Raw genomic sequence first — 230686 nt, forward strand, 5'->3', positions numbered from 1 at the left:
TGTATTCAATGAACCCTTCAGCAACTCAACAAAAGAATCCTTGGCCGGAAATTTCTTGGACCCACAGAGCACGGAGTGTTCGAGGATATGGGCTACCCCTGTATTGTCTTCCGGAGGTGTGCGGAAACCGATACTGAATACTTTGTTGTCATCCTGATTGGACAAAAGTACAATTTTGGCCCCGGATTTCTGATGTTCCAACAGATACGCATCCGATTTCAGTTCTTCAATTCTGCGCTCCTGTAACACCTTGTATGGCTTAAGCTGTTTCAACATAAACTTGAGTCCTCCGTCCATAAGATTGTTTTATTGGTTTTGTGACTCTATACAAGTTCAAATATGGTTATTTACACGGGCACTCCGATGACAGAACAACCTTCCGATCGCTGTTATCCCCAGATTTTTTGATTCCCTTTTGAAAGGGAAAATCCGGTGATAAACGCGAACGCTTCGCTTCTTCAGGTTATATCTGTCCTCTCCGTTATCGTGTAAATGTGTAGTTGAACCTATATCGTTCAGCAAGGTAAAGGTAATATATGCCTACAGATAGTATACACCATTGTTCCGTCTCTTCATAAAAGTCAGGTAAATGTACCTTCTGATATGTATTATGCAGGGTTTATGTTTATGAACTGCATGGTGAAGTGATCAGCTACAAGATGTTATTCATAGTAAAGAACATAAAAAAAGATCGCATGCAGCTTGGTTAACAAGCGTCATGCGATCTTTCTTTTTAAGATGCCGAGGACCGGGATCGAACCGGTACGGTAGTCACCTACCGCAGGATTTTAAGTCCTGTGCGTCTGCCAATTCCGCCACCCCGGCATGGATATTATTTCTTGGCGACAAGAAATATCTTACCATGAACTAATTAACTTTGCAACACTTTTTATTAAAAATAATAAAAAAATGAAACAGGCACTGCAAGCGTCAGCTCACAGTGCCTAGAAAGTCCGAGTTGCGGTCCCGGACTTCCGGTAAACCAATCTATATTAAGGGAGGTGTAAGATAAGAATACCTCCCCAACATTAAAGAAACCTAAAATCAGCCTTAAATTAAACTAAAAAAGTAGAATGGGTCGAACACGAGCGGCTTCTTCCTCACTGCATTCCACGATAACCAGAATATGGTCCTTTAACAGCCAATCTTCATAGTACCGTGCATCCTCTTCCGAGATCCCTGCTTCCGTCAGTGTAAGCACCAAATCATCGGTCTCACTCCCCATCTCATTACCAGCGAGCCTGCGTACTGCATTTCCGATCGACATCGTCTGATCCATTCGCTTCCCCAGACCAGCCAGTATGCCTCTCAAAGCGCCAAAGGCACCATCCGTTCCAGTACCCTTCAAAGCCTTGGGCAACCCCGTCTTCTCACTCACCAGCTCAAGATTAAGCTGTTCCTTCGCAACCGCTCCCACATATTTATCCTTGATGCCTTCCTCTTTCACCTGATTCAGCATCAATATCGCCTCGTTCTCGGTACGGGCCAGCCCAATAATCAATTGTGTCATTCCGTTCCCCTCCTTTACCCTAATATAACCCCGTAACCCCCATTCAAAAACGGCTAAACCACAGCTAAGACAAATCACCTATAGAATTGTTGATTTCTCTTCTGGAAATCTATACCTAGTTCTGATAGACTAGATAAAGAAGTCAAATTAACCATTGAAAACATTGACATATGGATTTAACATCTCATAATCAGGAGCAATGACTTATGAAAAAAGAGGTAGAAATTGCCATCCGGCGCAAACAACAGATCATGGTTCGTAATACAAGCGGTCAGACGGTAACCGGGTTTCCCGAGCGTACCGCCGATACATCCATTCTCTCCTTACGTACCGTTCACGGCAGTCTGTGGATACCGTTTGATGAGGTTGAACACGTTACTCGTCTGTTAAGCATCCGGTCTCACCATTTAAGTGGAATGCAACTCGTATAGTCGGATCTGTAATTATAGAAAATCAGTTCTCGTATAGATACGTCAACAAGATCCATTTATTCCAATCCTTCATACCAGAAAAACCAGACGACTGAACGTCTGGTTTTTCTCTTCACCTTTTCCTGTACCATGCTGCCACTGCCACGCAACGAAGGAATTACTATCCTTTTTCTGCTCACCCATTTCCTGTCGTTACTTCACTACAAACTTCACTCGTGTTCCATCTGGATATGTACTTAACTGATTCCCTACCCAAGAACCTGCACCGCGATTATCCTTCGGGGTAATGTACTGGATATCTGCACCTGTGCCTCCCTCAGCGCACATCGCCATAGGCCACTCATCCCGATCCTTACCCTTTTTGACCGGAACACCCTTGAGTGACAAATCCCGATTGCCTTCGGCTCCACTACGATCAATGGTGCATACATCCGAATGCCCTGCCTTGATAGCAGCTTTAATATGGTTGGCCGTTTCGGGATAACGCTCTGAAGGGAACGTAATGGTATGGTCTACACTCTTGTTAGTCCCCCCGAATGGAGAAGGTATCTCCTCCGGCCATTCTCCTCCAGCCCAGGCATAAAGGGCTACCAGCAGCATCGCTACCAACGTCAGTACCTGCTTTTTGAAGCCTTGCTTACCTTTGCGTTTTCGTCTTGTGCGTCTCTTACTCATGCTGTGTCTCCCCCATTCACCACTTGCATTATATCAGAACGCCCGTTCGTAAAACAATACAATACATTAAAAAAACAGCCGAGGCTGCTCAGCTGTTCTAAATTGATTATTATCCTACATTGGGAATGGCCTGTTGGCGCAGCAAGGGCATTGTCACCTCAAACTGTGTACCTTTCCCCTCGGTACTCTCCACAGAAATCTGACCATTCATCAGTTCCAGCAGTTCTTTGCAGATGGTCAGACCAAGACCGCTTCCGCCAAATCGGCGCGCATGGGAGATGTCGGTCTGGGTAAAGGCATCAAACAATTGTTCGATCTGATGCCGAGGAATGCCAATTCCCGTATCACGCACAGAGAATACCAATACAACGGTATCCATCAGTTGTTGCCTCACATCCACCTGCAACTGCACTTCACCTTGTTCTGTGAACTTGATCGCATTACTCAGCAAATTATCCAGTACCTGTCGAAGTCTTAATGGATCACCCATAAGCACATCAGGAACATTCAGATCAGCGTGACAGAATAAACGTATTTGTTTATTCTGCGCCGCAGGCTCATGTATCTTCATAATCTGTTGAATCAGCTTCAGAGGTTGAAATTCAATATTCTCCACATCCATTTTCCCTCTGCCCAGTTTCGCCATATCCAGACTATTGTTAATGATGTTCAGCAGCACCTCACCCGATTGACCTGCAAGCTCCAGATATTCTTTCTGCTCATCCGTGGTTTCACCCATACTGGCAAGTTCAATCATGCCCATAATGCCATTAAGCGGGGTACGAAGCTCGTGATTCAGCTTGCCGATGAACTCCAACTGTCCTCTGCTGTTCATCTCAGCCATGGAAGTCGCGAATTTCAACTGCTGCTCGGCATACTTCCGTTCTGAAATATCGTATTGAATACCTACAAAATACAAACACTCTCCGGATTCATTAAAGATCGGATCAATATTCAGTTCGTTCCAGAACTTCTGGCCACTTTTTGTATAATTTAAGATATCAATCTTAATGGACTGTTGTTTCTTTAATGCATCACGAATCTGCATTACCGTTTCGGGGTCAGTGTCCTGTCCTTGCAAAAATCGGCAATTCTGTCCGACAGACTCTTCATAGGTGTACCCTGTCAGCCGGGTAAAATGTTCGTTTACATACAAGAGCGGAAGCTCAGGCAGGGTAGCATCGACTACCGTCACGGAGGATTTCACTTTCGAGATGATAAATTCCCATTGTAATGAGAGTTGATTATTTGGGCTCATGCCTTCCTCCTTCATCTCATACACGTTACTGTTTGTATATTCTGTTTTCGTACTTTATATGAAGATACAACTAACCGAATGGTATGTGTTGATATAAAACCAATATATTTTAATTGTAACACAGTTATTCAAATGATGTGATTCATGGGTAATAGTTGATAACTAATATTCGACTTAATTTAACTTGTCATCAGGAGGAACACAAATGAAATTTCTGTTAATTATTATCATTATTATTCTGATTGTGGTCATCTTTACCAGACGCAAACGTTAAGATGAGATCTGTTATGTACGTTAAGAAAGGAAGATGGGTATGAGAACCCTCTTTTTTATATTCATGGTACTCTGTATCATCAATTTCTGTTTCCCAAAATTCGGCTGGTATCTACGGTATGGCTGGATTTCCCGGGGTGAAACGGAGCCCAGCAGGCCCTATATGACTATGGTCAGAATGACCAGCTTGTTGATGTTGCTTATCGCTTTCACTCTAACTATGGCATGATCTATAGAAATCCGAAAACAACTGTCCTATTGGGCAGTTTCTTTTTTTGTGCTGAAATGACGGGAAAATGATAACTTTGTTTGTGGTGCGAAGATGACAATGCCCGTAATATAGACATATCGTTTCGGAAAGGACATCTTGGCATGAACATCGCATTTTATCCGTATTGGGCTGCCAAAACGCTGCTCTCGCTTATTAATATCATATATATCATGGTCATCACTACGTATATTTACGGTCTGACTGGATCGGTACTCTATGCTGCGATGTTTCCATTCATTCGGATCATCGCACACATAACAGCAGGATTTACTTTGCCATTACTTGTGAAGCGTTTCCCATTCTCCAGACTGTTGATCGGCATTCCCGTAGCCAAAGCATTCATCATGACTGGGATAGCCCTTTCGTTGAATCACTTGACCTCACAACTGCCAGTTCTGTTGATCGGGGTTGTCATTCTATCCTTTTTGGAGGGATGGGAATCTCCGTTACTGGATGCTTTAGCGCCACGATTGGTTCAGGGAGAAGACCTGGTGAAGGCCAACAGCCTTCTCTCATTCTCCAATCAGACTGTCACCATTGTCGGATACGCCATCACAGGATTCGCAGTGATGAACTGGGGTGCGTCACAGATATTCTGGGCAGCTACAAGCCTGTCCTGGGCCGTTCTGATCTTCCTGATTACCCTTGGCTCCCTCACACGGGATATTGTAGAACAACCCGAGAAATCTACCGTCAAGCTAGATGTCATTAGAGAAGGCTGGAATATGCTTTGGAAGAATCCATCCTTACGATTGATTACGCTTATGGACATTGCTCAGGGTCTGGCCAGTTCCATCTGGATTGGTGTTATTACACTGGCCTTTGTGAAAGAAGCACTGGGACGAGGAGAAGGTTGGTGGGGACTCATGAACTCCAGTTACGCTGTTGGAACCCTGCTTGGTGGCTTTCTGGCTCTTGCTCTGGCCAAATGGATTCAGAAGCATCTGATCGCTAGCATGACCATGGGGTCGCTTCTCTTCGGCCTGATGACCATCGCTTATGGTTTAAACAATCTTCCTTGGCTTGCTCTGCTATTATGTATACTCATGGGTCTGGCTTACCAGATACGTGATGCGGTTCAACACACAGCGCTTCAGAACAGTGTACCTGTCGAATCTCTGTCCAAGGTATACGCCGCACACGGCGTCCTGATCTCCATGGTCATGAGTATCTCCATCGTCATCTTCGGTCTGGTCGCCGATCAACTCGATATTCAATGGGTATACCTCATTGGTGGAGCCTTGTTTATCGGGTCTGCACTATGCTCTATATCGTTGAGCCGGGTATACAGGAGCCACCGCGTTGCTAAGCAATCGATGAAGATCTAAAGCAAAAAGACGAGCAACAATCTGCTCGTCCGAGCTGTTTCCGAGAAGGATCGGAAGCGGCTCTTTTTTATAACAAAAACATCTGTTAAGCACCCAGATCCCCGGGCAGTCTCAATCCAATCGATAATCTGTCAGCGGCTTGCCTTGTTTATAATACAAAGCGGGTGACAATATATTGAAGAAAATATGCACATCCGGCATGTATGCTTCTTCCAGAATAGCCTGCAACGACGATGCAATCCGGTTATGAATCTCCTGGTCACGTTGAAACATCAGAATCTCTATTGAAGCTGGAGAAGGTGTTAGCGCTTGTACATCATGACGCTCTGCCTTCATTCTCTCCCGTGGAATATGAGTAATAAGGGCCATCTGCTCTGTAATTTGGGGTACAACTTCCTCTAGCTGAGGACCTGTGAATCCTTTAAAGCGAATAAACGGCATTGCTATCCCTTCAATCTCTGTTAATAGTCTCTTATGTGATTTTAAGCACATTGTTTTCAGTTGTCAAATGTCATGGATGGCATATATTGCTTCTTAATTAATAGGAAAAGCCCCGCCGAAGTCTCAGCGGAGCCACTGTTTGCACGATTCTATACGTGACTTACAGCCAGAAAGATTTTGTGATGATCACGAGCAGGATGAAAAGCACGAGAATTGCACTTGTGGAAGTCCATCCGCCGCCGAATCCACCAACATTACCACAACCGTATCCAACTTGACTCATTTGATTGGCCTCCTTTGAATTTCAAGGTATGCCATAACATATGCATATTCCGTGCAAGTGACCGGGCGAATCGGCAAGTTCATCAGCCCATTCATCTGGGATTTATGCCGATGCTTTAAAAGGATGGACTAACAGTAATATTCATTCGGTTTTCTTGCGTCGTGTGACTTGAAGGAGCTATATCTCCTCTATTCAGAAGAATCGTACGAGTACGTGTATCACTATGAGATGCCAGAATAACCTCTCCGCCCGGCGCTATACAATAGGCGATGGAAATGGAGATCTCGCTATCGCGGTAGGAACCATCCGCATGGCTTGTCCCCATAACGACGCATTGATGCTGCAAGGCAATCTGCCGAGCGGCTTCGACCCATTCGCTATACTGTTCTTCACTGAACATGCCCACACCAATCGAATGCATAATGATGTCCACGTGTTCTATATTTTCGTTGCGAAATCCTTGCAGGACCAGTTCATCACACAATAAAGTGCTTATCACCCACCCTTTCTCCTCAACCACTTCAGCAGATGTATATTTAGCTTTCTCCAAGACAACCTCTCCAGCCTTACTGATGATAATCGACCGGTCTTTCGGACGTTCGTCTAACCTGCGATGACCTGATACAATCATAGTTCCATATTCAGCCGCCAGACGACAAGCTTCCTCGACATTCTGGTTCAGATAACCTTCAGGAAAAAACAATACATCTGCATCAGGGTGTTGCTTGAGTTCGGCTTCGAGCTGCAGTAAATGCTCTTCCAGCCTCGGTTGTCCAATGATAATCTTCATCTGGCATCCCCCATTCAATAATAAAAGCCGGTTCATACCTGACTAAGGTACGAGACCGGCTTAAAGGTTGTACGGACAGAACTTCTGCTCATCGTACTTCGCTTCAAGAGTAAGTGGTTCTAATGCTACTACAATTATTTTGTTCAGATCAACTCAAAACTCTGCAGTAACGCTGTCGCCTCTTCATGATCAGGTTCCAGAGCCAGTACTTTATGGGTATATGCCAGGGTCTCTTCTTCCAGTTCAAGTTCATAACAGCACACAGCCAAATCGTACAAGACGGCTGGATTGTGGTTACTCGGATCTGCAACCAAAGATATCTCCAGAAACCGTTTCGCATCCTCATACATATACATCTCATATAATAGCTGCCCTGCCAGAAATGCCAGCCCCCCTTGCTGCTCCATCACATAGTAGGAGGACCACATCGTATGAATGCCGGACTGAATATCGAGCATTTCCTCATCACTTGCATCAGGAAGAAGACTGGAAATGTGCGTAGCACTGTGAATCAAGAACTCCGCATCATATCCGCCCAGGCGCCAAAACGGTAAAATATGCTTCAACTCCATACTCTCTATTCGAGAGTCTACCCATTGTTTCATGCTGAAAAAGTCATCCGGTCCAAAACGTTCGACAAATCGATGGTAGGCCAGCCGCGTGTTCACATAATCCATCGGTTCTTCCAACATCAACATGCACCCAACATTCAGATCTTTATAATGATGTGTCGTGAATCGAGTATGGGCGCCCTTTTGGTCCAGGACATATTGAATCGCATGGTAGTTGGCTGTTAGAGAAAAACTCCCGTGAAGAACGAATTCGGGTGGCTCTGCGAACTTCCAGTTATCCAGACGATGATCCCCTTTATCAGCGGTAATCAACACATAACCTGACTGTGACAATTTGTTCAAGCGTTCAAGACAGGACAAGCCAATGGCAGGAAAAAGAATATGTGAATCCTCCAACTCCGCCTTGTACAATGTGATCAGCTCCGAATACGGATAGTTATCTGCACTGTATTCGGGCGCCCGGCGATACTCATAACTCAGCGTCATGTTCTTCAGCATCTCAGCGGGATCAAGTTCACGATGATCCGGAGACTGAACAAGCAGATCACACTCATATATCTCTCCATCCCCAATGTAGATTAGTTCCTGCGGGATGCTGTCAAAAAAGTAATTGGCAATCAACAACAACGGTTGTTTCAGATCACCGGGCTGAATAACCGTGCCTGCGACGACCAGATTCAATTCCATATCTTCTACAGCGTCAAAACGTGCAAAATCCAGTATGCCTTGTTGAATAAAGGATTGCATCGAGGGATGCTCTTTCCAGCCCAGCACATTCTCTGCTACAAGATCAGTCATCACATATCTGAATGGAGGTAACTCTATTCCGGCAAAATCCTTTAACTCGATCAGTTTAACGAGGATTTGATGTGCCAAACGCCCAACCCCCGCCCCAAGTTCCAGAATGGTCACGGTCTCAGTGATCTGTCCCTTGTTCGCGAGGTCCTGGAGAAAACCAAAAATCATCTCTGCATACGCCGTTGCAATCATTGGATTACTGGTGATATATTGAGGCACCTGATTCTCAGTCCATGCCTCCAGCCCTTTCTGTTCATAATAAGCTCGTTGCCAATCCCAGACCGGAGCTTCACTGTAACGAAAACGTTGACTTTCATTTGACGTCATTAAACGTTAAACCTGCTTTCTATCTAGAATTTCATAAGATTCTTAGATGTTCACGTATTACTTTATTTTCGAATACCATTCCAATCTCTGTAATGTATTATATCATAGAACCTTATCTACTCGATGGAGTTCAATGTTCCCCTTCAACAAGAATAAAACCTACTTTTGAGGGCAGGCCTATGATATGTTTCATTTAAGAAAGATATTGATCTAGTTTACTTACTTGAGTCTTGTAAAAAACGTGCTGTCGGACAAATGGAATTAAAGTCAAATCGTTAGAACTTTTATCGAATAGGCAGACAGAAGAAGGACATCCAGCCTTGTTGGAGAAATTGTCGTTTACCAAGACCACAATTTCCAGATAAAGGAGATGTCCCACTCTTATGGTATCCCTCTACCTGCCCATCGTCAAGTTTATTTTGTCTCTCCACTTGCACATGTCGAAGCCGCAGCTCAGCCATCTGTTTACGCTTGTTCAAGGCATCATTCTCTGTGCCGGAAGGAAGAATATCACTCAAATTCAGCATGCGGCCAAGGGGAATCGTCATTTAAGCAGTACGACGAATTTTCTGAATCATTCACCTTGGTGTGTAAATCGGATGCAACGACGGCGTATGGAGAGGATCATGAAGCAGATTTCTGCTAAATCGGGTGATACACGAACTCCTGTATTCCTCATCGTGGACGACACGTGTTGCAAGAAAGACAAATCGACCAAGAAAATGGAGGCACTCAGCTTTCAATATGCTCATGAAGCCGGGAAATCGGTGTGGTGCCATTGCCTGGTCACTACACATGTGGTTGCTGCAGAGGGCTCGTATGCTTGGGATTTTCGGCCGTACTATCCCGAGAAGTACTGCCAATCTCAGCGTCTGCCTTTCCAGAGCAAAAATGATTTGGCGCTAGAGATGGTCGAGGCGTTTCCCATTTCAAAGGATGAACGGGTCTACGTCCTCATGGATAGCTGGTACACCAGCGAAAAGGTGATTAACGCGTGTAACCGTAAAGGATTTCATGTCATTGCCGCCGTCAAAACCAATCGCCGGATTCGCCCGGCAGGAATTAACATGCCTTTAGATGATTTCGCTCAGCAGTACATTCGCAAGTCTGACCTCCACTCCGTTACGGTAGAGGATCAGGGAAGGTACTGGGTCTACCCTTACGAGGGTCCGGTGAGCAGCATCGAAAACGTCAAACTGTTGCTGTCCTGGAAGGACGAATACACCGTTTCGAGCAAGCCGCAGGTTTGTCTCCTGTGTACGGATCTGTCTTTGGATCTCGTTACGATTCAAAGGTATTATCACGTGCGCTGGAATATCGAGACGGGATATCGATACTTTAAGGAACTGCTCGGCTTTGACCAGTACCAATTGCTTTCGTTTCGCGGTATTGAACGCTTTTGGGCGATCCAGTTCTTGACGCAGAATTTCTTGGAGTATCAGCGGCAAGAGTGGATGAAGCATGCGTCGAATCTCACCCTAGGTGATGTGGTACGTCGCATTCGAGAAGAGCATTTCGGGCAAATGATTGTCTTCGTGTATCAACAAGCATTAGAAAAGAAGCCTCTTTTCGACATTCTGAAATTGCTTCGGTTGTCTGCCTAAATCGCTCGATCCCCCAACACACGACAGGTCTGCCTTTTTCAAGACATTCAGGTCAATTTTGCAAGACTCAAGTTACTTAGTCAAGGAGGCTCAACGTTAGTCGGAATACACGGCTCCGTCAAAATTGATGATAATAAGTTACCTTTTGGTCCAGCACCTAAATGAAGACAGAAAAAAACCCTTGCTCAGCAAGGGTTTCAAGAGTATGGGCCCTACAGGACTCGAACCTGTGACCAATCGGTTATGAGCCGACCGCTCTAACCAACTGAGCTAAGGGCCCTAGACATAATGTATAACGTGCAGATGATGGCTGTGAATCATCCAAGTGAAACTAAATTGCGGGGGCAGGATTTGAACCTGCGGCCTTCGGGTTATGAGCCCGACGAGCTACCGGGCTGCTCCACCCCGCGTCAGTAATAAATATTAAAACAGCGACTTAATTAATATACACCATACTACCCTAATAAGTCAAGGGGTAATGTCAGGGAATAAATCGTACACCATAACGACCTTTGCGTGAACGATAAACTTCAACTTCTGCCGGTTCATTGTGGCCATAGATCCATCCGTCCTGCTCCATTCGTTTTGCCAAGCATCCTGCCTGAAATTTGGTTGCATACAACTTGCTGAAATATACCCAGTGCATACCGCTCGTCCTTTCCGGAGTCGTCATTTATTCCTGCTTTTTGTAGAATACCCCATTTTCATAAAAATAGCCGCCAAAGATTAAAATCTTCAGCGGCTATATCCTTATCATGATATGACTACTTCATCAACTCTCATTGAAACGTAGCTTTAGGATCCTTTTTCAATTTCTCCAGCATCTCGTTTCCTTTAGCTGCCCACTCACCAAGCGCTTCTTTTGGCGTCTTTTTGTTCTCTAGTACTTGGTTGAAATATTCCATCCCTTTTTCATTTACTTGCCACAAGCCTGGGGATTTTTGATACATTTTATCCAGATTCGTATTTGTTGGTGGAATTGGCTTCAGCGCATAGAATGCTTGAATGTTATAATCCAGGCCGTCTTTGGGCTTAATGAAGCTCTTCCGTGATACCATCTCATAGCTGCTACGTGCTTTGATCTTGGCCCAGTCCTCACTGTTCATGTACTTGATCAGTTCCCACGCATCATCCGGGTTCTGAGCCGCACTATTAATCGCCATAAGGTTGCTCAGGTAGATGCTACCTCCAATTTCAGGAGCTTCCGGGTGAACGGGAGGTGTTACCACATCCCAATCCACTTTCGTAAAGTCTTTCATTTTATCCGCATTTTTGTTGGCATCAATTAATTGATTAATATAGCTGTAATCACCAATAACCATGGCCGACTTGCCACTCAGGAATAGGTCACCCTGTACTGGATCATAACGCCCACTCGGATTCTGATCCTGTGGTTCGTCGCCTTTAGGAATAACTTTGTCAATCGCAAGTTTGCTGATGGTGCTCCACACTTTCTCCCATTGAGGAGAATCTACGGTCATCTTCTCTGCTTTGTCATCAAACGTCTTCAGCTGCAACGAACTGTAGTACTGCTGCATGGAGTAGTATGGCGAACCACCCTGATATGTCGTGAAGGAGAAACCAAATACATGATCTTTACCTTCACCTTTCGTTAGACGGGTACCCAGATTGAAAATATCGTCCCATGTCATGTTGTCTGTTGGCGGTTCCACGCCTGCTTTTTCAAACATACCCTTGTTATAGAACAAAGCCGATGAGGAGAACGTTGGTGTCAATGCATAAATGCTCTGATCCCCAAGGTCCTTAATTCCCTCCAGTACACTAGGCACGATATCACTGGTGTCAAACTTGTCTTCCTGCATCAACGGGTCCAGCTGTTTTACCAGATTTTCCTGAATTAATGATTTCACTGTAGAAGTATCGGCAACGATGACATCAACCGGGTTATCGCCAGTCATAATCTTCTTCAGACTTTCCATCGTATCCGGGACTTCCGGCTGTTCTTCCGTGTTGCCATACCCATACATGCTGCTCTGATCAACAGCAGCTACAATTTCGATGGTTACATTGGGATGTGTCAATTCAAAAGCATCGGTAAATTGCTGACGGAAGTAACTGTCATCCTGTCCTCCCCACAACGTAGCCACACGTAGTACACGCTGCTCCGTATCCTTGGCCTCACTTGCCGTACAGCCGGCAATCAGCGGCAGTGCTAGCGTCGCAGTAGCGATGACAGCCAGCACACGTTTTCCCCACATACTATTCTTCATTTCCCAGTTCCCCCTCTTAATTATCTTGGCGGTGTAATGACAATACGTTCACCGTCAAATTCCAATGTCGCCCGGTTATCAATGGATAAGGCCTCCAGATACTCTTTTGGCACCTGAAGTCGTCCTGCACGGTCTATAATGACAAATGCTTCATGGATGTCTGGCATACCCGCCTCGGACAAGTTATGCTCATCATCCAGATTCGGGTTGCGCTTCACAAACTCGGTACTGGTCAAGCCGTCCCGAATCGCAACGATCCGGTCTACCTTGCCAGCAAGCGTCAAGTCATGGGTAACGATGACAATCGTAACGCCGAGTTCCTTGTTCATTCTTCGGAAAATGCCCATGATTGTATCACATGTCTCGGAATCGACCGAACCGGTAGGTTCATCTGCAAGCAGAATTTTGGGACGATTGGATAATGAGATCGCAATCGCTACCCGTTGTTGCTCTCCTCCTGACAATTGATGCAATTTGTTATGCATCCGATCCTTAAGGCCTACCCATTCGAGCAACTGTTTTGCATAAGCACGATCACGCTTGCCTCCCAGAATCATGGGTGTTTCCACATTTTCCAGTGCCGTGAGATAAGGCAGCAGGTTACGACCGTTATTTTGCCAGATAAACCCTACGGTATGACGTTTGTATTCGACCAGTTGGGCATCTGTCATCTTCAGCAAATCCCAGTCTCCCACAACAGCCGTACCAGCTGTAGGACGATCAAGTCCGCCCAAAATATTCAGCAGCGTGGATTTACCGCTACCGCTGTTACCGATGATCGCCATCATTTCACCTTGATTGACAGTCAGGTTGAGACCCTGAAGGGCAACGACTTCCACATCGCTGGATTTAAAAATTTTGACAAGTCCTTCGCATTGGATCACGTTTACCTCTCCTCTCCCATTTTGACTGCCTGATGAACCCGCAATCTGCGAATCTGCCAGAGCAACATCGTTGCACCAATGACCAGCATCACTACGGTGACCCCATACAGTTGCAACATATCCTGCTGTTCAAACACAATCCGGAACGGAGGTACCTGAGCAGATACATTATCCGTCGTTTGCAGGAATGGCAGGAATAAACGACTGGATACCTGACCAATCCCAATACCTAGCAGGATCGATAGACCTGCTGTGAACACCTGCTCCAGGAGCAGCATACCGCTCAGTTGTGCCCGGGATAAACCCATGGCCCGTAATACACCAAACTGCACAACACGGCCGGACAGGTTGAAGAACCAGTACAGCACGTACCCGATCAACGAGATGATAACCGATACCAGGAATCCAAGGCTCAGTATCCCGAATACGCCACCTCTTGACGGATGTTTACCCTGAGATACCAATTCGGTGCGGACGTCACGCACAGAAGATAACTCGATACCTTCTGCTGCAAGTTTCTCCATTAATGGAGCCACTTTGGCATCCGGTTCCATTTTCAGCCACACCTCATAAGGAATCAAAGGCACCTGATCATAGATATAATCCAGATTCGCCACGAAGAATGGCATCTGATCCGGATACTGGGCTGGCCAGTAAGGAATGATCCCAAAGACTACGAATTCAATCGCCTGTCCCTGTACACCCATGGAGACGAGGTCTCCAGTTTTCAACTTAAATTTGTCAGCAAATTTGGAAGAGATCAATACAGCCCCTTCATATTTACCAAGCAAGTCAAGGTACTTGTAGGGATGTGCCGGGAACAGATCGTTGCGGAACCATGCCACTTGAGCAAAGTCTACATTATCAATTCCGACAAGCATCCCCTGTCCGCCCGATTTACCAGAGACGATAATATTGCCTTTGGTCTGCAGCACTCGTGCTGCATGTTCAACCCCGTCTAATCTGCGGAACACTTCGAATGGAGGTTCGGAGTAGATGACTTTCGATGGCTGCGAAGAACCGCCACCACCACCTGGAGCACCTCCACCGCCATTGCCTCCGCCGGAACCACCACCAGCAGAACCTCCTCCTCCATTGCCACCACCACCTTGTTGACCTCCACCCGTACCGCCATTCTGTCCGGAACCACCGGGTTTAACCTCAGGTGTTCCTTCCCATACAGTCTGCATAATCACATCAGAACCATAACGGTACAAGGTACGCTCAGTGGAATTCAGATCAATCGTCCGAGCCGCAGCCGAATTGTACACCCCAAGTCCCAGTGTCAGTACAAGGAGGATCATCAGCGGATAATATGAAGAAGATGAACGCGATAGCTGTGTTAATGTCAGATACAACGGGACCGGGAGAAATTTGCGACCGATCAGCTGAATGAGCTTTAAAATCCACGGGAACAAGCGCAGGAAGAATAGTCCAAGCGCAAAGATCGCGAGTGCGGGTACAAAGAACAGAAACGGCTGTACCTGCAGCTGATCGGTTGTCATTCCGGTCTGGAAGGTCAACATCTGACGTTCATAGAACAGGTAGTATCCATATCCAGCCAGACCCAGCAACACAACGTCCAGGAACCAGCGTTGCCATACTGGAGCACGATCTGTTCGTGCTTGCCGCCGTTTGGCAGATACAATGGTTGCCCGTGCATAGGTTATCGCAGGGATAAGTGATGCGATGATCGCAACAAGGACCGCTGCTACGCCCAAGAGAATAGCTTCTTTTGATACACCGATCGGAATAGACTTCCGATCTACGAACGAGAGAAAGCCACTTGCTGAACCGATACTCTTGGCCATAAACCAACCAAGCAACGGCCCAATAACCAGCGCAATAGCGCCCAGAAATATGCCTTCAAGCAGGTAAAGAGAGAAGATCTGCCGAGCTGAAGCTCCGCGGCTGCGCAATACCGCAATATCACTCTCTTGTTTCTGTAATGACTGTCTGGCGTTCATCGCAATAAAATAAAAGACCATCGCAATCATCGGTGCTGCCAAGGTAAACAGCATGGTCTGCAATTGCAGACTCTGACTGCGGAACTGCTTGAGCAAATCACCAAAGGTGATGTCCACTTTTGTATCTTTCAGCCGCTGGTACAGATCGATATCCAGCCTTTCCAGCATGGAAGTCAGACCTGATAACTGGCTGGTTTGAATTTCTTTCAGATCAAAGGCATAATACCAACGTGAATTTTGAAGTGGAATCCCTTTTTCCTTCAGTAAAACATCATTAAAAACCGATTCATCCACATAAAGTCCATTCATCATGCCGTCAAATCCCTGTACCCAGTAAGGGCTGTTTGGATTATCTGCCTTGAAGGACCCCGTAATCTTCACACGTAACGTGATATCAAGACCGCTATACACCGGATATTCCAGAATGTCACCGATATGCAGGTCGTTACGGTACATGCCCTCTTCCAACATGACTGCCTCGATCGTGTCATCTTTGACCTGGTTTCCAGGTTTCACCCCGGCAGAGTAATTCACCTGTGCATCCAGCCCACTCATCGTACCCAGACTCATACTGCGCGCCCTGCTGGCATCCACTTTGGTTGGATCTTCCGGGCTCACCTCTGTGCTGCGAATGGATCTCGAATTCACATACGTATGAAAAGGAAAACCAATATCGCGAGGAACATCCTCACGAATATAACGATCTACTTCGTCCAGACCCCGAGTGTCTGTCTTCACGCCACCAGGTGCCTGATAACTCATAAGCAACGAACCGGCTGGCAACCCTTCACTGTTATCCTGCAGCGTTTGCGCGACGACCCGTTTCAACGCACCATCGGCATACATTGGAATACTGACGGTGAACGCTACCGCCACAATCAATCCGATCAGTGTGCTGAAGGTCATCCAGCGCGTGTTCCACATTTTGCGGAACAGCAGCCGAAGCAATGGCAGCCCCATTAGCGTCCCACTACTTTCTGACCTACGGTCAGACCTTTCAGAATCTCGACATCTGTCGATGTCTGCTGTCCAACTTCAACGTCCACTTCACGCTTGCTGCCATCAGTCTCCACGACTTGTACATACGTTCTTGAACCGATGGAGCGTAAAGCGGATACAGGAATCACAATTGCGTTCTCGGTACGCTGCGTTACAATCGAGACCGATAGTGGTGTGCCACGTTCGACTCCTTTTGGCATTTTTGCAAGTGTAACGATAACATACTTATCCAGCGTTTCCTTGGTTGGAGGCGTACCGCCTTCACCAGTCCCTTCGCCACTGCCGCTTCCCGATGCTTCCGCGATAGGCATAACTTTAATTTTGCCAGCGACTTTACCAGCTCCATTAATATCTACTTCTGCCTTCATACCCGCGGAGAACTTCTCCAGATCTTCCTTGGCAAAGGTAGCTGCCACAACCAGATTCGATGTATCCGCAATCGTAGCAATCGGATCATACGCTTTCACAGCTGCACCCTTCTCTACCTGCACAGCAATAACGGTGCCGCCAAACGGAGCTGTCAACGCGGCTTTACCCAGTTGTTCCTCCAGATCAGCGAGTTCCTGGCGCAGTTCTTCAAACGCAATCGTTGCTTCTTCGAACTCCACCGGGTCCATCTCATCCTTCTTGCGGAGTGTTTCCTTCATTTGAACTTCGGATTTGCGAATAGCCAGTTTCTTGCCACGGATCTCTTTCTCTACACTTTCCACATCGAGCACGGCCAGAAGTTGGCCCTTTTTCACTTTATCCCCTGGTTTAACATTTAACTCTTTGACATGCATGCCATCAAGCGTGAAGTACACCTTCTCTTCCCGCTGACTCATCATCTTGCCACTACCACTTACTTTTTTCTCCAACGTTTCCGTCCGGACTTCATATTCCGGTTTCTTGGAGATCGTTGGTGGTGTAATAGGCGGAAGCACTTCTTCCTCTGTTTCTGACGGCAGCAATGAGCAGCCGGACATCGTTGCAACCATTATCGCACCAAGTACAATAAGTGCAGCGCGTTTCCCCCTCTTCGGAGCGGCCCCTTTACTTGATAAATCTGCCGTCCGCCATTTCATAAACATGGTCCGCAACCTCCAAAATTGTAGGATCGTGTGTAGTCATACATATCGTTACTTGTTCTACTTCAATAATATTGCGGAATACGGCCATGACCTGAGCGCCCATCTTGGAATCCAGTTCCGCTGTAGGTTCATCCGCAAGCAACAATCTGGGTCTATGGGCAATCGCCTTGGCTATAGCCACCCGCTGTTGCTCTCCCCCGGACATCTCGAAAGGTCGGTGTTTCACCCGTTTGGATAGTCCAACCAGGTCCAGACAGTGACCAACCCTGTCCTTCCACTCCGCTCGCGGAACGTCTGCCATTCGCAGCGACAGTTCTACATTTTCCCAAGCAGACAATAAGGGCATGAGTGCATATGCCTGAAAAATAAAACCGATCTCTTTGCGCCGCAAAGCGGTCCGCCGCCGGTCTCCCCAATCCTGAAGAGGCTGGCCGGAGAACAGAATGTCTCCACTTGAAGGCTGATCCAATCCACCGAGCATATTCAGCAGCGTTGTTTTGCCTGAGCCTGATCGCCCCTTCAGCATGACCAGTTGTTGCGGATTCACTTCCATATCAATGCCTTTGAGCACATGGATGATACGACTGCCTGTCTGGAAACTGCGATGCACGTTACGCACCTCCAGTACAGGTCCATCATATGGGGGCAATATGTCCTTCTTTGGTTTGATCTTCTTCTGGGGTTCATCAACGGTAATGACAGCAGCTGCAGCCACTTCATCTGAAGTGATTTCACTTTCAGGTAACGGAGGTTCACTCGTCTGGTGATCGTGTTCATTGTTGTATGTATTTTCCCCCGACTCCGTCGATGCCTCCAACGGTGCTTCCCCTTGTTGATGTTCATCGCCTGACTGGCTCTTGGCAGATCTCTTTCTGGAAAATAAATTCTTCATGCCAGCAATCACGCTCATCCTTTCTTGAAATCCCGTTCATTTCTTCAAAAAACCTAAAATTAGAAATCTGTTCCATCCTACACTGAATTATAAACGACCGATCCCAACTAAAAGTTACAAGCTTTTTACAACGGTAGAGGGAAAAAGTTAATATTTTGATGAACAAACGAAAAAAGCATCCCAAAGTGCGGGATGCCTCTTGCATATTCGATGGTTTTGCCGCTATGACGGCAATCATTACAATTTTGATACCGTTCAGTCATGAACATTTTTTTGAGCTATCAATGATATTATTTACCAAATGAAGAAGGATCTTCACGCCAGGATTTGAGCAATTCAAAATCACTCTCCTGAATCGTTCCCTGAGCCAAAGCCACATCCATCAGAGCCGTGTAATTGGACAACGTCTGAAGTGGAATTCCTGCGTCTTCGAATGCTTTAACACCCTTATCTAGCTGGTAGCTGAAGATCGCAAGCACGGCGAGAGGAGTTGCACCTGCTACACGTACGGCTTCTGCTGCTTTGATCGAACTGCCACCCGTGGAGATCAGGTCTTCGATGACAACCACTTTTTGTCCTTCATTAATCAAACCTTCGATCAAGTTCTCCTTGCCGTGTCCTTTGGCTTTATCACGAATGTAGGCCATCGGCAGATTCAACTTTTGAGCCACCCAGGCAGCATGCGGGATACCTGCGGTTGCCGTACCTGCAATGACTTCTGCATCCGGGTATTGGTTACGAATAATCGTTGCAAAGGCTTCAGCAATATCGTTACGAATCTCGGGATAGGACATCGTTAACCGGTTATCGCAGTATATCGGTGATTTGATGCCGGATGTCCATGTAAATGGCTGCTGCGGACGCAGAGCCACGGCTTTGATTTTCAATAGTTGGGAAGCAATATGATTTGGAATCTCATTTAGTTCGATCATGCGTTTAACATCTCCTTCAAAATGGTTTCTGCCGCTTCTCGCGGATTGGGAGCGCCTGTAATCGGTCTGCCTACAACAATGTAATGGCTGCCTCTGGCAATGGCTTCACCCGGCGTCAAGACACGTGTCTGATCTCCCAGACCACTACCCGCTGGACGAATTCCTGGTGTAACGGTGTGAAAAGCACTGCCAAACGCTGCCCGAATTGCGGGCACTTCCAGCGGAGAAGCAACAACCCCATCCAGTCCGGCCTCTTGGGCCAGTCCAGCATAACGGACCACAGCAGCTTCCACGTTGCCCGGGATACCAATCTCGTTATTCATCGTTTCCAGGCTCGTACTGGTCAGTTGGGTGACTGCAATGATCTCGGGCTTGCTAAGAGAAGGATCAGCAGCGATTGCTGCCTCAGCGCCTTCACGTGCAGCACGCATCATGAGGGTTCCGCCCGCTGCATGCACATTGAACATGTCTACACCCAGACGCGTGATACTTTCAGCACCACCCCGAACCGTGTTGGGAATGTCATGCATTTTCACATCCAAAAAAACGGAGTACCCTTTGGATTTCAGCTCCCGAATAAAGTCCGGTCCTGCTGCGTAGAACAGCTGCATGCCCACCTTGAGATAACAGGGAATACCTTCAAGAGCTTGTACCAATGCTTTCGCTTCTTCCGCTCCCGGGTAATCCAGTGCCACCATCAGACGGCCAGCCATTTCATTGAAATTTGTGTGATTCATCACCAGCGCTCCCCTCCACCTGCTCATTTTTTCCATTTTTGCCCGATATAAAGGACATCCCGCCAGCCCGCAGGCTAACTGATGTCCTTCATCATCAATACATATTTATTTTACAAAGACAGGCATTGCTTCCGAAGAGAAATTGATCGTTTGCAGCATGATCAGCAGCGCACGAATCGTATCCAATGAAGTCATACATACAATGCCGTTCTCTACCGCTTCACGACGGATACGGAATCCATCACGCTGCGGTGTTTTGCCTTTGGTCAGTGTGTTGAAGACAAAGTTTGCTTCGCCGCTACGAATCATATCCAGAATGTTCGGCGAACCTTCGCTCAATTTGTTCACCGTCGTTACCGGAATGTTCGCTGCTTCAAGCGCAGCTGCTGTTCCGCCGGTTGCCATGATTTTGTACCCCAGTCTGTAGAAACCTTCGAGCAAAGGAACAGCTTCGTCCTTGTCTTTGTCTGCCACAGTCACGACAATCGCTCCGGTTGCCGGAATTTTCATTCCTGCTCCGATGAGACCTTTGAACAACGCTTTGGCGTAATTCGGGTCACGACCCATAACCTCACCTGTGGATTTCATCTCAGGTCCAAGGGTTGGTTCAACACGACGCAGCTTCGCGAAGGAGAAGACTGGAACTTTGACAGATACATGGTCCGACTCAGGCCACAGCCCGTCAACATAACCAAGATCTTTCAGTTTCACACCCAGAATGGCTTGTGTTGCCAGGTTCGCCATCGGAATGTTGGTTACTTTGCTCAGGAATGGCACAGTACGGGATGAACGCGGGTTCACTTCGATAATGTACACTTGGCCATCATGGATAACAAACTGAATGTTAACCAGCCCGACCGTTTTCAGTTCTTTCGCAATCTTGATTGTAATCTCTACAATTTTCTCTTTCAGATCCTGAGACAGATGTTGTGGAGGATATACCGCGATAGAGTCACCAGAGTGAACCCCTGCGCGCTCGATATGCTCCATGATGCCCGGAATCAATACCGTTTCACCATCACAGATTGCGTCAACCTCAACTTCTTTACCCATCATGTAACGGTCAATCAGAACCGGATGTTCCGGATTGATTTTAACCGCCTGCTCCATATACGTAAGCAATTCTACATCCGAGTATACGATCTCCATGGCACGACCACCAAGTACATAGGAAGGACGGACCAAAACAGGGTAACCCAGACTTTGAGCTGTTTCTACCGCATCATCGATGGAAATGACCGTTTTCCCTTTCGGCTGTGCAATCTCCAGACGGGAGAGCAGACGCTCGAACTTCTTGCGGTCCTCCGCCTCATCAATGCTTTCCAAGTCCGTTCCGAGAATCGTTACACCTGCTGCACGGAGTGGTGCTGCCAGGTTGATGGCTGTTTGACCACCGAACTGTACGATAACGCCTACTGGTTTCTCCTGTTCAATCACGTTCATGACATCTTCGAAGAAGAGCGGTTCAAAGTACAGGCGATCTGATGTATTAAAGTCCGTAGACACGGTCTCCGGGTTATTATTGATAATGACTGCTTCATAGCCTGCTTTTTGCAACGCCCATACCGCATGTACTGTGGAATAGTCGAATTCAATCCCTTGACCGATCCGGATTGGGCCTGAACCCAGCACCACAACTTTTTTCTTGTCTGAAGGGATAACCTCATTCTCTGTCTCGTAAGTGGAGTAGTAATATGGCGTTGTGGCTTCGAACTCGGCTGCACACGTATCTACCATTTTGTACACTGGGCGCAGGTTCTCTGCTTCCCGACGAGTTCTAACTTCCGCTTCAGTTGTCAATGTGCCTCCTGGTTGACCTTGCGCACGCAGTTCGGCAATGGCACGGTCTGTGAATCCAAGGCGTTTCGCTTGATACAGGATGTCGGAAGATAGTTCGGATTCCTCGCGAATGCGGTCTTCGAATGCGATCAGACCTTCGATTTTATCCAGGAACCACCAGTCGATCTTGGTCAGATCCTGGAGTTGCTGCAACGTATATCCTCTGCGGAATGCTTCGGCAATCAGGAAGATACGCTCGTCGTCCGCTTTCACCAGACGCTCGTTCAGCGTTGCTTCATCCAGTGTTTCAGCATCTTTGAGATAGAGGCGGTGTACGCCGATTTCCAGGGAGCGAACGGCTTTGTGAATGGACTCTTCGAATGTCCGGCCAATGGCCATCACTTCACCTGTTGCTTTCATCTGTGTGCCGAGCTTGCGGTTCGCCGAGATGAACTTGTCGAAAGGCCAACGAGGAATTTTGCTCACGATGTAATCCAGTGTAGGCTCGAAGCAAGCATACGTTTGGCCTGTTACCGGGTTGACGATTTCATCCAACGTGTAACCCATGGCAATTTTGGCAGCCATTTTCGCAATCGGATACCCCGTTGCTTTGGAAGCGAGGGCCGATGAACGGCTTACCCGTGGATTTACTTCGATAACATAGTATTGGAAGCTGTGTGGGTCCAGTGCAAATTGTACGTTACATCCACCCTCAATGTTCAGGGCACGGATGATTTTCAGGGAAGCCGAACGCAGCATTTGATATTCACGGTCCGACAGTGTTTGGCTTGGTGCCACGACGATACTGTCGCCTGTATGAACACCTACCGGGTCAAAGTTTTCCATGTTGCAGACAACGATACAGTTATCGTTTTTGTCCCGCATAACCTCATACTCGACTTCTTTCATGCCTGCAATGCTCTTCTCGACCAGACATTGCCCAATCGGGCTGTAACGAATTCCCGCTACCACAGTCTCGCGCAGCTCTTCTTCGTTTGCACAGATTCCTCCACCTGTTCCGCCAAGTGTGTAGGCTGGACGAACGATGATTGGATAGCCGATTTCATTTGCAAAATCAAGGGATTCTTCAAGTGTTGTTACGATTACACTCTCCGGTACAGGTTGCTCCAGTTCACGCATCAGATCACGGAACAGATCACGGTCTTCTGCTTTCTCGATGGAGGTCAACTGTGTGCCGAGCAATTTTACATTTTCACGTTCCAGAACTCCCGCACGCGCCAGTTCCACAGCCATGTTCAGACCTGTCTGACCACCCAGTGTTGGCAGCAAGCCGTCTGGACGCTCCTGACGAATGATTTGCGTCACAAAATCCAGTGTAATGGGCTCGATGTATACTTTGTCAGCCATGTTCGTATCTGTCATGATGGTTGCCGGGTTGCTGTTGATAAGTACAACTTCCACGCCTTCTTCTTTCAGTGCCTGGCAAGCTTGTGTACCGGCATAGTCGAACTCGGCCGCTTGACCGATGACGATTGGACCGGAACCAATCACCAGGATTTTTTTGAGATCTTTGTTAATCGGCATGTTATTGTGCTCCTTTCACTGCGGCTGCCAATACGGCTTGACGCGGCTTTTGCGGGTTAGTGATCTTGTGCTCGCGAATCATCTCGATGAAGCGGTCGAACAGATAGCTGTTGTCGTAAGGACCCGGGGCTGCTTCAGGGTGATATTGAACCGAAAATGCCGGGAATGATTTATGTTTCAGACCTTCGATGGTCTTATCGTTATTGTTGATATGTGTAACTTCCAGGTCTGTACTCTTCACAGACTCTTCGTTTACGGTAAATCCATGGTTCTGGGATGTGATGAAGCAACGTCCGCTCTCCAGTTCTTTCACCGGGTGGTTTCCTCCGCGATGTCCAAACTTGAGTTTTTCGGTGTCTGCTCCTGCCGCAAGTGCGAACAACTGGTGACCCAGGCAGATCCCGAAGATCGGGTATTCGCCAAGCAGTTCACTGATCATGTTTACTGCGTGAGGTACGTCTTTCGGGTCCCCAGGGCCGTTGGACAGTTGAATGCCGTCCGGGTTCAAGCGACGAATCTCGTCTGCTGTTACATCGTGTGGAACAACGACAACGTCACAGTTACGTTTGCTGAGTTCGCGCAAGATACCTGTTTTGGCACCATAATCCACGAGCACAATACGTTCAGCCGTTCCCGGGCTGTTGTAGACATGCTCTGTAGAAGTCATTGGCACCTGGTTACGCAGCTCGGCGATGGTTGTGTCACCCATCATCTCCAGCAGTTCTTCCACAGGCTTCGATCCTGTTGTGAGAATTCCCTTCATTGTGCCGTGGTGACGAATCCGGCGAGTCAACATGCGTGTATCAATTTCGCTGATTCCTACGATACCGTATTCCTTGAGCAGATTGTCTACGCTATATTCCGCACGCCAGTTGCTTGGCGTTGGCTCATGACGACGCACCACGAAACCGTGTACGTATGGACGAATCGACTCAAAGTCATCACGCGTAATGCCGTAGTTTCCGATCAGCGGATACGTCATGGTTACGATTTGACCGCAATAGGAAGGATCCGAAAGCACCTCTTGATAGCCTGTAATTCCCGTATTAAAAACGACCTCACCTGTAGTTTCACCTTCAGCACCAAATGCTTTCCCGGTGAACAGTGTGCCGTCTTCCAACAATAATCTTGCCTGTGCCTGCATCCCATTTCACTCCTCTGTGTTTATCAACGTTGAATACTTTGAGTTGAACATGTGGGCGTTACGTTTGGTGCGGCTCCGTGGGCAGAAAACCCTTTGATCGCTGTTATCCCCGGATTACTTTGATCCCATTCTTCAAATGGAGTAATCCGGTGATAAAGGCGAACGCTTTGCTTCTTCGGGTTCTTTCTGCCCACTCCGCAGTTACGTTGGCGTCCATGTTCAAAAGCATTATTCAACTGTGTTTTGTTTCGTATGTTAGACTCTCGGCATGATTTGCCTCGAGTTAGTTGAAAAGATGTTACTGGTGTAAAAGTTGTAGATTAAGTTTTAGAGTTAGATTTAAAAAGATTTATTGTTTTAAAAAAGTTAAGAGTTACTGATTTAAAGAGTTAAAGATATAGAGTTACTAATTTATTAATTTACTAAATTACCGTTTTACTGTTGTACCGTGTTATGCCACACGCTTTTGCCATCCACCCATGTTTGTACGGCCCAGCCTTTCAGCTTCCAGCCTGTGAATGGGGTGTTTCTTCCTTTGGTTGCAAACGTTGCAGGATCAACCGCTTTTTCCTCGTTCAGGTCAATCATCGTGATATCCGCAGGTGCTCCTTCTTCCAGTTTGCCTGTATCCAGTCGGAATACACGTGCCGGATCAGCAGTCATGCGTTTAACCAGGAAATCCAAGCTCCACAATCCTGTTTCCACAAACTTCGTGTACAGCAATGGGAAGGCTGTTTCGAATCCAACGATTCCGAAAGGTGCCAGCTCCATGCCTTTGGCTTTCTCTTCTTCACTGTGTGGCGCGTGATCAGTTACGATCATGTCCAGCGTGCCATCCAGCAAACCTTCGATACAAGCCTGCACATCGCGTGGTGAACGCAGCGGGGGGTTCATTTTCCAGTTAGCGTCCATGCCCGGGATATCTTCATCCGACAACACCAGATGGTGTGGACACACCTCAGCAGTTACTTTAATGCCGATGGACTTCGCCAGACGAATCAGACGAACCGATTGCTCTGTACTTACGTGGCAGACGTGGTAATGGACTCCCGTTGCTTCTGCGAGCAGAATATCACGGCCTACGTGGATAGCCTCGGATTCATTTGGAATGCCTTTGATGCCGTGGCGCTTCGAAAACTCACCTTCCGTCACATATCCACCAACAACCAGTGAGTCATCTTCACAGTGAGCGATCACTGGCATATCCATGCTTGCTGCGAGGCTCATGGCATCCTTCATCATTTGAGCGTTTTGTACGCCTACACCGTCATCTGTGAATCCAATAGCGCCTGCTTCTTTTAATGCGGCAAAATCGGTAAGTTCACGACCCAGTTCGTTCTTCGTAATGGCTGCATAAGGCAACACTTTAACCAGATCTGCTTCTTTGGCTTTATCCAATACCAGTTTCACAACTTCTGGAGTGTCTGTTACCGGTCTTGTGTTCGGCATGCAGGCGATCGTTGTAAAACCGCCTTGTGCTGCTGAACGGGCACCTGTCTCGATTGTCTCTTTGTGTTCGAATCCAGGTTCACGCAGATGCACGTGCATATCAATCAATCCCGGAATGACCAGTTTGCCTGATGCGTCTGTCACACGATGCGCTGACTTTTCGGCATCCAATACGGCTTGGTCTTCCAGGCCAGCGATCTTTTTAATTTTACCTTCATCTATAATGATGGTTTTCCGTTCAAGTTCCCCTTGTTGGTTCAAGATGTTCGCATTCTTTATAATCTGTAGCATAATTGCCCTCCGCTTCGGTTCTGTCCAGCTTGCCAGGCAAGCCGGATGATTTTCTTTATCGTGTACTCTCTTATTGCTCTATTAAGAACTGCCATCCTCGTCAGCCTATGACCCACAGCCAGACCCTGTTACAGTTTCATCGCACGTTCCATAACCGCCATGCGGATTGGAACGCCGTTTGCCATCTGCGGGAAGATCCGCGATGCTTCACTCTCCACAACCGCGTCATCTACCTCGACGTTGCGATTTACAGGAGCAGGGTGCATGATAATGGTGCTTGGCTTTAGGCGTGACGCCCGTTCTTCCGTCAATCCGTAGTGTTCGCGATAATCCTCTGCTGAAGTAATTAAGCCATGTTGATGACGTTCCAGTTGAACTCGGAGCATCATGACTACATCTGCATCCAGCGCTTCTTCAAGACCGACATAAGGAGCATGCTCTGCGAGTTCCGGTGCCTGCATCGTTGGTGGTGCACAGAATCGTACGTCTGCACCAAACTTTTGCAGTGCCCAGAGGTTGGAGCGCGCTACGCGGCTATGCAGAATGTCACCAATGATGGAGACACGCAAGCCTTTCAGTTCGCCAAATGCTTTCCGCATCGTGTAGAGATCCAGCAGTGCCTGCGTGGGATGCTCATTGTTGCCGTCTCCGGCGTTCACGAGCGGGACATTCACTTTTCGAGCCAGTTGTTGCAGAACGCCTGCCGGTTTCAACCGGATCACCCCTGCATCAATGCCCATCGACTCAAGTGTGCGTACCGTATCGTAGATGGACTCTCCCTTTTCCACACTGGATGCCGCTGCCGTGAAGTTCAGCACTTGTGCGCCCAAGCGTTTCTCTGCCATTTCGAACGAGAAGCGGGTACGTGTGCTGTTTTCGAAGAACATGTTGGCAACGAAGCGTGATTCCAGTACTGGAACCAGTTTCTCTTTCTGCGCTTCCCAGTGAGCCGCTCTGTTCAGAATCGACTCGATCTCTCCTCGGCTAAGTTCCTTCAGTCCAAGCAAGCTCCGGTCTCTCAATGCTGGTTGTGCAATCATCATGCTTGTTCCCCCCGGTTCTGAGTGATTTTGACTTCATCCTGTCCGTCCGTTTCCATGAGTGCAACCTCGATCTCCTCTGATTTGGAAGTCGGCACATTCTTGCCGATAAAATCAGGTCGGATCGGAAGTTCCCGGTGTCCGCGGTCTGCGAGTACAGCCAGCTGAATGTTCTGCGGTCTTCCACAGTCCATCAGGGCATCCATCGCTGCGCGAATCGTCCGTCCGGTATAGAGCACATCATCGAACAAAATCACTTTTTTGTTGTGGATCGAAAGTGATTCAGGTGTCATAATCAACATTTCCTTGCGATTCGCTTTATTCTCGTCCAAGCGGTCATCGCGGTAAGGAGTCACATCCAGTTCTCCCCAGGGGACTTTGGCGCCTTCGATTTCTTCAATCTTGGCGGCAATCCGTTCTGCCAGGTAAACCCCGCGTGTACGGATACCGACCAGCACACAATCGTCGATTCCTTTGTTTTTCTCCAATATCTCATGGGCAATCCGTGTTAATGCGCGGCGGATCGCCGTCTCATCCATAATGACATGTGTCTCTGTGCTCATGCGTTCAGCCTCCTCAGGATTTCCCTTCAGCATCATGGCCCCGTGACGAGGAGAACAAAAAAGACTCCTTGCCGTGTTTATTGGCAAGGAGTCTCCGAACTTCAGACCGCTCTGAAGAAAGTTTACTCTCGGGGATGCATCGCTTCATTTGCCGCAGCAAAAAACGATGTATCGTTCACGTTACCTTGCCAGTCTCACGGGACTGATTTAAAGGTGCTATTCATGTCGTTCATATTGCAGGACCTCACAGGGTTCTGTACTCAATATGTCCGTTTGTCTTCATGAATTATGACAGAAAGACAACCCTCTGTCAACACCTCACCATCGCAGGTGAAAATCCTCTGCTACGTTCTTCTTAGAATCAGCAGTTAGGCCGAAAAACATCCATGCACATTACATCTCATTGGTTATTCATAATTATACAACAATTCTGCATATTTATCCATAGGCAAATGAGAAATTCGATATAGCCAAAATAACCCTTTACCCGCATCCACAGATGCGGTAAAGGGTTAAGAATACTTTTAATGGACGGAGTCTGAATCTTGAAGGAGCATACGATCCTGCTCCAGCTGTTCATAGGACTGCTTAATCGTAGATAAGGTCTCGATATGACGATATATATTATTACCAGCCGTAAGAAGCACCGATAACATAAGCAGAACGAATAGCGCATTTTTGCCCAAGCCCGGACGAATACGGATGACGAAACCTCCACCCAACAGGAAGAACGCAAACAGATAATGTCCTGCATACAGGTACATATCGTATTGAAACACAGCCAGACCGAAGCCCACAACAACATGAAGCAAAAAGGCAAACAGAATATATGGCACAAGGGTCCACACTTCACGTTCACGAATGCCCTTAATGAAGCCCATGAGTGCCAGCAGTAAAATAAAGATACCTGTAATCTGCACATAGATTGGATTGGAACGGGATAGATCCGTAACAAAGGCTGCCATGCCCGGGTCCAGTAAATGCATCTTCGGTGTCAGCATTGGATTGATGGTTAACATGTTCATTGCTTTCCAGTGAACCGCAAACTGGAATGGCGTTGCATAGCTGGTCCCGCCATTTTGAATGCCCAACAGCCAGTTACTAACCCAGCTGCGACCTCCAAATGCAACATATTGAACACCTGTTAATACGGCAATGATCAGAACTGCTAGCGCCATGATACCAATATACTTCTTCCAACTCGCCTTATTCCGCCATGCATTCATATTGAAGAATGTGGCAGCAGCAAACGGTACGATATTGGTCGAGGTTAGTCCGAAGTTAATCGATGCAAGCAATGCATTGGGTACATAACGTACATCCTGACGCTCACGAGTATACTGCATGTAAACCACAGAGAGCAGGATAACGAACTGCACATACGGATACGAGTCCGGAATCAATGCGGTATACATCAAGTAGGAACTGAACCCAAACAACAAGGCGAACAGCAGCGGTGTGATCGTCGGTTTGTTTTCTTTTTGACTCAGGAACAGATACGCCAGCACCACCGAACCCGCATTGATCAACGATTGCAAAATTAGAAAGAACCAGTTGCCTCCCAGCAGCTTCGCTATAGCCGCAAGTGCGACTGCGAGAAAGGAAATGAGCGGATGAATAACGGAAGAACTGTTGTCGCCATAATACATTGAGGGATCAAAGTTGAATAAATTGATCGGAAACAGCGCCGTATTAAACGGAGTATACGCCCCAAGCATCTCTGCATTATTTTCAATGTACAGAACATACGAGCCGTTCATTAAACCATAGAACAGAGCAAATCCCGCAAACAGGAAAAAGGCTGTCCAGTTGATTCTGCGATTGTAGAATATGTAATCTAAAAAGTTCATGCTTTCATTTCACATCCAATAAATTTTATAAAAAACTATCATAATTTGAACTAATCATTTATACAAAAACGGAGAGGACAGAAAAAACCTGAAAAAGCGGAGCGTTCGCCTAAAAGCTTTCTGAAAGAAAGCTACATCGGAAGCATACGCTATCACCGGATTTCCCCTTGAAAAAAGGAATCAAAAAATCTGGGGATGTTCAACTTATAACACCAATAAACATAGCCCGCCCATAATACACGCCACACCGATCCAGCGTAAAGGGCCCACCATCTCCTTAAATACCAGCCGCGCTATGATAAGAGTCCAGACATACGTTAATGCGTTGGCAGGCAGTACGACGGTTAGTGGCAGAAACTTCAACAACACAATGTTCAGCAACGCACCCGTTCCGTAGAATCCGAGTCCCATGAGCACATGCAGACGATTGCGACTGGTCGCATAAGCTTTCAATCCGGCCCCGCCCAATGCACCGCACAACGTCATGACAATTAATACGGCAACCATCCAGCTATCGATCAACACTGGTTAATGTCACCCCGATTCCAAGCAGTACGACTGCTGCCAGCTTCTGCACCGTAATTTCTTCCCCAAGCAAGAAATATCCATAGATTAAGGCAAATACGTAGCTGGCACACATCAGAGGATAAGCAACAGAGAGTTTTTCCAAAGCAAAAGCTTTAATCATCAAAATTGCTCCTAGTCCATAACACAGAAAACCAACACCCAGGTAGATCCACTCGGTTACTCCCCATTTCCAGAACAATTGACCCGTTGCTGTCAGAAAAGCGGAGACGAGCATCAACCATTTACCGGTATGACGAGATTTTATTTCCCCCACGTTAATGCCTCCATGTCTGGAACACGCTTGTTAATAAAGTAGCGTTGACTTACTAGCTGCATGACTGGAAGGTCGGATAAGGAATCCGAGTAGGAACATGACTGGTCATAGTCAATTATCATGTTCTTCTCCCTCAGATAAGCCTGAATTCGGCGTACCTTCTCTTCCCCTTTGCAATTACTGCCTTCAATTCTGCACGTGTAACCATTTGCATGACGGACCAGTTCAGTCCCAATTACATGATCCACCCAGGGAAAGTTTTTAAAGTATTTCATATAGGCATGCGGAGACGCCGTGACCAGCAAGACATGGTAGCCTGCTTCCTTGCGATGTTGCATCTCTACACTGGCCTCAGCAAAAATGGACGTACGCAAACGAGTGTCAAAGAAATGTTCCAGATCTTTCTCAGACATGCGCTCAATTTCTTGAAAGTAGGAACGCTTGACTCGTTCAACCGTCATGAATCCCGCTTTGAATAAAACCGTATGTAATGCAATAACGGGCAATCTCCATACCTGCCACGGGTAACGACGAACACCATAATGTACAAATTGAAACATGGAATCACTGCGTATAATCGTTTTATCAATATCAAAGATCGCGACTTTCGTGCTTTTCACCCTGATCCCCCTCAGCTTTTATTCAAAGATTGCAAATATTGTAACAACACTTATCACATACAAAATAACCGTAATTAATATGGGCTTGTCCTCAAACAGCACACGATCAGGCGAACCTCCCTGGTTCTTCATATGGATCAGATACAGGTAACGGAACATACCGTAAATGACCAGTGGAATTGTCCACATCAGGTGAATGGTTCGATCTGAAGTGAATGTGAACAGGGAGTAGCTGATAATCGTAGCTGTCGTCACAATCGTATTGAATTGGTCCAACAAGGTAATCGAATAGTTATCCAAAACTTTACGATGTGATCCTGTGTTCCCTTCAAGCAAGGTAAGTTCATTTCTCCGTTTGCCAATGGCCAGAAATAACGACAACAGCATTGTACAGATCAAAAACCACGGTGTGAAAGGTACACGAATCAGCACACCACCCGCAATAGCACGAAGTACGAAACCGGCTGCAATAGTCATCATATCCAAGATAACGAGATGCTTCAGAACAAATGAGTACGACACATTCAACAGGAAATAGACGATACACAACACGCCGAATAGCGGGTTCACCACAAAAGCTGTTCCTACGGAAAGGATCAACAATATGATTCCAAACAACAAACCATGAGTCGGATTCACCTGCCCAGAAGCCATAGGACGATACTTTTTAACCGGATGCTGCTGATCTCTGTCCCGGTCTACAAAGTCATTCAAAATATAAACACAGCCTGCAACGAGGCTAAATAGAATAAAACCAAGCAACGTCGCAAGAATGGTTTCAGTCCGAATCTCTTCAAAAGAGAAAAGTAACGCAGCAAATAACAGCAGATTTTTAGTCCACTGTTTGGGTCTTAACAATCTGATTAATCCTGAAACTGTACTGCCTGTTCCTGTAGCCGGTGAGGACACCGTACTGGTTCGTGATGATAACAATTGTAATAACTCCCTTCAACAACAACTACTGTATATAACAAATAACGTAAAGATCTAATCATATGTTGCTTGTATAATTTTGTAAAGGGAGTAAATGAAAAAAATCTAATATGGGCATAAAAAAAGAGACCGTTTCCGGTCTCTTCTTCGATTTCACATGATTAATCTATAGGATACTACAATTAAAATTCAAATTGCACGTCGCTCAGACGACGTTTGATCTCAGTAATAACGCGTTTCTCTTCCTCTTCACCTTTAGCTTCAAAGGTAACGGAGAAACGAACAAAGTTACCCGCATCATCCCAAGGTACGGACGAGATAAGTTTCTCACGAATCAGGAATTGGGAGAAATCTTCGCCGGACTCGAAGCGACGTCCGCCAACCACACCTTTTGGTGCTTCAACATACAGGAAGAATGAACCTTTAGGTTTTTCAGCCTGGAAGCCCAGCTCATTCAGTGCGGCAACGAGCATGTCGTGACGACGGGAATATTTCTCTGCAATTTTTTCCGTGATCTCAGGGTGATTCAAACCATATGCAGCCGCTTTCTGAATCGCGATGAACTGACCGGAATCATTGTTATCCTTCACGTCGCTGAATGCTTTGACTACAAGCGGGTTACCCGCTACGAATCCGATTCTCCAACCCGTCATGTTGTAGGACTTGGATAGAGAGTGCAGCTCTACGCCGACATCCTTCGCTCCAGGTACTGACAGGAAGCTGAACGGTTTTTTGCCATCATACGTCAATGCTGCGTATGGAGCATCATGTACAACGACTACGTTGTATTTCTTCGCCCACTCCACGACTTCAGTGAAGAACTCCACCGTCGCGCTTGCACCTGTTGGGTTGTTCGGGTAGTTCAGGTAGAGCAGCTTCGCACGTTTTGCGATGTCTTCCGGAATAGCCGTCAGATCAGGCAGGAAGTTGTTCTCTTTTGTCAATTGAATGTTGAACACTTCTCCACCCAGATACTTCGTATGTGTACCCATAACCGGGTAACCTGGAACGGTCATGATCGTCACATCACCCGGATTGATGAAGCATGAAGGCATCATCGCCAAAGCCGGTTTGGAACCAATGGAGTGCACGATTTCGGTATCTGCATCGATACCTTCTACGTTGAATACGTTTTTCAGGTAAGAAGCAGCAGCAGCTTTGAATTCAGGAATACCATTATCCGCATAACCACGGTTCTCAGGTCTGGAAGCTTCTTCTGCAAGTGCAGCGACAATGCCTGCATCAGCCATCTCGTCTGGTTCACCTACACCAAGGTCAATCAGTTCCACATCAGGAAAATCTTTTTTGGCCGAAGCTTTGGCGCGTTTGATCTTCTCGAATTTATAAATGTTCGTGTCTTTACCATAGTTGGAGCCACCGATACGGTCGGCAAAATTAGTCTGAATGTAAGTTTCTTGATATTTATCGATACTCATAACGTTGTTCATCTCCTCATTTGACGCAAATTTCTACACTTTAATATGAAGCATTTGCGTATTCAAAGCCATGGACAAAGTATCCGAACATTTGTACTTTCTTGGAGCTGTTAACGACTGCGCAGTGAAGCAAGCACGTCTTCCATATCCTGCGGAAGCGGAGCTGTAAATTCAAGGTATTCTCCCGTAGTCGGATGCACGAATCCAAGAATGGCAGCATGAAGAGCCTGTCCTTGCATTTTAATCCCTTTATTCCGTCCATACGTGGGATCTCCGACAAGCGGATGACCAATAAATTTCATGTGAACCCGAATCTGGTGGGTACGTCCTGTCTCCAGTTTCAATTCCAGCAAGGTGTAGTCATTGATACGCTCCGTAACGGTAAAATGCGTAACAGCATGTTTACTGTTGCGTTCCGTGACCGTATACATTTTGCGGTCATTGGTATCTCGTCCAATCGGTGCATCAATGGTCCCTTGATCATGATTAAGATGACCATGAACGAGCGCGATATAACGTCTGTTCACCGTATGGTCCTTCAACTGAGCAGCCAGCGAGGCATGCGCACGGTCGTTCTTGGCAGCCATAATCAGGCCAGACGTATCCTTATCAATGCGATGCACAATACCCGGGCGCAATTCCCCATTGATACCCGAAAGGTCTTTGCAGTGGTACATGAGCGCATTGACGAGCGTGCCAGACGTATGTCCTGGTGCTGGATGAACCACAAGACCACGCTGCTTATTAATCACAATCAAGTCACTGTCTTCATATACCACTTCCAGCGGAATATCTTCGGCAATGATCTCCACAGAAGTTGGTTCAGGAATCTGTAGTTCAATCAGATCACCTTCGGATAACTTGGCATTGGCTTTGACTACAGCACCATTTACCGTAACTAACCCGTCTCCAATCCACAATTGAACTTGGGAGCGAGATACGTTGTCCACAGCTTCCGTAATATATTTATCAATTCGTTCTTTCTTATGTTCAGCGGCAACGGTCCATTCCATACGCTCATTGCCATTCATTAGTTCTTCGTCGTTGATCTGTTCCTCATTCGGATTACTCATGATGTTCATTCCCCTCAATCTTAGCGGCTGCTTTTTCGCGCCGTCCTTCAAGCAACGTCTCCACAATGATCAACGCTACACCGATACAGATTGCCGAGTCGGCGATGTTAAAAATGGGAAACGTGTAACTTCCAAAGTTAAGCTGTACAAAATCCACAACTTCTCCGGTCAAGGCCCGGTCAAGGAAGTTGCCAATCGCTCCCCCCAGCACTAAACTAAGCGCCACAGGCAGCAATTTGTGCGGGGTATCTTTTACCTTTTGCAAATACCAAATCAAGGCAACGACTACAATCACCGTAACCACAATAAAGAACCAACGCTGGTCTTGCAGAATGCCAAAAGCTGCACCTGAATTACGATGTGATGTGATGACAAAGAAATTGCCGATGACCGGAATTTCTTCTCTGAGTTCCATCCGGGTTGCAATCAGGAACTTGGTTCCCTGATCCAATAAAAATACGATAAAAGCGAGGATATAATACACCACGTTTGTTTGTCACTCCGTTCTTGTCTTTTCCAAACGATACCAGGCTTACGCCAGACTTGTTTATTGTAGCACAGCTGTTTGGAAATCGTCCACGGCGCGCTGTGTTGCTACGCTTATGGCAAAAACGATAACATTTCCCTTCTGTAATCCTGTCCTTAATGGTACATCCTACAATAGAGTCAAAATCCGGATTCCATACGGAATAGAAAGGGGAAAACCATGTCGCATTTTACTGCCGAACAGCTGCAATTTTTACGTTCCCAATTGATGACCGATAAGCGCGATATTGAACATAGACTGTCGGAAAACGAACATTATGGCCTTGGAGACTCCCTTAAGCTCCAGACAGGTGAACTATCACCGATTGATAATCATCCTGGTGACATCGCCACAGAGGTGTATGAACGCGAGAAAGATATTTCCCTGCTGGAACATGATGAATTCCAATTGGAGAGAATCGATTCTGCCCTGCACTCCATTGAAGAAGGACATTATGGTATATGTGCGGTCTGCCAGCAGCCCATTCCGTATGAACGCATGGAAGCTGTGCCCTACACTAAATATTGCAAACAACATCAACCGGAAACGGTTGTCTCCGAAAACCGCCCTGTAGAAGAAGAGTTCCTCGCCCCGGCATTTGGTCGAACAAGTCTGGACGAACGTGATGACCAAAATGGCTTCGATGGCGAGGACGCCTGGCAGATCGTTGAGAGCTGGGGCACATCAAATTCACCAGCCATGGCTGAAGGACGTGATATTGACAGCTACGACGTTATGGCTATTGAAGCCACAGATGAAGTGGAAGGTTGTGTTGAAGCATACGAAAGCTTTGTTGCAACAGATATCTACGGTCATGATGTATCCATCGTGCGCAATCGTCAATATCGGCAGTATTTGAAGAATCGCGAAGGTGACGGCCTGCTGGAACCGGATAACGAGCCGGATGAGACGTATTAAGTTTCCATTGCACATGTTCCTCAGTAGGTGGTCAGTTCCAGCTGCCGTTGTACAATTCGAACAATATCAGCGATGTAATCCCCAACAATAGGAAGATTAAGCGCCCCAAGTAGCTGTAAAACGTAGATGATCGTTGCTGCGAAAAAGGTAAACCCAATTGCGATCCCCACACCTCGTGCGGCTCCGGATAACAGGTTAAGTCCAACCAGTTTCCAGGGCCTGTTCAAAAGTTCCGTGTATTGCGCAATCCGTGAACGTTCCAGTTCATTAGCCAGTCGGTTGGTCAGGGTATGCAACTCTTCAATTTTGTCATGCGAATTCAGATTATCTGATGTTGATTGTGAAGTGGATGCGGTTTGCTTGTCATGTTCGCTCATATTTTGGTCAGTTCCTTTGATAAATATAGATTGACTGCACTATAGAATCATTGCCTTTTTGCTTAAAAAACAAACGAGCCCAGATACAGGGAATATGTCCCTGCCTCTGCGGCTCGTTTGTTTATACTCTATATTCTGTCCTAATTGGATGGGACATGCTCCGAATTACGCTTCGATGTAAATACCGATCGATTTGCCTCCGGCTTCAACGCGTTCCATGGACTCATTCGAGCCAAATGTCACTTCGGTTACGAGAACATTTTCACGCAACACATCATCAAACGCCTGAATAGCTTCCTGAAGGGATGCATCCACATCCAGTGTCAAACGTACTCTTTTCTCAATCGGCAAGTCCAGTCGTTTCCGGGTATCCTGCACAGCACGAACCACTTCACGGACCCAGCCTTCCTGTTCCAATGCTGTCGTGATTTCGGTATTGAGCGCAACCGTCAGACCGTAGCCTGATGCTGAAGCAAAACCTGATTTGGCCTGTTTATCGACCAATAATTCTTCGTTCGTCACTTGCAGCTCTTCACCTTCCGGAGAAACGATGTTCAGCACACCTTCCGAAACCACTTTACGTGTCTCATCTGCGGACATTCCCTTGAAGAAGTTTTGCAGGAAACCTACGTTTTTGCCGTATTTTTTACCTGCGACCTTCAGGTTCAGCTTCAATGTAAAGTCAACGAATTCCGCATCATTATGCTCCGTACGGATTCCCTTCACATTGATCTCTTCCTTGATGATCTCTTCATAACTTGCGAGGTCAAAGCCTTTATCCAGGGATACAATCAATTCGGACAGCGGCTGACGTGTCTTGATACCTGTTTCGTTACGTACGTTACGGGCAAGTTCAACCACACGGCGAGCCGTCTCCATATCCTGTTCCAGTCCTGCATCAATCAGCGCTTCATTGGCTACCGGATAGTCTTCCATGTGCACACTCTCGCCTGTAGCAAGGTTCAGATAGATATCCTCTGCGAGCATCGGAGTAAATGGAGCAACCAGCTTCGCAGTAGTCACCAGTACCTCAGTCAATGTACGGTAAGCGTCCAATTTATCCTCTGTCAGGCCACTTCCCCAGAACCGGTCACGGGAACGACGGATGTACCAGTTACTCAACTCATCAACAAACGCTTCAATCGCTTTGGAAGAGTTCAGATAGTCGTTAACCAACAGCGCTTTTTCTACAACTAGAATCAGGCTGTTCAGTCTCGACAGAATCCAGCGATCCAGCTTGTGAGCGGACAGTTGGAACGGATGCTCCTGTGGATCAAATCCATCAATGGTCGCGTAAAGCGTCAGGAATGCATGGGTGTTGACCAGTGTATCCACCATTTTGGATTTCGCTTCGCCTACGATGCCTTTGGAGAAACGTTTGCTGTTCCACGGTGCGCTGTCAGACAGCAATGCCCAGCGGAATGCATCTGTACCGTATTCTTCAATCACTTCCCAAGGATCGATAACGTTACCTTTGGATTTGGACATCTTCTGTCCGTTCTCGTCGAGAACGTGACCTGTAGCCATAACCGCTTTATAAGGCGCTTTGCCTGTCAAAAGGGTAGAAACTGCCAGCAAGCTGTAGAACCAGCCGCGTGTCTGGTCAATTCCCTCACAGATCATATCTGCAGGATACTGCTGTTCGAACACTTCTTTATTTTCAAATGGATAGTGCTGCTGGGCAAACGGCATCGAACCGCTGTCGAACCAGACATCAATCACTTCCGGTGTACGTTTCATTTCATATTTGCCACAAGAGCTCATGACTTTAACGTCATCCACGTATGGTTTGTGCAATTCAAGATTCTCAGGCACGTCTCCTACCGCACGAGCACGCAATTCAGCAATGCTGTGTGGAGCAAATTGTTCGCCAGTCTCCTCACATACCCAGATGTTCAGTGGAGTTCCCCAATAACGGTCACGGCTGATGTTCCAATCCACCAGATCTTCAAGGAACTTCCCGAAACGACCTTCACGAACATGACCCGGGTACCAGTCCACTTCACTGTTGTTGGCAATCAGTTGGTCCTTGATGGCTGTTGTTTGGATAAACCAGCTGTCCATCGCATAATACAGAAGCGGTGTATCACAACGCCAGCAGAATGGATAGCTGTGCTCATATTTTTCTTTGCTGAACAAACGTCCCTTCTCGGACAGATATCTCACGATATCAATATCACAATCCTTCACGAAACGTCCGGCAAAATCAGTAACCTCAGCGACAAATTTGCCTTCCAGGTCCACCATGTTCACAAAGCTGATCCCATTCTCACGGCATACACGGTAGTCATCTTCACCATGGGCAGGAGCCATGTGTACGATACCCGTACCACTTGCATCCGTTACAAAACCTGCACCCAAAATGATGTTAGCTTTCTCAGCCTGTACGTAGTTGAACGGAGGATCATACGTTTTGCCAACCAGATCGGCACCTTTCAATGCACCAATGATTTCATACTCACCTTTGGTATCTTTCATCACTTTCTCAACCAGATTGGTAGCCATGATGTACACTTCATCCTCTTGACGTACACGGGAGTAGTCCATATCCGGATTCACGGCAAGTGCTACGTGTGAAGGCAGTGTCCAAGGCGTCGTCGTCCAGGCGAGTACGAATTCTCCGCTGTCATTCAATTTGAATTTCGCTGTAGCGCTCAGGTCTTTGACGTCTTTGTACCCTTGTGCAACTTCATGGGAACTCAGTGTCGTCTGACAAGATGGACAATACGGGCTCACACGGTGACCACGATACAGCAGTCCTTTCTCGTGGATCGTCGCCAGGATGTTCCATACACTCTCGATGTAGTTGTTATCCAGAGTGATATACGGGTTATCCATATCCGTCCAATAACCGATACCTTCCGTCAGATCACGCCATTGTTGCTCGTACTCGAATACGCTCGCTTTACATTCGTTAATGAATTTCTCCACGCCGTAATCTTCGATTTCCCACTTATGGGAGATGCCGAGCTTCTTCTGTACACCCAGTTCTACCGGCAGACCATGTGTATCCCAGCCCGCTTTACGAACGACACGGTAACCCTTCATCGTGTTATACCGTCCAACGAAATCCTTGATTACGCGTCCCAGTACGTGACCGATATGCGGTTTTCCGTTTGCTGTAGGCGGCCCTTCATAAAATACGAAGTTTGGCTTGCCCTCCCGGTTTTCGATGGATCTTTTGAATGTGTTCTCCGTTTTCCATTTATCTAACACGCGTAATTCTCTGGCACGTGCCTTCTCTTTGACGTCAACTCGTTGCATGATGATCAACTTCCCTTTCTTTGGTTGGATTGTGGACCGTCCACAAAAAGCGTTTCAATCCCCCTAAATCCCCCTTGCCAAGGGGGACCCCATAGGCGCTCCGCCCTCTGGACACCCAGGATGGGTTGTCGGTGACGGATTGGTGGCGCGTATGGGCGAGGGGGGATGTGCGAAGTGCAGCCATTCTGCGGCTGTTCACTGCGTGAACGCCGCATGGCCTTACTGCGAAACCCGTGTGCCGGGTGCTTCGCTCTCCCGGCGGGCAGTTCTCTCCTTGAGGTCCCTTCGGGCCTCATGTACGTTCGCCTTGGCGAAACCCGTTTGCCGGGCGCTTCGCTCTCCCGGCGTGGGCTCTCTCCTTGAGGTCCCTTCGGGCCTCATGCACGTTCGCCTTTTTTGGACACAAAAAAGCCCCGTCCCTGGAAAGGGACGAGGCTATACTCGCGTTACCACCCTAATTCTGTTCATCACAAACCACATCCAGACAAGCTGGGTATGCTCTGTCATCAACAGCGCTTATGCCCCGCTATACTACCGCAGGGTGCCGTTATAACGTACGGCTTACGGTTCGGCTTACACACGGCACTCAAGTACACCGCTTCAGCGTCACTTCTCCGGGGAGATATTCGGCTATAACTCATCCATTGGTTTGCACCAACCACCAACTCTCTGAGGGATGAGATCATAACGTACTGAACCCGTCATGGAATCACTATTCATTATGAATATAGTTATAGCCTCTTTGCAGACAAAAGTCAACCAGGCGACAGACTAATAAATTTCTTTCATCTCCCGCTCACGGTCACGCACTTCCTGCTCCCGGCTCTCCAGCACTTCCCAACCATCCTGAGTCAACAGTTCAAGCTGCGCTTCAACAAGCGTGCGGAAACGTGCACGGTAAATCGATGCCTGCTTTTTCAGTTCTTCCACTTCCAAAGCAATTTTACGCGATTTACCCAGCGATTCGTTCACGATTCGGTCTGCATTCTTCTCTGCTTCCTTCACGATCAACTGTGCTTCTTTCTTGGCATTACCCTTCACATCATCAGCGGCTTCCTGCGCAATGATGATCGTTTTGCTAAGTGTCTCTTCAATCGTGGCAAAATGATCCAGTTTTTCCTGAACGGACAGCAACTGATTGCTCAGCTCTTTGTTCTCGCGAATGACGCCTTCGTAATCTTTGATGACTTGATCCAGGAATTCATTGACTTCATCCTCGTCATACCCGCGCAAACGTCGGGAAAATTCCTTGTTGTGTATGTCCAGCGGCGTTAATGGCATGCTGTCCACCTCCTGTAAAAGTTCCTTCCCGTCCAGAGAAGGTTTGCAGCATAAATCTTTGACTTAATGTATATCGGATACACCGCGTATTTTCTACACCTTTATGATAAACATTTCGACAAGAAAGCGGATTTTCCTGCAACAGACTCAGGCAAATTTGCCGATTTTCACTCGGCAGCGCCCTTTTTTAGTCATCCCATCCTGTTCCATAACCTTGAAACGGCCAAATCCCTGAATGGATACGACATCACCCGCTTTTAGCGATTTGGAGGGATCTTCCTCAACCTTCCAGTTCACTCGGCAGCGACCGGCTTTGATCGGCACCAGCACTTTACTGCGACTAAGCCGATACACATCTGCACAGATTCCATCCAAACGAAGAGAAGCGACCGTAATGTCCATCGTCTCCAGTTTGTTCTCCGACCATCGCATTTGATCCAAAGGAAGTAACTCTGTGAACACATGTAACCGATGCACCTGATTCAGTTGAAGCGATAAAAAAGCGCCGGTTTCCGCCGCCACCACTGTATGGCAACCGTCCTCCAGCACTTGGATATCTCCGATCTTTCCACGTTTCATCCCAAGCCCGAGCAGGGAACCCATATAGTCCCCATGCTCCAGCTCCGAGATTTTCTGATCATCAGACGTGATACTGAGCACCTGCATACCCATATCCTCATCATCCAGATACATGTAATCCGGTGCTACCAGCGCACGTTTCCGCTCAGCAGCCTCGTAACCACCATCCAGACGAATCTGAACGTCATTTCGACGATTGGCAAGAGTTTGTAAAATAAAAACCTGTCTTGGGTCAAGAAAGTCAGTTAGCTTCATGTCATGATACTTGCCTGCCCGCTCAACCCAGTCCGAAGCTTTATCTACGAAATCCCGCTCATCATGGCTAAAATGTTCGTAAATTTCACCGCTCATCTATGTCACCCTACCCTAATATGCAAAATACCGAAGTATGGAGATCAGCCCATTAAGCGCCAGTTGAAGAACGATCAGCGCCACAATCGGGGAAATATCCAGCACCCCGAACAAAGGTGGTATAAATCGACGGAATGGACTTAGATATGGTTCCACTAATTTACCCAGCCATTCACCGATAAAGCTCTCCCGTGCGTTGGGAAGCCATGACATCAATATGTAGACGATGACCATGTAGAAGTAAATTTGATATAGCGCAGATAACACAACCTCGATCTGATACAAAAACGGCTCACCTCATTCTGTTATAATCTTGCTCGCTGTCAGCCAGTATTTCCGTAATTGAGCCCTGAATTTCAACCGTATCTGGCGTACAGAGAAAAATGTTTCCGCCGATTTTGGAAATACCGCCACCCAATGCATATACCGTGCCACTCAAAAAATCAATAACGCGCAGCGCTTGGTCCTGGCGAATACGTTGCAAGTTCACCACAACGGTACGATGCGAACGCAGATGGTCGGCAATTTCCTGAGCCTCGTCATAAGAACGCGGTTCATACAGGACAACTTTAACATTTTTCTGGGAATGAATGCTCACCACATTATTCCCCCTTTGGTTTCTACGTTTATCGAGACTGGAGGTTTCAGCTTCCTGATGTTCAGCCTCATTTTCCTCCTGCGCAGCCATTCGTTCACGTTCCACAATCTCTTCCTCTTCCTGAAGTCCGAGGAAATTCATAAATTTATTCATTACGCCCATCGTGAACCCTCCTCTTTTCCTACAAGAATCGATCCTAGCCGTACCCAGGTTGCACCTTCTTCAATGGCCACTTCAAAATCATTGGACATCCCCATCGACAGCTCAGTTAATGGTTCTGCTGTAAGGGCTTGTCCATTCAATTGATCTCTCAGCTCACGCAATCCACGAAATACGGGACGCGTCAGCTCCGGATCTTCCTCATGAGGTGCCATGGTCATCAGGCCGACGACCTTGAGATTGTTGAACGAACGAATATCACGCAAAAAAGAACTTGCCTGTTCAGGCTGTAAACCATACTTGCTCTCTTCACCCGAAATATTCACCTGCAAAAACGTTTCCACTTGTATGCCAAGTGAAGCTGCTTTCTTATCCAACTCCTTCGCCAATGACAAACGATCCAGTGAATGTATGTAACGAAACTTGCCAATCACGTCTTTCACCTTGTTCGTCTGCAAATGACCGATAAAATGCCAGGTACCCTGTTGACCAAAAGCTTCCCATTTGGCCTGTGCATCCTGCCACCGGTTTTCTCCAATATGCTCAAGACCATGATCCAGCACCGATCCCGTTGTTTCCAGTGAGACGTACTTCGTGACTGCAATCACATTCACATCATCACGATGACGGTTACTGCGCCGACATGCATCCTCAATCTTCTGATTTACCTGTTGTATACGCTCCTCCAATGACACAGAGGGTCACCTCTCTTCCAGCCCAATCCAGCTCGCCATCCGCCCTGTAACCCCATTTTCCTTCCGGTAGGAGAAAAATAGTTCGGGATGACAACTTGTACACCATGTTGTACATTCGATATGATCCGGCATTATTCCTGCTTTCATCATAATGTGTCGATTACATTCTTTCAAGTTTAACATCGTTTTACCGTTATTCACAGGTCGATATGCTTGTTTAGAAGCAGAATCCTCGTATTTATCATTAACCGGAGAATCCTCAAACCAAACCCGTACATGCTGCATGACCGCCTCATCCACTTCATAACAGCAATCCCCAATGGACGGACCGATGGCAGCCCGAATATCCTGTCTGCAGCTTCCATACTCCCGCTCCATCGTCTCCACCATGGATATAGCGATACCCGCAACGGTACCTTTCCAGCCGGCATGAGCAAGGCCTACAGCCTGCTGAACCGGGTCATAGAAATAAAGCGGAACACAATCAGCGTAGAAAGAAGTCAGCAGCACACCCGGCACATTTGTGACCAATCCATCCGTATCCTGTAACGCCGACTGACGATCAAGTAATCCCCTGCTCCGATCTTCAGCGGTAATTACAGCTACATGTTTGCCATGTACCTGCTCTCCACAGGTCCATGCTTCTGCTGCAAAGCCAAGCTTCTCGGTTACAAGCCTGCGGTTGTTAAGTACAACTTCAGGATCATCCCCCACATGATAAGCACAATTGAGCGTGCCATAGGGAACATTTCCGACTCCACCATGTCTTGTCGTAAACCCAACCGTTAACTTTTCAAACTGCTGTCTCCAAGGCTCCACATATAATAATAACGGGTCAGAACCAAAATCTGAATTTGGGCTCTCTGTCCGTTTAAGTAATTCCTTATCCAATACAAAGGGTTCCATTCTCTCACCTCACCACTTCCAGTGTACCAAATGAGCCACATTCTGTCTCATTTATATCGTTCGACGCTGATTACGTTCCGATCGTTCAATACGTTCCACACGTTCTGTGCGGTTATGCTGCTGTTCATCATACAGGCGCGCTTCACGATCACGCTCGTCATACGTCGTTTCCTTTACCTCATCCATCTTCACCAGAATCACATCTGAACCAATCTTCACAATATTTCTCCAGGGAATCACCAGATCCGTCCCCCCGCCAAAAAGACCCATAAAACGGCTGTACCCTGGCACTACAATCGCTTCAATTCGTCCCTGCTTCAGATCCAGCTCCAAATCACTGATCTGACCCAGACGTTTACCATCCGTAATGTTAATGACATCCTTTGTCTGAAAGTCCGAGATTTTCATGCCTCGTGCCGCTACTTCGCTCGTATTCACTTTCATTCATTTCCGCCCCCTGTTATTCCTCTTCTGCCCGTTCTTCACGCTTCTATACAATATATGTTTCAGGGGCGAAAAATGTCCTGTTTTTCATCAAATGTGGAAAGGGCCAAAACAAAAAGACGACCAACGGTATACACTGCTCCGATTGATCGTCCTTCTGCCCATCGTGTTACGACTTTACATGTTTTTGCATCTGCTGTATCGCTGATTTCTCCAGACGTGATACCTGAGCCTGGGAAATGCCAATTTCATCAGCCACTTCCATCTGGGTTTTTCCTTCGAAAAACCGCATTGACAGAATCATTTTTTCCCGCTGACCAAGACGATGCATCGCTTCACGGAGTGCAATTTCCTCAATCCACGACACATCCTTGTTTCTGTCATCACTGATCTGATCCATAACATAGATCGGATCTCCACCATCATGATAGATCGGTTCGAAGAGCGAGACCGGGTCCTGAATGGCGTCTAGTGCAAAAACAACATCTTCCTTCGGCACATTCAGTACTTCCGCAATTTCGAATATCGTCGGTTCCCGAGAGTTTTTGTTCGTCAGGCTGTCACGGACCTGAAGTGCTTTGTAAGCAATGTCCCTCAAGGAGCGAGATACCCGGATCGGGTTATTATCACGCAGGTATCGACGGATTTCACCGATAATCATCGGCACCGCGTAGGTTGAAAATTTGACATTCTGGGATAAATCAAAATTATCAATGGCTTTCATCAGGCCGATGCAACCAACCTGGAACAGATCATCGACAAACTCCCCCCGATTGTTAAAACGCTGAATGACACTGAGTACCAGACGCAGGTTGCCATTCACTAATTTCTCTCTTGCTGAGCGATCATGGTGTTGCTGTAGGGAATGAAACAATTCCCGCATTTCAGTGTTGGTGAGGACAGGCAATTTTGCGGTGTCCACGCCACAAATCTCGACTTTGTTTCGGGTCATCGTGATTTACCTCCCAAGGAGAAACATTAATGTACATTATCTCCGGGGCAGGCTTTTTTATTCGTACTTGGCACCCTTGCCAGTAATACCCATTCTGACCAATGTTGTATTTCAGACCATTTTATTGAACTCCTTGCGGAGTCTTTTAATGATTCTTTTTTCGAGACGAGAGATGTAGGATTGGGAGATTCCAAGTAGGTCCGCTACATCTTTTTGGGTCTTTTCTTCTCCATCCGTCAAGCCAAAACGAAGCTCCATAATCATTCGCTCGCGCTCCGTTAATTTTTCCAGTGCCTTGTGCAACAGTTTTCGGTCTACCTGCTCTTCAATATTCCGATAGATTGTATCGTTTTCTGTACCCAATACATCGGATAATAATAGTTCATTTCCATCCCAATCAATGTTGAGCGGTTCATCAAAAGAAACTTCAGTTCGGATCTTGCTATTGCGTCGCAGGTACATCAAAATTTCATTTTCGATACAACGTGAAGCATAGGTTGCCAGTTTGATTTTCTTTTCCGGGTCGAATGTATTAACTGCCTTAATCAGTCCGATGGCTCCTATGGAGACCAGATCCTCAATATTGATTCCTGTATTCTCAAATTTTCGTGCGATGTATACCACCAGACGCAGATTGCGCTCAATGAGCATCGCGCGAATGGCCGAGTCTCCCGAGGATAATTTTTGCAGTAAAAATTCTTCCTCTTCCCTTGTCAAAGGCGGCGGAAGTGCCTCACTTCCCCCAATATAATAGATCTCTTCGCTTTTGAGTCCCAACAAAAATAACAGACGGTAATATTGCAGCTGCGCCACCAGTTTCCATTTCACAAGCATGTACGTTCCTCCTATACCACATTCAGCGGCTTTTCTGTTGCTCCCGCAGAGAGAGCCGTAGACTGCGCAGAAGCAGCGTCTTGCACAAGTTCAGGATGAATCACGGCCTGGTATTTCCCATCCGACGACAACACACCTCCATCCAGTCCAATTAATACCCTTGTCGTCTCATAACATGTTTCCTCCATCGTTACCTTCACCCGGTCCGGCTTCAACGCCAGCATAAATGCAGTCCCTTTGTTAATGCCCCGATAGGGCACAAGCCGCAGTCGATCCTGCCACTGAAAACTTTCCTGATCAAGCTCCATAATAAGGTTGTCCGGCGCCTCGTCCTTGAGTCTGCCCTTCCATGAAGCCGGCAGCATGTCTTGCCATAACGAAACCTCCATCACCATGACCGGCATGCGCGATAAGGGATCTGTGAGTTGATTGCCCGTATCCAGAAGGCCTGTACAAGAAATGACTACCTCATCGATGCAGACCTCAACTTTGCCCAAATAGGTCGTCATGCGATCCGTTTTCCGTTTCGAGCTCTGCACAGCTTTGAACAAAAACAGGACAGCAAAAAATACAATAAACGTGAACCAGAAGGCAATTTTCAGATCAAATGACATTCCACCAGAAGCAGTAAACCAGATGCCGTTAAACAGCTCTCCAGAGCTCTGAAGCATGTAATGCACACCCAGAATACCTCCGGCAGCGACAAAATTAATCACATAGAAGGTACCGAGCGTCCTCGCAAAAGCCTGCAGACCTTTAAAACCAAAAGCAATCGTAAGCATAACCAGCGAAAACCCGAACTTGATCAAAAAAGTGAACATAAAATCAAACTCCGGTACAAACATCATGACCACGTATAATGCGCCCACAATGGCTGACAGCAACCATCTCCACCAAACCAGCTTTGTTTTGCGCATCCAGGCGGTCATTCCGATGAGTGCACCGTCAATACACAGGTTTGTCAAAAAAATAAGATCCACATAAACTACCACACTCATTCACCTGCCTGCGCGCAACATATCGAAATAACGGTATCCCGGTATCCTGATATTCATGAGCATATTCACAAGTATACGGAGCCCCCTGTTCAAAGTCTGTCTAATCATGGGGGTGTGTTCTCAACTTTTTTTGTCGGAATTGCTCAGGCCCGTTGTTCAGAATTTGTTCAATGCTGTATGCTATGATATCTAAAAAAACAGAAAAAACCCGGTCGCTCCACAAGGAGTACCGGGTTTTCAATAAATTGATTTGGATATTAATCGTTGTTGTTATTACGTGAACGATTGCGTAAAAATGTCGGAATGTCCAGCTGATCATTACTCGGCTGATTACCAAACGGACGCAGGTTCGGCGAACGTGTATCCGTCGTCTCCGTTGTTGCCGGTGCTGGCTTACGTCCTTGTGGAGGTGGAGCAGGTTTGTCTTCGAAACCAGTTGCGATAACTGTAACCTTGATCTCCTCTTTCAGGTCTTCGTCAATGATGGCACCAAAAATCATGTTCACTTCCGGGTCGGAAGCAGACGTTACGATCTCTGCCGCTTCGTTCACTTCATACAGGGACAGATTAACGCCACCCGTAATGTTCATGATTACGCCGCGAGCACCTTCAATGGAAGTTTCAAGCAAGGGACTCATGATGGCTTTCCGTGCTGCTTCTGCGGCACGATTCTCACCTGTTGATTCACCAATCCCCATAAGGGCAGAACCACGTTCATGCATAATCGTTTTGACGTCAGCAAAGTCAAGGTTGATCAGACCCGGTACAGCGATCAAATCAGAGATACCTTGTACTGCTTGACGCAGTACGTTATCCGCTTGACGGAATGCTTCAAGCATCGGCGTCTTTTTGTCTACGATTTCGAGCAACCGATCATTAGGAATAACGATCAGCGTGTCCACTTTTTCCTTAAGAGCTTCAATCCCTTGCTCTGCATGGCTGGAACGCTTGCGCCCTTCAAATGTAAATGGTCGAGTCACGACACCCACTGTAAGTGCACCACACTCTTTTGCGATTTCGGCAATAACCGGAGCCGCACCTGTACCTGTACCACCGCCCATACCGGCTGTAACAAATACCATGTCTGCACCTTTCAACGTGTTCATGATCAGATCGCGGGACTCTTCCGCTGCTTTTTTACCTACATCCGGGTTGGCGCCAGCACCAAGACCACGAGTCAATTTATCACCGATTTGCAATTTATGCTCGGATTTCGCCAGGTGTAACGCCTGAGCATCCGTATTCACCGTAATAAATTCAACACCTTGTACACCATTTTCAATCATACGGTTGACTGCATTGCTTCCGCCGCCGCCTACACCGATGACTTTAATTTGAGCCAAGCTCTCCATCTCGAAATCAAATTCCAACATATTATTCCATCTCCCCCTCAATGTGCATGGATGGCCCGTCCAATTTTTGATTTGAACCGAATCAATTTCATATATCGACGAACGAAAGCGTTTATTTTAGTACCAGCGCATTCAGACGGCTTCAAGAATGTATGAAATGGATCCAACCTGTTATATAAATTCACTGAACATATTCTTCAGCCGTTCGAACAGACCGGGTTTTTGCTCCGATTCCTGTGCCGTATTTGGCTTCGGACGGTTGGTCGGTTTCTTGTTATTATTATTATTGTTGTTATTTCCACCGCCGTTATTGATCGAGGGACGAATGCGCAAACTGCGAATTACACTGTGCAATATGCCGACTCCGCTTGTAAAACCAGGGTCACGCACACCAATATAATCCGGAACTGCAACTCGTACCGAAGCAGCAAGCTCATGCTGAGCAACCTGCAGAACCCCCGGCATAGAGACCGTACCTCCCGTTAGTATATAACCTCCAGGAAGCTCGTTGTAACCAAGACGCTTCACTTCTTGGGATATCATCTGGAATATTTCCTGAACCCTAGGTTCAATAATTGCTGCCAGATCCTCCTGTGAAAACTCCTTGTCTACATTACTGCCAATTCGAGTGACTTTGAACATCACATCCGCAGCAGCATCATCCAACCAGGCGCAGCCATATTTCAGTTTCACCTTCTCCGCCTGATCCGTTAACGTGCGTAAGCCATAGGCGATATCATTTGTTACGAATTCCCCACCTATAGGCAACGTTGATGTTGCAACAAGACTGTCTTCTTCAAAAATGGCGATGGTTGTTGCACCTGCTCCAATATCAACAAGTACGGAACCCATCGTTTTTTCATCTTTGGACAGAGCCAGTTGACCCGCTCCAAGCGACATGAGAACCAGATCGCTTACTTTCAGACCCGCTTTTTCCACGCAGCGCAAAAGATTATGTATCGCGGTTTTTGCACCCGTAATGATCGTCGCTTCAACTTCCAGTCGAACACCAATCATGCCACGGGGGTCCTGTATGCCCTCCAAGCCATCTACAACATATTGCTTGGCGACAACATCAATAATTTCCCGTTCCGGCGGAACTGCAATGACTTCGGCTGCTTTCAACACCCGTTCCATGTCTTCTTCTCCGATTTCACGATCCTCGTTAGACACAGCCACGACGCCGTGACTGCTCATCAGTCCGATATGATTTCCCGAGATTCCAACATACACTTCGGATATTTGAATACCTACCATACGTTCTGCATGATCCACTGCGTTGCGAATCGACTGCACCGTCTGATCGATATCTACGATTACACCTTTGCGAATTCCCTCCGAGTCGGCAGATCCAACTCCTATAATATTAAAGGTTCCATTATTCATTTCCCCAATAATAGCGCGAATTTTGGATGTACCGATGTCCAAACTAACAATGATGTCATTGTTGCTCAAGTCTGTGGCACCTCCTGACTCCAATAGTAAATTACGTTCGAATTTAAACACTCTTAAAACATATTCAACACACTTCAGGCTTTCCCTCTTTTTTCTACAATGTTTTTGGGTGTCAAAATCTGGTTGCCAGACATAAAACATTGAAGAAAAAAGAAGGAGGCAACTCATGTGCCATAAGTTCAAGTGTATCATTTTTTCTTCATCTCAGAAAGAACAAGTTTCATTGCTCTGACGGGGCCAAACCCCGACCTGCCTAGGCTTTCATATTCAGTCCAGCCTCATAATGGCAAAGATCAGGGGCTTGCTCCTGGTTCAGCATCATCTTCCGGGTCATCCGGGATGAAAGGGACATAGGTATCTGCCTCAAGCATGGTAATTTTCCCAGGCCGTTCGGTCTCAATCACCTGATTCAGATACTCCACTTTATCCGATAAAAGAGAGACGGTTGTTATCACTTCAAACTGCGATTTGGTATACATCCGGATCTGGTCCGGAAATGAAGGCGTAGGATTCGGGATAATCTCCGAAATATCCGTCGTCAATTCATTCGGAATTTTAGCCAGCGTCTCACTCAGTTTGGCTTTGAGCGGATCATCAGCCTTCCATTGGGTCAATATCGGCTTCTCTACCGCAACACCGATCGTTGCCGGGACCGTCAAGCTTGTCCCACTGGCCAATATCGCTTTTAACGTACCGTCAGAACCAAGCTCATACGCAACCGTGGCATATTCCTGAACCTTGATATGGATAATGCCCGGAAATTGCTTGTCCACGGTAACGGTCGAAATTGCCTTGATAGTCTTGAGACGCTCAATAACCTCGGAAGTAGTTGTCCCAAAAAATTGATCGCCTTCTCTCAGACCGCTTTTCTCCAGCAGTTCTGGAGTCGCTGTGTATACATTACCCGTGATTTCAATTGCCGAAATCCGACTCATGGAAGAACGAAAGAATAATACAGCGAGCAATACAATAAAAAGTAATAACAGAATAATTACAATTTTGCGGCTTGTGTTTCCTTTTGGCCGGTTCTTCTTCAGAACCGGAATTTGACTTTTAGGCATAAGTAGCGCTCCACAAAGCCTCAGGTCCCCTCCCTTCAAGAAGGGGACGCCAAGGACGTTAATTGGCAAAATCCAACTGTTTCGAAACGGGCGACTGTCGCTCAACCGATGCTCCAAGACTCTGGAATAATTTCTCGATCTGATCGTACCCCCGGTCAATATGATGCACTTGCTCCACAACCGTTTTGCCTTGAGCTGCCAGGCCTGCAATAACGAGAGCTGCACCTGCGCGAAGGTCGGTTGCTTCTACTGTAGCCCCGTAGAGACGGGGAACACCACGGATAAATGCTGCGTTCAGATCGACTGAAATATCAGCCCCCATTACATTCAGCTCATTTACATGTTTGAACCGGCCCTCGAATACCGTTTCCTTCATCACACTGAATCCGTCTGCCAGACTAAGCAGCACCATGATTTGCGATTGCAGATCTGTCGGAAACGAAGGATACGGAGAAGTCACAATACGGTCCACTGATTTTGGACGGCTCATACAGCTCACCGTCATTATATCATTGCAGACTGTGATTTGAACACCAGTGCGCTTCAACACATGTATAAGTGAAGTAAGATGAGCAGGATTGCAGTGTGTAAGCGTAACATTGCCTCGCGTTGCCGCGGCTGCAATCATCACGGTTCCAGCAACGATTCGATCCGGTATAATCTCATACGAACAAGGCTTCAGTTTCTCAACGCCATTAATCGTGATCGTATCCGTTCCCGCACCAATGATGCTTGCACCCATAGCATTAAGGAAATGCTGCAGATCCTGTATTTCAGGTTCTCTTGCCGCGTTGCAAATGGTTGTCGTTCCTTTAGCCATAACGGCTGCCATCATGATATTCTCGGTCGCTCCCACACTCGGGAAATCCAAATGAATATCTGTACCCACCAGATTCTTCCCATGACAGATAATCTGTTGGTCCTGCTCTTCAATCAAAGCTCCGAGCGCTTCCAGGCCCCGGAGGTGAAGATCAATTTTGCGTTCTCCAATGGCACAGCCCCCTGGCTGGTACACTGACACTTGCCCAAACTTAGACAGCAATGGTCCCATCAAAAAAATGGAAGAGCGCATCTGCTTCATTAGATCTTCTGGCACATCATATGACCGGATAGACGAGGTATTAATCGTCACTGTTCCCTGTTCATGCCGACACGTGCATCCAAGCCGTTCCAGGATATACAGCATCACTTCAATGTCCAGCAAGTGTGGAACGTTATGCAGTGTAACTTCTCCATCTGCCAACAAACTTGCGGCCATAATCGGTAAAGCGGCATTTTTTGCTCCATGGATGCGTATGGATCCTGAGAGGGGTTTCCCGCCTTCAATCACCAATTTGTCCAATGTATCACCTCCGGGGTTTACCGCTCACCCACTACGAAGACTTCCGGTACCAGGTTAATACCGTTTTGAGATGATATAGTGCTCTGAATCTGCTGCATTAGGGTGATAACGTCCTCTGCTGTTGCTTGGCCTGTATTGACAATGAAATTGGCATGCATGGTGGATACCTGTGCGCCTCCCTGAGTCATTCCTTTCAGCCCTGCTGCTTCAATCAGGCGGGCTGCATGATCACCCGGTGGATTTCGGAATACACTACCTGCACATGCCATCTGCAGTGGCTGTGTGCGGCGCCGGCGATCTTTGTAAGCCGCCATGGTTTCCGAAATGACGTTGCGCTCCCCATGCTGGAGTTCAAATGTAGCTTCCAGCACGATACCTCTCCGATCATGCAGAACAGAGTGGCGGTAGGCAAAACCCATGTCCTCCTTGCTGTAACGTACCAATTCCCCTGTCTCCAGTACAATCTCAGCGAATTTGAATATCCGTGACACATCCGATCCATGAGCACCTGCATTCATGTATACGGCTCCACCGACAGTGCCGGGGATACCGCTGCCGAATTCCAGACCGGTCCATTCCTTTTTGGCAGCAACCACACTGAGTTTAACAAAAGAATACGCCGCTCCGGCGGTTACACCACCTTCGTGAAATTCGGCATAATCAAAGCCCTCGCCTGGTTTCACAACAACACCACGTATTCCTTTGTCTGACACCAGCATGTTTGAGCCCCGTCCCAATTGCATCCACGGAATCTGATACGTGTGAAGCCATTGAACGAGATTCATCATCTGCTCTTTATTCTCGGGAATGACCAGTGCATCCGCAGGACCGCCGATCTTCCATGTGGTGTATTTGGCTAGCGATTCGTTTGCAAGAACTCTGCCAACATTATTCTGGGATAATAACGATATCCACTGGTGCATGTTTGCTTCCTCCTTTGCTTCAAAACCGATGATCACGGTATGTTATGTTGCTACAGACAGTGATCTGGCGTCATGGAACGATGGTCACGATTTATACGGTATCTTATGTCAGCCCCGTCTTGTGTGTGACAATCGCCCACAAACGCACTTTATCGGCGTGCAGCAAGACGATGAATTTCATCAACAAGCACTTCAGCTGCATCGGGTTTCCCCAGTTTCCGGGAGGATTCAGCCATTCGTTTGCGTCCCAATTCATCATTCATTATCTTGGCGATGGCTTCGTACAGGACCTTGCCTGTAAGATCCTTCTCCAGCATCGTGAGTGACGCGCCTCCACCTTCAAGCGTGCGTGCATTGGCTTCCTGATGATTGTTAGTCACGTTAGGTGACGGAATCAGGATCGAAGGAATACCCAATGATGTAATCTCCGCAAGGAATGATGCACCTGCGCGGTTTACAATCAAGGATGTGCAGGCAAGCACCTCAGGCATATTATGCACGTAAGGCAGGACATGCAGGTAGTTTGGCATCGTACCCAATGAGCTGCGAATAGCTTCACGCGTTTCATCAAAATAGGTATCCCCTGTCACGTAAACCACATGTACATCATCCAGTTGTTCCAGCATTGGAGCCATGTCCACCATGGCCTGATTGATTGCTTTTGCTCCGCGACTGCCACCAACCACAAGAACAACACGACTGTTCATCGGTACACCTATCGTGGCAAAACCACGATCACGGCTAGCCTGAGCTACCGTAGTGGCTCGTGGATTACCGGTGTAGATCACCTTTTTTGCGCCGGAAAACGATTTTTCAGAACCTTCAAAGCTAACTGCAACCGTGTCCACATAACGCATCAAAAATTTGTTCGTCAGACCAGGAATAGCGTTCTGTTCATGAATTATACTCGGAATCCCCAGTTTTGTTGCTGCATACACCACAGGCCCGCACACATATCCACCCGTACCAATCACAACATCCGGTTTAAATTCCTTCAGCATTTTTTTAGATTTGCGTACACCCTGTATGAAGCGCATGACCGTTTTCAGGTTGTCGATAGACAATTTACGCCGAAAACCAGTAATATCTATGGATTTAAAAGGAATATTTTCCTGGGGAACCAGCTTGCTTTCCAGCCCTCTGGTTCCTCCAATGTATAGAAATGTCGAGTCCGGGTTCTCCGCCTCGCATTGTCTTGCTATGGCAACGGCCGGATAGATATGTCCACCCGTACCGCCACCGCTTAGAACGACTCGCATCGCATAGTCACCTCGCATAACGGGATAAGTTCACTAAAATGCCCAGTGCTGTGAGCATGAGGGTTAATGATGATCCGCCGTAGCTGATCAGAGGTAAGGTAATGCCCGTCACAGGCATCATTCCAATAACAACGCCAATGTTAATGATGACCTGTACGGCGACCATACCTACGATTCCAACACCAAGCAGACTGCCAAAGGCATCCGGGACGGTCATGGCTACACGCATTCCTCTCCACACGAGCACCAGAAACAACAATAATACAATCATTCCACCTATAAAGCCGAGTTCTTCGGCCAAGATACTAAAAATAAAGTCCGTCTGCGGTTCGGGTACATAACTGTATTTCTGTCGGCTCATACCCAGTCCCAATCCCGCCAGCCCACCCGGACCAATCGCGTATAACGATTGAATGATCTGATAACCGGCACCCAGCGGATCGGACCATGGGTCCAAAAACGCTGTGATACGCTGCAATCGATAGGGAGCTGCCGCGATTAACGCTGCAAACCCGGCTACGCCACCGAGAGCAAGTAAGGATAGATGCTTCATTCGTGCTCCGGCTGTGAAAATAATAAGCATTGATGCACCCATCATCACGGTGCCTGTCCCCAAATCAGGCTGTAGCATAATAATACCAAAAGCCAACCCGATCAATCCAAGCGGTGGCAGAAGCCCCGTTGTGAAGGTCTTGATTTTGCCCGGTTCCTTGCTCAGCCAATGAGCGAGAAACAGAATCATTCCCAGCTTCATGAATTCTGAGGGCTGGATACCGAACGAACCTATGCCCAACCAACTTCGTGCGCCGCCGCGAACCACACCGATTCCAGGAATTAGCACCGCAATGAGCATAATAAAACAGGCAATCAATATTGGCTTCGCATACTTCCTCCAGACCCGGTAATCTACATTAGCGGTTACGAACATGGCTACAAGCCCAAGTACTGCAAACAAAGCCTGTCTTTTTACAAAATAAAATGAATCGCCATAGTCATGAAAGGCAAGCACCGAGCCCGCACTATATACCATAATAATGCCGATGGCAAGCAATGCCAAAATACAAATCAGCAACCAAATATCTGGTGCCGGTCGCGTCTGTTTCATCAGGAGGCCACCCCTTGCATGGAAGTAGGGGCTTTTCCACCCCCCTACTTACAAGTTATGCGCCGCCTCTTTAAAAATGCGTCCCCGCTCCTCATAGGAAGCAAACATGTCCCAACTTGCACATGCCGGGGATAACAAAACGACATCACCGGCAGTGGCAAGCTTCGATGCTTCCTGCACAGCAACGGTTAACGTCCGGGCAGCGTCCTCCTCATTATCGACGACCTTAATTTGCTTTAATCCGGCAAGTTCCGCGACTTTGGCAATTTTTGTCCGTGTCTCTCCAAGGGCAACGACAGCTTTTACCCGTTCCTGGAACAAGGGTAATAACTCCATCATGTCTGACCCGCGATCCAACCCTCCAGCAATCAATACGACCGGTTCCTTGAACGAATTCAGGGCCATGACCGTAGCCTTCGAATTGGTCGCTTTGGAGTTGTTGTAGTACGCAGAGCCATTATGCTCCAGAACATATTCAAGTCGGTGTTCAACCGCCTTGAAATCTGCAAGCGGAGCAGCCAGCACTGCTGGATCAGCTCCTGCCGCTACGGCGATGGCTACAGCAGCCATTGCATTCTCCACATTGAATCGTCCAGCGATGCCAATGTTCTCGATGTCAATAATGGTGTGGTGATTTCCCTTTTCATCCGCGTAGATCATCTGGCGTTTCACATCATCCTCTTCTCCATCTACATAAGGAGGATCTGCATACACACCTACATCCAACTTCTCAATCATTGAGAAGGGAAGCAATCTGCCTTTGATGTAAGGAACCAGACCACGACATACCGCATCATCCCAATTCAGAATGGCTACGTCGTCAGGCTGCTGATTGGCGAACAGTTTGGCTTTGGAAGCCACATAATCATCCATGCCCCCGTGATAGTCGAGATGTGTCTCTGCAACGTTTAGCAAGCTTGCAATACGCGGACGGAAATCAACCGTTCCTTTGAGTTGGAAACTGCTAAGCTCAACAACCATCCAGTTATCCGGAGCAGATTGCTCTGCCGCTTCAGAGAGAGGTATTCCAATATTACCGGCGACAATGGGCTGGAGGCCGGCATGTTCCAACATTTTTCCCACCCAAGTGGTTGTTGTTGTTTTGCCATTGGAGCCCGTAATCCCGATCATGGGTGCAGCACATAGATGATACGCAACCTCTACCTCTGTCACCACTTCAATACCTAATGCCAGAGCTTGCTGTACAGGAGCAGCATGGTATGGGATACCCGGGTTTTTAACGACCAGCTTCACATCACTGTGAATCAGATCATCCGGATGTCCTCCACATACAACAGAAATTCCCAAAGCCTCCAATTCGGAAGCTTCGGGACATTGATCTCTCTCTTTTTTATCATTTACTGTAACCTTCGCTCCGGCGCGATCCAGCACTTTGGCGACCTGTACGCCGCTTTTGGCCAATCCGAGCACGACTACTTGTTGTCCGCGATATGATTCAGGATGGTTCATGATCTACAACCCCTTGTTGAGATAAAGTCCAAGAGCGGCCAAAATTGCGCCTACCGCCCAAAAGGTAATAACAACCCGCCATTCTGACCAGCCACTTAATTCAAAGTGATGGTGAATGGGGCTCATTTTGAATACACGCTTGCCACGAGTCTTGAATGATACCACTTGAATGATGACAGACAGGATCTCGATGACAAAAATACCGCCAATGATGACAAATAGAAGCTCTGTTTTGGTTACAATCGCTACCGCACCAATCGCACCGCCAATACCCAGAGAACCAGTGTCTCCCATAAACACTTTGGCCGGATGTGCGTTATATACCAGAAAACCAAGCACGGCTCCGATCATCGCTGCTGCACACACTGCTGCCGGCATCGACGTGGCTTGCATCGCCACAATGGCAAACGCCCCAAAGGCAATCGCACTTACCCCGGACAGCAAACCATCCAGACCATCGGTAAAGTTAACCGCATTGGTAATGGCAAGCATCATGAATACAACAAACGGATAATAGAACCATCCGGTCCAGTCAAACGAGAATGACGTACCCGGAATAGAGATGGCTGTGCTGTGTCCATTCTGGATCAGCAAGAAACACATCACTGCACTGAAGAACAACTGCCCCAGCATTTTTTGTCTGGCCGTCAGTCCAAGCGAACGTTTGAACACAATTTTGATGTAATCATCAAGGAAGCCTATAAGCCCGAATCCCAGCGTAGCCACAAGCAAGACATAAAAGTCTGTATTCTTGACTGCCGAAAATTTCAAAAAGGCCAATGTGAACGCAACTAAAATGACGACGCCACCCATTGTAGGTGTTCCGCTTTTTTTCAAATGGCTCTGAGGCCCATCTTCCCTAACCTGCTGTCCGAATTTCATTCGTCGTAACAGCGGAATCAGGAGCGGTGCGGCAATCACCGCCAGAATAAATGAAACGCCGATTGTTAACAGTAATACCTGAAAATCCATGGGTTCACCCCTCTAGTCTACTCGATTCTGTAATGGTGCTATTTGTAGTGCTTCGACCACGTCCTCCAGCTTCATGCCTCTTGAAGCTTTGAACAAGACAACGTCTCTGGGATGTAGTTTCTCCAGTAGATAACGGGTCATTTCTTCTTTATCTATAAAAGCATGCACAGCCTCTGCCGGCATATGCTTTCTTGCTCCTTCAGCAATATGTGCTGATAGCGTGCCATATACGAGCACCATGTCCATTTTGGCAGATGTAATATACTCACCAATTCCAAGATGCAGATTCTGCTCCTGAGGACCAAGTTCAAGCATATCACCAAGCACAGCCACTTTCATGCGGTATCCTTTCAGACCTTCTAGTACATCGATTGCGGCCTTCATGGAGGTTGGACTTGCATTGTATGCATCATTCAGCAAGGTTAGACCACTAACGCCTTGAGTAACCTCTATACGCATGCCTGTCAGTTTCAAGCGAGACAATCCCGCGGCAATCTGCTCCGTTGTCACTTTGAAATGACGGGCTACAGCCAAAGCAGCCAGACAGTTAACGACATTATGCGTTCCTAGTAGAGGTAGCGTAAATGCATGTTCTCCAGACTGTTTGGTGGTGAAAACTACGCCGTTCTGTGCATTCATAAGTCCGGTAGGATAGTCATCATTATCGGTTTGCAGACCAAATGTAAACCGCTGCAATCCATCAGGTTGTTTCGTTGCGGGTTCTTCAAGAACTTGTGCAATTAAAGGCTCGTCTCCGTTGTAGATCAGTAACCCGCCAGGCTTCAATCCCGCGGCAATCTCGGCTTTGGCTCTGGCAATCTCCAATCTGGACCCCAGCTGAAGCAGATGAGATTCACCAATATTGGTAATGATCGCTACATCTGGCTGAGCAATAACCGACAAATCGTTAATTTCCCCGCGACCACTCATACCCATCTCCAAAATGATAATCTCGGTATCCGGGTCCATGCTTAGTACAGTCAGTGGTAAACCAATGTGATTATTGAAGTTGCCTTGCGTCTTATGCACTTTGAACGTCGTTGAGAGAATGGCATCAACGATGTCCTTTGTTGTTGTCTTGCCGTTGCTGCCTGTAATGCCGACTACAGCCGCTTTATTCTCCGTTAGATAAGCAGATGCGAGTGCTTGCAGTGCGACAAGTGTGTCGTCAACAACAATGACAGCTCCTTGTGGCGGAATACCATGATCCTTTTGCCAGATCGCGCCTGCAGCCCCCTTCTCCAGACAGGCTTGCACAAATTCGTGTCCGTCAAACCTTTCACCCACTAGCGGGATAAACAAACTGCCTTCCAAAGGTTTACGTGAATCGGTAAACACTCCTTCGACCATTACATTGCCATGAGCAGCAACGTCACTTAATATTCCTCCACACATCTCGGCCAATTGTGCCAATGTTCTTTTTATCAATTGGATTTGCCCCTTATCGCTTCTTTGGCTATGATTCGGTCATCAAAATCGGTTTTGGTTGTGCCGATAATCTGATAGGTCTCGTGACCCTTGCCCGCAATCAATACTACATCGGCTGGGCTTGCCATTTCAATAGCTTCATGAATCGCCTGGCGCCGATCCACAATCATCGTATAACGTTCAGCAGGAACGGATTCTTCAATCAGGCCCTGTTCAATGTCTTTGAGAATCAGATCCGGATCTTCTGTCCGTGGATTATCGGAAGTAACCAGTACAAAATCACTATAATTCGCAGCAATTTTCCCCATGAGAGGGCGTTTCGTACGGTCCCTGTCACCACCACAGCCAAACACGCAGATTACACGTCCTTCGGCAAATTCCTTCACCGTCCGCAGCACATTCTCCAGTCCATCCGGTGTATGGGCATAATCGACAATCACAGCAAATGGCTGCCCTTCGTCCACTCCTTCCACACGTCCATCCACGCCCGGAACCGTCTCCAGACTGCGCTTGATCTCTTCCAGCGGGATGCCTTCAACCAGCGCTGCAGAAATTGCTGCCATTGCATTGTACACATTGAATTTGCCTACCATGCGCAAGCGAATATCCGTGCTGCCTGCAAATGTATCCACGTGGAAAGAAGTTCCCTGAGAAGTGATTGAGATTTGGGATGCGCGTACATCCGCCTCATCATCCATTCCATATGTAACCACTTCAGCCGCAGTCACAGAGATGAAATATGCCGCTGCCGGATCATCAGCATTGATGACAGCGAATTTACGCTGTGAAGCGTCTTCCGTATATCCGTTACCCAATCGTGCAAAGAACAATCCTTTGGCTCCGCGATATTCCTCCATGGAATGGTGATAGTCCAGATGATCCTGTGTCAGGTTAGTGAATACCGCAGTACGGAAATTCGTTCCCTTCACACGGCCTTGTTCCAGTGCGTGAGAAGAAACCTCCATAACACAGCAGTCAGTCCCCTTCTGAACCATATCATGCAGACTGCGCTGCAGATCAAGCGCCTCTGGTGTCGTTCCTGACATCGGGTAGGTGCGACCGTCATACCGCATTTGAATGGTACCGATCAATCCCGTCTTGCGTCCGTAATCGCTCATGATTTTTTCAATCAGATACGTGGTCGTCGTTTTTCCGTTCGTTCCCGTTACACCAATCATATTCATCTTGTGGCTTGGCGAGTCAAAAAAGAAATCTGCCAGAACAGCCATCGCAAACCGGCTGTCCTTCACCAGCAATTGTGGTACAGGCAGATCCAGCTGCCGTTCAACAACCAATGCAACTGCACCGGCATTTACGGCTTTTTCTGCATAATCATGACCATCTACCGTATGTCCCGGAAGACAGATAAACAGATCCCCCGGTTTTACCTGCCGGGAATCTGTCTGAAGGTTTTGGCATTCTGTATTCGATTCGCCCACAATACGGGCGGTGGTCAGCATCGATGCAAATTGTTTTAAAAGCACATGAATAACCTCACTTTTCCAATTATACTTCTGTTTTAACATATGTCTGTATTTATTACTATCGTCAATACAACCAAATAATGAAACGCACTTGGATGAGTTTTGTTGCGCTAGCAGCCGAAACTGCCCCAGTGCTCCAGTTATTCATCCTTCGTGTGATCATGTGCATCGTTCAGTACATCCCCCATGTAAATGCGGATGGTTGAACCCTGATCTACCCTTGCCCCAGGCTTAGGCGCCTGGTTAATCACATATTTACCACTGCCGGACTTCGCCAACATAAAATTCATGTTCAGGTCTTCGTATAGATCTTCAACAGTAGCACCTGTCAGATCTGGAACCGTTACGATTTTGGTCTCGCCGTACTTGTATTCTTTGGCGACCTGATCCTTCCGGACAGGGACGTTCATGTAATGCAGGGCATCCTCAAGGATGTTCTGTACAATCGGGGCGGCAACCACACCTCCGAATTGAATTCCTTTGGGATTATCCACTGCGGTATAAACCACAATCTGTGGGTCATCTGCTGGAGCAAAACCGATAAAGGATACAATATGCTCTGTTGAGGAATAACGTCCGTTGATAACCTTCTGGGCTGTACCTGTTTTACCACCGACCCGGTATCCATCAATAAACGCCGGACGCCCGGTACCTTTGGCGACAACACTCTCGAGTGCTTCACGTACTTGCTTGGACGTATTCTCCGAGATCACCTGACGAACCAGCTCCGGCTTGGTTTCTTCCATGACTTCTCCCGTGACCGGATGGACCCACGCTTTCGTAACATAAGGCTTGTAAAGTTTACCCCCATTAATGGCCGCTGACACAGCCGCTACTTGTTGAATGGGCGTTACCGATACACCTTGACCAAAAGCGGTCGTTGCAAGCTCGACAGGTCCTACTCTGGACAGTTTAAACAGAATTCCACTGGCTTCTCCGCTAAGGTCGATCCCTGTTTTGGTGCCGAATCCAAAGTCTTTAATATAGGAGAACAGCGATTCTTTTCCCAGCCTCTGCCCCAGAGCCACAAATCCCGGGTTGCATGAGTTCTCCACCACCTGCAGGAAGGTCTGACTTCCGTGGCCGCCCTTTTTCCAGCAACGCAGACGAGCTCCACCCACCTCAACATATCCGGGATCAAAGAATTGATCCTGCTGCAGATTGACCTTTTTCTCTTCAAGCGCTGCTGCCAAGGTAATGATCTTAAATGTGGAGCCCGGTTCGTAGGTCATCCAGATCGGTAGATTCCGGTTGTATATCTCTGCGGGATATTGTTGATAATCGGCAGGTTCGTATCCCGGCCTGCTGGACATCCCCAAAATTTCACCTGTTTTGGGGTTCATGGCTATGGCCAGTGCTGAGTTCGCCTGAAACTTCACCATGGCCTGATCCAGTTCTCTCTCCATGATGGACTGAATGGATTTATCAATGGTCAGCTTGAGGTTGAGGCCGTCCTTCGGTTCCACATACTTCTCGGATGAGCCCGGCATTAGCCTTCCGGCCGCATCGGACAAGTAGGACACACTGCCATTCAAACCATTCAGCTTATCATCATATTTCTTCTCAACACCCGTTAAGCCCTGATTATCAATACCCGTGAAACCGAGAATATGAGCAGCCAAATCATCATAGGGATAAAAACGTTTATTATCCTCAGCAACAACGATACCCGGAAGCTTCAAATCACGGATGCGCTGAGCTTTCTCCATCGTAATTTTGCGGCCGCCGGGTTGTAGTCGTACAATGAGTTCTCGTTTTTTGATGGTTGCCAGCACTTTTTCTTCCGTCATCCCAAGCAATGGGGCCAACGCCTTAGCTGTCGTTTCAGCTTCTTTAACCTGGGCCGGAATGGCCATAATGGTCGGTGTTGTCACATTATAGGCCAGAGAGGTTCCATTTCGATCCAGGATCTCCCCTCGCTTGGCGGAGTAAGGAATATTACGCCGCCAGGATTCTTCTGCTTTTGCTGACAATTCAGGACCTTCACCGAGCTGTACATAAGCAAGCCTGATCATCAGGGCCGAAAATAACAAAACTAAAATCATTAAACTCCATAGCAACCTGCGCCGCAGATTTACGCTTGATCCCTTCACGAAAAGATCCCCCCACTCGTCCCAAAATCATGACATTCGTTCCATTCATGAATATTCAGGACAACCGGGGGTTAGAACAAGCTGTCAGAGCTCCCTAAGGAAGCGAAGCCCCGTTTGTTGCTGGATCGTCAGAGGATTCGGATTCATTGGCAGGAGCCTTGTTGTTATCTGTCTCTTCTTTTAGATCGCTTTTACCTTCTCCGCCCGACGCCTCTTGTTCCTTCTCTTCGGCTTCTGACGACGGATCAGAAGAGACTGGATCCTCATCCGCTATACCGGTGACTGCGGCTTTGGCAGTCTGCAAATTCAGCTGTACAGTTCTCTGCTCACCTGCTACCTGCTCAGTTTGCTTCACGACATACCCTTCACCCTTGACCGTAACTCCCACTTTCATGAGGGAAAGTACTTCAAGAGCATCCCGAAGAGATTCACCTGTTAGATCCGGGATCTTCATCTTGCTGCTTTCTTCCGTAAGCAGATAGATTCGTTGGCCTGGATTCATGGACGCTCCAGCCACCGGATACTGCCGAATTACATTTTCACCTTGACCAAGAGTCACATAAGCAATACCTGCGTTCAGAAGCTGGCTTCTGGCCTGTTTGGCTGTCTTGCCACTCAGGTCCGGTGCCTTGGCTTGCACAACTGGAACTTCTTTTGAGTTTTTATCAGCAGTTTTGGCTTTATCCTTGGGAACTCCCAGATATTGAAGAGTTTGGCTGGCGATTTTTTTAAATACCGGGGCTGCTGCAGTTCCTCCCCCAATATTACTTCCGTCCGGTTGGTCAATGACAACTAGTATCGCAATCTTCGGATTATTCACGGGTGCAAATCCAATAAAGGATACAACGTCTTTCGACTTGCTGTATGCCCCGTTAACGACCTTTCTTGCCGTACCTGTCTTACCAGCTACACGGTAACCCTCGATATAGGCGTTGCGTCCGGTCCCAATCGTTTGGTCTGCAACCACTTGTTCCAGATAGCCGCTCACCAGTTTGGAAGATTCCTTCGAGATCACCTGACGGACGACTTTAGGTTTGATGATTTCCGTTGTCCCATCATTCGGGTTCTTGATCTCCTTCACCAGATGTGGCTCAAGCAATTTGCCGCCGTTGGCAATCGCAGAGATTGCTGCGACCTGTTGAATTGGTGTTACCTGTACAAGACCATGACCATAGGCTGCCGTGGCAATCTCGGATTTGTAAACCAGTGGCTTGATCGGTGACGCTGCCTCATTTGGCAGATCAATACCCGTCTTTTTGCCAAAACCGAATTCGTCTATGTAATGACGCAGACGTTCACCACCAAGCATGTTATAACCCAAATTAACAAAAGCAATGTTACTTGACCGTTTGACACCTTCGAGATAAGAGATCCAACCATAGGCATGACCATTATCACTAATCGGGAAACCGCCAATATACATGCGTTTAGATTCAAAACTTGCATTGGGATCGAAGAGTTTTTCTTCTACAGCCCCTGCTAGCGTAACTATTTTGAATGTACTACCTGGCTCATAGATTGATTGAGTAGCATGATTGATAAAATTCTTTTGATCAGGTGTACTCCCGTACGTATTAGGATTAAAGGTTGGCCAGTTCGCCATCCCCAGAATCTCCATTGTGTTCGGGTCCGCAGCAATAACCGTCATGCTCAGAGGGTTATACTTGGCGACGGCTTCCTTCATTGCGTCCTCAATGTAGAACTGGATCGTATCATCGATGGTCAGCTTAAGGTTCTTACCGTTCTGAGGTGGCAGATAGTTATCCTGTGAATCGGGAAGTTTAATGCCTTTGGCATCCTTCTGATAATTCAGATATCCATCTGTGCCTGTCAGTGCTTCATCATATGAGACTTCAAGTCCATTGACAGCTTTCCCATCACGGCTCATATATCCCAAGAGGTGAGAAGCAAGTGTTTCTTCAGGGTAAAACCGTTTGGACTCCTGAGCCATCACAATTGCATTACGAGCCTTGTACTCTTCTTGTAATTCCTCACGCAGTTCGTTGACTTTTTCCGCAAGCTCAGGACTTATCTTATATCCTTCACTGCGTACTTCACGTTGTTGAAAAAATTCACCATCTTTTTTCTTCGCTGTGACCAGTGCACGCATTTCACTCTCATTTTTCCCGAGAAGGGCAGAGAGCTTCTCCGTAACAACATCTTGAATTCCTAGTTCATTAATTAATAACGGATTAACGGAAACCGTATACGCTGGAGCGTCAGTAGCCAAAATGTTTCCATTTCGATCCGTAATCGTTCCTCGTGCAGCCTTAATCGTCTGTTCCCGCTCTACCAAACCGGCCGCCCGTTCCTGCCATACACCGCCATTCACAACTTGGATGAAGAAGATTCGTGTTACGAGTACAAGAAAAAAGAGGGTAATACATCCCCCTATAAGCAACGTGCGCATCTTTATTCTTTTTATCATCGGAACACCTCTTTACTTACTGCTTGCTGTATTCGAAGACGATTCAGTACCTGTTGATTTCGTACTTGTTGAGCGAGGTACAAAAATGACATCCTTACCGGAAGCTTCAACGTAACCAAGTTGTTTTGCGTTTTCGATGACCTGGTTGTTCAATGTTTCTTTTTCCACTTGCAGGTCTGCAATCGTCTTCTCATACCCCTTGACTTCCGAAATAGTGGCCTGCGCCTGCTTGTTCAGATCATAGATATGAGCATAACGAGACATCAAGGCTCCTCCAACAAGGATAACTGCAACCAGGGTAATCAGATACAAAATCTTCTCGCGTGCCGGAAGACCCGTACGACGGGTCACCACTTTGGTGGTTTCTTTGTATCGTTGCTGGGTCACACGTTCCTGGGACGCTTTTTCTTTTACAGCGAGATTACCACGTGTATATGCCATACTCCGATTCTCCCCTCCACTCTTGATCTACAATTTCTCGGCTACGCGCAGTTTGGCTGAACGAGCACGTGAATTTTCGGCTAATTCCGTTCCCGTTGGAATCAGCGGTTTTCTGTTAACTAAACGCAGGGTACCCTTGCCGCCGCATACACACAACGGAAAATCGGGTGGACATGTACATTTCTCCAGATAACTGCTGAAAATCTGTTTACATATCCGATCCTCAAGGGAGTGGAAGGTAATTACAGATACACGTCCTCCTGGTGCCAGACAACGAACAGCCTGATGCAATCCTTCCTCAAACGCACCCAACTCATCATTGACGGCAATCCGTAATGCCTGGAAGCTGCGTTTGGCAGGATGTCCACCGGTACGGCGAGCTGCCGCCGGAATGCCTTCCTTGATTAGTTCCACTAGTTCACCAGTCGTCTCAATGGTAGACTGAGCTCGTTTTCCAACGATAACACGGGCAATTCTTCTCGAAAACTTCTCTTCACCATAGCGATAGAAAATTCGAGCAATCTCTTCTTCTGACCATTCGTTTACAATCTCTTTGGCTGTAAGCATTGCATCCTGGTCCATTCGCATATCAAGTGGAGCATCGTGATTGTAGCTGAATCCACGCTCTCCTTCATCGAATTGCGGGGATGACACACCCAAGTCGTACAAAATACCATCGACCTGTGGTACACCATCCTTCATCGGTACATCCAGATCCTTGAGTACCTGTTCCAGATCTCGAAAATTGGTTTTCACCAATGTTACACGTTCTCCATAAGCTGCGAGCTTCTCGCGAGCATTATCCAAAGCCCAATCATCCTGATCAAGTGCGATCAGACGTCCCTCTGGACCGAGCTTGGAAGCAATCACGGAGCTATGTCCGCCACCGCCTAAAGTGCAGTCCACGTATATACCGTTCTGCTTGATGTTTAATCCCTCTGTTGCCTCTTCTTTGAGTACGGTTATGTGGTGAAACAACCTGCACCCCTCCTGACTTTATAGATCAAAATTAAAATCGACCAGCTTTTCGGCAATGTCGTTGAATGCTTCTTCGGATTGATTGAAATAACTCTCCCATATGCCTTTGCTCCAAATCTCCACCCGGTTCGACACGCCAAGTACAACACAATCCTTGTCCAGCTTGGCATACTCTCTTAAATTACCCGGCAGATTTACCCTGCCCTGTTTGTCCAGTTCACATTCGGTTGCACCCGAGAAAAAAAACCGGGTAAACGCACGTGCATCAGATTTCATCAATGGCAGTGCTTTGAGTTTCTGTTCCATGACCCCCCACTCCTCCATGGGGTACACGAAAAGACACTGGTCCAAACCCCGTGTGACAACGAAAGACGGCCCCAGAGATTCGCGGAATTTAGCCGGAATGATAACCCGACCCTTGTCATCAATGCTATGTTGGAACTCCCCCATAAACATTGGCCCACTCACTCCTCACCCGTTTCTCCCACTTTGCCCCACTTTCCACCACCTAAGCATAATAGATTCGCACAAAAAAATCAAAACCCTTCTTGCATTGCTTGATTTTTTAATTTATAAACATAAAAAAAACGTCTTTGATCCTGTCACTCAGGATCAAAGACGTTTCCCGTAAACGGACAATCGTATGTCTACCCGCACATGAGCCATATCATCAATAAACCATTCTATACCCTTTGAATCAGTTCATCAGCTTGTAAATATTGGATATATCTTAAAATTTCCAGCTATCCAGATATTTTTCTTGCTCGGCCGACAAAGAGTCGATGCCAATATTCAAACTTTCAAGTTTATAGCTGGCAACCTGCTGGTCAATATCATAAGGTACATTAACAACATTTTTACCTAACTCAGCATAGTTCTCACTCACATAACGCAGACCAAGCGCCTGCAGAGCAAACGTCGTATCCATGATTTCGGCAGGGTGACCATCTGCTGCACCCAGATTCACAAGACGGCCTTCTGCAAGAAGGTACATTTTACGACCATCTTTGAAACGATATTCCTCAATGTTACGGCGAACTGTGCGAATTGATTCCGAACGTTTAGCCAGTTCAGGTTTATTCACTTCAACATCAAAGTGACCTGCATTACTCAGGATTGCTCCGTCCTTCATCACATCATAATGCTCACCTGTGATAACATCCTTATTGCCTGTAACTGCGATAAAGAAATCGCCCAATTTGGCGGCTTCAACCATCGTCATGACCCGGAATCCGTCCATGTGTGCTTCTACTGCCTTGATTGGATCGATCTCGGTTACGATCACATTCGCTCCAAGACCTTTGGCGCGCATCGCTACACCTTTACCACACCAGCCATAACCTGCTACCACTACATTTTTCCCTGCTATAACCAGATTGGTTGTACGGATGATACCGTCAAATGCGGACTGACCTGTTCCATAACGATTATCGAACAGATACTTGCAGTAAGCGTCATTAACCGCAACCATCGGGAACTTCAATTGGCCTTCTTTCGCCAATGCTTTCAAACGAATAATGCCGGTTGTCGTTTCTTCCGCTCCTCCGCGAATTGTCGCTGCGAGGTCAGGGCGCTCGGATGCAATAATCGTTGCAAAGTCTCCGCCATCATCAATAATGAGATCAGGTTTCACCTCAAGTGCACGAAGTTGCAGTGCTTTGAATTCCGCAGGTTCCGGATTGTACTTCGCATACACCGTAACGCCATCTTCCACCAATGCTGCGCAGACATCATCTTGTGTAGACAATGGGTTGCTGTGCGTAATCGTTACTTCTGCACCACCAGCTTGGATCACTTTTGCCAAGTAAGCTGTTTTTGCCTCCAGATGAAGACAAATCGCAACCTTCAAACCTTTAAAAGGCAGATCCTGTTCAAACTGACGACGAATACGATTCAATACAGGCATGTGTGCCTCTACCCAATCAATTTTCAGATGACCCTCTGAAGCGAGTCCCATATCTTTAACAATACTGTTTTGCAATGCAGGTGTAGTCATTCCATATCCTCCTCGTTTATGTGTTTCTTCTATTATAAAGGTCTCTACAGTGCAATAACCTTGTGCTCTCCACGGAATTCGCTTGAGGTCTTAATCAGTTCATCGATCCACTCGGTGCCATAACGATTCAGGTAAAAGAGTACATTATGTACTCGTTCCTGCGGTTTGCCCGTCGGGAATAAAGAGTTTTGAATGCCGTTCCAATGCCTTAGACTTACATTATGTTTATCTTCGATGGCTTTGTGAGTCTGCTGCTTCAGATAATGCATTTGCTCGGTGATTTTACTCAAATTGGTATCTCCAATTCGTTCCAGCCCAGGATGAATCTCCGCGATCTCATCTAGCAATGGTCCATACAGATCAAGAAACGCTTCCTGAACCTTGTCAAACTGTCCATCTACCTGGAACGTCTCCTGCTGTGCGAGCCACTGTTCCTTCTTGTCTTCCATATGATATTGAACATCCTGAAAAGAAAGTTCATATTGATTCATATGTTTGTGATGAACATCTTCCATAATGGTGAAGGACAACCGCGGCAACAAAATAGGCATTTGCAGCCCGAACTGACGGAATGCTTCGCGAGTCAAACCCCAATATGCAATTTCACCTTGCCCCAAAATAACAGCAGCTACAGGCAAAACGGAATCCTGCATCAATGGCCGAGTTAATACGTTGTTACTAAAGCGCTCAGGATGTTCCCCCAGCTCCTGGAGCAGACGCTCCTCTGTGAAAGAAACCAGACCTTTACGGTCAGTATACAAGCCATCCTTCAACGTCAAAAGCAACCGCGCGCCTTCATGGATATAGAACAGATTGGCTCCATCCTCTGCCACTTCGGCAGGCATAGCATAACCAGCTTGTTGTACCAATGAAGATCCATGTATATAAGCGTTGCGCAATACTTCATTGCTTCGTATCAATCGTTCGAACACTGGCTGCTCTATCCTGCGTAAGTCTGGATCTGATGCATCCATTAGAACAAGTCCACTGCTGGCAAACAAAGCGGATATCATACGAGCAAATGCATCACTCAGATTCGAACTGGATTGATGGATCTCTGTGATGCATTTCATCAATCCTGGTTTATGTATCGTATCGGGTAACAGATGTTCCACCTGTTCGAGTACACTCATCCACTGTTCCGTATCCACATGAACATTACTCACAGAATCCCTACCTGCGAATCGTCCTTGTAACTTGACTTTCTTCATATCTCCCTGGTGATCAGGCAGATACGTATGGTTAACCTCATCCCAGTCGTGGTCTTCACCGGCGATCCAAAATACTGGAACTACCGGGCGTTGAAGTCTTTCTTCGGCTTCACGCGCAGCTGCCACTACGCTGGCGGCTTTGTATATGACGAACAGTGGTCCAGTGAGCAGACCACTCTGCTGCCCTCCTGTAACCACTAGTGCATCTTGTTCTGCAAGACGTGTGATGGACGCATGAACCTCTCCATGGTCGTTCACCCGCTTATTATATATACGTAAATACTCTGCCAGATCACGACGATCAATACGTGTGTTTTCCGATTGGTCCAGCCACTCGGCACGCGCCTGAAGTCCTGATTCCCAGCGAATGTCATACTCGTAAAGGCCACGCGCAGCATCTCTTGAACAGATATAATCTTCTGCAAGTCTTGATCCGCTGCGGAGTGCCTCGGTAATACCGTTCATGAGGTCTGCCTCCTATTCTACTTCAAAGAGCCTTTCTTGATTGTACCGAATTCAAGGCCGCTTCGTCAAAAGAAAGTGATTAAAATACGAAAAAAACCGCCGAACGAGTCGGCGGCGCTTAATACATCAATAATAGCATATCGCTTTAATAATTCTATTATACGTAAGGTTCTGCAACCCAGTGACCTTTGGAAACCTCAATCAATTGAGAATTTTCCAGGTTGTACGGATCATTTGCAGGACCGCCAGATCCATTCTGAATCGGGCTCATATGCTCTTCTGGCAGCAAGATGCGACGTTTGTTCGCTTCCACTTCCGGATCAGGTACAGGGATCGCGGAAAGCAATGTTTTGGTGTAAGGGTGGACAGGGTTCGCATACAGTTCTTCACTTTCTGCGAGCTCAACCACTTTACCCATGTACATTACAGCTACACGGTCACTGATATGTTTAACCATTGACAAGTCATGCGCAATAAACAGGTATGTCAAGCCGAGACGTTGCTGAAGTTCTTCAAGCAATTTAACGACCTGCGCCTGAATGGATACATCCAGTGCAGACAATGGCTCATCACAGATGATGAATTTAGGGTCTACAGCAAGCGCACGCGCAATCCCGATCCGTTGTCTTTGACCACCGGAGAATTCATGTGGATAACGCAGAGCATGACTTGGATTCAAACCTACCAGATCAAGCAGCTCTTCCACTCGTCTCTTGCGCTCTTTAGAGCTGGAAGCCAAGCCATGAATATCCAAAGACTCCCCGATAATATCCATTACGTTGAAACGCGGATTAAGGGATGCATATGGATCTTGGAAAATCATCTGCATATCTTTACGCATTTCTTTCATTTTGCGCGGGGACAACTTGTAGATATCCGTTCCGTTAAAGTTAACACTTCCGCCAGTTGGCTCATAAAGACGCAGAATGGTACGACCTGTTGTAGATTTACCACAGCCAGACTCGCCTACAACGCCAAGTGTTTCACCTTCAAAGATATCAAAGCTTACGTCATTGACCGCTTTGAGAATGTTACCTTTGCCCAAATTAAAGTACTGTTTCAAGTTTTTCACTTGTACCAGAGGCTTGTTGCTGCCTTTGATAATACCAGCAGGAGTTGGTTTCTCCTTTTTGGGCTCGTCCAGGCGAGGCAAAGCATTGAGCAATTTAATCGTGTATGGATGTTGAGGGTTACTAAAGATTTCAGCAGTTGTTCCTGTTTCAACAACTTCGCCTTCCTTCATAACAACAACACGGTCACACATACCCGCTACGACACCAAGGTCATGCGTAATCAGCATGATTGATGTTCCAAGCTTTTGCTGCATGTCTTTCATTACATCCAGAATTTGAGCCTGAATTGTAACGTCAAGTGCAGTTGTCGGCTCATCCGCAATCAGAAGGGATGGACGACATGCAAGCGCGATCGCAATCATGGCACGCTGACGCATACCACCAGAGAATTGGTGTGGGTAATGGTTCATGCGGATAGCCGCATTTTTAATTCCTACAAGTTCCAGCATTTCCAAAGCAGCTTTATCCGCCGCTTGTTTGGACATGTTCTGATGCTTGCGCAATACTTCGGTAATTTGTTTACCAATTTTAATGGTAGGATTCAAAGAAGTCATTGGATCTTGGAAGATCATACCGATATCTTTACCACGGATGGATTCCATTTGTTTATCCGTCTTATTCAGCAGATCTTGCCCGTGAAAAATAATTTCTCCGCTTTTGACCTTCGAAGGCGGGGAGGGAATCAATTTCATGATGGTTTGGGCGGTAACACTCTTACCACTACCAGACTCACCTACGATCCCCAGCGTCTCTCCTTTGCCAAGTTCAAAACTCACATGTTTAACGGCATCAAATTCACCAGAACGTGTTGTAAACGACACGCTTAGGTCCTTGACTGTTAAGATTGGCTCCATAATCCCACCTCCTATTTCTATTTACGTAATTTCGGATCGAGTGCGTCACGCAGACCGTCTCCGAGCAAGTTAAATGCAAGCATTGTAAGTACCATCAGACCTGCTGGGAACCACATCCGCCACGGGAATAGCGTCCAGCCTGTAAGTGCATCATTAATCATGGAACCCAGGGAAGATCTCGGTGCAGACACACCCAACCCGAGGAAACTCAGGAACGCTTCGGCAAAGATGGCATTTGGAATGGACAACGTTAGCGTTACGAGAATCGGTCCCATTGCATTTGGCAGCAAGTGACGGAACAATTGACGTCCTGTGCTTGCGCCCATGGACCGTGCCGCAAGAATAAAGTCCCTGTTTTTGAGTTGCATGATCTCACCACGTACAATCCAGGACATACTGATCCAACCTGTAATGGTAAGGGCAATAATAATGGTTGTCAGACTTGGCTCCAATACAACCAGCAACAAGATTACAACAAGCATGTATGGCAAGGAATAGAGGATTTCAGAGAACTTGTTCATGATTCCATCTACACGTCCACCGTAGAAACCCATGATCGCTCCATAAATAACCCCGATCACAAGGTCAATCAAGGCAGCGGCCAAACCTACAGTAAGGGATACACGTGCTCCTACCCAGGTTCTTACCCAAACGTCACGACCAAGCTCGTCCGTACCGAACCAGTGCTCCGCACTCGGCGCTGCGTTGGCATTCAACAAATCATTGGAATAATAATTATAACTGGTAAACAAAGAAGTTGGACCAATCAAAGAGAAAATTACGACAAGAACCAATACACCTAGACTAATCATTGCAGCCTTATTGGTTGCAAGTCTGTACATGGCATCTTTAAAAAGGGATACACTTTCTTGCGGTTTAACCGCTGCCTGACTATTCAGGTCAGTGTTCGCCGTTTCATTATTTTTATTATTGCCAGACAACGTTATGCCCCCTTCCGGCTTTCCAGCTTAATTCTAGGATCAATTAGCACGTAAGCGATATCTGTAAAGAAACGCGCCAACATCAGGAGGATACCATAGAAAATCGTAATCCCCATGATCATGGTGTAATCACGGTTTGTGATACTCTCTACAAATACTTTACCTATACCACCGATGTTAAAGATCTGTTCAATAACAACGGAACCTGTAATGATATTTGCTGTCATTGGACCAACATATGTTACTACCGGTAAAATACCGTTTCTTACAACGTGTCTAAACATGATAGCCGGCCATTTCAAACCTTTGGCTTTTGCTGTCTTGATATAATCTGCATGTAAAACTTCCAGCATGCTGGAACGAGTCAAACGTGCGATAAAGGCAATTGGTGATGCAGACAATGCTGCAACTGGGAGAACGTAGTCCAATGGACCGTCAAAGCCCATCACGTTAAACCAGCCCAATTTAGTAGCAAAGAGATACTGCAATAGTGATGCAAGCAAGAAGCTCGGAACAGCTATACCTATGACAGCGAGGATCATCGTGATATCATCAATGAGTTTACGATGGTAAACCGCAGCAATAAGCCCCAGTAAAACACCCACGATAATGGAGATAACAATCGCAAACACTCCAAGCTTCAGCGAAGCGGTAAATGTTTCACCAATCATTCCGGCTACATCGCGATTCAGATATTTCATTGAAACTCCGAAATCTCCCTTAATGATTCCACCCATATACTTCAGGTATTGTTCATACATCGGTTTGTCCAAACCATACTTCTGTTCCAGCAAGGCCCGAATTTCAGGCGATACTTTTTTCTCGGCTGTAAAAGGGTCACCCGGAATCGCCTTCATCAGGAAGAAGGTTGCAGATGCGAGTATGAAAAGCGATAGTAGCATAAATAGTAATTTTTTCAAAACGTACTTAATCAACCCTTGCACACCTCCACAAACAATATTTTGTATACAAATCGATTGTAGAATTAGACAGAAATAAAGTCCAATCCATTTATCGGGAATTTCAAGAATTATAAGGAAATTCGGTGCACATACAAAAAAATCGGGATATATATGGAATTCCACATATATATCCCGAAGTATTCATATTAGACTTCAGAACAACTTACTTCTCTTCCAGATATGCACGAGTGAAGTCAATAGCTCCACTGAAATCAAGTTGTACGCCTTTCAGATAAGGCTTAGTCAAAGATACGTTAGTGTAGTAATAGATTGGCATTACACCCATCTCATCTTGAATCAGGATTTTCTCAGCGTCAGCAAATGCAGCCATACGTGCAGCTGGATCAGCAGATTTTACAGTGTCTTTAACATCTTTGTCATACTGTTCATTGCTGAATTTAGAATCATTGTTTGTGTTTCCAGTAGTCCACATTTCCAAGAAGTTGTATGGATCGTTGTAGTCAGCAGACCAGCCTGCACGAGCTACTTGGAAGTTTTGGTTTTGACGATTCTCAAGGAATACGCCCCACTCTTGGTTTTCCGTTTTCACGTCAACACCAAGGTTTTTCTTCCACATATCAGCAACAGCCAAGGCAATTTTCGCATGATTATCACTTGTGTTGTAGATCAACGTAACAGCTGGCAACGTTGTGTAACCTTCTTCTTTCATACCTTCAGCAAGCAACGCTTTTGCTTCGTCCACATTTTCTGTGAAATAATCGTCTTTGTGCTCATCACGGAATTCGCCGTTTTCACCACGGATACCTGGAGGTACAAAACCGAATGCTGGAATTTGTCCACCTTGTGTTACTTTATCAACAATAAGTTGACGTTCAATGGACATCGCAAATGCTTTACGAATTTTAGCGTTGTTAAATGGAGCTTCATTTACATTGAACTGGTAGTAGTACGTACTTGCAATACCAGTAGCTTTGAATTCGTCTGGCAATTCTGCTTTCACAGAAGGAATTTGATCTGTTGGAATCTCACCGTTAGGTGCGCCAGTGTAGTCCAATTGTCCTGATTTGTAAGCTTGCAGTTCGGAAGCACTGCTGCTTGTTAGAGACATGTTAATTTCAGACAATTTAATATCAGAAGCCGCATGGTAAGCATCATTTTTCTTGACGACGATTTTTTGACCTTTAGCGAACTGATCCATAGTGAATGGTCCGTTAACAATCATGTTTTTGTAGTCTGTGAAGAATTTGTCATTCGTGTCAGCAGACGGATGTACCGGATAATACGTGTAGAATGCTGTCAGACCCAAGAAGTAAGGTGTTGGGTTCTCCAACGTCACTTCAAGTGTGTGCTCGTCCGTAGCTTTAACGCCTACTTGAGAGAAGTCTGTGATTTTAGTACCAGTGAATGCTTCGTCTTTGCTGAGGTTGTAACCTTCAGCGCCTTTAATGTAGTACAATTGATAAGCATATGGAGAAGCTGTTTCCGGTTTCAAAGCACGTTCCCAAGAACGAACAAAGTCTTCAGCAGTGATTGCATCACCGTTGCTCCATTTCGCTTCCGGGTTCAGGTTGAAAACATATTTCAAACCATCTTCGGAGATTGTCCAGTCTTTAGCTACACCTGCTTGTTCTTTACCATCAGCATCGATGCGTACAAGACCTTCATACAAGAATTTCAGAACTGTGTTGGTTTGGCTGTCTTTTGCTTGAGCCGGGTCCAACGTAGGAGGTTCAGCAGTCAGGTTGATTTTCAGGATTTGATCTTTAGCAAGACCATTTCCTTCGTTTGCAGAACCAGTATCGGTGTTACCTGTGCCTTCGTTTTTCGATCCGCACGCTGCAAGTACGGTACCGAACGCCAAAATCAGCGTCAAAAGGACTAATAGACTTTTCCTTTTCATCTAACACGTTCCCCCTAAATTGATATGGTTTATATGTTTATAGATTATACAACCACCGGTCAAAAAAATCTACATTACTTTTTCAGAAAGTAATGTTTTTTTCAGTTTTCGACAAAATCGACACATTTTTCAGCCCTTTTGCGTTATGTATCCTCACATCTATTGCATAAAGTATCTAATTAATCCAAATAAAGTAAACAAAACATACCCAAAACTCATGATGATGAAGGCCATGCGCCATACAGCCCGGAACATTCTACCCCCATCTACCTTCCCCTTTAGTCGATTTTGCGCACTCCCGATGAATCCAAGTGCTAGTAGTATGAGTAATAGTGTCAGATAAAAACCAAAATTCGAGTCAAATGTTAAGTTGAATAACGCCGAAACTGAAAATACAAGAAAAAAAGTGGTTACATCCATTGCCGTCCGCAGTGCTGTGCGTTTGTCTTTTTTCCATGCGTACATGCCCCAATATACAAGAAAGAACGGAAAAAAGGGTAGTATGCTTAGTACAATAAAAAGTCCCATTAACTCACTCCTTCCGGTTACATTCCTTCAATCAGATGAAGCAGTATTTCATGTGTAGGTGCAGCAAGGCCCGACTTATGCGCCATCCTTACGATATGCCCGTTGATTGATGCGATTTCTGTACAACGTCCTTGGAGAACATCTGCAAGCATAGAGGAAGTATTCAAAGCTGTGGAATGACAGACCCCTATCAGCTGCTCCCACATATCCTGATCTAGCTGTATTCCATTGGCTGAGTAGATTACCAAGGTTTCATCGTATAACTGACGCATAAACTGCTTGCGTTCTTCTTTGATGATTAATTCACCGTTGGGAATTCGCCATAATGCCGTCAGCGGATTAATGACTGCGTTGATCAACAGTTTCCTGTATATCAGCTTATCGATTTCATTCGACACTGTACAGTCAAATCCTGCCTGCTGCAGAAGTCTCGATAGAGTAAATGTTCTCTCCTCCTCTATGGAGATAGAACCTTCTATATGTATATTACGCCCTCCCAGTCTGGTTTCACCTGCACCCGCACGAGTGACCTGATGCTGGGCACGCTTCGCTCCCTCTGTTGTAATCGCACTACATATAAGTGAGTGCGGCAAAGCAGCTTGTAGTTTCTCCAGATGGCCCATCCCATTTTGAAAACACGCGATGTTCAGCACATGATCCTTCAATAGACTAACTTCATGAATGAAATCGTCAATGCTTGTCTGCTTAACCATGAGCAGTAACCATTCTCCAGGGTTGTGCTCCCATGTTTCAGACAGCTCGCCAATCGGTTTTGCCTGTATCTGATCCGGTAGAATATGTATCTTCCCATCTCGCTCCACAATAGTTACTCCATCACGGCTTAGTTGGTCTGCCTGAGGGGTTGTTTTGGTCCAAAATCGAACCTGATTACCTGCGGCGAGCAGTTTCCCACCATATAAAAGACCCAGTGAACCTGCTCCTACGATGTCAATGATCATATGATTCACCCCTCTCCGCTTCAGTCGTTACGCTCATTCTCTATAATAGAACAAAAACACCAAACTAAAAACCCGTCATACCTGCCGTATTTAACGGAGGTGTGGCGGGTTCATACCTGACTTTCACAAATCAAACGTCTGAACTTGTTATTCAATTCGTTCCAGGTTCCCGTTGGCATCCATCTTGAAACGTGTTTTGAGTTCCTCTTCTTCTTCGGACAAAAATGCGAGTCTGCGGGCCCGATCCATAATCTGAATCAAAGCTTTGTAGTCGTCATTCACCACACGGTAATCCGTCTGTACTTCATTCACTTCCTTGGAGAGACGGTCATTCTCGCAGCGCAGTTCATGCAACTCATCTTCTTTCTCCCGAAGCTCCTTCTCCAGCATCTTGAGCTGACGACTGCTCTCCTGCACTGTTCCTTTCCATTGTCGCAGGAAGCGAATTACTGCATCCATAGATAATGAATCGTCCGAGATCCCATCTGATTTGTACAAATGTTCTTCGATGTCCAGTGTGGACAATGCTGCAACCTGTGGCCCAAGCATAGCTGGCTGCTTTCTGAGATAGCTTCGTTTTTGCCGTTGTGCCTTGGCGTTGCTGATGGCAGACTCATACTTTTTACGCACACAACTGTTCCAGCGAAATCCGCATGCGGCAGAAGTTCTGCCTATTTTTTCGCCTACCTCTTCAAAAGCAGCCAGTTGAGTGCTTCCTTCCCGAATATGACGCAAAGTAACCTCCGCCAAAATCAAATCATCCTCTGTGCTCCAAGCATCCTGTCTCACTGCAGTCATGCTATAATACCCTCCTAACAACATCCTGAAATAACCGTCCGCATTACCGGAAACCCGGTATGTGAATTAGGTATAAAAGCTGCTTCATTCATTCTTATGCCTCTCATAGAGTTCATAGAATTGTTTTCATACTAAAATGTATTTCCACATTTAGGCTTGCTCATACGTGACACAAGCAACTACTTCCGTTTCACTTGCTGTAAGCCAAAAAAAAGAATTCGCTTTCATATCCAAATTTGTTTACACGTTTTTCCTTTCCCGGTATAATGTTGTGTAGACAATCTATGATCGTACATAGGAGAGGAGGACTTACCGTGGCACGCATGTTTCGGGTACTCGGGTTCTTCACGCTTGCGATTGGCCTGATGGCTTTTGCGGGAGATCTGGTCGAAATGGCTTTGCTTTTTTTCCTGCAGACTGCGTTTTTTGTCATTTTGGGATACTTGAAATTCACCGAACGAACGTACATATTGCTCTTCTGGGGTTATATGATCGTTACATTCACGGGGTTCAGCTACTGGACCGTATTCCAAATGGACTTGCCGCTTTAATCCACCTGCAGCATCAAAGTGATCCGGCATTCGTCGGATTGCTTTTTTGTTGTTTTCAGATTAGATGATTGTTTGTGGTGTTATGTAACCACTAAGGATATTTCACGTATTTGTTTCATATATTGTCTGGAAGACAACAAGCCTGTACTATAGTCATTTAGGAAGTAGAAAGGAGAATGATCGGTGAAACGTCAATATGGCATTGCCGCCTTGTTATTATGCATACTTATATTCCTCCAGCTACCTTCAGCATATGCCTATGGAGAGTCTACACCTGAGGATACACGTGACATATTGCAAAAAAGTCTCTCCATCGTCGAAATCGATCATGAAATCGAACGCATTGCGGAAAGGCAGAAACAACTGGCTCAACAACACGAGACATTATCCGTCCAGCTTCAGGAACAGGAAAAGCAAATACATATTCAGCAAGATCGGGCCGGGGCTGTGGTGAGGTCCTACTACACGGGAGAACGTGACAGTCTTCTCATGACGGTCCTGGGAGCCAGGTCATTCAAAGACCTGTTTGTACTGTATGATTATTACCAGATTATTATTGGGCGGGATCAGGCTGTGCTGGACAAGTATCAGGACCGTTACCGCAACCTGCAACAGACTTCCACTCAGATTCGTCAGACTACATCAGAATTATCTGAAATGAAGACTAATCTTCAAAACCAGCGGGAACGTGTAGTCGCCTTGCAAAAAGAAGTGGACGCCCAAATAGCCACCAGCGGAGATGCAGCGGCGATTCAAAAACTGATGGATGAGCTGACCCTATATTGGGAGAACATCGGCATCTATGAGGTGAAACGATATTTCAAAGCTTTGGCATCTGCCATGCAGAACCTGCCCGACTTTATTCAAGAACAAAACGGAGGCATATCCACGACTGGCACAACGTATACGATTCGAATTGGGCAGGATGAGCTTAATGCATTTCTACGTTCTCAAAATTCCATTTTTGAAGACTTTGCCTTTCAGTTCAATCAGGATAAGATTACTGCCTCCGGTCAGCGGGATCAGTTGCAATTAAGCATTGAAGGACATTATACGGTAGAAAATGAACCTCAAAACTCCATTCGTTTTCATGTGGACAAACTTGTATTCAACCAGCTTGAATTACCAGACACCACTCGCCGAATGCTGGAAAGAGAATTTGACCTTGGGTTCTATCCACAGAAAATCCTGTCGTTTGTGAAAGCAACCGATGTTTCAACAAGTGAAGGCATACTGGAAGTAAAACTAGCTATATCATTTTAAAGAGTTTCATTCCATTTCTCGGTACTGAAAACCAGACTTTTTGAACACGCACTTAAGGTTAGTTTGTCGTTCTGATACTATCTACGTATTGATTAGCAGTAATTTCTCCCTTTAAGAACTGTTGCACTTTTTTATGAAAACGGATTATCAAAGCACGAATTTCAGGCGTTACAGCTGGGACATCTTGGGTTGTTGAGAACCAGGATTGTCCCTTTTTCATATCATAACGTCCAGCGAGCTTCTCAGACTCCAAATCCAGTTCCTGTTGCTTTGCGGGCAACCGGTTAACCTGTTGGTACCATTTCAACTGTGTCGTAGCGGACGTCATTCCTTCAATCCATCTGCTGGCCTCCTCTGCCTCAACCGAACCCGCAGTAATGACAAGGCTTCTGGAGTTTACAGTTTCCAAGGTTTCGAAAGAAATCCGCTCCAAAGAATCTTTATCAACAGCACTCGCTTGATCTGCACTTAATAATTGAGATAACAATGATACAACCATCGGTGTGTCATTCTCGTTAGCAGTTGATGAAAAATTCGGATGGGTAGACTGGACCATAATATGAGGTTGGATCTGATCCATCAACTGAATCCCCTGCTGGAGATCCCTCTTTTGCGAATCTATTTGTGTTCGATTAACTTGATCTGGTGCCATCCTCGGTTCCAAATGATTCAACCACGCATTCGTCCCGTACATATCATTGATGTTCATTGTAATTAAAGGGATGCCTTCCACAATGGCTTGTTGAGTAAGTTTGACCCACTGATCTTTATTGTAAGGTAACGACTCCAGACCAGCTCTCTTCAGAAATGAAGATTGTGCAGCCAGAATGTACGGATCAAAATCAAAAGGCATTCCCCACTGATAACCATTCCACTCAGTCATTCCCCGTAACCCAACTACCGTATCTCCTAGTGACTTCGATAATGTTGTTCCGTTTAACGGATACAGGTACCCTTTTTGGGCATAGTATTGCACTTGCTCACTATCAAGCAGAACAACATCACCGTTCTCTCCTAGTGAAAATTCAAGATCCAAAACATGCTTATATGTATCCGGCTTCTCATTCCGAAGATTAATCTCTACCAGCTGGGAAGCAGCAACTTCTTTGGCTATCTTTTGAAAGGCTTGAAACTCTTCATCCGACATGGCGACTACAATCTCCAGCGGAGCTTGAGCATCTTCATTACGGGACGAAGAACCCGGGAAGGTATCCTTCTCCTGGTCGCGTTCCTGATTGAGCTGCGAACCTCTAAAGTCAAAACTCGGTGACAAGATCGTTAACGAAAGCAGCAATACCGCGAACAAAACAACCTGATGTCTACGCTTCATTAACTTCCCTCCTCATTCACCTAGTTTTTTCCTGCAGCAATTATTGTAACAAATAAGTAGTACTCTTGTCCTACCCTGCCGAAAAACACTTTTTCGGATTTTTGCATAATAAGAGCATATCGAGTTCTGTGTAATGACGCTTACTTATTTTTTCAGCAAAAAGCCGGCTCCTGGAGCCGGCTTTAATAACAACATTTTCCGGGAAATAAATCCCCTATATTTTACAATAAATCAGCTGCAAGCTGTGCCAGCTTGGACCGTTCTCCTTTTTCGAGCATGATGTGTCCGCTAATTCCCTCTTGCTTGAACCGTTCCACAATATACGTCAGGCCGTTGCTGGCCGAATCAAGATACGGATGGTCTATCTGCTCAGGATCTCCCATCAAAATAATTTTACTGCCTTCCCCAACCCTGGATACAATGGTCTTCACTTCATGGCGGGACAGATTCTGAGCTTCATCAATAATGATAAACTGTCCAGGTATCGATCTTCCACGAATATACGTTAGAGCCTCCACCTGAATGCTGCCAAGCCCCATTAGAATTTTATCGATATCTCCTGCTTTTTTGGTGTCAAACAAGAACTCCAGATTATCATAAATCGGCTGCATCCATGGACGGAGCTTCTCTTCCTTCTCACCAGGCAAGTAACCGATATCTTTCCCCATCGGAACGACAGGACGAGCAATCAACAGTTTTTTGTATTTATGATCATCCTCTACCTTAAGCAGACCTGCTGCAAGCGCCAGCAAGGTTTTCCCTGTTCCAGCTTTACCGGTAATGGTAACCAGCGGGATGTCATCATTTAAAAGCAGCTCCAGTGCCATACGTTGTTGCGCGTTACGAGCGCTAATGCCCCAGACATTATCATTACTGAGGAAAAGCGGCTCAAGCTTCGTTCCCTCTGTATTCACTTTCAGCAAAGCTGATTTATTGGTTCCCATCTCATCCTTGAGAATGACGAATTCATTCGGATAAAGCGAATACGACAACTGTAACGGTTTGATTGGTAAAAAACGATATGTGTAAAACTCATCAATCACTGACGGATGAACTTTTAGGGCCGTATAACCTGGGTATAACTCACTAAGTCCTGCCGTCCGATCTGATAAGTAATCCTGTGTGAACAGACCAAGTACATCCGCTTTGATACGCACAAGTACATCTTTACTGACAAGCACCACCTGACGCTCGACGACTTCCTTTTCATTCTCCTCGATCTGATAATTCAGCGCGACAGCCAAAATCCGATTATCATTGGACACTTCTCCAAACATTTCCTGAACTTTCACAAAACTCCGATGATTCAGCTCTACTTTCAGATTACCTCCATTAGCCAAAGGTACCCCACTGTGCAGGTGACCCATCTCACGTAATCCATCCAACAGTCTGGATACATTGCGGGCGTTACGCCCAATTTCATCGGCATTTCTTTTTTTGGAGTCGATTTCCTCCAGTACAACCGCGGGAATGATTACCTCATGTTCCTCAAAGGCAAATATGGCATTGGGGTCATGCAGAAGCACGTTGGTATCCAATACAAAAATCTTTTTCATTCAATCCCCTCCAAAGCGGCGTCGTTAAAGGCATGGATAGTGTGATCTTTCAGCAGCGGCATGGACAATCATGATCCCATACATAAATGTATTCGACTAGGGCAAAATAATTGTCAACCATTCTGAAAAACTCCAAGAAAGGATGAACATTTATGAAAAAATGGGTTGGCACGCTGCTTCTGATCTGTATACTTACAGGCTGCAACACTTCATCACGCAGTGCTTCACAGGAGCCACATACATCGCATCCAAGAAGTTACGGAGGAAATATAACAACTCAGCAAGATCAAAGGAACGGATCTGACATGCTCAATGTACAGGAGAATCGGATGAATCCTTCACGTCTGGACCGTCTCAATGAGAATACGGGTGAAGTCCATGACTTGAACATTGCTGAAGATGAAGAAACTGGCCGGATGCCGAATGAAAAACGAATTAGTCACCTTAAAGCCCTTGCCAAGCAAGTGGAAGGTGTTGAAGATGCGAACTGCGTCATCCTTGGTAATACTGCTGTAGTCGGCATTGATGTAGATGGGGAACTGGAACGTGCTCGGGTCGGTACCATTAAGTACGCTGTAGCCGAAGCGCTTCGCAAAGACCCCGAAGGTGTAGATTCCATTGTTACTGCAGATGCGGATGTCACTGAACGAATTAAAGAAATTGGTGAACATATTCGACAAGGGCATCCGATCTCAGGCTTTGCTTCAGAACTCGCAGACATGGTGGGACGAATTATTCCACAACTCCCAAAAGACGTCAAAGTCCGTCAAAATCCGGATGAACACCAGAATCAGGAGCAACAAATGCAGCAGCATTCATCGGACAAAAGACAACAAAAAGCCCAGTGATCTCTCACTAGGCTTTTTTCATGGCAGCAAAAACCTGCTCATCTAATTTCTCAGCAGCACGCTGATCATATATTTTGACATATTGAGGCACAGAAGACAGTTGAGCGCCGTAGAAAAGAGCATTCCGCACCGCTTCAATCGTAATGTCGAAACAGCACATATTAAATGGAACATCCTGCAGCGGATCTTGTCGTACCGCAGCACGTCCATTCACGGCATACACCGTCTCTTCTCCAAAGACAGTAACCGTAATGAGCGGATTAGTCATCATGTTGTTCACCAGACGGGAACGATGATCGATCGCCACACGAAAAGTAGAAGCATTCTCCGCATAAATCCAGGAGATGGCTGTTGAAGTCGGACCTCCGGATTCTACATCCACCGTGCTCAGAAGCACAAAGGTCTCATTCTTGAATTGCTGTAAAAGAGATTCAGTTAATTGTGTGACGGCTTCGGACATTCAACCAGCCCCCTAACCTTCTTTATGCAATTCTTATACTTGGTTTATGTTATTATAGCATACCGATTAACGTGCTTCCAATCCCAAAAGAATGAAGGTTATTCGCCTGAAGGTGAAGTCGTTACTTTACCTGAAAGTGTATCTTGTAATGCCTGCTTTGCATTGGCGAGTTCCGTCTCATTAATATACACATATGGACTTCTCCACTCTCCGGTAACCGGAGTATAATGCACATCCGAGGTGGAAATGTTCCAATACGTCGAGATAAAGTTTTTCATTTGTTCCGATTCCACATCTGTCGTCATGTTCTTGTCAACTGCACCAATCACTTTACTAATCTTCGTAATGCCCCCAAGAGATTTCATCTGATCCAGCATGGAGTTCAGCACTTGGTTTTGACGTTTGTTACGATCAAAATCATTGGATTCAGCAGTCTTTGGATTACAATTGGATTTGCGGTAACGAACAAAATCCAGTGCTGCTTTACCATCGAGATGTTGTGCGCCTGCGACCAGATTGATATCTGTACCATCGGCCGTATCTCGATAACACATATTTTTATCCACAGTCACATCCACGCCACCTACGGCATTGACAGCATCACGGAATGCCTGGAAATTCAGGACGGTTGTATAATTAATATCTACATCCAAATACTTGCCCATCATTTCTTTCATCTGATCCTCTGCATTTTTGCCAGTGGTTTTTTCCTGTGCTTTGAACCTCGGGTAATAGGAGTTCAGCTTGTTGGATTTGTACCCATCCAGTTGAATACGCGTGTCTCGGGGCAAAGATACAATGGTTGCCGTCTTGGTCTCCGGATTCAACGAAGCCACCATAACAACATCCGAGAGATATGTGCCAGTTTCCGGACGGTTATCTGTGCCTAATAACAGCATCGTGATCGGTTTGGTTGTGGCTGACATCCCGGGAGGTACCGGTTTATCGATGCCTGTATCCACGACTTGATTGTATACCCAGTACGCATATCCACCGCCTACCACAATGGCAATAACCAATAGACTTAAAAGGATTCTGGCAAAAGCATTCATTCTCTTTTTCTTCTTAGGTTGCTTACCCTTGCCATTCTTCGATCCAGAAGCACCGGATTGCGTCGGAGCCTGTCTCCGTGGAGGCAGTCCGTTCGAATTCGAGTTCATATCTTCAACACCTTTATCACATCTGTTTTTGTCTAAATAAAAGACAACCGCTTTCCCTAAGGAAAACGGATGGTCTGTACAAAGACAGGATTTATGAGTTTCGAGCGGCAGCTTCCGCTTTTTTCTTTTGACGACCTTCAATAAAATAACGCACTCTTACTAACAACATCAAACCAACCGCGACCAACAAACATTGAATGATGGGGAGCTTGTCGATCTGAAAAATAAGAAGCATGAACGTGCCCATCGCCATCAAGATATAGAGAACGATTTCCTTACCAAGTGGTAATTTCTGACGTACCCGAAACACCTTGTTATATACGTAAGTAATCAATACAAAGATGACGATGTAGGCTACGATCGGGTGTGATGCGAACCATGCTTGCATGCAATGGCATCTCCTTTCGTGTTCATGCTAGGATATAAGTTAACCATTGTGAAACCCTTTCGATAACTCTGAATAAAACACACATCGGAGGTGACCGTTCCGGTATCGGATCGTTCTTTTGGTCGCTGTTATCCCCAGATTTTTTTGATCCATTTTTCAATGGTAAAATCCGGGGATAAAGGCGAACGCTTCGCTCCTACAGAATCGATTCCGTATCCTCCACTACTTTAGTGGGTTGTAATCAACTCCGATGGTGAAATATGTGTTCCATCAAATGCTAACTTATATAAATTATTTTGTTGTTATTAGGCTTTAGAAGCCATTTTGCGTTGTTTTTCTGCACGCTCACGCTCGGATTTATTCAGGATCTTCTTACGAAGACGAATAGATTTCGGTGTAATCTCACAATATTCATCTTCATTCAGATATTCAAGCGCCTGTTCCAACGAGAAGATAATCGGAGTTTTAATTTTAACCGTATCATCTTTACCTGAAGAACGAACGTTAGTCAGTTGTTTTTCTTTGCAGATGTTAACAACGATATCATTGTCACGTGTATGTTCACCAACAATCATACCTTCGTAGATTTCAGTACCCGGCTCAAGGAAGAGCGTACCGCGATCCTCAACGCCCATCATTCCGTAGAACGTAGATGTACCAGTTTCAGTTGAGATCAGTACACCTTGGTGACGTCCACCCACTTGACCGGACACTACCGGAGCGTAGCTGTCAAATGCATGGTTCATAACACCGTAACCACGAGTCAAAGTCAGGAAGTTGGTGCTGTATCCGATCAAACCACGTGCTGGAATCAGGAACTCCAGACGTACTTGTCCACTACCAGTGTTGACCATGTTAACCATCTCTGCTTTACGTGCGCCCAGGCTCTCCATTACGGAACCCATGCTCTCTTCAGGGATATCAATCAACAAGCGCTCAATAGGCTCTGTTTTCTTACCGTCAATTTCTCTTACGATAACTTCTGGTTTGGATACTTGAAGCTCATATCCTTCACGACGCATATTTTCAATCAGGATACCCAAGTGAAGCTCACCACGTCCGGAAACGACAAATGCATCCGGGCTTTCCGTTTCGTCAACACGAAGAGAAACGTCAGTTTCCAATTCTTTTAACAAACGCTCACGAAGTTTACGGGAAGTTACCCATTTACCTTCACGACCTGCAAATGGACTGTTGTTCACGAGGAACGTCATTTGGAGTGTTGGCTCATCAATTTTCAGAACTGGCAAAGCTTCCGGGTTGTTAGGGTCGGCAATCGTTTCACCAATGTTGATGTCCTTGATTCCTGCAATGGCAACGATGTCGCCTGCTCCTGCTTCTTCCGTCTCAATGCGTTTGAGACCCTGGAAACCGAACAGTTTCTCGATACGTGCAGTTTTGCTCTTACCATCACGCATAATAACCGTTACCGATTGTCCTTGACGGATCACACCGCGGTTAACACGACCAATGGCAATACGGCCAAGGTATTCATTGTAGTCCATCAAAGTAACGAGGAATTGAAGCGGTTCTTCAACATTTTCGGTAGGGTGTGGGATATGACTAACGATGGTATTGTAGATCGCCATCATGTTGTCATCTTGTTTGGCAGGATCATTATCCATGCTGGATGTTCCGTTCAATGCGGAAGCATACACAACAGGGAATTCGAGTTGTTGATCATTGGCACCCAGTTCAATGAACAGGTCCAATACTTCATCAATAACCTCAGTCGGACGAGCCGCTGGACGGTCAATTTTGTTTACAACAACGATTGGTGTCAGGTTATGCTCAAGTGCTTTACGAAGTACAAACTTCGTTTGTGGCATACAGCCTTCATAAGCATCAACAACGAGCAATACACCGTCAACCATTTTCATGATACGTTCAACTTCACCACCGAAGTCGGCGTGTCCTGGTGTATCCACAATATTAATCAGGTAATCTTTATAAGTTATAGCCGTGTTTTTGGCCAAAATCGTAATACCGCGTTCACGCTCCAAATCGTTGGAGTCCATTACGCGCTCCTGTACCGTTTCGTGATCTCGGTAAGTACCGGATTGCTGGAGCAACTTGTCAACGAGTGTTGTTTTTCCGTGGTCGACGTGGGCAATAATCGCAATATTGCGAATGTGTTCTCTTGAATGCATGTTTTGTATCCATATCCTTTCCAATTTCAAATCATATCTACTTAAACTTCCCGCAATTTCGCAGGTTACTCACAAAATAAGCGTCGGTGATATCCCGACGCATGTCTATATCCCTTATATTATAGTTTATTATAGGTAAAAATCAAGATATTTCGCACGAAAAGACCACTGGGAATGTTACCAGCCTCTCCCTTGACGTCCTCGTCCAAGTAATAACCAGACTCCACCCAAGATCAAAAGGACAGCAAGTACATAGATTATTCCCGTTTGCAGCAAGGTAAATCCGAATAATATGATGGACACCGCACCAAGGATCAAAGCTGCAGGTAACACATATTCCGGTCTTCGTCGTTCAGCCATTCCATACTCGAGTAATCCTATGGCGATCCCTAGCAAGAATGCTGGCCACAGCCTGCTCATAAGTCCAGCGCCCCATGTATTCGTTATACTGAATAAAACACCATACACCGTTAGTATGCCGGCAGGAACGAGTGACCACGATGGTGAAATACGCGCATAATATAACGCATGAAGGGCGATGCCTGGCAGCAGGATCAGCAAAGGCCAGAAATTACGACCAATAAATCCAAACACGCCAAACTTGCCAAGCAGAATAATAATTCCCGCAGCTACAATAAATATTCCAATCGCTTTTTCATTTCTCATCCTCATCTGCAATCACCTCTTATACCATGACTATGTACTTTATTTCTTAATAAACGATACGCATTCCATGCTGACTGTTGATTTCCAAACCTGTAATCCTGCTTCTAGTGTATCCGATGTGTCGGCAAAAAACTATACTATATGTCGCACTTTGCGTGCGCCCTTTACCTGTATTACCCTAAAATGTGCAACTTATGTCTAGTTCAATAGGAGTTGTATTGACAAGAGGATTTCTCTCAAAACAAAACCGCCTAAACCGGACGGTTTAGACGTTCATATGTTCAAGCTTTTTCCAAAATTAAACTATGCGTTTTTCCTCACAAATTTATGTGCGCCTCCAACTACGACCACAAGACAAGCCATTGCTGCGGGTAGCAGCATGTGAGCCTCTGCTGCCATTCCTCCCAGCCATTCTCCTAACTTTGGATCTTTCATCACCATCTCACCCGCTGTGAAGGCCAGAATGCCTGAGCCGACGAATACCAGAATCGGAAATCGCTTCAACAAACCAACAATTAACCCGCTCCCCCAGACGACTATCGGGATGCTGATCGCAATCCCGATCACGATCAATGCCAGATCTCCATCTGCCAATGCTGCTATGGCCAAGACATTATCCAGGCTCATTACAAAATCGGCAATCAGAATGGTTTGAATGGCTTTCCAGGTCGTAGAAGCTTCTCGAATATGTACTTCATCATCATTCTGAAGCAGCAGCTTCACTGCAATCCAGAGTAGCAGCAGCCCACCTGCCGCCTGTATAAACGGAATCCCCAACAATAATACCGCTACGAAGGTTAATACACAGCGCAGCAGCACCGCACCAAAAGCTCCCCACCATACCGCTTTTTTACGTTGTATCGGTGGCAGATCCTTGCTGGCAAGGGCAATAACAACCGCATTATCTCCACTCAATACCAGATTGATCATTAAAATCTCAGTTAACAGCCATAGCGTATCCATGTCCTCATCCCCCCACATTAACTTGTATGTCAGAGTTGTCCATGCTATTCTTAATGATTGAACCGTATATAAGGAGTGACATATCCCATGGAGCTATTTAGTCCCACATTCTGGCTGGCTTTGTTGAACGTTGTCTTTATTGATCTCATTCTGGCTGGAGACAATGCTATCGTCATTGGCCTGGCAGCTCGAAATTTGCACCCTTCCGTGCAGAAAAAGGCGATTTTATACGGAACTGGCGGTGCACTTCTGATTCGAATTTTGGCAACGGTTGTTGTGTTATGGTTGCTTAAGGTTCCTTGGCTCTTGCTTGTAGGGGGCATACTTCTGATCTGGATTGCCTATAAATTATTGGCGGATCAGGGGGATGAACACAATGATATTCAGGCGGGAACTTCCTTGTGGACCGCTATTCGTACCATTGTGATCGCGGATGCAGCCATGGGATTAGATAACGTGATTGCAGTCGCCGGAGCTGCGCAACAGCATCTCGTGCTTGTCATTCTCGGACTCCTGATCAGCGTACCTATTATCGTGTGGGGCAGCACCCTGTTTATCAAGCTGATTAATCACTTTCCCTGGATCATCTATGTTGGAGCCATTGTTCTCGGGTATACGGCTTCCAATATGATCACTGAGGAGCAGCGACTCTTGCCTTACTTTACTGAACATCCGGCATTGCGCATTCTCTTCATCGTTGTGGTTATTGCAGGCGTAGTCTTTGCAGGTTATCGCAAACGCTCCAGCAGTTCCAGCCACAAGGGATCTGGCGGGGAACAGCAGCGCTCCTATTCGTAGGCTAATCTAATCTAAAAATTTCTTCTGAATACAGCAAAGGACTGAACGATATTACATCGGACAGTCCTTTTTTGCAGTTAACATAGCCCTTATTATGTCAGCCATGCTAATTTTTATTAAGTTTAGAACCAATCATCCTTCAACCCATTATCACCTGTCTGATTCGTTACCACATAAGTTTCACCGGCGTGCAGTGTGATCGTTTCTGTTTGTTCCACCGCTTGATCCACCCATTCTGGCAGATGGCTCATTGTCGATTCAATTTTATCCACAATTCGAAGATTTGGATTGGTTGAAGGTGACTTTGGAACAAAGAGAGTACAGCAATCCTCATATGGCAAAATAGATATGTCATATGTTCCGATCTGTTTGGACAGGGTGATGATCTCCTGTTTATCCATCATAACCAGTGGGCGCAACAACGGCAGATCCGTCGCACGTCCAATGACATTCATACTCGGAAGAGTCTGACTCGCTACCTGGCCCAGGCTATCCCCCGTAATCAATGCAAGTGCACGCTCACGCTCGGCAAGTTTGGATGCAATTCGCAGCATTGAACGTCTCATCAGCGTAATAATCAGATTATCCTGACCCAGTTGGGTAAATGCGGTCTGGATCTCTGTAAATGGTACCAGATGCAACTTGATTGTTCCCGCATGATCAGCAAGGGCACGCGCCAAATCAATCACTTTTTCTTTGGCACGCTGGCTTGTGAACGGGTAACTGTAGAAATGTACACATTCCACTTCCAGTCCACGGCGCATGGAAGACCATGCTGCAACAGGGCTGTCTATACCGCCGGACAACAGTACCATCGCTTTTCCATTGGTACCAAGAGGAAACCCACCTACTGCCGGAATGGTTTCATTGAAAATATACGTACCCTGTTCGCGGATTTCCACTCGCAGTTCAATATCAGGTTGACGAACATCAACACTCAGTTGCTGAAACTTCCGAAGGATCGGGGAACCCACCAGATGATTCATTTCATGTGAAGAGTTCGGGAACGCCTTCCATACCCGCCTTACATTCACCTTGAATGTGGTGCCTTCCTTGAATTCATCTTCTCTTTCGTCCATAAACGCAACTGCCGTTTTCACAATCTCATCAAGCTCGGATGGAGTAACTTTAACTGGACTAATCGACATCACGCCGAATACCCGCTTCAGCACCTTAATCAGTTCAGTATGTGATTCACCGCCAAGATCCACATAGACACGGCCATATTCTTTTCGAAGGCTCGCTCCAGGATAAGGTTTAAGTAAGGCTTTTACCTGTGTAATGATCGTTTTTTCAAATCGGGCACGATTCTTTCCCTTTAACATAAATTCTCCAAAACGGAGAAGCAGCATATCATATTTCATATCCATTCACATCCGCCTTTCGAGGGGGCGCAACTGCGCCACCATCTGATGTAAAGCCTGCTCAAGCACGGCTACATCTTCTTCTGTATGTTCATCTCCAAGACTAATACGCAATCCGCCAGCAGCACAAGTTGTATCTTTGCCCATCGCAAGCAGAGCCCGACTCGGTTCAGCCGAACGTGAAGAACAGGCCGATTGGGTGGATAGGGTTACGCCCAGTTGCTCCAAGGTGTGCAGCGCCACTTCTGCCTTCATCCCGGGATAGGAGAAGTGCACAATATGAGGTGCCCCCTCTTGGTGAGTGTTCAATTGAAATTCAGGAATGGCACGTATCGTTTCCATCAATCGATCACGAAGTCCCGTTGTACGCCGGGCAAAATCAACCTGATCTTCTGCTGCCATTCGCATGGCCTTTGCCATACCTACCAGTAAGGCTACATTCTCCGTGCCTGCCCGTAGGCCATGCTCCTGTGATCCTCCTGACAATAATGGCGTAAGCTCCACTCCACTTCGCACATACAGGAGGCCTGCTCCCTTCGGTCCACGGATCTTGTGAGCAGACAGGCTGTACAGATCTGCACCCCAAGCGGCAGGTGCTGCTTCCATTTTTCCAAACCCTTGCACACCATCCACATGGAAAAGCACGCGTGGTGCTTTCTTTTTGAGCTGTTTGCCGATCTCTCCAATCGGATGGATGGCCCCTGTTTCATTGTTTACATGCATCAGACTCACAAGCACCGTATCCGGTCTGATCGCGTCTACAACCTGCTGAGCGTTGACCACTCCATCGGAATTGACAGGAACTAATGTCACTTCCCATCCCCACTGCTGCAATTGCATAAAACTTTCATACACCGAGGCATGCTCGGTAGCCGTTGTGATGATGTGTCTGCCTCGTGACTGATAACGTAATGCCGCACCTTTTATCGCGAGATTATTGCTCTCGGTCGCACCGGAAGTGAATACAATCTCTTCAGGCCTAACGCCTATTGCCGCAGCACAGCCGGATCGAGCACGACGCAGCAATTGATGGGCGCGCTCTCCATACCCATGAATGGAGGACGGATTTCCGAATTGTGTCTCCATTATTTCAGCGATCGTACGAACCACATCGGGATGGGGAGGTGTGGTTGCAGCATAATCAAAATATTTCAAATGAGGTTAGACCTCCCTTATCTCTTCGTTCATGAATCTACAGTGAGCATTGTAACACGATACACATACAACACAAAAAGACCAACCGGGAACAGACGGTTTTAAGCGCCACTGTCCCCACATTTGATCTCATCCTGCCCATAATGGTTATCGCAAATGTCTATCTGTGAGTTTAGATCACATATTTCGACCGTGCATTCTCCACCTTGGAGATATAATTCTGTGTTTCTGAAGGCAAACGGTTAAGCACACTCATCAGTTCGCTATCACTCGACACACCCAGACGTGAAACACGACCCGGTCCTGCATTATATGCTGCAAGTGCCATCTTCACTTCTCCACCGAAACGCTGGAGCTGAAGGGAAAGATATTTAGTGCCCGCATCAATGTTCTGGGCAGGATCAAATGAATTACTCACACCCAGCCCTGCAGCCGTGCCATCCATTAATTGCATAAGACCCTTGGCTCCTGCGGAGGACACCACATTCGGGTTAAAATTGGATTCTGTATCAATGACGGCCTTGATCAATGATTCAGGAACACCATACTTGGCGCTTGCCTCCGCAATCAAAGCTTCATAATCCGTAGGTACAGATGCACCGGAATCCACGATTCCTGTATTAGATAAAGATAATAAAGACTCAACCATGTTATTGGAAACAGAGGACGACCCTGCCGTATTCATATCCGGATTGTACGTGCTTCCAAGTTGCAACCACAACAGACCATCACTGGATCTTTTGGAGACCGTTTCGGTTGAACCGGTCATGTTCGTCGAATTGGAACCTGTGCCTAACAGCCCGTCCATCATATTGGCAAAATCCACTGTTGAACCAGCATCTGGGGCTGATCCATTGGTTTGGTTATTCACATTGGACAATTGCAGTTCCAACAACTGCCGCGATCCGCGTGGATCAATCTGCATGCGTTATATCCACTCCCGTATAATTAAGCGTATTATGACCTTATTCTACATCGTTTTACAGCAAGGTTCCATTGTTTTCAAAAAAATAAATGAAACACGCTGCCTAACCTGCGTAAATACGAAAAAAGACCTTCTGTAAATCACCACATTGGGGTGAGAACAGAAGGCTGTTGAATGAACATTGTTACTCTAGCGAGCGAATGGAATCATGAAAAAATAACTGAGCGTGGCTACAATACCCAGTCCAATGGACCAAGCTCCCGCTGTTTTCCGACCATTCACATAGGCATAGTAACCCAGTACAGCTGCCGCCGGTCCAAGTACGATTGACCACATGAACAAAGATGCGATCCCGAAGGCAAGTCCCATGTAACCCGCGACCTTGCCTGTTGACTCCATGACACGATCTGCCTCATGCTTCTCAGGTACCTGTTCTGAGCGCTCGGTGCCTCCAGTTCTTACAACAGTGGGAGGAGCGACCTCTGCCCCATATTCTTCCCGATGTGTTTTTCTTGGATAATCGACACGCATACGCTGTTTTTCACCTTCAACATTGGTTTCAGGGCGATCTTTAAAATTAAACTTATTATCGTCATTTTTCATTTGGAAGCACCTCCGTTATGAATAGGAATGACTGCTCACTTGGGTTTGAACGTGTGACAGCATGTTGCAGAGGATGTACGTGCATGATCATGGTGGTCCGAGTCAAATGTTTCACCGGCAAATTCTTCATGCAGACGACGGGTGGCATGTTGGTCAATGTCAATCATGATGGCATCAGCTTGGCAGAAGTTGTTTTCTCCCCAATAGTTGCAGTTGGAGACGCTGCATTTGACAATAGGTTTGTCATGGCTCATTTTTTATCACCTCGAGTACTATTGTCTCCCCGCCACAAACCCGATATTCTCCGCCAAAATGCCAGATGATGACATGATCACGCCTTAGTCTGATTCTCACATGGGGACACAAAAAAACCGCCACAAGGGCGGTTTCGTCCAATTTCATATTAAGGTTTAAACTTTAATTAGGCGTGATTACGTTGATTTTGCATACGGCGCTGAGTCAGGTAGTCACTTTCATAATATGCCAGATCATCACGCAATTCTTCGTACGTTTTGGAAACCTCAAGAATGACATCCCGTACTGCACGGATTGGCTTGTCACGGAAACGAATGGCATCTTGTCCTGTGTAAGCGTATCTTCCGTCTTCGGAATAACATTCATTTTTCGGATAGAAAAAGCTGTTTACGCATTGGTGATACGTATTATAAAGAGCCTTTTCGGCAAAATCGACATCAAAGTTGGCACGACGCAGCACAACGCCAATTTTTTCGTAAGAAACTTCAGAAAAAACGAGCAAATGACGGAGATCTGAAAGAAATCCTTTGTAGAAGGCTGTTGATTCCTCCGTCTGATTCTGATCCAGTTCAGGCAAGGCATTTTCATTCAAAAATTTTTCAATCCGATCGATAGCCGGCTTTAACTTTTCCCTAGTTGACTCACATGTTTTCTGTACATTGGCTGCTGACATAAAGGTAGCTCCCCCTTAAATAAGTCCTTACATATAGGTCGGCCAACGGTGGTTTTCCCCTGACCTTTGAATTCTCAGCTATAATCCTACCATAAAAAGATGACGAGCGGTATCCCTTAATCATGCTTTCCGTTTCTACCATCAAACATGCCTATTATACGCAGTTAGACTCGAACTCGCCTGCATAAAAATATCCGCTTATCCTAACGATAGATACAACCAGTGACAATGATGAAGCACTGTTGATGATTGTCCAAAATGAACGAAGGAGGTTCCATCCCCATGTCCAGACCGAAATGGATTAACTGGGCCATAGCAGCTGGTGCGGGAGCACTCGCCCTGACGCTTCTGCTTCCAACATCCAATCGTCCCGAACCTAAGCCAAGTGCTCTTTCCGACTCTGCTCATGAAGAGCACACGAACAAACAGCGACTGAAAGTACAGGATGTCAAAGCAACAGATCTTCTGACCCGCATGGATGCCAAACAGCATCTCAGTATCATGCTGGAGAAAACCTCCACAATGAATACTGCGCAGTTTAATCAATACATGAAGGATCTCCAAAGTTCGCATAAACATATTCGATCCATTCATCTCATGGATACCAACGGATCATTCAACAAGCCATTTGATCAGGCATCCAAGCAAGGTAGCAAGCTGGAGCAACAGAAACTTGAACATGCTCTGAACCTTGCCAAAAAAGCGGTAAACAAACGTCAAAGCTTCGAATCCTCTTCTTTCCCCTTGGGAAAAGAAAAATATTTTGTGATGGGGCAACCTTCGAAAGATGGTAAAAGAGCTGTGATCGCCTTGTTCAGTCAGAACGTATTGAATGCTGTTGAACAACACCAGCGCAAAAATCTGCGTATGATCCCATATCCGCGTGAAGGCAAGTTCAAAATTGAGTCTGTTCACCCGGATACCCTTAATGAAATCACGGTAAAAACAGGGCATGATAATGCCAATGCCAGTCATTTTTACGAAAATGAAATCGTTATCCGCTTTCGGCAAGATCCTGGTGACCGGGATATGCGTATCATTAAATCTGATCTAAGAGCGCAATCTGCGCGCAAGCTGGGATACACGTATGTTTTTCGGTCAGAACACATGGATTACAAGCAATTGCATACCTATTTCGAAAGTAAATGGAATCCACTCTATCTGGAACCCCACTACATGTATTTAACCAATGAGAGCGTAACTGAACAAACCGATGTAACGATACCCAACGACATTTTGTTTTCCGATTATCAGTGGAACCTGCCTGCCATTGAGACGAACAGAGGTTGGAATATTACCAAGGGAAACAAAGATGTCATCGTTGCAGTCGTTGACACGGGTGTGGATATGAATCACCCTGACCTGAAGGGCAAGCTCCTTGAGGGCTATAATGTGGTCGAGCCAGGAAGCCAACCGATGGATGATGTGGGACATGGGACACATGTCGCAGGGATTATCGGCGCCATTGTTAACAATAATGAAGGTGTGGCAGGTATGAGCTGGTATAACAAGGTCCTTCCGGTTAAAGTACTGGACAACTCGGGTTCAGGCACCACGTATGCCGTTGCTGAAGGTATTATTTGGGCAGCTGATCATGGAGCCAAAGTCATCAATATGAGTCTCGGCAATTATGCCGATGCCCAATTTCTTCATGACGCCATTAAATACGCTTTTGACCGGGATATCGTCTTGATTGCAGCTACAGGGAACGATAATACCGAGCGTCCAGGATACCCTGCTGCCTATCCGGAGGTATTTGCCGTTTCCGCTACGGACCCGGATATGAGCAAAGCTTCCTATTCCAATTACGGGGATTATGTGGATGTGATGGCCCCAGGGTCCAGTATCGCAAGTACTTATCCGGACAATCAGTATGCAGCTTTGTCTGGTACATCCATGGCTAGCCCGCATGTAGCAGCACTTGCAGGATTGATTCGTTCATTGAATCCGGATTTAACGAATACGGAAGTGATGGATCTGATGCGCCAAAGTGTCATTGACCTCGGTGATCCGGGTCACGATAAGTATTTTGGCTATGGGCAAGTCGATGTCTATAAAGCACTGCAAGCCGCATCAGGCAACAGCGCTCCTTTGCAGTTCTGGCCCCAGCATGTCAGACAACAAATGGATAATACGATGAAAAAGTATACGCAGTAAGCGTAATAAGGATAATCTGTAAAAAATACAAAAGCAGCTGCGCCCCGGGGCGTACGCTGCTCTTTGGTTTATATCCAATTCCCCGGGGCACCCGCTGCGATTAGCGTTTGCGAGAAGTTGTGCGGGCTTTGCTTGATTTTCTCACGGATTTTTTCTTCGAATTATGGCTGGATACATAACAAGAGTCTTCTTCTTTAACAACAACAGGGTACATGTGATGGTGGATCGGAACACAGTGATGTTTTTTGATCACTTCAATCGGGTGGATTACAGGTACGATTTGCGGGATGTAGTAATCCTCAACAACCTGAATCGGGTCACATACGATCGGACAAAGCGGTGGACAGTAATGGTTCATTTCAAAACCAACTCCCTTTCTGGTGGTACTATAACCTATTGCATCAGGTCGAAAGTGGATTGGATGTATGTCCATACTCCGAAAAATTATATGAGCGGTAGCCTGTCCGCCACTGCCCCACCTTCCTGAGGTGTAACTTTGTCAATGACATCACACAGTACACGCAACCCTTCACACAAAAGCTCAGCGCTCGTCACGGTGAAGCAAATGCGCAGACTTGATGTATCCGTCTCACCCACATAACAGGCGGAACCCGGCAGGAAAGATACCCCGGCGGCAAGTGACTGACGATGAAGTTCACGCATATCCAAGTTATCCTGCAGTTGAAGCCACAGATTGAGTCCCCCATCCGGCAAATGCCAGTGCATCCCCGCAGGAGCATGCTCTTTCAGGACTTCAGCCGCTAAGCATAAGCGAGAATACAGTTCATCCCTCAAACGGGATACATACACTCCGTACTGATTCTGAATAAAGGATTGCAATGCCTTCTGTGTAAGGAGCGGGCTCCCCAAATCCGCCGTAGACTTCGCAGCCACAAGCCGGGTCAATACACTTCCGTCTGCAATAGCGCAGGCTATACGGCAACCAGGAGATAACACCTTGCTGAAGCTTTTGATGTACACAACGTGGCCTGTCCCATCCATCGATTTAATGGAAGCGGGGGGAGGGTCACGAAAATAAAGATCTGCAAACGGGTCATCCTCCAGAATGAGGCAGTGGTAGCTTTGCGCAAGATTCAGGAGCTGTGCTCGTCTTCTTGCACTCATCGTAATACCTGTTGGATTATGATAGGTCGGGATTGTATAGATCAACTTGGGAGGATATGTATCACATAACCGGGTTAACAGATCGATACGCATACCTTCGTCGTCCATCGGGACCGTAATGATCTTCGCACCTCTACTCGTAAACACATCAATAGCTCCGGTATAGCTTGGCGCCTCCATATACACTACATCTCCGGGTCCAACAAAAGTCCGTGCCACAAGATCAATTCCTTGTTGAGCACCACTTGTTATCAGCATGCGTTCGGGTGTCACCTGTAGTCCACGCTCGGCAAAATGTTCCGCAAAGGTCTGTCTGAGTTCCCGATCTCCCTGAAAAGATCCATACGCCGCCATACGCTCTGCATGATCCGAGGAAAGGCGGTAGGCACTGTCGATAATCTCGCGTGTAGGCAAGAGTTCAGGCTGAATCGCTGACATATGAAGTTCAACCCGTACTTGAGGTGATGTATCAAAATGTCTCCAGAGTTGTGCTCTTGGTAAATAATCCACCAATGCCATCTGCCAATTCCAAGGCGTACTGGATTCACTATTACCATTCATCCGCTGCGTCCGGTCCAGCTCCTCCGTCTGATCCATGTTCAGTGTACCTCTTACATAACAACCTTTACCCTGGGAGCAGGTGATCAATTGAATTGCCTCGAGTTCAGCATACGCTTTGGATACAGTGACCAGGCTGACACCCAGATCGGCGGTCATTTTTCGAACAGAAGGAAGTCGGGTTCCGGGTTCAATGAGTCCTGATCTGATGCGATCGGCAATCGTTAGCGCAATCTGCACGTACAATTTGGTACTGCTTCCTCGCTTTAATTCAATATGCATACGTGCTCCCCCTAACTGTTATGATCTTCATTTTACTGTTATAGTGCAGTCCGTCTAATATAGTTTATAATATCAGTATAACAGTGAATAACAGGAGATGAGAATAACATGAGTATCCCTTGGTCCAAAATGGCACAAAACACCCCGTCCTCTGTCGTTCGCGACATGCTCCAGGCCGCTCAGGCACCTGGAATGATTTCACTTGCCGGTGGATTACCAGCCCAGACTTCGTTCCCGCTGGAAGCCATCCGCGTTGCATATGAAAAAGTATTTATGAGCGGAGCAGCCGCTCTTCAATATGCGGAGACTGAAGGATACCGTCCTCTTCGCGCCAAAATTGCCGAGCGTCTTGAATCCAAGGGCATTCCCGCTTCACCAGACCACATGCTTCTCACTACGGGTTCACAACAATCCATTGACTTGGTTTGCCGCATCCTTCTCGACCCGGGTGACCGCGTTCTGGTTGAATCACCAACCTACCTCGCTGCTCTGCAAGTGATCCATTCCTATCAGGCTGAATCTCACGGCGTAGCCTGCGATGATCATGGCATGTTGCCTGAATCTCTGGAGGAACAGCTCCAACTGCATCGTCCAAAGCTTGTTTATATCAACCCAACGTTCTCCAATCCTACGGGTAAAGTGTGGTCGAGAGAAAGAAGACAACAAGCTGTGGATCTGTGCCGCAAGTATGGTGTGCTCATTCTGGAAGATGATCCGTATGGCGAAATTCGATTCAATCCGGAACAATTGGATGTCCCTGCTCTCACAGAACTGGATGCAGCCTCCTATGGTGCCCCTTCCAATGTTATCTACACCAGTACGTTCTCCAAAACGGTAGCACCAGGCCTTCGTACCGGCTGGATACTGGCTGCTCCCGATATTGTCAAAATAGCAGCACGAGCCAAGCAAGGCGCGGACTTGCACTCCAGCAGCATCGACCAAAGAGCGCTTCATGCACTGCTTGAATCTTTCGATCTGGATGCGCATATTCGCCATATTTCAGAGGATTACGAACAACGCATGAAAACCCTGACTACACTCATGGCAGCCAAATCATGGGAAGGCATCTCGTGGAATTCACCACAAGGTGGCATGTTCTTGTGGCTGCAACTGCCTGAAGGCATGCTGGCAAGCAATCTGTTCACTTACGGTATCCAAGAGAAAGTGTGCATTGTCCCAGGTGATTCCTTCTATGCGGGCACACCAGAGCTGAACCGTATGCGAATCAACTTTACTCATACAGATCCTGAGCTTCTCCCTGAAGCCGTGGAACGAATGGATCGGGCCATTCAGCGCTGGCATGCCGAATTACAATCTGACCGTGTGGTTACACTGTAATTCACTGTCATCCAACTGTTTCCATTCTTAGAACGTAAAAGTGCACGAAGAATCTACTCGATATAACAAAAATACGGCGGCAGACCGAGAATCTCGGAACTGCCGCCGTATTTTATATGACCTGTCATGAACAGGAAGTATGCGATTGTGATAAATTTCATAGGTCCTTCTGATCAGTCAGGTCATCGGTGAATCCCACGGATTGTCCTCGACTGATAGGTGGACTACACTGTAATGCTGTTGTTGCAGTTAGGAAAGCTTACCGTAAGCCGGGTTCTGTGCTCTTCGTGGTTCATACGGGAACTACCCTCCCACCAGAAGCGACAATCATCTATCTAGGCCATACATTGCTGCACAGCTCAAGCGACCAACCTAGACACACCTCGGGCTAAGGCTGTCTCCTCCGAAGAGGTGACTGTGTCCCATTAGGTCTTGCTCCAGATGGGGTTTACCAGGAACGAAGTCACCAGCGTTCCTCGGGGTCTCTTACACCTCGGTTCCATCCTTGCCTGTGCCGGAAAATCCGGCCATCGGCGGTCCATTTCTGTGGCACTATCCTTCAACTCGCGCTGACTGGACGTTATCCAGCATCCTGCCCTGTGGAGCCCGGACTTTCCTCTCGTGGCAACAAAGACCACCAGCGATTGTCTGTCAAGCTTTCCGAACAACATTACATAGTATACAGGCATTTAGGTTCCCAGACAAGCTTAATATTACTGGAAATCCCGTATCACCTGTTCTTTTAGATAAAATGGAATACTTCCGTATTTACCTCAGAAGCCGTAACTTGCGTATCATATCGTTTATCTTCCAAACGGGAACGAAGCCAATCCGCTGTTTTCGGTTTCATAATCTTCTCGGAATTATGTCCTGGGTCGATAATACACATGCCTGCCATTAACGCATCATGTGCCGTGTGATAATCAATATCCCCGGTCACAATAACATCCGCACCTTTGAAGCGGGCTGTGAGCGCATAACGACTGCCAGAGCCGCCAAGAACCGCTGCCTTTTTGATTGACTTGTTCAGATCTCCTACAACACGAACATGAGGCACGTTGAATTGGGTCTTCACGACCTCCACCAGCTCACCTAATGTCTTAGGCTCCCTAAGGGGTCCCAAGCGTCCCAGACCGAGCGTACGGCCCTTTAAATCCATTGCATAAAGGTCATAGGCGACTTCTTCATACGGGTGAGCCTTAAGCATAGCCTGAACGACCTTACTGCGCAGACTTTGAGGTACAATTGTCTCAATCCGCATTTCTTCCACACGTTCCATCTGCCCTTGGGTACCAATATACGGTTGTGTCCCTTCTCCGGGTACGAACGTTCCTGTACCTTCCGTGTTGAAGCTGCACTTGTTGTATTGGCCGATACTTCCTGCTCCAGCTTCGAGGATGGCTTGAAGCACCTGTTCATGATGCGTACGTGGTACGAATACCGCCAGCTTGTACAGATGATCTGTATGTACATCCTCCAGCGATTCCTTGCTCTCTATGCCGAGTGCTTCGGCCATCCAGTCATTCATGCCACCTTCGGCCACGTCAAGGTTCGTATGACTGATATAGACAGCAATATCATGCTTAATCAGCTTCTCATACAACTTACCCGTTGGTGTATCTGTACTCAGTGACTTGACCGGTCGGAAAATGATGGCATGATGGGCGATAATCAGATTGGCACCGATTCGTATTGCTTCGTCCACCACTTCATCCGTCACATCCAGAGCAACAAGCACGTGACTGATTTCTTTTTGCAAACTGCCGAGCTGCAGACCGATGCGGTCATCCGGCACAGCCAGATGTTTCGGAGCGAGCTGCTCCATCAGTTGAATTACAGTTTGACCTTTGGCAAACATGCCAAAACCTCCTTCAAGTTTGCGATAAGACGTTCTACCTCAGCCGCCTTGTCCCGGGAAGTATCATGATCGGATTTGGAGATGGAGTTTACAACCCCTTGCAGTTTGACGATCTCACTTTCCCATTTGGCAAAGAATACATCCGTTGGACGATCCACCAAATACGGCCCCATCCGCAGCAGCAAATCTTCAGTCAATTCTGCCCCGCCCTGAAGCGGACGTGCACGATACACCTCTTCATTTGCAATCGGGCTTACGGATTGTGGCATCGCGGTGATAATCTCATAGATCTTGCCGTCTTCTTCGAGCAACTGTTCTGCTACAACCACCCAGTGATGCTCCAGCAACCAGCGTCTGAGGATATCCTCTCCCACATTCGGTTGCAAAATAAGTAACTGGACTCCTTCCAGTTTGGATAAACCTCGGTCCAAAATAGAAGCAATCAGGGCACCACCCATGCCTGCAATAGTGATGACATCCACTTCTCCCGCAGAGATCACATCCAATCCATCTCCACGGCGTACGGTGATTTTTTCTTTCAGGCCAGCATCACTGACTTGTTTGCATGCAGCATCATAAGGGCCAGGATTGACTTCCCCGGCTACTGCACTTGCGGCTTTCCCACTCCGGATTGCGGCTACTGGCAGCAGCGCGTGGTCTGAACCGATATCAGCCATGCGGCTGCCATCGGGAATTTGATCATGTATTCGCTGTAATCGATTCGAAAGTTTCATGAAGCACCTACACTATTCATTTAATTTATTGATTTGCATTGAACAAGGAAAAGCGATAAAATAAAATCCAATCAAACATTTCAAGGATGAATTTCCAAAAGAAAGAAATCAAGACGTTCAAATTAAAATTAAAGGAGACCCCGCCGCCGCCAAAGCGTCTTGCGGAAAGTCTCCCATAGTTCGATTTATTCGAGGAAATCCTTGAGTCGTTTACTACGACTCGGGTGGCGCAATTTACGAAGAGCCTTGGCTTCAATCTGACGAATACGCTCACGCGTAACACCAAATACCTTGCCCACTTCCTCCAGCGTTCTCGTCCGTCCATCGTCCAGACCAAAACGTAGACGAAGAACATTCTCTTCACGCTCAGTCAATGTATCCAGTACATCTTCGAGCTGTTCTTTCAGCAACTCATACGCAGCAGCATCTGCTGGAGCAAGTGCTTCCTGATCCTCAATGAAGTCACCCAGATGGGAATCATCTTCCTCACCAATCGGTGTTTCCAGAGAAACCGGTTCCTGTGCAATCTTCGTAATTTCACGAACTTTCTCCACACTCAGGTCCATCTCAGCAGCGATTTCTTCTGGAGTCGGTTCACGCCCAAGTTCCTGCAACAGCTGACGGGATACCCGGATCAGCTTATTAATCGTCTCCACCATGTGCACAGGAATACGAATTGTACGCGCCTGGTCAGCAATAGCACGAGTAATCGCCTGGCGAATCCACCATGTCGCATACGTACTGAACTTGTATCCTTTTTTGTGGTCAAACTTCTCAACCGCTTTGATCAGACCCATATTACCTTCCTGAATCAAATCAAGGAACAACATTCCACGTCCAACGTAACGCTTGGCGATACTGACTACGAGACGCAGGTTCGCTTCAGCCAGACGACGCTTGGCTTCTTCATCCCCGTTCTCGATCCGTTTGGCCAGTTGTACTTCATCATCTGCCGACAACAATGGCACACGACCAATTTCCTTGAGATACATACGGACAGGATCATTGATTTTGATACCTGGCGGCAAGCTCAGATCATCATCAAAGTGGAATTCGTCCTCTCCCTCTCTGGTGTTGTTCTCGGAATCTTCACTAGGACGAAGTGTAACCTCTTCATCATTTTCATTCACTACATCGATACCCAGATCGCTCAGTTGCTCATAGAACTCATCCATTTGCTCTGCATCCTGCTCAAAAGGAGAGAGTTTCTCTATAATTTCCTTGTAATTCAGCGAAGCTCTTTTCTTACCTGATTCAATCAATTGATCTTTAACCTGATCCAGTGTCAATTCTGTTTCTAGTTCAGTATGCTGATCATTCGCCATAACTCGACTCCCTCCTCCCTAGAAACATCCAATAAGCAGACGTTCACTGTCTCTCTAGGGCAATCATTTCAATTGCAATCTGTGCCGCGCGTACAGAATCACCTGCCCGCTCCGCAGCAATCATTTCTTCTTTTTTCAAATCGTACTCTTTCTTACGCGGATACTTAAGCACTTCCCTGATGCAATCATCGAGCATTTGAATACTCCATTCACCTGGACCATCCATCATCGAAATTGAACTGACCGTTTTTTCCAGGCGATCGTCATGCAGTGAAGACATAAAACGGCTTGTATCCGACGGTTTGCCTTGCGCATAGTAGGCATATAGATAAGCAGCAATAGCTGCATGATCATCCAAGTTAAAAGCTTCACCAAGATGCTCGTTCACGTACTGGGCGGCCTCATCATCCTGCAACATCCAGGCGATCAGTTTGCGTTCCGCAGCGTGGTAAGCTGGCAACAGATTGGGTGTGGGCACCTGCCTATTTTGTTGCCTACCATTATTCCACCTTTTCGGGTTATTATCCCCAAACTGGAGGTTATTTTTCATCGCCTCCCGTTCTTCATTACACTCCTGCTTCAATGTTTCGAAGGATACGTCCACTTCTGCAGCCAGTTCTCGAAGATACACTTCCCGCTCTGTTGGAGAAGGTAAGGGGGCAATCAATTTTACTGCTTCTTTCGAATAGGCGATTTGTCCGCCACCCTCTAGCAGTATATGGCTTTTTTTCAGGTTTATAAGTTTAAATTTTGTAGTGGTCACAGCACCGTCCACAATCTGGTTTCGGAACCGTTCGCCACCATGCTTCCGGATAAAATCATCCGGGTCAAGTCCTTCAGGAATGAGAGCCACTTTGACCTGCAATCCGGCTTCCTCAAGAATCGGGAAGTTTTTGAGTGCAGCAGCCTGTCCTGCTCGGTCACCGTCATAACATATGATGACCTCGTCGCACATGCCTTTGAGCATCAGTGCCTGATTCTCGGTTAACGCAGTCCCCATTGCCGCTACACCATTCTGGATATCCTGATCCCATGCGGAGATGACATCGCCATATCCCTCGAACAAAATGGCTTGCCTTTGTTTGCGAATTGCGTTTTTGGCATGATGCAGATTATAGAGAACACGGCTTTTGTTAAATAACCGGGTTTCCGGTGAATTTAGATACTTCGGTTGCCCGTCTCCCAATATGCGACCTGCAAATGCAATCGGCTTACCGCTCCTGCCATTAATCGGGAACATAATCCGGTCGCGGAATCGGTCCACATATCCTTGACCTTCATTTCGCGGTGACAGAAGCCCACCCTTTTCCATCTCTTCGAGCGGATAGTTGCGTTTCTCGAGAAATTGCACCAGTGTGTCCCAACGATTTGGTGCGAAACCAATCTGGAACTGGTCAATCAACTTGTCGCCAAAACCTCTTGAGCGTAAATACTCCATGGCTGACTTGCCGTGCTCTGTATTTTTCAACAAAAAATGATACAGCTTCGCGGTAAGCTCATAGGCCTCCAACAGACGTTCCGTCTCCGGATTTACATGAGCAGATTCACGCCCTTGCCAGTCACCCATAGAGATATGGCTTTCTTCCGCCATCGTCTTGACAGCCTCGGGAAAGGATAACCCTTCGATTTCCATCCTGAATTTGATGGCATTTCCTCCCGTGCCGCAACCGTAGCAATAGAAAATTTGTTTCTCAGGTGTAACGGTGAACGAAGGCGTCTTCTCGGAATGAAAAGGACAGAGGCCTTTCATATACTTCCCCTGCTTGGTCAGATGCACAAATCGGCTCACCGTATCGACGATATCATTCTGCTGTAACACCGATTCAATAATACTTTCGGGTATACCGCCTTGTCCGGTACTCATCACTGGCCACCTTCATCTCTTCAACACGTAAATATAATTCGATAAACTTACACATTCTCCTGCAAATCTTTTAAAAGTTTTGTCAGTTTATGTTGAAACATTTCTCGATCCTGCTCTGTGAAAGGCTTTGGGCCTTTCCCGTAATGGCCTCTTTTTCGCGCTTTGGCCGCAGTATGGCGAGAATCCAACATGAAATCAATGTCCCGATCGTTAAACTCACGACCACGAAAGGATAAAACATAACAACGTTTGCCGAGCGCAAGTGCCGCAAGTCCATAGTCCTGAGTGATAACCACATCATATGGCCTAATATGATTAGCAATATAGAGGTCTGCGCTCTGATCACTGCGATCCACTTGCACGGTACGCACCCCTTCTCCTCCTTGAAGCAAATGATCAAATGAAGAGACTAACAGTACAGGGATGTTGAAAAGGCGAGCGGTTTGCGCAATCTCGGTTTTGACCGGACAAGCATCACCATCCACAACAATGTGGCGTATATTCAACTCACTCAAACTCAGACCACCCGGTTTCATAAAATAGCTGCATATTGTAATATACGACCCCGGCCAGGCAAAATCCTTCTGGCACAACAAGGGAAATCAAAGGCTAAAATACGGAGCGGTTGTCAAAAATACATTTCACAACCCGTTCCGTATATTTATACCCTCATATATCCTTCTTTAATACTGAATTTTAGCTTTGCTCCAAGTCTGTGGAAAAGGAGTCATGAAATACACCCAATTACCAAACCAACTTGGAAAAATCAGCAAATCCTTTCAAGTCACGATCAATAGCCGCGAGCAAGGCAAGTCGATTCGCCCGAACAGCATCATCTTCAGCCATAACCATGACCGAATCGAAGAATGAGGTAATACCATCTTTCCAGGCAGATGCAATAGCCAGTGCTTCAGCAGCATCATGCTGAGTCAACGCCTGACGATATTCTGCATTCGTTTTGCTCCATGACTCATGTAGCTGACGCTCTCCATCTTCTGTGAACAGTTCTGGATGTACGGAAGCATTGGATGCTTTGGCAGCCAAATTACCCACACGGTTGAACGATTCAACCGTTGTTTTGAATGCGTCTCCTGTCAGAACAGCCGCCATCAACGCTTCACCTTTTGGAACCACAGCGCTGATATCATCGAATCCGGAAGAAATTACGGCATCCACTACATCGTAACGGACGGTTTCGGACAACAATTTTTTCACACGAAGACCGAAGAAGTCTTGCAGATCTTTACGAACCTCTTCATCTGCACGTTTCAACAGGTTCATCTGGGCATGCACTTGAAGTGCCACTCCGAACACGTCTGACAATGTCAGCGGAAGCTTGTGATCCAGCAAAATCTGTACAATACCTGCGGCCTGACGGCGCAGCGCATACGGATCCTGAGAACCTGTTGGAATAATATTGATAGAGAAACAACCCACGATTGTATCCATTTTATCCGCAGCACTCACAATGGCACCGACAAGAGAAGCAGGGGATTGATCTCCAGCGAAACGTGGCTGATAGTGTTCAAATACCGCTTTGGCCACCTCTTCTTTTTCGCCAGCTTTACGAGCGTAATCCTCACCCATCACACCTTGCAGTTCCGGGAATTCACCCACCATCAGTGTCACCAGATCGAATTTGCAAATATCTGCTGAGCGGCTAACGGATTCGGCAACATCACCGGATACTTGCAGTTTGGCAGCAATTCCATCGGCAATCTTCCGAATGCGTCGTACTTTATCTCCAACCGTACCGAGCTCTTCCTGGAAGACGATACTTTCAAGCTTCGACAGTGCATCCTTAATCTGTAGCTTCTGGTCTTCCTCATAGAAGAACTTGGCATCAGACAGACGTGCACGCAGTACTTTTTCATTCCCTTTTGCAATAACGTCCAGTGAATCACTTCCACCGTTACGTACCGTCACGAAGAATGGCAACAATTGTCCCTCATTGTCCAGTACAGGGAAATAACGCTGATGCTCACGCATGGAAGTAATCAATACTTCTTGTGGAATATTCAAAAATGATGAGTCGAATGTCCCGAACAATACCGTAGGTGTCTCCACTAGGAACAGGACTTCCTCCAGCAAGTCTTCCTTGATCGCAATATCCCATTTTTTCTCAGCGGCTAATGCCTGAATCTGGGATACAATCATCTGTTCACGTTCCTGGATATCTACAATGACATGTTCGGAACGCAGGACTTCTACGTAAACGGCAGGCTTCGAAATTACCACATCATCGCCAAGGAAGCGATGCCCGCGTGTGACATTGTCAGACTTTACTCCGGCCACTTCAAGCTCGATGACTTCACTGCCGAGCATAGCCACAATCCAGCGGATTGGACGTACAAATTTGAAATCATAGGAAGCCCAACGCATGAATTTCGGGAACGTCATGGCATGTAATACAGAAAGCAATCCTTCGCCAATCACAGAAGCCGTTTCCACACCTTTACTGCTCTTCGTTGCATAGATATATTCGACACCGTTCAATTCCTTGAACGTGAACTGGTCCGGTTCAACACCTTGACTGCGGGCGAATCCGAGTGCTGCCTTGCTCCAATTGCCACTGTCGTCCAGTGCAATTTTGCGTGAAGGACCTTTCACTTCTTCCTCGATATCTTCCTGCTTTTCAGCCACATTCTGAATCAAAACAGCCAGTCGGCGAGGTGTGGCATACGCATTCACTTCACCATAAGCAATGCGGGATGCGTCAAGCCATTTCACAACACGCTCTTGCAGCTGTGCGATTGCTGCGCGCATGAAACGTGCAGGTACTTCTTCCAGTCCGATTTCAAACAACAGATCCTTAGACATGCTCGGCTCCCCCTTTCTTGATCAGCGGGAAGCCTAGCTTCTCACGCTCTTCCATATATGTTGCAGCGACTTGACGAGCCAGATTACGGACACGTGTGATGTAACCCGTACGTTCCGTTACACTGATGGCCCCACGTGCATCCAACAGGTTGAACGTGTGGGAACATTTGAGCACATAGTCATATGCCGGGAATACCAGATGCTGCGCCATGGCTTTGTTTGCTTCTTCTTCGTGCATGTTGAAGAGAGTGAACAACATTTTGACATCGGATACTTCAAACGTATATTTAGAGTGTTCGAATTCTGGCTGACGGAATACATCACCATAAGTAATACCTTCCACCCATTCCAGATCAAACACATTCTCTTTTTCCTGAATGTAAGAAGCCAAACGCTCCATACCATACGTAATTTCAACGGCTACCGGATTCGTCTCGATTCCACCAACCTGTTGGAAATACGTGAATTGCGTAATCTCCATTCCGTCCAACCATACTTCCCAACCCAGACCTGCACAACCAAGGGAAGGATTCTCCCAGTTATCTTCAACAAACCGAATATCATGTTTGAGCGGATCAATGCCCAGACGCTTCAGACTTTCCAGATAAATTTCCTGAATATTGTCCGGAGAAGGCTTGATGATTACCTGGAACTGATGATGCTGGTACAGCCGGTTTGGGTTCTCGCCATAACGTCCGTCCGAAGGACGACGCGAAGGCTCCACATAGGCCACTTTCCAAGGTTCGGGTCCAAGCGAGCGTAAAAAGGTCATCGGGTTCATCGTACCTGCCCCTTTTTCCGTATCGTATGGCTGGACAATAATACAGTTATGCTCGGCCCAGAATTGTTGCAGCGTTAGAATCATCTGCTGAAAATTCATAATCATGCTCCTTTTCAATGGTTTGTTAGCAAGCTTAGAACGGTGCAGACAACAATAAATAGCCCCCGTCCTACGCCTGTTGTACAGACGTAGGGACGAGAGCTATTCCCGCGGTTCCACCCTACTTGGCTTGGATCAAACAGGATGATCCTGTTCGTTCCAGCCCACTTTTCCGTGTCCATTCATGCTCCCGAGTGCCGTTTCAAAGACCGATTCAGCCAGGCTCCCACCATCCCCGGCTCGCTCATTCATGATTCCCAAGTGTTATACAACGACTTGTCTCCATAAATGCAATAAATCCAGTCTTTTACTTTCTCGTTCAATGCATGTCTCATAAAGAGAAATTATATTTCATAATATATAAAATCTAGTATGAAGTCAAGATATAGTTTCACTTCCACCAAAACGCCTCAAATCCCGTACTTCTCCATCTGATCGAGGAAAGAACGGGATTTAAGATTCAGACCGAGCTGATGATCCATAAAAGCACGCATCAACTTTTTGATCTCATCACGGGTAGATTCACTCACTGATATATTCCCCAAGCGCTGCAGATCGAACTGCGCGAACAAACGTAACAACTTCAGAGCCTTTGGACTTACTGACATCGCTGGAGGATCAAAATGTTTGCATGCTCGACACAATACGCCACCAAGTCTGGGACTTATAAACAACTGCTCATCTGGTCGCTCCTGGTTGCAGGAGATACACTCATCGAACTGTGGACCATATCCGGATGCCTGTAATATTTTCATTTCGTACAGACTTGTAATAACAACCGGATCTTTCTCTTCCTTCAACGCCTGCAAACACGCCTTTAACTGTTTGAACCAAAATGTACCTGTCTCTTCATCCTGAAGCACCCGATCCAATAGTTCACACGCATAAGAGGCATATGAGGCCTTGACCAGATCTTCACGCAACTCATGATAAGATTCAACAATTTCTCCAGCGTTCAGTGTGCCTAGACCTGTATTGCGAAAATATACATATTGACCATACGTAAACGGCTGCACCAGTGCAGCATGTCGGCTCTTGGGCTTTTTGGCACCGCGGACGAGTACCCCTACTTTCCCGCCGCTTTCGGTGCAAAGCGTAATGATTTTGTTCCCTTCGCCGTAGTCCATGCTGCGGATGACAATCCCTTCCACCCTGTATAGCATGCCTCGTCACCTAACCATTCCCGAATCAGCCAATTATCCTTCGGCTTCTTCATCTTCAATCACTTCCCTTGCATTATCCGACTCCTGTCCTAACGAATTACAAGCCTCGGTATATAACAAATAGGACTCTACATCCCCCGTCATCGCAAAAACCTTCCACGAAAAATCTCGCATCGGAATTTCATCCTCTCTTCAGAAATGACGTCTGCATCTACCAAATAGGATGGAGTCTTGCAAGGTAAACTATGTGTTGCAATTACTGGATACAATTCCGACGATCAGTCGCGGCCAAAGCCAAGGTCACGCAGAACTCGATCCTGATTTCTCCAGTCTTTTTTAACTTTAACCCACAGGTCCATGAAAATTTTGGAGCCGAGCAAGTTCTGAATGTCGTGTCGAGCTCGTTTACCCACTTCTTTCAGAAGGGCTCCCTGCTTCCCAATAATGATCCCTTTTTGCGAATCCCGTTCCACAAAAATGACAGCTGAGATATAAACGACACCATTATCCTGCACTTTCATATCTTCGATCGTTACAGCAATGGAGTGAGGCACTTCTTCACGAGTCATTTGCAGAATTTTCTCACGAATCAACTCGGCACATACAAACTGCTCCGGATGGTCAGTAACCTGGTCATCAGGATAGTACTGTGGACCTTCTGGCAAATACTTGCCGAGCTGTTCCAGCAACGTGCTGACATTACTGCCAAGCATGGCAGAGACAGGAACGATTTCAGCGAAATCGTGAAGCTTGCGATACGTCTCAATGAGTGGCAGCAGCGCTTCCGGCTCAATTTTGTCAATTTTATTCATGACAAGAATGACAGGCGTACGGATATTTTTCAACTGTTCCGCAATATAACGGTCACCGCCACCCATACCTTCCGAAGCGTCAATCAGGAACAGCGCTGCTTCTACTTCTCCAAGTGTGTTCAGAGCAGTCTGGTTCATATAATCGCCAAGTTTGGATTGACGTTTGTGAATCCCCGGTGTGTCCAGGAATACGATTTGCTGGTGTTCGGATGTATACACACCATGAATTTTATTACGTGTGGTTTGTGGCTTGTCCGACATAATCGCAATTTTCTGTCCGATCACCTGGTTCATCAATGTGGATTTACCTACGTTTGGACGTCCAATAATCGCTACAAAACCGGATTTGAATGCTTGTTTTTTCATATGTTCCTCCTCAGGCGCCTAGGCCTGGAATATTGGTTTATTTTTTGGCAGAATTCAGATCAGAAGGCCCAAAAGCCCAAGGTAACAGTTCAGCAACGGTGGTCTCTTGCAGATCACCTTTCATGTTCCCCAAGATGACTTTCATATCGGGTTCACACAGTTCGTACATGACCTGACGACATACACCACATGGAGCAATCGGACCATCCGTGTCTCCCACAATCGCAATCGCTTTGAAGCTACGAGGTTGCTGTCCACCTGCAATGGCACTGAACATCGCTGTACGCTCAGCACAGTTACCTGGGGTATAAGCAGCATTCTCAATATTACAACCATGATGCACATGCCCTTCACTGTCAAGCAAAGCCGCGCCTACACCAAAATGGGAGTAAGGAGTATACGCCTTCGTACGTGCCTTAATTGCTTCTTGCATTAACAAACCGTTATCCATCAATATTCTCTCCCTTAGGGTGCAATATAAAATCAAACTAGTGCATTTACACTGGACACTCCGCTGTCAGAACAACCTTCCGAGCGCTGTTATCCCCAGATTTTTTTGATCCCTTTTAATAAGGGGAAATCCGGGGATAAAGGCGCACACTCCGTTTCTTCAGGTTTCTTCTGACCTCTCCGTTATCGTGTTTGCATCAAGTAACTTTATATTAGTGTGTATTATTAAAATCACAAAACGAATCAAAATCAAAACAAAGTTAAAACCAGTACAAGCCTAGCCAGCTCATCACCGGCTTCATGAAAACAATACAACCGATGATGACGGCGAATACCGCAGCCAGCAGAACTGCTCCGGCCGCGGTATCCTTCGCCGCTTTTGCCAGCGGATGGATATGGGGATGTGCCAAATCAACTGCAGCCTCCACAGCCGTGTTCATCAATTCAGTCACCAGGACCAAAAAGACGGCGGTCAGCACAAACATCCAATCCGTTCTTGAGATTCTGAAAAAAAAGCCGGCTACACACATTAAAACAGCCACTCCCGTGTGAACTCTCACATTACGCTGAGTCCGCAACCCATATGCGATTCCTTCCGCAGCATTGCGGAATACCAGACCCCAGGAGCGCCTTTTCATTATCGTGTCAACCCGGCCTGGGCCAATACCGCTTCTTGTTTGCCCATCATTTCAGCCTCACTAGCTTCATCCTGATGGTCATATCCGAGCAGGTGCAAGAAACCATGGACAAACAGAAAACCAAGCTCACGTTCAAATGAGTGTCCATACTCTTCACTTTGCAGGATGGTCCGTGGTACGGAAATGATGATGTCTCCAAGAACATCCGGCATTTCTTCCATTTCTTCATCTTCGTCAAGCTCATAGATAATATCCAGTTCTTCATCCACCGTCTCGTTCATCGCAAAAGACAATACATCCGTAGGACGGTCAATGCCGCGATAATCACGGTTCAACTCATGGATCTGCTCATCGTTCACAAAGGTCAGAGCCACCTCCCCGTCTGCAACACCTTCCGCTTCTCCGGCGAGATTCAGCAATTGTTCCAGCATTGCAATCATTGGTTCTGTAATTTCTTTATCCTGTTGTTCATTATTCCATGCCAGATTAAGACTCATTCTTCCATAACTCCTGTCTGCTCATATTAGAGGTTGTTCAAAAAGCCCGCTTTTGATTACGAAGGATGCCTAGCGGCATCATCAGCATCGAAGATGGAATTCAGCCGAAATAAGCGGGAGGCTTACGAAGGTTGTTTCCTGAGGAAACATTGTAGTTGCTCACGTAGTTTTCCCTAAGCTCCGCTACTCCATTTCTAGCTTCATCTCATCTTCTCGGTACTGAAAACCGACCTTTTTGAACACGAACTATTATTGAATTAGCCTGCTTCGGGTGAAGTAGGCTTTGGTTTCTTAATCTCCTCCGGATATTCTATCCTGGAGTGGAAGATACCCATCACCGTTTCCTTCAATGTTCTGGCGACGATATCCAGTTCACGCATCGTAAGGTCACAATCATTGAATTGATGATCGTCTAATCGTCCTTTAATAATCTTCTCAATCATGGACTCCACTTGCTCCACGGTCGGTTTGCGCAAAGATCTCACAGCAGCCTCCACACTATCGGCAATACCAACAATAGCCGATTCTTTGGACTGAGCCTTCGGCCCAGGGTAACGGAAATCTTCTTCCGTGAAATCAGGTTCAACGCCTGCTTCTTCCGCCTGGCGCAGTGCTTTGTGATAGAAATAGTGGAGAAAAGTCGTACCGTGATGCTGTTCCGCAATATCCCGAATAGGTCTGGGCAGCTTGTAATCCTTCTGCATTTCCACACCATCGCGCGCATGGGCAACGATAATGGATTTGCTCAGTTTCGGATCAATTGAATCATGCGGATTCTCCATATTGTTCTGATTCTCAATAAAATAGATGGGGCGCTTTGTCTTGCCAATATCATGATAATACGAACCCACTCGGCAGAGCAATCCGTTAGCTCCTATGGCTTCTGCTGCGGCTTCGGACAGATTCCCTACCATAACGCTATGATGATAGGTACCTGGTGTCTCCGTAAGCAACTTGCGTAGAAGCGGATGGTTCGGATTGGACAGTTCCACCAGTTTGAGCGCTGACAAAATACCAAATGAAGTTTCGAAAAATGGCATCAGCCCAATGACCAGTATGGCAGTCAGTACGCCACCAGCAAATGCAAATCCAACGCCATACAGTGTCGTAGTTCGATTCCAATCGCCCGAGTCAATCAAAGCCAGAGTGAAGACGGCTATGGACCCGAACAGACAGACCATAATGGCCCCTTTCAGGATCGTTGATCGCTGGCTAGCCTTATGAGTTGCGAAGATCGCAACAAACGAAACCAATACAGCGAAGAAGCCCAGTTCAAAGTCAAAAAGCTGACCCTGATGCGTGTTCAAAATAATGCTGGACAACATACCGATCAAAATCGAACATACAAAGGCAAGCGAGGTATCCAGCAGAAGCGCAATTAACATCGCCCCTACCGCAACAGGCGCAAGGAAACCTACATAAGACCTCTCATTGGTCTGGATAATCGTCGTCACATGCATAACCACAATCGTAATAATAAAAATGAGAACAAGCATCAACAGCTGCGCATTATTATATTTGAAATGCGTTCCGCTGCATTGCTGAATATACATCAGAATTGCTGCCGACAACAGGCAGGAAAACATAAGAAGTCCAAGCTGCGGCCAGTAGTTCACTTCATTTTTCAGCAAGTCATTCTCATCCAGGAGCGTATACATTTCCGGGGTGATCATTTCACCTTTGGCAACTAATGTGTCCCCTTGCTTGATAAAGACGGTTTGCGTGTTCTCACGCGCCTGAACTTTCGCTTCCTTGGTTCCCTCTTCATCGTAGAAGCGGTTAGCAGTGACCACGAGGCGTGCAAGCTCTTGCACCACCTCACGTTGCGTACGCTTACTAAGAGAGCTAACACTCACCATCTCAGCTACTTTGGCACGCGCAGTAGTTGCATCGTTGATCTGATCCGTCATTAACCGGGCAACAATATCCCTGGCGACTGGTTTCATCTCCTGAATATCATCCGATGTCAAACGTGAAATTTTGATGTAGGTCTCTTCGGGAATACGGTAGCTTTGCTCCTGTACCACATTTCTGATCTCTTCTAACAGAGTCTCGGAGTATGTACCGGCTTTCCGATTATTATTGATATAGTTGGTCACAAAATCCTTATGACGCTGAGGAATCTCATCCCGATAAATATCAATCTTGTCCTGACTTGAAATCTGATCATCCTGATTCAATCGATCTACACGATCAAGCAGGGTTGTCATCAAATTTTCGTTTCGCATCTGCACGATCTGAAATATTGGCTGTACGCGTTCAGCAGCTTCTTCCTGTGCTTTGAGTGTGGCCTTGTTATTCGGAATCTGCATGGGCGCAGCAATATCCACTTCACTCCGTGTACCTTCCTGAATATCATACCGCTCGGGGAGCAGCTTGGAAGCCAGAGTCATGTAGAAAAGAATCACCAGAAACAAAAACAGAAGATAGCGTGCCCACACGCTATACTTCCATCCTGTAGCCTTATTCTGAAAAGATTTGCCTTTTGACGGTTCCTTCGAGGTCACTGTAGACAATCCCTTTCTATGCTTGATTTTCTGCGGCGTGGTTGTAAGCCACGATAATTTTCTGGACGAGGGAATGCCGCACAACATCTTGCTCGGCAAAATAGACAAATCCAATCTCGTTAACTTCGTTCAAGATCGTATTCGCTTCCACAAGCCCGGATTTCTTACCACGCGGTAAATCAATTTGTGTCACGTCTCCGGTAATGACCATTTTGGAGCCAAAACCAAGACGGGTCAGAAACATCTTCATCTGTTCCGGCGTTGTGTTCTGTGCTTCATCGAGAATGATGAACGAGTCATCCAAGGTACGCCCCCGCATGTAGGCGAGTGGTGCAATTTCGATTAACCCACGCTCCAGTGCCTTAGCGGTCTGTTCTTGTCCCATAACGTCATACAGGGCATCGTACAGCGGTCTCAGATAAGGGTCTACCTTCTCCTGAAGATCACCTGGCAAAAACCCAAGACTCTCTCCCGCTTCAACAGCAGGCCGCGTAAGTACAATACGTTTGACGCTGCCTTCTTTGATTGCAGCAACAGCCAGTACAACAGCAAGGTAGGTTTTACCCGTACCGGCTGGACCAATGCCAAATACAATATCACGCTTTTTAATTGTAGTTACGTAGTGCTTCTGTCCAATGGTTTTAACACGGATTGGTTTCCCACGGTATGTCGTGGTGATCTCACCCTTGAACAGATCCAATAGCTGGTCTGCCCGCATATCCTTGGCAAGTTCAATCGCATACTTCACATCTCTTTCGGTTAACACATATCCATTGCGTATCAATTGCAGTAACACATCAAATAATTGTTCAAGCGATTCCACCTGCTGTGCATTGCCGAAAATCACAATCTCCGCTTCACGGGATGCAATCTGGGCGGGAATCTCGGATTCAATCAGTTTAAGAAAAGTATCTTGGGGTCCAAAAAGAGATTGGCCCTCTCCCGCACTCTGGAGGGAGATTTGTATGCTGCGTGTTTGCTCTGACAAATATCCTCATTCTCCTTGACTATGGACTAGCGGAAGTTCTTCCGCAATGCTTTCTTCTACTTCAAATAAGACTTTCATATAAACTTTACCATTCTCTTTCTTCTCATGCAAAATTTTTTCACTTATAATTTTCGTTCCTTTGCCGTTTTTAGCGATAATATCGTTCCTTGCCCCTTCCAATCCTTTCGTTCTGGCCCATTCTATCGTCTTCTGTTGCTCATGTTCGCGGGTCTCCAGATCTTTCTCTGTCAGCCAGCCCATAGGAAGTGTAAAGGATCTCCAGGTCAGGGGTTTATGATTGCTCTCGGTATCAAAAGAACTGAACGGTGTACTTCCATATCCCCATAGTTGGATCGCCCATTTCCCCAGCACCATGTAAAAGCGTTCTTTGCTCTCACCTGTCATTGTGTTATGTTTTTGCACTAGCGGAACTTCTACCTGATACTCACGCCATACCAGACCACGAACTTCCCCTTTGGCAACGATGGTCTTGGTGTTCTCCTCATCCCCGAGAATACCCGAGATCAATACCTGACCCTTTTTGACACGCATGTCCTTCTGAACAACAGGACGTCCCTGCTCCGCATAGATTTGAGTGACAACAGCATCTGATTTGCTAATCAGATGTCTTGGGTTCAGTAACGCTTCGCGCTTCGGTTGTGCAGACTCCACGACTTGAATGGTAATGGTTGTCCCCTCTTTGCTCACGCCAATCCAGGTTACATCCGGTAGGGCGAGTGCAAGCTGTCTGGAGAGCTTGTCTTGGCTTTGCAAGCGGAACCCCCATTGGAAAGGGTATATCCCCTCTTTCTTCGCTGCTGCAAGCACCTCGTCGGCGGGAATGGTTACATTTCCCTTGACCTCCACACTCCATACCATGGACGACAACGCAAACAAAGCTGCCACAAAAAACAGCATTCCCCCGAGAAAGAACTTCCTTCGCAATAGTCGGGCCGCAAAAAAAGGAAAACCGCTGCGGTGGGTTACTTTCACTCTGCAGCCTGTCCGTTTCAACACAGGACGCAGCCTGAAAAAGTGCGGCAGCAGAATGTTCATCTCTGCCACGCGTCCATCGTGAGCACGCAGGTTCCACACTTCCAGTCCCTGCTCTGCCACCGTGTTGATTAATGCTTCAATGTCTCCCCCAGTGACCGTGATTCGGACTGCTCCCCGCAGTTTGTACAGACTGGGCTGCTTCATGCGTTCCCCTCCACTCCATTCATATGAATATCCAGAATCGTTCCTTCAACAGCTACTTCATCCGGCAAAATGTTGCGTATCACCAAGGCAGTCCCTTTGATCTCCAACTGGCCTTGGGAAAGAGCCAGCACGATGCGATCCGGGGTGAAATGGATGACACCGCGATGATTCTCTATATACAGTTGCTTGCTGCCGATCAGGGTTAACCGTGGCATATCATAAAGCACATCCTGCGGCAGATCCAACACTTCACTGGTCCATCTGCGCAGCTTGCGGCTGATCCGGGTCATTCGAAGGTCTTCCCCCTTCCTCTACAGTTCAACTTATGCGCAGATTCATGAATTTATGAAAATTCCGGGGCGTGTTAGGGACGAATGTTGAGAAAAAAGGTTAGAACACAGAAAAAGCCGTCTCCGGCGGCTTTTTGCTCACCAGAGACGGCTTTATTTCCGTCCAACAGCTTGACTTGTTTACAGTTTCCCTCTTGTACCAAACGGCTGTTTGGAACGGGGGGAACCCAATACTTCTGCCCACAACACACCTGTACGAATATCGGCAGGGCGAAGCGGAGACACACCCGATTCATCCGTGCTGGGTATATCCCAACTGGAATCAGACACAACAGGCTTATTTGCAGAAGAAAAGCGATTTAATCTCTCTTGAATCAAACGCTCCTGTCGTTCCACTTCTTTCATTTGTTGCTCAAGCGAGCTTGTGCGAGAAGAAGCAGCAGGCTCCGAATATGGTTGATCATAACGATCATCATGCTGTTCACTTTCATAACGTTCTTCATTATACGGATTCTCATACGGTTCATCGTAACGAGTTCCACCTGCAGTCTCGGTCGGGGCAGGTTGCTGCCTTGAGGTCTGCGCTGGTGAACGATCGGACCGGTCTGAATCACCACTGCCTCCGAAGGTTGGCATCCCGTTGCCAGGGCGCTTTTTGTTCGGATCAGCGGATTTGGCCGCTTTCCCCAAAAAGGAGAAGAGCATAAAGCCGACAACGGCTACAATATACAGATTATCAAAAATCCATTCAAATAGGCCCATATGCACTCACCGCCTATCTTCCGTTTTTGGAATCACCCTGATCGTTGGAACTCGAACCTTCAACAGGTTTCCCCAGTGTATTACGCATTTGAGTATCCGCTTCAATATTTTTCAGGTTCATGTAATCCATGACACCAATCTTACCACTACGTAAAGCCTCAGCCATGGCGAGCGGCACTTCGGATTCAGACTCAACAACACGCGCTCTCATTTCCACAACGCGCGCTTTCATCTCTTGTTCCTGGGCTACAGCCATCGCACGACGCTCTTCTGCTTTCGCCTGAGCAATTCGCTTGTCAGCTTCTGCCTGCTCGGTTTGCAGGAAAGCACCAATATTTTTACCGATATCCACGTCCGCAATATCAATGGACAGAATCTCAAAGGCAGTTCCCGAATCCAGTCCTTTGGACAAGACTGTACGAGAGATCAGATCCGGATTTTCCAACACCACTTTATGCGTTTCTGCTGAACCGTTGGTACTTACGATCCCTTCACCGACACGGGCAATGATCGTCTCTTCACCAGCACCACCAACGAGTCGATCAATGTTTGCACGAACTGTGATTCTTGCTCGAACATTAACCTCAATACCATCTTTTGCCACCGCAGATACAACAGGCGTTTCGATAACACGCGGGTTAACACTCATTTGAACCGCCTGCAATACGTCACGACCTGCAAGGTCAATCGCAGCAGCACGTTCAAATTCGAGTGGAATGTTTGCACGCTGGGCAGCGATCAGAGCGTTAACCACACGGTCAACGTTACCACCAGCCAGGAAGTGACTTTCCAGTTGATTCATCGACAATTGAATACCTGCTTTAGTTGCTTTAATCATCGGATTTACGATTCGGCTAGGTGTTACACGTCTGAGTCTCATCGCGACCAGTGTAATAATACTAACACGTACACCGGATGCAATTGCCGAGATCCAGAGCATGACCGGGAAAAAGCTGAAGAATACGCTCAATACGATAATAGCAACTACCGCAATGAGCAAAACCGTAATCATGGTTGGTTCCATAGTAAAAATTCCTCCATTTTCGCTTTGATTTGTAAAATACATCATAATAGACATTTTGAGATTTTGCTGCTGAGTTGAAAATTGGTACCCTTCTGCTAGCAACTTCGCATAAGGACTATGTAAATTGCCGTAGCGTTAATCCGCTTCGACAACAGAGCGAGTTACACCGGCAAAGCTTGCTGAACCACAATCCGGGTACCTTCCGCTTTAATCACAATAATCGGAGTATCGACGGGAATAAAATCTCCGTCGGCCACAACGTCAATTCGTTCCCCTTCAAACATCGCTGTGCCAGAAGGGCGAAGCGGTGTCAGACTGATGCCTTGCAGTCCAATCAACTCTTTGCGTTCTGTAGCTGATGAGTATCCACGCTCCGCAGATAGACTGTCACTCAGTATGAATCGATTCCATATTCCTCGATCCTTAAACAGAACTGCGACGATCGCAATGACCACCAATGCTGCTCCGAAAGCGATACCCAAAGAAACAAATGCATCACTTGTATCATAAGCAGCCCTTACAACACCTGCTACAAGCGCAATTGATCCCAGAATACCCAAAATACCCATGCTTGGTATAAACATCTCCAGAATCATCAAGATGAGTCCGACAGTGAATAATACCCACGTCTCTGCTCCTGCAAAACCGGCAACGTAATTTCCTGAAAAATACAGGACAAAACACACAATACCGACAATACCAGGCACTCCGAACCCAGGAACGATCAGTTCAATGGCTACACCCGCGATTCCGAGGAACAACAATACGGTCATGACAACCTGATTGGTAAGAAAGGATGAGATATTCTCTGCTGTCGTCCGTTCTACCTTAAATACATCACCCTGACTGTAACCAAGCCAAGCTGCCGCTTCTTCAGGAGTGTTACTGATGTGGTCGGCATAACCAACTTTCAGCGCTTCTTCAGCCGAGAGAGCAATAATTTCACCTTTTTGCTTGGTTTTATTGATCTCTGGCATTTCAACAACGATGTTAACATCCGTCATTCCAGCTGCGATCTTGCCATCACGACCACTAATCTCAGCTGCTCCCTGCATTTTGCTTTTCCAGAATGCAACAAGCTTCGGATCGTCAACATGTTTACCCGTACTGTCCACCATTGCTGCCGCACCAATCATACTGCCTGGTGACATTACGATCTTATCTGCATTCAAAGCCAGAAAACTCCCGGCTGAAGCAGCATCTCCACGAACAAATGCAACAGTCTCAATCGGACTGTCCTTAATCAGGGTACCTAATGCTTCCGCAGTGTCGACACGGCCTCCCGGCGTATTGATATCAAGAACGATCAGGCCAGCATTCATCTCTTCTGCTTGCTTGAACCCACGTTCCATGAACTTGCCAAGTCCCTGCTCGATTGGTTTGTCAACCGGAATAATATATACGGCGCCACTCTTCTCAGCTGCATGCGCTGACGGTGATCCAATCCAGACAGGAAGCAACAGCGTCAGCAGCATTAAGAGCATCAATGGCCCCGTAAGCTTCTTCCGGCGCTTTCCCTTCACAATAGTCCCCCCTTTTCCATTAATGTTATACTGTCCAGCTTATGGTATTTATTACGTGCAATGCAACATTTCGTTTCAAAATCTTAAAATTATATTTGAAAACTCAATCAATTGCAAGAATAAAAATCCATAATAATATATATTAACCATTAAAAAGAAATTCCATCATCCCAAGGACATCATGCCTTCTGATAAATGGAAAAAACACCTCCTGACAAGTCAGGAGGTGTTTATTGATTTGCTTTATTGCAGAAATTGTTGAACTGCTTGATTTACCAGTTTGCCGTCCGCTTTGCCTTTAACTTTCGGCATAAGGGCCGCCATGACTTTCCCCATCTCGGCTTTCGAAGAAGCACCGGTTTCCTGGATGGTCTGCTGTACAATAACTTTAATTTCTTCTTCGGTAAGCTGTGTGGGAAGGTACTGGATGAGTACTTCAATTTCCGCTTTTGCATTTGCCGCGAGATCTTCACGGCCCGCTTTGTCAAATTCTTGGAGGGCATCTTTGCGCTGTTTGATTTCACGACTCAGGATATCAAGCACTTCGTTGTCATCCAAATCTCTTTTCAAATCTATTTCAAGATTCTTGATCGTCGAACGAATCAACCGAATGTTGGAGAGTCTGAACTTGTCCTTACTCTTCATCGCTTGCTTCATATCTTCGTTCAATCGTTCGCTAAGATTCATGTAGTTAAAATCCTCCTAAAACTTTCTCTTACGAGCAGCCTCGGACTTTTTCTTGCGCTTTACGCTTGGCTTCTCATAATGCTTACGTTTCTTCACCTCAGCCAATACGCCATCTTTAGCGATGGAGCGTTTAAAACGACGAAGTGCAGCATCAATAGTCTCGTTTTTGCGAACTTTAGTTTCAGACACCAGTTTTCCCTCCCTCCGACCAGACCGTCCAAGAGCAATAACACGGTTCATCATCTTACATTATAGGCGAAAGATAATAAAGGTGTCAACCTCAATGTAATGATCACTTATTTATAAGAGCGTTAGGTCACATATTCATAGATTTAATGCATATGTCTAAATCCTTGATATTAGCACACATTAGCTCGTTTATTTGTGAGAATCAGACAAACTTGTCAGTACACCAAGTCTGGTGCCGCCAAGCAAATGGTAATGCAGGTGGTGGACAGTTTGCTCTCCATCCTTACCACAGTTGTTGATTAGGCGATATCCTGTTTCGTCCACGCCAAGACGTTTGGCCGCTTCTTGAGCAGCAAGATGAATCTCACCGATCAAAGGCAGATCTTCTGCGGTAACTTGATTCATGGAAGCAATATGTTTCTTCGGAATGACGAGAACATGTGTAGGCGCAGCGGGCTGGATGTCATGAAAAACGATAACATGGTCATTCTCCAGTACTTTATTGGAGGGGATGCTGCCCTCTATAATTTTGCAAAATAAGCAATCCATAGTTCATACCCTCCTTTTGTTTTGAAAGTTATGTATTCCTGTACATCATACCCGATGTAAAAAGTGTAGTCCAATTTTCTTTACTACGGGTGAACATCTTTTTTGCTTACAAGTATCAGCATATTAAAGACTCTTCTTTCCGTACTAATCAAGTGAACTTATCGGTTAGGAATAATAATAGATATTGTTTCAAAGCAAAAAAACCTCTCTGCATCCCAATGAGTTCCATTCATGTGTGAGAAGATGAGAAAGGTTCTATGCTTGAGCCATCCCTTTAATAATAAGATTTTTTATTCAGGAAGCCCATATCACTCCATATAAGCAACTGATCAGGATTTATGCCAGTTCATGGTTCAATAATAAGGCAGCAACGTTAATGCAGTGAGTGCAAATAACGGGAGAACGAGCCGGTTAAAACGTCTACGGCCATAACCATAATAAGGATAAGGAGTAGGGTACCCGTATCCTGGATAGAATCCGCGGGTATGGCCTATAGGATAGTTTGCTCCTGGCATTGCATTTGGAGCCCAGTTCGCATGATGTACCACAGCTTCAGCCCCAACCGGAACGGCCAGATAAATCATTTCGTCATCCACGTTCTCCATAATGCCATCATAGTGCATGCCGTCATTCATCTGCACACATACATAACGGTGCATGTGTTCCTTGCATATTTTCTTCGCTTCCACCTTTTCCACTTGCCAACGCCTCCCTGAATCTGCTATTGATCACCTTTTCATGGTATTCAGATCTGGGCGAATTGACACAACGTAGCAAAAAACAAAAAAAGAAGCACCCCGTGAGCGGCTTCCTGGGAAGGCTACTGCGCGGACATCTATTCAGGAAACGTCCTAATCAGATGTCCGCCGGGGTACTTAAAATAAAGTTTGTCGGCTTAACTGTAGTATAACAGCGGGATGAACCTGTATCTGTGATGTAACTCACTCCGCTAAGTTATAAAAGCAAGAAAAAAAATATTTTTACAATAACATTCAATTCTTCAAAAATGAAAGTCGCTCTGACGACAGCCCTAGTCTTCAGATAGAGTACATCTTGCCCTCTACAGGGTCTCCAAGACCACCCGCGAGCCGTTTCCGGCCTCACCTGCCGGAATCACCACAAGCTTGCGCGGTAACCGTGCGCGCAGTTCAGGAACGTGACTGATTACACCAACAGCCAATCGGTCGTCATGCAATTTTTCCAGAGACGTAATGACGGTATCCAACAGCTCAGGGTCAAGTGTACCGAACCCTTCATCCAGGAAGAAGAATTGAAGTGGGTACTGACCTCGTAGCTGAATCTGGGCCGACAATGCCAAAGCGAGTGACAATGAGGTTAAAAACGTCTCGCCACCTGACAACGTTGATACCGGTCGTTTGACTCCCCCGTTGGCATCATCACAGATCACAAAACCACCACCGGAATCCACCTCCAGTGAATAGCGCTGTTTGGTCAGGAAGCGCAGACGCTGAGATGCCGCATGACTCACCTGCATCAGTTGTTCTTCGGCAATATACTCGACAAAAGCATTACCTCTGAACGCGGATTGCAGTTTGCTGAGCAGTTCGCCTTGACGGCTTACCTCCACCCGCTTGTTCTCCAGTTCGGTCCAGCGAACATGTCGCTGCTCCACATCCTCCAGATCACGTTCTGCGCGTGCTTTGGCACGAAGGGCAGCCTCATCTTCAATTCGGGCCTGCTGTAATCGTTCGGTGCAGGTTAACCACTGTTCCTCCGATACGACAGCACCACCCAGCTTTTGTTCCAGTTCACGCAATTGGGATGCCAGTTCACGCTCACGTTCACGGTGCTGCTGGATCTCCCCTGCCAGCCGTTCTGCTTCCTGGGATGGAATCGCCGCGGACACAACGGCATCATCCGAGTCGAACGGGGATTGTTCCAGCAATTGCTTCCACCGTTCCTGTGCCTGTTGCAGATGTTCTGCGGCCGAGGCGGCTGCCTGTTGAGCCATGACGTCTTTCTTGGCTGACTCCTGCTTCAGCGTGTCCGCTTCTTTGAAGCGTTGTGCCGAGTCCGAAGCTGTTTTCCGCAGTCCATCCAGACGAGCCTGAGCCGCAGTAATCAGATCTTCTACCCGTTGCTCCCCAACCCACTGGCGCAAGCGTTCTTCCTTCTCGGCCAGCTGTTTGCTATTGCCCTGCCACTCCGTTTGCCACTGAATCAGTTGTTTATCCAATTCCACCAGCTTCTGCTGGAGAGATTGGATGATTTGGTCTTTTTCCTCAAGGAACGTCACGCTTTTGTTCAGACGTTCCTTGATGTCTTCGGCGCGCGCATCGCGCTCCTGCATCGCCTGATAGAGGGCCTTGGCCTCCTCCTGAGCGATGCCCGGCAGTTCCGCGGCCCAGCGGCCCTGCAAGGCAGCCGCTGCGGCCTCGCTCTCGGCCAGCTTGCGCTCCGCCTGGGCGAGACCGGCACGGCCGGCCTCCTGCGCAGCTGCCGCTTCCATGCGGCGCTGCTGCGCGCCCACAGCCGCCTGCTGCAACGCGGCGGCTTCGGCCTGCAATGGCGCTGCTGCGCCAGCCAGCGCCTGCGCGGCTTCGCGCAGCGCAGCGGCACGCGATGCCCAGCCTGCCGGGGAGCGCCCATATTCGGGCGACCCGGCGGGCTCGGGCTCCGCTGCCGCAGGCGCGGCCTCGGCTGCGGCAGGAGCTTCGCCGGCCGCAGCGCCAAGCTGCGTCAGCAGGCTGCGACGTTCGTGCAGCTGCTGGCGCAGCCCAAAGCGCAGCTCCTGCAGCTCCGCGTGCAGGCTGCGCAGCAGTTCCAGGTCCGCATCGCCTGCGTGCGGACCTTCTCCCGGCGGCGCAGCCGGGAGCGGGTGATGCGGCGAGCCGCACACCGGGCATGGCTCGCCGCCCTTCAGCTCGGCGCGCAAAGCGGAGGACAACCGGTGCAGCTCCTGCTCACGCATCGTGCCACGCAGCTGTTCCTCCGCAAGGGCCAGCAGGCTCTGTTCACGGCTGATGTCCTGCTCACAGGCAAGCAAGGCCTCAAGACCTGCTGACGCCTGTTCTACCAGATGCTGACGCTGATCACTCAGGCGGCTTTCTTCCTCAGCCGCCGCCTTCAGCTTGTCAGCTCCCTGTTCTGCCGACTGCTTATAGGCTTGCATGTCAGCCTTGTTTTGCTGCAGCTGCTCTGCGGCAGTATCCACACGATGTTTCAGTTCAAGCGCAGCTTGAAGTTGCCTGCGTTCCTCTGACTTCACTTCATTTGGCTTGAGGCTCTCCTGTAGTTCCTCACGCCGTTTGCGCCCGCGCTGCTGCAGCTCCTTTTCTTTCTCAAGCTGCTGTCCCAACGCAGTCTGTTCGCCCTGCCCCTGTTCCAGAAACTGCGCAAGGCGCGAGCAATCGGCTTGAAGCCCGTCCCGTTCCCGTTGCAGCTCTTTCGCTTGTTCGAGTTGCTCCAGGCGCAGCAAAAGTTTCGGTTCTTCCTCAGCCATTTGCTTACGTGCCGTCTCGGCCTTCTCCGCTTCCTGAACAGCCAGACGCTCATGTTCCAATGCTTGCTGATGAGCTGTTTCGGCGGTATCCTGCCGCTGCTTCTGTGTAGCTGCGGCATCTCGAACCGTCTGCAACGCAGGCAGTATTGCATCTGCCGCTACGGATTGTTTCAGCCGTTGTTCGCCTGCCTCAATCTGTGGTTCCAGTGCTTTCAGCTTCTGCTGTTCATCCGTACGGGCCTGCCGTTCGTTACTTAACTCACGAATTTTGCCCAGCTGTTCGGCTTCCTTCGCCGCTTCATCCAGCGCTTTGCGGGACAATTCAGACTGCTGAACAGCGGTTTGAAGAAGACGTTTCGTTTCTTCCAGTGTCTCCTTGCTGGCATTGCCAAGCCCCTGTTGCTCCGCAGCAAGAGATTGATGAACCATATCATTATCCTTGACCCGCCGACTTAATTTGATGGCCAGCTGATCCCCATACTTCTCCAGATGGAATAATCGTTGCAGCATCTGGCGACGTTCACTGCCTTTGAGTGACAAAAACTCGGCGAACTTCCCTTGCGGAAGCACCACTGCCCGTGTAAAATCATCCATCTTCAAACCGATCACATCTTCGACGCAGCGATTAACATCTGCCAATTTGTCGGCAAGTACCTGTTCTTCGCCATTGACTGTCTCTATGAATTTGCTGATCGTGTTACTCACCGACACTTCATTATTTCGTTTGAAACGCCGCTCTACCCGAAATCTTCGAGTCCCCTCTGCCGACATCAGTTCGAATGTAAAAGCAACCGACAACGAATCCTCTGCATGATTCATAATGCCCTGGGTGCCGTTCACCGCACGTTCCACTTTTCCGTACATAGCGAGTGTAATGGCATCAAGCAAGGAAGATTTACCACTGCCTGTTGGACCGAATATACCGAATAGCCCCGTCTCCGTCAGCACGGTAAAATCAATTTCCTGCATCTCCCGATAACTTTGTAGTCCGGCAACTTTTAATAGAATCGGCTTCATCTTCCCTCGACCTCCTCACGCACACCTGGCTCATCTTCATCGACAAGTTCCAGGAAAAGCTGTACCAGGCTGTCTTCCGGTTGTGCGCCACCCGTCTGACGCTGATAGAATTTACGGAACAGTTCATGGACCGGCAGTTCGGATCGTTGCTCCAACAGTCCTGCTGCAGCCATCTCCGGATACACGGGGCGTATGTGAATGATACCCTCATGCGATTTTCGCAGCTGCTGAATCTCCTTCAAGGACATCGCCTCGTCCAACCACACTTCCATGTCGATAAAAGCCTGCGGATCACGTCCCTCGTCCAGCCAGCGGTATACTTCTGCCAGACCACCACGCGCCTGCCAACGAACAAGAGGACGCCCGGACGTTAACAAGACTTCCTCTACCTGTGCAACTCCACCCGGTGCCAGATCAACCATCGTGACAGATTTGCTCTGCCCTGCTTCCGAGAAGCTGTAGGCCAGCGGAGAACCGCTATATCGAATCACACCGTCACCTTTGACAGCCTGTGCACGATGAAGATGCCCGAGCGCCGTGTATTGCGCACCAGTCGATAAAGATGAAGGGTCTACCGTGTAGGCCCCACCGATCTGAATCGGACGTTCCGAATCACTCTCAAGTCCGCCGAGCACATAGATATGGCTCATGGCCAAGTTCACGGTATCCGGGCGAAAAGAAGCTGCCAGACGCTGCATTAACATGCCCACCCGGTGGCTATATGCCTGACGAAGCACATTTTCGTCCCCATCCGTTGTCAGCAATTCATTCAATCTTGCTTCAGAAGGATAAGGCAATGCGGCAATCTGTGCAGTCTCTCCGGTCCGCTTCGCATGGATGGTTACTGCTTCTGAAGTAGGCATACCTACGAGTGTAATGCCCTGCCTGTTCACAAGTGGAGTTACAGATGCTACACGCTCTGGCTGATCATGATTTCCTGCAATCACCACAAGAGGTCTTCCATGCGCTGTCAGACGTGCTGCCGCTTCGTAAAAAAGCTGCTCTGCCGCTGCGGGAGGATTCACCGAATCATACACATCCCCGGCCATCAATATGGCATCCGCCTGCTGCTCATCCGCCAGTCTGACGAGTTCATCAACGAAATCTTCCTGTTCACGCAGTCGGCTTCGTCCTTCCAGCGTTTTTCCCAAATGCCAGTCCCCTGTATGCAAAATACGCATCGTCCGTTCCACCCCTCTCCCATGTGAAATCCATGGTTTTGAATTCCGATCCAATTCTTTTACAATTCCACTGCATGTCCACCGTCAAAAAAGTACAGCCATTTCCGGTCAACTTTCCGTCCCAATATATCTTCAATGGCCCGTCCATACAGCTCCAGCTGGAAACCATAGTTTTCCGTAAGTTTTTCCAGTCCACCGCGATGGTCCAACACCCGATCCGTCTTGTAATCAAGCAATACAAGCTCGCCGTCCACCTCATACAGACAATCGATAATTCCCCGAACCAACACCGTTTCATTTTCAATCGTGGCCCGTATTTTGTTTTCTTCATCTACAGTCTGAATTTCTGAGTTCGTAGGCTGTTCGTGTAGCCATTCCACAGGGGACTGATGTGCCGGAAGTCCATACACAAACGGAATCTCCCGTTTTACCCACGCTGCACGCAACAGCTCTTTCCCTAGTTCTGTATCGAAAAATCCGACCAGTTCTTCGGGTTCGATAGCCTCCGCGTGGTGGGGCAGCAGAATCTGAAGCTCAACCAATCGCTGAGTGGTCTGCTCAATAAGCTGTGAATCAATGGCCGATCCATCTACAGGAAGATGTTGCATCAACGTATGATACACGGTTCCCCGCTCTGTCCCTGTCAGCTGCGTTACCTCCATGAATTTCGGACGACGCAGGTGCAGTTTGAAAGACGTACCCGCAGATCCTGCATCCGAAACGTTCACGGTACCGTTTGAATCTGACCCTGATCCAGTTTCATGCTCCTTAGATTCACTTGATGTGCCATGTAGTACATGGCCTGCTTCATCCTTGAAGTAATGGATTCCTTGGGTGTTGTGATCCAATAATATCTCGGACTGTTCTCCCAGTTCATCCATTACCTCTACGGACTGGATGTCCTGCATCGCAAGTAACGTTTTCAACTCGGTCACAGATGTGCTGGCTGCCACTTGAGTTGCTGCTTCATAGGGATAAGTCCACGAAAGCCGTTGATCAACCTCGCGAATCAGCCCTGCTGCATCTTGTGCACTCTCCGTCAGTTCTTTTACAGTTAAGGATGGAATCAGCTCCACAGGCTGAACCGCTTTGAGCGCAGCAATTCGTTCTTTCCGCACCTCAGTCATCCCGTCTTCTTCTCCGAGTGTCTGATCCACCACATGGTCACGGGATACCTGATCGGCAGAAATAATAGAAATCGCCCATCGTGATTGTTCATCTGCAAGACAGGCTGAGAACGAATCATGGCTTCCTGCAAGTTCACGCAATACAGCCGCATCTGGATGTCTCATCAGGGATGGCCCAATCCAGTCCAGGTAGCTCCGTCCGGCAGCAAGCAGATAGTCTGGCAATGCCAGTTCTGGGCTGTCCTTGACCTGAGACCACGCCAGCGCTTTTTTCGCGGTATCTTTTACGGTACCCACAAGAATCATTTTCTCTTTGGGACGGGTCAACGCAACATACAACACACGCATCTCTTCAGCAAGCAGTTCAAATTGCGCACGACGACGAATCGCCAGATTGGCTAATGTAGGATAGGCAACCCGATTCTCACGATCCACAAACCTCGGGCCAAATCCCAGTTCCTTATGCATTAGAAACGGTGCGTTCAAGTCCTGCTGATTAAACATCTTGGATATGCCACCGACAAAGACAATTGGAAACTCCAAACCTTTACTCCGGTGAATCGTCATGATACGTACAGCATTGTCCTGCTCACCAGAACTACCTGTTACAGTCCCGAGGTCACCCCCGTTTTCCCGCAGTCTGGAAACATAAGTCAGGAAACGGAACAAACCGCGATTCGCAGTTGATTCCTCATATTGTCGTGCGCGATCGTACAATGCCTTAAGATTACTTTGACGTTGCAGTCCTCCTGGAAGACCACCAACCCAGTCCAAATACCCGGTCTCCCGATACATACGCCAGATCAGTTCACTTAAACTGCCTTGTCTTGCCTCAAGTCTCCACTGCTCCAATTGACGCATAAAACGAATTAACTTTTGCTGCAACTCCGAACCTGAAGTCTCCGTTGTGTCCAGATCCTCGCTTGCATGTCCAGCAACACCAGCATCTTGCATTCCATCTGTATGCACTGTATGCACATCGAATTCATAGACATCATCCAGGATCTCTGCCTCGACTGAAGCGGCTGTCTCCCGCTGTCCCTGTTCCATCTCTGACCAGGCTTCCGGCCACTGCAACTGGACGATATTGGAATCAGGATCGTTATCCTGCCAGGATTGTTGTACGGCATTCGTGGAGGAATCGCCCCATTCTCCAGCAGCCGATATAACCGCATCATAGAATGACTGTCTTTTGTCACCGAGCCGAATCTGTGCCAGTTCTTCTTCGTCCAGTCCGACAATCGGGGAACGAAGCACGGAAGCGAGCGGAATATCCTGCCTTGGATTATCAACAAGCTGAAGCAGAGACATCATGATTTCCACTTCCGTAGCCTGGAAGTAGCCCTTGCTCTGTTCTCCTCCAGCAGGAATCCCCTGCTGTCTGAACTCCTCAATCATGAGCGGAGCCCACATCAAGGTCGAACGCAACAAGATGACCATGTCGCCGTAACGTGCCGGGCGCATTGTTTGCAGGGCTTTGTCATATACATGGAGGGCAGGTTTGTCCGTATCCCCAACCATCTCACGAATACGCCTTGCGATCGCCCGCGCTTCCAACTGGGCCGTTTCAAGTTCGGCACTCTCCAGTTCTGCGGAAACAGATGAATCCGCGTTCTCATCCGTACTCTCTGTCAGATCAGGACCACCGCCCTGACGATCGATCAGCATGAGTTCAGGGGTATACACCTCATCGCCAAGCGTCTCTAACGGAAACGTAGCCCCATATGCCAGTTGAGCTCGTTCATCGTAAGCAATCTCTGCCACACCTTCGTTCATGAGTTGCCGGAATATCATGTTGACCGAATGCACGACTTCTGCACGACTGCGGAAATTCCGTGCAAGATCAATACGTTGACCTGTACGATTCAGGCGATCTGCAACACTTCCATCCTCACGGATGCTCGCTCCATACTGGCGATACTTATTCATAAATAGACCCGGCTCGGCCAACCGGAAACGGTAGATACTCTGTTTGACATCACCTACCATGAATCGGTTACCCGGGTTTTCTCTGGAGATCAGTTTCACGATATCTTCCTGAACCGTATTGGTATCCTGATATTCATCAAGTAACACTTCATCGAATCGCGAACGATACTCCATAGCTGCATCGGAAGGCATCGACAGATCTGGCGTTGAATCCTCATGTCGCAAAATATGAAGGCAGTAATGCTCCAGATCACTGAAGTCCACTTGCCCACGTTCCTGTTTGGCCTGTCGATAACGTTCTCCAAATGTACTAACCAGCCTCGACAACTCCTGCATGAGTGGTGCCGCCTGCTCCAGTTCCTGCCAGAACGAAAACGCAGTTCTTCCAAACAATGAGCCTTTCAGGTCGGAAACTGCCTTTTTCGCAGCCTCACGGAGTTCTTTTACCTGATCCTGTAAAGCCGGGTCCGTCTGATCCTTTTTGCAGGGTTTCAGTTTGCTAAATGCAGCGGGTTGAAACACTTCAGGTAATCTCTCCCATGGCATAACCTGGGCCGCAGACAATAGCTCTTCCACCATGACCAGGTCTTCTTTTAACGTATCTGCATAAGGTGCCGGACCTTCAGGCTGCATGGAAATATGGATGCCTTGACGGAGCAGTCCTGCTGCACCACTTAAGGCAAGAGCCGCATCACGCAAAATGCTCTGAACCCAAGCTGAATGTCCAAGTGCCTCCACGCTTTCCACCTGAAAAGCGGATGCCATCTCTGAGAGCCAATGATCCGGCCAGGAATGACTGCGGGAGAAATCATACAATCGTTGCACAAGTCGATGCATCGCATCATCGTTTCGCTCTCCACTGAACCAGTCCACCAATTCGCGGAATGTACTCCCTTCATCTTCTTCGCCATACTTTTCCTCAAACAGTTCTTCGAGCAGTTCCTGTCGCATGATTTCCGCTTCATTTTCATTCAGGATACGGAAAGCCGGGTTGAGCGGAATTTGCTGATAGTACCGGCGAATGACTTCCATACAGAATGAATGCAGCGTTGTAATAGATGCCCGCCCAAGCAGAGACAGCTGCTTACGCAAATGTTCTTCTCCAGGCTGTTCTTCAAGTGCACGTTCCAGTGCTTCCCGAATCCGTTGTTTCATCTCGGCGGCGGCCGCTTTGGTAAACGTAGCTACAAGCAAACGATCCACACTGAATCCTTGGGAGGGATCTGCGATCTTGCGAATAATTCGTTCAACCAATACGGCTGTTTTGCCTGATCCCGCCGCAGCGGCAACCAGAATGTCTTCTCCACTTTCCGAGATGGCACTCCACTGGTCATCACTCCAGAAGCTTCCTTCCGGTTTTGGCATATTCGTCATGATGTTTCCCCTCCCTTGGTGTGAGATAACATATCCCAGATTTGCTGTTTGCCCGGTTTGGACAACAGGTTATATTCATTTCCTTCTATATTCTCATCAAACTGACAAACAGGCTTATACGGACAGAACGTGCACGCCACTTCCTGCTGGATACGATAAGGCTCAATGGCCACATCCCCATCCGTAATTCGGGTACCAATCTCGCGGATATTACTGCGAACCGAAGCAAGCAGCGTATCCCATTGCTCTGGCGTAGCTACAGCAGCACTGCTATAAAAGCTGCCATCCGCCTTAAGGGCAACCGGAATAATGGCTGAATACCCCTTATCCAGGGTGTTGTCCATTTGCGCAATTGCGTCCCGGTCCGCCAGCAGCAAACCTTTCATTTTGAACCGTTTCAGCAGTTCTTGCCCAGCCTGCTCCGATGTCATGCCGTTTGCGGATTGCAACAGCGGATTATGCACATGGAAATACAGCGTTCCGCCCGGCATCGCCGTTTCCCCAAGCCATTCCTCGGCAGCACTAAGCAGTACCTCCAGATAGGTGAGCATCTGTAATGACAGACCATAGTACACTTCATGTAACTTGAGGTCCGTCTGGCTAGATTTATAGTCAATGACACGCAAGAGCAGACCATTCTCTCCTTCTGCCACATCCACACGGTCAATACGACCCACGATCTCCATCACACAGCCGTTCTCCAGTTCAAAACGCAGTGGCGGCAGCGTTTTATCCGGTCCAAAATCAAGCTCCAGCCCAATTGGTTCAAAACTTCCACGTCTGGACTGTTCACCGAGAATAATGGATGCCCGGCTAACAATGTCCTTTAATTTGCGGAAAATATAACCGTATCGCTTGGTGCTTAGCAAAATCTCTCCTTGCAGTTGCGGTGCAATCTGCTCCACGGTTTGCTCCGCTTCCTTGCGGCATTGGTCTGGAGTCAAGCTGCCCCAACTACGATTTTCTTCACGCAACCGCATAGCCAGCTGGCTTAGTGCAGCATGAAACAGTTGTCCGATATCGGGAGCCTGAAGACGGTACAATTGCCGTTCTTTGAGGCGCAGCCCATGCGAAGCAAAATGGGAGAACGGACAAGCTACGAACCGCTCCATTCGCGAGACACTCGTCCTTACCTCTGTGCCATACAATCTGCGACTGGTGGCTGTACGTAGTGGCAATGCCCGATTACGATAAAAGATCGATCCCATCAACCGCTCCAGCTGAGGTCTGCTTGTCTCCCGAGATACATGCCAATTGTAGACCGCCCACCACATTTCAGGGATTTCTTCTCCGCGGCGCCATTTGCGCAATTGTCCAATGAGCGTAGACAGACTCTGACCTGGATGGGTGACATAGGACCAATGCGCTTCTTCAGAGTTCGCAACCGGTGGTTGAGCGAGCAATGGCTGTTCTTGTAGACCAAACATTTTCCGTACATGGCGGACAATCTCGGAAGGAAGCAGTGTTTTTCCCTCATCATCAGCAACCGGATAACTCAGCCACAACTGGCTGCTTGCCGCTGTAAGTGCCGTATAGATTAGAAAACGTTCATCTAACATTTGCCTAGTTGCACCTGGTCCAAGCGCCACGCCTCTCTCTGTCAGCAACGCTCTTTCCAGTTCCGTTAATACGCCATCATCCTGAGGTACGGCGGGCAATTCACCATCCACTGCGCCAAGGATAAATACGTATTTGATGTCCTGAAGACGTGTACGGTCCATGGAACCCACCAAAACCTGATCAAGTGCTGGTGGTACGAGACCCAACTTCAGTTCCGTCAATCCGGTCTCGATCATCCCGGCAAACAGAGTGATATCCAGCCGTTCATTCCCCATCATATCGACCATCTGATCCAATAAATCCAGCACAGCTCCCCACATCTGCCGATGTTCTCTCGACCGTTCGGGGTCACCTTGAGCCTTAGCTTCAGCAGACATATGTTCCAACTTCCATGGGATCTCGGCATCTTCCAGCAGTCTGTATAATGCCTCGCATTGGTCTTTGGCTGTCTTTGCCTTTTTCATTCGTTTCTCAAAAGCACCCATGGAATCTGTAATGACCGTTCGGCAGCTCTCCATTAAAGAAAGCACTTGGTCGCGTCCTCGACTACGGCCATCTTGACCGTTATCTTCCAACGACAGGCTTGGTACATACTTCCACGGTTTGCCGTCAGTCCAGCGATATCCATGAATACCACATGCCAGTACATAATTCTCAAGCTGGTCCATATCTTCACGAGTGATGGAACCATCACGCGGAAGCAGCAGATCCGTTTTGACACAGCGAAATACATCCTCGTAACGCCAGTGGCGCCGAACAATATCCATTGCGGAACGGATAAACTCAGATAATGGATGATGAAGTTCATTCCTTCTGCGGTCCAGAAAGACGGGTACGTCATAATCCCTGAATAGAGGTTCAGCTATATCAGCGTAGGTATCCAACTGACGAACAAGTACCGCCATATCCCGATAACGCGCACCTTCGTTTTGTGCCAGACGCCGCATCTCACGAAGTGCTCCCTCCATCTCAGCTCGTCGGTTCTCCGCTGCAACCAGTCGGATTCTGGAATCAAGGCCATCACTTTTCCAACGAATTCGGCGGTCGAAACCAGCCTCCAGATGAGCAAGTCCCGGACGATCCTTGTATCTCGGTAGAATCTCCGAATCTAGCACGGTTATATCGCTCGGTACACCCAGTTCTTCAGCCATTCCTTTGAGACGCGCGTAGGCACTCGCCGTGGGATAGAACAGTTCCATTTCTCCAGGCAGAGCCCCGTGATCATAAGGGCGATCCAATGTCAGTGCAATCGTCACGGAAGAGGACTGCAACATCAGCCGACCAATCACACTCATCTCCTGTGGTGTGAATCCCTGAAAACCATCAATCCAGATCTGGGCATCCTGCAGCAATGCACTTTCCGACAAACGATCTGTCAGCTCGGTCAACGTGTCTTCATCATCAATATATAAATTGGTCAGTTCCTGTTCATAGTCACGATATATCAGATTCAAGTCATGCAACTTGTCCTCCAGAATTGGCGAAGTGGATGAGGTATTCCCTACAGACAGCCCTTCTTCCAGCAATGATGGATCAACTTCATAACGTTTAAATTCACTATATAAGTCATTTAATTCGCCTATAAAACCCAACTGGCTGCCGGATGCACCAAACAGCTTCAATTCTTCCTTACGGCGCTGGATTACTTTGTAGAGGAGCATTTTTTTGCCTTCGGCTCCGATCGGAATACGGGCAGAACCGCCTGCTTCCTGCATGACACGATAGGCTAAACGGCGAAAGCCGAGCACTTCTGCACGCATGGTACCTTTAATTGCTCCAGAAGACACCAATGCCTGCTCTGTTCGAAAAGAACTCTGTTCGGGAACAAGTAAAATCAAAGGTTTACCTTGCGGCTCCTTTTGAAGCAGGGATGTAATTTCCCGGGTAATCAGCGAGCTTTTGCCACTGCCTGCCCGGCCAATAACAAAACGAACGGACATGTCTAATCCTCCAAACCACACGTACAAGATTTTAATTCCCAGTATAACATATCTGACTTGGTTCGGAACATACGTTTGCCACTATCCGGTAAAACCGGAGATCATCTCCGTTAACACGGCAAAAAGCCCGCAGCTGCTCAAACTGTGGACTTTTGACTTGACCTATACTTCATTGGAACTTAAATCATACACTTAATTCTTTTTACTGCGCACTTCGAAAATAGCAAATTTCAGGTAATGTCCTTCATCCACGCCCAAAATTTGCGGGTGATCCTTACCAGCTGCCTTCCAGTCGATTAGACGCAGCACTTTGCCTGCATCTTCCGCTGCATCCGCAATCGTATCCAGGAAGAGGTCTGGACGCATGTGATACGAACAGCTGGCTGTTACCAAATATCCGCCCTCATTAACCAGTTTCATTCCTTGCAGGTTGATATCCTTATATCCACGGCATGCACCTTTGACTGCTGATTTCGTTTTGGCAAATGCAGGAGGATCAAGGATGACCACATCAAATGTTTTACCGCCAGCTGCAAGCGCTTTGGATGTATCCACTTTCTGTTCGCCTGCACGCGCACGTGCAGTACGTTCATCCAGCCCCTTCACTTGTTCACGCAAGTACTGGAATGCATCAGCAACTACGAATTCGACCCGGTCGGTGAAACCGTTCAGCTCCACATTTGTTCGTGCACTCTCAATGGCATGCTCCGAAATATCAAGACAAGTCACTTTTTTGGCTCCATACTTGCAAGCATTCAACGTAAAGCTGCCCGTGTGTGAGAAGCACTCCAGTACGGTGGCACCGTCCCAGTAAGGGAATGTAACTACCTTACCGCTTTTATTCACAGGCAAGAGCTGCTCTGTGCCATCCTGCTCGGTCGTTTGAAGTGTTATTCCACTCTTGTAGCCCCAACCCTTCATGAGGGGTTCGATCGCTGCACGATTCTCGCGTTGGTCGAAGAAGTAACCTGTCTTCTGTCCTTCCACGATGTCCACTTTAACGAGTAGTCCATTTTCTGTAACGGTGACATGTCGTGGGCACTCTCCGTACAGCGGACCTTTGGTCTGCTCCAAACCTTCCAGTTCACGAATCGAGACATCACTGCGCTCGTATATGCCTTCCGGCTGCATTACTTCAATGAGTGCTTGTACAATGGCTTCACGGCAACGATCCATGCCAAGTGTAAGCAACTGTACAACGAGGATGCTGCCGAATCGGTCAACGATCAATCCTGGCAGAAAATCAGCTTCTCCGTAAACGAGACGGTATGCCTCTCCATCCTGGATAAAGCGTTCCCGATGACGCAAGCAATCGCGAAAACGCGCTGCAAAGAACGCCGTATCCATCTGTTCGAACTCCAAGGGTTGATACGCTACAACTCTTACTGTGATCTGAGATGCGGGATTGTAATAACCTGTCGCCAGATAGCGACCTTGATGATTCAATACATTGACCAGATCTCCCGGTTCCGGGTTTCCGTCAACAGAGGCAATTTCATTGTTAAATATCCATGGATGTGCATGTTCAAGCCGCTTTTTGCGACTGCGTTCGAGTGTAACTGATGGCAAGGTAGATCCACTTCTTTCATAGTTAGTTGAAAAGATAGGTTTGGTGCAAAGGAGACGCTACGGCGACGAATTGTTCCTCTGATCGCTGTTATCCCCAGATTTTTTTGAACTCCCTTTTCTCAAAGGGAAAATCCGGGGATAAAGGCGAGCGCTTCGCTTCTTCGGTAACAATTTCGTCTTCTTCGCTGCGTTTGCACGAATCACCGTATCTTTCGAATTGGGGTGGGGCAGTTGAGAGCGTTGGCGCTAAGTTGTTACTTTAAGCGCTGTATGAGTGACACTACGGCGACGAATTGTTCTTCTGATCGCTGTTGTCTCCAGATTTTTTTGATTCCCTTTTCTCAAAGGGAAAATCCGGGGATAAAGGCGAGCGCTTCGCTTCTTCGGTAACAATTTCGTCTTCTTCGCTGCGTTTGCACGAATCACCGTATCTTTCGAATTGGGCGTAGTATTAAGGTTCGCTTCACTCTGAATTCCTTTAGGCTTGTCATGGTTGTCTTTTCTTACTCATAGGATGAGTTAAGGAACCGGACGGAAGGAATGGTGTTTCTATGTTTAGAGATGTTATATTGCCCCTACTCTATGGGCTTATTATCTTTTTTGGTGGCATGAAGCTGATGGAAACCGCCTTGCAGCGCATGGCTGGGCCCATGTTGGCAGGTTGGCTCAATCGCGCCACCTCTGCTCCATGGAAAGGCATGGCCTTCAGTGCAGGTGCAACGGCCTTGTTACAGAGCAGTACTGCGGTCACCGTACTCACCATTGGACTGGCTAATGCCAGATTAATTACCTATGGGCGGACACTCGGCATCATCCTCGGCACCAACATCGGGACATGCCTGACAACGGAGCTGGTGGGATTGCAGATCGGACGTGCTTCCCTGCCGCTACTCGTCCTGTCGCTAACGGGCTGGGCCATGTTTGTTGTACTTGGTGAACGCAATCTGGCCGCTCCTGAACGCACACGCCGGACTCTGTTTAACATCCAGTACAGCTTCCTCGCAGCTGCGGGATTTGCACTTGTTATGACAGGCATTCAGGTGATGCAATCCATTGCCTTACCCTTGCGGAGCATGGGCGTATTTCAATGGTTTCTCGACCGCTCGGCCGACAGCTTGTGGTGGGGCTTCCTGGCAGGTGCCTGTCTGACAGCACTCATTCACAGCAGCGCAGCTGTCATTAGCATGGCGATTACGCTCGCAGCCACAGGGGTATTGCCTGTGGAGATCGGCATCGCCATTGTGATCGGGTCCAACGTGGGGACCTGCATCACCGCTGTGATTGCTGCCGCGGGCGGAGCATCCGCAGGCAAATTTGTCGCAGCCTCCCATGTTGTATTAAACATTGCGGGAGCGCTGCTGTTTATGCCGCTGATCGGCCAGCTGCATGCAGCTTCGGCCTGGCTGACAGCGGACAACGGGGCACAGATTGCGCATGCCCAGACCCTTTTTAACATCACCAGTTCACTGCTCGCTTTGCCATTCTGTTACTTGCCAATCTGGCACAAAAAACCACCGGTCCACGCCCCCGCGGCGAAGTCACCCATGGCTTGATGATCTGCCTATCCAGACCCACAGAGCGCGCGGCTAACTGACTCGAACTAGAACTATAATGCGTTATACGTTAATGCCTAACTTGTTCAGGGCTACACGCAAGATATCATCGTTATTATCATATCCGCTCTGCTGCTGTAAGGACCATGCTTCTTCCGGAGCATACCAATCCACACCCTTGATTTCTTCAATCTGAGGCTGTAGATCACCACTCTCGGCTTCAACGAGATAATAATGAACTTCCTTGTCCACCGGGCCAAAATCTGCATGTTGGTACGTGTAAGCAATGATATCAACCGGCTCTACAATGCGACCCACCATACCTGTCTCTTCCAAAATCTCGCGCAGTGCCGTCTGTTCAATTGTTTCTCCATCTTCCATTTTGCCCTTGGCGAGAGTTGTTTTACCATAACGATCTACGATAAGCTGAATTTGAAGACGTCCGTCTTCCCCTGTTCTATAAACAACTCCGCCTGCTGAAATTTCTTTTTTGTTCATCGTGCTCTCCCCCATCAACTTCGATATCTTTATCTTATTTTTTGCAAAAGAAGGACCTCATCTCCCCGGGTAAGCTCCCCAAGGAAATGAAATCCTTGTTTCTGACGCCTCGATTACATCGCGGCGGACTTAAGTTTCTCTTCCAACACACGTACCAGCGTAGCCTGACTCTCGTTGACGCCGGCTTCAACCACTTTAACTCGGCACACTTTACCGACCATATCCATGGTTCCGTCAAAGACCAGTTGAATGTAGTTGTCGCTATAACCGTGCAGCTTGCCACTTCCCTCGCGGCCTTTGGCTTCACCTTCGGGAATAACATCCAGTACCTGTCCGACAAACTGCTCAGCGTACTCCAGCTGCATCTGCTCAGACAACTCAATCAGTTCATGCACACGTGCATTTTTGACCTCTTCGTGCACCTGATCTTCCATCCGTGCTGCTGGTGTACCTGTACGCTTCGAATAAGGGAAGACGTGCATTTCGGAAAAACCGATCTTCCGCATCAACTCATAGCCATTACGGTACATCTCATCCGTCTCACCTGGAAATCCAACAATAATGTCCGTCGTAATCGCCACGTCCGGCATCGCTTCCCGAATGCGAAGCATTTTGTTATAGAATTCTTCTGTCGTATACTTGCGACGCATGCGTTTCAATACTGTATCATCACCAGCTTGCAGCGGAATATGGAAGTGCCGTACGAGTTTATCCGAACGTTTAATCACGTCGAGCATGCGATCGTCAATCTGGCTGGCTTCAATCGAGCTGATTCGAATACGCTCCAAGCCCTCTACTTTATCCAAATCCCACAGCAGATCGGTCATATCGTAGTTCTCCATGTCATCCCCATACCCACCTGTATGAATACCTGTCAAAACAATTTCTTTGTATCCAGCGTGTACGAGTTGATGCGCCTGTTGAATGATGCTGTTCGCTTCCCGGCTGCGAGAGAGTCCACGAGACCATGGAATAATGCAGAACGTGCAGAAGTTGTTGCAACCATCTTGAATCTTCAGGAATGCGCGGGTACGGTCAGCGAAATCCGGTACGTCCATTTCTTCAAATACACGGGTTTTCATAATATTCCGCACCGCGTTAACAGGTTGACGGGACTCCTGAATTTCATTGACATATGGCAGAATCTTGTCACGATCCTGTGTACCGATAACCAGATCCACGCCAGGGATATCCAGAATCTCTGCCGGAGAAGTCTGCGCATAGCAGCCTGTAACGGCCACAATGGCCTCCGGATTGCGCCGAATGGCACGACGAATAATTTGACGGCTCTTTTTGTCGCCGGTATTGGTCACTGTACAAGTATTGATCAAGTATACATCCGCTGTCTGTTCGTCAAAGTCCACTTGATCGTATCCTTCGTTTTTGAACAATTGCCAAATCGCCTCTGTATCATAGAAATTAACTTTGCAGCCTAAGGTGTAAAACGCCACGGATGGCATAATTACATTCCTCCCATTTCTCCGGATTCATATAGCACACAAGTTAGTGCTGCCATTCCCGCTGTCTCGGCACGCAAAATGCGTTTGCCCAGTCCAACGGATACAGCACCAGCCTGATCGGCCTCGGCCGTCTCCTTCTCGGAAAATCCACCTTCAGGTCCAACAACGATCAGTACATCTGCACTTGCATCAGATGAAAGTTGCTCCACAAACGGTTTCAGCGCATCTCTCAGCTGTTTACCGTTTTCTTTCTCATAACAATAACATACCAGGCTATAGCCCTCAAAAGAAGATAACAACCCTTTCCAGGAAAGCGGCTGCTCGACGGATGGAATGCGATTCCGGTGACTCTGTTCGGCAGCTTCCTTGGCAATTTTCCGCCACCGCTCCAACCGTTTGCCTTCTTTCTTGGCATCATATTGCACAATCGTACGTTCTGATAGAAAGGGGACGAATGATACCGCCCCAATCTCGGTACATCTCTGGATGACCGTTTCCATCTTGTCACCCTTGGGCAAACTCTGTGCCACGGTTACGCGGATTCGTGCTTCATGGTCCATAACCAGAGGCTCTACAATATTGGCCGTCACTTGGCCTGTCTCAATACTTTCAATTTCAACTAATGCCTCTCTGGAGTTTCCGTCACTGACAATCAGTTTATCTCCAGGTTTACCACGCATGACCTTGCCGATATGGCGTGCATCATCACCTGTGATGATCACAGCGTGTTCATTAAACTGTTCTGCAGATACAAAATATCGCTGCATTAGTCAATCCACCCATTCTGTCCTGTTATGACTGGAATTCACCCTGCCTGCTGGCAGGCGTGAATCCAATCGCCACAGATGATCATACAACTTTTACGTGTTTCTGACCAGTATATCAGCCCAAAACACGATACGCTTTTAGCGATATAATTCAATAACCAGCTTTGCCAGATCCACATACATCGTTTGCGCAAACTCATACAAAGGTTGAATCGTCACATTTTGCAACGGAGGTATAACAAGAATCAATAGGAAGATAAAAATGGACCATTGCTCCACCCCTTGCAGCTTGCGGCTAATTGAAGGTGGCACTACATCTTCCAGAATCCGATAACCATCCAGTGGAGGCAACGGAATCAAGTTAAACAGGAAAAGGAAAAAGTTGGTTAAGTTAAAGATAGCGAAGAACGTCGTGATTGCTGTCAGCAGCCGCTCATTATCAATGCCGCCGAGTGCGCCCGAACCAACCAGTGAAGCATAGATGATTGTACCGATGATCGCGAGCAACAGATTGCTCAGAGGCCCTGCTGCGGATACGATGATACCCATCAATCTAGGCTTGTCGAAGTTAGCCCGATTAACCGGAACTGGACGTGCCCAACCAAAGCCGGCAATAATGAGCAACAGCACACCAAACAAGTCAAAGTGTACAACCGGATTCAGCGTGACCCGACCCAACAGCTTGGCTGTCGGATCACCGAATTTGTTGGCGAAATATGCATGCGAGAATTCATGCACCGTAAATGCGATCAGGATGGTCAGCAGGAAAAACGGAAGCTGATCGATCGGATAACGAAAGAACGAATTCCAAAAGTCCATACGTTACCCCTTTCTGGCTACATACGCCAGCCAATCCTCATCACGGTGGATCGCACTCACTTCAAACCCGGAGGCTACCAGTGCATCATGCACCACTTGCTCTTTGTTCTTCCAAATGCCCGACACAATATAGGTGCCACCAGACTCAAGCGCATTATAGACATCGTCCACGAACAACAAAATGATCTCAGCCAGAATGTTCGCAACAACAACTTTAACTGGCAGTTGCACACCAATCGCAGGGTCCTGACTCCCAAGGACGGACAACAGATCACTCTCTTTAACCGTAATTTGTTGCTCCAGCCCATTCAGTTCCACATTTTCCCTGGCACTGATTACCGCAACCGGATCAAGATCAAGCGCCAGTACATGTTTTGCGCCAAGTTTTATCGCTCCTATAGCCAAAATACCAGAACCTGTACCTACGTCAATAACTTCCTCCCCGCCCTGAATAACCGTTTCCAGTGTGCGCAAGCAGAGGGAGGTCGTTGGGTGGGTTCCTGTACCAAAAGCCATGCCTGGGTCAAGCTCAATTATTTTCTCATCTGGACTCTCTGGCGTATACTCTTCCCATGTTGGTTTAATCGTCAGACGTTCCGATACACGTACCGGCTTGAAATATTGCTTCCAGGCTGTTGCCCAGTCATTTTCATCCACTGTACGCGTCTCATAACGAACCTCACCTGTATCAATTCCGAATTCGGAGAGTTCCTCAATTCTCGGATTAACTTCTGACTGCAATGCAACCATGTCCGTACCTTCGGAGAAGTACCCTTTGATGACCGCAAAACCTTCCGGAATATCATTCAAAGGAACGTCGTATAACTCACCATATGTCGTGTCCCGTTTTTTATTTAAAGTACCGGACTCTTCAATCGAAACCCCTCCAGCACCCGCTTCATGTAAAAAATTCGAAATCATCTCCACAGCTTCTTCTGTGGTATGTATTGTTAGTTCATGCCATAACATACTTGGTTTTTCCTCCTCATTTTTCAAACATCCCAACTATTGTACTACACAAGCTAGCCGGAGCACAAAGCCGCACCAGTAAAAGAAAAACAAAACAGGATATCCGCAGCCTGACTGCTCGAATATCCTGTCATCTATTCATACATATCTGTTTCATTTACTTCAGCATTTTGCATAATTCGAATCTCACTTAGCAAAAACGCCCACCATTCTGCGTGATCATCTCAGCGGCTTGCGGGAGCGAATCGTTGGATACGGACACGGTCAGCAAAATTTCTTGTTTTAGCCTGTTTGCCGAATCCTCTTCGGGTGTATCATACACCTGACCATTGGACAGCATTTCCGTTTCATCACTAATCAGGGCAAGTACATTCAGTTCGCCACTAAATCCTCCAACGACGGCTGTAGGGGAATTATCGAAGCCCGTAACATCGTGTGAGTCCAATGCAGATGCTTCATTGCCAAGGCTCTCGATACTTAATTGGTTTGGGTGCAGCAATTCCAGGGCTCTTCGTGCAGACTCCGCCTCAGTCCAGCTTGTAAAAACAGCTTCGAGAGTCACTGCCGAGCGATCTTCAGTCATGAAGCTCCCGTCCCTGACGTCGATCAGCCGCTTCACTGCGGCGTAGTGCTTCTATATCTTCATGATCCGCAGCTTCAGCGCTGAATTCCACGTCTTCATTTTTGGCGGACTGCAATCGTTTCATCTTTTCCGTTTTCGTTAAAATCTTGCCTGGACGTTCATGTTCTGCCATTGTAATGCTCCTCCTTCAGATTTTATAAGTTCAACTAAATCGTATTTACACTGACACTCCGATGACAGAACAACCTTCCGATCGCTGTTATCCCCAGATTTTTTTTAATTCCTTCTTCCAAAGGGAAAATCCGGGGATAAAGGCGAACGCTTCGCTTCTTCAGGTTTTTTCTGTCCTCTCCGTTATTGTGTAAATGTTTAGATTGAATCTTATATTGTTGATCTAAATATATATTTCTTGAAACTAGATCATTCCACCGGCTTGTTCGATTATGGACATAGCGCGGTGATGTACCGATTCGTCTACAACGACAGTTAGTAATACATCCATTCCCGTAGGTCCACCTTGTCCACCATCACTCATCCCGCTTGCAGAAGGGTCCGCCGCAGCCATGATTCCAGCACTGGCATTTGTTTGCATCGAATCGGGCACCCATGATGAAAAACTGCCGGAAACGCCCGGCTTGTAGGAAGCCCCGCTTGGTCCTACACCCGCATATCGGCTGAATCGATTAATTGACAGGTCCTCCACTCGCAATGCCTCCAGTTTTTTGGCTGCCCCTTGAGCCTGCTCCGGGCTGTGAAAGTACGCCAAAATATTTTTCTCGGTCATCCGCTTCACCTGCTTCCCTAATTTCTCGCATATCAGCTATGCATATCATTCTCGCCATGCTATCTTTCCGCAAGTTTGCTCAGAATATACCGAAATGCTCCCACAATTTGCTACTGCCCTCGTATCCTACATCCATGGATTTTGCAAAAACCACTGAACCACTAAAAAAGGCGTACAAAAAAGGACACCCTGCGGTAAAAACCGCTGTGGTGTCCTTTTGGGCTTGCTTTATTTTATTCTCAGTCGCCGCGGAAGGCGCGTTTCACTCTATCAAAGAAAGATTGTTCATGCTCATGTGTTTGCTCTCCATCCAGCGCAGCAATTTGGCGAAGCAGATCCTTCTGCTCGTCATTCAGCTTACTAGGTGTAACTACAACCACTTTCACATGTTGATCCCCTTGCCCCATACCGCGCAGGCGTGGTACACCTTTGCCTTTGAGTCGGAAATACGTTCCCGTTTGTGTACCAGCTGGTACTTTCAACTTCACTTTTTCAGTCAACGTTGGGATTTCAACTTCATCTCCCAGAGCTGCCTGAGCAAAGGTAAGTGGGATTTCGCAATAAATATCGTCACCTTCACGCTCGAAGAAATCATGTGATTTCACGCGAATGACAATATACAGATCTCCCGCTGGTCCGCCACGCAGGCCTCCCTCGCCCTCACCTGTCATACGCAGCTGCGCGCCATCATCTACACCCGCTGGAATGCGAACATGGATTTTGCGTTGCTTGCGAACTTTACCGCTACCACTGCACGTTGTACATTTTTCTTTGATAATTTGGCCCGAACCACTACAGTTCGAACATGCACGACGATTAACCATACGACCAAACGGTGTATTTTGCACGACTTCCTGCTGACCGCTACCTTGGCAGACCGAGCAGGTTTCCGGTTTCGTTCCAGGTTTGGCACCTGAGCCATGACAAGTATCACAGCCTTCAGTACGCGGAATCGTAATATCGGTTTCTTTACCGAATACGGCTTCCTTGAACTCAATCGTCATCGTGTACTGCAGATCATTCCCCCGTTGCGGAGCATTTGGATCACGTCGTCCACCGCCACCGCCGCCAAAGAACATGTCGAAGATGTCGCCAAATCCGCCGCCGCCAAAATCACCGCCACCACCGAATCCACCCTGATTCGGATCGACATGACCATATTGATCATATTGTGCACGCTTCTGGCCGTCACTCACTACGTCGTAAGCTTCTTTAACTTCTTTAAATTTAGCTTCCGCATCAGCAGCCTTGTTTACGTCAGGGTGATACTGACGGGCAAGCTTACGGTAAGCCTTTTTAATCTCATCGTCGTTAGCCGTTTTACTAACGCCAAGCACCTCATAATAATCACGCTTTTTAGCCACTCTTCCACCCCCATATCATTCACCATATCGCACATCGTGACAAAAGGAAAGCCAAAGCGCGGGAGCCCCGGCTATGACTTTCCCTCTAATTCGAACGTCACCGATGTTTAATTCGCGTAGAACTACGAATTAGTTTTGTTTTTTATCTTCATCCACAACTTCGTAATCAGCGTCTACGACGTTGTCACGTTTAGCAGAACCTTGTTGCTCTTCAGTACCTTGTGCTTCTTGCTCTTGCGCCTGTGCTTGCTCATACAGTTTCACAGACAATTGTTGAACGATCTCTGTCAGTTCTTCTGTAGCAGCTTTGATATCTTCCAGATTGTCGGAAGCCAGAACGCCTTGCAGTTTTTCTTTGGCAGCATTTGCTTTTTCAACTTCGCCAGCATCTGCTTTTTCGCCAAGATCTTTGATCGTTTTGTCAACAGAGTAGATCAGTTGATCTGCACTGTTTTTCGCTTCAACGAGTTCTCTGCGTTTTTTATCTTCTTCAGCGTGCAGCTCAGCATCTTTCATCATTTGCTCAACTTCAGCATCACTCAAACCGCTGGAAGAAGTGATTGTGATTTTTTGAGTTTTGTTTGTACCTTTATCTGTCGCAGATACGTTAACGATACCGTTGGCATCAATATCGAAGCTAACTTCGATCTGTGGAACGCCACGTGGAGCTGGTGGAATATCACCCAACATGAAACGTCCAAGCGATTTGTTACCAGCTGCCATCTCACGCTCACCTTGCAGAACATGAATCTCAACGCTTGGTTGATTGTCTGCATATGTGGAGAATACTTGAGATTTGCTTGTAGGGATCGTTGTGTTACGCTCGATCATTTTAGTGAATACGCCACCTGCTGTTTCGATACCCAGGGACAGTGGAGTTACGTCGAGCAATACAACGTCTTTCACGTCACCTGTCAGTACACCCGCTTGTACAGCAGCACCCAAAGCGACAACTTCATCCGGGTTAACGCCTTTGTGAGGCTCTTTACCAGTCAGTTTTTTGATCGCTTCTTGTACTGCAGGAATACGTGTGGAACCACCAACCAATACGATCTTATCGATATCGTTAGCTGTCATACCCGCATCGCTCAATGCACGACGAGTTGGTTCAAGCGTACGCTCAACCAGACCTGCAGAGATTTCTTCAAATTTCGCACGGCTCAGGTTCAACTCCAAATGCTGAGGAACGCCATCAGCAACCGTGATGAACGGCAAGGAGATCGTTGTAGTCAATACGCCGGAAAGTTCTTTTTTCGCTTTTTCCGCTGCATCTTTCAAACGTTGAACCGCTGCTTTATCTTTACTCAAGTCAATGCCTTGATCTTTTTTGAATTCACTTACGAGATAATCAATGATCACTTGGTCAAAGTCATCCCCGCCCAGTTGGTTGTCCCCGCTAGTTGCTTTAACTTCGAAGAAGCCGTCACCCAGTTCAAGAATGGATACGTCGAACGTACCGCCACCCAGGTCATATACGAGAATCGTTTGGTCTTCGGATTTCTCCATACCGTACGCCAAAGCTGCTGCTGTAGGCTCGTTGACGATACGCAGAACTTCCAGACCTGCAATTTTACCCGCATCTTTAGTCGCTTGACGCTGACTGTCATTGAAGTAAGCTGGTACAGTGATAACTGCTTGAGTTACCGTTTGACCCAGATAAGCTTCAGCATCAGTTTTCAATTTTTGCAGGATGATTGCAGAAATCTCTTGTGGGGAATAGTCTTTGCTATCGATTGTTTCTTTGTGGGAAGTACCCATGTGACGTTTGATCGAGATGATCGTACGATCCGGATTTGTGATCGCTTGACGTTTCGCAGTTTCACCGACAACGCGCTCTCCATCTTTTTTGAAACCAACCACGGATGGGGTTGTACGTGCGCCCTCCGGATTTGGAATTACGACAGCCTCGCCGCCTTCCATTACGGCTACGCATGAGTTGGTTGTTCCTAAGTCAATACCGATTACTTTACTCATGGAAAAATTTCCTCCTCGACAATTTAAAATGAATGGGTCAGGTATGACCCTTATTAGATGTTCATGTTGCTAATCGTGCTCTATGTGTACAAACCTTTATATTAAACTTCGCCCACATTGTTCAACCATGGAGCTGACTCATTCTTTCCTGTTTGGAAATTATGAGCTGACTTTAACCATAGCTGGACGAAGCACTTTATCCTTCAGCATGTAGCCTTTTTGGACTTCCTCAACAACGATACCTTCTTCGTACTCGTCGCTCTCCACTTGCATGATTGCTTGGTGGAATTCAGGATTGAACGGTTGTCCTACCGTTTCCATCGCCGTCAGACCTTCATTCGTCATCACGGTTTCCAATTGACGGAAAATCATTTGGATGCCTTTGGAGAAAGATTCGGACTCTGTTCCTTCCGGTACAGTAGCCATGGCACGCTCGAAGTTATCAATAACCGGTACCAATTCGGTGACCAGCTTCATCGAAGCGTATTTAGCCAATTCCTCTTTTTCCTTCTGCGTACGACGACGGAAGTTGTCAAAATCAGCCTGTGCACGGACATAACGCTGCTGTTGCTCCTCAGCTTCTGCCTTCAGACGTGCAAGCTCATCCTGCTCCTGATCAGCGATCTCTTCAGCTTGTGCTTCTGCAGCGCCAGCTTCATTGACAGGCTCCTGCTCAGCTTCTGTTACCTCTTGTTCTTCTGTAAATGATTGCTCCTCTTTCAAGATGTTCACCTCCTTATGCGAATGAAATGGTTCATTCCCGTCTATTATTTGAAACGATGCGTCAACATCGACGTCAAATCACGGGATAGTGTATTTAGAATATGAATGACACGTGCGTAATCCATCCGCGTGGGTCCCAGAATACCGATCGAACCCAAGGCCTCGCCGTCCAATGAATAGGATGCTGTAATCAGGCTGCAGTTAGCAAAGGCTTCATGATCATTCTCGGTACCTATTCGCACCTGAATACCAGATCCACCCGGCACGGGCATCATCAATTTCATGAGTGTTGGTGTCTCCTCCAGCAGGTCAAGAATATCTTTTACCTTTTCGATATCTTTAAACTCCGGTTGAGTCAGCATATTGGTGGCACCACTGAGGAACAAACGATTATCATGTTCGTTGTCAAAGGCACTGTTCAGCACCTGCATAACTTCCTCATAACGTGTAATATGCCGTTCCATCTCTTGCCCAAGTTCGGTATAGAGACGGGATTTCAATTTGTAAATGGGCACACCCACGAGCTTGGTGTTTAACAGTCGAACCACATTTTCCATCTCGGCTACCGAGATCTCTGGTGGAATCTGGACCGTCTTGTTCTCCACCTGACCGGTATTGGTCACAATGATTGCCACAGCTTCACTCTCGTTCAGCGGAAGCAACTGGAAGTGGCGAAGGGACGTATGGAATACTTCCGGTCCTAGCAGGATCGAAGTATAATTCGTCATATGTGATAAAATATTGGATGCATGCTGAATAACTTGTTCCATAACGTTCAGCTTTTCAGCGAAGAACGACTTCAGATCATCCAACTCCTGAGGCTCTACCTGATTCCAAGGAACCAAGTGATCAACATAATATCGATAGCCTTTATGGGAAGGAATGCGTCCTGCCGATGTATGCGGCTGTTCCAGGAAACCCATATCTTCAAGGTCCGCCATTTCATTACGGATCGTCGCCGGACTGTATCCAACATCTCCCCTTTTGGAAATGCTCCGGGACCCTACGGGCTCAGCTGAACGGATATAGTCATCCACTATAGCGTTCAGAATCATTCGTTGACGCTCTGTTAACATGGTGAGTATTCCCTCCTTCTGACTGTACTGTCCCATGTCGTTAGCACTCCGGCTAGATGAGTGCTAAGCGGTAATACAAAAATACCAAACTGACGTGAACATTGTCAAGTGAGTTTGATGAGTGGGCTCATCTATTTATAGTATAGACCAATGTCGTGGTGTACTAACAACTTTACTGAAGATAGTTTGAAGTAAAAAGGACTGCATGTTGGGCAGAGGTTGACTCGGCTCGATCCATGCAGTCCATTCTGTTGTTAGGCCGATACGTTAAGCTCTTTTAATACGGCGATCTCATCACAGCAATCCTGCTTGCTGCAATGAACACAGTCGGTCCAGACCTTCTCGGGGAAAATCTCTTTTTCCACCACGGCAAATCCGTTTTTGAGGAAGAAGGACACTTCATATGTCAACGCCATAACCTTAGGAATCTGTTGTTTCTCTGCTTCTTCTACCAGCCGGTCCAGCAATCGGGAGCCAATACCGAGCCCTTTATGCCCTTCCGAGATACCGAGCGATCTGACCTCCACCAGATCATCGCCCAGACGACAAAGTGATCCGCAACCCACCACTTCACCATCCACTTCGGCTACAACAAAGTGCTCCAGCTGTCGGTGCAGTATTTCCCGTGATCGCGGAAGCATGATCCCACGCTCTGCATAGCCCTTAATCATTTCATACAGTGGTTCAACATCTTCCGGCACGGCTTTTCTGCATATTACCGACATCCTGCTCTCCTCCTATTACCAAGCTTTCCAGAGGAAAGCTGACTTCGTAGTTGTTAAAATAACACGCTCTGTAAAATCAATATGAATAAATATACAACAGAGCGCATAGAATTTCAAGCTACGAATTCAGCGATATGGACCCGATAAACTCCGCAAATACGTCATTACCGAACAGGATACCCTGCTCACTCAGTCGGAAGCCGTCTGCCGTCCGCTCAAGTAACCCTGCGTTAAGCATTTTGCCCAAAGGCTTCGCAAACACTTCTTCCATGGACTCTCCGAACTGTTCGCTAAACCGAGAGGCCGAAGCCCCCTCCAACATTCTCAGTCCAACCATCAGATAATCTTCCATGGCCTCCGGGCGAGCAATCTCAAAATGATCCAGACGTGGCAGTCCTGCTCGTGAAGCTTCAACATAAGGATTTATACCTTTAATATTCATATGTCGTTCGCGGCCCACATATCCGTGTGCACCTGCACCAAGACCATAATAGTCCTCATTGCGCCAGTACGTGATATTGTGACGGCTCTCAAAGCCTGGTTTGGCAAAGTTACTGATCTCGTATTGTCCATACCCCGCTTCTTTCATACGTTTCATTAATAGAAGATACATTTCCAGCTCGTCATCTTCATGAGGAAGCGGTAACTGGTTCTTCTGATACAGTGTATGGAAAAGTGTATTCTCTTCTACCTTAAGGCTGTAGATGGAGTAATGCGGCAGATCCAGTTCCAGCGCTTTGTCGATGCTCTCATTCAACATCTCTACGGTCTGGTTCGGCAACCCGAACATGAGGTCAATGGACAGGTTATTCAGTCCCGCTTTACGAGCGTTCTCCAGACTCCGATATACATCATCCGTATTATGAATACGGCCAATGCCTGTCAGCAGATCATTCTGAAAAGCCTGTACGCCAAAACTGACACGATTGACGCCGCCTTCTTTCATCACAGCGAGCTTTTCCGCATCCGTTGTTCCCGGGTTGGCTTCCATCGAAAATTCAATGTCGTCCGCCCAATTTGGGAAATACGTTTTGACGGAACGAAGAAATACCGCCATCTCATCCGGTTTCAGAGCTGTTGGCGTACCACCACCTACAAATATGGTCTTGATCTCACCAGGTGGATTCGCCTTGACTGTATGTTCCATCTCCCGTTCCAGCGCTTCGAGATATTGCATCACGGGCTGATCTTTCAGAACGTAGGAGTTAAAGTCGCAATAAAAACATTTATTCGTGCAAAAGGGAATGTGAAGATACACCGCTTGGGGCGCACCTGTCTTCCGGCTGTGTGCTGCCAATGTCATGGCAAGTCCCCCTCTATTTGAAAAAAGGAAAGCCATCCGGCTTCCCTTTCAGCTTAGTTATTTAATATTTGTTGTACCCATGTTTGCAAGCAAACGTCCTAGAATTCAATTTCGATACACACACTCTGTGATGTACCCGAAATTGAATTCTCCTAAATCCAGTTTGAATACACACATTCTGTGATGTACCTCAAATTAGATTGTTTAGTCATCAATTTTCAGTACTGCCATGAACGCCTCTTGCGGCACCTCAACGTTACCAACCTGCTTCATCCGCTTCTTACCTTCCTTCTGCTTCTCAAGCAGTTTCCGTTTCCGCGAGATGTCACCACCATAACACTTGGCAAGTACGTTTTTACGCATTGCTTTTACCGTTTCACGAGCAACGACCTTCGTACCCACGGATGCCTGAATTGGCACCTCGAACATTTGCCGTGGAATCAGCTCGCGCAGTTTCTCACAGACAATGCGTCCGCGATTATAGGCACGGTCACGGTGAACGATGAAGGACAGAGCATCCACCTGTTCGCCATTAAGTACAATATCCATTTTCGCCAGATTGGACTGACGGTAACCGGACAGCTCATAATCCAGGGATGCATATCCTTTGGTACCGGATTTCAACTGGTCGAAGAAGTCATATACAATCTCGGACAACGGAATCTCATAGGTAATGGTAACCCTGGTCGTGTCCAGATATTCCATATTCACATATTCACCGCGTTTGTTCTGACACAGCTCCATAATGGTACCTACATAATCATTCGGTACGATAATATCTGCCTTGACGTATGGTTCCTCGACATAATCAATCCGTCCCACCTCAGGATAGTTGGATGGGTTGTCGATTTTCATCACTTCACCATTGGTTAAGGTGACGTGATAAATTACACTTGGTGCCGTTGTGATCAACGGAATGTTAAACTCCCGCTCGATCCGCTCCTGGATAACATCCATGTGAAGCAGTCCAAGGAATCCGCAACGGAATCCAAAACCGAGTGCACTGGATGTTTCCGGTTCAAAGCTCAGAGACGCATCGTTCAACTGCAATTTCTCCAACGCTTCACGCAGATCAACATAGTCCGATGTTTCGATCGGATAGAGACCACAATACACCATTGGGTTAATTTTACGATAACCCGGCAAAGGTTCCGGTGTTGAATTTTTGGCATCCGTTACCGTATCCCCGACTTGTGTATCGCCAACATGCCGGATACCTGCAACGATAAATCCAACATCCCCGACGTTCAGCTCGTCCACGATGGTCATGCGAGGTTTGAAGGCTCCAACTTCAATGACTTCAAATGATTTACCTGTTGCCATCATTTTGATTTTGGAACCGGATTTGATTTTGCCATCAACAACACGTACATATACGATTACACCTTTGTACGGGTCATAGTGTGAGTCAAAAATCAGCGCTTTCAAAGGCTGGTCAGGATCACCAGTTGGTGCCGGAACACTTTTCACCACTTGCTCCAAAATTTCTTTGATTCCGATTCCTGATTTGGCCGAAGCCAAAACCGCATTACTTGTGTCCAAACCAATAACATCTTCCACTTCCTGCTTCACCCGTTCAGGATCAGCGCTCGGAAGGTCAATTTTGTTGATAACCGGTAAAATTTCAAGGTTGTTATCCAATGCCAGATACACGTTGGCAAGTGTTTGGGCTTCAATTCCCTGAGCCGCATCCACAACCAGCAGAGCACCTTCACATGCAGCAAGACTGCGTGATACTTCATACGTGAAGTCTACGTGTCCCGGTGTATCAATCAGATTCAATAAATACTCTTCACCGTCATCCGCTTTGTAAGTCAAGGCTACTGCTTGTAGCTTGATCGTTATTCCACGTTCGCGTTCAAGGTCCATCTTATCCAGAACTTGTTCCTGCATTTCACGTGAAGTGAGCGCACCTGTGTGCTCCAAGATCCGGTCCGCAAGTGTTGATTTGCCGTGATCTATATGTGCAATAATAGAAAAGTTACGAATTTTACGTTGTCTCGCCCGAATGTCAGTCATTCCTTACCCCCAGAAACAGCCTAGTGTCAATCACTTCATTATAACAGTTGATGCAGAGTGCATCAATCCCGTGATGTCTTAACTTTATAATAAAGTGTGATCATGATACTCCCAGAGGTTATATTGTACCTTTAAATCATGGTATTTTATTCAGCAACGCCGCTAAAAAGAGAGACCACCCACTTGATTCCACTGTGTGAGAGATTTTGCAATAGTCCAGCCGTTTTGTCTGCCAATACATCAACCGGAGCCTTACTCTGATCTGCCCCAAGCACTTGGCTTGGTGACTGAACAGGTACAAACGGCGGTTCCTTGATTTCCTTTTGGACAGGCGCAGTTGGAACAGATTCGGTAACCGATGCAGTTGGCTCAGTTGTCACAACGGTTGACGTGCCTCCTGATGGATTACCCATATGAAAGTTACTGCCAGCTAGCTGCATTCCGAACAAAACACCCAGCAACATTAATACAGCGATGGATAACAGTCTTTTACCGAATCTGGACATATGCTTTGCCTCCTGCCACTCTACTATTTTTGTCTTCTTACTATATAGTTCCTATCAACCCTGCGACGAGGTCTCTGCACTGGCTTTGTCCACCTTCTGATCTTCCCAATACACCTCGGCAATCATATCAGCGAGAATCTTGGATGTGCGCTGTAGCTCAGCTCCTGTATTGTCAATACCGCCAATCTCGATCAAAATGCTGTTAGGTGAAAGGGTTTGGTTATACTCTCCGTTGTTGGCTCCTCCGCCATCTTTGCCCCACACACCTCGGGATACCCCAGGATACTTGGCTTCCAGTTTCTTATGAATTTTCGCTGCAAAGGCTTCATTTTGACGCCAATTTGGATTTTCATGTCCAATAATGAAATACACTTTGGCGTAGCCCAAGTCATTAATAGTTGTTGTTGTTTTGCCATGACGCTGTGAATCGCGATGAATGTCTATGAGATACGTCAGATCGTCATTTTGAGCAAGTGCCGCTTTTACCGTTTGACGGGAGTATTTATAGGAATAGTTCCAGTTATAGTCCTTTACTTTGGTCGGATAATCATCCTTGGCGTGCTCTACGCCGATTCCCAGCTTCTCCAGACTGTCTGAGAGGTAGGTTCCCACTTGAAACACATTGCCTGTTGATTTGCCTGATGATGGATTATCACTTTTCGTACCTAGCAGTGGATTGTAGCCTTCCCGTGGATGGGAATGATAGATAAGAATTGATTTTTTGCCTGTTGTCGGTGAGCCTGAATGGTCTTTCTCGCCATCCTTCGCTGGGGGATCTTCTTTACCTTCTCCATCTCCAGGCTCGCTCGAATCAGGTGGATCGGTATTGTCTTGACCTGGTGGAACGTGCAGCTCACTACCGGGTTTCCCTCCACCCGCAGAAGCCGTATCCGTAAGACCGGGACCGGGCTGATAATCTTCGGGAGCCTCGGCTTTTTCGTTACCAGATCCAGGACGGAGCAGAACAGGTTGGTTGGAACCCATGCCCGGCATTTCTCTCGCAATCAGGCTCTTGGGGTCTTGAGGGTTTACATTCGTCAGTAATTGGAAAACAAATGAGGTCAGATTCTCACCGGATATGGCAGAGGTCTGTTCTTTTTGGGTGAGATGGGGCATCTCCATACCGAGCATATCGACGAAAAAGCGGCTTGATACAGCACTCGCAAATCCTTTCATGGAAGAAACGGGTGAACTATTCAAGCGTTTCTCTGCCATGCCCCCGAGACCCAGTACGACAAAAAACAAGGCAGATATGATCATAAGCAACAACAACGTACGGCCCATGGCCAGCACGTGCAGACATCTTTTTTTCCACTTTCCAATATTCCAGGCCAATATCTTGTTCATTCTGCTGTCTCCTTCCCTGCTGGACAACTCTTATACTTCAACTCTATGAGCCTGCAAGAATTGATAGAACAGGAAGATGAAAGATTTCATGAACAAAAAAAGAAAGTCCGATAGATTCGGACCTTCTGCTGAGCTCAGTTTAAGTTTTAGTGTGTATAAGCAGCTACGTTATCCGGATTCACGGCATCATGGAGTGCTGCGTTAAGTCCTGTAGCGATAACATTGGCAATTCCCTCAATAAACTCATCGATTTCCTTTGGAGTAACAATGAGGTCATGACCCAATGGCTCCAGCACCTCTTTCACCAGACTTAATCGATCTTCCTCACCGATGTCGTCCAGCATGCCCATGATCTGTTTTGTCTGATCCGTTTCCTGGCGGAAGTGTGAGCGCATCATCTCAATAACATTGTTCACAATGGTGGACGCATAACATACGGTCGGTACACCGATGGCGATGCAGGGAACTCCCAATATTTCACGGGTCAAGCCACGCCGTTTGTTGCCAATACCGGAACCTGGGTGGATACCAATGTCCGCTACCTGAATCGTTGTATTTACACGCTCCAAGGAACGGGAGGCCAGCGCATCAATCGCAATAATGGCATCCGGCTTGGTCCGGTCTACAATCCCCTGTACGATGTCACTGGATTCAATGCCCGTTGTTCCTAACACGCCGGGAGCAATCGCGCTGACTTCCCGATACCCTGGCGCAACCTGATCTGGCACCAATTCAAAATACTGACGGGTCACCATCAGATTCTCCACCACAAGCGGACCGAGTGAATCCGGGGTGACATTCAAGTTACCCAGGCCCACAATCAAGATCTTGGATGTTTTGTTGACACCGGCCTTAATCATAAAATCTTCCATTTCACGTGTGAACTCGGCAGCAACTCGCTCCTGTAACTCCGTATCACCATTCCGTAGTGAAGGTACCTCCAAAGTGACATAGTGACCTTTCACCCGTCCAATGGCTTGTGCTGCTTCATCATTAAGTACATCAATACGTGTAATCGTAATACCCTCTTTTTTTTCTACATCTTCCCGTAGTCCGGGAATCGTCTGTTTCTGTCCACCCTGCGCCATTTCCTTGGAATCGATCGCCAAATCGGTACGAACTGTATAGTTTTGCAAATCCAGTGTCATTCTGTCCCTGCCTCCCTTACCGCATTTGAGCATATTGTGTGGGAAAAAGAGTTTCTTTATACAGCATGTCGAACATCGTAGGAATATCTGTTGCATTTTACATGCTAGCGTGATAGAATATTTTAAGTTGTGAAACGTTTGTATTCATGCAAATGCCTTACAGGAGGTGAATGTAATGCCAAACATCAAATCCGCTGTTAAACGCGTAAAAACGAGCGACAAGCGCCGCGCACTCAACGCTTCCCAGAAGTCTGCACTCCGTACAGCTGTTAAAGCTGCTGATGCTGCTCTGGTAAGTAACGAAGTTGATACTGCAAAAGCTGCGATTCAAGCTGCTTCCAAAAAGCTGGACAAGGCTGTAACTAAAGGTCTGGTTCATAAAAATGCTGCAGCACGCAAAAAGTCTCGCTTGGCGAAAAAACTGAACGCTCTTTCCGCACAAGCGTAAGAAGCGTTACTTATACGATCCAATGGAAAAATCCTGAACAGCATAGGCTTTCAGGATTTTTTAGTATCTGATTCGATAAGTATAAGACACAGACAAAGCGACCTTTATCCGATGATCTAACCATCATGGAGTAAAGGTCGCTTTGTTTGTTATTCATACTAGTATTCTATTACGTTTACGTATTCATTCACGCACCAAGTCTTAATAAGAACAGCTCCAGACCAAGTACTTTATCCACCGCTCCTGTTTTCATCTGGTAATCCAGTTCGCTGAGGTGACTCAGGATCATTCTCAGACGATCCGCTTGAAATTTTCGAGCTTGTTCTCCCGCAATCTTAACGGCATATGGATGAAGACCAAGCTGACTGGCAATCTGCTGTTGGGAGTAACTTTGTTGCCCCAACTCTTTCACCTGAATCATGATCCGAAACTGGCGTGCAATTAAAGCCGCAATCTTGATCGGTTCTTCGCGTTGCTTCAATAACTCATAGAAAAGAGCCAATGCTTTCTCCAGTCGCAAATTGGCGAGTTCTTCCACCAGCGAAAATACATTCTGCTCCGTACTACGCGCAACCAGCGATTCGATATCAGCACGACGGATTGTTCCCCCATTACCCGCGAACAAACATAGTTTGTCTACTTCAGCAGATAAGGTCTGAAGCCCTGTCCCCGCGTAGCTAACCAGTGTGTCCGCCGCTCCAGCTTCAAAAGAGACATCACGCTGCTTCGCCAGTTTCACTATCCAATTCAACAGCTCATCTCCACTGAGTGGAGCAAAAGCAAGAACTACTGCCTGTTTCTTGACAGCCTTCACCAGTTTCTTACGCTCATCCAGCTTATCCCCTTGGGCCAGGAAAACAATCGTACTGTAATCTGCCGGATTTTCCATATATGTAAGCAGACGATCAACCTGATGTTCAATCTTGGATTCTTTACCTGCGGTGAACAGGCTCGCGTCCCTTACAATTATTAATTTGCGAGGAACCAGAAAAGGTACGGTCTCCGCTTCTTCAATAACGACCTCCACAGCCGTTTCAGACAAATCATACGGAATAATCGCAAAATCACGATGTTCTTCTTCAATAACCTGTTCTTTTAACATATCCGTAAATTGCTGTATCTGGTACTTCTCCGTTCCGTACAGCACATAGATCGGTGCCGTTTCTCCATTACGTATTGCCTTTGTTGCACTTTTTACATCCATTCACGGCGCCTCCTTATCCCTCTTATCCTACCAGAAAAAGCGCAAGACAACAAAGGGACCTTACATCCAGTTATGGATGAAGGTCCCCTGTCCTACATCTATATAAACGCAGACACCAGCAGTTCTAGAAAAAGCCGGTGCGCGGTCATACGACGTCAGTTGTTTGAACTGAGATAGGACGTTTTGTTACTTCCACTATATGCTTGTCATACTGAAAATGTTCTTTCGTTTAGAGGAGCGCACTCCCCATTTTTAATTATTTCGCAGGAGCTCCACCTGAAACAGCAGGTACATTAAACGAGTTCTTGGCTGTTGTTCCGTCCTTGTCCGTTTCGTAATTAAATAGGGTACCATCCTTCGACCAACTCGCTGACTTCAGTGTTCCCTCTATGCTGCGTTGTTCAACCAGATTCAGAACATCCGGTTCGCTCACAGGTTTGGAGTATATGCTGATTTGATCACCAATAAGCATAACTACATAAGAGCCGTCAGGTGATTTCCATTCTTTTGGTGGTGCCGTTGAGGTGATCCCCTGATCTGGTCCTGCGAATCCTTTGTTTCCTCCAGAGGAGTCTGCACCTGTACCGGAATCAGTAGCTGCATCGCCTTCTACCGGAGCATCTTCAGTCATATTAGGTGCTGTATCCTGAGAAGTGAAGATTTTCTCATCTTCGCTATCCGGTTCCATTGTCCGATTCTCATTTCCATCTGATGAAGAAGTAGGAGCACTTTCCGAATCCTGACTTTTCGGCTCGGTAGCCGGATTCGGCGTCAGGTCCTTCTGACTATCCGTCGAAGGAGAATTGGACGAATTATCTTGCGTTCCTTTGCTCGGAGCAGGCGTTGGCTCGGTAGCCGGTTGTTTAGGTGTTTGATCTACCTGAACTTCAGGCTCCTGTACCTTATCTTCACCATTCTCTTCAGGCGTTGTTTCTGATCCCAGGCTATTTCCTTCGGTTGAGGAAGCATTCGATTCATCCACAAACACATCGTTGCTGCTTGGTTGGGACGAAGTGGCAGGATCATAATTTTCAATATTCTTGCTTAATGGATTCTCATCCACATTGCCGCTCTCTTGAGAAGCTCCAGAGCTCATCAGCATGGAATCGGCATTCTCAATCTGCTCAGGCGGATTTCCCCAGATGGCGAATCCCAATATAACTGCCGCAGCCGCTGCACCCATGGACATACGTCCTGCCATCGAGTTAAGCCATTTTTGCTTCGTTTTCCGCTCACTTGAACGTTGTAAATTCTCAAATGCAGCGGGGACAGGATTCATTTCCTGTATGGTGCTACTTTGTTCCTTCCGCGCTTCGTCAATGGCATCAAGCTGTGGCATAATCGCATCAACCAGACTAAATTTCGGGCTTACTTGCGGTAATTCTTCCAGTTCTCTGGAAAGAGCTCTGAGTACACTAAAATTCTCGGCGCACTCCGGACACTTTGCCACATGCTGTAGCATCTGCGCGGTTTCCGCCTCGCCCAGATCATGATCCAGATAGCGGTGCATCCATTCCACCACCTCTTCGCATTTCATCCTGTCACACCACCTTTCTGATATTCCTGTAGTAGATTCTGTAATTGCTGTCTGGCTCTAAATAGATAAGATTTCACCGTATTTAACGGAAGATCGAGACAATCCGCAATTTCGTTGTAGGATAAGTCCTGCAAATATCTTAGAACAATAACGGTACGATGATGCTCGGGAAGCTTGTTGATCGCATCCTGAATGTCCTGTGCCACATATGTGGACATGACCTCATATTCGACATCCTGATTATCCTGAAAAACCATGTCATGTTCGTCAATGGAGACAGACGGCTTGGTTCTTCTGAATTTATCAATACAGATGTTCGTAACGATGCGTTGTACCCATGTTTTGAATTGGGCCTTTTCTTCGTATGAGTTGATTTTGGTGTAAATTCGGATCAACGCTTCCTGAGCAGCATCCAAAGCGTCCTGTTCATTATTTAGAATGTAATATGCGGTCCGATAGACATGTTGTTCAATCTCCCGCAATAGGGTAATTAGAGCGTCGCGATCGCCCGATTGAGCGGCTCTGATGAGTTCCGGCTCTACCACAAAGGATCCCCCTCTCCCTGCAACCTTACAGACGTGATCATCAATAAAATTGTTGCAAAGTTAAGTATTTTTTTAATTTGCCATAACAAAATAACGGCGTATGTATTAGGGCCGCTGAAATCTTCTCTTAGAATAACAGAAATCGCATAATGAGTCACCAAACGAGTACAAAAGGGATCCCATTACTTACACGACTCAATTCAAATGCTATAGCATACATTATAGAAACCACTTTTTTGGCCCCTAAAATAAAAAAGTCGAAATTTGTCCAAATTTAAGCTGTTTTTAATGTAATTTTCATGAAAATGGTGTATTGTAAATTTACATTCATAAACACGAGGTGATGAGCATGCCAGCTCTTGCGAAAATTCAAGCATTAAAAGAACAAATGCCCAAAGAATACCAAAGTATTTCACATTTTGTGGAACATGCATTGGACTCCATTGATACCCTGGTCGAGGAACATCGGAAGTACGTAGCTGCACAGGCATTATACGGCGATAAAATCGTTGGATCGGAAGAACGCTTGTACAGAGAAACCGTACTTGACGTCAGAGCACAATTGTTGATGACTCTGGAGAAAACGGTAGAAGATCTGTTGCACAAGGGCGACAAATACTGGAACAAACACTTTAAGGATGGCGTGGAGTAGTTCTTATATTTCTTCTACAATTTGAAAAAAATGGCCCGTTTTCCGATATTATCCCTCGTGGAGTGTAACGGAAAGCGGGCTTTTTTTGTTTGATCCTCATTTCCCCCCTGTTCCAGAAAACAAGCGTATATTCAGAAAAAGTTGTTCAATATCCGTTCGATCTCATTCGGCTTTGTGATTTCAGGACCAAAAACAGCTCTAGGTTGCTTACTGTTATTCCAAGGCTCCAACGTACAAGCATCATGAACATTGGCTATTTTCCAAGTCAGTACATCGTCAAAAGTTGTTCCTGTATTCTGTCCATGAATATGATTGATCCAGATGGGTTCTTTAATATGAATAAATTCCCTGGGTACCTTAAATGCATCGCGCCAGGTATAACCGGCCGCTTGTCCTTGTAAATACTCTTCCACATGGATAAGTGTTACACCGTAGCTGGGAAGCCAGAAAAAAAATTTCCCCAGTCGCTTTTGTACTGAATCGTAGATGTAACCGTATTGAGGTATCAAGGCAATCGTGCCCTTTTGAGGTTCATAGACGTGGAGTTGTTTTATAAAATCTTTGTGGTACATATCGTCACTGGACAGATAGACGCGGTACAAATACTTGAAATCTTCAATATCTTGGATTACATGAGCTTTGTAATCTATAGGTGTAACAAAACGGATATTGGAAGGCAGGGGAGGGTAGTTTTTTAGTGTCCCTTGTACGAGGTTCTCAGACTTCGGATCATATAGCAAGTAGCAGGTAAAATCCTGAGAGGATTGAAGGAGCAGGCTCTTAAGTGTATATTTCATGAATAAATCTATTCTGTATTCTATCCATTGCTTGGTGAGTCGGTCCGATGTCCCCCCCCAGTTATTAAAGAGTATTTCTATAATGAGTTTTTTTTCCTTAGACACGCACTTAGCCCTCCTTTGTTGTTCAAATGATCAAGGATCTGAATAGTATATGTATTTCCAGTAGAATTGCAATGGACAAATTACTAGTAGCAAAATTCATTCCTGAAAGCAAGTTACGGGCGTGCTATGAATATCAGGACACCACCTTTCACTCTGAATCAATTCAGCACACCTCTGGTCAGATCATGAATTCTCGTAATACCTGTTCAATCTCTTCCCCGATTCAGCGGTCTTTAGGTGGAACCTTTTAGACCGAGGTACGGGCTACTTGACAGGGTAAGTGAAAATTAATTAGCGACTTTCCATGGACTCATACAACAAAAAAAAGCTAAGCGGAAATTATACCGCCTAGCTTCTAGTCTTATCATTTTACTTATTCAGCAAGGCATCCGCCTTCTTCGCCGCTTCAGCTACAGCTGCCTCTGCCGAAACGGACGAATCAACAACCGCGCGAAGAATCTCATCCTTGATCATCTCACCAATCTCTGGATACACCTTCTGCATTGGTCGTGGACCTGCATATTCCAGTTGATCTACCGCCACCTTGAAGAGCGGCTTTTCCTCATAAAGCTTCTTCATATCATCGCTTTCCACTGCACTGATTCGGCTAGGCAAATATCCCGTGAAGGAGCTTGCATAAATCGTTTGCTCTTTGGCGGTCATCCATTTAATGAACTTCCACGCCGCCTCCTGCTTTTCTGGAGACAGTCCGGAAGTCATCACCAGGTTGGCACCGCCTGTTGGCACCCCATACGTATCATTCGCAGGCATAAATGTCGTCCCAAGTTCAAAACCCTGCTCTTCTGCAACCTTCATATTATTGGTCAAATCTGCAGTGGAAGCAAATATCATGGCTGAACGCTGATTGTGGAAATCCGTCTTGGCTTGCGTACCTGCATCATCAGTCGTACCGATGCTCATGATGCCTTCATCCTTCATCTTCAGCCACAACTTCACCGGTTCAATTCCGGTTTCATTATTGAATGCTGCACTTTTCCCATCCTCGCTAATCATCGTTCCTCCGCTCTGCCTAACAAAAGCCTCATAGAACCAAATATCAACAGGCATCGAGATACCGTAACGCTGATCCTTAACCGTTAGCTTGCGTGCATAATCTTCAAATTCCGTCCAATTTTTCGGTCCAGCAGGATCAAGACCCGCTTCTTCTAGCATCGTACGGTTCAAATACAGGATTGGTGTACTGCGTAAATAAGGAAGTGCATACAGCTTGTCATTCACGTAGGAATTTCCCATTAGTCCTGGAATGAAATCCTTCATATCAAGTTGATCTTTCTCAACAAATGAAGTCAATTCCTGAGTCATACCAGATTCAGCAAACACACCAACTGAAGCAATTTCATTTTGCCAAACTTCCGGGGCATTGCCTGCTGCAAAAGCTGCCTGTGCCTTAGAGTGCTGATCTGCATACGATCCCTGGTATTCCGCCTTCACAATGACTTCATCCTGGGATTCATTAAACATTTTAACCAAGTTTTCATTGTTCTCGGCGATCTTGTCCCCCCATGAGTACCAATATGTAATCTCTATCGGTTTATTGGCCGTGCCATTCGAACTACTTGAAGCAGCAGCATTATCGGTTGAACCCGCGGAATTGGAATCACCACAACCAGTTACTGCAAGTGCAAGCGTTGCTGCTAACAAAATTGACCCAAATTTTTTCATGGATAAACCCTCCTATGAATTAGATTACTTCACACCCGAATAGACAAATGCTTTAATAATTTGCCGTTGTCCAAATAAGAAAACAATCAGAATCGGAACGACCAAAATCATGTTTCCAGCCATCAAAATGTGCCAGGCGGCTCCTCCGTCAACCTCGCGCAGCTTGGAGATCCCAATCGGAAGCGTTCTTGCTGCATCGGAGGTCGTCATTACAAGCGGCCAGAAGTAATCATTCCAGTGTGCAATGAAGCTGAACAATGCAAAGGTCACCAGTGTTGGCCGTGCCATGGGTACCATAATTTTGAGAATGATCTTCCATTCCGGTGTTTGGTCAAGCCGTGCCGCTTCAATAAGCTCTTCCTGTACTTGCTTGAATGACTGCCTGAGCATGAATATGCCAAAGGCGCTGGAAGCGAAGGGCAGAATGAGTGCCAGCAAATTGTTAATGAGTCCCCACTTGCTGAGCAACAAATACACAGGTAGGAAAATAAGCTGACCAGGAATCATCAAGGTCACCATCGTTACCCCGAATAACAGCTTGTCTCCTTTGAAGGAGTACCTTGCAAACGCGTAGGCAGCCAATATAATGGTTGTGAATTGAAGAAGGAGTATACTGACCGATACGACAACGCTGTTCATTAAATATCTCAAAAAAGGCCCCGATTCCCACGCCGCTTGGAAGTTGCTCCACATCACCTTGGAGGGAATCCATTTGGGAGGAAAGATCACTGTCTCCGGGTAAGACTTCAATGATGTTGAAATCATCCATAGAAAAGGGATAGCAAAAATCGCAACCAGTACGATCGTGGCAATAATATTCAGAATACGCAGCAATGACTTTCTTGCCATGATATTTCCCTTCTCCTTTCTATTGGTAGTGAACCTTGCGGCTCAGCAACTTGAAGTAGATTAGCGTAAGCAAACCAACGACAACGAGCAGTATAACTCCCGCTGCAGAAGCGTAACCGATCTTGAAGTAGCGGAATCCGTACTCGTAGATGTAAAAGACGAGCGTGTTGGTTGAATTGATCGGCCCCCCGTTGGTCATAATGGCAATGGTCTCAAACACCTGGAATGAACTGATCAGATTAATGATAATTAAGAAAAATAGCGTCGGCGAAAGCATGGGCAGCGTAATTTTGTAGAACTTCCGCCACCAATTGGCCTCGTCCAAAGCTGTGGCTTCATACACATCCTTCGGGATGCTTTGGAGACCAGCGATGAAGATCAGAGCGTTGTAGCCCACGCCTTTCCAGACCGAAACAAGTACTAGCGACAATAATGAACTGTCGGGACTACTCAGCCATTCCAGCTTGGGCAAGCCAACCATATCCAGCAAACCGTTAAGCAAACCGAATTTGGGATCCATCAGCCACATCCACACCAAGGATACAGATACAAGCGAAACAATATGTGGACTAAATAGTGCACCTTGAACAAACCCATACCATGCTCCTTCCCGATTCAGCCATATGGCTAGCAGTAGTGAAATCACAATGGATAAGGATACGGAAAGAAGCGTATAGTTCAAGGAATTGCTCAGCACCTGAAGAAATGCACTATCCTTAAATAACTCAACAAAGTTGTTGAAGCCCACGAACTCCTTGACCGGATTAATGAAATCCCAGTTGTAAAAGCTTAGGAAGATCATATAGAAGATCGGATAAATGAAAAAAATGGAGAACACCACGATGGAAGGAGCCACCATCACATAAGGACGGAATCTGGACCAAACGGTCATGAATATTTCCCTCCCAGGACAATGAGCTCTCTAGCTTCAGACCGCTCATGCTGACGAGCACGGACTCCGTTCCGATCAAAATAGTACAGATCCTGCATAGAGACCGTGATGTTTACCTCGGAGGCTGACTCCAAAGGCTTCAAAAAGCTCTTCACGGCAACAAGTCCAAACGCCGAATCCAGTTGATAGATAATTTCTGCGCCAAGAGTCTCGCGTGTCATGATCTGGGCCGTGAATTGAACATGCCCCGTCTGCGGTCTGTTCTCAAGTGTCATCGTTGCTTTCTCTGGTCGAAAGCCAATCTGCCCAATGTCGGCATGAAGCTGCCCATTCAAATAAGGAAGGATACGTTCACGATCAATTACATTCATCGGCGGTGTACCGATAAACTGGGCTGTAAAAACATTATCCGGATCATCGTAGATTTTCATTGGACGATCTGCTTGTTGAATACGCCCTTTATTCATGATGACGATACGATCTCCCATCGACATGGCCTCAACCTGATCATGAGTTACAAAAACAAAGGTTGCTCCCAGCCGTTTGTGAAGCTGGATTAGCTCCGTTCGCATCTGATGGCGAAGCTTGGCATCCAGATTGGACAATGGTTCGTCCATCAGGAAGACCGCGGGTTTCTTCACCATGGCCCGAGCCAAGGCAACCCGCTGACGCTGGCCCCCGGACAGAGCCTGCGGCTTCTTGTGCAAATACTCGGCTAGGCCGACGACCTCAGTGATCTCTTTAACGAGGCGCTCTCGCTCGGGCCGAGGCACCTTGCGATTCACTAATCCGAATTCGATGTTCTCCTTGACCGTCATCATTGGATACAAAGCATAGTTTTGAAATACCATGGCCACATTACGCTTGCCCGGTTCTACTCCATTGACACAATGGTCTCCGATCCAAATTTCACCGCCCGACTCCTTATCAAGTCCTGCGATCATGCGGAGTGTCGTCGATTTTCCACAGCCGGACGGGCCTACCAATACGGTAAAGGAACCATCCTCAATGGTCAGATCGAGACCCTCGATGACTTTATCCTGCTTGAAGCTTTTTTCAATCTGCTTCAACACAATTTGTGCCATGACATTCCCTCCTTCTCTTTACATTACTGAGCGGCCGATGCTAATTGAATGGATAAGATAAGGTCGCTTTCTTCTCCCAATGCATCAGCGACAGGTCCAAAGCCCGGCATATCACTACAAAAGCTCTGAATATCGTCGATTAGACCGGCACCCTGTATAAGTCGGTGAGTTATCGCTACTTTTCCCTCATGAACTTCAATAACGCGGTAGGCGGGTACATCCAGACAAGCTGCGGTCTGTACGTAATGCCATTTTCCTTGCTTAACGATGGAGTTGATGTGATTATGCCCGCAAAAATAGAAGCCTCCTTCTGGCCGACTATTGAATACGTCCCTTAGTTCATCCTGCGGACGAACATACAGCTTATCGAGCGTCGAACGCGCAGTTGTATCGAATACCGGATGATGCCCGAAGAGGAGTACTTGCTTCTTATGCGAATCGGCAAGCTGGTCTTTGAGCCATGCCAGTTGCTCTCCGTCCAGTTCTCCTCCCCAATCTTCACGGTTCATTTCCTGGGTAGTATCCAGAAAAACCAGCTTGGCATGAGGCGTGTCAATCGTTCGATAGCGATCCTGACCTGTTAGCGTGGAAATTTCATGCTTTGGTATCGAATACGTATCGTGATTGCCCAGCACATGAATGAAGTTCCGTTCACTTCTTGCAAGAATGGAGTAAATCGATCGAAGTTCCTGAGCCGTCCCTTCATGCGTTAAATCGCCAATAGAGATATGGAAGTCCGCCTCTTCCTTCAGAAAAGCCTCGAGCATATGCTCGTATGCCCGGACTCTCGCAGCCTTCATTTCCTCGGTCCCGTGGCTCATACTTGAATAGTGAAAATCACCTAGTAACGCCAGACGCATTAAACGCCACCTCCATCTTTATTTTGGACACCTTGCTGCTCAAGCTCTCTCCACCTGCAACACATCTGAAGGCTTTAAATGGACCTGCTGCTCCATGATGCATTCGTTGAAGGAAGGCCATATATAATCCGGAACGATACCGGTCTTTCCGATATCCTCTCTTGAGGAGATACCCGTAAGCACGAGCGCAGTCTTCATTCCATTCTGCTGTCCAAATAAAATATCCGTTTCCAGCCGATCACCTATCATGAGGCATCTGCTGCTATCCACATCCAAAAGCTGGAGCGCCTTCTCTGCATAATAGCGGGAAGGCTTGCCAATCACGACCGATGCTTTCTGCTGGCTAGCTGCCTCGATCGAGCTTAGAATGGCTCCGGTGTCCGGAATGATATCTCCTTGCACGGGACAGCAGTTGTCCGGATTCGTTGCGAGCAGAACCGCCCCATGACGAACTGCTTTTGCCGCTAGATGAAGCTTATCGTAATGAAACTGCCGATCCATGCCAACTAACACATGCGTTGATCGGTACGGATCCTCGGTTATGGCTATCCCGACTGCTCGAAGCTCTCTCCGTAAAGCATCCTCCCCTACAACAAGCACCTTGGCGTCCGGCGCATGCTCTGCAAAATACATTCCCGACACGTAGCCTGCGGACAGAATTTCATCAAGCTGGCACGAAACACCCAAACTCAGCAGCCGCCTGTAGCAATCCTCCCTGGTATGAACGGGAGTATTCGTAAGGAACAATAGACGCTTGCCTCGTGACCGCAAGCTACTTATGAATCTATTTACGCCAGGAAGCCGCTTCTGGCCAATATAAATCGTCCCGTCTAAATCGAAGCAATAAGCATCGTAAGCATATACATCCTCCATGACCGTACTCCTTGCCCGCTCACAATGAGCCGGACAGCTCCAATACATCCCTGAAGCATTCCAGCTCATCTGTACAGACCCATACGGACGGATATTCCAGAAATTTCTCCATCATGGAAGTCTCATTTATTGTCCAAGCCATCAGTTGAATTCCTAGCTCTTGACATCGATGAATGTAATCTTTGGTCACGAAGGCATAGTGCATGGACAAGAATGTCGCCCCCATCTCTAACGACCAGTCAAGAATAGCCTTCGAACACCCAAAAGTGATGAGACCGATGCGTACATCGCTAGATAATTGCCTGATCTTCTCCAAGGCATCAAAATCAAACGACGTAATGACTACCTGATTCAGCAGGTTGAATTCTTTGATAACTTCAAGTACCTTTTCCTCCAGCTGAGGGTAATAGTTACCCATCTGCTTAAGCTCAATGTTAAGCCCAATCTTACCCTTTAAAGCACGCAGCACCTCTTCAAGGGTTGGAATATGCTCATCTTGCTTCATTTTGAAAGATTGCAGCTCCGAAGCTGTATAATCAGCTACCCTGCCCGTCCCATTTGTCATGCGGTCAAGCGTATGATCATGAATGACAACCGGGATTCCATCCTTGCTGAGATGTACATCCAGTTCAAGATGTGTGAACCCAAGCCCCACCGCTTTTAAAAAGGAAGACATTGTATTTTCAGGATATTTCTTTGGATAGCCGCGATGAGCAACTGCTTGAATGGTCATGCTAAAGTTACCTCCCGTTGTATTTTATGGACAACACAAAAAACCCAGCAGCAAATCACCCTCCTTCAATATCAAGGTTATATTGATTTACTTACCACCGGGTTTTCTCGTCGTCTCCACCCAAGGATAAATGTATGAAATTAAGTCCAGAATTTCTCATGGCCTATCGAAACAAAATCTGCCCCGCTCTTTAATGCTTCCTTAATTTCTTCCTCATGCCGGATAAGTCCTCCAACAATCAACGGCTGCGTGATGCGTTCTTTCAGTTCTTGGATAACTCGAGGCATAAGTCCCGGCATCAGTTCAACCTCATCAGGCTTGTAGCTCTTAATCATCCGAACCGCAGTCTCAATTGCAGCTGAATCAATGGCAAATATGCGCTGAATGCTTAATATGCCTGCTTGCTTTGCCGCAGAAACCGCATTGCTCTTCGTCGTCACGATCCCATCGACTTTAAACACATCAGCAAGATATTGAATGGCGGAGACATCTCGTCCAATCCCGGATACCATCTCGGTATGCACGTAAGCCTGTTTGCCGCTTTGATGCAGACTGTCTATAATTGAGCCAAGATTGCTAATGTTGCCTGTCATCAGAATAACTCTCTTCACATCGCTTGCTATGGCTTGTTCAATTTGTTCGTCTACCGTAATGGAGGCGATGATGGGATAATTCTTCATGATCTAGTCCTCATTCCCTTGTTTGTCATCTTAAATGATAAAGCTTTAATATTCGTTTGGTATCACCGCCATGTAAACGGGGGATTAACTTAAGCCCCGAGGTTTGGCGAAGCCTAGCGAGGGAAATAGTGATAATACTACACATCGAAAGGATGAATCACACGATGAATCCAACTTCAGATCACCAAGAAGCAATCAAGAAAATTCAGGAATTGATCAAAGACATCGACGTTGCGATGCTCACAACGGTATCAGAAGAAGGGCTAGTTTCACGCCCAATGAAAACCCAGGATGTCGAGTTCGACAGCAACCTGTGGTTCCTGACCAAGAAAGATACGAGCAAATTTCATGAACTGCTTCACAACCAGCAAGTTAACGTCGCATATGCGGGTAAATCTTTCGTCTCCATCCGTGGCGAAGCCGAACTCGTGGAAAGCTCTGAGAAGATAAAGGAATTTTGGAGCCCGGTCTACGAGAACGTACTAGAAACCACGTATGATGATCCGAACCTCGTTCTCATCAAGGTCAAAGCCGAAACTGCCGAGTATTGGGATACCGGCAACAAGTTTAAGATGGCCAAGTTCTTGTTCCGTCGACTACTGGGCAAAAATACTGAAGGAACAGATATCAATCAGATCGTGGAATTCAATTAGATACGGTAAAGAAATTTCATAAAGAAGAAGTGCCCATCATGCTATAGGTGATGGGCACTTTGAATTCGATCTTATACAGGATATCAATCCATAATAGTCAAAGGCATTCAGAAAAACGATAAATTCAGGGCCCACATTTCCAAGCGGAAGCTCAATGACGCAAATTAAAGATATAAACGGAAGTTTACGACAAAAATTATACCGTCCCTGGGAATTAGGCTGTTGCAGAAAGCACTTTAGGCCAGCCAAAAACTCATCCCTCAACCCCGACCAACTTGTACCGAATATCAATCTTCCCATCTTTCACTCTCATCTGAACCTCACCCATCTGATCTGTTCGATAGATCCCTGATCCTGTAGCCTCCAAACGTTCCATCACTCCCGGATTGGGATGCCCATATGTATTGTTAACACCGGCAGATATCACAGAAGTTTTGGCATTCCAGTATTGGAGCCAGGCTTCGGTGGACGACGTTTTACTACCATGATGAGCGACCTTTAACACGTCAATGGAGACAGATGTTGAAACATTATTTGAATTATCCTGCAACGGGCGTGTGATTACCCTTTGTACAACGCCCTCTGTAACTCCAAGATCTGCACCTTTTTGTTCAAAAGCTTCAGCGAGTGAGCCATCCTGAATCATATAGAGCAGATCCTGCTCGGCTGCTGCATCCATATCCCCAGTGAACAACATGGAAGCCCCAGCCATGTCTAGCAAAAAGACAACGGAATCTTGATTCTGGTGTTCAGACACAGGCAAATTGCCTAATGCATTCACATCCATATGTGCCAGATCCGGAGCTATAAAATGTAAACTCGTCTCCTTATCAGCCTTATAGGACATGCCCTGCCGAATGGCGTATAGAGGAATTTTCCGTTCCACGGCTGTGTCCAATAATTTATCAAAGTTATCCTTACCACTGGTTGTGCCATTAAACATGAAACGTTTAACCGGAATCTGTTCCAGTACAGCCTGTAGTCCTCCGGCATGATCCTGATCGGCATGTGTGACAATTACAGCATCCAGTCGATGGATGCCTCTTTTTTTCAATAAAGGAACAACGACCTTGGCTCCCACTTCATAGGGGTCACGCCTTGTTTTCCACGAATGTTCGGTGTTCCCAAAGTTAATCGTCCCTCCGCCATCCACCAGAATGTGTTTGCCTTCCGGTGTTGTAATCAATGTACTGTCCCCTTGCCCAATATCCAAAAACTGCACGATGCCAGTTCCAGCAGGCTGGGGAGTCTGATAGGCCCAACATAATCCGGCAATCCAGCTGATCGCGAGCAAGCCACACAACCATCGCTGGACTTTACTCATTCGTTCATGCGCATAATAGCCTGCACCTCGTGCAGTGAATGCACTTGTATACTCCGGCCAGGCAATACTGGCTCCTAATGTCGTTAATGAAGTTTCTTTTCCATCTACACGGTTCTTACCTTGATCCTGTGCCACGTTAGACATTGAAGAACGAATGCCCACATTCCCCATGAAAACGGGAGGTTGTCTTCGGACAAGAGGAGCCGTCTCCTCCTCAATAAACGTTGTTTCTCGCTGCTCACCATTTCCACGATGCAACAGGTAGAGTAAAGCATACAACACGGCATAATATGCAGCAATCCACAGCAGGGAAGGTGTTGCCCAGATCAATACAAAACCTGACATGCTGTTCATCCACTCCACGCTTGTAAACGTCAGTTGATTCAGTTGAATCGCAATCCATGCCAGGGGTTTCGCCAAGGGAACCCATATGAATGACAACAGCATGGCGACCGTCCCCAGAGGTAATACAATGGCACTAATCAAAGAAACAAGCAGAAAGTTGGCCACAAATGAGAGCAATGAAAACTGGTTGAAATATAAAATGGTTACCGGAAAAGAAATCAGTTGAGCGGTCACTGTAACGGATGCTGTTGCAGCAAGAGATTTCGGCCAGCTGCTGAACAGTCGGTTAACCAAAGGCATATAGATCATCAAACCTGCGGTCACGAGAAAGGATAACTGAAAGCTAACGCTCAGCAAAAAGTACGGGTCCCACCATATCATCAGGAGCGCGGCTGCGCTGATCATCTGAAGGCCATCTCTGGCAAGACCACGACGAGCCATATACAACCCAATCATGGACATTATGCCTGCCCGAATCACTGAAGGCGAACCGCCGGACAATAGCACGTAAGCGGGCACTAGCACCAGAACAATCGTAAGAGCCGTCTCTCGGGTTAGCCTTAGCCAGGACAGAAGAAGGAGTAGCGAAGCTACATAGACCGCAACATGTGTTCCGGAGATTGCCATGATGTGCGTTAAACCCAATTGTGAGAATTGACTATAGGTACCGGGGTCGATATCATTCGCCATCCCGATAATCAGCCCCTTCATATACCCTGCATGAGGCTCAGGAAATAACCGTTCGACCGCTGAACCCAACGTATGCCTCGTCCAATCCGTCCACCGTAATACGTTAAATTGTCCAAACCCCTCAGGAGGCGTAGCTGTTACCGAACTGGCTCCCTTCACTTTGAACAACCAGTGGATATGCTGGGTTCGCAAATAGCTGCGATAATCGAACCCGCCAAAGTTCCTGGCTTCACCAGGAGTTGCAAAAGAACCATTAAGCGTGATTGAATCGCCCCTCTTCCAACCTGCCGCTACCTGCTGTTCTTCTTCCTCCGCCAATCTGACTTGCACCATCAATTGTTCATCTATTTTGAATGTAGATGATGTTGCCAGATCTGTATCTGTTGATGAATTCGATATTGGTAATATGGAAGACATCTGAATCTTAAAGTCTGCCCGGTCTCCATCAATGCGTACATCTGACACAAGCTCACCCTGAATTTTGGCTGCCCAACCGTCCAGCTCATCAGCAGCAATATGGATGGCTTCGGGCAGTCTGCTATGATTGCGTGCATCATTCCATTCCCAATGTGCAGCACCTCCAATAAAGGCAGCGAGTAAAAATAAAATAGACCACCCACGCAGATCCATAAACCGAAGTAAAAGTGGCAGACATACCAGCGCTCCAATGAACCCCCAGATTAACGTCCAGCCGGTTAATGCGCATGCCATCCCGCTCCCGCATAACCAGCAAATCGTAAAACTTAGTAACGGTCTTCCTTTCATTCCTTCCCCTCCTTCATTTCACCCATTGAACGCAGAAAAACCCCCGGAAAGCCGATTCAGGCTTGCCGGAGGTTCTCCCTCGCATATTAGAACATATTCATATTAGTTGCTTACTGTCATCATCGTTTCCCGCGGGGGCTGGTAATTCTCCAACCTGCGGAACGTTATTCCCTTCTGTTGCATCATATTCGTAACCTTGCCTGTATCTTTAGGATAAGAGCGATGAAAGACGATTTCTGTAATCCCGCTATTCGCCAGCATATTGGCACATGTCCAGCAAGGTTCGTCGGTCACATAGACAGATGAGCCTTCGCGGTCAATTCGATCTGTGAATAAAAGCAAGTTTTGCTCCGCATGGATGGTGCGAATGCAGCGTTGCTTTTTGACCATTTCTTCTTGTCCATCGGTCACGACCAACTCATACTCTTCCGATATCATGCAACCTGCCTCAGAACAGTCCGGGACGCCCGTGGGTGCACCATTATAGGCTGTTCCCAGCAGTTTCTTTCCCTGAACTAGCACGGCACCCACATGACGACGCGAACAGCGGGAACGGGTGGAGACCATATATGCAATGTCCATAAAATACGTGTCCCAGTCCTTGCGTACCTCTACTGTACTCATGCTGCTTTCCTCCCGCTCAACACAATTTTTATTCTAATATTACCGGATCTGCACATGCGGTGCCATCTTCTCCAGCATCTTCATGCCGATTCCTTTGACCTTTGTCAGATCACTCACTTTCGCAAAAGGACCATGTGTATTTCGATAGTCCACGATGGCCTGAGCTTTCTTTTCCCCAATTCCGGGAAGCTCCGTAAGCTTGGAGACAGGTGCCGTATTCACATCAATCTTGCCATTGTCGCCAGGTTCCTCACGAACGACAGATGGATTACTGTTTGAAGCCGTCTCGGAGGTAACTGAAGGATTCGAATTCGTACTTTGTTCAATCAGTTTAGTCGAAGTAAAGGTATCCGATGCATTATCATTCGTCTGATTTGGAGTTTGAACTACTGAATCACCTTCAACTGCAACGCTCGAAAGCTCTTTAGACTTATCTGCCTTTGCATCATTCCCAGTCTGCATCCCACTTGCATCCGTTCCCGAAGATGCTCCTGTATTGCCCTGAACCGAAGTAGCCGACTGTACAGCAGGGAGTTCCTGCTCTATCGTCGGCTTCTCGGTGCCGAGCTGCAAGGGTTCCCAGCCACCAGGTGGTTGTTCACTTTTGCCCGACCATAATATAAGTATACTTCCAACCACCGCAGCAGCAATGGTCATCCCTTTGTTCCATCTCATTCTTCCACACCTCTCCCTGGATTCAAAATCATTCATTTCGAACACGGGCGGTGCTTCCGAACCGTTGAACTTCCCTGATGAAACAAGTTGTGCATTTTTCATGTCATGTGGAACAGGTCCTCACGCATAGAATAGAGGGAATGAACTGCGCCAGTACCGTAAAGCATGAAAGGAGGCCTGAAACAATGAAGGTTGGATTTATCGGAACCGGCAGCATGGGCAGCCTGCTGATCTATGCCCTGATCCAATCGGGTGCACTCGAGCCCCGGCAGATCGCCGCCAGCAATCGAACCCCGTCCAAAGTACGTCAGTTATCCCTCCGTTACCCCGGTCTGCATGAATCCCAGAACAATCGGGAAACGGTGATCCGAAGCAATATCACCTTCCTGTGCGTGAAGCCGCTTGAATTCAAACATGTTATTGACGACATCCTGCCTGTCGTGAATCCCAATCATATAATTGTCTCGATCACCAGTCCCGTGCAGCTGCGCCATCTGGAATCTTCACTTCCTTGCAAAGTCTCCAAGGTTATTCCCAGCGTCACACACCAGGTTGGCAGCGGCGCGTCCCTGTGCATACACGGCGAACGAATGACCAGCGAAGACCGCGCTGTGTTGGAAAGTCTGCTTAGTCATATAGGCAGGCCGTACCAAGTGGATGAAGCCTGTACACGAATCACATCCGACTTCTCCAGCTGCGGACCTGCATTCATATCGTTCTTTTTGGAACAGTGGATCGAAAGTGCAGTGAAGCTGACAGGCATTAAAAGGGCAGATGCCTGCGCTCTGGCTGGCGAAATGCTCCTGGGAACAGGCAAGCTGCTCACCGAAGGAGGATACACGCCGCAAGAACTTCAAGCTCGTGTCGCTGTACCTGGCGGTATAACCGCTCAGGCACTTGCACTGCTGAAGGTTAGTCTCGACGGCGTTTTCGACAGCCTGATCCACACAACACATGACAAGTATGATGAAGATTTGTTAAAGCTGGATGAACTATTCCGAGCCGGTGAGATTAACCGGCAACAATATTAACGAGTTTGCCTGGAACGGCAATGACCTTGCGAATGGTCTTGCCTTCCAGCGCCTGCTTAACAGGTGCCAGCTCCATCGTGAAGTCCTGCATACCCTGTGCATCCAGATCCTTCGCGATCGTAGCACGAGTTACGATTTTACCGTTTACCTGAACAACGATTTCTACTTCCGCATCCACTGTCATGGACTCATCATATTCAGGCCAAGCCACGTAAGAGATTCCGCCTTCATGACCCAGACGGCTCCACAGTTCCTCTGCCATATGCGGTGCCAGTGGTGACAACAGTTGGACAAAGTTCTCCATCGCTTCACGAGGCAGCGTATCGGCTTTGTATGCATCGTTGATGAAGATCATCAGCTGGCTGATGGATGTGTTGAAGCGCAGGTGTTCCAGATCTTCCGTCACTTTTTTGATCGTTTTGTGAGCTGTCCGCTTGAACTCATCCGTTCCACCGTCCACCGTAATCTTGTCATTGATGGCTCCTGTATCTTCGTTAATGAAGAGACGCCATACACGTGACAGGAAGCGGTACATGCCTTCAACCCCGTTAGCATTCCACGGTTTTGTCGCTTCCAATGGTCCCATGAACATCTCGTACAGACGCAATGTATCTGCACCGAATTCATTGACGATTTCATCCGGGTTAATGACATTACCACGGGATTTACTCATTTTCTCATTATTCGTACCCAGGATCATACCTTGGTTCACCAGTTTATGGAAAGGCTCTTTGGTCTCCACAACACCCAGATCATACAGCACTTTGTGCCAGAAACGAGCGTACAGCAAGTGAAGCACCGCGTGCTCTGCTCCGCCAATGTACAGATCAACTGGCAGCCACTGCTGCTGTTTCTCCTTGGAGATCAGTTCCTTGTCATTGTGCGGATCGATAAAGCGCAGGTAATACCAGCAGCTACCCGCCCATTGTGGCATGGTGTTGGTCTCGCGACGTGCCTTCATTCCCGTTTCCGGATCTACCGTATTCACCCACTCCGTTACATTCGCCAGTGGTGATTCTCCAGTACCCGAAGGTTTGATCTGGTCGATATCAGGCAGCAGCAGTGGAAGTTGATCTTCCGGTACGGTCTTCATCGTTCCGTCTTCCAGATGCAGAATCGGGATTGGCTCCCCCCAGTAACGCTGACGACTGAACAGCCAATCACGCAGACGATAGGTTACTTTCCCTTGCCCTTTATCGTTCTCTTCCAACCAAGCAATCATTTTGGCAACCGCTTCTTCATTGTTGAGTCCGTTCAGGAAATCGGAATTCACATGCGCGCCATCACCGGAATAAGCCTCTTGTGTAACGTCTCCACCTTGAATAACCTCGATGATATCCAGACCGAACTGCTTCGCAAATTCCCAGTCACGTGCATCATGACCCGGAACAGCCATAACCGCACCTGTACCGTAACCTGCAAGAACGTAATCAGCAATCCAGATCGGCAGTTTCGCACCATTAACGGGATTGATTGCATAAGCGCCAGTGAATACACCTGTTTTGTCTTTGGCCAAATCCGTACGTTCCAGATCACTCTTACGAGAAGCCTGCTCCTGATAAGCCTGGATAGCTTCACGTTGGTCATCGGTTGTAATTGCTTCTACCAATTCATGTTCCGGAGCAAGTACTGCAAAGCTCGCACCGAACAATGTGTCCGCACGGGTAGTGAACACCTTAATGACTTCCTCGCGACCTTCAATGGCAAATACAACTTCTGCACCTGTCGATTTACCGATCCAGTTACGCTGCATATCTTTGATGCTTTCAGACCAATCCAGCTCTTCCAGGTCTTCCAACAGACGCTCTGCATACTCGGTAATTCTCAGGACCCACTGACGCATCGGTTTACGTACAACCGGATGTCCTCCACGTTCACTCTTACCATCAATAACCTCTTCATTAGCCAGTACCGTTCCAAGTGCTTCGCACCAGTTAACTGCAACTTCATCCACATAAGCGAGGCCCTTATTGTACAACTGGATAAAGATCCATTGTGTCCATTTATAGTACTCAGGGTCCGTTGTGCTGATCTCGCGATCCCAGTCATAGGAGAAACCAAGCGATTTGATCTGGCGACGGAAATTGTCAATATTGCGGAATGTAATATGCCGTGGATGTTCACCTGTATCCAGTGCATGCTGCTCAGCAGGCAGACCGAAAGCATCCCAACCCATTGGGTGCAATACATTGTAACCGCGCATACGTTTGTAACGGGAAACGATATCCGTTGCCGTATATCCTTCCGGGTGGCCTACGTGCAGACCTGAACCGGATGGATAAGGGAACATATCCAGTGCATAAAATTTAGGTTTAGCAGGGTCCTCACCCGTTTTAAACGTTTTATTTGCATCCCAGTATTGCTGCCAACTTTTTTCCATGACTTGTGGCTGATAGCCGTGTTTCGGCTGGTTATTCTCACTCATCTATTGTTCCTCCTTCAGGTTATTCGACTTTAGCTTTAATTGCAACAAAAAAACCTCAGCATCCCGTAGCGTTTGCAGCGCTAGGGACGAGAGGTTGAATTCCCGTGGTACCACCCTAGTTAGCGGACGAACGTGCTTCGTCATCCACTCCCTTTGGACCTGTAACGGCGGTTAACCGATGCGGATTTCCATTCCCGTAACCCAAACTTTATACAAGCTGGTTAACAGGATGGTGTAATCACCGCATTTCTCCAAGGCGAGTTCGCAAATTACTGTCAACCGGCTTGCACCAACCGCCGGCTCTCTGTTATGTACAGGAATTACTACTGATCCTTATCATCGAAATATGTATACAATATCGGGAACATTATATAAAAAAGCAAGCCCAAAGTCAATATTACACGTTATAATCGCCATCTTGAAGTCTATGGTTCGTACCGTTCATAACGCTGGTTGCTGTTCAGGATAAACGAAAACGCTCAATGCCTTCCTCCAGATTATGAATGGTCCAATTCACATGTTCCTGATTATCATATTGGCGATAAGCGCACTCAATGCGCAGCACCAGATCAAAGTACAAGTCATAGAGACTTCTTCTTTTCAGCTCACTTTCAGTCGTAATCGCATGCCCATATCCTTTCACGAATCCGGGAGTATAGTTAAAATGACTAAAGTAATGCTCCATCAAAGGGTCTGCCCACAGAGTACGTTCAAAATCAATAATTGCTGTGATGCGACCTGCGTCTACTAGAACATTGCCATCCCACAGATCCCAACTGACAAGTACAGGTTCTTTAACATCGTCCAGTACATTCGATTTTTCTTCAATCAAGCGTCTTAATTCAGGGTAATCGATCGAAAATGTAATTCCGGCTTCTTCCCCGTCGGTAAGAATATCATCCATCAGATGGATAAATGCTTCTTTCCAAGTGGAATAACGCTGTTTTCGCCCCGAAAAATATCCGAACTTCTCGCCTTTGATCTCATTAATCCGACGATTGTAACGACCCAGCTGTTGTTCAATAACTTCCTGTTCTTCCGCCGCGTATTGATCCTTGACCTGATTGTAGGGTGTTCCAGACATATACTCCATGATAAAATAACGCGCTGGAGCAATGTTTAACGAATCATCATAAGCCAGCACTTGGGGTACGGGAACATCCTGTAGTTCCGTAACGAGGCGTAATGCCTCAACCTCGGCAATCATGAGGTCCTGCTCACAGCGCATCAGATTTGTCGAAGCCGACGGAGCAATTTTGAGTACCACCCGCTGTGCATCACTTAGGGTAATGAGATATGCATGATTGGCCCAGCCATCCACCATCTCCTTATAGTCCTGTATATTTGCAGAGAAATGTTGTTTAATTATGGTATTCAGCTGTTCTGACGTGAGTCTTGTTTTATATGTACTTTCCACTTCTACACCTCACCTTGACTATTCAGTAATTCCCTTAGAAAACGCTTTCCATCCGACTATTATCGCCTCCTTTACTTTAACTGGCAATACTTTTTGTCACGTTCGTGAGTCTTTCCTAGCAGTTCCTTGCCGGATTGCAGAAGCTTTTTATTCATTCTCCATGGAAAATCAAACAAAAAACTGCCCTTATACACATAAGGACAGTTCTCATTATTCGCTCTTACTTCACAGCCACGTAGAACAAGCGCTGTGCGCTGTCTCCGGCCTCTTTCCATTCAAAATCCGCATATACCTTCACGTCTCTAAAACCTGCCTTGGATAACTCCAGCTTCATCCAGTCCGGATTATATGCACGCTGGACATGAACTTCTTCAAACCGCTGGTACATATCCTTGCTACCATCATCCACACGCGAAAAAATACTGAGATGATGCTCAATCTCACAGCGATCCTGGTCCAGATCACAAGTCCAAATATAAGATACGGAGCGTTCATCCAGTACAAAAGGCTGCTCTTCATCATAACGAATAAGGGTATTGGGATGATGCACATCAAACAGGAACGTTCCACCTGGTTTCAGCATCTCATATGTGCGCTGGAATGTACGAACGACATCTTCTTGTTCAAGCAGATAGTTGACGCAATCACAGAAAGATATCACTGAATCCACAGGTTCCGGAACTCGCCAGTCCCGCATATCCTGCTGCACCCAACGTACACTGCCTTCGCGGTACAAGCGATGACCCTGAGGCGTGGCCTCCATCTTACTGCGCGCAACCGACAGCATATCTGCTGAGAGGTCAATGCCTGTAACTTCAAAACCGGAGTTCACGAGCGGGATCGTAATCGAGCCCGTTCCACAGCCAAGTTCAGCGACACTTTTGGGCATTCCATAGTTTTCCCATGCTGTTCTTGCAAACCTTATCCAGTCCGGATAAGGCATATCTTCCATTAATTCATCATACACATAGGCAAATTTCCGGTAAGACATGTCAGGCACCGCACTTTCAATTTCATTTTCCAATCCTGCTAACAAAAGCAAAGACAGGGGCATCCGGTGTTTACCCAGCCTAGCCCTGCCTTATCCGAGTTCCATATTACATCTATTTAATCAGGAAAATTACTTGTTTTCACTTTGATCCGCAGGTGCAGATTCGGACAGATACGTCCAGCTTTCCTTTTGGACCACCAATCCGTCCTTCATCAATTTGCCCAAGGCACGCTTGAAAGCGGACTTACTGATGCCAAAGCGCTGCTTGATGATATCCGGCGGAGTTGCATCCGAGTATGGCATGCCGCCCATAGGACGCTCTTTCATAAAGGCGAGCAGCTTGTCTGCATCTTCGTTACGTCCAACTTGTTTGAGTTGAGTCATGGCCAGATTCACACGTCCGTCTTCACGCACCAGTGTCACCCGACATTTAACTTTTTCACCAAGGCGCAGCATATGACTACGTTCAGATGAATGAATCATACCAATCGCGCCAAAACCCAGCACACCGCCCTCTACAAGTACAAAAGTACCCATCTGCAGTGGCTTGTATACCGTCGCTTCCACCCACTCGTTTAACCAGGTCGTTGGAGCATGGAAAGACAATGGTGAAAGCTCACGTTCCCCGGCCAATTTGGCACGCAGACGTCCCTGCTTGTCATGTTCCATGATTACAAAGACTTCATCCCCTACTTGAGGACGCAGTTCTTCCAGTTCAGGCAGTTCACGAATAGGAAGCAGCAATTGCCGTCCAAGCCCCATTTCCAGGAAACAGCCCAGTCGTGGGTGAACATCAGCCACAACCAGTCGTGCCATTTCGCCAAGCATGAGATAAGGCTTTTTCATCGTTACGGCCAGACGATCTTCGGTATCAAAGAATACAAATACCTCCAACGTCTCGCCAATCTTAACATCCCGCGTTAACTCGGTATAGTGAAGAAGTACATCTTCCGATCCTGTCGTCAAAAAGAAGCCAAACGGAGACACTTCACGTGAAACCGGCAAAGAGACGACTGTTCCAGCAATCAAACTCATACAGTTTCCACCACTTTGGCATCAGACCATAGACGTTCAATGTTGTAGTACTCACGCTCGTCGCGGTGGAAGATATGAACAACAACATCGCCCATGTCCATCAGTACCCAACGTGCAGAATCCATACCTTCGATACCTTTGATCGTCGCTCCGGCTGCATGAGCCTGTTTGCGAATTTCAGTGGCAATGGCCTGTACCTGTGTATCGGAATTCCCGTGACAGATAACAAAATAGTCCGCCACCAGGGAAACATTAATCAGATCCAATGCAACAATATTGGATGCCTTTTTGTCGTCAGCGGCAGCAACCGCCATATTCATAAGTTCTTTCGATGATACTGTCATGAACCAACCTCCATAATCTATAATTGTGTGTTCAAAAAGATCCTTCGTAATCAAAAGTGGACTTTTTGAACAACCTCTATAATTGTGCAATTAAGTCATTCCGCGACAGCATGGTCAAAGGATAAATGACACGGCGCTGCGAGATCAGCAAGCTGATCGTCGAGTCAAATCCGGCAATTAACCCTTCCTCCAGACTACGTTCAGCCTGTTCGCGAATATGATCCACTCCCGGGAAATCTCGTCCCGGTTCAATGTAATCGGCAAGGCATACCACTTTGTCCAGCAGGCTCATGCCCACCCGACCCGAGGTATGCCACCGGATGGCATGAATAACTTCGGAATCTTCAACACCGTAATCACGCTCGGCTACAAAAGCACCGACTTCGGAATGCCAGAGCTGCTTGTCATGCTGCAGAAGTTCCTGGTTTAATCCGTTATCACGGATGACCGCTTCCATCTCCGCTACGGGCCAGTACTTCGCCACATCATGCAATATCGCTGCGAGATCCGCTTTTACAGGATCAGCACCGTATTTTTCAGCCAACATCACTGCCGATTCCATCACGCCTAGTGTATGCTTCCAGCGTTTTTCCGGCATTTGTCCGGATACGGCTTGAATCAGTTCCTCACGGCTTAGTGCCATATAAACCGCTCCTTACAATGTATTGGTGCACCTCATCGGGAATCATGAAGCGTACCGAATGTCCTTTGGCCAGTCGTCTGCGCACGGCTGTCGATGAAATATCGACCAAGGGCATCTCGGCCAGCAGAACCCGATCCTGTAACTCGTCTGGTAAATCATCCAGATGTAACTGGAAACCCGGCCGACCAACCCCAATAAAGGTTAGGCGTTCGGCAAGTTCTTCAATCTGCTCCCATTTGGGAAGATAGTTCACCATATCCGCCCCGATAATGAAATAAAATTCATGTTCAGGATGGCGACGCCACAGTTCCTTCATCGTATCGATGGTATAAGACACTCCGCCCAATTCCATCTCGATACCCAGCACCTCATATTGCTGCACACCCTTCACAGCCGCTTCCGTCATATCGAGACGTTGCTGTCCCGAAGCTCCGGCTCCGCGTTTGTGAGGTGGAACATGGGAGGGCATGAACCAGATCTCATCCAGTGCATGCGAATCCCTTGCCGCTTCAGCTGCCAGGAGGTGTCCCATGTGGATCGGATCAAACGTACCACCCATGATGCCGATCTTCACCCGCGTCACGCTCCCTTATCTAGGTAGTTCGATTTGTTTGTTATCGCGAGATTCTTTGTACAGGATGATTGTGTTACCGATGAGTTGTACAAGTTCACTTCCCGTTTCACGGGCAACTTCTTCTGCCATTTCTTTTCTGTCCTCGTCATTGTTGTTCAATACTTGCACTTTCATCAATTCGCGCTTCTCAATCGCATCTTCGATGTGACGGAACAGGTGCTCGTTTGTTCCACCTTTACCAATCTGAAATACAGGGGTCAGGTGATGTGCCTGTGACCGCAAAAAGCGCTTTTGTTTACCGTTTAACATGAATACTCCATACTCCTTATGTTGAGCAGGCCCTTCGACAGCTCAAAGACTGACCGGACCTGACCGTTCAATTATTATTTTTCAATGGTGAAAATGATCACTGAGTACACAAGGTGACTCCGATTGCAGTACCATCTTCCGATCGCTGTTATCCCCAGATTTTTCTGATCCCTTTTCATAAAGGGAAAATCCGGTGATAGCTTATGCTTCCGAAGCAGCTTTCTTGCAGAAAGCTTTTAAGCGACCACTCCGTTTCTTCAGATTGGTTCTGCACTCTTTGTCTGCATGTACTCTTAATATCATTTTCACACTTCAAAACTGTTTAGTACAGCTCGTCTCATCGTCTCCACAGGAACCGGAATGCCGAGCCAATGTTCAAAGGCTACAGCGCCCTGGTATACAAACATACCCAGACCACCGTGCACCGTGCATCCGCGTAACCGCGACTCCCTAAGCAGGCGGGTTTCCAGCGGATTGTAGATCAGATCACTCACAGCTGCGCCTTCACGAATTAGTACAGGATCAACCGGTACGTCATCAACATGCGGATGCATTCCGGCAGCCGTTGTGTTAATAACAATATCAGCCGTAGCCAAGACCGTCGCGGCGTCTTCCATGCCACCGCCCGAGATTTCTCCCAAGCCATGGCCCCGTAAATCCGAAGCAAGTGCAATAGCCCTGTCCGCTGTACGGTTCAGAATGTGGATCCGCTCAGGCTTCTCCAGTGCAAGTGCATATATGACACCTCTCGCTGCTCCACCTGCGCCCAGTACAGCAATACGTTTGCCCGCAAGCTCCGGCACAGCCTCTTCCTTCAGGGATCGGACATAGCCAATACCATCCGTATTGTACCCTGTCAGTATTCCACCTTCATTAACGATGGTATTCACCGCACCAATGAGGCCAGCACTTTCATCGATCACATCCAGGTACTGCATCACCTGTTCTTTGTGCGGGATGGTGACATTGACACCACGATAGCCCAATGCCACAATTCCACGAACTGCCGCTTCCAGTTGATCCGGATGAACATGCAGTGGCATATACATGCCATTCACTCCTGCAGCCTGCAGAGCCGCATTGTGCATTGCCGGTGACTTGGAGTGAGCAATAGGATCACCCATAACGCCAAGCAATACGGGAAGTGCAGGGTTGAACTTTTTCTGCTCAGACATAGGTCCGCCTCCAATCCGCTCTGATGTACAGGTTCTGAGATTATACTAGATCAAGGATGGACGGATCTGTACACGAATACCTTTTGGAGCATGCACAGCAACCAGCGCTCCAATATCCCCATTTACCTTAATCCAGCCCAGCCCAGAGATAAATACATCCGATTGACTGCCGCGTTTGATGCGGAATTCATGTCTGGTCCATTCAGCCATCTCTGCTGCATCCTCACGGGTTGGCGGAGACAACAATTCTCCCAAGTGGTCGCGGTACAGGTCATCTGCACGCTCCAGCTTCGTCCGGTGAATATCAAGCGCAGTGCTGATGAAACAAGTGAACGACTGGCGATCACCTTCAACAAAGTCGAATCGAGCCATGCCGCCAAAGAACAGCGTCTGACCGGAATTCAACTGATACACAGCCGGTTTAAGCGGTTTTTCCGGCATGATGGCAGCGAGATCCTTACGGGAAACAATCTCGCTGAAACGCCATGGATACACGATTCCAGGCGTATCAATAATATATTTCCCATCATCCAGCGGAATGTTCACCATATCCAGCGTTGTTCCCGGATAACGGGATGTGGTCAGTTCCTGCTCCAGATCACTGTAATCACGGATCAGACGGTTAATCAGTGTGGATTTGCCCACATTGGTACCGCCAACCACGTACACGTCACGATCTTCGCGATACGTTCCCACAAGCTCAAGCAGTCGGTCGAAGCCCTGATTTTGCTTCGCACTGCACAAGACTACATCCACTGTACGCAAACCTTGTTCTTTGGCTTGCTTTTGTACCCAGTTGCGTACCTTGTTCCAATTGGTTACTTTCGGAAGCAAGTCCGTTTTGTTCACAGCAAGCAATACCGGATTGTTGCCTACAAAACGTTGCAGACCAGAGATAATACTGCCATCAAAGTCAAACAAATCAACGATATGGATGACAAGTGCATCCTTATCCCCGATTTTGCTAAGCAGCGCCAGGAATTCGTCCTGATCCACCGTAACGGATGATGACTCATTGTAGTTTTTGATACGGAAACAACGCTGGCATATAACCGGTTCACGATCCCGTGCCTTCTCGGGGATAAACCCTGGTAATTCCGAATTTTCTGTTTGCAGATGCACGCCGCATCCGCTGCACCTTACGGCAAGGTTGCCGTTATGCGGTTCTGTCATTTCTTCTTTTCCTCCTCAAGCCATAAGCCTTTCTTGCGTAAACTCGTTAGAGCAATCCGTTCCACGCGTCGATTGAAGCGGGTCATGAAGCCTTCGTCCCCAATGGAGATTGGCAGTACCAGAACGGTATATAGCCCCATTCGGTTCCCTCCATAGACATCCGTAAGCATCTGATCGCCTACTACAATCGTTTTTTCAGGAGATAACTCCATCATTTTCATTGCTCTACGAAACGGTACATTCGATGGTTTGCGTGCACTATGCACAAACTGGATATCCAGCGGGGTCGCAAACAGGGATACACGATTCAAATTGTTATTGGACACAATCATCAGCTTGAAACCTGCCTCTTTCACACGTGCAAACCATTCAATCAGTTCGGGCGTAGCGTCAGGGGCTTTGGCTCCAACGAGTGTGTTATCCAGATCAGTTATAATTCCACGGTAGCCTTGAGCGTACAGCTCTTCCAGATTAATGTCAAAAACCGTGTCTACACGCAGCTTGGGCATTAACATTTTAAACAAAGAAGTCACCTCAGTTTCATACGACACACTATATCACAAATCCGTCTTTCCTGAAAATGCATACAGCTCCTGATGGCATAGGAAAAAAGGAAAAACGGGACGGGCAGCAACTATGCCCGTTCCGCTTTCAGTTCCTTCCGCAGCTTCAAGGCTGTCTGATAGACACCCTTCCAGTCGTCGGCAGTTACGGAAGCCGGACTGTAGCGGGTCTGTTCAAACTTCGTGAGAAGCTCATGCAATGTAGCTTCTGCAGCTGGTTTGGCCTGGCTCCAGCGGGTTACCGATTCACGAAGTGTCTCGTCTCCGCTCCGGGTCAGACCTTTGCGCTTCACATATTGAATCCAACGCTCGGTCTCTGCCACCACCTTCTGTTCAGGGGTGAGCGGTCCACCTGTCCGTAGACGAAGCAGGAAGAATCGCATGGAGAAACGATTACGCCAGAACATATATGCTACCCACAATACAATAATGGCTCCTGCAGCCCAGATAACAAAAGTCGGGATGGCAGACGATGTCTGCTCATGTGCAGGGGTCTGCTCTTCCTCTTGTACCGGCTCCTCTTCTGGCTCTTCTTCAGGCTCATCTACAGGCTGTACATCAGGCTGTTCCGTCAGCAGCGGCATATCAAAGCCCGGCGTTGCTTCAACAGGAATCCATCCATACTCACCAAAGTAAACCTCTGCCCAGGAGTGTGCATCTGCATTGGTAACGGTGTAGGTCGTCTCAATCTCCGCGCCAGGTTGACGTGGAGCCTGCATGTCCGAATTCAGGGACAGTTGTCCAGGCGCATAACCTTTAACCCACCTTGCAGGGATGCCCTCTGAGCGCGCCATCATTACCAGCGCAGTAGAGAAATAGTCACAATAGCCTTCCATAATGTCAAACAGGAAGCCTTCCACAAAGTCGCTGCTTACTTTTCGAGATAAATCCGGATTGTTCGTGTATTCAAAATTGGTTTGTAAATAGTTTTGCAGTAATGCCACTTTTTCATACGGGGTATTCGCAGATGCCGTTATTTCAGTTGCCAAATCCGAAACCCGGTCAGGGAAACGGGATGGTAACTGCAAGTACATATCGTCTGCCGGATTACTGTTATACAGATCTTCAAAAGACTTTGTACGAAGCTCATCTTCCACAATCACAGGAGCTTCCGATACGATGGTGTACGTCTTGGGATACTGTGGTTGCTGACGGTCTGTCACCACATGCAGTTCAGCCTGCTCGGCATTCCACAACATCCGTTCCGTTCTGTCTTCACCATTAATCGAGCTCACTTCCGAGATCGAATAAGCACCAAAGAGAATCGGATAGACATTGTCATTCAGCATCGTTACGTTCTGAGTCACTTGTTTGGTATTCACATTTCCGGATTCTTGGTTCTCCAGAGGTTGTCCTGCTTCAACATTCTCTGTCGCACCCCGTCCCCGGTCATCCCAACCTGTACCTGTATACTCTGCACGGGTCTCACCACGCCAGTAACTACGCTCATTGGTGGTGACAGACATCACAGGAGTATAGTCGAAGTTGAATCCTCCACCAAGCTGATTGTCTTCCCTGCTGTATCCCGATTCGGTAGCCGCCGGAATATCAAGGTTTCCGTTACCAGCCTGACTTGTGGAAGTACCGGTATAGTTACGCCACGCCGTATATGGGTCTGTCAAGGTGGGTGGAATCTCCGGCATATTAACGCTGGCCACAATAATTAAAGAAAAGATAATGGCAATGTTGGCCAGGACTTTATAAGGATAACGGATGATTCGTTTCCAACCTTGTGGATACTGTAGCTGATAATTACGGAAATGCTGACATACGAGCCATCCCATCCCCGCAAACATCACCCACGCGATTTCAATCCAGAGTGGAATCTGAGTGAAAGAATCGAGAATTCCCATCGAAATGATGTTGACACCCAGAAAAACAAGAATGCGACGTGTGGTGGTCACGAGGCGAAGAGCAGCTTCAAGCATCACCCATGCACACAGGGAGAACCAGATGTACGGCGTCATATGTAATATGAATTGCTCCGCTCGGTCCGTTAAAGAGCCATAAGGAATGTACACCGTATAATCAATTAACGTTTTATGCAAAATGTAACCAACAACGACCGCCTTGATGATCGCCCGATACATCGTTTTGAAGGGCAGAATGACCTCCAGCACACTGACCGCTGCAAGTGTCCATAACACCAGAGAAGTCGTCTCCGTGTACCACGATTCCTGCGTAAATGAAATCCACTGCATTCCAATCAGGAAAATCCAGATCAATGACGCTGCATGATACCAGGATCGTTTGCCTGCAACATTTTCATTTCCTTTTGTACTCATACAGAACCTCCCCCCATCACCGTTGGAAGCTCCTGCAAGTGAGAAACAGTGAATGACCTCGTCCCTCTTCCACGCAACATGGCATTCCACTCGGCACTCCGGCGAGATTCACTGGTATCGATCAGAATATGACATGGAGTCATGCCCCGCGTATCGGCCCAGCGCAACAGTTCCATTATTTTTTCATCCTTCTGGGGAGAAATCACGACAAAGTAAGCTCCCTGAGGCAGTTGACGTGCGATTCTTTCCACGCCGGGCAACATATGGGTATCCTGACCGTTATATTGAATATCCACCAAATGATGCATCATCTTCTGTCGTTCCATCAGACTTTCACTGGGGGCCATGAAGGATGTCTGGTCTGACAATGTCAACAACCCCATCCCCATTCGTTCCCTGACACCATACTCCAGCAGAGAGGCAGCCGTGGAAACGGCAATTTCGAATGCGTCCCCATGTTCATAACTTGATGCCAGCGCATCCAGAACCAGAATGGTTTTGGGCACAGACTCATGTTCGAACTCCTTGGACTTCCAGTTCCCTGTCTTTGCCGTTGCATTCCAGTGAATGCGGGAAAGTCGATCTCCGTATACGTAGTCACGTACACCATTGATCTGAGTGGTCTCTCTCCGTGAACGGGTTAACGCCGTCTGAGGACCGGATAACCGTGATTTGCGGTCGTATAGCTGCCAATATGGAATAAATACCGTTCTTGGCAGTACGCGAAACTCACCTTTAGCCTTAAATTTCCCCCGATGTTCAATCAGTCCAAAAATGTCTTCACTGGCGCATTCAGTTTCTGAAAAAACATATTTGCCCCGCTCAAGTGGCGGTGTCTGGAAAGACAACTCGCCATTTCCTCGCATATTGGGAATCAAACTTTCCTTGAACGACCAGGATTCCCCGTTATGCCGGTGCAGCATTTCACGTACAACAACATAGGGAAGCGGGAGGAATCCCGGAATAGTCAGACTCAACTGTACTTGAACCTGATCACCCGCATGCAGCAATTCTTCGTGGTCCGGACCTGAAGATAGCTTACGCACTCCCTGAGCACGTCTTACTCCGCTAAATCCAGCAATGGCAAGATACACACAGAGCAGGGTCACCATCGACAGCAGCATAAGGGATGTCTTCCCGCCCTGAAACAAAACATAAGCCAGACAGCACATCCACACCATTGCGATGCTCCATACGCGTGGGTGGCGCAGCCCTCTATTCACTGTACTCAAAAGCGGCTTCATGAACTATTGCCCCATGGAGACGGGCACGCGAACCTGCTGAAGTACGGCATTCAGAACGGCCTCGGAACTCATGCTGTCCAATCTCGATTCGGGACGGAGCACAATACGATGAGAGATCACATAAGGGGCCATCGTCTTCACATCATCCGGAAGCACATAATCACGTTCCTGTAAGAAAGCAAAGGCTTTTACGGCCATCATGAACGATATGGCTGCCCGTGGGCTGGCACCCAGCAATACAGATGGGTGGGAGCGGGTTTGACGAACAACATCAAGCAGATAGTCCATAACCGGATCACCGATAAAGACCTCTTTAATCTCCTGCTGGATTGCCGAGATCTGGTCCATATGAGTCACGGATTCAAGACGATCTACAGGCTGACCGAGCTGATGCTGTTTCAATAGAATTTTCTCAATTTCTTTATCGGGATAGCCTAGACTTATTTTCAACATAAACCGGTCGAGTTGTGCTTCCGGCAAAGTGTACGTCCCTTCAAAATCAATCGGATTCTGAGTTGCACAGAGCATGAATGGATGTGGAAGATCATACGTATCACCATCAACGGTTACACTGCGCTCCTCCATAACCTCAAGCAGAGCTGATTGGGTTTTTGTTGTGGCCCGGTTAATCTCATCAGCTAGCAAAATGTTGGTCATCACAGGACCTGGCCGGAAATAAAACCGCTCATCCTTCGGATGAAACACAGATACCCCCGTAATATCACTAGGTAAAATATCAGGATTACATTGAATGCGTCGGTACTCACCACGCATGGATTTCGATAATGCCTTGATTAATTGCGTTTTGCCAGTTCCCGGTACGTCTTCAATCAGAACGTGCCCGCCTGCAAGCAAAGCTGTAAGTAAAAGTTGAATTTCAAAGGATTTCCCCATAATACAGGATTCCAGATTTGAACGAACTGCGGATATGATTTGGATCGACTCTTTGCGCACAGGCATGTGGTCTAACCTCCTAAAAAAGCATACAGATTTCCTTTTATTGTACATGATCCAGAGTCACGAGTACACTCGAAGGAACTCACAATTTGTTTCCAGCCCGTCAGATTCGCCGCAGTTCTCGCATGAATACGACAAAAAAGGCCCGGATAGAAGTTATCCGAAACCTTTTTTGAGTCGCAATATGTTCAAGTAGATTTCTCATTCTATGTTAGCCTTTTGGTTTAACGACCAATGCCGCGAGAAAAGAAAAGATGATCGCTGACGAAATCCCCGCCGCAGTCAGATCGAAAATCCCTGTAATCACACCCAGCCATCCCTCTTTTTCCAGCTCCGTCAATGCCCCGTGCACCAAGGAATTACCGAAACTTGTGATGGGGATGGTTGCACCCGCACCTGCAAATTTAACCAGGGGGTCATACACGCCAAATGCATCCGCAACTGCACCTGCCACCACAAGTGTGCTCATCGTATGAGCTGGCGTCAGTTTGACACCATCCATTAGAAGCTGTCCCACAACACAAATCAAACCGCCAACGATAAATGCCCACAAAAACTGCATCCCACTATCCCTCCTTTTCTATGGCTACGGCATGTGCAATACAAGGAATACTCTCCCCCTGCTGATACGAAAGCGGAGACAAGAGCGCGCCTGTGGCTACGACGAGCACACGCTTCAGGTGACCCTTTTGCATCCGGTTCAAAATGTGTCCATAGGTTACAGTGGCGGAACACCCGCATCCACTGCCCCCGGCAACAACATAGGGCTGCTTCTCCCGATCATAGATCATCAGTCCGCAGTCATTAAAAACCGTCTGTTCCATCGGTATGCCCTCTTTTTGCAAGAGTTCTTTCGTAATTGGAAGACCAACGGATGCCAAATCTCCGGTAACAATGAGATCATAATAGCCAGGTTCCAATCCGGTATCCCTGAAATGAGAGATTATAGTGTCGGCTGCTGCCGGGGCCATAGCTGAACCCATGTTAAAGGGGTCCTTAATTCCCAAATCCATAATTCGACCAATGGTTGCTCTGGTTACTACAGGACCCTCTCCGTTACGGGAGACGACACCACACCCTGAACCGGTTACGGTATATTGCGCATAAGGGGGCTTCTGGGAGCCATACTCTGTCGGATAACGAAACTGTTTCTCCACGGTACAATTGTGGCTGACGGTTCCTGCCATGACATAGTCACCAGCTCCCGAGTCAACAATCATGGAGGCAAGTGCCAGGGTTTCCATGGATGTAGAACAGGCGCCAAAGACACCGAGGTAAGGCACGCCCAGTTTTCGCGCTGAAAAGGAACTACTGGTAATCTGATTCATCAGATCTCCACCAACAAAAAAGTGAAGCTCCTCCTTGGTGATATTTGCATTGACCAAAGCCAGCTGAGAGGCCTGTTCGAGCAGTTTGCGTTCTCCCTTTTCCCACGTCTTCTCGCCAATCTCAAGATTGTCATAGACATAATCGAAATCAGATGACAATGGACCCTCACCTTCTTCTGGTCCTACAACTGCAGCTTTACCGATGATTCGCGGACGATTCTCAAACTGCCACGTCTGTCGACCCAATCGCTTCATAAATGCCCACCTCCAAATCCCAAAAAGGCGTACACGACTCCCACGATAAATGCCGCCACGACACCGAACACGATAACGGAGCCAGCAAGCTTGAACATGTTGGCACCAACACCGAGTACCAGTCCTTCAGCACGATGTTCTAATGCAGCAGAGCACATGGAATTGGCAAATCCGGTAACCGGCACTGCAGTACCTGCTCCTGCCCACTGAGCCATCTTATCGTATACGCCAAGACAGGTCAGTATAACTGCTATGAGGATCATCACAGCAACCGTTGGACTGGAGGCTTCCTTCGATGTCATGTCGAAACCGGCCATGAAAGCCTCCTGAATAGCCTGTCCGATCAAACAGACGGTTCCACCAACCAGAAATGCCTTGAGGCAATTTTTCAGGATCGGACGAGGCGGCTCATGTTTTTTGGCAACTTTCTTATACTCCTTTTCATCCATGGACAGAGACGACGATTTTTTCGAGCTTCCCGATGCAGATTGAGCTGGCAAAATACAAGACCTCCTTTATGTGAAAATGAATCAACAGCTACGGCTGATGAAGCCTATGTGTGTAATCCTCTATTCATTGTTTGTTAATGATCGGAAGGTTATGTATCCGACGGCAGACAGCATATGTTTCCAACAGAATGAAGCCGTGGAAGCAGGAATGGATTACGCCGGATCTCCAGAGTTATTTTATTACGTTCTATAAATAAAGAAGAACAATCACGAGCAAGATAAAAAGAACGATAAACAGCATTTTTTCCGTGCCCTCTTCCGGAGGCTTCATTTGATTTCCCCACTCCTTCCTGTGTGCAGACAAGCGAATATAAAGCATGAAGAACTTCAAAACATGATGACCTCTCCTCCGTATATTCATATTCACTCAAACGGCGTCAGGATTGCGACTACAGCGGATAAAATGATAAAACTCGGGCACGGTACGTGCCCAACATATGCCTTAAATACGTGACATAAACATGGACAATCACTTGCGCAAGGTTCATACTGTAATGTGACCAGTGGTTAAATAACAAGTCCTCAGCATCTTAAAGTACGTGTTCAAAAAGTCTGTTTTCAGTACCGAGAAGATGGGATGAAGATAAAAGACTTTTTGAACTATATCTTAAAGGACAACAGGCGGGTAGCCGTTCTACTGTGACCTGATTTACATACCAACAGAGGAGTTGTTGACACATGAATGAAAAAACGATGGATATGTTCCGCACGTTAACGGAGTTCCCTTCCGCATCCGGTTTTGAACGAGAGCTTCGGGGCTGGATGAAAGAGCAACTTTTCGCTTATACCGATGAATTCGTACAGGATCGTCTTGGGAGTCTTTTTGGTGTATTACGCGGGGAGGAATCCGGCCCTAAAGTTATGGTAGCCGGACACTTTGACGAAGTGGGTTTCATGACTACGGGCATTACGGAAACGGGTATGGTCAAATTCCGTCCACTCGGTGGATGGTGGAGTCAGGCTGTACTGTCTCAACGACTGGAAATTATCACACCTGATCGCCGAATTATCGGGGTTGTTGGTTCTACACCTACGCACTTGCTGGACGAATCCCAACGGAGCAAACCTGTAGATCTGAACACCATGTATCTCGATATTGGAGCGGACAACCGGGCGGAAGCAGAATCCTGGGGCATTCATCCTGGGATGCAGATCGTGCCGATCTGTGAATTCACACCCATGGCCAATCCGAAGAAAATTATGGCCAAAGCGTGGGATAATCGTTATGGCGTTGGACTTGCACTTGAACTGGTTGAAGCGCTGCACAAGGAAAAACTGCCTAATACGCTCTATGCTGGTGCAACGGTTCAGGAAGAACTGGGGCTTCGCGGTGCACGTACAGCAGCCAATCTGATTCAACCGGATATCTTCTTCGCACTCGACTGTAGCGCCGCGAATGATATGACAGGTGACAAACAGTCATTTGGACATATCGGACAAGGGGCATTACTTCGTATTTTTGACCCGGGTATGTTCACCCATCGCGGAATGGTGGAGTATGTGCAAGACACGGCTTCATCCAATCAGATCAAAATGCAATATTTCATCTCGCCAGGTGGTACCGATGCAGGTCAAGTTCACCTGAGTGGAATTGGTGTACCTTCAACGGTAATTGGTATCTGTGCCCGTTATATTCACACCTCCTCCTCCATCATCCACACAGACGACTATGATGCAGCCAAGGAGCTGATTGTGAAGCTGGTGAAGGGTCTGGATCGGACAACAATGAATTCCATCATTGATAACGCGTAACAGTTGACTTGATTTTCAAATGGACAAGAGACCTCCTGACTATATCGGGAGGTCTCTTTTTTATTTCCACAACTATATCAGTTGAACTATACATTTACACGAGAACGTAGAGGACAGAAATAAGCTGGAGAATCGAAGCGTTCGCCTTTATATCCGATTTTCACCTTTGAGAAAGGGGATCAGAAAATCTGAGTAAACAGCGATCGGAAGGCTGTTCTGTCATCGGAGTGGTAGGTGTAAATATTCTTTAGTTCAACGTACGTACGTAGATTAATAGGCCGAACATTATAGGGAATTACACATAAGATACAATAACGGTAGATGAATCATACTCCAAGCAGCGGGGGACCTGTTATGGCAGTGAGAAGGAATGGAAAATCAAATAAAAGTTCTAAAAAAACAAATGCCGCAAACACCCTTCTCAATGGCAACCTTAAAGGAAGAAATCTGGAACTTATCGTTGCAGCATTACTGGTAAGCGGGAAGTTACGCGTGGATGCGGTCACATTGTTTCGAGAAGCTACTTTGGTCGTTGAACTGGTCGGGCAGTATAAAACGTTACAAAATATTACACCATCGAATCAAGACAAACTGGTGCAATTCCTCGATGAGATCGGTGGCGATATGACGTTAAATGACGTTATACGGGCTTTCCAACAGAGAATCAATTCTTAAACGCCAAGAAATGAGGTTGAAGTGATGTCTGACTTTGACGGAAATGGGTTCGCTGAGCTACTGATCATTGTCATTCTTGTTGTTTTATTTGTATTCGGTTCTTCCGATATTGACGACCTGACTGATTCTCCTTCTCAATCCTGAATTGGCTAGGTTATTATGAATTATGAAATGCATACCTGTAAACGCCAGCCCACAATAAGCGGGCTGGCGTTTTTGGATGGCTATAGAAATAGCGGTGAAAATGCAATCCAGGCCAAAATAAGAGTAAGCACAATGCAGACATTCTCTACAACGGCCCCACGCTTGGTCCCTGTACTCATCAGATTCACCCGTATGCGCCACTTGAACGGTGGTAACGGACGAATACCCCGATTGGTTAGTGAATCGGCCAACAGATGCATCGCATATGCCGTGCCTCCCGCTACCCAGATCTCCGGTCCCTGCTGCTGGGTCGTGCTGTACAACAAGCCCGCCCATATTGCGGTTCCGTACAGGGTATGTGTCAGTCCCCTATGAGTCAGTGTGGTGCAGAGCATTAACAAACTGCCTGCAATCAAGTTCCACGGTGCGAACGTGTGACCATAAAAGACCAGCCCGAGTCCAATCGCAAACATCAGCACTTTGCGGAGCGAACGTGAGGGCAGGAATGACACGAGCGCAATGAGGATCGCAAGCAACAGGTTCCACGGTTTGGCATGAACATAAAAGTACACAAATACAGCTGTCGGCAAAAGAATGGTCTGTAACAGCCTGATCAGGCTATTAGGCAATGCTCTAGATACCAGCAGTGAATTCGGCTCATCGATGTCAGGCAATAAGGAACCAATCAGAGCAACCGTAACTGCCGGTGCAGTCACCGGCATACCAGCCAGCTGAAGTACAGAAAGTGATACGCCTGTCCCGATCATCAGGTGGGATCTTCCCATCATGGTGCAAAAACTTCCTTTCGAAGAAATAGGGAACATACATAGCCCACTTTTGATAGTACAACGAAACCAAAACAAGAACAATAGTTCGTATTTCTTATTTGTATGAAAATAAATATAACTTTCTGTGATGGGGCTCACACTATTATATTTATGACTCTTCTATCTTTATTAGTGAATTAAATCACATAAACAGTCGTCAACTACTTGTATAATTTCAAATATAAGCCACTAAAATTGTTGGTAATGTACAGCGTCTATCCAAGGAGGCATACACACATGAACGGAAAAAAAGAGAAACTCGTTATCATTGGTAACGGAATGGCAGGAATCAGTACTGTAGAACAAATTTTGAAATTAACTTCGCGATTTGATATTACCGTTTTTGGCACAGAGCCCTACCCTAACTACAACCGCATTATGTTGTCCTATGTATTGGAAGGAAGCAAAACACTGGCTGACATCGTACTGAATGATCTCCACTGGTATCAGGATTATGGTATTACCCTCCATACAGGAACAACCGTAACCCGAATTGATTCGGAGACCCGTGAGGTTGTGACGGAGGAAGGAACTCGCTTCCCTTATGACAAAATCATCATTGCGACTGGTTCCAACTCCTTTATTCTCCCAGTACCTGGACATGACAAAGAGGGTGTCGTCGGTTTCCGTGATATCGCCGATTGCAATGTCATGCTGGAAGCTGCTAAACAGTACAAACGAGCAGCCGTTATCGGGGGCGGACTGCTTGGCCTCGAAGCTGCCAAAGGTCTGGTACAACTTGGCATGGAAGTTACCGTAGTGCACCTGATGCAGGATCTGATGGAGCGTCAGCTCGATCCGCAAGCTTCAGCCATGTTGAAAGCAGAACTCGAACGTCAGGGTATCCGGTTCAAGATGGGTGCGCAGACTTCCGAACTGCTGGGCGGCAAACGGGTTGAAGGAATTCGTTTTGCAGATGATTCCGTACTGAATGTTGAGTTTGTGGTCATGGCTGTAGGGATCAAACCCAATACGGTTGTAGCCCGCGAAAGCGGTATGGAAGTGAACCGGGGGATTGTCGTGAATGACTACATGCAGACGTCACTTGAGAATGTGTACTCGGTCGGGGAATGTACAGAGCACCGCGGGGTATGTTACGGCCTCGTTGCCCCATTGTTCGAACAAGGCATGATTCTCGCGAAACATATCTGCGGTGTGGAGACCGCTCCTTATGAAGGTTCTGTTGTATCCACGAAATTGAAAATTTCGGGTGTGGACGTCTTTTCAACCGGTGAATTCATCGACAGTCCAGAGCATACCGTCATTTCACACAAAGATGACTGGAAACGGATTTACAAAAAAATTCTCCTTCGTGACAATAAAATGGTCGGTGCCGTGCTCTTCGGTGACATTACGGATTCTGCCGAATTGCAAAAGCTGATCAAAAATCAAGCCGAAATGACCGAGGAATTGTACGGTTCGCTCATGGGCACAGGCTGTGGCGGTCATAAGAAAGCAACCTCTGTTGAAACGATGCCCGAGGACGAGATCGTCTGCGGATGTAACGGGGTGACTAAAGGAACTATTGTCGATGTAATTACAAACCAGGGCCTTACCACTGTAGATGAAATCAAAGCCTGTACCGGTGCAACCCGCTCTTGCGGTGGATGTAAACCGGTTGTGGAACAGATTTTGCAATATGTACTTGGAGACAACTTCAGTACTGGAGCCAAACAGGGAATCTGCGGATGTACATCTATGGGACGGGATGAGATTGTAGCCGAGATTCGTCAAAAAGGACTACAAACGACCAAAGAAGTCATGAATGTACTTGGATGGAGTCAGCCAGAAGGTTGTTCCAAATGTCGTCCGGCAATCAACTATTACCTTGGCATGATTGCACCGGATACGCACGAAGATGAGAAGGAGTCCCGTTTTGTCAACGAACGCATGAACGCGAATATTCAAAAAGATGGAACTTATACGGTTGTACCTCGGATGTATGGCGGGGTGACTACACCAGCAGACCTCAAACGCATCGCTGACGTTTCCGTCAAATATGATGTTAAAGCAGTCAAAGTGACTGGCGGTCAGCGTCTCGACTTGATTGGTGTCAAAAAAGAAGATCTGACTAAAGTCTGGGCTGAACTGGATATGCCTTCAGGTTATGCATACGCCAAATCGCTACGCACGGTCAAAACATGTGTGGGCTCCCAATTCTGCCGATTCGGTACACAGGATTCCATGGCGATGGGCGCTCGCATCGAACGCAAATTCGAACGTCTGGATCTGCCGGCCAAGTTTAAATATGCCGTCAACGGATGTCCACGGAACTGTGCTGAGGCATGTACAAAAGATATCGGTATCGTTGGTAACGACGGGGGTTGGGAAATCTTTATCGGTGGCAACGGCGGTATTAAAGCAAGGCTTGCTGATTCCCTATGCAAAGTAAAAACGGACGAAGAGTTGATCGAACTGTGCGGAGCCATCATGCAATATTACCGCGAGACAGGTAACTATCTGGAACGAACTTCCGAATGGGTGGAACGCATGGGTCTGGAACATATTCGATCGGTTGTGGTGGATAACCTCGAAGAACGCAAAGCATTGATGGAGCGGATTGAGTTTGCACTTGAGCATGTGGAAGAACCTTGGCAAAAAGCGATCCGCAATGAGGAAGGCCAGAGTAAAATGTTCCACGGAATCGAAGTGTCAGCGCGTCCATAAGCAGGCTGGCAAGATGTATCAGGATCAATGTTAAATAGATAAAAGGAGTGGTTCAAGATGACGACAAAACAATCAGGCACCTACTTCCCTGCCGGAGTAGTTGAAGACTTCCTGCCACGCATCGGAAGAGTAGTTGAAATTAAGGATCATCAGCTTGCTGTCTTTCTTGCATCGGATGGAACCATCTTCGCCGCGGATAATCACAATCCCCACCCTAAGGGTGGGCCGCTGGCTGAAGGCATCGTGTCCGGGCATTATCTGTATGATCCACTGTATGATTGGAAAATCGACCTGACGACCGGTCTTGTGCAAGCACCGGACAACGGTCAAGTACAGATGTATCCAGTGAAAGTAGAGAATGGCCAAGTCTGGATCGCCATATAGCTCCATTGAAACGTTCAAAGATTGATGCAAAATAATGGGGGAAACCGTGATGTATACACCAAGTGTTGAGGGAATTATAGAAGCTGCGGTTAAAAAACGGGATCAAATGAACGCAAGCCTGCCACGTTACATGGTTGCTGCCTTGATGGCTGGTGCCTATGTAGGACTTGGCATCGTTCTGATCTTCAGTATTGGTGCTCCGCTCCTTGCGGCACAGTCACCACTGCAAACCATGTTGATGGGCATGTCCTTCGGACTCGCGCTCACACTGGTCATCTTTGCCGGATCGGAACTGTTTACAGGTAACAATATGTTCTTTACCATGAGTACGTTGGCTTGTCGAACCACAGTTAACGATACGCTGAAGAACTGGGGGCTCGTCTTTATCGGTAACCTGCTCGGTGCGATCCTGCTTAGTCTGCTTATTGTCGGTAGCGGCCTGTTCAAAACGGCTACGCCGGAACATCTGTTATTCATTGCTTCTGCCAAAAAAATGGCCGCTCCCGTATCGGAGTTGTTCTTCCGAGGCATTCTCTGTAACTGGCTCGTCTGTCTGGCGATCTGGATGGCCGCTCGTACAAAAGAGGATATCGCCAAAATTGCTCTCATCTGGTGGTGTCTGTACGCCTTTATTGCAAGTGGGTATGAGCACAGTGTCGCCAACATGACCTTGCTCTCCTTAGCCTGGCTGTTGCCGAACCATCCCGATACCATCACCCTGGCAGGCTGGTTTCATAACATGATTCCGGTGACGATTGGCAACATCATCGGCGGTGTACTGTTTGTCGGTATGGCATATTGGTACACTTCGCCTGTACGAAAAAAAGCATGATAGTTGACCCAACTGCACTTATCTACGTTAGGTAGCATAACATTTGCACAGATGAAGCCACGATGGATGACGAACTCACGTTCAGTCACCCATCGTGGCTTTCTGGCTTCGTTTTACATTCAATGTATACATCGTTAATCCGTGGTTAATATAACTGAAGTATAGTCAGTGTATACAACCACTCAAACTTGCAAAGGATGATCTCTTCTTATGGGAATTCATACGTACTTCAGATCACTGAATGATCTTGAACGCATTATTCGGACCCCTGGCAAATTCAAGTTCGAAGAACATTGTGTATCCGCCCATTCCTGGAAAGTGGTTCAGTACGCCAAAACGTTGGCCGATATTGAAGAACAGCAAGGCGTGAGCATTGATTGGAAAAAATTATACGAGATTACCAGCAGTCATGATTATGGCGAAATCTTCATCGGTGATATCAAGACCCCGGTCAAACATTATTCACTTGAACTTCGTTCCATGCTTCAGCAGGTGGAAGAAGGTATGGTTGAACATTTTATTAACGAGAATATCCCGGAAGAGTTCAAAGAAATTTTCCGCAGACAACTGCGTGAAGGCAAAGATCAATCGGTCGAAGGACTGATTCTCGAAGTTGCAGACAAGATGGATCAAGTGTACGAAGCTTTTGCGGAACTGCAACGGGGTAACACGGAGAAAGAGTTCATCGTCATGTACCGTTACGCACTCGTCAAGATCAAAAACATCGATCTCCACTGTGTCCGTTATTTCCTCAATCATATCCTGCCTGATATCATCGAAGAAGGTATTCGATCCCCGTTTGATATTCGCAAAATAACGGAAGAAGCTTTACTTCAATAAATTAGCTCAGGTCATCTGGATCCTCATCATCCATGGACAGGGCTTTTTTTCGTTGCTGTATGCTCAATCGATACTCGCTAGGATACATACCTGTTTTGTTTTTGAAGATCCGGCTGAAATAATGGGAATCACTATATCCTACCGCTCCGCCGATCGTCTTGATATCCATATTCTCGTGCGTGACGAGCATGCGCTTCGCTTCATTGATTCGCAAGCCTGTCATATATTTCAGCGGAGTCTCCCCCGTCACCTTCTTGAAGCACTTCCCCACATAGTCCACACTAAAGTGCATCTGCCCCGCCATATCCTGGAGTGTAATCTCATGCTTGTAATTCTGCTTCAGATACAGCTTAACGGCCTCTGCAATATCCTCTGGTTTCACCTGCTCATCCAGCACGGCACTGACATGGGCTAGCGAATCCGTAGCGCTCCCGAGCTTCAATTCCATCGCATCCAGCAATGTACGAAGCTGTTCTTCGGACAATGGTTTGAGCAGATAATCCTCCACCTTGTAACTGATCGCCTGTCGTGCATATTCAAATTCATGATAACCACTCAGGATCACAATTTTCACATGCGGATAGGCAAAATACAGATATTTGGCCAGTTCCAATCCGTTCATCACCGGCATCTGAATATCGGTTACGACCAGATCAGGTACGGAATGTTCGATTAGCTGTAATGCTTCCTGACCGTTCCGCGCTTCACCAATCACTTCGAACCGGCTGCCGAGCTCTCTGAATTTGCGCGAGACATTACGGCGTATCAAGGCCTCGTCCTCCACAATAATCGTTCTGTATTTGTTCGTCACGGGTTCAGTCATGCTCCTTTCGAATGGAACCACCTATTGTAATCTGGACACCGCCGGAAGACTTGTTCATAATCTGCATCCGAGCTGCCGTGCCATACCACAATTTCAAGCGGACCCAGATGTTCTTGAGTCCCATCCCATTAATCTCAAGCTCGGGCATACGCTCCCACTCCTGTGACTGTTCGATATAATGCAGGATTTTGGCAAGTGCCTCGGGTTCCATGCCAGGCCCATTATCTTCCACGTGGATCTGCCAGGTCTCCTCTACCATATCCAACTCTCCAGTAATGACCAGTTTCCAAGGGGGCGTATCACTCAGTCCATATTTCATGACATTTTCGAGTAGTGGTTGTACCATTAACATTGGAACCTGAATATGTTGCATCTCAGCCGGAATATGGAACTCGTAGTGCATGTCATCTTCAAACCGAATCTTCATACACTCCAGATACCGTTCACAATAATCCAGTTCTTGGGACAGTGGAACCCCATTCTTGCCCGGAGTAGAGATATAACGGAGCATGGACGCAATATTTCCGCAGAATGCGACAATCTGCTTATTCATGCCTTCTTCCGCCATGATGCTAATATTTGTGATGTTGTTATAGAGAAAATGCGGGTTCATCTGGGATTGCAACGCCAGTAATCTCGCCTCTGTCTCCTGGGATTTCATCGCCATTCTATCCTGAAAAGATTGTACAAGCTGTTGATTCAGCCTGATAAACGTATCATTCAGCTCATCCATCTCCCGGATGGAACCCGGATGCTCCAGCTTGAACAAATGCGCCGAATCCTGACCTGATACCAGATCGTTCTCCCCCGTTTTCTGAATAATGCGCTGCAAACGATGCAGCGGCAAAGTAACCCGTTTGGAGATCAGATACGAGAGAACCAGAATCAGCATGAGGGTAGCTAACGTGGCACCGATAAACATCACAGCCATCCGGTTGAGACTCGCGAAAAGGGACTGCTTGGACTGCATGACCACAACGGTCCATCCCGTCTCCTGTGACGTCATGTAGGTCATCATTTGTTTCGAATGATTCAGAGGATCGGTGATCTCCTGCATGGTATCAGGTGGAAATGTACGATTTTGAATCAAGTCCACATCATCAAAATGGCCTGCTTGGTAAGCATCGGCATCCGAAGAAAGTGGATATAACCGTGTATTTTGCTCATCCATCACATAGATGCGAAGCTCCTCGTTACTCGCCTGCAAATCATTCAAATGCTGGAACAGGGTTCCCGCATCCTGCAAAATCTCAACGACGCCCTGGCTGACATAATTGCCATCTTTGTATACCCGGGTAAGTGAAATGTAGGGTTGATCCGCTTTCCCCTCCCCTGTTGGCATGGGCAAAGCTCCCCCCTCTAACAGACGGATCACCCGCCAGCCACTCCGCTCCCAGGTTTCCTTGTACCACGGTCGCTGAGTCAGGTCCACCGACAGTTGACCGTTGAATGCACCCGCTCCCAACATCTTGCCATTCACGTCATAGATATTGGCCTGCTTGGCTGTATTGGAGCTGCTAATAATCGCCAGAATAACGTCAATCAGTGTGGTTGTATCTTTGTACAATCCCGGATCACTCGTCATTGTCCGCTCACTGTCCTCCGCTGGTGCCAAATAATGACTGAAGTGTTCTTTCACCAGATTGGAGTACACGATATTCATGGATAAGTTGTTCATTTTCACCACTTCCTGATCCAGATTGCCGACAATCGATACTCCCAGTTGCTTCTGCTGCTCTTCACTTCGATGACGAATGTCACTCGCAAGAAATACGTACAGAATTCCCGCCACAATGAGAGAAAAGATAATAAATACCGCAGAGTAATAGGCAAACAGACTTTGCTGAAGCGTTCCAAATCGGTACCTCAATCCCCACACACCTCGTCCTATGATCATATCTGTTACATCCATCGAAAATGTCCACCCAAAAGAACGCTTTTGTCTATTGAGCGCATCCCTTATTCGCAGTAAAGTTATCCACATAAGAATACGCTTACATTAAGCGTTTCGGCAAGTGCCAATTTTCTTTATATTTCGGGAGGTTCAATCATGAGAAAACGATTTCTATTTTCGCTTGCAAGTGTGCTGCTACTCTCCACCCTGCTGCTTGCCGGGTGCAACTCAGGGAAAAGTGCGGAAGGTTCGGGCAAGGTGACACTCACGTTTGGAACGAGCCAATCGGGTATTCCGCGTACAGGCATCATGCAGACAATGGCCAAGGAGTATGAGCAGGAGACTGGTGTCAAAATCGACTTTCAAGTTGTACCTGACGCACAGTGGCGTGACCTGATCAAGGTGAAGCTCGCTTCTGGCGAAGCACCTGACATTTTCAATGTCGATGTGGACCCACTGAGCATGCCGGCCAACGTAAGACCGGAGGAAAATGCAATAGACCTGACCAATGAAGAATTCACAGGTCGGATGTCCGAAGAGATTTTGCCAACTGTCAGTCATAATGACAAGGTGTACGGGGTTTCTTTTGCCCCTTCGAAAATCTGGTATGTGTACTATAACAAACGTATCTTCGCAGACTTAGGCATTGAGCCTCCTACATCCTATGCAGAATTCAAGGCAATCAGCCAGAAAATTAAGGATAAAGATATCATTCCGTTCTATCAGGCACCTGCCAGTGGATGGTATCAGGTTCTGCCTTTGTTCGAAACAGGCCCTAACTATGAGCAAACGACAGCGGGAACGTACGAGAAACTGAACAATAATGAGATGAAAGTGGCAGATATGACACAGCTCAAGACGGTCATTGAGCAGTTGAAGGAATTTGCGGATCTCGGTTATTTCGGCAAAGACTTCTTATCCAATACGGTAGAAGCAGGAATTGAAGCGTTTGGTCAGGAGAAAGCGGCTATGCTGCTGCGGGTTCCAGGTACTGAAAAAGAAGTGTCCGAAGCGTATCCGGCAATGGAGGACAATATGGGATTCTTCGTGATGCCTTGGGGAGACAATCAGACGATTGGGGTGAACCCGGGCGGTTCGGCTGCCATGTTCGGTAACAAAAACAGCAAACATCTCGAAGAAGTGCTGAAATTCTTCCGTTGGATCACCGAGCATGATCATCTGCAACGTGTGTTCGATGAAGGTGAAGGCAACCTGACAATCTGCTGGCCGGAAATCGAACCAAAGCTGACACAGGATTATATTGATTATGAGAAAAACCATGAAAAAGGTACGGTCATGCAGGCCGCTGTGAAATACATTGATCCACAATGGATGGATATCGGCAAGGACTTGTCAGGCATGTTCGCCGGAGCCATGACACCGGATCAGATTCTGCAAAATATTGATAAACGCCGGGCTGAACAAGCCAAAGTGTTGAAGGATGAGGCGTGGCAATAACAGCGCATCTTTCAGATAAACATAAACGCTGAACAGCGTTACATGCAGCGGGCATTTGCCCGCTCATGTATTTTGGCAGGAAGGAAAGGTGTTGCGGGTTATGAATGCGAACAAAATCTATCCCTGGTATTTCTCATCCGGAGCGATTGTATTATATCTGCTGTTCATCGTCGCTCCCGCCCTGTTGGGCATCTATTATTCCTTCACCGACTGGAACAGCTATAGTTCGGAGAAGAACTTTATTGGTCTGGAGCATTTCCGTACCATTCTGGCGGGTGATCCAACGTATTTGCTTTTTATCAAAAATACTGTCCTGTTCACCCTCGTTACATCCATTGCCAAGACCGTTCTAGGCTTGTTCCTGGCTCTACTGCTGGTCAGCGGTGTAAAGGCCGCCAATCTGCATCGGATGATCATTTTCTCCCCACAGGTGCTGTCATTCCTGATTGTTGGACTCGTGTTCAAAAGTCTGCTCGATCCCAACAACGGGTTCGTTAACGTGACCCTGCGTTCCATGGGACTGGACGTTCTCACCCAGAACTGGCTGGGCTCCCTGACCTGGGCCATGCCATCCATTATGGCGGTGGATACGTGGAAAGGCATGGGGTACATCATGGTGCTGTTCATCGCCGGACTGCTCGCCATCCCCCGCGATTATTACGAGGCAGCGTCCATTGACGGCGCCGGGTTCGGGCAAAAACTGTTCCGAATCACGATTCCGATGCTGATGCCTACGATCACCATCGCCACGGTGCTTAATATTACGTATGGACTGAGAGTATTCGATGCCGTATATGTGCTGACCAATGGTGGCCCCGGTAACGCGACAGATGTGATTAACACGGCGGTCTATTCCTCTTTTGCCAAAGGATACTGGGGACTGGGGAGTGCGCTATCTACCATTCTGTTTGTCATCATGGCGATCATCTCCTTTTTCATCATTCGTTTGATGAACCGAAAGGTGGAATACTGACATGCGATTGAGAAAAAAATTAGCTTCTATCGGTTTAAACATACTCGCCTGGCTGCTTAGCCTGGTAGTCCTGATTCCTTTTGTCGTGATTGTATTGAATTCATTCAAGTCGGACGCCGAGGCCAAAGTGCTGAAGCTGACGCTGCCCGAGAAATTTATCTTTGAAAATTACAAAATTGTCTATGAACAGGGACATTTGGGCGGTTCCTTTTTCAACAGTCTGCTGCACTCCGGGGCCTCTTCCCTGCTGCTGGTGTTTGTTGTGGCCTTCTCGGCCTTCACGTTATCACGCAATCATTCGAAGCTCAGCAAGTTCCTGTACTTCTTCCTGATTCTTGGCATTACGCTGCCGCTCAACTACATCCCGCTGATGGAAGTCATGAAGTCGATGGGCATGATCAATTCACATCTCGGCATGATTCTGCTCTATACGGCCATGGGGATTCCAATCTCGCTATTCATTACGTATGCATTTGTATCCAATATTCCAAAGGAACTGGACGAAGCGGCGATTATGGACGGATGTAATGGGATCAAGCTGTTCCTGAGAATCATTGTACCTTTGTTAACCTCGGTGCTGGTAACGGTATTTGTCCTGAATTTCCTGAGTGTCTGGAATGAGTTTACTGCCCCACTCTATATGCTGAATACAGTGGAGATGTGGCCAATGACCCTTGCTGTATATAACTTCTTCGGACAATTCAGTGCCCAGTGGAATCTGGTTAGTGCTGATATCGTGCTCACGTCATTGCCTGTGTTAATTGTCTTCCTTATTGGGCAAAAGTATATTGTAGGCGGACTAACTTCAGGGGCGGTTAAAGGATAAGTCACCCGAAAGACTACGTTCGCGATCTCATTCAAGAACAGGAATTCCGATAACTTCACAACACAAAAAGCCCTTGTCTGCACAGGGTGCACATGGTTCTTCAGACCGAACCATCTACACCCTTGCCGACAAGGGCTCTCGCTGTTGAGACAGCTATCCAAATATCACGAACGCATCACATAGCTAAACGTCCGATTAATCGTGCGCCAACCCGGCCACATCGGGTGGTGCAATGTCTGGACTTTGCTCCAGGGATTTGATCATTTTCAAACGGGATGTGATGAGAGCAATCAAAATAACGAACATACCCGCTATGATAAATAACAGAGCAATGCCTCTTCCTGGCCCGGTTCCAATAATTTGACCAACGGAAGATGCCAGTGCCCCGCCTTCCATCATCAGAGGATTAAACACATGGTCCGCCAGAAATCCCGCCAAGCTGTACGCAATGACGAACCCGAGCTGGGACAGAATTCCGATAATCCCCCATACTCTGCCCTGCTTTTCGTTGGAGATATTGTTCCGAACCAGCACATCTGCGCTCATGTTGACAAATGGCAGTGAGGACAGGAACAGGAAACCAGCAAAGATGATAAAGTAAATGTTGGTCGATACCCCTAGTAACGAGAAGGACAGGCCGCATGAAATCAGTCCCATGACAAGCACACTTGCGTATTTCTTTGTCATTGTAAATATACCAATACACAAACTGCTGATCAGCATGCCGATGGCACTAACTGATTGGAACGTTCCCAGTGTCTTCGCATCCGTAAAGGACAGAAGCATGGGGCCAATCAGCGTTTGCAGGAATCCCAGATAGAAGGTAACCAGGGAAATAATAATGACCAGCAGCAGTACTCCCCTATTCGTTACAACTTCTCTCCATCCATCCTGAATATCCGTCATCCAGTTTTTATCTTCTTTATCCTCTCGCTCCACCTTCATGCTTTTCCGAATGACAAGTACAGCCAGAATAGCAATCAGGAAGGTCGCAATATTAATAACCAGAATAACTTCGATGCTTGTGACGCTAAGCAGAATACCCGCTATGATCGGTGAAAATAGAAACTTGGAGGATTCGGCCAATTGCACAAGTCCGCTTCCTTTGGAGAATTGATCTTTATCCAGTAAGTCTGTAGCAGAAGCCTTATATGCCGGACTTTGCAATGCCGAGAACACGGAACTGAAAGACACTCCCACGTAAATATGCCATAGCTGGATGTCACCGGTGAGCATCACGGACAGAATGAACACAAGTCCAGCTGCCGAACCCAGATCACCAATAATCATCATCGAGCGGCGGTCGAATCGGTCAGCCAGTACGCCTCCAATAGGTCGAAGCAGGATGTTTGGCAAAAACGTAAATAACGAAATCAGGGCAACACTTGTTGCCATATTTGTTTTTTCGAAGGCATATACCCCCAAAGAGAAAGCGGTAAGTCCAATCCCAATCATGGAGATGAGCTGACCGAACCATACAATTAGAAATTTGCCAAATGATTTTTGAACCGTTTGTTCCATTGATACTACTCCTTCCTCAGCTAAACTTGATGTGGAAAATAAAGACGAGTGACGTAGGCGAAGCTTCCTTTTTCTGCTCCCAGAACACGTTCCAAAATATGTGTGAATGCTTCAACCTTTTTTTGCAGTTCTTCCTCCTCCCATTGAAAGATGCCTCGATCCAGCAAAAATTGTGACGATACGAGTAGGAATTCGATGGATTCCTTTGGGTTAGGTGTATGAAATACCCCCTCCTGAATGCCCTGCTCTACCACCTCGGCCAAGATGGGACTTAATCGAATTACCGTCTCTACAAGACTCTTTTGGTGCATCTCCACATTATGAACACTGTGCAATTGCTCGATGAGATCATGTTTTCTGCCGTCAGGCTGATTCTGCGCCATCATGATGCGAAAAATTTTGTCATGGGCGTTCAGTTTGGGGTCGGACACCACGTGCCTGGCCGATGCCTCCCCGCTCAGAATAAAACGCATAACGATGGCGTTCATAACCTCTTCCTTGGACTGAAAATAATAATAAAATGTACCCTTGGCAATGTTGCACGCCTGAAGGATATCCATGACCGTCGCTTTGGTATATCCCTTGGTCACGAACAGAATCTCGGCTGCATCCAAAATCTCGTTCCTGCGTTCTTCCGGGTTTTTTATCAATCTCATATCCTGACCTCCGATACGTTCGACCGACTGTCGGTCTATTGTAGTCATGAAGTTCTTTGTTTAGAACCCCATTTCAGTCAACCATTGCGCCAAATGGCTTTCCCTTGTTTTCAGATCCTGACGTTCTCTTGCATATTTTCCGATATTTTTGTCTGCAACCAGCTTACCGTCCATCATAAACAGCACACGTTCCGATCTGGCAGCGACTTTCACATCATGGGTCACGAGTAGAATGGTTGTACCTGTTGCATTAATATCACCCAGAATATCCATGATCTCATACGTCGATTTGGAATTCAGCGCCCCCGTCGGTTCATCGCCGAATAAAATATCTGGATTATTAATCAGCGCACGGCAGATGGCAATCCGTTGAAGCTGGCCGCCTGAGGCTTGGGTAATATTATGCTCAGCCAGCTCATCAATCCCCATTTTTTTCATTAATGACATCGCCCGTGTATTGATCGTTTCTCTGCTGCTGTTCTTGGCCAGATACGCGGAAAGTACGATATTGTCTAACAGATTCAGATTCTTGAGCAGATGAATATTTTGAAAGATGAACCCCATCTTGGTCAAACGTAGACTTGCCAGGTCCCTCTCCTGAAATGCCGATATTTTTTTGCCATTAAAATAGACACTTCCAGCACTAATCTGATCCATACCGCTGATGTTGTACAGTAAGGTAGACTTGCCTGAGCCAGATGGCCCCATGATGGAAACAAATTCTCCCTTTTTTAATTGAAGGTTGATATCTTTCAAGATGTTATGTTCTTCATTCTCGCCGATCGCTACGGATTTATTCACGTCTTTAGCCTCAAGTATAGTTGTCATCGTTGATCCTCCCTATTCGACAATCATTTTGGATATGCTCGATTCCTTGATCGATTGGATACTAATCCATGCTGTCAGTACAATCGTGCCCGCAAGTAACAATGGACACAAAATATATGCCTGTAACGGGTTAACAACAAAAACAATATTGGAAGCACCAAACGTCGACATAATGGCACTAACCAGCAACGGACCCAACGTATTGGACAATATCGTTCCAGTAACAACCCCTAAGATTAATATGACAAGTGACATCACGACATACTTGAACTTGATTTTAGACAAGGCAAACCCAAGACTTCTTAGTACAGCAATGTCGTTGTTGTCCTTGGCTACTAACATCTGAAGGAACAGTGCTGTAATTAAAATAGATATGAAGACACCGATGACCAAGGCCAGCATCGTCACCAATTTCAATTGTTGGATGGTTCCGCCTAACGTCTGATCCAGATAACCTTGAAGATCGGTTACTTTCGCTGGCGAGAAAGCCGCCTCATATTCAGCAATTTTGGTAGCCATGTCCCCGCGATTATTCAGATCCAAACTGACCACATACCACAACACACTATCCTTGTTGTAGGGCAATAAGGCTTTCGCCGTTTTCCCACCATTCGTAACGTCCTGGTATATTCCGCTGACCGTCATCATCTGGTCCTTGCCATTAACCAGCAAAGTAAGTTGCTCACCAGTCTTCAGGCGCAGCTCGCTACTGTTTGCATCAGATAACGCAATTTCATTTTCGGTTGTTGGCGCATTACCGCTAACATAAGACAATGGGAAAATACTGAAATCTCCAGTTTCTACACTCAGATTGTCGTAACTTCCTTCCGCATTTTTAATCTTGAACTGGCTTGTTACCAATGGGGAATACGTTTTGATGTCTTTATCATTTTGGATCTGGGCAACCAGATTGTCATAACGCTGCTCCACATCGTCTGTGTGCCTCAAGTCAATGCGAATATCACTTTGTCCAACACCCATATAAGAAATAAAACTTGGCGCCTGCAAAGTGTTCAGGAAGTTGACCGGCACAATCATGATAAATGAACTGACTACAAAGACGAACAACAATAATCGGAACATCTTGATTCGCTGTATCACTTCCTTCAGACCAAGAAAGACAGGTACGGAAGACCAGCGATTGCGGGACAAACTGAGCCGGTTTCGAATGATCTGTGTATCTCCCAGGCTCCCGGTACGGAGAGCATCCACCGCGGAGATGGAACGAAAACGCCGCAGTACCGTTCGACAGAACAGAACAACCATGGCAAATATTATTCCAGCGGCTAATAACGGAATCGCGAAATGCAACAGGGTTGCAGGTGCTTTTCCCATATACAACATGATATTGGAAACAAATAGTCTGTTAACGCCAAGTGATGCAATGTAACCAAGCACGGATGCGAATCCCGCCATAAATACATACTTCATCAGATACAGTCTCTTAATATCCTTCTCTGCGATCCCAATCGCTTTCATGACACTAATCTCACGATAATCCTCTTCGATGGTCGCAAGCATCGTGAATCGGATGCAGAGCATCGCAATCAGAATCAGCACAAGACTGACCAGAATAATAACGGCTGCAATGACTCCGTCAGTCATGGCATTCAGTACCTGGAACAGCCCATAGGTTACGACTGGACCCGCGTTGGGAAGCCCTGCATTTTGGTAAGCCTGGGTAAATTCACTCGTCAGTCCGGGATCCGTCAACCGGAATTCGATGAGATACTCCATCTCTCCGACGCTCTGCTTCAGTTCCTGCAAATCCCCATCACTCACAATAAAACGTTTGGAGTGCACAACCGATGGATTCATCTGAGCATCACGGACAAAATCAACGATGGTGTAAGAACGCTCAAATTGACCATTATCGATCCGAACCTGGTCGCCCACGCTCAATTTATTTTGCTGCATGTAATATACCGGAACCGCGATCTCGCCATCGTTAACCTGAATAATCTCACTGTTCAGATTCAACAAATAGTCGAAACCCTGATTCTGTGTAACAAAGTCAATGTCCATAACGCTGTTCTTCTCGGACTCTGCTCCGAGAAACAGATTAGAGCCGTCAATGTTGACCATTTCCACAATCTGATGCTGCTGGACCATAGCATTTTCTTCAGCCCACGTGTTCACTTTGACCTGATCGAGTTCTCCGGCATGCATTTGCACAAAGTGCGGTGTTTTGGATTCAGAAAATAGATATTGGATGGAACTCGTCAGTTCCATAATCATTCGTGACCCCGAAGATACCAGCAAGGCGGCCAGCAGTACAAAAATAAATAATGCAGCCGTGATCCCTTTCTTTCTCGTTATATCGTTTCTCAGCATTCGTAGCAGCATAAACGAACATGGCTCCTCTCATCTACAAGTTGTTCCTATTCATCTGGAGTCATAAAGCTTGTCAGACAATACGCCACCGTTGAAGGTTGATGCATGATGAACATGTGAGTACCCTCTTTGATGGTTTGAAGCTTCATGGGTGTGTCAAAATATCGGCCCCATCTCAACGCTGATTGAAGGGTAACAGTACGATCCCGTTCTCCCCACAGATACAATACCGGCAATGAGAGCGGCTCATATTCAAGCGTTGCTGCAGATTCCAGCATCCTGAAATCCGCCCGGATGACGGGCAGAAAATAATTCAACAATTCTTTTTCATGTATCAGTTCTTGCGGAAGAGCTTCATAGGAAAACAGATGATCAATCAGATTTTCGTCTGACATCCGATCATAATTCTGCATCCCGCATTCGTCGGGCGTGTTGCAGGCAGATAACACAAGCCGTAGCGTTTTAGCTACATCTGGATGTTCCTGACATAAGCGCTGCGCAACGAAGTAGGCTGTAATCCCTCCCAGACTATGTCCAAATAACAGACTGCCAGGCTGTATAACATCCAGCAGCTTGCTGGTATACAGTTCTACGAGTTGCTGCATATGCTCCAGGGGTGTTTCGGTGTTCACACCATGACCCGGGGGCGTAAACGCCCAAATTTCCGTGTCAGGAAGGTACGGCACTAGGGGCTGAAAACTGTTGGAGTTGCCACCGAGATAAGGAAAACAGACCATTTGTCTGTTTCCCTCCCCCTTTTGTAGCTGCTCCAAGTAGATCGGTTCCATCACTTATCCACCACCATAACCAGGCTTACTTTCTTTCCAGAACATATGCAGGGAATGTCTGAAGTGAAGTATCCACATTTTTACGCTTGAAGATGACATGTATGACAATAGCCGATATTGCAAAAAAGAAGAATTGCATAATTTGAACTTGCGGATTAAAGTAGTACAAATCAATTTGACTTCCTGTGGCTACAAGCCAGAATGCAAGCAGATAAAACAGAAGTGTACCTTTGGTTGCATTGAAGATATAACTTTGGAACACGATAAATGCCATAAGCTGAACAACGTAGTATATGTAAGTGGTTGAGGTGCCAAAAGAGGAAATCAAGTATCCCGGAAGCACCCATAATCCGAACAACAGGCCGGTAATCAGACCACTTGTTATATTACTTTTTAACTTCCCTTGCAAGAATGGAAGCAAAAATCCGATCCAGCCAAACAGCCCACCAATCAGCCCCGTCTCCTTGATCAGATTCACAATCCCCAACCAGATCATTTCAGGTACACTATATGTCAACTCAGGGACCGGTATGCCGAATAACAAGGAACCAAAGTGCATTGTTGATGCAAAGATGATGGAAATTCCAATAATGAGCGGTATCCAGAACAGGTCCTGTCTGCGCGGAACCAGCTTCATAAACATTCCTTTTAATGCTTCCGTGCCGCCCATCACATAACATGTAATTAATCCGGCAATGGAAGGTGAATACAGAGCAACGATCGCAAGGGGATGCATCAAGGTTAACTCACCTGTTATGGGTACAATAAAATCCGCAAAGAACATGAACAAACTTGCGATTCCATAACATGTGCCAAAGGAAATTCCCAAAAACAAATACATATATTTGTTGGACGGGCTGGTTGCCGGACTTGTGACTGGACGAATGGATGCCTGATTAGCTGTAATCATAGTGCCGCCTCCTTCTCAGTCAACTTTCTCTCAATAAGATCATGCAAACGGTTAATCGTGCAGAAATTAGCCAAATCCAGATCTTCATTTGCTATCTCAATCTGGAATCTACGCTCTACAAAGTCCACCAAACGCATAGCAAAGAGCGAATTGACGAACCGCTGCTCAAAATAATTGTCATTATCATTAATTTGAGTATCCTCATGATCCATGGTGAGGTTGTTCCCGATAAACTCCCGAATTTCCTGACGATAATCCACTGCCCTTCCCCCTTGTTATTGATGTTGCCCCTCGGGCACAAAAACCTCAATGTAATCTGGAAACTCTACAGCCTGCTGCAAATCATGATAAAACAGTACTCTTCCTTCCTGATCTGCAGATTGCTGCTTGAAACCGGCAAAGCGATAGCTGATATTCATCATCCGGTTCCTTCCGGTATCCCTGAAGTCCGCAAGCATCTGTTTGCCCTGCTTCTGAGCTTCACGCATGATATACGTTAGCAGTACACTCCCTGCTCCTCTGGACATCACTCTGCAAGACATCAGAAGCATGTTTAGCCGCCATACCTTCTGCTGCATGTGAATAAGTGCGAGCCCAATTTTGCCATACGTCCCGTATTTGTCTTCGAGTTCACACACCAATAACAAATGGTCCTGCGAGGTCATCAGTTGATGCAGCTCCTCATAACTGTAGGTAATTCCCGTTGCGTTTAGCTGATTGGTGCGGACGGTAAGTTCCTCTGCACGTTGAAGATCATCCTCAGTAGCCTCGTAGATCGCGAATTTCATGCCAAGCGTAGCCAGAAATTGTTCTGAAGGTCCTTCATACTGTTCCTCAGCCTGTTTACGGAGTGTATCCGCCTGATACATCTGCCTTCTGCACGCAGAGTCGGCTGTAATGAACCGGGGCATCAGCCTTGGGTCATCAAGCATGGTTTCATATTGATCCGCATGAAGTATCTGGATGTCAGCATGTACACTTTGTACTTCCTCCAGTTCAAAAGGTTGATCATCCACAAACAGAATGGCATCCATGCCGATATTCATGTTCTGCTGAATCCGCTGAACAGAGACGGACTTCGCATCCCAATGGATTTCGGGATACAGAAAATATTCGGCGATGCCCAGTTCATTTAATTTCGCCCAAGCCAGCTCTGCATCATTTTTACTGGCAACAGAATGCAAAATACCTCGCTGGTCCAGTTTTTCAATCACCTCCTTTAAGCCCGGCTTCAGTTGCACATCTGAAGATTCAAGTAAAACCCCATCCCATATGGTGTGGTCCAGATCCCAAACGATACACTTGATATCTTTGAGCTTTTCCATGGTCATGCCACCCTTCATCTTAGTAGGCATAGAATCCTTGACCTGTCTTCCGCCCCCACTGTCCTGCATCAACCATTTTCTGCAACATCGGACAGCATCGGAATTTGGGATCCTGAAAGCTGTCGTACAATACTTTCAATGAATGCACGACCGTATCCAGACCAATCAAATCCGCCGTCTCCAGCGGCCCCATCTGATAATTGAAGCCCTTCTTCATAATGGCGTCCACCTGCTCGGGTGTAGCGATCCCATCCTGTACAATGTACGCCGCTTCATTCATTAACAAGTGCGAGAGGCGATTAGAGACAAACCCGGGCAAATCCTCTATGACAACTGGACTTTTATCAAGAGTTTCCAAAAACGCTACCATCTCATGTTCCGTACCCTGTGTTGTATGATGTCCTTTGATCACCTCCACCATGGATTTAACGGGAACCGGATTCATCAGATGCACCCCAATGACTCGACCTGGGTCAGGCAAAAATGAAGCGAGCTTTGTCACGGAAATACAGCTTGTATTTAGCGCAAATAAAGCATCCGGACGAGCCTTGTGGTATAGTCGTGCGTAAACTTCCTTTTTCAACTCCAGGTTCTCGGTTACATTTTCAATAATGATACTTGCCTCTTCCACACCTTCATCTTGTGTCTGGAACGAGATTCGTTCCATGATCTGATCCAGAGGCACCTGACCATACCCTTGCTTCAGAAAGCAAGCTGAACGATATTCACGACGTATAACATCAGGGGCGTGTTCGATGACCGACGCCGAAATATCCTGCAAAATTACACGATAGCCAGCCCTCGCGACATCCAGTGCTGTGGCGCACCCCATCACCCCTGCGCCAATGATTGCAATGAGTCGATTATGCATACTTAATCACCTCCTTATTGAGCTACCATTAGATCAGTTCATCGTAGATCTCTTTCATTTCTGCAAGTGCCGCAGGAACACGCTCACTGAACCAGGCAACATCCTGCATATCAAGCAGGATATTCGGATACATCCGCGAGAGCGTAGATACCAGAACACCGTGCTCAGCAAGCTTGCTATTCAACAAAATATCAAAGGACATTAATTCAAACGTATAATCAGCCGTATCCGTAAGTGGCTCCGTGCAGCAGTGATAAGAAGCACAGCCAGACGGCCCCTGAACAATTAAAGGCAGACCTGCTTTCACTGCTTCCTGGCAGAGCACATCATGCATCATCTCAGCGTAGCGGTTCATGCTGTTCATCGCTTGTCCTCCATTGCGGCCCAACATTTCCAGCGTAGCTTTTACAGCAGCTGTACCTAATGGATAGCCATTAAACGTACCCGCATGAATTACTTTTTTGTCCACAAGCAACTTCATGATATCCGCTCGGCCAACCAGGGCTGACACCGGAACTCCGCCACCGGCGATTGCCTTCCCAAGTGTAGTCAGATCGGGCGTTACACCGAACAACTGTTGGGCACCACCGAGTCCCATACGGAATCCTGTTATAATCTCATCGAAAATGAGCACGACCTGGTAATGGTCACATAACTGTCTGACTTTTTGCAGATAACCCGGAGCAGGCATGACTCCGCCTCCATTTACACAAACCGGCTCCATGATTACTGCTGCAATGTCGTCTCCATACTGGCGAAATAGTTCCTCCAGACGGGCTGCGTCATTCCATGGCAGGAGGTAGGATTGAGATTCCATGACATCCCTTGCCCTCCCCTTTGTTCCTTTCATGTCACCAGGATAGTCTGAAGGTACAGGCAGACCTGTACGTGCAGTCTTGCCACCCATAATATTGTCCGCATTGCCATGATAATGGCCTTCAAAACGTACAAAGCGATTTTTGCCTGTCCACGCCCTGGCAAGACGAAGTGCATTCTGGACAATCTCCGTGCCTGATAACCCAAAACGAATCATCTCTGCTGAAGGTACATATTGATGAATCAGTTCCAGAGCCTCTGCATCCAGATCGCAATGACTTACGGAAAGAACACGGTCAATGGTATCCTTCAGACACTCGTTATACTCCTCGTTGCCGTGGCCAACAATGAGGGCACCAAAGCGGGCATATAGATCCAAATACTCGTTGCCGTTCATGTCCGTCACTCTGCTTCGGGAAGCATGCTTGAAATGGAGCGGCGTCTCTTCCCAAGGAAGGTGAAAATTATAGTGCACACCTCCAGGCAGCCATTGTTTCACCCGCTGATTGTACTGCATCATCTCCGTGATCATCCCTTATCGCCTCCCCCACTTGTCTGGTTTACTGCTTCATATCGCTCCAGTAACCTGGACCGATCTTGCGGATCATCCAGTGAATAGGCAGCAGGCAAGGTCTTATTCTCAGCCAGCATATTTCTTACGCTCTGGCCTGGACCGATATCGATCCATACCGTCGCTCCCAGATTTTGAACGCGTGCCAATGCCTGATTCCAGCGAATGGGTTGCAAAAGCTGGCTGCTCAGCAGCTTACGAATGTCCTCGGCTCCGCGAATGAACTCACCATGTACTGTAGAGCATATGGGAAACACCGGTGCAGAGAAGGAAATCTCTGCAAGCATCTCTTCAAGCTCAGGCTGAATGAACTGCATCAACTCGCTATGATAAGGTGCATCTGCCTTCATTGGCATCATGCGAAAAGGAATGAATTCCCCACCGTAACCATCCACCTTATCATCCAGCAGTTGAAGACCCTTCGCAGTACCTGCGACGACAAACTGTCCCGGTGAATTATAACCGGAGATCGTCACATACTCGTTCTGACGAATATTTTTGACTAATTCTTCAAGCGCTTCTTGGGTTATATCCACAACAATACCCGCTCTTCCTTTTTGTTCCTGAATGGAGCGGTGCATTAATGCACCACGCTGAGCTGTAAAACGGATTCCATCCGCAAATTGCAATGCTCCCGCCGCTACTAAAGCCGAAATCTCCCCCAAACTGTGACCTACTGCATAATCTGGAGTCATTCCTGTCCGGCGAACAAATGAGTCAAATAGAACGTAGCTTGCCGTCAGTACAGCAGGCTGAGCATATTCAGAGACCGTCAATTGATCCAGGGTCCCTTCCATAACCAGTGCCTTCAAATCAAATCCGACCACCTCGCTCGCTTCCGCAAAGATCTGATTCGCCTCCGGCTCACTGTCCAACAACTCGCTGCACATTCCGATATACTGGCTTCCCTGGCCGGGAAATAGCGCACAGAACGTCATACGCTACCGCCACGCTTGTAATAGGCTTTTAATCCGTAATGCGAGATCATCTCCTGCTGCATCTGAGAAGAACCTTCAATAATCTCCAGAATTTTGGCTTCCTTATACAGCCTGGCAACAGGATATTGGTTACTAATTCCGTTCGCACCATGAACCTGTAGCGCATCGCTTGCAACTTCAACAGCAACTTTGGACGTAAAATATTTGGCGATCGTTGTTTCCATGGCGGCCTGCGGGTCCTTGGCTTCTCTCAGCTCGGCTGCCCGTAAACATAATGCCCGTGCTGCATGGACTTTTGTCACCGCATCTCCAATCATGCCGCGAATCAGCTGAAAATGACTCAGCTTCTGATCAAATTGCTTCCGCTTCCTTGAGTAAGTCACCATGGCATCCAGCGCTTCCTGCGCAATCGCCAGCCCTGCCCAGGCTATGCTGTATCTGCCCTGGTCCAGCGCCCCGGTTACGATGTACTCAAAACCTTCATTCAGGCGTCCAATAATATGGTTTTTTGGTACACGCACCTCATGGAGATCAATCTCAGCTATACCTGTCTCTCCGGCAACCATGACACCTTCAATAGGTTTGGTCTGTACCCCCTCAAACTGGCGTTCGACCCAAAAAGCAGTGCTTCGTCCCTGATTCGAGGCAATAATGATAAATACATCTGCCAAATGTCCAAACGTAATCCACTTCTTTTTCCCATTCAAAACATAACAGTCCGCTTCTTCTCTCCACTCGGTCTTTACACTTTTGGCATCCGAACCAACTTCCGGTTCAGTCAGGCCAAAGGCAGCAATCCATTCTCCCTTCACCAAATTGGGCAGCCAGGACGATTTTTGCTCAGGCGTTCCAAAACGTACCAAAGTTTCACTTACAAGTGAAGTATGTACCGTTAACAAGCTGCGAACGGCTGGAAGAGCCTTGCCAAATACTTCAGTCAACAGCCCGTACGCCTTAGGACCGAGACCCATGCCGCCATATTCAGCCGGGATCGAGGCAGCCAAGTAACCTTTTTCAGCCATGGCACGGATCAATGTTCTGGGAATGGCTTGCTGCTCTTGAATCTGTTGAGCATACGGACGAATTTCACGGGCAGCAAACAATTCAGCTTCATGAATGATCTCTTGCTCTATATCCAGTTCAATCATTCGGCAACCCCCTCTTGAAGAAGAGATTCATTGAGATAGGCGGCGAACTCGGCAATTGTTTTGTATTCAAACAACGCAACCGGACTGATGTCAACTTGAAGATGCTTACGCGCACGGTTAATGATCTTCAGCGCCTGCACAGAGGAGACACCAATTTTCAAAAAATTCATCTCTTCATCGATGTCCTCTGGCTCCTGATTCAACGCTGCAGCAATCTCGCTTTTGATAAAAAGCTCAATTTCTTCTTTTGTCATATCATGACCTCCGTTCCCTGATTCACATCTATCCAATGCACATACGGCTCGAATGGATGTGCTGGCAGATGTACAATCTGGCCAGAGCCATTCGGATGTAACTGTTCCCAATCCAGCGCAGCACCACGTACATAGAGCTGCCCCAGCAATAAAGCAAGCTGATCCTCCATGGTAAGTGTCGGCTCGGCAGACAGGCGGATGAAGCTCTCCTTGCCACTGTATTCAAGCTGCTGCACTGTATGATCTGCAGCAATCATAATTACAATGTCGGCGTTTGCCATCTTGTCAGGTGTGTCTTGCAGACTGTCTAACGTTACTCTGTTGTTCACTGGAATGGATTGACTTGCATGAGCGCTGTGATGTTCCTCGCCATCCAGATGTAAACTGGATACCAGCTCCTCTCCTGCAGCTATTCCTCGAATCTCTTGAATGGAAGGGACCAGACGTACAAGTGTCTCAAGCAAGGGCACCCAGTAGTTCAAGGTAGATACCGTATCTTCATTAGAATCGTCTGGCCTGATTACTTTACGAGATTGAGCCTCATCTTCTCCGCAAATCTCATGCCCCCCAACCACAATATTGACACGAGCAGCTCGGTTTCTAGGCTTGAAGCCAAATTCCATCTCTTCGATGTTCCACTCTCCGGTTGAGCTGACAGTTACTGCTGCACGATACCGATAATGTTTTCTGTATCTGTTCCGGGTGAAACAAAGATCCTCTGGTGTCAGGTCCGCATGTTTCTTCACATATTGCTCCGTGTTATCAATCAGTTTCTTTAAGGCCTGCTCTGTTTTGGCAGAGAACGTTAACAACTGGCCGCGTGCCGGGGCATCTGCACGAACAGGGGTTTTCCATTCTTCCAGCACAATGTGGGCATTCGTACCTCCCAGGCCAAATGAACTGATGCCTGCCTTCCGCGTTTTTCCTTCAGGTACATCCCACGTTCTATGCTCGCTAACGATATGGAACGGCGATTGGTCCAGTCGGAGGGCCGGATTCGGATGATCCATATGCAGACTTGGTGCCAGTTCCCCATGCTGCATACTGAGCAAAACCTTGGCAAGACTGGCTCCACTGGAGGCTGCAAATAGATGCCCAATATTGGTTTTGACTGAACCTAATCCAATCGAATTGTCGCTTGTATATCCCTTTTCCCGGAACAGTCGGAGCAAGGCATTCACCTCAATTGGATCTCCAATCCTTGTCCCCGATCCATGTGCTTCAATGTAAGAAATCTCGCTCGGGTTTAGGTTGGCATCACGATAGGCGGCACGGAGTACCTCATATTGCCCCTGAGGGTTGGGTGCCATAATGCCCAGCGAATATCCGTCGTTATTCACCGCTGTCCCGCGAATCACACCATAAATATGCTTATTGTTGCGAACTGCCTCTGTTAGCGGCTCCAGATATACAACAACAGCACCTTCCCCCAGGACTGAACCATCTGCTTCCCGGTCAAATACCTTCGTATGTTGAGTGGAAGAACAGATTCCAGCATTGCGTGATAGTTGATGAACATGCGGTGTAGCCAAAATGTTCGCTCCACCTACAACTGCCCCAGAGATACGCTTGTCCTGAATGGCCGCCACAGCTTGCGTCAGTGCTACCAGAAAAGAAGAACATGCCGTATCTATGGACAGTGCCGGCCCTGTAAAATTGTACATGTGTGAAATGGAGGCAGCTGCTATATTGGACATATTGCCTACCATAGCGTGAGAATGAACAGCCTTTCCAAAACTCCGGTTCATATAATCAACAACCAGATCGAAGTATGTGCTTGGGTTAATGCCTACATATACACCCACATCACGCTTATCCTCATGGTCCACGAGCATACCTGCATCCTCCAGCGCCTCATGAGCAACTTCCAGCAGCTTGCGATGCTGCGGATCCATGAATGCAGCTTGTTCAGACGGGATTTCAAAGAACTCATGATCAAACGTATCCGGTTGCTTCAGTTCCCCAATCCAGTCATCCCAATCGGGTTGCTTGGAACGTGCTGCACGCTCTAAGCTAACCCGGTCAACACTATCTAACCCGTTAACCAGATTGCTCCAGAATTGCTCTTGGGTGTCGGCATCAGGCAGACGCAGAGACAATCCGGTAATGGCAATAGCACGATGTACATTCAGGTGATTATCTGTTGTTTCAGCCTGTTCAAGGTCCTTCGTTTCTGCTGGAAGTTCCTGCAGATATTCCACCATCTCACGTACTGTACTGCAAAAAACAAGTAGTTCTTGTCCTAATTCACGCTCCATATGTGCAGACAGCTTGTCGAGTAATTGATAGGAGAGGATCGAATTGCCTCCTAGTGCGAGAAAAGGAGTATCCATCTCAATCTTTCCTACGGGCAATTGCAGAATTTCGGCCCAGGCTTTACGTACGGTATGCTCCAAAGACGATGCGGAAACCCTCTCGTGTCGTTGCTGTTGTGTATTTTCGCGAATCAGCTCTTCAATGGCCTCGATGTCCTTGGTAAATACTCCACGCTCATATTCGTTTCTCAGGATGAAGCGCTGGACCTTCCCGCTCGTGGTTTTGGGAATAACCTTGATTGGGAGAACATGGGTGATCTCAATACCCAATCCAGCCCTCATACGTTGGATCAGATCCTGTCGTACATCCAGAAACTGTGGAGTGCCCGATTTGTATTTAACAAATACAAGCAGCTCCTCTACTTGTTTGAGGCTGTTAAAGTGCCCGACTACCGTCAGATTCCCTCTCGGAATGCTGCCATTTTGGTATAAAATTTCTTCAAGATCATGCGCATAATGGTTCTGGCCCCGAATAAACACAATGTCCTTGATTCGTCCGCTTACAACCAGGGAGCCATCCGCCATATAACCCAAGTCTCCTGTGCGAAGCCACCCATCCACATACATTTCACGATTGATCTCCGGGAGACTGTAATATCCGGAAGTTACCGATTCCCCACGGATCTGGATTTCGCCAACGACCCGCTCATCCAGCACTTCACCCTGTTCATCCGCAATCCGGATTTGAATCCCTGTCATGGGATATCCCTCATGGACAAATTCGATCACATCCGAAGTATTGCTATCACTGCCAGGTAGCTGGACTGGCACAGCCAGTCCTTCCTGCACCAGCCGCGAACGCGAAATACGTTCAATTCGCGGCTCTTCCCCCAGTCTGGAGGTACATACACCTACTGTCGCTTCGGCCATGCCATACGCAGGAAACATCATATTGGGACGATAGCCACAAGAACTGAATTTTTTGACAAATCGCTCAATAACAGCCGTTGATATCGGCTCTGCACCATTCAGGGTCATACGCAGTGAAGACAGATCAAGCGTTGAGAGCTTGGAATCCGGGATCTTCTGAACCATCCATTCAAAACCGAAATTGGTACAGCAAAACCATTTTCCCTTGTGCTCCGTAATCTTGCGCAAGAACAGATAAGGTGACCGTACGAAGGTATAAGGTGACATCACCATGATGTTGGCTCCACTCAGGACGGGTGTCAGATGCTGTCCAAATATCCCCATATCATGCGTATGCGGCAACCAGGTAAACACATTATCTCCTTCTTCGGCTCCAAGAAATGTCTTGCATGCAATACTGTTGGCGATAATATTGTGATTTGTTAACTGCACACCTTTGGGAATTCCCGTGCTTCCTGAGGAGAATTGCAGGAACACAATGTCATCAGGAGAGGGTGGGCATAGATCAGCCATCTGCTGGCCTGCTTGAAGCTGGTTCACGCTAATCAACATCAGACCTTTGAATACTGGGCTTTCCGCAAGCTGCTTATACTTGGGCATGTAGGCTTCCTCGACGATAACTACCGGACGCCCGAGTACCTCCCACACTTTCGTGAATTTCTCCAGACCGGCTGAGCCTGGTTCCCAGGCAGCCGGAGGACTAACCGGGGCGACAATAATGCCCCCCAGCATACAAGCCCAAAATGTACGGTAAAATTCCTGTGACTGGTCAATTTCCAAAATAACGACCTGTCCTTGTTGAATGCCTTGCTCTTGAAGAGACTGCAAGTACTTGCGCGCCTGCATCAGTAATTCAGGATATGATTCAAACTGTTCGTCACCTGAAGAGCTGATATAGGTCATTCCCTTTTCTGGATGAATATCTGCAATGTAGATTAACATCTCAGCCACTGTTGAATAATGTTCTGGCACAATCAGCTCGGGTCCTCGCTGTATGGATTTACTGGACATGTTGCACCTCCATTGCCTCATTGTGAACTACCACTTTCACATCGCTACCAAGCTTGTCATCAATCAGCTGTTTCATACGTTTGATATCCAGACCAGCCTGACAGGCCAGATGTACGTACAGACACTCTTCGTCGTAGTGAATAACCCATTCGAATTGGGCGAGTCCCGAATTCGAATCTTGGTCATCCGACGACTTAGACGACATTGGGATCGCTTCGCTGCTGGAGATGAAGCCTTGATAATTAAACAGAATCATCTGACGCGGCTCCTGTTCTGCTTGCCTGTAGGCAGTTCCCAATTGTTCCTGTATGCCATCATATTGTGCCGAGAGGGAAGAATCATGTGTAAGTGCCATAAAGTTAATGCAGTGTCGCTTCGTAAATTCCAGACGTTTCAACAGATCTTCCTGTGTGAATTCACTGTCTACCAGCACTGGAATCAGATCAAGGAATTCTCCCACATAATCATAGTAGGATTCTTCGCCATACTCCCTTCCATAATGAACCAGGGCTATTGGCAGTTGGCTTATATTCAGATAATCCGCAATGATGTTGGCAAAAGTTTCAAAGCATGTCCACCAAACATCTGCAGGCTCCTTCCCTGCAAGGGACAACTCGACAGTCATCGCTGAAGGCGACAATGTTTCTATTTCCTTCAACTTGTTCATGACGATGGTGTTACATCTATGCCATGCCTGAAGCGAAAATTGTTTCTTCATTTCATCTTCAGATACCCCTATGGGGCCTTGAGACAGAAAACTTACATAATCCTCATATTTTCGTACTTGGTACAGAAGATCGCCCTCGATCTCTACACCTTGCTGTCTGTATAATGCCTTCGACTCAAGTTGCTGTTTGATGATTTGGGCACTCATACCATCAAACGCAAGGTGATCAAAACTCCAAATCAGCTTATGCTCTGTGGCTCCTGTACGCAAAATACAAAGACGCCAAGGCAGTTCCTTCAACTTATACGTTTTGTGTAGCAAAGACTGAACCAGTTTGTACTCCAGCTGCTCCATTGTAGCCGAAGCATAATGACGAATATCAAGATATGGGATAAGCTGTTGCAGCATGTCCGCCGCTAACGACATATCTATTGGATGCCAATACAATTGTTCTTCCTCATATATCATGCTGTGCAGCAACTGATGCCGGGATATAACCCCAAGAATCAGGTGTTTTACAGCTTGTTCATTCAATTCGCCTTCCAGCGTTGTTGTAAATCCGCTTGCTCGTGAAGTCGTAGAAGCATGTGCTTGTTGTATTGGAGATAGTGGGAATTGACCCATAGGGGTCATGCCCGCCATAAAAGATGAAACCTGATTGCAGCTGTTTAAGACATATAGGACCAGGCTGTCCAGTTGTTTCTCATGAAGTGTTATGTCCTGTGGTATGACTATCGGGGACTGAATATGCAGGCTATCATCTGACCAAACTGACGCCGGAGGAGTAATGTCTACCAATTTGGCAAGCCCTCTAACTGTCGGATATTGGAATAATTCGTTCACATTGATGGCAATTCCTTCTTTTGACAAAATTTGAGTAAATGCAATTGCTTTAAGAGAATGCCCCCCATTTTGAAAAAAGTGATCTTCCACACCAATGCCTGGATTACCTAGTATCTGTCGCATGGCTGCAAGAATGACACGCTCCGTTTTTGTCCGAGGTGAACTCACTTCCAGAGACCTCTGCTGCTCTTCAAGCAAACTCTCGGACAATGCTCTTCGGTCCACTTTGCCATTGGCATTAATCGGAAGATGATCCATTCGAATAATTCGTGCAGGCACCATATACTCTGGCAGTTGCTGGTGAAGTTCTCTTCGAATATACTCAGCATCTGCCCCAGTGTTGCTTGTATAAAACGCGGCAATGTATAGACTTCCTGATGTTTCTGTAGCTGTCATGACATAGGCATCACGAACTCCCGAAAGACGCTCCAAGCAATTGCCAATCTCTGATAACTCAATGCGAAAACCTCTAATCTTGACCTGGAAATCCGAACGTTCAATAAAAAGCAGACTGCCGTCAATCAGACGTTTGACGATATCACCTGTCCGATACATTCGTTCTCCCTTGCGGAAGGGATCATCAAGAAAGTGTTTTCGGGTAAGATCCTCACGGTTAAGATATCCAATACCCACCGCATCTCCACTGATATACAGTTCACCTGGAACGTTGGGTGGCACAGGCTTCAGCTCATTATCCAGAACATACAAGGCTGTGTTGGACAGGGGAAAACCTATAGGCAATGAGCCAGTATAAGGCTCTGTTTGCTGTAATAAGTGGTAGGAGGCAAAAAAGGTTGCTTCCGTTGGTCCATATCCATTTAATAACCTGCCCGGCCCCACACATGCAAGCGCTTTGTTGGCATGACTCACCGATGCAGCTTCACCACCAAACATCACTCTACGCATATTCTTCAAACATTCAGCATCCCAATCCACCAGCATATTAAACAAGGATGTCGGAATATAAAATACTGAAATCCGTTGCTGTCGGATGACATCAGCCAAACGAGCCATATCCAAAATGGTCTCTTTCGAGACTAATACAAGAGTAGCTCCATTCATTAATGAAGCGAAAATATCAAAAATGGAACCATCAAACGCATAGTTGGCAATTTGCAGGATACGATCCTCAGATACTACAGTGACAAAGTTGCTATTTTTCATCACTTTGGTCACATTGCGATGACTCATCACAGTCCCTTTCGGGGTTCCCGTTGACCCTGATGTATAAATGATATAAGCCGGGTCAAGAGCAGTCATGTTCATATCTTCCATGGATTTCAGCACGTCCCCTGAATCGAACGCTGTTAATTCATCTGCTGGCACAATACATGGAACCACTGATTGCCAAGTGGAGGCATATGCCGTTTCAGTCAATAGCACAGCCGCATCGCAATCTTGCAAAATAAATTCAATTCTCGATGGCGGCGAAGCCGGGTCGATCGGGACATAACTGCAACCCACTTTGAGTGTAGCAAGAATACTGATGATCTGGATCGGTCCGCGGTCCAGAATGAGAGCAATACTGGAGCCTGATTTTACCCCTTGTCCAAGCAACCTGGACGCCAGCCACTGAACACGTTCATACAGATCAGCATAGCTCCATTCACCTTCTTCCCAGACCAATGCTGTCTTCTGTGTATGCACATGAACTTGTTCCTCGAATAATTGGGAAATGGTCGCATCTCGCGGATACTCAACGGCATTATCGTTGACTCCGTAAAGCAGCCATTCCTCTTCCTCCGGTGTAGTGAGCTTAATCTGACCAATTCGTTCATTATCCCCTGTTGTGATCTGAGACAGGATATACCGGAATTTATTCAGCAGCAGTTCCATGGACTCCGCTTTAAACAGATCCGAGCGATAGTCAAGTTCAACCGTGTAACATTGCTTATGCTCGACCAGTGTCCAAGTCAGATCAAATTTGGCATCCACCTTACCTTCCACCCATGGTTCAAGCATCAGTTCCCCGGCTTCAGGATCATCGGTCCCCATATTAATGTAATTTAGCACCACAT

The 230686-nt window shown here is 47.1% G+C and carries 206 protein-coding genes, 3 tRNA genes, 1 other RNA gene and 2 other annotated features (2 of these 212 cut by a window edge); of the genes, 26 read left to right on the forward strand and 184 right to left on the reverse strand.

Features of this window, described 5'->3' with window-relative positions; genetic code table 11:
• The 3 genes from AC1S8V_RS20425 to AC1S8V_RS20435 form a co-directional block, all read right to left on the reverse strand.
• A protein-coding gene (locus tag AC1S8V_RS20425) for an insulinase family protein (RefSeq protein ID WP_482070521.1) crosses the window boundary here: on the reverse strand, positions 1–276 show its 5' portion. The gene continues 2646 nt to the left of window position 1, outside the view; 276 of the gene's 2922 nt are visible here — the first part of the coding sequence; its start codon is at positions 274–276; the stop codon falls past the left edge of the window.
• A 463-nt stretch (positions 277–739) separates the two neighbouring features.
• Positions 740–825, reverse strand: a tRNA-Leu gene (locus AC1S8V_RS20430).
• Positions 826–1060: 235 nt separating this feature from the next.
• Complete coding sequence (locus AC1S8V_RS20435; protein WP_482070522.1) at positions 1061–1510, reverse strand: hypothetical protein; 450 nt, start codon at positions 1508–1510, stop codon at positions 1061–1063.
• Between the two features lie 206 nt (positions 1511–1716).
• Here AC1S8V_RS20435 and AC1S8V_RS20440 point away from each other — a divergent pair, with 206 nt between their 5' ends.
• A complete protein-coding gene (locus tag AC1S8V_RS20440) occupies positions 1717–1941 on the forward strand; it encodes a hypothetical protein (protein WP_017687353.1) in 225 nt (74 codons plus the stop codon).
• A 192-nt stretch (positions 1942–2133) separates the two neighbouring features.
• On the opposite strand, the gene AC1S8V_RS20445 is transcribed toward AC1S8V_RS20440, so the two are convergent.
• A complete protein-coding gene (locus tag AC1S8V_RS20445) occupies positions 2134–2616 on the reverse strand; it encodes a NucA/NucB deoxyribonuclease domain-containing protein (RefSeq protein WP_449004869.1) in 483 nt (160 codons plus the stop codon).
• A gap of 109 nt (positions 2617–2725) precedes the next feature.
• A complete protein-coding gene (locus tag AC1S8V_RS20450) occupies positions 2726–3874 on the reverse strand; it encodes a sensor histidine kinase (protein WP_482070523.1) in 1149 nt (382 codons plus the stop codon).
• Between the two features lie 313 nt (positions 3875–4187).
• Between AC1S8V_RS20450 and AC1S8V_RS20455 the strand changes: the two genes are divergently transcribed.
• Entirely contained in the window at positions 4188–4376 is a 189-nt protein-coding gene (locus tag AC1S8V_RS20455) for a DUF6199 family natural product biosynthesis protein (protein ID WP_482070524.1), read from the forward strand.
• A gap of 143 nt (positions 4377–4519) precedes the next feature.
• Positions 4520–5746, forward strand: coding sequence for an MFS transporter (locus AC1S8V_RS20460; protein ID WP_482070525.1), 1227 nt, complete (start codon positions 4520–4522; stop codon positions 5744–5746).
• 111 nt (positions 5747–5857) lie between these two features.
• On the opposite strand, the gene AC1S8V_RS20465 is transcribed toward AC1S8V_RS20460, so the two are convergent.
• The 5 genes from AC1S8V_RS20465 to AC1S8V_RS20485 all read right to left on the reverse strand — a co-directional run bounded on the left by AC1S8V_RS20465 (position 5858) and on the right by AC1S8V_RS20485 (position 9505).
• Positions 5858–6187: a DUF1904 family protein gene (locus tag AC1S8V_RS20465; RefSeq protein WP_145323102.1), complete on the reverse strand. Its 330-nt coding sequence runs from the start codon at positions 6185–6187 to the stop codon at positions 5858–5860.
• Positions 6188–6347: 160 nt separating this feature from the next.
• Positions 6348–6470: a sporulation protein YjcZ gene (locus tag AC1S8V_RS20470; protein ID WP_083679583.1), complete on the reverse strand. Its 123-nt coding sequence runs from the start codon at positions 6468–6470 to the stop codon at positions 6348–6350.
• Positions 6471–6585: 115 nt separating this feature from the next.
• Entirely contained in the window at positions 6586–7260 is a 675-nt protein-coding gene (locus tag AC1S8V_RS20475) for a hypothetical protein (protein ID WP_482070526.1), read from the reverse strand.
• A gap of 143 nt (positions 7261–7403) precedes the next feature.
• The gene (locus AC1S8V_RS20480) at positions 7404–8957 is read right to left on the reverse strand and encodes a tetratricopeptide repeat protein (protein WP_482070527.1); all 1554 of its coding nucleotides are present in this window, start codon (positions 8955–8957) and stop codon (positions 7404–7406) included.
• Between the two features lie 284 nt (positions 8958–9241).
• Complete coding sequence (locus tag AC1S8V_RS20485; protein ID WP_482074624.1) at positions 9242–9505, reverse strand: hypothetical protein; 264 nt, start codon at positions 9503–9505, stop codon at positions 9242–9244.
• Here AC1S8V_RS20485 and AC1S8V_RS20490 point away from each other — a divergent pair.
• A complete protein-coding gene (locus tag AC1S8V_RS20490; protein WP_482074491.1) occupies positions 9395–10561 on the forward strand; it encodes an IS701 family transposase in 1167 nt (388 codons plus the stop codon). The genes AC1S8V_RS20485 and AC1S8V_RS20490 overlap by 111 nt on opposite strands.
• Before the next feature lie 206 nt (positions 10562–10767).
• Here the strand turns inward: AC1S8V_RS20490 and AC1S8V_RS20495 are convergent.
• From AC1S8V_RS20495 to lspA, 23 genes are all read right to left on the reverse strand, one after another.
• Positions 10768–10841: transfer RNA gene (locus AC1S8V_RS20495), tRNA-Ile, on the reverse strand.
• Between the two features lie 56 nt (positions 10842–10897).
• Positions 10898–10971: transfer RNA gene (locus tag AC1S8V_RS20500), tRNA-Met, on the reverse strand.
• Between the two features lie 71 nt (positions 10972–11042).
• The gene (locus AC1S8V_RS20505; protein ID WP_017687342.1) at positions 11043–11207 is read right to left on the reverse strand and encodes a hypothetical protein; all 165 of its coding nucleotides are present in this window, start codon (positions 11205–11207) and stop codon (positions 11043–11045) included.
• Positions 11208–11340: 133 nt separating this feature from the next.
• A complete protein-coding gene (locus AC1S8V_RS20510; RefSeq protein ID WP_482070528.1) occupies positions 11341–12792 on the reverse strand; it encodes an ABC transporter substrate-binding protein in 1452 nt (483 codons plus the stop codon).
• 20 nt (positions 12793–12812) lie between these two features.
• On the reverse strand, positions 12813–13676 hold the full coding sequence (locus AC1S8V_RS20515; RefSeq protein WP_036614799.1) for an ABC transporter ATP-binding protein: 864 nt from the start codon (positions 13674–13676) through the stop codon (positions 12813–12815).
• Positions 13677–13678: 2 nt separating this feature from the next.
• Positions 13679–16603, reverse strand: coding sequence for an ABC transporter permease (locus AC1S8V_RS20520; RefSeq protein WP_482070529.1), 2925 nt, complete (start codon positions 16601–16603; stop codon positions 13679–13681).
• Positions 16603–17712 (reverse strand): efflux RND transporter periplasmic adaptor subunit, encoded by a 1110-nt coding sequence (locus AC1S8V_RS20525; RefSeq protein ID WP_482070530.1) that lies wholly within the window; start codon positions 17710–17712, stop codon positions 16603–16605. The genes AC1S8V_RS20520 and AC1S8V_RS20525 overlap by 1 nt, the downstream gene beginning before the upstream one ends.
• A complete protein-coding gene (locus tag AC1S8V_RS20530) occupies positions 17675–18604 on the reverse strand; it encodes an ABC transporter ATP-binding protein (RefSeq protein ID WP_482070531.1) in 930 nt (309 codons plus the stop codon). Before AC1S8V_RS20530 ends, AC1S8V_RS20525 begins: the two co-directional genes overlap by 38 nt.
• Before the next feature lie 290 nt (positions 18605–18894).
• Positions 18895–19536, reverse strand: coding sequence for an orotate phosphoribosyltransferase (gene pyrE, locus AC1S8V_RS20535; protein ID WP_482070532.1), 642 nt, complete (start codon positions 19534–19536; stop codon positions 18895–18897).
• Entirely contained in the window at positions 19533–20273 is a 741-nt protein-coding gene (gene pyrF / locus AC1S8V_RS20540) for an orotidine-5'-phosphate decarboxylase (RefSeq protein WP_482070533.1), read from the reverse strand. The genes pyrE and pyrF overlap by 4 nt, the downstream gene beginning before the upstream one ends.
• A gap of 105 nt (positions 20274–20378) precedes the next feature.
• Positions 20379–23597, reverse strand: a complete 3219-nt coding sequence (gene carB / locus AC1S8V_RS20545) for a carbamoyl-phosphate synthase large subunit (protein ID WP_482070534.1) — start codon at positions 23595–23597, stop codon at positions 20379–20381.
• A gap of 1 nt (position 23598) precedes the next feature.
• Complete coding sequence (gene carA, locus AC1S8V_RS20550; protein WP_047843735.1) at positions 23599–24741, reverse strand: glutamine-hydrolyzing carbamoyl-phosphate synthase small subunit; 1143 nt, start codon at positions 24739–24741, stop codon at positions 23599–23601.
• A 435-nt stretch (positions 24742–25176) separates the two neighbouring features.
• Positions 25177–26481 (reverse strand): dihydroorotase, encoded by a 1305-nt coding sequence (pyrC, locus tag AC1S8V_RS20555; protein WP_482070535.1) that lies wholly within the window; start codon positions 26479–26481, stop codon positions 25177–25179.
• A gap of 128 nt (positions 26482–26609) precedes the next feature.
• The gene (locus AC1S8V_RS20560) at positions 26610–27521 is read right to left on the reverse strand and encodes an aspartate carbamoyltransferase catalytic subunit (protein WP_482074532.1); all 912 of its coding nucleotides are present in this window, start codon (positions 27519–27521) and stop codon (positions 26610–26612) included.
• Positions 27521–28084 carry a bifunctional pyr operon transcriptional regulator/uracil phosphoribosyltransferase PyrR gene (gene pyrR, locus AC1S8V_RS20565; RefSeq protein ID WP_017687330.1) on the reverse strand — a complete coding sequence of 188 codons (564 nt, stop codon included), beginning with the start codon at positions 28082–28084 and terminating at the stop codon, positions 27521–27523. Before pyrR ends, AC1S8V_RS20560 begins: the two co-directional genes overlap by 1 nt.
• A 524-nt stretch (positions 28085–28608) precedes the next feature.
• Positions 28609–29934, reverse strand: coding sequence for a DUF6080 domain-containing protein (locus AC1S8V_RS20570; RefSeq protein ID WP_482070536.1), 1326 nt, complete (start codon positions 29932–29934; stop codon positions 28609–28611).
• Between the two features lie 204 nt (positions 29935–30138).
• The gene (locus AC1S8V_RS20575; RefSeq protein WP_482070537.1) at positions 30139–30441 is read right to left on the reverse strand and encodes a DMT family transporter; all 303 of its coding nucleotides are present in this window, start codon (positions 30439–30441) and stop codon (positions 30139–30141) included.
• Between the two features lie 4 nt (positions 30442–30445).
• Positions 30446–30736, reverse strand: a complete 291-nt coding sequence (locus AC1S8V_RS20580) for an EamA family transporter (protein WP_482074533.1) — start codon at positions 30734–30736, stop codon at positions 30446–30448.
• 26 nt (positions 30737–30762) lie between these two features.
• A complete protein-coding gene (locus AC1S8V_RS20585; RefSeq protein ID WP_482070538.1) occupies positions 30763–31395 on the reverse strand; it encodes an HAD family hydrolase in 633 nt (210 codons plus the stop codon).
• An 18-nt stretch (positions 31396–31413) separates the two neighbouring features.
• A complete protein-coding gene (locus AC1S8V_RS20590) occupies positions 31414–32304 on the reverse strand; it encodes a decaprenyl-phosphate phosphoribosyltransferase (RefSeq protein ID WP_482074534.1) in 891 nt (296 codons plus the stop codon).
• A gap of 206 nt (positions 32305–32510) precedes the next feature.
• Positions 32511–33764: an LL-diaminopimelate aminotransferase gene (locus tag AC1S8V_RS20595; RefSeq protein WP_482070539.1), complete on the reverse strand. Its 1254-nt coding sequence runs from the start codon at positions 33762–33764 to the stop codon at positions 32511–32513.
• 110 nt (positions 33765–33874) lie between these two features.
• Positions 33875–34837 carry an RluA family pseudouridine synthase gene (locus AC1S8V_RS20600; RefSeq protein WP_482070540.1) on the reverse strand — a complete coding sequence of 321 codons (963 nt, stop codon included), beginning with the start codon at positions 34835–34837 and terminating at the stop codon, positions 33875–33877.
• On the reverse strand, positions 34830–35324 hold the full coding sequence (gene lspA, locus AC1S8V_RS20605; RefSeq protein WP_062835441.1) for a signal peptidase II: 495 nt from the start codon (positions 35322–35324) through the stop codon (positions 34830–34832). The genes AC1S8V_RS20600 and lspA overlap by 8 nt, the downstream gene beginning before the upstream one ends.
• Positions 35325–35543: 219 nt before the next feature.
• On the opposite strand from lspA, the gene AC1S8V_RS20610 reads away from it, so the two are divergent.
• Positions 35544–36281 (forward strand): TraR/DksA C4-type zinc finger protein, encoded by a 738-nt coding sequence (locus tag AC1S8V_RS20610; RefSeq protein WP_482070541.1) that lies wholly within the window; start codon positions 35544–35546, stop codon positions 36279–36281.
• 20 nt (positions 36282–36301) lie between these two features.
• On the opposite strand, the gene AC1S8V_RS20615 is transcribed toward AC1S8V_RS20610, so the two are convergent.
• The 37 genes from AC1S8V_RS20615 to AC1S8V_RS20795 all read right to left on the reverse strand — a co-directional run bounded on the left by AC1S8V_RS20615 (position 36302) and on the right by AC1S8V_RS20795 (position 79158).
• Positions 36302–36658 (reverse strand): DUF5665 domain-containing protein, encoded by a 357-nt coding sequence (locus AC1S8V_RS20615; RefSeq protein WP_482070542.1) that lies wholly within the window; start codon positions 36656–36658, stop codon positions 36302–36304.
• 165 nt (positions 36659–36823) lie between these two features.
• Positions 36824–39922 (reverse strand): isoleucine--tRNA ligase, encoded by a 3099-nt coding sequence (gene ileS, locus AC1S8V_RS20620; RefSeq protein ID WP_482070543.1) that lies wholly within the window; start codon positions 39920–39922, stop codon positions 36824–36826.
• A 422-nt stretch (positions 39923–40344) separates the two neighbouring features.
• Positions 40345–40636, reverse strand: a binding site (T-box leader).
• A gap of 57 nt (positions 40637–40693) precedes the next feature.
• On the reverse strand, positions 40694–41203 hold the full coding sequence (locus AC1S8V_RS20625; protein WP_458127311.1) for a DivIVA domain-containing protein: 510 nt from the start codon (positions 41201–41203) through the stop codon (positions 40694–40696).
• A 147-nt stretch (positions 41204–41350) separates the two neighbouring features.
• Positions 41351–42133: a YlmH family RNA-binding protein gene (locus AC1S8V_RS20630; RefSeq protein WP_482070544.1), complete on the reverse strand. Its 783-nt coding sequence runs from the start codon at positions 42131–42133 to the stop codon at positions 41351–41353.
• Positions 42134–42148: 15 nt separating this feature from the next.
• The gene (locus AC1S8V_RS20635) at positions 42149–42418 is read right to left on the reverse strand and encodes a YggT family protein (protein ID WP_482070545.1); all 270 of its coding nucleotides are present in this window, start codon (positions 42416–42418) and stop codon (positions 42149–42151) included.
• A gap of 7 nt (positions 42419–42425) precedes the next feature.
• Complete coding sequence (locus AC1S8V_RS20640) at positions 42426–42893, reverse strand: cell division protein SepF (protein ID WP_036614853.1); 468 nt, start codon at positions 42891–42893, stop codon at positions 42426–42428.
• Positions 42884–43585: a YggS family pyridoxal phosphate-dependent enzyme gene (locus AC1S8V_RS20645; protein ID WP_036614854.1), complete on the reverse strand. Its 702-nt coding sequence runs from the start codon at positions 43583–43585 to the stop codon at positions 42884–42886. Before AC1S8V_RS20645 ends, AC1S8V_RS20640 begins: the two co-directional genes overlap by 10 nt.
• 6 nt (positions 43586–43591) lie before the next feature.
• Positions 43592–44491 carry a peptidoglycan editing factor PgeF gene (gene pgeF, locus AC1S8V_RS20650; protein WP_482070546.1) on the reverse strand — a complete coding sequence of 300 codons (900 nt, stop codon included), beginning with the start codon at positions 44489–44491 and terminating at the stop codon, positions 43592–43594.
• Positions 44492–44542: 51 nt separating this feature from the next.
• Positions 44543–44935 carry a YlmC/YmxH family sporulation protein gene (locus AC1S8V_RS20655; protein ID WP_482070547.1) on the reverse strand — a complete coding sequence of 131 codons (393 nt, stop codon included), beginning with the start codon at positions 44933–44935 and terminating at the stop codon, positions 44543–44545.
• A gap of 169 nt (positions 44936–45104) precedes the next feature.
• Positions 45105–45887, reverse strand: coding sequence for an RNA polymerase sporulation sigma factor SigG (gene sigG, locus AC1S8V_RS20660; RefSeq protein ID WP_017687309.1), 783 nt, complete (start codon positions 45885–45887; stop codon positions 45105–45107).
• 111 nt (positions 45888–45998) lie between these two features.
• Positions 45999–46721 (reverse strand): RNA polymerase sporulation sigma factor SigE, encoded by a 723-nt coding sequence (gene sigE / locus AC1S8V_RS20665; RefSeq protein WP_017687308.1) that lies wholly within the window; start codon positions 46719–46721, stop codon positions 45999–46001.
• An 11-nt stretch (positions 46722–46732) separates the two neighbouring features.
• Positions 46733–47713, reverse strand: coding sequence for a sigma-E processing peptidase SpoIIGA (gene spoIIGA, locus AC1S8V_RS20670; RefSeq protein ID WP_482074535.1), 981 nt, complete (start codon positions 47711–47713; stop codon positions 46733–46735).
• 263 nt (positions 47714–47976) lie between these two features.
• Complete coding sequence (gene ftsZ, locus AC1S8V_RS20675; RefSeq protein WP_253439311.1) at positions 47977–49092, reverse strand: cell division protein FtsZ; 1116 nt, start codon at positions 49090–49092, stop codon at positions 47977–47979.
• A 150-nt stretch (positions 49093–49242) separates the two neighbouring features.
• Positions 49243–50526 carry a cell division protein FtsA gene (gene ftsA, locus AC1S8V_RS20680; protein ID WP_036614863.1) on the reverse strand — a complete coding sequence of 428 codons (1284 nt, stop codon included), beginning with the start codon at positions 50524–50526 and terminating at the stop codon, positions 49243–49245.
• Between the two features lie 293 nt (positions 50527–50819).
• Positions 50820–51587: a cell division protein FtsQ/DivIB gene (locus AC1S8V_RS20685; RefSeq protein WP_482070548.1), complete on the reverse strand. Its 768-nt coding sequence runs from the start codon at positions 51585–51587 to the stop codon at positions 50820–50822.
• Between the two features lie 58 nt (positions 51588–51645).
• Positions 51646–52929: a UDP-N-acetylglucosamine 1-carboxyvinyltransferase gene (gene murA, locus AC1S8V_RS20690; RefSeq protein ID WP_482070549.1), complete on the reverse strand. Its 1284-nt coding sequence runs from the start codon at positions 52927–52929 to the stop codon at positions 51646–51648.
• 17 nt (positions 52930–52946) lie between these two features.
• A complete protein-coding gene (gene murB, locus AC1S8V_RS20695) occupies positions 52947–53852 on the reverse strand; it encodes a UDP-N-acetylmuramate dehydrogenase (protein WP_482070550.1) in 906 nt (301 codons plus the stop codon).
• 149 nt (positions 53853–54001) lie between these two features.
• Entirely contained in the window at positions 54002–55111 is a 1110-nt protein-coding gene (gene murG / locus AC1S8V_RS20700) for an undecaprenyldiphospho-muramoylpentapeptide beta-N-acetylglucosaminyltransferase (RefSeq protein WP_482070551.1), read from the reverse strand.
• 7 nt (positions 55112–55118) lie between these two features.
• Positions 55119–56216: a stage V sporulation protein E gene (gene spoVE, locus AC1S8V_RS20705; RefSeq protein WP_062835457.1), complete on the reverse strand. Its 1098-nt coding sequence runs from the start codon at positions 56214–56216 to the stop codon at positions 55119–55121.
• Positions 56217–56264: 48 nt separating this feature from the next.
• On the reverse strand, positions 56265–57686 hold the full coding sequence (murD, locus tag AC1S8V_RS20710; RefSeq protein ID WP_482070552.1) for a UDP-N-acetylmuramoyl-L-alanine--D-glutamate ligase: 1422 nt from the start codon (positions 57684–57686) through the stop codon (positions 56265–56267).
• 3 nt (positions 57687–57689) lie between these two features.
• The gene (gene mraY, locus AC1S8V_RS20715) at positions 57690–58658 is read right to left on the reverse strand and encodes a phospho-N-acetylmuramoyl-pentapeptide-transferase (protein WP_047843751.1); all 969 of its coding nucleotides are present in this window, start codon (positions 58656–58658) and stop codon (positions 57690–57692) included.
• Between the two features lie 12 nt (positions 58659–58670).
• Positions 58671–60083 carry a UDP-N-acetylmuramoyl-tripeptide--D-alanyl-D-alanine ligase gene (locus AC1S8V_RS20720; RefSeq protein WP_482074536.1) on the reverse strand — a complete coding sequence of 471 codons (1413 nt, stop codon included), beginning with the start codon at positions 60081–60083 and terminating at the stop codon, positions 58671–58673.
• Positions 60083–61570, reverse strand: coding sequence for a UDP-N-acetylmuramoyl-L-alanyl-D-glutamate--2,6-diaminopimelate ligase (locus AC1S8V_RS20725; RefSeq protein ID WP_482070553.1), 1488 nt, complete (start codon positions 61568–61570; stop codon positions 60083–60085). The genes AC1S8V_RS20720 and AC1S8V_RS20725 overlap by 1 nt, the downstream gene beginning before the upstream one ends.
• 140 nt (positions 61571–61710) lie before the next feature.
• Complete coding sequence (locus AC1S8V_RS20730; RefSeq protein ID WP_482070554.1) at positions 61711–63663, reverse strand: stage V sporulation protein D; 1953 nt, start codon at positions 63661–63663, stop codon at positions 61711–61713.
• 94 nt (positions 63664–63757) lie between these two features.
• On the reverse strand, positions 63758–66091 hold the full coding sequence (locus AC1S8V_RS20735; RefSeq protein WP_482070555.1) for a penicillin-binding transpeptidase domain-containing protein: 2334 nt from the start codon (positions 66089–66091) through the stop codon (positions 63758–63760).
• A gap of 12 nt (positions 66092–66103) precedes the next feature.
• Positions 66104–66532: a hypothetical protein gene (locus tag AC1S8V_RS20740; protein WP_482070556.1), complete on the reverse strand. Its 429-nt coding sequence runs from the start codon at positions 66530–66532 to the stop codon at positions 66104–66106.
• 27 nt (positions 66533–66559) lie between these two features.
• A complete protein-coding gene (rsmH, locus tag AC1S8V_RS20745; protein ID WP_482070557.1) occupies positions 66560–67510 on the reverse strand; it encodes a 16S rRNA (cytosine(1402)-N(4))-methyltransferase RsmH in 951 nt (316 codons plus the stop codon).
• Between the two features lie 18 nt (positions 67511–67528).
• A complete protein-coding gene (mraZ, locus tag AC1S8V_RS20750; protein WP_017687291.1) occupies positions 67529–67966 on the reverse strand; it encodes a division/cell wall cluster transcriptional repressor MraZ in 438 nt (145 codons plus the stop codon).
• A 274-nt stretch (positions 67967–68240) separates the two neighbouring features.
• Positions 68241–69506 carry an adenosylhomocysteinase gene (locus AC1S8V_RS20755; RefSeq protein ID WP_482070558.1) on the reverse strand — a complete coding sequence of 422 codons (1266 nt, stop codon included), beginning with the start codon at positions 69504–69506 and terminating at the stop codon, positions 68241–68243.
• A gap of 44 nt (positions 69507–69550) precedes the next feature.
• A complete protein-coding gene (bshC, locus tag AC1S8V_RS20760; RefSeq protein WP_482070559.1) occupies positions 69551–71182 on the reverse strand; it encodes a bacillithiol biosynthesis cysteine-adding enzyme BshC in 1632 nt (543 codons plus the stop codon).
• A gap of 157 nt (positions 71183–71339) precedes the next feature.
• Positions 71340–73109 carry an ABC transporter ATP-binding protein gene (locus AC1S8V_RS20765; protein WP_482070560.1) on the reverse strand — a complete coding sequence of 590 codons (1770 nt, stop codon included), beginning with the start codon at positions 73107–73109 and terminating at the stop codon, positions 71340–71342.
• Between the two features lie 17 nt (positions 73110–73126).
• A complete protein-coding gene (locus AC1S8V_RS20770; RefSeq protein ID WP_482074537.1) occupies positions 73127–74008 on the reverse strand; it encodes an ABC transporter permease in 882 nt (293 codons plus the stop codon).
• Positions 74009–74052: 44 nt separating this feature from the next.
• A complete protein-coding gene (locus AC1S8V_RS20775) occupies positions 74053–74985 on the reverse strand; it encodes an ABC transporter permease (RefSeq protein WP_482070561.1) in 933 nt (310 codons plus the stop codon).
• Positions 74986–75175: 190 nt separating this feature from the next.
• Entirely contained in the window at positions 75176–76873 is a 1698-nt protein-coding gene (locus AC1S8V_RS20780) for a peptide ABC transporter substrate-binding protein (RefSeq protein ID WP_482070562.1), read from the reverse strand.
• Between the two features lie 159 nt (positions 76874–77032).
• Positions 77033–77401 carry a DUF3397 domain-containing protein gene (locus AC1S8V_RS20785; RefSeq protein WP_482070563.1) on the reverse strand — a complete coding sequence of 123 codons (369 nt, stop codon included), beginning with the start codon at positions 77399–77401 and terminating at the stop codon, positions 77033–77035.
• A 17-nt stretch (positions 77402–77418) separates the two neighbouring features.
• The gene (locus tag AC1S8V_RS20790) at positions 77419–78360 is read right to left on the reverse strand and encodes a ketopantoate reductase family protein (RefSeq protein WP_482070564.1); all 942 of its coding nucleotides are present in this window, start codon (positions 78358–78360) and stop codon (positions 77419–77421) included.
• A 147-nt stretch (positions 78361–78507) separates the two neighbouring features.
• On the reverse strand, positions 78508–79158 hold the full coding sequence (locus AC1S8V_RS20795; RefSeq protein ID WP_482070565.1) for an RsfA family transcriptional regulator: 651 nt from the start codon (positions 79156–79158) through the stop codon (positions 78508–78510).
• A gap of 314 nt (positions 79159–79472) precedes the next feature.
• On the opposite strand from AC1S8V_RS20795, the gene AC1S8V_RS20800 reads away from it, so the two are divergent.
• Together AC1S8V_RS20800 and AC1S8V_RS20805 are read left to right on the forward strand one after the other, a co-directional pair.
• Complete coding sequence (locus tag AC1S8V_RS20800) at positions 79473–79709, forward strand: DUF2626 domain-containing protein (RefSeq protein WP_053781237.1); 237 nt, start codon at positions 79473–79475, stop codon at positions 79707–79709.
• A gap of 183 nt (positions 79710–79892) precedes the next feature.
• A complete protein-coding gene (locus AC1S8V_RS20805) occupies positions 79893–80972 on the forward strand; it encodes a hypothetical protein (protein WP_482070566.1) in 1080 nt (359 codons plus the stop codon).
• A gap of 58 nt (positions 80973–81030) precedes the next feature.
• On the opposite strand, the gene AC1S8V_RS20810 is transcribed toward AC1S8V_RS20805, so the two are convergent.
• Together AC1S8V_RS20810 and AC1S8V_RS20815 are read right to left on the reverse strand one after the other, a co-directional pair.
• Positions 81031–82302: an extracellular solute-binding protein gene (locus tag AC1S8V_RS20810; RefSeq protein WP_482070567.1), complete on the reverse strand. Its 1272-nt coding sequence runs from the start codon at positions 82300–82302 to the stop codon at positions 81031–81033.
• 221 nt (positions 82303–82523) lie between these two features.
• Positions 82524–83858: a PhoH family protein gene (locus tag AC1S8V_RS20815; protein ID WP_215077530.1), complete on the reverse strand. Its 1335-nt coding sequence runs from the start codon at positions 83856–83858 to the stop codon at positions 82524–82526.
• A 152-nt stretch (positions 83859–84010) separates the two neighbouring features.
• Here AC1S8V_RS20815 and AC1S8V_RS20820 point away from each other — a divergent pair, with 152 nt between their 5' ends.
• Positions 84011–84706: a YhcN/YlaJ family sporulation lipoprotein gene (locus AC1S8V_RS20820; protein WP_482070568.1), complete on the forward strand. Its 696-nt coding sequence runs from the start codon at positions 84011–84013 to the stop codon at positions 84704–84706.
• A 7-nt stretch (positions 84707–84713) separates the two neighbouring features.
• Here the strand turns inward: AC1S8V_RS20820 and AC1S8V_RS20825 are convergent, their stop codons facing one another.
• From AC1S8V_RS20825 to AC1S8V_RS20850, 6 genes are all read right to left on the reverse strand, one after another.
• A complete protein-coding gene (locus AC1S8V_RS20825; protein WP_482070569.1) occupies positions 84714–85166 on the reverse strand; it encodes a pyridoxamine 5'-phosphate oxidase family protein in 453 nt (150 codons plus the stop codon).
• Between the two features lie 98 nt (positions 85167–85264).
• Positions 85265–86326, reverse strand: coding sequence for an LCP family protein (locus AC1S8V_RS20830; RefSeq protein WP_482070570.1), 1062 nt, complete (start codon positions 86324–86326; stop codon positions 85265–85267).
• A 91-nt stretch (positions 86327–86417) separates the two neighbouring features.
• The gene (locus AC1S8V_RS20835) at positions 86418–86714 is read right to left on the reverse strand and encodes a YlaH-like family protein (RefSeq protein ID WP_036614990.1); all 297 of its coding nucleotides are present in this window, start codon (positions 86712–86714) and stop codon (positions 86418–86420) included.
• Between the two features lie 305 nt (positions 86715–87019).
• Entirely contained in the window at positions 87020–88864 is a 1845-nt protein-coding gene (gene typA, locus AC1S8V_RS20840) for a translational GTPase TypA (protein WP_482070571.1), read from the reverse strand.
• 177 nt (positions 88865–89041) lie between these two features.
• Positions 89042–89536: a hypothetical protein gene (locus tag AC1S8V_RS20845; RefSeq protein ID WP_482070572.1), complete on the reverse strand. Its 495-nt coding sequence runs from the start codon at positions 89534–89536 to the stop codon at positions 89042–89044.
• A 297-nt stretch (positions 89537–89833) separates the two neighbouring features.
• Positions 89834–90493: a TerC family protein gene (locus tag AC1S8V_RS20850; protein ID WP_482070573.1), complete on the reverse strand. Its 660-nt coding sequence runs from the start codon at positions 90491–90493 to the stop codon at positions 89834–89836.
• A gap of 87 nt (positions 90494–90580) precedes the next feature.
• Here AC1S8V_RS20850 and AC1S8V_RS20855 point away from each other — a divergent pair, with 87 nt between their 5' ends.
• Positions 90581–91291, forward strand: a complete 711-nt coding sequence (locus AC1S8V_RS20855; RefSeq protein ID WP_211080796.1) for a TerC family protein — start codon at positions 90581–90583, stop codon at positions 91289–91291.
• 122 nt (positions 91292–91413) lie between these two features.
• Here the strand turns inward: AC1S8V_RS20855 and thiI are convergent, their stop codons facing one another.
• The 6 genes from thiI to AC1S8V_RS20885 all read right to left on the reverse strand — a co-directional run bounded on the left by thiI (position 91414) and on the right by AC1S8V_RS20885 (position 96266).
• Positions 91414–92655 (reverse strand): tRNA uracil 4-sulfurtransferase ThiI, encoded by a 1242-nt coding sequence (thiI, locus tag AC1S8V_RS20860; RefSeq protein WP_482074538.1) that lies wholly within the window; start codon positions 92653–92655, stop codon positions 91414–91416.
• A 6-nt stretch (positions 92656–92661) separates the two neighbouring features.
• Positions 92662–93810: a cysteine desulfurase family protein gene (locus AC1S8V_RS20865; protein WP_482070574.1), complete on the reverse strand. Its 1149-nt coding sequence runs from the start codon at positions 93808–93810 to the stop codon at positions 92662–92664.
• A gap of 172 nt (positions 93811–93982) precedes the next feature.
• Positions 93983–94735, reverse strand: coding sequence for a lytic transglycosylase domain-containing protein (locus AC1S8V_RS20870; RefSeq protein WP_482070575.1), 753 nt, complete (start codon positions 94733–94735; stop codon positions 93983–93985).
• Positions 94736–94924: 189 nt separating this feature from the next.
• Entirely contained in the window at positions 94925–95338 is a 414-nt protein-coding gene (locus tag AC1S8V_RS20875; protein WP_482070576.1) for a hypothetical protein, read from the reverse strand.
• A gap of 35 nt (positions 95339–95373) precedes the next feature.
• Positions 95374–95592: a DUF1540 domain-containing protein gene (locus AC1S8V_RS20880; protein ID WP_482070577.1), complete on the reverse strand. Its 219-nt coding sequence runs from the start codon at positions 95590–95592 to the stop codon at positions 95374–95376.
• A 167-nt stretch (positions 95593–95759) separates the two neighbouring features.
• Complete coding sequence (locus AC1S8V_RS20885; RefSeq protein WP_482070578.1) at positions 95760–96266, reverse strand: YpuI family protein; 507 nt, start codon at positions 96264–96266, stop codon at positions 95760–95762.
• A 282-nt stretch (positions 96267–96548) separates the two neighbouring features.
• Here AC1S8V_RS20885 and AC1S8V_RS20890 point away from each other — a divergent pair, with 282 nt between their 5' ends.
• A complete protein-coding gene (locus AC1S8V_RS20890; protein WP_482070579.1) occupies positions 96549–98423 on the forward strand; it encodes a S8 family peptidase in 1875 nt (624 codons plus the stop codon).
• A gap of 100 nt (positions 98424–98523) precedes the next feature.
• Here the strand turns inward: AC1S8V_RS20890 and AC1S8V_RS20895 are convergent, their stop codons facing one another.
• Together AC1S8V_RS20895 and pdxR are read right to left on the reverse strand one after the other, a co-directional pair.
• Complete coding sequence (locus AC1S8V_RS20895; protein ID WP_482070580.1) at positions 98524–98781, reverse strand: hypothetical protein; 258 nt, start codon at positions 98779–98781, stop codon at positions 98524–98526.
• Positions 98782–98867: 86 nt separating this feature from the next.
• Positions 98868–100388 carry a MocR-like pyridoxine biosynthesis transcription factor PdxR gene (gene pdxR / locus AC1S8V_RS20900; protein WP_482070581.1) on the reverse strand — a complete coding sequence of 507 codons (1521 nt, stop codon included), beginning with the start codon at positions 100386–100388 and terminating at the stop codon, positions 98868–98870.
• Between the two features lie 108 nt (positions 100389–100496).
• Between pdxR and AC1S8V_RS20905 the strand changes: the two genes are divergently transcribed.
• Positions 100497–101726: an aminotransferase-like domain-containing protein gene (locus tag AC1S8V_RS20905; protein ID WP_482070582.1), complete on the forward strand. Its 1230-nt coding sequence runs from the start codon at positions 100497–100499 to the stop codon at positions 101724–101726.
• 250 nt (positions 101727–101976) lie between these two features.
• Here the strand turns inward: AC1S8V_RS20905 and rnpB are convergent.
• From rnpB to AC1S8V_RS21055, 30 genes are all read right to left on the reverse strand, one after another.
• Positions 101977–102386: RNase P RNA component class A (rnpB, locus tag AC1S8V_RS20910), an RNA gene on the reverse strand.
• A gap of 82 nt (positions 102387–102468) precedes the next feature.
• Entirely contained in the window at positions 102469–103584 is a 1116-nt protein-coding gene (locus AC1S8V_RS20915) for a Nif3-like dinuclear metal center hexameric protein (protein WP_482070583.1), read from the reverse strand.
• Complete coding sequence (locus tag AC1S8V_RS20920) at positions 103560–104318, reverse strand: tRNA (adenine(22)-N(1))-methyltransferase (protein ID WP_482070584.1); 759 nt, start codon at positions 104316–104318, stop codon at positions 103560–103562. The genes AC1S8V_RS20915 and AC1S8V_RS20920 overlap by 25 nt, the downstream gene beginning before the upstream one ends.
• 185 nt (positions 104319–104503) lie before the next feature.
• Positions 104504–105643 (reverse strand): RNA polymerase sigma factor RpoD, encoded by a 1140-nt coding sequence (gene rpoD / locus AC1S8V_RS20925; RefSeq protein WP_062835490.1) that lies wholly within the window; start codon positions 105641–105643, stop codon positions 104504–104506.
• Positions 105644–105686: 43 nt separating this feature from the next.
• The gene (dnaG, locus tag AC1S8V_RS20930) at positions 105687–107507 is read right to left on the reverse strand and encodes a DNA primase (protein WP_145323239.1); all 1821 of its coding nucleotides are present in this window, start codon (positions 107505–107507) and stop codon (positions 105687–105689) included.
• Positions 107508–107554: 47 nt separating this feature from the next.
• Positions 107555–108022 (reverse strand): YaiI/YqxD family protein, encoded by a 468-nt coding sequence (locus AC1S8V_RS20935; protein ID WP_482070585.1) that lies wholly within the window; start codon positions 108020–108022, stop codon positions 107555–107557.
• Between the two features lie 229 nt (positions 108023–108251).
• Positions 108252–110327 carry a glycine--tRNA ligase subunit beta gene (gene glyS, locus AC1S8V_RS20940; protein WP_482070586.1) on the reverse strand — a complete coding sequence of 692 codons (2076 nt, stop codon included), beginning with the start codon at positions 110325–110327 and terminating at the stop codon, positions 108252–108254.
• The gene (gene glyQ / locus AC1S8V_RS20945; protein WP_145323243.1) at positions 110320–111207 is read right to left on the reverse strand and encodes a glycine--tRNA ligase subunit alpha; all 888 of its coding nucleotides are present in this window, start codon (positions 111205–111207) and stop codon (positions 110320–110322) included. Before glyQ ends, glyS begins: the two co-directional genes overlap by 8 nt.
• Positions 111208–111617: 410 nt before the next feature.
• Positions 111618–112370: a DNA repair protein RecO gene (gene recO, locus AC1S8V_RS20950; RefSeq protein ID WP_482070587.1), complete on the reverse strand. Its 753-nt coding sequence runs from the start codon at positions 112368–112370 to the stop codon at positions 111618–111620.
• 33 nt (positions 112371–112403) lie between these two features.
• The gene (locus AC1S8V_RS20955) at positions 112404–112544 is read right to left on the reverse strand and encodes a YqzL family protein (protein ID WP_074095877.1); all 141 of its coding nucleotides are present in this window, start codon (positions 112542–112544) and stop codon (positions 112404–112406) included.
• A 104-nt stretch (positions 112545–112648) separates the two neighbouring features.
• Positions 112649–113548, reverse strand: a complete 900-nt coding sequence (gene era, locus AC1S8V_RS20960) for a GTPase Era (protein ID WP_076211614.1) — start codon at positions 113546–113548, stop codon at positions 112649–112651.
• Positions 113549–113585: 37 nt separating this feature from the next.
• On the reverse strand, positions 113586–113999 hold the full coding sequence (locus tag AC1S8V_RS20965) for a cytidine deaminase (RefSeq protein ID WP_062835495.1): 414 nt from the start codon (positions 113997–113999) through the stop codon (positions 113586–113588).
• A gap of 259 nt (positions 114000–114258) precedes the next feature.
• Positions 114259–114636, reverse strand: coding sequence for a diacylglycerol kinase family protein (locus tag AC1S8V_RS20970; protein WP_482070588.1), 378 nt, complete (start codon positions 114634–114636; stop codon positions 114259–114261).
• Positions 114636–115133: an rRNA maturation RNase YbeY gene (ybeY, locus tag AC1S8V_RS20975; RefSeq protein WP_036674804.1), complete on the reverse strand. Its 498-nt coding sequence runs from the start codon at positions 115131–115133 to the stop codon at positions 114636–114638. The genes AC1S8V_RS20970 and ybeY overlap by 1 nt, the downstream gene beginning before the upstream one ends.
• 257 nt (positions 115134–115390) lie before the next feature.
• Positions 115391–117640 carry an HD family phosphohydrolase gene (locus tag AC1S8V_RS20980; protein ID WP_482070589.1) on the reverse strand — a complete coding sequence of 750 codons (2250 nt, stop codon included), beginning with the start codon at positions 117638–117640 and terminating at the stop codon, positions 115391–115393.
• A 16-nt stretch (positions 117641–117656) separates the two neighbouring features.
• Complete coding sequence (locus AC1S8V_RS20985) at positions 117657–118628, reverse strand: PhoH family protein (protein WP_017687243.1); 972 nt, start codon at positions 118626–118628, stop codon at positions 117657–117659.
• A gap of 6 nt (positions 118629–118634) precedes the next feature.
• On the reverse strand, positions 118635–119828 hold the full coding sequence (yqfD, locus tag AC1S8V_RS20990) for a sporulation protein YqfD (RefSeq protein ID WP_482070590.1): 1194 nt from the start codon (positions 119826–119828) through the stop codon (positions 118635–118637).
• Complete coding sequence (gene yqfC / locus AC1S8V_RS20995) at positions 119825–120118, reverse strand: sporulation protein YqfC (RefSeq protein ID WP_145323259.1); 294 nt, start codon at positions 120116–120118, stop codon at positions 119825–119827. Before yqfC ends, yqfD begins: the two co-directional genes overlap by 4 nt.
• 180 nt (positions 120119–120298) lie before the next feature.
• On the reverse strand, positions 120299–120880 hold the full coding sequence (locus AC1S8V_RS21000) for a hypothetical protein (protein WP_482070591.1): 582 nt from the start codon (positions 120878–120880) through the stop codon (positions 120299–120301).
• Between the two features lie 13 nt (positions 120881–120893).
• The gene (floA, locus tag AC1S8V_RS21005; RefSeq protein WP_307534251.1) at positions 120894–121904 is read right to left on the reverse strand and encodes a flotillin-like protein FloA; all 1011 of its coding nucleotides are present in this window, start codon (positions 121902–121904) and stop codon (positions 120894–120896) included.
• Between the two features lie 161 nt (positions 121905–122065).
• On the reverse strand, positions 122066–123388 hold the full coding sequence (locus tag AC1S8V_RS21010; protein ID WP_482074539.1) for an NfeD family protein: 1323 nt from the start codon (positions 123386–123388) through the stop codon (positions 122066–122068).
• 282 nt (positions 123389–123670) lie between these two features.
• Positions 123671–124114: a GatB/YqeY domain-containing protein gene (locus tag AC1S8V_RS21015; RefSeq protein ID WP_017687237.1), complete on the reverse strand. Its 444-nt coding sequence runs from the start codon at positions 124112–124114 to the stop codon at positions 123671–123673.
• 15 nt (positions 124115–124129) lie between these two features.
• On the reverse strand, positions 124130–124303 hold the full coding sequence (gene rpsU / locus AC1S8V_RS21020; RefSeq protein ID WP_005547957.1) for a 30S ribosomal protein S21: 174 nt from the start codon (positions 124301–124303) through the stop codon (positions 124130–124132).
• 189 nt (positions 124304–124492) lie between these two features.
• Positions 124493–124852, reverse strand: coding sequence for a histidine triad nucleotide-binding protein (locus tag AC1S8V_RS21025; RefSeq protein WP_482070592.1), 360 nt, complete (start codon positions 124850–124852; stop codon positions 124493–124495).
• A gap of 353 nt (positions 124853–125205) precedes the next feature.
• On the reverse strand, positions 125206–125550 hold the full coding sequence (locus tag AC1S8V_RS21030) for a hypothetical protein (RefSeq protein ID WP_482070593.1): 345 nt from the start codon (positions 125548–125550) through the stop codon (positions 125206–125208).
• A 362-nt stretch (positions 125551–125912) separates the two neighbouring features.
• Positions 125913–129332: an AAA family ATPase gene (locus tag AC1S8V_RS21035; protein WP_482070594.1), complete on the reverse strand. Its 3420-nt coding sequence runs from the start codon at positions 129330–129332 to the stop codon at positions 125913–125915.
• Positions 129329–130513 (reverse strand): exonuclease SbcCD subunit D, encoded by a 1185-nt coding sequence (locus tag AC1S8V_RS21040; RefSeq protein ID WP_482070595.1) that lies wholly within the window; start codon positions 130511–130513, stop codon positions 129329–129331. Before AC1S8V_RS21040 ends, AC1S8V_RS21035 begins: the two co-directional genes overlap by 4 nt.
• A gap of 59 nt (positions 130514–130572) precedes the next feature.
• Positions 130573–134943, reverse strand: a complete 4371-nt coding sequence (gene addA, locus AC1S8V_RS21045) for a helicase-exonuclease AddAB subunit AddA (protein WP_482070596.1) — start codon at positions 134941–134943, stop codon at positions 130573–130575.
• Positions 134940–138443 carry a helicase-exonuclease AddAB subunit AddB gene (gene addB, locus AC1S8V_RS21050; RefSeq protein ID WP_482070597.1) on the reverse strand — a complete coding sequence of 1168 codons (3504 nt, stop codon included), beginning with the start codon at positions 138441–138443 and terminating at the stop codon, positions 134940–134942. The genes addA and addB overlap by 4 nt, the downstream gene beginning before the upstream one ends.
• Before the next feature lie 192 nt (positions 138444–138635).
• Complete coding sequence (locus AC1S8V_RS21055) at positions 138636–140012, reverse strand: class I SAM-dependent rRNA methyltransferase (protein WP_482070598.1); 1377 nt, start codon at positions 140010–140012, stop codon at positions 138636–138638.
• A 551-nt stretch (positions 140013–140563) separates the two neighbouring features.
• On the opposite strand from AC1S8V_RS21055, the gene AC1S8V_RS21060 reads away from it, so the two are divergent.
• On the forward strand, positions 140564–141565 hold the full coding sequence (locus AC1S8V_RS21060; RefSeq protein WP_482070599.1) for a Na/Pi cotransporter family protein: 1002 nt from the start codon (positions 140564–140566) through the stop codon (positions 141563–141565).
• 63 nt (positions 141566–141628) lie between these two features.
• On the opposite strand, the gene AC1S8V_RS21065 is transcribed toward AC1S8V_RS21060, so the two are convergent.
• The 18 genes from AC1S8V_RS21065 to gpr all read right to left on the reverse strand — a co-directional run bounded on the left by AC1S8V_RS21065 (position 141629) and on the right by gpr (position 159630).
• Entirely contained in the window at positions 141629–142063 is a 435-nt protein-coding gene (locus AC1S8V_RS21065) for an NUDIX hydrolase (RefSeq protein WP_036615070.1), read from the reverse strand.
• A 113-nt stretch (positions 142064–142176) separates the two neighbouring features.
• Entirely contained in the window at positions 142177–143523 is a 1347-nt protein-coding gene (gene mtaB, locus AC1S8V_RS21070; RefSeq protein ID WP_482070600.1) for a tRNA (N(6)-L-threonylcarbamoyladenosine(37)-C(2))-methylthiotransferase MtaB, read from the reverse strand.
• Between the two features lie 2 nt (positions 143524–143525).
• Positions 143526–144290, reverse strand: a complete 765-nt coding sequence (locus tag AC1S8V_RS21075) for an RsmE family RNA methyltransferase (protein ID WP_482070601.1) — start codon at positions 144288–144290, stop codon at positions 143526–143528.
• A 138-nt stretch (positions 144291–144428) separates the two neighbouring features.
• Positions 144429–145109, reverse strand: coding sequence for a site-2 protease family protein (locus tag AC1S8V_RS21080; RefSeq protein ID WP_074095894.1), 681 nt, complete (start codon positions 145107–145109; stop codon positions 144429–144431).
• A gap of 3 nt (positions 145110–145112) precedes the next feature.
• On the reverse strand, positions 145113–146078 hold the full coding sequence (gene prmA / locus AC1S8V_RS21085; RefSeq protein ID WP_482070602.1) for a 50S ribosomal protein L11 methyltransferase: 966 nt from the start codon (positions 146076–146078) through the stop codon (positions 145113–145115).
• 190 nt (positions 146079–146268) lie between these two features.
• The gene (locus AC1S8V_RS21090; RefSeq protein ID WP_482070603.1) at positions 146269–146661 is read right to left on the reverse strand and encodes a hypothetical protein; all 393 of its coding nucleotides are present in this window, start codon (positions 146659–146661) and stop codon (positions 146269–146271) included.
• Complete coding sequence (locus AC1S8V_RS21095; protein WP_062835520.1) at positions 146654–146833, reverse strand: YfhD family protein; 180 nt, start codon at positions 146831–146833, stop codon at positions 146654–146656. The genes AC1S8V_RS21090 and AC1S8V_RS21095 overlap by 8 nt, the downstream gene beginning before the upstream one ends.
• Positions 146834–147076: 243 nt before the next feature.
• Positions 147077–147445: a hypothetical protein gene (locus AC1S8V_RS21100; protein WP_482070604.1), complete on the reverse strand. Its 369-nt coding sequence runs from the start codon at positions 147443–147445 to the stop codon at positions 147077–147079.
• Between the two features lie 239 nt (positions 147446–147684).
• Positions 147685–148809 carry a molecular chaperone DnaJ gene (gene dnaJ / locus AC1S8V_RS21105; RefSeq protein ID WP_482070605.1) on the reverse strand — a complete coding sequence of 375 codons (1125 nt, stop codon included), beginning with the start codon at positions 148807–148809 and terminating at the stop codon, positions 147685–147687.
• Positions 148810–148938: 129 nt separating this feature from the next.
• On the reverse strand, positions 148939–150783 hold the full coding sequence (dnaK, locus tag AC1S8V_RS21110; RefSeq protein ID WP_482070606.1) for a molecular chaperone DnaK: 1845 nt from the start codon (positions 150781–150783) through the stop codon (positions 148939–148941).
• A 159-nt stretch (positions 150784–150942) separates the two neighbouring features.
• Entirely contained in the window at positions 150943–151515 is a 573-nt protein-coding gene (gene grpE / locus AC1S8V_RS21115; RefSeq protein ID WP_482070607.1) for a nucleotide exchange factor GrpE, read from the reverse strand.
• Between the two features lie 35 nt (positions 151516–151550).
• Positions 151551–152582 (reverse strand): heat-inducible transcriptional repressor HrcA, encoded by a 1032-nt coding sequence (gene hrcA, locus AC1S8V_RS21120; protein WP_482070608.1) that lies wholly within the window; start codon positions 152580–152582, stop codon positions 151551–151553.
• Positions 152583–152836: 254 nt separating this feature from the next.
• Positions 152837–153307 carry an N-acetyltransferase gene (locus AC1S8V_RS21125; RefSeq protein ID WP_482070609.1) on the reverse strand — a complete coding sequence of 157 codons (471 nt, stop codon included), beginning with the start codon at positions 153305–153307 and terminating at the stop codon, positions 152837–152839.
• Positions 153308–153425: 118 nt separating this feature from the next.
• The gene (gene hemW, locus AC1S8V_RS21130) at positions 153426–154610 is read right to left on the reverse strand and encodes a radical SAM family heme chaperone HemW (protein WP_482070610.1); all 1185 of its coding nucleotides are present in this window, start codon (positions 154608–154610) and stop codon (positions 153426–153428) included.
• A 204-nt stretch (positions 154611–154814) separates the two neighbouring features.
• The gene (lepA, locus tag AC1S8V_RS21135; protein ID WP_482070611.1) at positions 154815–156629 is read right to left on the reverse strand and encodes a translation elongation factor 4; all 1815 of its coding nucleotides are present in this window, start codon (positions 156627–156629) and stop codon (positions 154815–154817) included.
• A 146-nt stretch (positions 156630–156775) separates the two neighbouring features.
• On the reverse strand, positions 156776–157135 hold the full coding sequence (locus tag AC1S8V_RS21140) for a hypothetical protein (protein ID WP_482070612.1): 360 nt from the start codon (positions 157133–157135) through the stop codon (positions 156776–156778).
• A gap of 54 nt (positions 157136–157189) precedes the next feature.
• Entirely contained in the window at positions 157190–158482 is a 1293-nt protein-coding gene (locus AC1S8V_RS21145) for a stage II sporulation protein P (RefSeq protein WP_482070613.1), read from the reverse strand.
• Between the two features lie 146 nt (positions 158483–158628).
• Positions 158629–159630, reverse strand: coding sequence for a GPR endopeptidase (gpr, locus tag AC1S8V_RS21150; protein WP_482070614.1), 1002 nt, complete (start codon positions 159628–159630; stop codon positions 158629–158631).
• A gap of 175 nt (positions 159631–159805) precedes the next feature.
• Between gpr and rpsT the strand changes: the two genes are divergently transcribed.
• Positions 159806–160078 (forward strand): 30S ribosomal protein S20, encoded by a 273-nt coding sequence (gene rpsT, locus AC1S8V_RS21155; RefSeq protein ID WP_024628504.1) that lies wholly within the window; start codon positions 159806–159808, stop codon positions 160076–160078.
• Positions 160079–160265: 187 nt separating this feature from the next.
• Here rpsT and holA read toward each other — a convergent pair whose 3' ends face one another.
• The 3 genes from holA to AC1S8V_RS21170 all read right to left on the reverse strand — a co-directional run bounded on the left by holA (position 160266) and on the right by AC1S8V_RS21170 (position 163364).
• On the reverse strand, positions 160266–161282 hold the full coding sequence (gene holA / locus AC1S8V_RS21160) for a DNA polymerase III subunit delta (protein WP_482070615.1): 1017 nt from the start codon (positions 161280–161282) through the stop codon (positions 160266–160268).
• A 256-nt stretch (positions 161283–161538) separates the two neighbouring features.
• Complete coding sequence (locus AC1S8V_RS21165) at positions 161539–162819, reverse strand: anti-sigma factor family protein (RefSeq protein ID WP_482070616.1); 1281 nt, start codon at positions 162817–162819, stop codon at positions 161539–161541.
• The gene (locus tag AC1S8V_RS21170) at positions 162816–163364 is read right to left on the reverse strand and encodes an RNA polymerase sigma factor (protein WP_017687205.1); all 549 of its coding nucleotides are present in this window, start codon (positions 163362–163364) and stop codon (positions 162816–162818) included. Before AC1S8V_RS21170 ends, AC1S8V_RS21165 begins: the two co-directional genes overlap by 4 nt.
• 349 nt (positions 163365–163713) lie before the next feature.
• On the opposite strand from AC1S8V_RS21170, the gene AC1S8V_RS21175 reads away from it, so the two are divergent.
• Complete coding sequence (locus AC1S8V_RS21175; protein WP_482070617.1) at positions 163714–164016, forward strand: hypothetical protein; 303 nt, start codon at positions 163714–163716, stop codon at positions 164014–164016.
• 131 nt (positions 164017–164147) lie between these two features.
• On the opposite strand, the gene AC1S8V_RS21180 is transcribed toward AC1S8V_RS21175, so the two are convergent.
• From AC1S8V_RS21180 to AC1S8V_RS21220, 9 genes are all read right to left on the reverse strand, one after another.
• Complete coding sequence (locus AC1S8V_RS21180; protein ID WP_482070618.1) at positions 164148–164918, reverse strand: glycosyltransferase; 771 nt, start codon at positions 164916–164918, stop codon at positions 164148–164150.
• Positions 164919–165287: 369 nt separating this feature from the next.
• On the reverse strand, positions 165288–166601 hold the full coding sequence (locus tag AC1S8V_RS21185) for an ABC transporter substrate-binding protein (protein WP_482070619.1): 1314 nt from the start codon (positions 166599–166601) through the stop codon (positions 165288–165290).
• A gap of 24 nt (positions 166602–166625) precedes the next feature.
• Positions 166626–167450 carry a carbohydrate ABC transporter permease gene (locus tag AC1S8V_RS21190; RefSeq protein WP_482070620.1) on the reverse strand — a complete coding sequence of 275 codons (825 nt, stop codon included), beginning with the start codon at positions 167448–167450 and terminating at the stop codon, positions 166626–166628.
• A 19-nt stretch (positions 167451–167469) separates the two neighbouring features.
• Positions 167470–168342: a carbohydrate ABC transporter permease gene (locus AC1S8V_RS21195; RefSeq protein WP_482070621.1), complete on the reverse strand. Its 873-nt coding sequence runs from the start codon at positions 168340–168342 to the stop codon at positions 167470–167472.
• Positions 168339–169427: an ABC transporter ATP-binding protein gene (locus AC1S8V_RS21200; protein ID WP_482070622.1), complete on the reverse strand. Its 1089-nt coding sequence runs from the start codon at positions 169425–169427 to the stop codon at positions 168339–168341. The genes AC1S8V_RS21195 and AC1S8V_RS21200 overlap by 4 nt, the downstream gene beginning before the upstream one ends.
• A 23-nt stretch (positions 169428–169450) precedes the next feature.
• Positions 169451–170287, reverse strand: a complete 837-nt coding sequence (locus AC1S8V_RS21205) for a metallophosphoesterase family protein (RefSeq protein WP_482070623.1) — start codon at positions 170285–170287, stop codon at positions 169451–169453.
• 39 nt (positions 170288–170326) lie between these two features.
• Complete coding sequence (locus tag AC1S8V_RS21210; RefSeq protein ID WP_482070624.1) at positions 170327–171229, reverse strand: HAD-IIA family hydrolase; 903 nt, start codon at positions 171227–171229, stop codon at positions 170327–170329.
• Positions 171180–171893 carry a glycerophosphodiester phosphodiesterase gene (locus tag AC1S8V_RS21215; protein WP_482070625.1) on the reverse strand — a complete coding sequence of 238 codons (714 nt, stop codon included), beginning with the start codon at positions 171891–171893 and terminating at the stop codon, positions 171180–171182. Before AC1S8V_RS21215 ends, AC1S8V_RS21210 begins: the two co-directional genes overlap by 50 nt.
• Before the next feature lie 140 nt (positions 171894–172033).
• Positions 172034–172573, reverse strand: a complete 540-nt coding sequence (locus AC1S8V_RS21220; protein ID WP_482070626.1) for a glycerol-3-phosphate responsive antiterminator — start codon at positions 172571–172573, stop codon at positions 172034–172036.
• 164 nt (positions 172574–172737) lie between these two features.
• Between AC1S8V_RS21220 and AC1S8V_RS21225 the strand changes: the two genes are divergently transcribed.
• Positions 172738–173226, forward strand: coding sequence for a pyridoxamine 5'-phosphate oxidase family protein (locus AC1S8V_RS21225; RefSeq protein WP_482070627.1), 489 nt, complete (start codon positions 172738–172740; stop codon positions 173224–173226).
• Positions 173227–173479: 253 nt separating this feature from the next.
• On the opposite strand, the gene AC1S8V_RS21230 is transcribed toward AC1S8V_RS21225, so the two are convergent.
• The 3 genes from AC1S8V_RS21230 to AC1S8V_RS21240 form a co-directional block, all read right to left on the reverse strand.
• Positions 173480–176350 carry a ComEC/Rec2 family competence protein gene (locus tag AC1S8V_RS21230; protein WP_482070628.1) on the reverse strand — a complete coding sequence of 957 codons (2871 nt, stop codon included), beginning with the start codon at positions 176348–176350 and terminating at the stop codon, positions 173480–173482.
• 102 nt (positions 176351–176452) lie between these two features.
• Entirely contained in the window at positions 176453–176974 is a 522-nt protein-coding gene (locus tag AC1S8V_RS21235) for a deoxycytidylate deaminase (protein WP_433745611.1), read from the reverse strand.
• A gap of 39 nt (positions 176975–177013) precedes the next feature.
• The gene (locus AC1S8V_RS21240) at positions 177014–177649 is read right to left on the reverse strand and encodes a ComEA family DNA-binding protein (RefSeq protein WP_482070629.1); all 636 of its coding nucleotides are present in this window, start codon (positions 177647–177649) and stop codon (positions 177014–177016) included.
• Between the two features lie 185 nt (positions 177650–177834).
• Between AC1S8V_RS21240 and comER the strand changes: the two genes are divergently transcribed.
• A complete protein-coding gene (comER, locus tag AC1S8V_RS21245) occupies positions 177835–178680 on the forward strand; it encodes a late competence protein ComER (RefSeq protein ID WP_482070630.1) in 846 nt (281 codons plus the stop codon).
• Here comER and leuS read toward each other — a convergent pair.
• From leuS to spoVAC, 17 genes are all read right to left on the reverse strand, one after another.
• Complete coding sequence (leuS, locus tag AC1S8V_RS21250; RefSeq protein ID WP_482070631.1) at positions 178661–181105, reverse strand: leucine--tRNA ligase; 2445 nt, start codon at positions 181103–181105, stop codon at positions 178661–178663. The genes comER and leuS overlap by 20 nt on opposite strands.
• 79 nt (positions 181106–181184) lie before the next feature.
• Positions 181185–181454 (reverse strand) — a binding site (T-box leader).
• Positions 181455–181565: 111 nt separating this feature from the next.
• The gene (locus AC1S8V_RS21255) at positions 181566–182522 is read right to left on the reverse strand and encodes a phosphotransferase family protein (RefSeq protein ID WP_482070632.1); all 957 of its coding nucleotides are present in this window, start codon (positions 182520–182522) and stop codon (positions 181566–181568) included.
• Positions 182523–182742: 220 nt separating this feature from the next.
• A complete protein-coding gene (locus tag AC1S8V_RS21260) occupies positions 182743–183513 on the reverse strand; it encodes a class I SAM-dependent DNA methyltransferase (RefSeq protein WP_482070633.1) in 771 nt (256 codons plus the stop codon).
• A 129-nt stretch (positions 183514–183642) separates the two neighbouring features.
• Positions 183643–184548, reverse strand: coding sequence for a CvfB family protein (locus AC1S8V_RS21265; protein ID WP_482070634.1), 906 nt, complete (start codon positions 184546–184548; stop codon positions 183643–183645).
• A complete protein-coding gene (gene rsfS / locus AC1S8V_RS21270; protein WP_036615136.1) occupies positions 184545–184892 on the reverse strand; it encodes a ribosome silencing factor in 348 nt (115 codons plus the stop codon). Before rsfS ends, AC1S8V_RS21265 begins: the two co-directional genes overlap by 4 nt.
• A 76-nt stretch (positions 184893–184968) precedes the next feature.
• Positions 184969–185535 carry a bis(5'-nucleosyl)-tetraphosphatase (symmetrical) YqeK gene (yqeK, locus tag AC1S8V_RS21275; RefSeq protein ID WP_482070635.1) on the reverse strand — a complete coding sequence of 189 codons (567 nt, stop codon included), beginning with the start codon at positions 185533–185535 and terminating at the stop codon, positions 184969–184971.
• Positions 185519–186109 (reverse strand): nicotinate-nucleotide adenylyltransferase, encoded by a 591-nt coding sequence (locus AC1S8V_RS21280; protein WP_074095918.1) that lies wholly within the window; start codon positions 186107–186109, stop codon positions 185519–185521. Before AC1S8V_RS21280 ends, yqeK begins: the two co-directional genes overlap by 17 nt.
• Before the next feature lie 15 nt (positions 186110–186124).
• On the reverse strand, positions 186125–186418 hold the full coding sequence (yhbY, locus tag AC1S8V_RS21285) for a ribosome assembly RNA-binding protein YhbY (RefSeq protein WP_017687186.1): 294 nt from the start codon (positions 186416–186418) through the stop codon (positions 186125–186127).
• Between the two features lie 305 nt (positions 186419–186723).
• Positions 186724–187593, reverse strand: coding sequence for a shikimate dehydrogenase (aroE, locus tag AC1S8V_RS21290; protein ID WP_482070636.1), 870 nt, complete (start codon positions 187591–187593; stop codon positions 186724–186726).
• A 45-nt stretch (positions 187594–187638) separates the two neighbouring features.
• Complete coding sequence (yqeH, locus tag AC1S8V_RS21295; protein WP_482070637.1) at positions 187639–188766, reverse strand: ribosome biogenesis GTPase YqeH; 1128 nt, start codon at positions 188764–188766, stop codon at positions 187639–187641.
• Positions 188763–189290, reverse strand: coding sequence for a YqeG family HAD IIIA-type phosphatase (locus tag AC1S8V_RS21300; protein ID WP_036668542.1), 528 nt, complete (start codon positions 189288–189290; stop codon positions 188763–188765). Before AC1S8V_RS21300 ends, yqeH begins: the two co-directional genes overlap by 4 nt.
• Before the next feature lie 110 nt (positions 189291–189400).
• Positions 189401–191614, reverse strand: a complete 2214-nt coding sequence (locus AC1S8V_RS21305; protein ID WP_482070638.1) for a DUF4129 domain-containing transglutaminase family protein — start codon at positions 191612–191614, stop codon at positions 189401–189403.
• On the reverse strand, positions 191611–192858 hold the full coding sequence (locus AC1S8V_RS21310) for a DUF58 domain-containing protein (protein ID WP_482070639.1): 1248 nt from the start codon (positions 192856–192858) through the stop codon (positions 191611–191613). The genes AC1S8V_RS21305 and AC1S8V_RS21310 overlap by 4 nt, the downstream gene beginning before the upstream one ends.
• Before the next feature lie 3 nt (positions 192859–192861).
• The gene (locus tag AC1S8V_RS21315) at positions 192862–193818 is read right to left on the reverse strand and encodes an AAA family ATPase (RefSeq protein WP_036615157.1); all 957 of its coding nucleotides are present in this window, start codon (positions 193816–193818) and stop codon (positions 192862–192864) included.
• A 208-nt stretch (positions 193819–194026) separates the two neighbouring features.
• Positions 194027–194377, reverse strand: a complete 351-nt coding sequence (gene spoVAE, locus AC1S8V_RS21320; RefSeq protein ID WP_433745647.1) for a stage V sporulation protein AE — start codon at positions 194375–194377, stop codon at positions 194027–194029.
• Between the two features lie 4 nt (positions 194378–194381).
• Complete coding sequence (spoVAD, locus tag AC1S8V_RS21325; protein ID WP_482070640.1) at positions 194382–195398, reverse strand: stage V sporulation protein AD; 1017 nt, start codon at positions 195396–195398, stop codon at positions 194382–194384.
• Positions 195395–195898, reverse strand: a complete 504-nt coding sequence (gene spoVAC, locus AC1S8V_RS21330; protein ID WP_482070641.1) for a stage V sporulation protein AC — start codon at positions 195896–195898, stop codon at positions 195395–195397. Before spoVAC ends, spoVAD begins: the two co-directional genes overlap by 4 nt.
• A gap of 25 nt (positions 195899–195923) precedes the next feature.
• Between spoVAC and AC1S8V_RS21335 the strand changes: the two genes are divergently transcribed.
• The 3 genes from AC1S8V_RS21335 to AC1S8V_RS21345 all read left to right on the forward strand — a co-directional run bounded on the left by AC1S8V_RS21335 (position 195924) and on the right by AC1S8V_RS21345 (position 198334).
• Positions 195924–196100: a hypothetical protein gene (locus AC1S8V_RS21335; protein ID WP_482070642.1), complete on the forward strand. Its 177-nt coding sequence runs from the start codon at positions 195924–195926 to the stop codon at positions 196098–196100.
• 485 nt (positions 196101–196585) lie between these two features.
• Entirely contained in the window at positions 196586–197659 is a 1074-nt protein-coding gene (locus AC1S8V_RS21340; protein ID WP_482070643.1) for a M42 family metallopeptidase, read from the forward strand.
• A gap of 354 nt (positions 197660–198013) precedes the next feature.
• Positions 198014–198334: a hypothetical protein gene (locus AC1S8V_RS21345; RefSeq protein WP_482070644.1), complete on the forward strand. Its 321-nt coding sequence runs from the start codon at positions 198014–198016 to the stop codon at positions 198332–198334.
• Positions 198335–198558: 224 nt separating this feature from the next.
• Here the strand turns inward: AC1S8V_RS21345 and AC1S8V_RS21350 are convergent, their stop codons facing one another.
• Positions 198559–199266: a metal-dependent hydrolase gene (locus AC1S8V_RS21350; protein ID WP_482070645.1), complete on the reverse strand. Its 708-nt coding sequence runs from the start codon at positions 199264–199266 to the stop codon at positions 198559–198561.
• A 276-nt stretch (positions 199267–199542) separates the two neighbouring features.
• Between AC1S8V_RS21350 and nirB the strand changes: the two genes are divergently transcribed.
• From nirB to AC1S8V_RS21370, 4 genes are all read left to right on the forward strand, one after another.
• Positions 199543–201972 (forward strand): nitrite reductase large subunit NirB, encoded by a 2430-nt coding sequence (gene nirB, locus AC1S8V_RS21355; RefSeq protein WP_482070646.1) that lies wholly within the window; start codon positions 199543–199545, stop codon positions 201970–201972.
• Between the two features lie 57 nt (positions 201973–202029).
• Positions 202030–202356: a nitrite reductase small subunit NirD gene (gene nirD, locus AC1S8V_RS21360; protein WP_482070647.1), complete on the forward strand. Its 327-nt coding sequence runs from the start codon at positions 202030–202032 to the stop codon at positions 202354–202356.
• A gap of 49 nt (positions 202357–202405) precedes the next feature.
• Positions 202406–203188, forward strand: coding sequence for a formate/nitrite transporter family protein (locus tag AC1S8V_RS21365; RefSeq protein WP_482070648.1), 783 nt, complete (start codon positions 202406–202408; stop codon positions 203186–203188).
• A gap of 210 nt (positions 203189–203398) precedes the next feature.
• A complete protein-coding gene (locus tag AC1S8V_RS21370) occupies positions 203399–204028 on the forward strand; it encodes a YfbR-like 5'-deoxynucleotidase (RefSeq protein ID WP_336762055.1) in 630 nt (209 codons plus the stop codon).
• A gap of 1 nt (position 204029) precedes the next feature.
• Here AC1S8V_RS21370 and AC1S8V_RS21375 read toward each other — a convergent pair whose 3' ends face one another.
• Together AC1S8V_RS21375 and AC1S8V_RS21380 are read right to left on the reverse strand one after the other, a co-directional pair.
• Positions 204030–204851 (reverse strand): response regulator transcription factor, encoded by an 822-nt coding sequence (locus tag AC1S8V_RS21375; protein WP_482070649.1) that lies wholly within the window; start codon positions 204849–204851, stop codon positions 204030–204032.
• Complete coding sequence (locus AC1S8V_RS21380; protein ID WP_482070650.1) at positions 204844–206763, reverse strand: cache domain-containing sensor histidine kinase; 1920 nt, start codon at positions 206761–206763, stop codon at positions 204844–204846. The genes AC1S8V_RS21375 and AC1S8V_RS21380 overlap by 8 nt, the downstream gene beginning before the upstream one ends.
• A gap of 138 nt (positions 206764–206901) precedes the next feature.
• On the opposite strand from AC1S8V_RS21380, the gene AC1S8V_RS21385 reads away from it, so the two are divergent.
• The 3 genes from AC1S8V_RS21385 (at position 206902) to AC1S8V_RS21395 (ending at position 210002) form a co-directional block, all read left to right on the forward strand.
• On the forward strand, positions 206902–208203 hold the full coding sequence (locus AC1S8V_RS21385; RefSeq protein WP_482070651.1) for an ABC transporter substrate-binding protein: 1302 nt from the start codon (positions 206902–206904) through the stop codon (positions 208201–208203).
• A gap of 100 nt (positions 208204–208303) precedes the next feature.
• Positions 208304–209176 carry a carbohydrate ABC transporter permease gene (locus tag AC1S8V_RS21390; RefSeq protein WP_482070652.1) on the forward strand — a complete coding sequence of 291 codons (873 nt, stop codon included), beginning with the start codon at positions 208304–208306 and terminating at the stop codon, positions 209174–209176.
• A 1-nt stretch (position 209177) separates the two neighbouring features.
• Positions 209178–210002, forward strand: coding sequence for a carbohydrate ABC transporter permease (locus AC1S8V_RS21395; RefSeq protein WP_482070653.1), 825 nt, complete (start codon positions 209178–209180; stop codon positions 210000–210002).
• A gap of 195 nt (positions 210003–210197) precedes the next feature.
• Here AC1S8V_RS21395 and AC1S8V_RS21400 read toward each other — a convergent pair whose 3' ends face one another.
• The 15 genes in view from AC1S8V_RS21400 to AC1S8V_RS21470 are tightly spaced (at most 60 nt apart) and all read right to left on the reverse strand, a layout consistent with a single transcriptional unit that may run on beyond the window.
• The gene (locus AC1S8V_RS21400; RefSeq protein ID WP_482070654.1) at positions 210198–211523 is read right to left on the reverse strand and encodes an MFS transporter; all 1326 of its coding nucleotides are present in this window, start codon (positions 211521–211523) and stop codon (positions 210198–210200) included.
• A 20-nt stretch (positions 211524–211543) separates the two neighbouring features.
• The gene (locus tag AC1S8V_RS21405) at positions 211544–212179 is read right to left on the reverse strand and encodes a TetR/AcrR family transcriptional regulator (RefSeq protein WP_482070655.1); all 636 of its coding nucleotides are present in this window, start codon (positions 212177–212179) and stop codon (positions 211544–211546) included.
• Positions 212180–212239: 60 nt separating this feature from the next.
• The gene (locus AC1S8V_RS21410; RefSeq protein WP_482070656.1) at positions 212240–213007 is read right to left on the reverse strand and encodes an ABC transporter ATP-binding protein; all 768 of its coding nucleotides are present in this window, start codon (positions 213005–213007) and stop codon (positions 212240–212242) included.
• A gap of 12 nt (positions 213008–213019) precedes the next feature.
• Complete coding sequence (locus AC1S8V_RS21415) at positions 213020–215341, reverse strand: ABC transporter permease (RefSeq protein ID WP_482070657.1); 2322 nt, start codon at positions 215339–215341, stop codon at positions 213020–213022.
• 47 nt (positions 215342–215388) lie between these two features.
• Positions 215389–216129 carry a thioesterase II family protein gene (locus AC1S8V_RS21420; RefSeq protein ID WP_482070658.1) on the reverse strand — a complete coding sequence of 247 codons (741 nt, stop codon included), beginning with the start codon at positions 216127–216129 and terminating at the stop codon, positions 215389–215391.
• A 25-nt stretch (positions 216130–216154) separates the two neighbouring features.
• Positions 216155–217039 (reverse strand): hypothetical protein, encoded by an 885-nt coding sequence (locus AC1S8V_RS21425; RefSeq protein WP_482070659.1) that lies wholly within the window; start codon positions 217037–217039, stop codon positions 216155–216157.
• Positions 217036–217299, reverse strand: coding sequence for an acyl carrier protein (locus tag AC1S8V_RS21430; RefSeq protein ID WP_017687156.1), 264 nt, complete (start codon positions 217297–217299; stop codon positions 217036–217038). The genes AC1S8V_RS21425 and AC1S8V_RS21430 overlap by 4 nt, the downstream gene beginning before the upstream one ends.
• A gap of 15 nt (positions 217300–217314) precedes the next feature.
• Entirely contained in the window at positions 217315–218394 is a 1080-nt protein-coding gene (locus AC1S8V_RS21435) for an HAD-IIIC family phosphatase (protein WP_482070660.1), read from the reverse strand.
• Entirely contained in the window at positions 218384–219235 is an 852-nt protein-coding gene (locus AC1S8V_RS21440) for a 3-hydroxyacyl-CoA dehydrogenase family protein (protein ID WP_482070661.1), read from the reverse strand. The genes AC1S8V_RS21435 and AC1S8V_RS21440 overlap by 11 nt, the downstream gene beginning before the upstream one ends.
• Before the next feature lie 28 nt (positions 219236–219263).
• A complete protein-coding gene (locus AC1S8V_RS21445) occupies positions 219264–220583 on the reverse strand; it encodes an aspartate aminotransferase family protein (RefSeq protein WP_482070662.1) in 1320 nt (439 codons plus the stop codon).
• Positions 220580–221560 (reverse strand): ACP S-malonyltransferase, encoded by a 981-nt coding sequence (locus AC1S8V_RS21450; protein WP_482070663.1) that lies wholly within the window; start codon positions 221558–221560, stop codon positions 220580–220582. The genes AC1S8V_RS21445 and AC1S8V_RS21450 overlap by 4 nt, the downstream gene beginning before the upstream one ends.
• The gene (locus AC1S8V_RS21455; RefSeq protein ID WP_482070664.1) at positions 221557–222708 is read right to left on the reverse strand and encodes an acyl-CoA dehydrogenase family protein; all 1152 of its coding nucleotides are present in this window, start codon (positions 222706–222708) and stop codon (positions 221557–221559) included. Before AC1S8V_RS21455 ends, AC1S8V_RS21450 begins: the two co-directional genes overlap by 4 nt.
• On the reverse strand, positions 222705–222962 hold the full coding sequence (locus AC1S8V_RS21460) for an acyl carrier protein (RefSeq protein WP_017687150.1): 258 nt from the start codon (positions 222960–222962) through the stop codon (positions 222705–222707). Before AC1S8V_RS21460 ends, AC1S8V_RS21455 begins: the two co-directional genes overlap by 4 nt.
• Positions 222959–227158, reverse strand: coding sequence for a non-ribosomal peptide synthetase (locus AC1S8V_RS21465; protein ID WP_482070665.1), 4200 nt, complete (start codon positions 227156–227158; stop codon positions 222959–222961). The genes AC1S8V_RS21460 and AC1S8V_RS21465 overlap by 4 nt, the downstream gene beginning before the upstream one ends.
• Positions 227148–230686, reverse strand: partial view of an amino acid adenylation domain-containing protein gene (locus AC1S8V_RS21470; protein WP_482074540.1) — the end only. Its footprint extends 13246 nt past the window's final position; the window shows 3539 of its 16785 coding nt (coding positions 13247–16785); its start codon lies beyond the right edge, outside the window — the gene reads right to left on this strand; the stop codon is at positions 227148–227150. The genes AC1S8V_RS21465 and AC1S8V_RS21470 overlap by 11 nt, the downstream gene beginning before the upstream one ends.

Source organism: Paenibacillus sp. B46(2026) (assembly GCF_056786355.1).

Bases quoted from the DNA above. Each gene is read 5' to 3' on its own strand.
- AC1S8V_RS21455 (WP_482070664.1), bottom strand. From the start codon at position 222,708: ATGATTGAACTGGATATAGAGCAAGAGATCATTCATGAAGCTGAATTG.
- pyrE (WP_482070532.1), bottom strand. From the start codon at position 19,536: ATGATCGAACTAAATGAGATTCCAAATCATATTGCTTCCCAACTATTG.
- addB (WP_482070597.1), bottom strand. From the start codon at position 138,443: ATGTCCGTTCGTTTTGTTATTGGCCGGGCAGGCAGTGGCAAAAGCTCG.
- AC1S8V_RS21420 (WP_482070658.1), bottom strand. From the start codon at position 216,129: ATGGAACCGATCTACTTGGAGCAGCTACAAAAGGGGGAGGGAAACAGA.
- AC1S8V_RS20485 (WP_482074624.1), bottom strand. From the start codon at position 9,505: ATGACGATTCCCCTTGGCCGCATGCTGAATTTGAGTGATATTCTTCCT.
- AC1S8V_RS20480 (WP_482070527.1), bottom strand. From the start codon at position 8,957: ATGACGTCAAATGAAAGTCAACGTTTTCGTTACAGTGAAGCTCCGGTC.
- rpoD (WP_062835490.1), bottom strand. From the start codon at position 105,643: ATGGCGAATGATCAGCATACTGAACTAGAAACAGAATTGACACTGGAT.
- glyQ (WP_145323243.1), bottom strand. From the start codon at position 111,207: ATGAATTTTCAGCAGATGATTCTAACGCTGCAACAATTCTGGGCCGAG.
- AC1S8V_RS20440 (WP_017687353.1), top strand. From the start codon at position 1,717: ATGAAAAAAGAGGTAGAAATTGCCATCCGGCGCAAACAACAGATCATG.
- murG (WP_482070551.1), bottom strand. From the start codon at position 55,111: ATGCGAGTCGTTCTAAGCGGTGGCGGTACGGGTGGACATATCTATCCG.
- glyS (WP_482070586.1), bottom strand. From the start codon at position 110,327: ATGTCTAAGGATCTGTTGTTTGAAATCGGACTGGAAGAAGTACCTGCA.
- AC1S8V_RS21380 (WP_482070650.1), bottom strand. From the start codon at position 206,763: ATGGATGTAACAGATATGATCATAGGACGAGGTGTGTGGGGATTGAGG.
- AC1S8V_RS20810 (WP_482070567.1), bottom strand. From the start codon at position 82,302: ATGAAGCGTAGACATCAGGTTGTTTTGTTCGCGGTATTGCTGCTTTCG.
- AC1S8V_RS21335 (WP_482070642.1), top strand. From the start codon at position 195,924: ATGAATCAACAGCTACGGCTGATGAAGCCTATGTGTGTAATCCTCTAT.
- AC1S8V_RS21200 (WP_482070622.1), bottom strand. From the start codon at position 169,427: ATGGCACAAATTGTGTTGAAGCAGATTGAAAAAAGCTTCAAGCAGGAT.
- AC1S8V_RS20835 (WP_036614990.1), bottom strand. From the start codon at position 86,714: ATGCAAGCATGGTTCGCATCACACCCGATCGTAGCCTACATCGTCATC.
- AC1S8V_RS21065 (WP_036615070.1), bottom strand. From the start codon at position 142,063: ATGAACAAAAAAGAAATTTCAGCAGGCGGAGTTGTTTATAGAACAGGG.
- AC1S8V_RS21395 (WP_482070653.1), top strand. From the start codon at position 209,178: ATGCGATTGAGAAAAAAATTAGCTTCTATCGGTTTAAACATACTCGCC.
- AC1S8V_RS20740 (WP_482070556.1), bottom strand. From the start codon at position 66,532: ATGGCATATACACGTGGTAATCTCGCTGTAAAAGAAAAAGCGTCCCAG.
- murB (WP_482070550.1), bottom strand. From the start codon at position 53,852: ATGCACCAGTGGATATCGTTATTATCCCAGAATAATGTTGGCAGAGTT.
- bshC (WP_482070559.1), bottom strand. From the start codon at position 71,182: ATGAACGGTATTACCGAGGCACTCCGCAGCGGATCAAGACTTGCAGAA.
- dnaG (WP_145323239.1), bottom strand. From the start codon at position 107,507: ATGAGTACCGGACAAGGCGGTATACCCGAAAGTATTATTGAATCGGTG.
- thiI (WP_482074538.1), bottom strand. From the start codon at position 92,655: ATGAAATATGATATGCTGCTTCTCCGTTTTGGAGAATTTATGTTAAAG.
- AC1S8V_RS20575 (WP_482070537.1), bottom strand. From the start codon at position 30,441: ATGGTTGCCGTATTAATTGTCATGACGTTGTGCGGTGCATTGGGCGGG.
- AC1S8V_RS20600 (WP_482070540.1), bottom strand. From the start codon at position 34,837: ATGAGTAATCCGAATGAGGAACAGATCAACGACGAAGAACTAATGAAT.
- yhbY (WP_017687186.1), bottom strand. From the start codon at position 186,418: ATGTTAAACGGTAAACAAAAGCGCTTTTTGCGGTCACAGGCACATCAC.
- AC1S8V_RS21390 (WP_482070652.1), top strand. From the start codon at position 208,304: ATGAATGCGAACAAAATCTATCCCTGGTATTTCTCATCCGGAGCGATT.
- mtaB (WP_482070600.1), bottom strand. From the start codon at position 143,523: ATGCCATCCGTGGCGTTTTACACCTTAGGCTGCAAAGTTAATTTCTAT.
- AC1S8V_RS20825 (WP_482070569.1), bottom strand. From the start codon at position 85,166: ATGTCCGAAGCCGTCACACAATTAACTGAATCTCTTTTACAGCAATTC.
- AC1S8V_RS21100 (WP_482070604.1), bottom strand. From the start codon at position 147,445: ATGACCGAGAAAAATATTTTGGCGTACTTTCACAGCCCGGAGCAGGCT.
- AC1S8V_RS20905 (WP_482070582.1), top strand. From the start codon at position 100,497: ATGAGTATCCCTTGGTCCAAAATGGCACAAAACACCCCGTCCTCTGTC.
- AC1S8V_RS21175 (WP_482070617.1), top strand. From the start codon at position 163,714: ATGCCAGCTCTTGCGAAAATTCAAGCATTAAAAGAACAAATGCCCAAA.
- AC1S8V_RS20850 (WP_482070573.1), bottom strand. From the start codon at position 90,493: ATGGATACGCTATGGCTGTTAACTGAGATTTTAATGATCAATCTGGTA.
- AC1S8V_RS20595 (WP_482070539.1), bottom strand. From the start codon at position 33,764: ATGAGTATCGATAAATATCAAGAAACTTACATTCAGACTAATTTTGCC.
- nirB (WP_482070646.1), top strand. From the start codon at position 199,543: ATGAACGGAAAAAAAGAGAAACTCGTTATCATTGGTAACGGAATGGCA.
- hemW (WP_482070610.1), bottom strand. From the start codon at position 154,610: ATGACATTGGCAGCACACAGCCGGAAGACAGGTGCGCCCCAAGCGGTG.
- AC1S8V_RS21185 (WP_482070619.1), bottom strand. From the start codon at position 166,601: ATGAAAAAATTTGGGTCAATTTTGTTAGCAGCAACGCTTGCACTTGCA.
- AC1S8V_RS20870 (WP_482070575.1), bottom strand. From the start codon at position 94,735: ATGCAGATTGATCCACGCGGATCGCGGCAGTTGTTGGAACTGCAATTG.
- AC1S8V_RS21205 (WP_482070623.1), bottom strand. From the start codon at position 170,287: ATGCGTCTGGCGTTACTAGGTGATTTTCACTATTCAAGTATGAGCCAC.
- AC1S8V_RS20490 (WP_482074491.1), top strand. From the start codon at position 9,395: ATGTCGAAGCCGCAGCTCAGCCATCTGTTTACGCTTGTTCAAGGCATC.
- pyrC (WP_482070535.1), bottom strand. From the start codon at position 26,481: ATGCTACAGATTATAAAGAATGCGAACATCTTGAACCAACAAGGGGAA.
- AC1S8V_RS20450 (WP_482070523.1), bottom strand. From the start codon at position 3,874: ATGAGCCCAAATAATCAACTCTCATTACAATGGGAATTTATCATCTCG.
- comER (WP_482070630.1), top strand. From the start codon at position 177,835: ATGAAGGTTGGATTTATCGGAACCGGCAGCATGGGCAGCCTGCTGATC.
- AC1S8V_RS20435 (WP_482070522.1), bottom strand. From the start codon at position 1,510: ATGACACAATTGATTATTGGGCTGGCCCGTACCGAGAACGAGGCGATA.
- rsfS (WP_036615136.1), bottom strand. From the start codon at position 184,892: ATGACAGTATCATCGAAAGAACTTATGAATATGGCGGTTGCTGCCGCT.
- AC1S8V_RS21350 (WP_482070645.1), bottom strand. From the start codon at position 199,266: ATGATGGGAAGATCCCACCTGATGATCGGGACAGGCGTATCACTTTCT.
- AC1S8V_RS21340 (WP_482070643.1), top strand. From the start codon at position 196,586: ATGAATGAAAAAACGATGGATATGTTCCGCACGTTAACGGAGTTCCCT.
- AC1S8V_RS21385 (WP_482070651.1), top strand. From the start codon at position 206,902: ATGAGAAAACGATTTCTATTTTCGCTTGCAAGTGTGCTGCTACTCTCC.
- addA (WP_482070596.1), bottom strand. From the start codon at position 134,943: ATGACGAATATGCCAAAACCGGAAGGAAGCTTCTGGAGTGATGACCAG.
- AC1S8V_RS21220 (WP_482070626.1), bottom strand. From the start codon at position 172,573: ATGAAGAATTATCCCATCATCGCCTCCATTACGGTAGACGAACAAATT.
- AC1S8V_RS21415 (WP_482070657.1), bottom strand. From the start codon at position 215,341: ATGCTGAGAAACGATATAACGAGAAAGAAAGGGATCACGGCTGCATTA.
- yqfD (WP_482070590.1), bottom strand. From the start codon at position 119,828: ATGAAGCAGCCCAGTCTGTACAAACTGCGGGGAGCAGTCCGAATCACG.
- AC1S8V_RS21235 (WP_433745611.1), bottom strand. From the start codon at position 176,974: ATGAGTACAGTAGAGGTACGCAAGGACTGGGACACGTATTTTATGGAC.
- AC1S8V_RS21305 (WP_482070638.1), bottom strand. From the start codon at position 191,614: ATGAGTACAAAAGGAAATGAAAATGTTGCAGGCAAACGATCCTGGTAT.
- nirD (WP_482070647.1), top strand. From the start codon at position 202,030: ATGACGACAAAACAATCAGGCACCTACTTCCCTGCCGGAGTAGTTGAA.
- dnaK (WP_482070606.1), bottom strand. From the start codon at position 150,783: ATGAGTAAAGTAATCGGTATTGACTTAGGAACAACCAACTCATGCGTA.
- AC1S8V_RS20755 (WP_482070558.1), bottom strand. From the start codon at position 69,506: ATGACTACACCTGCATTGCAAAACAGTATTGTTAAAGATATGGGACTC.
- AC1S8V_RS21365 (WP_482070648.1), top strand. From the start codon at position 202,406: ATGTATACACCAAGTGTTGAGGGAATTATAGAAGCTGCGGTTAAAAAA.
- AC1S8V_RS20735 (WP_482070555.1), bottom strand. From the start codon at position 66,091: ATGATAAAAAGAATAAAGATGCGCACGTTGCTTATAGGGGGATGTATT.
- AC1S8V_RS21075 (WP_482070601.1), bottom strand. From the start codon at position 144,290: ATGCAGCGATATTTTGTATCTGCAGAACAGTTTAATGAACACGCTGTG.
- AC1S8V_RS20790 (WP_482070564.1), bottom strand. From the start codon at position 78,360: ATGATCATTGACATCGTAGGAGCAGGTTCACTGGGTCTTTTATATGGT.
- AC1S8V_RS21265 (WP_482070634.1), bottom strand. From the start codon at position 184,548: ATGAGTTTGATTGCTGGAACAGTCGTCTCTTTGCCGGTTTCACGTGAA.
- AC1S8V_RS21230 (WP_482070628.1), bottom strand. From the start codon at position 176,350: ATGAAAGGAAGACCGTTACTAAGTTTTACGATTTGCTGGTTATGCGGG.
- hrcA (WP_482070608.1), bottom strand. From the start codon at position 152,582: ATGTTAACAGAGCGTCAACGAATGATTCTGAACGCTATAGTGGATGAC.
- AC1S8V_RS20525 (WP_482070530.1), bottom strand. From the start codon at position 17,712: ATGTTTATGAAATGGCGGACGGCAGATTTATCAAGTAAAGGGGCCGCT.
- AC1S8V_RS20815 (WP_215077530.1), bottom strand. From the start codon at position 83,858: ATGAAAAAGATTTTTGTATTGGATACCAACGTGCTTCTGCATGACCCC.
- AC1S8V_RS21060 (WP_482070599.1), top strand. From the start codon at position 140,564: ATGTTTAGAGATGTTATATTGCCCCTACTCTATGGGCTTATTATCTTT.
- AC1S8V_RS20630 (WP_482070544.1), bottom strand. From the start codon at position 42,133: ATGAGCGGTGAAATTTACGAACATTTTAGCCATGATGAGCGGGATTTC.
- AC1S8V_RS21035 (WP_482070594.1), bottom strand. From the start codon at position 129,332: ATGAAGCCGATTCTATTAAAAGTTGCCGGACTACAAAGTTATCGGGAG.
- AC1S8V_RS20530 (WP_482070531.1), bottom strand. From the start codon at position 18,604: ATGAAGAATTTATTTTCCAGAAAGAGATCTGCCAAGAGCCAGTCAGGC.
- AC1S8V_RS20880 (WP_482070577.1), bottom strand. From the start codon at position 95,592: ATGAGCCATGACAAACCTATTGTCAAATGCAGCGTCTCCAACTGCAAC.
- recO (WP_482070587.1), bottom strand. From the start codon at position 112,370: ATGCTATACAGGGTGGAAGGGATTGTCATCCGCAGCATGGACTACGGC.
- aroE (WP_482070636.1), bottom strand. From the start codon at position 187,593: ATGTCTGAGCAGAAAAAGTTCAACCCTGCACTTCCCGTATTGCTTGGC.
- AC1S8V_RS21095 (WP_062835520.1), bottom strand. From the start codon at position 146,833: ATGGCAGAACATGAACGTCCAGGCAAGATTTTAACGAAAACGGAAAAG.
- leuS (WP_482070631.1), bottom strand. From the start codon at position 181,105: ATGAGTGAGAATAACCAGCCGAAACACGGCTATCAGCCACAAGTCATG.
- AC1S8V_RS21210 (WP_482070624.1), bottom strand. From the start codon at position 171,229: ATGAGCTGGAATGCTTCAGGGATGTATTGGAGCTGTCCGGCTCATTGT.
- carA (WP_047843735.1), bottom strand. From the start codon at position 24,741: ATGCAGGCACAGGCAAGATTATTGTTGGAAGACGGCACACTGTTCACC.
- pyrF (WP_482070533.1), bottom strand. From the start codon at position 20,273: ATGAATCACACAAATTTCAATGAAATGGCTGGCCGTCTGATGGTGGCA.
- yqfC (WP_145323259.1), bottom strand. From the start codon at position 120,118: ATGACCCGGATCAGCCGCAAGCTGCGCAGATGGACCAGTGAAGTGTTG.
- prmA (WP_482070602.1), bottom strand. From the start codon at position 146,078: ATGTTATGGCATGAACTAACAATACATACCACAGAAGAAGCTGTGGAG.
- AC1S8V_RS20820 (WP_482070568.1), top strand. From the start codon at position 84,011: ATGAAAAAATGGGTTGGCACGCTGCTTCTGATCTGTATACTTACAGGC.
- AC1S8V_RS20780 (WP_482070562.1), bottom strand. From the start codon at position 76,873: ATGAAAAGGAAAAGTCTATTAGTCCTTTTGACGCTGATTTTGGCGTTC.
- AC1S8V_RS21000 (WP_482070591.1), bottom strand. From the start codon at position 120,880: ATGGGCCTATTTGAATGGATTTTTGATAATCTGTATATTGTAGCCGTT.
- AC1S8V_RS20855 (WP_211080796.1), top strand. From the start codon at position 90,581: ATGGAGCTATTTAGTCCCACATTCTGGCTGGCTTTGTTGAACGTTGTC.
- AC1S8V_RS20475 (WP_482070526.1), bottom strand. From the start codon at position 7,260: ATGAAGATTATCATTGGACAACCGAGGCTGGAAGAGCATTTACTGCAG.
- AC1S8V_RS21040 (WP_482070595.1), bottom strand. From the start codon at position 130,513: ATGCGTATTTTGCATACAGGGGACTGGCATTTGGGAAAAACGCTGGAA.
- AC1S8V_RS21165 (WP_482070616.1), bottom strand. From the start codon at position 162,819: ATGAAATGCGAAGAGGTGGTGGAATGGATGCACCGCTATCTGGATCAT.
- mraZ (WP_017687291.1), bottom strand. From the start codon at position 67,966: ATGTTTATGGGGGAGTTCCAACATAGCATTGATGACAAGGGTCGGGTT.
- AC1S8V_RS21405 (WP_482070655.1), bottom strand. From the start codon at position 212,179: ATGAGATTGATAAAAAACCCGGAAGAACGCAGGAACGAGATTTTGGAT.
- AC1S8V_RS21260 (WP_482070633.1), bottom strand. From the start codon at position 183,513: ATGTCTTACCGGAAATTTGCCTATGTGTATGATGAATTAATGGAAGAT.
- era (WP_076211614.1), bottom strand. From the start codon at position 113,548: ATGAAAAAACAAGCATTCAAATCCGGTTTTGTAGCGATTATTGGACGT.
- AC1S8V_RS21215 (WP_482070625.1), bottom strand. From the start codon at position 171,893: ATGACCATTCAAGCAGTTGCTCATCGCGGCTATCCAAAGAAATATCCT.
- AC1S8V_RS21015 (WP_017687237.1), bottom strand. From the start codon at position 124,114: ATGAATCTTAGCGAACGATTGAACGAAGATATGAAGCAAGCGATGAAG.
- carB (WP_482070534.1), bottom strand. From the start codon at position 23,597: ATGCCGATTAACAAAGATCTCAAAAAAATCCTGGTGATTGGTTCCGGT.
- ileS (WP_482070543.1), bottom strand. From the start codon at position 39,922: ATGCAACGAGTTGACGTCAAAGAGAAGGCACGTGCCAGAGAATTACGC.
- AC1S8V_RS20920 (WP_482070584.1), bottom strand. From the start codon at position 104,318: ATGAAACTTTCGAATCGATTACAGCGAATACATGATCAAATTCCCGAT.
- spoVAD (WP_482070640.1), bottom strand. From the start codon at position 195,398: ATGAAGCGATTGGGTCGACAGACGTGGCAGTTTGAGAATCGTCCGCGA.
- floA (WP_307534251.1), bottom strand. From the start codon at position 121,904: ATGGAACCAACCATGATTACGGTTTTGCTCATTGCGGTAGTTGCTATT.
- pdxR (WP_482070581.1), bottom strand. From the start codon at position 100,388: ATGCATATTGAATTAAAGCGAGGAAGCAGTACCAAATTGTACGTGCAG.
- AC1S8V_RS20845 (WP_482070572.1), bottom strand. From the start codon at position 89,536: ATGAGGATGAGAAATGAAAAAGCGATTGGAATATTTATTGTAGCTGCG.
- murD (WP_482070552.1), bottom strand. From the start codon at position 57,686: ATGAACCATCCTGAATCATATCGCGGACAACAAGTAGTCGTGCTCGGA.
- AC1S8V_RS21425 (WP_482070659.1), bottom strand. From the start codon at position 217,039: ATGATTACAGCTAATCAGGCATCCATTCGTCCAGTCACAAGTCCGGCA.
- AC1S8V_RS21225 (WP_482070627.1), top strand. From the start codon at position 172,738: ATGAATCCAACTTCAGATCACCAAGAAGCAATCAAGAAAATTCAGGAA.
- AC1S8V_RS21190 (WP_482070620.1), bottom strand. From the start codon at position 167,450: ATGGCAAGAAAGTCATTGCTGCGTATTCTGAATATTATTGCCACGATC.
- AC1S8V_RS21140 (WP_482070612.1), bottom strand. From the start codon at position 157,135: ATGTCCAGATTCGGTAAAAGACTGTTATCCATCGCTGTATTAATGTTG.
- AC1S8V_RS20885 (WP_482070578.1), bottom strand. From the start codon at position 96,266: ATGTCAGCAGCCAATGTACAGAAAACATGTGAGTCAACTAGGGAAAAG.
- typA (WP_482070571.1), bottom strand. From the start codon at position 88,864: ATGCATTCAAGAGAACACATTCGCAATATTGCGATTATTGCCCACGTC.
- AC1S8V_RS20875 (WP_482070576.1), bottom strand. From the start codon at position 95,338: ATGAAAAATGACGATAATAAGTTTAATTTTAAAGATCGCCCTGAAACC.
- AC1S8V_RS20655 (WP_482070547.1), bottom strand. From the start codon at position 44,935: ATGAAAGTGAATACGAGCGAAGTAGCGGCACGAGGCATGAAAATCTCG.
- rpsT (WP_024628504.1), top strand. From the start codon at position 159,806: ATGCCAAACATCAAATCCGCTGTTAAACGCGTAAAAACGAGCGACAAG.
- AC1S8V_RS21025 (WP_482070592.1), bottom strand. From the start codon at position 124,852: ATGGATTGCTTATTTTGCAAAATTATAGAGGGCAGCATCCCCTCCAAT.
- sigE (WP_017687308.1), bottom strand. From the start codon at position 46,721: ATGCTTGTGAAATGGAAACTGGTGGCGCAGCTGCAATATTACCGTCTG.
- AC1S8V_RS21435 (WP_482070660.1), bottom strand. From the start codon at position 218,394: ATGCCTACTAAGATGAAGGGTGGCATGACCATGGAAAAGCTCAAAGAT.
- AC1S8V_RS20795 (WP_482070565.1), bottom strand. From the start codon at position 79,158: ATGACTGCAGTGAGACAGGATGCTTGGAGCACAGAGGATGATTTGATT.
- AC1S8V_RS21450 (WP_482070663.1), bottom strand. From the start codon at position 221,560: ATGACGTTCTGTGCGCTATTTCCCGGCCAGGGAAGCCAGTATATCGGA.
- AC1S8V_RS21345 (WP_482070644.1), top strand. From the start codon at position 198,014: ATGGCAGTGAGAAGGAATGGAAAATCAAATAAAAGTTCTAAAAAAACA.
- AC1S8V_RS21310 (WP_482070639.1), bottom strand. From the start codon at position 192,858: ATGAAGCCGCTTTTGAGTACAGTGAATAGAGGGCTGCGCCACCCACGC.
- AC1S8V_RS20915 (WP_482070583.1), bottom strand. From the start codon at position 103,584: ATGTTTGCCAAAGGTCAAACTGTAATTCAACTGATGGAGCAGCTCGCT.
- AC1S8V_RS21090 (WP_482070603.1), bottom strand. From the start codon at position 146,661: ATGACTGAAGATCGCTCGGCAGTGACTCTCGAAGCTGTTTTTACAAGC.
- ftsZ (WP_253439311.1), bottom strand. From the start codon at position 49,092: ATGTTGGAATTTGATTTCGAGATGGAGAGCTTGGCTCAAATTAAAGTC.
- AC1S8V_RS20520 (WP_482070529.1), bottom strand. From the start codon at position 16,603: ATGGGGCTGCCATTGCTTCGGCTGCTGTTCCGCAAAATGTGGAACACG.
- AC1S8V_RS21125 (WP_482070609.1), bottom strand. From the start codon at position 153,307: ATGTCGGTAATATGCAGAAAAGCCGTGCCGGAAGATGTTGAACCACTG.
- gpr (WP_482070614.1), bottom strand. From the start codon at position 159,630: ATGACACTGGATTTGCAAAACTATACAGTTCGTACCGATTTGGCGATC.
- yqeH (WP_482070637.1), bottom strand. From the start codon at position 188,766: ATGACAGAACCGCATAACGGCAACCTTGCCGTAAGGTGCAGCGGATGC.
- AC1S8V_RS21465 (WP_482070665.1), bottom strand. From the start codon at position 227,158: ATGTCCAGTAAATCCATACAGCGAGGACCCGAGCTGATTGTGCCAGAA.
- AC1S8V_RS21460 (WP_017687150.1), bottom strand. From the start codon at position 222,962: ATGACAAAAGAAGAAATTGAGCTTTTTATCAAAAGCGAGATTGCTGCA.
- AC1S8V_RS20455 (WP_482070524.1), top strand. From the start codon at position 4,188: ATGAGAACCCTCTTTTTTATATTCATGGTACTCTGTATCATCAATTTC.
- AC1S8V_RS20505 (WP_017687342.1), bottom strand. From the start codon at position 11,207: ATGCACTGGGTATATTTCAGCAAGTTGTATGCAACCAAATTTCAGGCA.
- AC1S8V_RS20765 (WP_482070560.1), bottom strand. From the start codon at position 73,109: ATGGAGCCAATCTTAACAGTCAAGGACCTAAGCGTGTCGTTTACAACA.
- yqeK (WP_482070635.1), bottom strand. From the start codon at position 185,535: ATGGCACTAAGCCGTGAGGAACTGATTCAAGCCGTATCCGGACAAATG.
- AC1S8V_RS20445 (WP_449004869.1), bottom strand. From the start codon at position 2,616: ATGAGTAAGAGACGCACAAGACGAAAACGCAAAGGTAAGCAAGGCTTC.
- AC1S8V_RS21375 (WP_482070649.1), bottom strand. From the start codon at position 204,851: ATGACTGAACCCGTGACGAACAAATACAGAACGATTATTGTGGAGGAC.
- AC1S8V_RS20965 (WP_062835495.1), bottom strand. From the start codon at position 113,999: ATGGATAACGGTTTGTTAATGCAAGAAGCAATTAAGGCACGTACGAAG.
- AC1S8V_RS21240 (WP_482070629.1), bottom strand. From the start codon at position 177,649: ATGAGATGGAACAAAGGGATGACCATTGCTGCTGCGGTGGTTGGAAGT.
- AC1S8V_RS20580 (WP_482074533.1), bottom strand. From the start codon at position 30,736: ATGCTCGTCTCCGCTTTTCTGACAGCAACGGGTCAATTGTTCTGGAAA.
- pyrR (WP_017687330.1), bottom strand. From the start codon at position 28,084: ATGAGCACAGAGACACATGTCATTATGGATGAGACGGCGATCCGCCGC.
- AC1S8V_RS21195 (WP_482070621.1), bottom strand. From the start codon at position 168,342: ATGACCGTTTGGTCCAGATTCCGTCCTTATGTGATGGTGGCTCCTTCC.
- lepA (WP_482070611.1), bottom strand. From the start codon at position 156,629: ATGACTGACATTCGGGCGAGACAACGTAAAATTCGTAACTTTTCTATT.
- sigG (WP_017687309.1), bottom strand. From the start codon at position 45,887: ATGACCCGAAACAAAGTCGAGATTTGTGGCGTGGACACCGCAAAATTG.
- spoVAE (WP_433745647.1), bottom strand. From the start codon at position 194,377: ATGCAGTTTTTGTGGGCATTTATCGTTGGCGGTTTGATTTGTGTTGTG.
- AC1S8V_RS21080 (WP_074095894.1), bottom strand. From the start codon at position 145,109: ATGGACTTTTGGAATTCGTTCTTTCGTTATCCGATCGATCAGCTTCCG.
- AC1S8V_RS20570 (WP_482070536.1), bottom strand. From the start codon at position 29,934: ATGAACTTTTTAGATTACATATTCTACAATCGCAGAATCAACTGGACA.
- AC1S8V_RS21440 (WP_482070661.1), bottom strand. From the start codon at position 219,235: ATGCATAATCGACTCATTGCAATCATTGGCGCAGGGGTGATGGGGTGC.
- AC1S8V_RS21315 (WP_036615157.1), bottom strand. From the start codon at position 193,818: ATGCCTGTGCGCAAAGAGTCGATCCAAATCATATCCGCAGTTCGTTCA.
- AC1S8V_RS20615 (WP_482070542.1), bottom strand. From the start codon at position 36,658: ATGAGCGAACATGACAAGCAAACCGCATCCACTTCACAATCAACATCA.
- AC1S8V_RS20785 (WP_482070563.1), bottom strand. From the start codon at position 77,401: ATGGGACTTTTTATTGTACTAAGCATACTACCCTTTTTTCCGTTCTTT.
- AC1S8V_RS21370 (WP_336762055.1), top strand. From the start codon at position 203,399: ATGGGAATTCATACGTACTTCAGATCACTGAATGATCTTGAACGCATT.
- AC1S8V_RS20970 (WP_482070588.1), bottom strand. From the start codon at position 114,636: ATGAAAAGGCGCTCCTGGGGTCTGGTATTCCGCAATGCTGCGGAAGGA.
- AC1S8V_RS21145 (WP_482070613.1), bottom strand. From the start codon at position 158,482: ATGAACAAGATATTGGCCTGGAATATTGGAAAGTGGAAAAAAAGATGT.
- AC1S8V_RS21010 (WP_482074539.1), bottom strand. From the start codon at position 123,388: ATGCTCTTAATGCTGCTGACGCTGTTGCTTCCTGTCTGGATTGGATCA.
- mraY (WP_047843751.1), bottom strand. From the start codon at position 58,658: ATGGATTTTCAGGTATTACTGTTAACAATCGGCGTTTCATTTATTCTG.
- AC1S8V_RS20955 (WP_074095877.1), bottom strand. From the start codon at position 112,544: ATGCGAGATTTTTCGTGGAAGGTTTTTGCGATGACGGGGGATGTAGAG.
- AC1S8V_RS21410 (WP_482070656.1), bottom strand. From the start codon at position 213,007: ATGACAACTATACTTGAGGCTAAAGACGTGAATAAATCCGTAGCGATC.
- AC1S8V_RS20470 (WP_083679583.1), bottom strand. From the start codon at position 6,470: ATGAGTCAAGTTGGATACGGTTGTGGTAATGTTGGTGGATTCGGCGGC.
- AC1S8V_RS20895 (WP_482070580.1), bottom strand. From the start codon at position 98,781: ATGAACCATTACTGTCCACCGCTTTGTCCGATCGTATGTGACCCGATT.
- AC1S8V_RS20830 (WP_482070570.1), bottom strand. From the start codon at position 86,326: ATGAACTCGAATTCGAACGGACTGCCTCCACGGAGACAGGCTCCGACG.
- AC1S8V_RS21400 (WP_482070654.1), bottom strand. From the start codon at position 211,523: ATGGAACAAACGGTTCAAAAATCATTTGGCAAATTTCTAATTGTATGG.
- AC1S8V_RS20460 (WP_482070525.1), top strand. From the start codon at position 4,520: ATGAACATCGCATTTTATCCGTATTGGGCTGCCAAAACGCTGCTCTCG.
- AC1S8V_RS20510 (WP_482070528.1), bottom strand. From the start codon at position 12,792: ATGAAGAATAGTATGTGGGGAAAACGTGTGCTGGCTGTCATCGCTACT.
- spoVE (WP_062835457.1), bottom strand. From the start codon at position 56,216: ATGAAACAGACGCGACCGGCACCAGATATTTGGTTGCTGATTTGTATT.
- AC1S8V_RS20465 (WP_145323102.1), bottom strand. From the start codon at position 6,187: ATGCCGTTTATTCGCTTTAAAGGATTCACAGGTCCTCAGCTAGAGGAA.
- AC1S8V_RS20685 (WP_482070548.1), bottom strand. From the start codon at position 51,587: ATGCCTAAAAGTCAAATTCCGGTTCTGAAGAAGAACCGGCCAAAAGGA.
- pgeF (WP_482070546.1), bottom strand. From the start codon at position 44,491: ATGGAACCCTTTGTATTGGATAAGGAATTACTTAAACGGACAGAGAGC.
- AC1S8V_RS20560 (WP_482074532.1), bottom strand. From the start codon at position 27,521: ATGATTGCACAACCAGCATTGAGAGACCGGAGCTTGCTTGGACTGAAG.
- AC1S8V_RS20640 (WP_036614853.1), bottom strand. From the start codon at position 42,893: ATGGGCGTAATGAATAAATTTATGAATTTCCTCGGACTTCAGGAAGAG.
- AC1S8V_RS20625 (WP_458127311.1), bottom strand. From the start codon at position 41,203: ATGCCATTAACGCCGCTGGACATACACAACAAGGAATTTTCCCGACGT.
- ybeY (WP_036674804.1), bottom strand. From the start codon at position 115,133: ATGAGTCTTAATCTGGCATGGAATAATGAACAACAGGATAAAGAAATT.
- AC1S8V_RS20610 (WP_482070541.1), top strand. From the start codon at position 35,544: ATGTCGCATTTTACTGCCGAACAGCTGCAATTTTTACGTTCCCAATTG.
- AC1S8V_RS20890 (WP_482070579.1), top strand. From the start codon at position 96,549: ATGTCCAGACCGAAATGGATTAACTGGGCCATAGCAGCTGGTGCGGGA.
- holA (WP_482070615.1), bottom strand. From the start codon at position 161,282: ATGGATGTAAAAAGTGCAACAAAGGCAATACGTAATGGAGAAACGGCA.
- AC1S8V_RS21445 (WP_482070662.1), bottom strand. From the start codon at position 220,583: ATGATCACGGAGATGATGCAGTACAATCAGCGGGTGAAACAATGGCTG.